Origin of the sequence: Acinetobacter sp. C26M (genome assembly GCF_023702675.1) — a bacterium.
In the GTDB taxonomy this organism is placed as follows: Bacteria; Pseudomonadota; Gammaproteobacteria; order Pseudomonadales; family Moraxellaceae; genus Acinetobacter.
Map to the genome: position 1 here is coordinate 1,727,991 of NZ_CP098478.1, position 230,686 is coordinate 1,958,676.

Here is a 230,686-nt window from a genome sequence, read left to right on the forward strand (position 1 = left end):
CGATGGACAACATAGTGTTGCATTAAATGTCGGTGATACCGTGCATATTCGCAAACATCCGTTTAAACTAAGCTTATTACATCCACCAGGTTATGACTTCTATATGGCATGTCGCACCAAATTGGGGTGGAATCAAGATTTTGAATCTTTTCAACAGGATGACTCATGAATATTGAACAAATGCTCGCTGTTTTAAATCCTGAAATTGTTGAGCGTCTTCGTACTGCTGTTGAAATTGGCAAATGGCCAAATGGGATTGCATTAACCAAAGAACAGCGTGAAATCTGTATGCAAGCGGTGTATGCATGGGAAATGGAACATTTACCAAAAGAGCAGCGTAGCGGTTATATCGATCGTGGTACTAAAGATGAAGGTGAGGAATGTGATGATGATCATCACAAACATGAGCCTGAATTTAAGCCGATTCGTTTTGTGTAAAAGTTGTGAGATATTTACAATGCCCTTGATTTTTAGGGCATTTTTATTACTTGCATGTTCCAAGGTCATTGTTTGAAATGGCCATAATCAAAAGAAGTTAAGTTAGTTTGTAATAAAAAAGTGACAGAAAACGTCATAAACAGACAGTACTGTATAGACAGAGGCATATTGCTATCGCTAAAATGCCATAAATTTAAGCAAAAAAATCTATAAAAATGTTGAACAACATCTTTCAAGCCTTAGAAAGTCTCGGCCTTAGCGCACAAAAACGTGCGATTCATATTCAATTTTCTAATCAAAATTTAAATTCGCAGGTTTTTCTGCAACGTATTGATGGTCAGCATCAACTGAATCAAGGCTTTAGTGCAGAATTAATTTGCCTATCGACCAATGCGGCCATCCCATTAAAACAATTTATTGGTAGCCAAGCTGCGGTTGATAGCGTGACCGATCAAGGTCAATTGACCCGTGTCACAGGCATTATCACCCAAGCCTTACAAGGACAATCCGACGGTAGCTTAACTTTATATAAACTGACTTTAGAAGATCCAACCGCACTGTGGAAACAACGCCGTAACAGCCGTGTGTTTATGAATAAGAGCGTGCGTGATGTGGTGGAAATTATCTTCAAAGAGTGGCAACAAAAGAGTCCACTCTTTGCATCAAGCTTAAGTTTAGATTTAAGTGGACTCAGTCAGGACTATGATGTCCGTCCCTTTATTATGCAGTCTAATGAAAGCGATTATGACTTTCTCACCCGTTTGATGAGAAGTGAAGGGATGAATTGGCTTATTGACGAAGCTGAGCGAATCGTTGCACTCAGTAGTGCTGCGATTCAGCCGCAAAAACTACGTTTGATTGATGACAATAGCCAGTATCAAGCCTTAGACCGTCGCCATATTCGCTACCACCGTAGCAGTGCCACAGAACAATACGACAGCATGACCAGTTTGGTCGGACAACGTTCTCTACAACCCAGCAGCGTGCATGTACAACGCTGGCAAGCAGATGCACTAGAACAAGAAGATGGTGCAGGCAGTGTGCAAAGCACACATACGCACAGCGATCAGTATGACAATGCCAGTCTAGGACTAGAACAAGCATGGCATTTTTCACCAGCGTGGATGCAAGACCACAATGGTGAAGACGGTGCTACCCAATCAGGTAATGCACAGATAGAAAAACTGAATCAGAATCTCGGTCAATACTATGATCTGCAATCAAAGCAATTTACAGCCAATACTACGGTGCGAGACACCCATGTCGGTTACTGGTTTGAACTGGCAGAGCACCCTGAAATTGATCAACATGATGGTGCAGACAAAGAATTCCTAATTACAGGCAAAAACTTTTATAACCAAAATAATTTACCTAAAGATCTACATCAACAGATCAATCAACTCTTAGCACAAAGCAACTGGCAAATAAAAGAGAGTGGCGAACGCCAAGCCAATCAACTGACGTTGCAACGCCGCAATATCAAAACCGTTCCTGAATTTAATCCGTTACAACACCGTCCAGCTGCTTCACCACAACGCGCCAAAGTGGTTGGACCAAGTGGAGAAGAAATCCATGTGGATGAATGGGGGCGGATCAAAGTTCGCTTCCTGTTTACTCGCAATGACGACCATAGCCATGATGGTGGTTCAGGTGCCAATGACAATGACACTGATTCTGCTTGGGTCGATGTACTGACACCTTGGGCTGGTGAAGGCTATGGTGCACGCTTCTTGCCACGTATTGATGAAATCGTGGTGATTGACTTCTTTGATGGCAATATTGACCGTCCGTTTGTGGTAGGACGCATCCACGAAGCCCATCGTAGCCCAACCAAATTCGATAATGCAGGCAAGCTGCCTGACACCAAGAAACTGGCAGGGATCAAGTCCAAAGAATATCAAGGCGAAGGCTTTAACCAACTGCGTTTTGATGACACCACAGGACAGATCAGCGCACAGCTACAAAGCAGTCATGCCGCAAGCCAACTCAATCTCGGCAAACTGAGTCACCCTAAAGCAACAGCAGAAAGTGAAGATCGAGGCGAAGGGTTTGAGCTGCGGACTGACCAATGGGGTGCTGTGCGTGCTGGCGAAGGCTTACTCGTTTCTACGCATAAGCAGGATCAAGCGCAAGGCGAACACCTCGATGCACAAGTTGCTAAACAGCAGCTAGAAGGTAATCAAAGCAATGCCAAGGCACTGAGCGAAGTGGCTAAGAACCAGCAGACTGATGAGATTGAATCCGTTGAACAACTAAAAGCATTTTTTGAATCGCTGGAGTCTAATATTGCCAAATTTAACAAGGCTGTCCTATTACTCAATTCTCCTGAAGGTATTGGCCTAAGTACTAATGAAGATATTCATTTATCTGCGGATGGACAGATCAATCAGTTTGCGAGCGACAGTATCAATCTAAGTACACAGAAAAACCTGATTACACATGCTCAAAACCGAATCAGTCTGTTTGCAGCACAAAATGGAATTAAACAGGTCGCAGCAAATGGTAACTTTGAAATCCATGCTCAAGGTGATGGAATAGATTTACTTGCTAAGCAAAGCATCCAGATTATCTCAACTGAAGATCGTATTGAGATCATCAGTCCGAAAGAGATCGTGATTACTGCGGGTGGTTCTCAGATTAAGCTGAATGGTGCAGGTATTTTCCCGACCACAGGTGGCAAGTTTGAGGTGAAGGCTGGACAGCATTTGTTTATGGGTGGAAGTAAGCTAGCTATACCAAAATATTCACTACCTAAAATTGGTGAAAAAAATCAATATAGCTTAAAATACCAAATGCTGGATGATAGTGGTAATCCTTTGATAAATAAAAAATATATTGCTTTTTTGGATTCTGGAAAAACGGCTGAAGGTATAACTGATTCCAATGGTTTTACCAATGAAATAAGAACCATACAAAAAGAAGATGTATCAATTCATGTTTTCTTGGATAAGGAGTTAGATGTTGAGCAATAACATAAAAGAGTATCTTCCATATGTGAAGTTAAAAACTGAAGTGGATATTACTAAATTAAGCTATACTTTAGCTATATTTGATACTGTAAATCAAAAATATAAAAACTCTGATTATAATGTTAAGTATCTTTTTAAAAAATCTGGTTCTAATTTTAGGACTGCAATGATAACTTTGAAAAATAATCGTTCAAGAGTTGAAGTTTTGAAAGATTATGTTTTAATTTTTAATCTTTATAGGTCAGATAATGGTGGAAATTGGCACCATGTAATAAAAAATTATTACGTAAATAATATGGTTGAAGAGTTTGAGAAAAGTATTGTAGGAAATGTTAAGTTAGATATTGTTAAATACTCTGAAAAAAATGATGCAACTAAGGTTGTACAGCCTAAAAATCCAAATACTGTTGTGGTTAATATTTCTACAACCCCAATATTTGTTTCAGTGGAGCATCCGCCAGGTTCTAAAAAAGACCCTTTTACAAAAGAGGCAGTAGAAGCAAGTCTATTTAGCCGTTTAAAAGAACCTTATCCTGATCAAAGATTTACTTATTTATGTGGTCCTGCTGCTTTTTTTTATTGTGTATTAAATAGTAATAAAGAAATTTATAAAAAAATTGTTAAGGCTTTATGGGAAAAAGGAGAAGTTTTAATTGGAAGGTTAAATATAAAACCTGATCTAAATGGTGCACGCCTTGTTCATAATTTTTATGATGATAAAGAAGTTGCAAGAATATCTGCCGTTGACTGGATTACAATGGGAAGTTTAAGAGATAGCTCTAATTCGGTTACAAAGTACAATCAAGCAGAAGCAGTTGGATGGATAGCAGATAAGCTAAATGGTTTAACAGCATTTACAATGCCAGATGAAATAAAAAATTGGTTTTCTTCGATAGGATATAGTGTTCCTTTATACCAAAGTTTTATTCGCCAAAAGGTTCCAAGAAATGTTGATTGGCTTGATGTTTTGAGAAGTCTTTCATCTTATCCATCACAAGATTATTATTACGTTTTGTTAACTGTTGGAGCGATAACACAAGGTGGTTCAGATCTACCTTCTGTAGCAATAGGGCCTTCACATTATATCGTAATTAATTCAGATTTAAAGACAGACTCAGGGGTTGTTAATAAACTTACTTCTGATGATACTATCGTTAATGCTACATGTTTTAACTGGGGTAAGCAGGATAGAATTAAATCTGTTAGCTTAAAAACTTTGAGTCGGTTTATTTGGGCCGTTATTGTTGTAAAAAGAGAGTTAAAATAGATGAAAAAATTTGTAGCACTAACATTTGTATTTCTATTAGGTTGTTCTAATGTAAACAATGATGTGTTTTTGACAAAAGAAATTCCAGTAGCAAAGGTTGGAAGTCCTTATTTTGCAGAAATAAAAATGAAGGAATATCGTGTTATTGAGGATACTTTTCTTGTACAGTCAAATATCGATCAAAAGAGTGGTCTGAGTGTTTCATCAGACCAAGGTGAAAAAGAGTTTGCCCCTCATGCTTTGACAATAATTAAAGGAACACCCAAAAGATCTGGTATTTATAAGATAAATATTTCTGGCACTGTTAGGGATGGATTAAAAGATTTTAATAAGGATTTTGTTCTAAAAGTTGAGGATTAAAATAATCATGTTGTGATTGAGCCTAGTAATAAGCTCGATGGATATAATAATATTAGTATAAAAGGTACTCCGAAATATTCTGGAAAGTTTTCTATTGAAGTTTCTACAGGTTTTTATGATAAAGGTGATGATGAGTTAAGTAAAACTTATGATTTTATAATAAGTGAATAAACTCTAATTTTATCAATTTTTATATTTAGCAAATAACCCAAGGTTATATAAGTAATCTTGGGTTATTTTTTGATCAGAAACGACTATTCCACAGCTCTTTCGCTTTGTTCATTGCTTCATCATAGCTATTGACTACGCCCATGGTATACAACGCGATTCCCATCGTTTCGATCACCGCCATTTCACCATATTCATGCGTCTGCTCACCCAACCAAACCGCTTTAAAAACAGCTAAATCAAGCTCTTCTTCAATTGGGCTACGGTCAGGTGTTAGTTTTGGCAATTCATGTTCGTACAACTCACCATTTTTAATGCCACAAATTAACGTTTTGGCATCAGGATTACGTTCAAATTCGCCACCTTCACCCTTAATCACAGCACTGTTTTGATAACCCAAGCGGAACGCAGTCTGTTGATGTGAAGTACGATACGCAGGGTGGAAAATCGCTTGTAAGGTCGCTTTGGCATTAAATGGATTAATCAAACGTGCCAAGGTGTGAATCGGAGAGCGTAGACCCATCACATTTCGTAGTGAGATCAACTCACTTAAAATAGGTGAGATTGCTTCAAGTGGTAGATAGGCAAAGTTATGCTGTTCAAGTTGTTCGCGCACATCCTGTTCATTTTGACAAATTGAAAAGCCCAAGTATTGTAAAACTTGTTCAGTATAGACACGGTTAATGGTATGCCCCGATGCACCATGCATCACAATCTTGTAACCATGATGCGCTAAAGTCAGTGCTGCCAATAAGAACCACGGATAGTGTTTACGCTTGCCTGCATAAGATGACCAGTCTAGATCCACATCAAGTGGCTTAAAGTTGAGTTGATCACGCGTGGCTTGGACAAAACCAGCCAGTTCATCGACAGATTCTTCCTTGACGCGTAAGAGCATTAAGAATGCACCAAGCTGCACATCCAAGACTTCAGCTTTTAAAATCATGCTAAATGCTTGATAGGCTTCTTCATAACTAAGCGAACGAGAACCTGTTTTGCCTTTACCTAAAATACGAACATATTGAGCAAAAGGATGTTCTGCGGTTTTATAGATATTACGTTTTGTGTTCATGGTCGTATTGAAGGTTGTCGCAAAGAATAATGAATATGACATAAAACTGAGCTGTGTAGCATAAAAAAACCAGCAAACTGTTTAACCAATAAGCAATTGTGCTCAGAAGATAGGCGATGCAAACAAAATTATTGACCGAATCAGTCTAGTGATTTGATGTAAACGGGACATGACATCCCATCTAAAAGTTATTAGCATGGCTGCGAACAAATTTTTAAAAACAATGAAAGCGAAAGGAAATAATGATGTTAGCTTACGATTCAGATTTGGAACTCTTCCGCGATAACTTTAAACGCTTTATGAGCGAGCAGATTGCACCTCATTATGAGCAATGGGAACGTGAAGGCATCATGCCTCGTTCAGTATGGGCAGCATTGGGCGAAAATGGATTCTTGTGTGTCGATGTACCAGAAGAATACGGTGGTTATGGTGTACCAACGCATTATTCATTGATGTTGGTTGAAGAGTCTGCACGTGCAGGCTACTGTGCATTATCAACCGCGATTTCATGTCATTCTGAAATTGCTGCGCCATATATCCAACACATTGCGACAGAAGAGCAAAAACAGTACTGGTTGCCAAAAATGGTGTCAGGCGAAGTGGTCGGTGCCATTGGTATGACTGAACCAGGTGCAGGTTCTGACTTACAGGCAATGCGTACCAGCGCAATTTTGCAAGATGATCATTATGTGTTAAATGGTTCGAAAACCTTTATTTCAAATGGTCAGCATGCTGATCTCGTGGTTCTTGCCGTAAAAACTGATCCACAAGCACGTGCTAAAGGTGTGTCTTTGATGTTGGTGGATACACATTTGGAAGGTTTTAAAAAGGGTACTAACCTCGACAAAATTGGTTTGCATTCACAAGATACTTCAGAATTGTTCTTTGATAATGTCAAAGTGCCGAAAGATCAACTATTGGGTCAAGCAGGACAAGGCTTTGCTTACTTGATGCAAGAGCTTCCGCGTGAACGTACTGCGATTGCTGCGACTGCATTGGGTGCAATTCGTGGTGCGATTGATATTACCACGCAATATGTAAAAGAACGCCAAGCCTTTGGTCAGGCAATTTCGCAATTCCAAAATACACGTTTTGTATTGGCACAAGCGAAGATTGACGAGTTGGCAACAGCTGCTTTCTATAATCAAAACGTGGCTTTATACAATGAAGGCAAATTGGATGTAGAGACGGCTGCGGCATTGAAGAGCTTCAGTAGCGATATGCAAATGAAAGTGGCTGATAACTTGCTGCAATTATTCGGTGGTTATGGTTATATGACTGAATATCCAATTTCACGTTTCTTTGTCGATGCACGTATTCAGCGTATTTATGGTGGTACTAACGAGATCATGAAAGAAATCGTGGCACGTGGCATTATCGGTAAAGCTTAATTCGCATTTATCTAGTTAAACAGCCTGCTTTTGAGCAGGCTGTTTTGTTTTCATTAATTGCTAGGTTGTTCGATGACTGGATAGCTCTGTTGTTTCGGTAACTGTTGTAAGGCTTGATTTATTTTCCTCAGAAACTCATCGGCTTCATCTTGCCGAAAAATATCTTCCGTATATTCACTGCGTTGTTGAAAGCGACCGCAGCCTCGTATTTGCATGTTAGATGGATTAAATGACCAGTCACTAGTGTTTTTTAAGTTGATATCTAAATCACTTTCACAACTTTTCCATAAATTTAAGAAAGTACTCGATTGTTCTGATTTAAACCCGCGTGCTGGATAGACTGAAAAGCCTGTCATTTGGGGATTAGAAAATTGAATAAACCGCTCAACGGGCATACCTCCCCAAAGGATTGCAGTGTTTTCAGGCAAGGCTATACCGGTTAAGTTCTGTTCTTTTAAGGCATGAGTTTGCCGATGGGTTTGTCTAAAGTGCTGTGATTGATAAGTGAGTTTGCTTTGAGGGGGGACAGGAATTCCTCGAGCTTGATTACTTACAGGAGTGATAAAATAAGGCGAGCGATCTGTGCCATTGCAACCTGCAATCATAGGACAGCCACCACATGCCGTTAAACCGATACTGATTAGACTCAGTAAACCTAAGCTGAAAATCTTATTCATTGTATTTTACTGTTGTTATCACATCTTCATACAGTATAACTAATCTGTTCTATGAAAGGCCCTAATTTAAGCGGAACGAATCGTCCGCTTAAATTAGGCTATGTTTATTCAGGATTTTATGGTGTTGGTTCATCAAATAGATTTGAACAGCTTTGAGGTTGACAACCCGCCAACATAATCGCTTTTGGTAAGCTGGCATACATATTGGTCAGATGCTGCTCGGCAGGATGTCGGTAATTCCAGAACAAGAAATGCTTAGAACGTTGCTGATTAAAGTTTTGATAAAAGTTGTTCTGCTTCTGCAAGGATTCAGCGTCTGGTGTTGGACTTCGACCATGCTCATGCGTACCTACCGTGGTCATCAGCATGGTATCTTGAGTTTTACTTTGATTCTTTAACCAATCTGCCTGTCGATTGAGCAAGGCATAATTATCAAACCAGAGTGAAGGGCTAGCCGCAATATAACGTTGGAACATTTGTGGTTGGCTAAAGAAAGTATGTAAAACAAACAGTCCGCCAAAGGAGTGTCCAAATAAACTCTGTTGCTGAGAATTGACTTTAATTTTGGTCTGAATGGCAGGCTTTAGCTCTTTTTCTATAAATTGAATGAATTGGTCTGCGCCACCATAAGTGTACTTGGCTTGTTTTTGAAATTCAGTCGATGCTTTTGGGGTGTAGTCTAAAGCACGCTTTTCTACATCAAAACTGTTTTGCTGCGGGTAGCCAATCGCAACAATAGCGACTGGACTCAAGCCCAAACGATTGGCACCACCACCTACTGATTTAGCAATGTTGGCAGCACTATCAAATGCGGCATTGCCATCCAGTACGTAAAGCACAGGAAAACCTTCTTTTGGAGCTTCACTAGTAGGAACTGAGATCTGAATCAGATAATCGTGTTTGGTATATTTGGATGCTATTACAAAGCTTTGTTGAATATTGGTTTGTGATTTAAGAGGTGCTTTATTTGAACTCGAGGTCGTCGGTTGAGCAAAAGCCAATGGTGTTACCATGAGCAGAGAAAAAGTCAAAATACCAAGTGGTTTAAACATAATTTATTCGCAAGCATTGAAATTTTGCTAGCAATATATAATGAAAATCATTATCAATAAAGTTCGGTAATAAAAAGAGTTAAAACTCAGCGTGTTTAATAGCTTAAAGTGTTGTTATACTAGCTCGGATAATCAATTCACAGATGAATTGTAATCGATTCTTATAGATGATTTTGCTGAGGCTGCATTCAATGGTAAACGATGGACAAAACACATCGAATTCACTTAATTTAGAACAAATTCGTAACGATATTGATAGTGTTGATCAACAAATCCAAGAGTTACTCAACCGCCGTGCGACGCTTGCAGAAGCTGTAGCCAAAGCGAAATTTGCATCCGAAGAGAATCCGCTGTTTTATCGCCCTGAACGTGAAGCTCAAGTGCTGCGTAAAGTCATGGAGCGTAATCAGGGGCCTTTGTCTGATGCAACCATGGCACGTTTGTTCCGTGAAATCATGTCAGCATGTTTGGCACTTGAAGCACCACAAAGCATTGCATTCCTCGGACCAGAAGGGACTTATACGCATTCGGCTGTGCTAAAGCATTTTGGTAAAGATGCTGTTGTACGCCCATTGCCAACCATTGACGAAGTGTTCCGTGAAGTTGAAGCGGGTAGTGCACATTATGGTGTGGTTCCGGTGGAGAACTCATCTGAAGGTATTGTGAACCATACGCTGGATTGCTTTAAATCATCGACAGTTAATGTGATTGGTGAGGTTGAACTTCGTATTCATCATCAATTCCTTGTATCTGAAAATACGCGCAAAGACAGCATTAAACAGATTTATGCGCATCAGCAAACTTTGGCACAATGTCGTAAGTGGTTAGATGCACATTATCCTGGGGTAGAGCGTGTCGCGCTAAACTCAAATGCTGAGGCAGCACGTCGTATTCGTAACGAATGGCATTCAGCAGCGATTGCATCTGATATTGCGGCAAGTATGTACAACCTTGAGATTCTACATAGCAATATCGAAGATAATCCTGAAAATACCACACGTTTCCTTGTGATTGGTCGTGAGAAGATTCCTCAAAGTGGTAATGACAAGACCTCGTTATTGATCTCTGCACATGATCGTGCCGGTGCTTTATTGGAAATTCTTGCACCATTTGCCAAGCATCAAATCAGCTTGACCAGTATTGAAACACGTCCAGCATTGCCTGAAAAATGGGCTTATGTGTTCTTTATTGATTTAGAAGGACATATCGGTCAGGAAAATGTTGCAGCGGCCTTGGAGGAAATCCGTCCAATGGTGAAAGAGTTACGCGTACTCGGTTCATATCCAATCGCTGTTTTATAGGTCTATTTATTGTATTTTGAATCCCTCCTGAGCAGTATAACTGCGCAAGACCTTTAAAAAGGGAGGAGTTTCCCCTCTTTTTAAAGAGCTTACGAAGCGGGGTGCTTCTCAGGGGAGATTTTTACATAGGCAAATATGTTTTATGTCTCAACCATTATTTAAGAAAGTTGCATTTATTGGGCTTGGACTGATTGGGTCGAGTCTTGCTCGTGTGATTGTGGCAGAACAACTTGCATCTCAAATTGTAGCTTCAACACGCTCAAAAAAAACATTAGAAGATGCTAAGGCACTTGGCCTTATTCAACACGGTTATGCAACGCCAGAAGAAGCAGTTCAGGATGCAGATTTAATTGTTTTAGCATTGCCTGTGCGTGCTACACAAAAAGTGCTGGAACAGATCAAGCCTTATCTTGCAGACAACGTCATTATTACCGATGTTGGTAGTACCAAAGGTAATGTGGTTCAAGCTGCTAAAGCTGTATTTGGTGAAGATTTACCTGTCGGTTTTGTACCAGGGCATCCGATTGCTGGGGCAGAACATACAGGCGTACATGCAGGTAAAGTTGATTTATTCGTCAATCATAAAGTGATTTTGACACCACTTCCGACCAGTGCGGATTGGGCGGTTGAAAAACTGATTCAACTTTGGTCTGCAGCAAAAGCCGAAGTGATTTGCATGGATGTCACCAAACACGATGAAGTATTGGCACATACCAGTCATTTACCGCATTTGATGGCATTTAATTTGGTCGAGCAACTGGCAAATCGTGAAGATAATCTGGATATTTTCCGCTATGCTGCTGGAGGTTTTCGTGACTTCTCGCGTATTGCAGCCAGTGATCCACAGATGTGGCATGATATTTTCTTTGCCAATAAAACTGCAATTCTGAACGCTGTTGATGGCTTTGAACAGCAATTGTCAGTTTTAAAGAAATTGATTGAACAGGAAGATTCACAAGCGTTGATGGGGCTACTTGGGCATGCTCAAGCAGCACGTCAGCACTTTAACCATATGTTGGCCAAAAAACCTTTGATGGAGAAAAACAAGGTGACACAGCAATTTACCATTTTACCGGGAAAGAAAACGTTTACAGGTAAATTCACCGTACCAGGTGACAAATCTGTGTCACATCGCTCAATCATGTTTGGTGCGATTGCAGAAGGCACAACACATGTCACAGGCTTCTTGGAAGGTGAAGATGCTCTCGCAACTTTACAAGCATTCCGAGACATGGGTGTGAGCATCGAAGGACCGAAGAATGGTGAAGTCACTATTCATGGTGTCGGTATGCAAGGTTTAAAAGCGCCAGCAAGTGCTTTGTATATGGGGAACTCAGGCACCAGTATGCGTTTGCTATCTGGCATGTTGTCTGCGCAAAAATTTGATTCAGTGATGACTGGTGATGCGTCATTGTCTAAACGTCCAATGGAACGTATTGCGAAACCACTTCGTGAAATGGGTGCACTCATCCAAACTACCGGTGAGAAAGGCACGCCACCTGTCAGCATTACAGGTAGCCAAGCCCTTAAAGGGATTCAATACGATTTACCAATGGCGTCTGCCCAAGTGAAATCAGGCATTTTATTGGCGGGTTTATGGGCTGCGGGTGAAACTTCAGTGACTGAGCCAGAACCAACGCGTGATCATACTGAACGTATGTTGCGTGCTTTTGGTTATGATGTGAAAACTGAAGGCAATAAAATCTCGCTTGTGGGTGGCGGGAAATTAGTTGGTACCGATATCCAAGTACCATCTGATATTTCATCTGCTGCATTCTTTATGGTCGGTGCTGCGATTACTGAAGGTGCAGATGTGGTCCTTGAAGCGGTTGGGATCAATCCAACGCGTACAGGCGTGATCGAAATCTTGAAGCAAATGGGTGCTGACTTAACCGTAGAAAATGAACGTATTGCAGGCGGTGAACCTATTGCAGATATTCATATCAAAGGTTCTAGAACACTCAAAGGCATTCATATGCCAGAAGACCAAGTGCCATTAGCCATTGATGAGTTCCCTGCATTATTTATAGCAGCGGCTTGTGCAGAAGGTCAAACAGTGTTGACAGGTGCGGCTGAGCTGCGTGTTAAAGAATCTGACCGTATTCAAGTAATGGCAGATGGTTTGAAAACTATGGGCATTGACTGTACCCCAACCGACGATGGCATCATCATTGAAGGTAAAGGTAAATCAGGTGATTGGTCTGCTATTTTCGCTGGTGGTGAAATTGAGTCACACCATGACCACCGTATTGCTATGAGTTTTAGTATGGCTGGTTTGCGTACTTCAGGTAACATCACCATTCATGGTACAGAAACTGTGGCGACAAGCTTCCCAACTTTTACAGAACTTGCAAATACAGCAGGTTTGGACTTGCAAGTTGTGAATCCATAGATTGATCTGAAAAGGCAGTGTTTAGCTTGGTTAATGAGTTAAATGCTGCTTTTTTTATAAGTATATTCAGAAAAACAATTGGCTAAACATAAAGCGAAAACGCTTAAATAATAAAAATGCTGAGTTTGTAGATGTACATATCTAATCGGGTCTAAATTTATCAATTTAGCAATAGAACTAAGACAATCAGCTAATCTATTAAAGACAATTGTATATATAATAATTCTTACCGTTCGCGTCGGATTTACTCTGTGATCCAGAGTTAAAACATAAAAATAGAGGGAATAGCATGAAAACGTTGCAATTTATAGCAGATTGCCCAAAACATGGGGTGGTTGATCATCCACCGAATGAATGCTATATCACGCAAGAGTACGTGGCTGCATTGCTGTATAAACAATTAGAACAATATGGTTTTGATGCACAACATATTCGTCATGAGCATGAAAAGATTGAAGTGCGTATCGACAATCATCAATTACCGCTTTCAATTCTATGTTCGCAACAAGATACCGAAGGACATATTCTCTGTGAAATCTCAGCCAATCCACAGCAAGAACAAGCTTGGTTTGAGCGTATTGAGACACAAAGTATTATCCGCCAATTGGCTCAGGCTGTTGAAAATAGCTTAAAAGCGGAACATAGTTTTTCCCAATTTGTATGGAAAAGCTAAGTCAATTTTGCGCATAAAATCTTAATTGAAGTGATTTAACATCATTGCCGTTTGGGTGTATGGTGTATATTCGTTTAAACGCTTTATTTGAGAGTATAGGTGCATGATACAGGTCGATTTTTCTAAATTATCACCCCAAGCAGTTTGGCAACATTTTGAGACCTTATGTACGATTCCTCGACCATCCAAGCATGAACAACAACTCAGACAACATTTAAAAGATTGGGCGGAACAGCGCAACCTAGAAACTTATGTCGATGACATTGGTAATTTAATTATTCGAAAAGCTGCTACAGCAGGTAAGGAGCACGTTGCAGGTGTGATTTTGCAGGGACACTTAGATATGGTGACTCAGGCAAATCGTGGTACGCAACATGACTTTTTTAAAGATCCCATTCAACCTGTATTAAAAGATGGCTGGTTGATTGCTGAAAATACTACCTTGGGTGCCGATAATGGCATTGGAGTTGCACTGGCACTGGCTGTATTAGAATCCAGCGATATCGCGCACGGGCCGATTGAAGTTCTGCTCACCATTGATGAAGAAGCAGGAATGAGTGGCGCTCGTTTACTTGAGTCAAGTGTGTTAACTGGACAGTGGTTATTTAATATTGATACCGAAGAATGGGGCGAGCTGTATCTTGGCTGCGCGGGCAGTATTGATCTGGAAGTACAACAAGCATCTGAATATGAACCAGTATCTGAAAATTTAGTATATGTTGATTTGCTGGTCTCAGGTTTAAAAGGTGGCCATTCAGGGGTTGATATTCATTTGGGTCGTGGTAATGCCAATGTGATTTTAGCCAATTTCCTTAATGACTATTTAGCGCAATCAAATGGCCGACTGGTTGAATTTGTCGGTGGAACAGCACGTAATGCCATCCCACGTGAAGCTGTGGCAACCATTGCCATTGAAATTGAAAAATTGGCTGATTTAGAAAAAGCCGTTGCAGCAACACAGGTTGAATGGCAGAAAAAATCACAGGGTATTGATGATCAGCTACAGATCACCGTACAGCAAAATGCTAATCAGATAAGTGAAGTTATGATATTGCAGCAGCAACAAGCTTGGTTGCAGGCATTGGCAAGTTGTCCATACGGGATTGCCAAGTGGAGTAGTGCTTTACCTGATGTAGTTGAGACCTCGAATAATATTGGTGTGGTCAAACTGACTAAAGAAGAAGCTAAAACTTTGATTATGGTTCGTTCAATGGTGAACCAAGAGGCGGTAAGCTTTGCTCAGAGCATTCAACAGCACTTTGCTAATTTCCAGATTCAATCTGAATTAACGCCGTTGGTATCCGGTTGGACACCGAATCCAGATTCGGCTGCATTGAAATGCTTACAACAAGCTTATCAATCTGCATTTAAAATTGAGCCGAACTTGAAAGTAATTCATGCGGGTTTGGAGTGCGGCATTATTGCGGAACATTATCCGGATTTGCAGATGGTGTCTTTTGGACCTGATATTCAAGGCGCACACGCACCTGGAGAAAGAGTCAAAGTAGATACGGTAGAGAAATGCTGGAAGTTATTGGTGACAGCGTTAGAGTCTGTTAAATAAATTTTCATAAAAAAGAAGCTTATGAATGGGCTTCTTTTACTTTAACAGTGACCTGAAATAGCGCTTTATCCACCTCGATAAATTCAATTTCACAATCAATAAATTTTTCAATCATCGCAGCCTGAGTACGGGTGTGCTCACTAATACATTGTGCCGTAAATTCGCCCCCTTGTCCCAATGCCAAAGGCAATAACAACTGATCTGCTAAATACTCATCCACCGTAGCTTGAGAAACAATATATTGCTTCACTTGTTCAGCCAAATAATTGGCAATTTGTTCTGCACTTTTGCGCATTTCACCTAAAGCGGTGAATAGCTGAACGTGATTTTTATGCTTAACTTTGACATACGCTGTATTGCCTTGGCTGATGCCGTTTAAGTGGAATTGCTGCTGTGTATCTAGCTTTAGTCTTTTGTTTAAAGTTGCTAATTCCCGCTGTGCAATTTGTGCTTCTTCGGAAAGATTTAATACTGCTGCAAAAGCCTCAGTGCTTTGCAAAGTACCGCGATCTAGTAAACTTAGTTTATTTCGATTTTGCCACGGCTGAATCTTGATTTGAATTTCACCAGCACCAATCGGGAAAAAGCCTGCTTTGTTTAACTTAAACTCTACCTCTATTCCAAGTTTTTCTAATGCTGGTAAAAAGCAATGCTCGATAAAATCTGCTGTTGGTGCAAGTGGATTGTGAGTACCCCCAGAAATTGTGAGATCACTGGCTTCATTTTGCAATAACAAAGCAGGTAACAGGGTTTGTAAAACCAGTGTTGTGCTTCCTGCCGAACCAATCTGGAATTGGTATTTTCCACTTTGTACATGCTGTGGTGCAAAGTACAAACGCTGGCTATGGAGCTCAGCACCTTCCACATAGGCTTGGCTGATGTGTTGAGATGCCTGTACACAGACCAAATGTTGACGCATTAAGCCTGGTTTTTTACGTCCAGCACGAATGTTGATTAATTCAAATGCTTGACCTGTAATCATCGAAAGGGCAAGGGCGGTTCTTAGAATTTGTCCACCACCTTCACCTTGTGAACCATCAATTTGGATGGTTGCTGGCATATTTGCCAAAGCTTTATTCACTTCTATTTTCCTTATTTTCTAATTTAATGAACATACTGTCAGTACATGGTAATGCGAAGTAACGCGTGACTTTGCTTTTGGCAAAGGTTTACTAGGTACATGGTGCTGAGCCTAATCAGTGAAGATTGATGCACGGCTCACATGCTGCCATAGCCGCCTGAATTATTTTCAATCCCTCAGATCGGAGTAATGCAGGATCTTGTACTCGCCCAGTATGTCCAAACTGTGATTGTGAACTAAATTCACAAAATCTATTGTCTATTCGACTAAATCAATCTGCCAATTTGCAGCCTGAATTTTGATATTTAAATCGCGAAGTTTCGCGCTGATATCATCGGCTTGTTTTTGCAAGCTAGAAACAGGGATAACTTTTTGCCATTTAATCTCACGTGAGCTATAACGATCAGGTTCACGATGGGTATTGGCAATCGCATCAACCAAAATCTTATGCTGTTCAGCATAACTATCACGCAAGCTTAATAGGGTCAGCAATATTTTTCCATCTTCCAACTTGGCTTGCGCATTGGTCAAATGAATACGACAAATCAATTGATTGCTTTCTTGGGTTAAAGCAAATACCTGTTTGATCAGTTCATTTGGATCTTCACTGGGTTCATCGCCATCTTGTACCAATACATTGGCGTTGATCCGTTGTTTTAATGAAGCGAGCTTTTTTTGTTGATCGCTTCGAAGTAAAAGTGCTTCTGCGAGTTTCATTTCTCTATCTCTATTTTATTCCAGTCAAAACTATCATTAGGTAAAAAGTCTGAATGATATGTTTGAGTATTTTGCATGAATTGAATAAACAAATTACTCATATAAGTAGGTTTTAAGTGAATCAAAGCTGTAGCTGCGATGATAATTCGACTGATTGCAGCAGCTTGAAATTCTTGCTCATTTAAATCGTCAAATACTTTATTGCAGTCTCCATGTTTTAACCAATTTCTGACTTTATTAATTTCTTGAAACACTTGCTTTGTTTGTAAGTTGTTTTTAAAAGCAATATTTTGACTGACTTTATGAAATACATAGCCATTTTTAAGCTCACCAAAAATGCCTTCCGCGGCACCAGCTAAAGTAATAGCTGGTATAAATGCTGTCTCATATAAATACAATTTTATTGCCCACTCAAATTGCACAATACCTGTTTCAATTTGATTCATGAAATCACCCCTTAACACAAACCACTTGTCTTAATGTATAAACCACTTCAACCAAATCGCTTTGAGCTTTCATGACATCTTCAATCGGTTTATAAGCTGATGGAATTTCATCAATTACAGCAGCATCTTTACGGCATTCAACACCTTCAGTCTGCGCAATCTGATCTTCTACGGTAAAGCGACGTTTTGCTTCGGCACGGCTCATTACACGTCCTGCACCATGTGAACATGAACAGAAAGATTCTTGATTACCAAGCCCACGAACAATGAAGGACTTGGCACCCATGGAACCTGGGATAATTCCATACTCTCCCAAACGTGCACGCACAGCACCTTTACGGGTGACCATCACTTCTTCGCCGTAATGTTCTTCCTTTTCCACGTAATTATGGTGGCAGTTCACGGCTTCTAATCGTGCTTGGAACGGTTTTGGAATAATTGTTGCTAAGGCTTTAATGGCAGACTGCATCATGATTTCACGGTTTTTCATGGCAAAGCGTTGTGCCCAACCCACAGCAAACCAGTAATCATCAAAATGTTCAGTTCCTTCGACCAAATAAGCCAAATCTTTATTCGGTAAATTAATAAAGTGCTTTTGCATATCTTTACGCGCCAGCTCGATAAAATGATTACCGATGGCATTACCGACACCGCGAGAACCTGAGTGCAACATAATCCAAACATGATCATGTTCATCCAAACAGACTTCGACAAAGTGATTTCCTGTACCTAATGTTCCTAGCTGTTTTCGGTTGTTGGTGTTTTTTAGGCGAGGGTGCTTTGCACAGATGAACTCAAAATCAGCAACTAAATCTGCCCAAGCTTGATCTACCATTTCAGGTGGTGTTTCCCAAGAACCTTTATCTCGTCCACGGCCTTTGGTCATTCCATGTGGAATTAAGCGTTCAAGCTCAGTGCGTAAAGCATATAGGTTATCGGGTAAATCAGAAGCAGTTAAGTTGGTACGAGTTGCCATCATTCCACATCCGATATCAACACCTACAGCAGCAGGGATAATTGCACCTTTGGTTGGAATCACGCTTCCGATGGTTGCACCTAAACCAAAGTGAACATCTGGCATCACTGCCATCCATTTATAAATAAAGGGCATTTGTGCTGTTTGTAGTAATTGTTGTTTTGAGTTGTCGTCAACAAGTACACCATTGGTCCACATTTTTACTGGCATACTCGTTTTATCTTTTAGAACTTGATAAGCACGTTGTTGCTGTTCTTGTTCAAATTGAGCTTGTTGGTTGATTTGTTCAACGACAGACATTTTCATTTTCCTTTCAAAGCCTGCCTGCCAAGCGTTTGCAGGCAGGTGATATTCACAAGATCCCAATGATATTGTGTGCTTATACTATTGCAGTGACTGTGCCAACTTTTTAAAAACTAACTATAAATAATTTTAAGATATTGATAATTATTAAAAATAAATTTTTAAATATTTTTCATAAACATGTGCGTAGGTGATTTTGTCGATATTTATATATCTTAAAGGATATTTAAGTATCTAAAATGATAGATTAGATATATTGGGGGTTAATAGATCATATATCAGGGGATCTATCAGGATTTATCGATTTTTGAAAGTCGACCTGCCTCATCTAAGCTAAATTGATCAAAATCATGAGCCAAGTAGAAGTTGCCTTGATAGAACTGTTGGACTTCTTCAGCGATGGCTTGTTGTCCAGCATTATCTTGATGGCGTGGGCTAAAGTGCGTCAAGATCAGGTTGCTTAGACCTTGTTGTTGAGCAAATTCTGCAACCATCTTTGCTGAACTATGCATAGGGCCTGAACCTACTTTATCTAAAATGGCTTGGGTGTAGATACTTTCATGAATCAAAAGTTGGGCATCCTGACAAGTTTGTGCCAACAACTCGGGACGATCATTATCTCCACCGACAATCGTATGTGCACGTTGTGTTTGGATTTGAATAAAATCAACCGCTTTTAAGGTTTGTTCATTAAACTGGACGTCTAAGCCTTGCTGTAAATCGCCCCAAACTTTACCTTTTGCTACGCCGAGCTGAATTAAAGCCTGGGTATCTAATTTCTTTTGGGTGTATTGCGCCATAATACTAAATGCGAAACTCGGTACACGATGACTGAGTGGGTGGGCTTGAATCGAAAGTTCATCTGTTATTTGTAGTATTTGAGTAGCTTCATTCACATCGATAAAGTTGAGCGGATAGGGCAAATGCAGATCGGTCAGTTGAGCTGTGGCTTTAATCCATTGTTGAATTTCTTTTGGAGCAATAATGGTTAAAGGTGCAGTACGGGCATTCATACCTGCACTCGCCAATAAGCCGACCAATCCATAACAATGATCACCATGTACATGGGTGATGCAGATGGCAACTAGGCTTTGTAATGAGAGTTTAGCTTGTTGAATGCGATGCTGTGTACCTTCTCCTGCATCAACTAAAATCCAATCTTTATTCTTGCTATTACGGATCGCTAAAGCTGAAACGTTGCGTGTGAGTGTGGGTACACCAGAAGATGTGCCTAAAAAAGTAAAATGAAGCATATTGTTGGAATTTTTCATTGAATTGCGTATTGTATATGATAGATATATATAAAATATTATAGAAATTATGGCGAATGCAAAAAAAACTGTTGTCATTGGTTTTGTGGGTTCTACTTTAGATCAAGGGAAGCGTCCTGATCGTTGGCAACGTTGGCGTCCAACCCTCAGTCTTTTGATGCATGAAGATCTGATTGTAGATGAACTGGTACTATTGCATGATCGACAGCATCATAATCTAGTCAAATTTATTGCTGAAGATGCTCAGGATGTGTCGCCATCAACCACAGTATCAGGTCAACGAGTGAGTATTCGTGATCCTTGGGATTTTGCTGAGGTCTATGGTGCGCTATATGACTTTGTGAAAAGTTATCCCTTTGATACTGAAAAAAATAACTATCTTTTGCATATCACTACAGGCACACACGTTGCTCAAATCTGTTGGTATCTACTGGTCGATACCAATTATTTACCTGCCAAATTGATTCAAAGTGCGCCAAATCAACAGAAAACACCAGAAGGTGAATATCGTATCATTGATTTAGATTTATCTCGCTATGATGTTTTAAAGCAACGTTTTGAAGATGAGCAACAACAAAACTGGCAACAACTTAAAGCCAATATTTCAACCTATAACCATGAATTTAATCAATTGATTACCGAAGTTGAGTTGGTGGCGACACGTTCGAGTGCACCGATTTTGATTATGGGGGCAACTGGTGTTGGTAAATCACATTTAGCCAAACAAATTTTTCAATTAAAGAAAGACAAATTTCATTTAAGTGGGCGTTTTATTGATGTGAACTGTGCGACGCTTCGTGGTGATAGTGCCATGTCGAGTTTGTTTGGGCATATCAAGGGGGCTTTTACAGGGGCAGCGGCTTCAAGAACAGGCTTATTAAAAAGTGCTGATCAAGGTATTTTATTTCTGGATGAAATTGGTGAGCTTGGGTTAGATGAGCAAGCGATGTTGCTTAAGGCACTTGAAGATAAATCCTTTTTTCCAGTCGGAAGTGATAAAGAGGTTCAGGCGGATTTTCAGCTGATTACGGGAACCAATAGAGATCTAAGAGCAGAAGTGCAAGCAGGTCGTTTCCGTGAGGATTTGTGGGCACGACTGAATACATGGACTTTCTTTTTACCCAATCTTAAAGATCGAATTGAAGATATTGCCCCTAATATTGAGTTCGAGTTGCAACGCTTTTCGGCAAATCACCAGCGACAATTACGTTTTCAACGTGATGCACTTGATGTGTATTTGAAATTTGCCAAGTCGAAGGAAGCATCATGGCAAGGGAATTTTCGTGATTTAACCGCCAGTGTGACTCGGTTGGCGACATTATCCAGTGGTGAGTTGATCCGTTCAGAAACGGTGGAAAAGGAGATTCAGCGTTTAAAGCAACTGTGGTCGATTCAAACCACACAAGACCAATTTAAAGATGCAGATATTTTACTCAAATATTTAGATCAAACTCAGCTGGGTGAGATCGATGAGTTTGATCAGATTCAACTGCGTGGTGTACTTCAAGTCTGTGAAAATGCCAAGTCAATGGCGGATGCTGGACGCCAACTATTTGCTGCTTCACGCCAGCAACGCAACACCACCAATGACAGCGACCGAGTCAAAAAGTATTTGGCTCGGTTTGGCTTGAGTTGGAGTGACTTTGGTAATCATTCAGCTGGATGATCTTTCTTTATTTGTGATTGGCTGGGTAGAAACTCTAAGTTCCAAAGTTTTTCGGCATGTCGGCCAATCCACCAGAAAGACGCAGCGAGCAAGATAAAGAAAATGGCTTTGTGCATGCCATTCCAAAAGAACTCAAAATACTTGGTGTAGAGGTTAATAAATAAGAAGGTGATACCAAAACCGCGTGAGGTGGCATCATCGTGTTTTAAGCCATAGACAATCGCGATGATGGCAATAAATGCGAATAGCACGCCCCAATGCAACAGTTCATATTGCTTGACGCTATACCAACTCCCTAAGTCACCATAATTGCCAAAGATCGAGAGAATCCATAAGGCAATAAATAGATATAACAGGCCCATGACATAGGTTGAGTGTGCAAAATCTCTAAAATGCGCATAGCGTTTAAAGAGTAGGCTTAAGCCAATCAATACGCCACCAAACAAGACAAAGCGTAAAGGGAAGTTCATCCCAAGATAATAGGCACCCCAACCTGACATATAGCCTGTTTCTGTCCCAAACCATGAACCGAGCGAAAGCAAGGAAAATACCCAAATCAGTTTAGAAGGAAACCAGAAGGCAAGTGCGGCATAAATAATGGTGGAGAGTAGGAATAACAAAGAGAAATGCCCACTGCCAGTATCAATCGCTTGCCCGAAATAGGCGACAGACGCTGCGGTAGAAAGCACGCCTGCGAAAATAATGGCTTCATTGCTAAATTGATGCAATGGTTTGGTTCTGCGTCGACGATATGCAAAACCATAAAAGGTTGCAGCAACCGCAGCGAAAATGAGACAAGGGATGATTTTTGAATCGATAAAGATTTTTTCAATCAGTTCCATTAAGAATTTATCGGCTGTAATTGCGGCAACGGCAATCACGGCACAAATCATCGAAATCCAAAATGAATATTTTGCCAGTCGTTCCCAGTCGAAAGGTCGTATCGAAAAACTCTGCTTTAACTGATTGGCGACATCAGGTGTAATCGTGCCGTGTTGTTGCCAATGTTCAATGGTTTGCTTTAAAAAAAGTCCCTGTTTTTTATTTAATTTCATTATTAAAGAACCTAATGTCTGTACATCTATAGTGATATAACAGACATTGGATTCAAAACACGTATATTTTTCTTAGTAATTTGTTGTTAAGTCTACAGTTTTAAAAAGCGAGCAATCACTTGGCGTAATTGTTTTAGATAGCCGGTAAAGAAATGATTGGCGCCTGGCAAAATTGTAATCGGATGCTTTTGTGGTTTTGCCCACGCAATCATATCTGAAAGAAGAGTAATATCATCTTGTTCACCATGAACAAATAAGATATCACCGTCAATTGCAGGAGTTGTGTAGTGGCGTAAATCCACCACCGAACCTGTTGGCAAGCCGCATAACACCAATTGTTTTGGACGGAACTCATTGCTGAGTTGTGCTTGGCATTTTGCGAGCACATGAGAACCAAAACTGAAACCACCCGCATAGAAGGTTAAACCTGCGTGCTTCTCACGTGCGTATTCAATCACAGCCATAATATCATCGGTTTCGCCGTGTCCTTGGTCGTGTGTACCTTCACTACCGGCTAAACCACGGAAGCTAGGACGGTAGACGATACACCCCATTTCATTAAAAATCTGAGCTAGTAGTACAGGGACTTTATGATGCGGTGTACCACCTTGTAGAGGATGTGGATGGCAGACAACAGCAAAACCTGTGATTTCACCTTGGGGCTGATCAACAAACATTTCGATTTGACCAACAGGACCTTGGATGAATAATTGCTCAGACATAAGATACGCAATGGATAATGGAAGAATCCACTATTTTACCGATAAAACTGAACGAGAACACGAATTGGCATTAAAAATTATCAACTGTTATAGTTTCACCAAGATAAATTTATTTTGATTGATTATGCTTGCTTTAATTTCTCCTGCTAAAACACTTGATTACACCACAGCACTTCCTACAGATACACATACTCAACCACGTTTGTTGGCGCAATCTCAACAGTTGATTGATGTTTGTCGCAAATTGTCGGCAACTGAAATTGCATCATTGATGACGGTGAGTGAGAAAATAGCTAACTTAAATGTAGAGCGCTTTCGTGACTGGAATGCAGATTTTGATTTTTCCAATGCACGTCAGGCTTTATTTGCATTTAAAGGTGATGTGTACACAGGTTTAGATGCATATCACTTAAAAGACCAAGATATTGATTTTGCCCAACAGCATTTACGTATGCTGTCTGGTCTTTATGGTTTATTACGTCCATTGGATTTGATGATGCCATACCGTTTGGAAATGGGTACTAAACTAAAGAATACGCGTGGTCATAATCTATATGAATTTTGGGGCAGTATTATTACGGATCAAATTAACCAAGATTTAGCTGAAATTGATGCAAAAGTATTGGTAAATTTAGCCTCTGACGAATATTATAAATCTGTGAATGAAAAGAAAATTCAGGCAGAAATTGTTAAGCCTGTATTCTTGGATCAGAAGAACGGAAAATATAAAGTTATTAGTTTCTATGCGAAAAAAGCGCGTGGTCTGATGGCAAGATACTTGATTGAAAATAAATTAAGCCAAGTAGAACAATTAAAAGCATTTGATAGTGAAGGGTATTACTTTGATGCTGAAAGTTCATCGAATAAAGAATTGGTCTTTAAGCGAGATGAGCAACACGCAGCTTAGTTTGCCTTAGGCAGGGTGGGATGTTAACCAAAGAATATTTATTAAAACACGCGATATCGTCTGATCAAGTTTGTGTCAAAGGGCACCTGACAGAACCTCGTAGCTATGGGGTATATGCATTGCCTTTAGATCGCGATGGTACTCGACGATTCAGATTTGGTAATCATCCTATGCGCCAACAGGAACTAAAACATGAGTTTGGTTCCTGTACTTTGTACCAGCTTTTTTTAGAGCGGAAAGATGCAGAATCCTTGGCAAAATGGCTGAATAAAGAAATCCAATAAGGGTGAGTAATGCAGCAGTATTTGAGCTTATTAGAAAAATCATGGTTTGAGCTGCATCAGCATTATCACTTTTCTGAGCCGCAGAAAGTTTTTAATAAGTTGATTGCTGCCTATAGTGAAAAGCAGCGGGCTTATCATACGCTGCAACATTTGTATGAATGTTTGGTTCTAGTTGACTCGATTCGAGCTGATTTAAATGATGCACATGCTGTTGCATTGGCGCTCTGGTTTCATGATGCGGTTTATGATCCACAAGCAAAAGATAATGAGCTAAAAAGTGCCGAGTTATTCGAGCAGTATTTGGCTCAAGATTTATCAATTGATATCGTTGAAAAGATTAAACAATGGATTATTGCGACGCAAAAGCATGAAGTAACAGATGAACTAGATTTGCAGTTTTTACTGGATATTGATTTGGCGATTCTAGCTGCCTCACCAGAGCGATTCGAGGAATATGAACAGCAGATTCAACAGGAGTATGCTTGGGTAGATCCAGATGTTTATTCGATTAAAAGAAAACAAGTTTTAGCACATTTTTATCAGACTGAACCGTTATATCAAACGAAATATTTTCAAAAAAATTTTGAGCAAAGGGCGAAAGATAATCTAAAAAATCTAATGAGCTTATGTTTTTGAAATATATTGATATAGTTTTTTTATGTTAGATAGTTTCCAGTCGTAGTTATCATTAACATCAATTAAAAAATCTATTAATGGTTCTACTGTTTCTGGGAACATGCCATCATTAGATAACCATCTATAGGGTGGTGTAAATAGTTTAATAAAAATAGGGAGGTTGCTTCCCTTTTTAATAGTAATAATTCTCCAAAATAAAATTTTTTTAATTTGTACAGAATTTTTTTCGATTTCGATGAAGGTATCATTATGAAATAGATAGAGGGATTCATTGTGTGGGAATATCGCACACGAATCAGTTTTTAATTTCCATGAAAAGAAGAAAAAGATATATCCAATAATGTTTTGTGAAGAATTTAAAATTTCTTGTTTTTTTGTAGCATATATTTGATTTCCCTCAAGTATAAAGTATTTTGTGTTAACAGGGGCTTCGTGTAAATTGGACGAAACTTTAACTAGGTAGATTTTTTTAATTTTATTTTCCATAGTGTATATACGTCAATCTAGAGGGTGAAGGAACAGAGTAATCCCTTCACCACTTATACTTTATTTAAAGAAATATCCCGTCTCAGGCGAGCTCGCATTCGCCATACGCTTACGCGGCATACGACCTGCTAAGAATGCTTCACGACCTGCTTCAACCGCTTTCTTCATCGCAGAAGCCATCAAAATAGGATTTTGAGCAGCGGCAATCGCCGTGTTCATAAGAACGCCATCACAGCCTAATTCCATTGCAATTGCCGCATCACTAGCTGTACCGACACCTGCATCTACTAAAACAGGGACTTTGGCATTTTCTTTGATGATGGAAATGGTATGTGGATTCAAAATACCAAGACCAGAACCAATCAAACTTCCCAAAGGCATGATCGCAACACAGCCCATACTTTCAAGTTCTTGGGCAACAATTGGGTCATCCGAGGTATAGACCATGATTTCAAAACCATCATCAATCAAGGTTTGCGCTGCTTTTAGTGTTGCGGTCACATTTGGATATAAGGTTTTTTCATCACCAAGTACTTCTAACTTCACCAGATTGTGACCATCAAGAAGTTCACGTGCCAGCATACAGGTACGAATTGCGCTATCAGCATCAAAACAACCTGCTGTATTAGGCAGAATCGTATATTTGTCTGGTGGAATCACTGAAAGTAAATTCGGTTGATCGGCATGTTGACCAATGTTTACACGACGGATTGCGACAGTGACAATCTCAGCACCACTGGCTTGAATGGCTAAATCAGTTTCATTGAGATCTTTATATTTACCAGTTCCGACCAATAAGCGAGAGTTAAAAGTACGTGAACCAATAATTAAAGGGGAATCTTGCATGGGCTTACTCCATTTTTAGCCGATTAGCCGCCACCAACAGCTTGAATAATTTCAATACGATCTTCAGGAGCAATTGTCGTTTGCTCAAGTCTACTTTTCGGAATAATCTGTTGATTCTTCTCTACAGCGAAGCGTTTGCCTTCAAGTTCTAAACTTTGAATCAATTGCTGTAGGTTTTCGCAAGGCGTGTCTGTTGACTCACCATTTAAATAGATGTGCATGATCAATCCTTATTTCGCATGCTTGATTGCTTGCCATGCGAGTAGCACCCAACCTGCAATCATAAATGCACCACCAATTGGAGTGATCGCACCTAAGATTCGAGGTAAACCAAGCGCCATAATGTACAACGAACCGCAGAAGAAGATGATACCAATTTGCATCAAAATAAAAGGAATTTTTATTGGAATAGTTGGTGCGGTTTTATCTAGTACACCTAAAATTAGTAAGCCAAGACCGTGATAGAAAAAGTATTGAGTTGCTGTACCCCACCAAGCGAGTTGCTCTGGTGTTGCAAAAGATTTGAGTCCATGAGCACCGAAAGCACCCAGCATGACTGCAAGCGCAAGATTAAGCGCAGAGATTGCTATCCACATAATGACAATGGAACTGGAAATTTGATAAACAAAGTTAACATATTCGGGTGCTTAAACAAAGCCAGATAAAACAAAAGGGCATTAAAGCCCTTGTGTTTGATTCGATTTTAGCTTGCAGACATGGCAGTTTTGATTTTTTCCATGGCATTCTTTTCTAACTGACGAATACGCTCAGCAGAAACATTATATTCAGCAGCCAACTCATGCAAAGTTGACTTATCATCATCTAACCAACGACGCTGTAAAATATTACGTGAACGATCATCAAGCTGGTCCATTGCATCATGTAAGGCTGTGGTACTTTGCTGTTCGTAATCTTCTTCTTCAACTAATCGTGCTGGATCATAACGATTATCTTCTAAATAAAGCGCAGGTGCAGTATGAGGTGTATCGTCATCATCATCACCTTGTGCTTCAAAAGCAGCATCATAAGCAGTGAGACGGCCTTCCATCTCTAACACTTGTTCAGGGGTTACGTTCAAATCGTTGGCAATTGATTTCGCTTCTTCTAAAGTGAGTCGTTTGCTTGATTTTTTAAGACTACGTAAATTAAAGAACAATTTGCGTTGAGCTTTGGTGGTCGCAATCTTAACAATACGCCAGTTACGAATCACATATTCATGAATTTCAGCTTTAATCCAGTGCACAGCAAAAGAAACTAAGCGAACACCCATATTCGGATCAAAACGTTTAACCGCTTTCATTAATCCGAGGTTACCTTCTTGAATGAGATCACCTTGTGGCAATCCGTAACCTGCATAACTACGTGCAATATGTACAACAAAGCGGAGGTGTGACATTACCAATAACTTGGCAGCATCGAGGTCTTGGTCATAATAATAACGCTCAGCAAGTTCTTTTTCTTGCTCGGCCGTTAAAATTGGAATTTGATTGACAGTACTGATATATGCACCAAGGTTTACGCCTGGTGCAGACAATGACAGGGGCATCAATTGATTGCTGCTGTCAGTAGTCATGGAGTCTCCTTATAGGATGGTATTTAAGTCAACAATTTCATCTTAATGCGAATGTTCTTCATCACTAAGGAAATTTGAGTATAGAAATGTAAAGTTAACTATATTTATCTTTAGCAAGAGTTTAGCAAAGAATTACATAGATTCAATTAAATAGTGAAATTCATTGTCTGAAATTTTTTGTGTCAGGCATTGAAGTTGCTGAATTTTGCAATATCGTGTTACATCAATTTCGCTATGTGGATCAGAGGATTTCAATAAATATTGTTGTGCGCCATCCACTTTTTTTAAAGCGCGCTTCAACATAAGCAATGGCATTGGGCAGGGTTGTCCTAATGCATCAATAATAATGGGAGGATGTAGTGTATCGGTCATATACATTTAAATCATTTTATTCAAACCTATCTTAACAAATTTTCTCGTAATTTTTGAGAGAAAAATTTCATTAAAAAATCAGCTAAATTATTGAAAAAAACAGATAGAAATATCGATAATAACTAAAAAAACTTCTATTAATTGTTATAAACCCATGATAAGCTCGATGCGTTTTAGAAAGTTGTTTAATACAAATCAATTGTTTTAAACTCTATAACAAATGGATGTAACCGGAAATTGTTGATAGTTTTACAGAATGATTACAAGCTTTAAAATTATAAATATTTTAAAACCTTGTTGGCTCTGCTGTTTGCAACACCGGAAGGTCCTTATCTTTCAATATCTGAGGATTGACTTATGACAGCTCGTGAACAAGGCGTAGTAAAGTGGTTTAACGACACTAAAGGCTTTGGTTTTATTCAGCGTAATGGTGGTGATGACGTATTTGTTCATTTCCGCGCAATTATGGGTGATGGCCACCGTTCTTTACGTGACGGCCAACGCGTAGAATTCAGTGTTGTTCAAGGACAAAAAGGTTTCCAAGCTGAAAACGTTCAGCCTTTAGACTAATTTGTTGCCTTAATGCAATAAAAAAACGCCCCAATGTTATTGGGGCGTTTTTGTTTTTTATGGTTTATAATAACGACTTTATTTTGGTCGTTGATGGTTCGAGAGCATATATGACATCTGGTTTTGAAACCTTAAATTTACATCCGCAGTTGAAGAAAGCGATTGATGCTTTGGGTTTTTCACAAATGACCCCGATTCAGCAAAAGGTTTTAAAATATACATTAGCAGGGCATGATGCTATTGGTCGAGCACAAACAGGCACAGGAAAGACAGCTGCCTTTTTGGTTAGTGTGATCAATGATCTACTTAATAATCCAGTTCAGGAGCAACGCTTTCGTGGTGAGCCACGTGCGTTAATTTTGGCACCGACACGCGAGTTGGCATTACAGATTGAAAGTGATGCACAAGCATTAACCAAGTTTTCAAACCTTCACTTAGTAACCTTATTGGGTGGTGTAGATTTTGACAAGCAGAAGAAAATGTTGGATCGCAACTTCGTTGATATCATTGTTGCAACACCAGGTCGTTTGATCGATTTTGTGGAGCAAAAAGAAGTTTGGTTGGATAAAATCGAATTTTTGGTGATTGATGAAGCAGATCGATTGTTAGATATGGGCTTTATTCCATCGGTCAAAAGAATTGTTCGCTTTTCACCATTTAAAGAACAGCGCCAAACTTTAATGTTCTCTGCAACATTTAGCTATGATGTTTTAAATCTTGCACGTCAGTGGCTATTTGAGCCTGTAACGGTAGAGATTGAGCCTGAGCAAAAAACCAATAATGACGTTGAGCAACGTGTTTATGTGGTTGCTAAACAAGACAAATATAAGTTATTGCAAGATATTTTGCGTGAAGAGCCAATTGATAAAGTAATGATCTTTGCAAATCGTCGAGATCAGGTGCGTCGTTTGTATGATCACTTAAAGCGTGATGGCTATAAGGTTGGGATGCTATCGGGGGAAATTGCTCAAGACAAGCGTTTGAAAATGCTTGAGCAGTTTAAGCAAGGCAAGAATAATATAATGATCGCAACCGATGTGGCAGGGCGCGGTATTCATGTGGATGGTGTTTCACATGTGATTAACTTTACCTTGCCTGAACAGTCTGATGATTATGTGCATCGTATTGGTCGTACTGGGCGTGCTGGTGCGCAAGGTGTGAGTATCAGTTTCTTGTCGGAAGATGATGCATTCTATTTACCTGAAATTGAAAAAGCGATTGGTAAAAAATTACCATTAACGCGTTTAGAGGGTTACTGTTAAGCCCTAATTCGTTTTATTTAGTTCATTTGCGATCTAGATATGTGTTTTGGAAAAGGTCAAATTACTTTGTGATTTGGCCTTTTTGATTATTTAATAAGAATTACAACTCAAATTGCACAAAAGATTAAAGATTTTTTTATAATTACTGTGATTAGTTGCTGAATTGAAATAGATCAGCATGTAGAATATGCCGCATTACCTGGGAGGATATTATGGCTCTAATTTCAATGCGCCAGCTCTTGGATCACGCTGCAGAACATAACTACGGCGTACCAGCGTTTAACGTAAACAACTTAGAACAAATGCGCGCAATCATGCTCGCTGCGGATGCAACGAATTCACCTGTTATCGTGCAAGCTTCGGCTGGTGCGCGTAAATATGCGGGTGCACCATTCTTACGTCATCTTATTTTAGCTGCGATTGAAGAGTGGCCACATATTCCAGTGGTAATGCATCAAGATCATGGTACTAGCCCTGATGTTTGCCAACGTTCGATTCAGTTGGGCTTCAGCTCAGTGATGATGGATGGTTCGTTAGGTGCGGATGGTAAAACACCAACTTCATATGACTATAATGTTGACGTAACTCGTCGTGTTGTCGCTATGGCGCATGCATGTGGTGTTTCAGTTGAAGGTGAGATTGGTTGCTTAGGTAGCCTTGAAACTGGTATGGCTGGTGAAGAAGATGGTGTCGGTGCAGAAGGTGTACTTGACCACTCTCAACTCTTAACTTCTGTTGAAGAAGCGACTCAATTTGTTGCGGATACTAATGTTGATGCCCTAGCGATTGCTGTCGGTACCTCACACGGTGCATACAAGTTTACTCGTCCACCTACGGGCGACATCTTGGCAATTGACCGTATTAAAGAAATCCACGCTGCATTGCCAAACACACATCTTGTGATGCATGGCTCAAGCTCTGTTCCACAAGAGTGGTTAGCGATCATTAACCAATACGGTGGTGATATTAAAGAAACTTATGGCGTGCCTGTAGATCAGCTGGTAGAAGCGATCAAACATGGTGTGCGTAAGATCAATATTGATACCGATTTACGTTTGGCTTCGACGGGCGCAATGCGTCGTATGATGTCGGAGAAACCAAGTGAATTTGACCCGCGTAAATTCTTTGGTGAAACTGTTGAAGCAATGAAGCAAATCTGTGTAGATCGTTATAATTCTTTTGGTACATCAGGTAATGCAGATAAGATTCGTCCAATTTCTTTAGAGAAAATGGTTGATCGTTACAAATAATTAATTTGTAATATGAAAAAATAGTGGCAACTGCCACTATTTTTTTTTAATGATAAATTTTGAAAATAAAAATGCCAGCGGATTGCTGGCATTTTTATTAAGCTGGTTTATTTCTGTTGTGCTTTAGAATCTAAGTTGGCATCTTTGATTTCGACATAGGCATTCGCGCGAAGCTCACGCATCCAGCTATCAACTTCGGTATCAAACTGACGCTCACCTAAGATTTGGCGTGCCATACGTTCCTGAACTTCTTTGGTCATATCCTGCTCACGTGTATCCGTGACTTGTAAAATATGCCAACCGAATTGACTTTGGAATGGCTTACTGATTTGCCCAACAGGGGTTTCTTTCATGACCTTTTCAAATTCAGGTACCATTACGCCTGGGCTTACCCAACCTAAGCTACCGCCATCACGTGCAGAGCCTGTATCATTTGAATAGGTTGCTGCAAGGGTTGCGAAGTCATCACCAGCTTTAGCACGATTATAGAGACTATCAATCATTTGTTTGGCACGATCTAGGCTTACTACTTCTGAAGGTTGAATCAGAATATGGCGTGTCTTGTATTGAGGGACTAGTGCTTTTTGATCATTCTGTTTGCGTTCTAACAACTTTAATACGTGTATTCCGTCTCGTACATTGATCAGCTCAGTTGTTTGTCCAACTTGAAGTGGGGCAATACGTGCTGAAAGTTCTGTAGGAATCTCTGAGAGTGAGCGGAAACCCATGTCTGCACCGTCGACTTTCACTGAAGCTGTTGATAGCTTAGAGCTAATCGATTTTGTATCGTCACTTGTTGTGAGAGATTGTTTTACCTGCTGAGCGACTTGCTGTACTTCGTTGCTATTTTCACCTGAAATACGCATGTGAATGACATGAACTTGAGTGCCTAATGCAGCTTGACCTTCAGGGGAGTTTAAAAAGTTTTCAACATCATGGTCGCTGATTTTAATACGTGACATAACTTGTTGTTGACGCAAACGACCAATTGCTAAATCTTCTGCAACACGGTTACGCAAATTTTCATAAGTGCCTGGTGCAATTGCATCCAGTTTTTGTTGAAATGCCTCAAGTGTATTTGCACCTGATTGGTTTGCAACTTTTAATACAGCAGCATTTAAGCTCTTTTCATCAGGTTTAATGCCATAACGCTTTACTTGTTCTAATTGCGCTTGACGAATGATGAGTTGATCAAGTACTTGCATTTGTAAATACTGTTGAGGTGGAACAGTTTTATTTTGTGCTTTTAACTGGTGTTCTGTTTCAGCAATCCCTTGTTCTAAATCACTTTTAAGAATGACACTACTATCTACAATTGCAACAACCTCATCCGTAGGTTGTGCAAAGCTTTGCATTGATGAAGAAATTAGGGCAGCGAGAACAGTCGCTTTAAAGATATGTTGAAAAGGTTTTATCTTCATTAACGTTGTGTCCAAGATTGATTAATTTTGTTGAAACCTAAAACTCTGTTTTCTAGGAGAGAGGCAAGCTTGTTGTTTAAAGCACCAAGGCCTTTTAGGGTGAATTCAGCCATAACCGCATTCTTTTTGCGAACGTCTGGAGCGTTTGGATCATCCAGATCGTTATAGTAAGAGCGACCATATACCGAAACAGCCCAACAACAAGACTCATAATTTACACCAAGTAAATATTCACGCATCACGTTGTTGTCTATATCGTATTGAGCATGACCCATAATACGCCAATTGTCTTTTACAGGTTGTATAAAGGATGCAACAACTTGATCATAAGAGTCTTGACGGTCAGTAATTTTCTTTCTGTAAAAGTAACCTAGGTTATAAAGATTGCCTTTATCGCCTGTATAGTAGGCTTGGAAATCTCGTTGCGCATTGTCACCATCAGACATCCAAGCAGCATTCGAGGAAATGGTAAAGTTTTGATTCAGTTGGCTTGATAGGCTAACAATTGGACCTGTACGACGTTGCGTATCAAAGTCATCAAGCTTTCCAGTTAAACTTACTCGACGATCACTAAAATAGTAACTTTGTCCAACACTTGCTTTAATTCGTTCTAAACCTTCTGTATCAAGTAGGCTATAAGTGACGCCAAGTGATAAGAAATTGTTGTCATCTAAACGGTCATGTCCATAAAAACGATATGGGTTGAACAGTTGGTCATAGTTGACTGATGCTGTAGTCGAATCAAAGTTTGGATGATCATCTTGATTTCTGTATGGCGAGTATGCATAGAAAGCACGAGGGGAAATACTTTGTAAGTATTTGCCGTCTTTCTCGAAAGTTACACCAGTAGCAAGTGTGAACTGAGGGACAACGACGGATTTTTCTTGGTTGTCGGATCCAAGATTTGCTCTTGTATCTTGGTCGTAAAAAGTATTAATACTGCGAACGGAAACTTCTGGAATTGCGTAAAACCAAGAAGGCGTTAAGTAGTTATAGCGCACTGCAAATTGGTTATAGACACGTGTACCACTCGATTCGAGAGCAGATTGGTCGTTGATTGATTTTTTAAAATAAGCTGTATCATTATTAAACTCATATTGTAGACCTTGTGGGTCGCCAGTAACGTAGTTTAATAAAAACTGTGGAAGGCGTGCATATGGCTTATTAGCATCAGGAATGGTTTTGTCTAATGTTTGGAAGTCTTCAACTTTTAACTGGGCTCTTAGACCTGGAATTCCATTTTGATAGTTAAGTTCCCAAGCACGACGTAAATTTAAATCCGTTCTTGTGTTTGGATTGTTGTTAAAGTCTGCAAAGTAATCTTTATCAGAAGCGTAGTTATATTCTAAATTGGTTGACCATTGATTGTTGATTCGCCAATTGTGAATAAAATGAAGATCATCACGTGCTTCATCGCCATATTGATTGTCACTTGCTATATAGCCACCCCAGATACGACCTGCACCAAAGTTTTCAGTCATATAGCGAAAGTCTGCATCTAACTTTGGACCACGTTTACTCATATAGCTTGGTGTAAGTGTGAGGTCGTAATTGGGTGCAAGGTTGAGATAGATAGGGGTGACTAATTGCGCACCACCATCATTGCTATAACCAAAATTGGGACTGAGTAGACCTGTGGTACGTCGGTCATCAATCGGGAAATTGAAGTAAGGTACAGCCAGTACAGGCACATCTTTGATATAGAGTTTTGTGTTGCGAGTTACGCCACGACCTGTATCTTGGTTTAATTCAATTTCTTTGGCCTGAATTTTCCATGCTGGTTTTTGTTCAGGTGGGCAGGCCGTGTAGCTTGCATCTTTAAAAATAACTAAATTTTCATTTGCACGTTTAATCTGGTTGGCATGACCATGTGCATGCTGCTGTTCTGAGATATAGAAACTATTGTTTAAATCACCTGTTTGTGTCTTTAAGTTATAGTTAATTGCATCACTTTGAGAAAGCAGACCTGACTGTGCAAGTTGCACGCGACCTTCTGCATTGGCATAAGTTTGTGTAGAGTCGATTGTGACTTGGTCTGCACGGATAGTACGACCTTCTTGGTCAATCACAACATTGCCTTGCAGAACAGAATCACCTGTTGGGTTGTAATGCCCGTAATCTGCAGTGAGTACTGAAGTGGTTGTGCTTGCATCACCCGCTTTTGCTTCAGGATTAATCGGGGTGACCCAAGTTCCTTGGCAAAATGAAGAGCTAAAATAACGATTATCACGCAACTGAGCTTCAGGTGCAGATTTGTCTACATAATATTGCTGGAAGAAACTTTCCCCAGGATAACTTTCTTGATTTTGCTGTTCTTGATTCTGCCGAATCGCAGCTTTGAGCTGTTTGTTGTCAAGCGTAGAGACAGCATCAGCTGGTGCTGCGAAACCGGATTGGATCGAGCCGCCACACAAGAGTGTCAAAATAGCTGTTGCTAAAGGATTAAATTTAAACTGATGTTTCATTGTCTCATTAACCAATACGCTAATTCACAATTAATTATTGTCGCATCATAGAGAAAAAGTTGATAAGTGGCTACACTTAAGCTTTCAAAATCTCAGCTAGTTTTAGATTTTATTGCAAATGAATACACAACGTGAACAATTGATACAAACTTGGCTTCAAGCCACCCTCCAATCTGATCAATTTGAGATCAACTTTTTGGCAGGAGATGCAAGCTTTCGTCGCTACGCGCGAATTAAGTTACAAAACAAAACATATATGCTCATGGATGCACCCCCTGAAAAAGAAGATTGTATTCCATTTGTTAGCATCGATGAGTTTTTTGATAAACATGGTGTGCGCGTACCACATATCGTTGCTAAAGATTTAACTTTGGGATTACTGCTGTTAGAAGATTTTGGTGATGTTGTTTTGTCAACGTTACTTAATGATCAAACGGTTGATCAATATTATGCACAAAGTTTTAAGCAGTTGATTGAATTGCAGCAGATCAATGGTGATGCACAATTACCAGTGTATTCCTATGAGAAGTTGATGTCTGAAATGCGTCTATTGACAGAATGGATGTTGCCATCATTAAAGATTCAGCCGACAGAGCAGCAGTTGGAAACGATTGAGCAGGCATTTGATTTTCTTGCGATTGAGGCGACTAATCAACCGCAAGTGATTGTACATCGTGACTTCCATAGTCGTAATTTAATGAAAATCGAAGATGAACAAGAGCTTGGTGTAATTGACTTCCAAGATGCTGTGATCGGTGCTGATACTTACGATCTTATCTCGATTACGCGTGATGCCTATGTGCAGTGGAATGCTGAGCGCGTCTACGCATGGTTTGAAGTGTTCTATAACTTATTGCCAGCAGCAGCGAAACAAAACCGCAGTTTTGAGCAGTTCAAACGAGATGCAGATCTGATGGCGATCCAACGTCACCTGAAAATCTTGGGTATCTTTGTGCGCTTATTTGAACGTGATGGCAAATCAGGCTATTTAAAAGACTTACCGCGTGTGATGTGGTATTTACTTGAAGAAAGCCAAGCTTATGATGAGCTGAATGACTTTATGCAGTTCATTCGTGACATTGTGATGCCGAAGTTTATTGAAAAATATGGTGATTACGAGGTTGTAGCATAATGAAAGCAATGATCCTTGCTGCAGGTCTTGGTAATCGTATGCGACCGTTAACCTTACATACGCCAAAACCTTTATTGGAAGTTGGTAGTAAGCCACTGATTGTGTGGCATATTGAGAAGTTGCAAAAAATAGGCATTACCGAGATTGTGATTAATACTGCTTGGTTGGGTGAAAAACTTGCTGCTGCTTTAGGTGATGGCTCTCAATTTGGTGTAACTATTTTATGGTCACACGAAGGTGAAGGTTTGGAAACAGCAGGTGGTATTATTAATGCCTTGCCATTGTTGGGTGATGAGCCTTTTATCTTAGTTAATGGTGATGTCTGGACCACAATGGATTTTTCTTCGTTATTGAATGTTCAGTTGGAAGATAAGCAAGCTCATTTGGTACTGGTAGAGAATCCGCCTCAGCATTTGAAAGGTGATTTTATCTTGTCCAATGATTTGGCTTATACTTTTGAGCAAGATCAACTTGGCGAAGCATTAACTTATAGTGGTGTTGCAGTATTGGCACCACAGATGTTCGCTGGTTTGGAAAATGGCAAGCGACCTTTAGCGCCATTGTTGAAGCAAGCCATGCAGCAGCAGCAAGTTTCAGCTGAAAAGTTGCAAGGGATTTGGGTCGATGTGGGTACACCTGAGCGTTTGGAGCAGCTTGATCAACAAATCAAGCAGGGCGCATTTGCATAATAAAAAATGCTTTGTCTATCTGTGATTTGCATAAGAAAAGACAAAAACTTAAAGGATTGTGCAGTTTATCATGCTTGTAAATGTTTAACTGCATAATCGTTCAACAAGTCCTGCTGTGCCTTGTATCAGAAATCGGTATACTGCACAGCAAGTTTATCGAGATGTCGCACTGTTATGCATCCTTTTTTTCAAGAATTAAAGCAAGGTAGCCAAGCTTTAGGTCTTAACCTAAGTGAAGAAGCCCTAACACTCTTATTGAAATATCAAGATGCGCTAGTGCTATGGAATAAAGCATATAATTTAACGGCGATCCGCGAGCCGAAAGAAATGTTGGTTAAACATTTATTAGATAGTTTAAGTATCTTAAATGATTTGCCCCAAGGTCGTTTATTAGATGTGGGCACGGGCGGTGGTATGCCGGGCATGATCATTGCATTATGCCAACCAGAACGTTCTTGTGTACTATTAGATTCGAATGGGAAAAAGATTCGTTTCTTGAAGCAATTTATTGCTGACCTAAAGCTGAAGAATGTAATTGCAGTTCAAACACGTGTTGAAAATGAAGACAGCATTGGAGAACTTGGTCAGTTCGATGTCATTACAAGTCGAGCATTTGCTTCATTGACCGATTTTGTAGATGCAGCACAACCTTATATGCATGAACAGAGTATTATTGCTGCAATGAAAGGCTTAATCCCAGAGGATGAAGTTGAGCAGATGAAAGATCAGTATTCATGTAAGATTATTGAACTGCGTGTGCCAAGATTGGATGAACAGCGTCATTTACTTTTACTTCAACGTATTCAATAAAAAATATTAAGGGTAGTCATGGCTCAAATTATTGCGATTGCAAACCAAAAAGGTGGTGTGGGAAAAACCACGACAGCAGTCAATCTTGCTGCCTCTTTGGCGATCTTGAAAAAACGTGTCTTGTTGGTCGATATGGACTCGCAAGGGAATGCCACCATGGGGTCTGGTATTCAAAAGAACGATTTACTTTATTCAGTTACAGATGTGTTGTTGGGTGAAGTGCCAATTGAAACTGCGATTCAAAAAGCAGAAGTTGGTTATAAAGTTTTAGGTGCAAACCGAGAGCTTGCGGGTGTTGAGCTTGCGATTGCTGAGCAGGAAGGGCGTGAGTTCATTCTGAAGAATGCTTTACAAGAAGTAGATGCTGCATTTGATTATATTATTGTTGATTGTGCGCCAAGTTTAAGTCTAATCACTGTGAATGCTTTGGCTGCCGTGAATGGTGTGATTATTCCGATGCAATGTGAATACTATGCTTTGGAAGGGTTGGCTGATCTGACACAAACGATTGACCGTATACAAAAAGCCCTTAATCCAAACTTGGAAATCGTTGGGGTATTACGTACCATGTATGATGCTCGTAATGCGTTGACCCGTGATGTGTCTGCTGAGTTAGAGCAATATTTTGGTAAAAAGTTATATGAAACGGTGATTCCTCGAAATATTCGTTTGGCTGAAGCACCAGCTCATGGTTTGCCTGTAATCTATTTTGAAAAGAGTTCCAAAGGTGCGATTGCATATTTGAACTTAGCCGCAGAAATGTTGAAGAAAAGTAAAGTGAAAAAAGGAAGTGCTGTATGAGCATCAAAAAACGCGGATTGGCTAAAGGTCGTGGTTTAGATGCGCTATTGGGTTCAATTCAAAAAGAGAAATTGCAACTTGAAGCACAAGCCTTGGATCATGGCCAACTCAAGCAAATTGATGTCAACTTATTAAAACGTGGTGAATACCAGCCGCGTAGTTTTATCCAAGAGCAGGATTTACAAGAGCTTGCAGCATCAATTGAAAAACATGGTGTGATGCAGCCGATTGTGATCCGTCCTGTGGATGATGAGCAGCATCCTTACGAAATTATTGCAGGTGAGCGTCGTTGGCGTGCAGCTCAATTGGCAGGATTAACTGAAATTCCTGCCATTGTGCGTGATTTAAATGACCAAGTCGCAATTGCTTTGGCATTAATTGAAAATATTCAACGTCAAGATTTGAACCCGATTGATCAGGCTGTTGCATTGCAACGTTTCCATGATGAATTTGGTTTAAGTCATCAAGAAATTGCAGATACGGTAGGTAAGGCACGTACAACAGTGAGTAATTTGTTGCGATTGTTGAGCTTGGCTGATCCGATTAAAGACTTAATACAACAAGGTCAGATTGACATGGGACATGCCCGTGCGATTCTGACGCTCAAGGCAAAAGATCAAATTGCAGTTGCGCAAATCGTGATTGAAAAAGGTTTGTCTGTACGCCAAACTGAACAGTTAGTTCGTGAGTGGAGTGAACCAAAGCCTGAAAAGGAAAAGGCTCAGATTTCTCCAGATATTGAACAATTGACTCAGAAACTATCAGAACGTTTCGGAGCAAATGTGAAAATTGACCATAATCAAAAAGGTAAAGGGAAAATGGTCATTCATTACCACTCATTGGATGAGTTGGATGGAATCCTCAATATTTGTTTACCTAACTAATATTAAGGATGGATTTGTTAATTGCTTTTCAAATCTGTATGAGTGATCAATGAATCCTGATCCATCCTTTTATAGTTTAAATATTATTGGGGAATAATATGTGGGAACTTGTGAAAGCGGGTGGTTGGTTAATGCTGCCCCTAATTCTTTCATCAATTTTTACGGTTGCTATTACACTTGAACGATACATTCGTTTGAAACGGTCACAAGTTTTACCGCAAGCGCTACTGGTTAATGGTTCTGATGTTGAATCAGTGATTGCCCGTTTACAAAAAGATGATGCAGTAGAAAGTCCGCTTGGTCGTATTTTAAAAGCAGGTTTTGATCATCAAGACCAAGGTGAGCAGTTTGCTCGTGCGCAGATGGAAGCAACTGCGTCTCAAGAAATCAGCCATCTCGAAAAAAATATCAATTTCTTAGGCACTTTGAGTGCAATCGCTCCTTTACTGGGATTACTTGGTACTGTTCTTGGAATTATTGAGTCGTTTTTGGTGATAGATGTGGGTTCTGCTGGTAATGCCAGTATGATGATGCCTGGTATTTCCAAAGCTTTAATTACAACAGCTGTCGGTATGCTGATCGCCATCCCAGCAATGATTGCATACCGTTATTTCCAGCGTGTTGTACATGAATATATAGCTGAATTAGAGCAACAATCTACCTTGTTTCATGCTGCGCTTTTCTATAAAAAAGCAGCTCATGCACAAGAACACCGTCGCGCAAGTTAAGCAGAGGTGTAGACATGAAGTTTAAACGCTCTCAAGTTGAAGATATTCATATCAATTTGACGCCAATGATTGACTGTATGTTATTTATTTTGGTGTTTTTATTATTATCTACGACATTTAGCCAACAAAGTCGTATCAACTTGACATTACCAGATGCGCAGGGTGTCCCACCTAAACAATTCGATCACAAAATTGAAATCATGGTAGACTCCACAGGGCATTATTCTGTGAATGGTCAAGCGTTATCAAGCAAAGATATTGCAGACTTAAGTGCAGCGATTAAGCAAGTTGCTCAAGATCGTCGTGATTTTATGTTTATTATTGCTGCTGATGCCAAAGCTGCTCATCAAGACGTAATTCGTGTAATGGATGTGGCAGGCCAACTCGGTTTTGTTAACGTTAATATCAGCACCAAAGTTCCAACAAGAGGTTTTACTGAGTGAATCAGGATTTTAAGGTTTATGTCCGTTTAATATCGTATTTAAAATCTTATTGGGGCGTTGCCTTATTAGTCTTGCTTGGTTTTGGAATCAACGCCGCGACGGAAGTTTCTGTCGCGAAGTTGCTGAAATACATTATTGACGCCATTCAAGAAGGTAGCCGTACCAATCTAGATTGGTTTCCGGCACTGATCGTTTTGCTAATGTTCTTTCGTGGAGTCGGTCTATTTCTCGGTGGTTATTTTTCCGCTGTTATTTCACGTAGTTTGGTTTTTAGCATCCGTCAGGAAGTCTATGCAAAATTGTTAAGATTGCCAGCTCAATATTATCTTGATAACAGTGCAGGTCACATCAGCGCAAAGCTAATGTACAACGTCGAACAGTTAACAGCTGCTTCATCTGAATCTTTACAGACCTTGATCAAAGATGGCTTGATTGTTATCGGCTTGTTGAGCTATCTACTCTATACCAATTGGCGATTGACCCTGTGTATTGTGGTTTTCATGCCTTTTATTGGGATATTGGTTCGAATCGCATCGAAGAAAATGCGGAAATTGTCTATCCAAGTACAAAATACCATGGGTGATGTAAACCATGTTGTACAAGAAACGATTACTGCAAACTCAGTGGTAAAAAGCTTTACTGGCGAAGAATTTGAGCAGAAACGTTTTTATAAATCGTCTGAAGAGAATTTACGTCGCGGTTTGAAAATGGTGGTGGTGCAAAATATTAATAGCCCGATCATTCAGCTTTTATTGTCGATGGCAATGGCGATCATTCTTTGGCTTGCATTACGTCCACAGGTTTTCGGTGATACTTCTGCGGGTGAGTTTATTTCATTCATTACAGCTGCTGGTTTAATTTCTAAGCCTGTAAAGAATTTGACTGATATCAATGAAAAGTTACAACGTGGTTTGGCCGCTGCACATTCAGTGTTTGAGTTGTTGGATACGCCTGAAGAAGTGAATAATGGCCAACTCAGACCAGCGTTAAAGGGTAATATCCAATTCGATCATGCAAACTTACGCTATGAAGATGGTACGCATGCAATCAAAGATTTTTCTTTAGACATTAAAGCGGGTCAAACCGTTGCTTTGGTTGGGCGTTCGGGTGCGGGCAAGACTTCATTAGTCAATATGCTGCCACGTTTCCAAGAGTTGAGCGAAGGTCAAATCTACTTTGATGGTATTCCAGTTCAGGAAATTGAACTGGCGTATTTACGTTCTCAAATTGCGACAGTGAATCAGCAAGTTGTGTTATTTAATCGTTCTGTGCGAGATAACATTGCTTATGGTCAATTACAAGATTCAAGTGATGAGCAAGTCATTGCTGCAGCTAAAGCAGCTTATGCGCATGACTTTATCATGAACTTGCCACAAGGTTATGACACCATTCTTGGTGCTCAAGGTTTGAATCTCTCTGGTGGTCAGCGTCAACGTATCGCAATTGCTAGAGCAATCTTAAAAGACTCTCCAATCCTGATTTTAGATGAAGCAACCAGTGCGCTTGATAATGAATCAGAATACTTTATTCAACAAGCATTTGATAAAGCTATGCAAGACCGCACGACGATCGTGATTGCACACCGCCTGTCTACGGTTGAAAATGCAGATCTGATTGTAGTCATGGATAAAGGGCAGATTATTGAGCAAGGCACACACGCTGAACTTTTAGCAAAACATGGTATGTATTATCAATTGCATCAACGTAATTTCGAGGAAAACTAAGCATGTCGATGGCGCAGCGTCTTCAGGATGCTTGGAATGAGCAAGCTTCGTGGTTGGTGGTGTTGCGCCCATTGTCATGGTTATACCGATTTGGTTTTTGTGTGAATAAAGCGCTTTATCAACATGGGATTAAACCTGTATATAAAGCGCCTGTAGCTGTTATGGTGATTGGAAATATTACCGTAGGCGGGAGTGGTAAAACGCCACTGCTGATTCAATTAGTCAAGTACTTACAACAACACAATGTACGAGTGGGTGTAATTAGCCGAGGTTATGGTGGTGAAGGTCCATTTCCACTTTTAGTAACTCAAATCACTGAGCCAGATACTGCTGGTGATGAGCCTTGTCTGATTGTTCAATCTACTCATGTGCCAATGGCTGTGGGCCCTAATCGTCAAGCATCTATCGAGTTGTTGTTGGAAAATGAACAGCTAGATCTGATCATTAGCGATGATGGTTTGCAGCATTGGGCTTTGGCGCGTCAGATTGAATGGATTGTGTTAGATCAAAATCGTGGTTTAGGCAATGAGAAACTATTACCAGAAGGTTATTTGCGCGAACCTAAGTCACGGTTAAGCGAAAGTACGGTTATTGAGCATACTAAAATTGCGCAAGCACAAAGAAATATGCATTTAGCGGTTGGTCAGCCTTATCTTTTAAATGCAAATATAGATACAAATTGGTTTGATCACAGCCAATATTTCAATGCTGTTGTTGGAATTGGTTTCCCTCAGCGCTTTTATCAAACATTAGCATCTTTGGGTGTACAGCAATATCAGGCGCATGAATTTCCAGACCATCATGATTATGAAATTGATGATTTAACATTTGAAAACCATGATGCCATTATTACTACGGAAAAAGATGCCGTAAAGTTTAAAACCCTATTAAAGCAACATCCTGAATTCACTACCCCAATTTGGGTGGTACCCGTTGAGGCTGTTTTATCAGCTGATTGTTATGAGATGTTGAAACAACAATTGCAGCACCTTGGTATTCAATTTTCTTAGAGAGCGACCATGAAACATATTGTCATTCCAGCTCGTTTTGCGAGTTCTCGTTTACCTGCAAAACCATTACTCCTCATTCATGGTCGTCCAATGATTTTACGTGTGGTCGATCAAGCGAAGAAAGTTGCTGGTTTCGATGACCTTTGTGTTGCTACGGATGATGAGCGTATTGCAGAGGTTTGTCGTGCTGAAGGTGTTAATGTGGTTTTAACAAACCCAAATCATCCATCGGGTACAGACCGCCTAAGTGAAGTCGCTCGAATTAAAGGCTGGTCAGCAGACGATATTATCGTGAATGTCCAAGGAGATGAACCTTTACTTCCTGCACAACTTGTACAGCAGGTGAGTCAGCTCCTGACTGATCATCCGCAGTGTGCGATGTCTACCTTATGTGAACCCATTCATCAGCTTGAAGAGTTTCAACGCGATAGTATCGTTAAAGTGGTGATGAGTAATCGTAATGAGGCATTGTATTTTAGTCGTGCAACCATTCCCTATGATCGTGATGGAGCTAAACAGGCTGAACAGCAACTACATAATCAAGCTTTTCGTCATTTAGGTTTATATGCCTATCGCGTCAAATTGTTACAAGAGTATGTTACTTGGGAACAGGGACAGCTTGAAAAATTGGAAAGCTTAGAGCAACTTCGCGTACTAGAAAATGGTCATCGTATAGCCATTGCTGTTGCCGAAGCAAACTTGCCACCTGGTGTTGATACGCAAGCGGATCTAGATCGATTAAATGCAATGTCTGTGAGTTTGTTTGAATAAGATGATGGTCGATACTCAGTCAACAAAGATTTATCCATGGCATGCACAAACATGGGAATTATTAACCACCCGGTTTCCTGAGCTTGGGCATGGGCTTTTATTTTATGGGAAGAGAGGTTGTGCAAAGAAAGAGTTTGCAGAACGCTTTGTTGCTTGGGTATTGTGTTTGAATAAGCAAGCACAGCAAGCTTGTGGTGAATGTACCAGCTGTCAATGGTTGAAGTCCGATACACATCCAAACTATGTGCATATCACTACGGATGAAGATAATAAAAAACAGAATGCCAAAATTAAAATTGAAAAAATACGGGATCTACTTCCGTTTGTGCAGCAAACAGGGGAAGGCTGGCGCGTTGTCGTGATTGAACCCGCAGAAGCATTAAACACAGCATCTGCTAATGCCTTGCTAAAGACTTTGGAAGAGCCTGGTGAGAAGGTAGTATTGATTTTACTTGCGGACCACTATTTAAAACTTCCAGCAACAATTCGAAGCCGATTACAACACTTCGCTTTAGACCGCTTGACAATCCAAGATGCACAAACATTTGTACAACAGCAAATTCCTGAGATTTCGACTCAGCAAATATCATTATTGCTAAACCTTGCCAATGATATGCCTTTGACTGCGATTGAAATTGAAAAGAGTGCTTGGCTACAAAAAAGGGGGTTATTCTTGAATGATTGGTTGAAGTTAGTTGCTGAAAAGAATATGCCTCTAAATTACTCAAATAAGTGGTCTAAGGAATTAAATTTTTCAGAATTTATCACGATGTTTGAATATCTTTTAGCTGATATCGTGAACTTAAAATTGAATCAATCGTTAAAAAATGATGATTTGGATTTTAAGCAGCTTTCTGAATTTTATAGTTTAGAGCAGCTTTTTACATTCTATTCAAACTTACAGCAGAAAAAGTTAATGATTGAGCAAAACGTACAAACTCAATTGGTTCTTGATGAATTATTTATTCAATTAATGAATGTTAATTAAGTAAATATTAAAATATACTTAAATTATAATTTATATAAGTATGTTCTTTTTTAACCTAGGTATTTGTTTTATATATAATCATTTCTTTTGTATATAAATTGTTCGCATCTATTTAATCTTGATTAAAAGTATATAAAATGTGAGTTACTTCACAATAATATTAAAAAATAAGGATTATAGAGATGAAAATAATATTTATCGCGATTGCTTTATCATTTATGGTGATTCCAAGCATTGCAATGGCCGAACCAAAATTTGTATCCAATATTAATGGCTCCTCGTTTGCGATTAAAGCCTCCAATATTGGTTCTCAGGCATATGAATGTGTTTATAGCTATTCTTTTAATCATGCTCAAGGCTCAGTACCAAATCAGTTCAGTGGTAAGTTTTATATTGAGGCTGGGGTCAGTAATATTTCAGTGATTTCAAAGGATACAGATCGAATGATTAGCACATTAGATTTTGATTATAAATGTACTGAGAAATAGAAAATTTGACTATCGACAAACAAGCCGCCCACAAGGGCGGCTTTTTTTGGGAAAATTTTTCTTGGCAAGGATGTTAAAAATTCACATCTATAAATAAATATGTTATTTTTTCACATAGATTTTACTACCTTGCTTAGGGAATTTTGATATGCAAATAAAAACACTTTTAGTCGCTTTAAGCTTTCTTTCATTGAGTGGTTGTCAGACATTAGATTCGGCTATGTCTGCAACGGATGGGATACTGAATAAAACTGGAGATATATTGAGTGGTGACTTTCGCGGTTTAGGACCAGCAAAGAAGGCAACTTTATCTGAAATATGGAAAGATTGGCAGCAAAATGAGATTACCGCAAAAAGAAAGTGGGATTCACAGCGTCTTGAAGTTCCTGGAATCATTACACGTATTACTAAAACAGGTGAAATTATTTCTCAAAACCAGATTGCGATTATTTTTAAGGATCCAACTAATGGAAAGTGTAAAGGGCAAGGGTTAACCCGAGATGATTTAAAAGTAAATACAGACAAAATTAGCAATTTAAAAGTCGGTGATCGAATAGTAGTTACTGGTGTATTAGGCACAACAGAATCAAAATGGGCGACCCAAGGCGAATGCTGGTTCTCATTTGATAAAGCTGAAATTGTTAAAGCAACAAAGTAATAATCAATATCATGAGATATAGTGAGCCTGCCTTGCTATATCTCATTCAAATGTCTCTCTTGCGGCTACAATAGGTTATTTTCGACATCTGTAACCGGCTCTACAAATGCTGTAACTTCATCGAATTTTTTACAATCATCAAAAAACGAGTAACAGCATTACTCTCATACAATCAATTTAGCATTTAGCTGAGGATAGCGTTTCTATCAGATAAATTCTGAAGTTGAGTTATCCTTTTATTTCTAAACAGCACTTTATACATCCTTGAACGCCATCTATTGGATCATTGATGTTGAGTTGTCATATAGGTTTCAAGAATTATTTTTAGAATATATGACTTGTATGGATAAAAAGTCGATTGGCTGTTTTATAAGGCTTTTGTTAAAACATTATTTGTTGTTTGTTAGAATGTTTTCTATAATCAAGCGATAAATCATATTTAGATCTTTATTTGAACGGTAGCCAAAGAGAATTCTGTGAAAATCATCAATAGAAATGATATTTTTTAGATTTATCAATGGTGTAGGGTTTTTGGTGCTTTAATTTATTAAATTTTAACAGGGGAATGTTATGCAACCACAAATGATGGGCGGAATTATACAGGTTAATATTCCTGATAAAACAACATTACAATCAAGCTATATGCCGTTTGTTGTTGGTGGCGGTCTGTTTGTACCGACTAAACAAGCGGTGAAAATTGGTCAAGAAGTATTTGTGTTGGCAACCCTACCTGAGCAATCACAAAAGATTCCGTTGACAGGTAAAGTGATCTGGATTTCACATAAACAAACACATTTTAAGCCACAAGGATTTGCGATCCAGTTGGCGGGTGAAAAAGGCGTCTATTATAAAAATGAAGCTGAAAAGTTATTAGCGGGTATGAAAGGTTTGGATCGTCCAAGCTATACCATGTAGTTGTAAAGAAAATAGGAAGAAAGAGTGTTTGTTGATACGCATTGCCATTTAACCATGTTAGATCTAAGTCCTTATCAAGGGGATTTGGATCAAGCACTTGAACAAGCTCGACTTGCTGGTGTATCTAAATTCATGGGGATTTCAGTTGATCTGGAAGATCATGTTAAATTGGCAGAAATTGCAACCCGACATGATGATGTCGGTTATTCGGTGGGTGTACATCCTTGTGAAGATGAGCACATCATGGCACGTGCTACAACGGATTATCTCGTCAACCTTGCTCAGTCAGACAAAGTGTGGGCTTTGGGTGAAACAGGCTTAGATTATTATCACAGTACTGATTTTGTTGCTGAACAAAAACGTTGCTTTGCACGTCATATTGAAGCATCGAAAATCGTTAAAAAGCCTGTAGTGGTTCATACGCGAGCTGCAAAGCACGATACTGTAGATATCATTCGTGCAGAGCAATCTACACATGGCATTCTGCATTGTTTTACAGAAGACTGGGAAACTGCAAAGGCTGTGCTAGATTGCGGTTATTATATTTCTTTCTCAGGTATTGTCTCTTTCAAAAATGCGCAGGACTTGCGTGATGTGGCCAAACAGGTGCCGCTTGATCGCTTGCTCATCGAAACGGATAGTCCTTATTTAGCGCCAGTACCGTATCGTGGTAAAACCAATGAACCGAAATATGTTCCTTTTGTAGCAAAAGCGCTAAGTGATGTATATGATAAATCGGTTGAAGAGATTGGCATGATTACAACGCAAAATTTTGAGAATCTCTTAAATTTGAAATAAACGGTTTAGTTGTACTAGGAAAGAGAGTTATTACGTGAAAATGGATCGTCAAGCTCAGTTCAGAGCACGAGAAGTATTAATTTTTCAAATCGCGGAGCAACTCCTATTAGAAAATGGTGAAGCGGGCATGACGCTAGATGCCCTCGCAGCAGAGCTGGATCTAGCAAAAGGTACTTTATATAAGCATTTTCAAAGTAAAGATGAATTATATATGCTGCTTATTATCCGTAATGAGCGCATGTTGCTTGAAATGATTCAGGATACCGAAAAGGCTTTTCCAGAGCATTTGGCTTTCTTTATGCTGCATCATTTACATCATCCTGAGCGCACAGCGTTGTTTCACCAAATTGAGGAACGTCTTTCAACCACTGGGCAGGGTATTCAATTACTATTCAGTGAGCTGTATAAAGTACGAAGACAGCGTTTGCGTATCATTATTCGTATGACAGAAAGCTATTTATTGGGTATCAATAGTACGATGACAACACGCGACTATCTTGCGTCGATTTGGTCGTTGACTTATGGTGCGGCAGTTATTTTAAATTCGAGTTTCTATCAGCGTTATTTGGGTTCACGAGATACATTACGTGTTGCCTATATAGAGCAAGCTTTAGCATTACCGAAGCTGCTTGAACATGCTATTCCATAGTTGAGAATAGAATGAAATCACCACAGAGATTACAAACAGGTTTTACGCTTATTGAGATCATGGTGGTGATTGTTATTATGACCATCATGGCATCATTGGTGGTCTTGAATATTGGTGGCGTTGATCAACGCCGAGCAATGCAAGCCAGGGAAATGTTTATTCTTGATCTAAAAAAGATTAATAAAGAAGCAACTGATCAGGCCAAGGTTTTTGCTTTAAATACTCAAAATGCAACTGATGTTGCACCATTTAGTTATAACTTGTTTGAATATCACGATCAAAGTCGAGAGCAGATTCAACAAGCAGATCGAACTTGGCAAGTATATAAAGAATTTAAAACCCGTCAATTACCAGATCGTGTGTCTCTAAGCATTCAAAGCTTGGATACAGCAAATTATAGCAAAGCTAAAAATGAAGACCTATTAGGTGGTAAGGCACCACAATTGATTTGGTTTGGCAATGGTGAAGTGAAACCTGTTCGGATTCAGTTCTATTATGAGCAACAACCAATTGGTCATGAGTTGGAGCTAGATCACTTGGGTAAAATAAATGAAAATTAAAAACTCAGATAAGTGCTCTTCGTCTTCTTGCGAAGCTAGGCTTCTCAGGGTGAACCGTTGTTTCACTAATCATGCAACTCGAAGCATAGCTTCTCGCCTTGCGACACGATCGAGCTATGCTCGATTTAATCGTGTTTACTTTGAGCATAGCTCTTCGTCTTGCGCTCAGGTGAACCGTTGTTTCACTAATCCTCGCTCAGGATTTACCTTACTCGAAGTGATGGTCGCCCTCGCAATTTTTGCGGTTGCTGCAATCGCGTTGACCAAAGTCGCAATGCAGTACACACAGTCAACTTCGAATGCGATCTTACGGACTAAAGCACAATTTGTAGGAATGAATGAAGTTGCGTTGATGGAAATTAATCAGGAATGGTTAGAAGGAACGCAGTCAAAGCAAGTGACTTCTCAGGGCGAAACCTGGCAGATTGATAAAAAAGCCCAATCTACTATTAGCCCGAAAATCCAACGTATCGAGCTGCAAGTCAGCTTATTTAATAATGAACAAGGTAAGGTCGAGGCGGGTGTTACCAATCTTGTGTTCTTTAACTATCCTGCAAAAGCTAGAACGCAATGAAATATAATTCTAAGCACAGGTCTTCTTCACCTCATTCAGGCTTTACCCTGGTGGAATTGTTGGTTGCAATTGCAATCTTTGCTGTGCTTTCCATGTTGGGGTGGAAAGTTTTTGATTATTTGTTAAAGGTAAAAGATCGTAATGCCGAGCATGAAATGCATCTATTTGCCCTGCAGGATGCATATCAACAAGTATTGAGAGATAGTTTGCAGATTATACCTTTGACAGCAAATGATGGAAGACAGTTACAAGCAGCTGTTGTATTGAATGATCAAAGCTTCGTATTTAGTAAGGCAGGTGTTTCCGACCCATTGAAGCAGGGTTTATCTCCTTATGAGCGTATTGAATATCGCTATGATTCTACACAGAAAAAAGTGTATCGATTGAAATACTCAAATCTTAATATCCCGAATCGTGTGCAACCTGTCTCAAGTACGCTATTGGAAAATGTAGATCAGTTTAAAGTGATGGTTTTGAACCCACAAGAATTGACGCAATGGCCAGAAAATAATGATCCAAGCAATATTGCTGAGCTAAAAAAATTACCGCTAGGCATAAAGATACAGTTAACTGTTGCGGGTACGGATTATGAATGGATCTATAGTTTGCTAAATACACAGGTATATTTGCAGTCTATAGGAAATTCAAATGGCGCAGGTGGGGGCACAAATCCACCTAATAATAAGGATGGATCTAATTCACAAGATCGTACTGAATCTTCACCACAATGAGCAAGAGGCGATATCCAGTGATTAAAAAAGCTCAACGTTATGGAGTTGCTCAGCGTGGCATTGCATTATTAACTATTCTGGTCATGGTTGCTTTAGCAACGATTCTTGCTGCGACCATTGCTAAACGACAGACCAATACCTCTGAAAATACTGGGTATTTGATGCGCCAAGATCAATCTTTACTGTATGCAAAAAGTGCGGAAGCTTTCTTTTCTGAGTTGCTTATTCAAGACAGCGATAATGGCGGTACGATTGATCATTTACAGGAAAACTGGGCAAAACCGATGCCACCGTTCCCAGTTGAGGATGGTTCTGTTTCTGGGCGTTTATTGGATGAATCAGGGAAGTTTAATCTTAATAATTTGGTTAAAGCAGATGGTAGTCAAGTGGATGATTCGGCTCGGCGTTGGTTTGAAAAATTGTTGCAACGAGTTGGGTTGCCCGCAGAATTGAGTCAGGCAGTGATTGACTGGCAAGATGTGAATGATGAAACAACAGGGGCAATGGGCGCTGAGAGTAATTATTACCAAGGTTTGGATCCTGCATATTTAGCACCGAATACTAAGTTTCACAGTGTTGAGGAGTTGAAATTGGTAAAAGGGTTTGAAGGTAAAAATTACGATTTAATTAAGCCTTATGTCACAGCGTTGCCTGAACAGACCAAAGTAAATATGAACACAGCACCCGCATTATTGCTTGCCAGTATTGATCCGAAAGTTGATGTTAAGGCTGTGGAGCAGGAGTTGAAAACCAAACAAGCCAATTTGACTTATTTCAATAATGTCGATGATTTATGGAAATTAAGTGCCTTTTCTGGAATAGAAGAACAAAGCAAAACGGATGCTGCAACTTTTCTTGACAGTAAATCTAATTATTTCACTGCTCAAATTGAAGTTGTTTTAAGCGAACGAAAACGGCAGTTTACGAGCTCTTTAGCCCGAAAAGATAAGCAAGTATTTGTTTATTCTAGGAGTCTTTCGCCATTTGAGTGATATTCTTTATTGAGTTATCAAATGGTGACAAGATTTAAAATCAATCCCAATGCTTGTTTTTTTGCTTTATAATAAAATTCGTTTGCAGATAAAAGATTAGCTTGGTGCATGTTAATTCGTAAATTATTTAAGTTTGAAAATGCTCATATTGTACGTAACTGTACATCGGATCGTTGTAAGCGTTCGATTCATGGGCATAGTTATAAAGTTGAATTATTATTAAAAGCGTCAAAGTTAGATCATGGGCAAATGGTCTATGACTTCGGTCTGTTAAAAGGTGTTATCAAAGAGTTGTATGATAGTTTTGATCATGCAATCTGTTTTTGGCAGAAAGATGATGCTGCTTATATTGACGCATGTAAAACATTTAGCGCACGTTGGATTGCTTTACCAGTTTCGCCGTCAGCTGAACAGTTTTCGCGTATTTTCTTTTATCTTGCTCAGCAGGTATTGAACTCAACCACAACTCAAAACGGTGAGGGTGATGTTGAAGTTTACTCTGTTATTGTGCATGAAACAGATACGGGTTATGCACAGAGTTTTCAAGAAGATATTGATAACGAGCAAATGGGTTCATTGAGTCTGGATCAAATCGTATTTTCAGAGCAAGTACAGGCTGAATGGAGTGATGTTCAGATGTACGAAAACCTGAAAAAAGGAATAAAGTTTCAAAATCCAAATGTAGAATTACAAGTCAATATTTGAGTGCTTTTTCACTCCAGTGAGTGAATTTATTTCAAGGAATGTGGATGCAATTTACTGAACAGCAGCAGGACAAGTTAAGTAAAGTTCAGTTGGATGAGTCTTGGAAAATCTCGCTTTCAGAGTTTCTATTGAGTCAGAAAATGGATAATTTACGCGAGTTTTTGCAACAAGAAAAACTTGCAGAAAAAACCATTTATCCACCAAGTAAACAGATTTTTAATGCGCTGAATACGACACCACTTGGTGATGTTAAAGTGGTGATTTTAGGACAAGATCCGTATCATGGCCCAAACCAAGCCAATGGCCTGAGTTTTTCGGTACAAAGAGGGATTGCATTACCACCGTCTTTGCGTAATATTTTTCATGAATTACATACGGACTTGGCTGTGCCTGTTTCACGTCATGGTGACCTGAGTAAATGGGCGGCACAAGGCGTATTGTTACTTAACAGCGTACTCACGGTAGAAGCAGGACAACCGACTTCGCATCAGAAACAAGGGTGGGAAGACTTCACAGATACCGTAATTGATGTATTGAATGAACAGCGTGAACATGTTGTGTTTATTTTGTGGGGTGCCTATGCGCAACGCAAAGGTCAGCGTATCGATCGTAATAAACATCTGGTTCTAAGTGCAGCACATCCATCGCCACTTGCTGCAAATCGCGGTGGTTTTTTTGGTTGCAAAGTATTTTCTAAAACAAATCATTATTTGAAACAACATGGCATTGAGCCTATAGACTGGCAATTGGACGCATAATGACTTCTCCTGATTTAAATAGCTATCATCCAGATTTAGTTATTGAACACGCTAAAAATGGTTGGCGAATCATTCGTTTGAATCGACCTAAATCTTTGCACGCCTTAGATGAATCAATCGTAAGTGCACTGCTGAAAGTTTTTGAAGATTTTCATGTCGATGAAACTGTTAAAGCGATTTGGTTTGACTCAACCACACCAAAAGCATTTTGTGCGGGTGGTGATGTTCGTAAATTACGCCAACTTGTAATTAATCAGGAAGTTGATGCTGCGAATCAATTCTTCCAGCAGGAATATGCGCTTGATTTACTATTGCATAACTATGCTAAACCGATTGTGGTTTGGGGTGAGGGTTATGTGATGGGTGGTGGGCTTGGTCTGTTTATGGCTGCACCATTCCGTCTAGTCACGCCTTATTCACGTTTGGCAATGCCAGAAATTAATATCGGTTTATACCCTGATGTGGGGGCGAGTCGCTTCTTGGCCGATCGTGGACAAATTGGTTTGTTTACCGGCTTGACGGGTTCAATTATGACGGCCGCAGGAGCATTTAGCATTGGTTGGGCGACGCATATCTGTGAAGCGCAACGTGATAATGTGCTTCAAAAAGTACTCAGTGTGGATTGGAATCATTATCCAGCAGGTGCATTTAGAGCAATTGACGATACCTTAAATAGTTTGCATCGTCCTGTCGCTTCCGGCCCGTTACAAAACTCAATTGATGTAATTCATAGTGTTTGTCGAGGACAGAGCTTTGAGTATGATTATCAATCAATTATTGGTTTGAGTGATGCAAGCAGTGACTGGTTGCGTCAAGCCAGTGAAAACTTACAGAAAGGCTCTCCAAGCACAGCTGCAATCACATGGTTGCTATGGCAATGGGGCAAACAAGGTCATGCATGGGATGAAGTGTTTGCATTGGAAGCACAAATTTCTGATTGGAAGATTCGTCATCCAGACTTTGTCGAGGGTGTGCGTGCACGTTTGGTAGATAAGGATTTATCTCCAGAATGGCAGGCAACTGAGCAACTCAGCTTGAAAGGTATCTTGGGGGATTGTCCTCCTGTGACCAATATCGAAAGCTGGAACGCATTATTAAAGCAATATGGTGTTATTGCCTGAGTCATATGAATTCTGAAAACTTTAATGATGAATATTGGATGCAGCTTGCCTATGAGCAGGCTGCATTAGCAGCAGCGCAAGGTGAAATACCTGTTGGGGCAATTTTGGTTAGCAATGGGCAGGTAATTGGTGCAGGATACAATGCACCAATCAAATTGTCAGATCCAACAGCACATGCAGAGATACAAGCCTTACGTGCTGCTTGTCAGTCTTTGAATAACTATCGTTTACCTGAAGATACTACACTCTTCGTGACACTCGAACCTTGTACCATGTGTGTGGGCGCATTAATTCATGCACGGATACAGCGTGTAGTTTTTGCTACCACTGAACCTAAAGCAGGGTCATTGGTGAGTGCTAGACAACTGCTAGAAAGTGGTTATTACAATCATAAATTCGCCTTTGAACAAGGCTGCTTACAAGAACAATGCTCATTGCAGTTAAGTGACTTTTTTAAGCAAAGAAGAAATGAGAAGAAGAAAATCCGTTCGTCAAAAACGTCCTTAAATGATTAAAAATGTCTTATGAGTTGTGGCAAACTAAGCCTCCGATGATTTTGGGTCATATCAAAAGGCGAACTTATGCGTAATGCAATCACCATAGAAAAAGAATTTAATGCACCGATTTCCGACGTTTTTGAACTTTTGTCAAAACATGTCACGTATAACAAGGCATTTGCACCTTTACAGGTTGTACGTGTTAAAGACTCCGCTGATCCGCAACGTCCTGATGGTGTAGGTTCGATTCGTCGTATGGGCTTTGGACCAATTAAGCCATTACAGGAAGAAATTACTTTGTTGGAAGAAAATAAGCGTATTGAGTATAAGTTGATTAATAACCCTTTGGTGAAGCATCACTTGGGGCAAATTGACTTTAAAGAAATTACACCTTTTATAACTTTAGTGACTTATAAGATTGAATTTACAGCAAAAGCACCTTTAGTTAGTAAATTAGTTCTTGCACAACTCAAAGCAGCGATTACACTAGGTTTTTCAAAATTAGCCAAATCAGTTGCTTCATAAGAGATGGGAATGACAGTTCATATTATTACGATAGATGGCCCAAGTGGTTCGGGAAAAGGCACACTGGCTGCTAAAATTGCAGCACATTACCAGTTTAATTTATTAGACTCTGGCGCGTTATATCGTTTACTTGGACTGTCATTGTTTCAACGAGGCTTGCTGGATCAAGTCGATACAAACTTAGAGCAATGTGTTGAGTTTGCTACGCATTTAGATATCGAATTTAAAACAACTGAAGCAGCGACGCTTGTTTTTCTGGAGGGTGTAGATGTTACTAACACCATTCGAACGGAACAAGTGGGTGAGTATGCTTCTAAAGTCGCAACAGTGCCTGAATTAAGAAAGGCATTATTCGCGCGCCAACGAGCATTTATTCAAGCACCAGGCTTGGTTGCTGATGGGCGTGATATGGCAACTTCGATTTTTCCAGAGGCTCAAGCGAAAATTTATTTAACGGCATCGGCCGAGTCTCGGGCAGAGCGACGCGTAAAACAGTTGCAGGGCATGGGGCTTGATGCTAAAATAAGCGACATTTTATCTAACATACAGGCTAGAGATAAGAGAGATATGGAGCGCGCTGTTGCTCCGCTCAAGCCAGCTGATGATGCATATATCATTGATAGTTCTACAATAGGCATCGATGAGGTGTTTCAGCTAATGGTTGACTATATCAATAGCTGTATAAAATAGATACACAATTTTTTTATCAGTTGAAGCATTGCTTGATCAGATTTTTTGGACAATGTAACAACTTAACTAAACCGGCCTTGTCTGATCCAAGACCGCGGACTTTATCAGGTATATCATGACCGAATCTTTTGCAGCCCTCTTTGAAGAAAGTGAATTAAACCTCAACGTTGAAAAGGGTGCAGTCATCCAAGGTACTGTTGTTAGTATCGATTCTGACTGGGTTACTGTTGACACTGGCCTTAAATCTGAAGGCGTAGTTGACCGTGCTGAATTTTTAAATGAACAACGTGAACTTGAAGTTCAAGTTGGCGATACTGTTGACGTAGTTGTTGAAGCGCTTGACAACGGTATGGGTCAAACAGTTTTATCACGTGAAAAAGCGAAGCGTGCTGAAACTTGGACTAAACTTGAGAAAATCTTTGAAGACGGCGAAATCGTTACTGGTGTTATCTCTGGTAAGGTTAAAGGCGGTTTCACTGTTGACATCGGTCCTGTACGTGCATTCTTACCAGGTTCTTTAGTTGACACTCGTCCTATCCGTGACACAACTCACCTTGAAGGTAAAGAGTTAGAGTTCAAAGTAATCAAACTTGATGCTAAACGTAACAACGTTGTTGTATCTCGTCGTGCAGTTATGGAAGCTGAATCTTCAGCTGACCGTGAAGCATTGCTTGCTCAACTTGAAGAAGGTCAAACAGTTACAGGTACTATCAAGAACCTTACTGATTACGGCGCGTTCGTTGATCTTGGCGGTATTGATGGTCTTCTACATATCACAGATATGGCTTGGAAGCGTATCAAGCACCCTTCAGAAGTTGTTGAAGTTGGTCAAGAAGTTACTGTTAAAGTACTTAAGTTTGACCGCGAGCGTAACCGCGTATCTTTAGGTCTTAAGCAATTAGGCGAAGATCCATGGTTAGCGATCATGAGCCGTTACCCTAAAGGTTCTATCGTTAAAGCACGTGTTACTAACTTAACTGACTACGGTTGTTTCGCTGAAATCGCTGAAGGCGTTGAAGGTTTAGTACACGTTTCAGAAATGGACCACACAAACAAAAACATCCACCCATCTAAAGTTGTTCAGATCGGTGACGAAGTTGATGTTATGGTTCTTGAAGTTGACGAAGAACGTCGTCGTATTTCATTGGGTATCAAACAAACTCGTGCTAACCCATGGGAAGAGTTTGCTAAAGCAAATGAAAAAGGCGAAAAAGTTTCTGGTACGATCAAGTCAATCACTGACTTCGGTATCTTCATCGGTTTATCTGGTGGTATCGACGGTTTAGTACATTTATCTGACATTTCTTGGAACGAACAAGGCGAAGAAGCTATCCGTCGTTACAAGAAAGGTGACACAGTTGAAGCAGTTATCTTATCTGTAGACGCTGAAGGTAACCGTATCAGCCTTGGTATCAAGCAATTAAACAGCGATCCATTCAATGATTTCTTAGCTGCGAACGAGCGCGGTGCTTTGGTTAAAGGTACTGTGACTGCTGTTGATGCTAAAGGTGCTACAGTTAAATTAGCTGATGACATCGAAGCAACGCTTAAAGCTTCTGAAATCAACCGTGACCGCGTTGAAGATGCAACTAAATTCTTAGAAGTTGGTCAAGAAGTTGAAGCGAAGATCATCAACGTTGATCGTAAATCTCGCTCTATCAACTTGTCTATCAAAGCGAAAGACGAAGCTGAAGAGAAAGAAGCTGTAAACAATGCTCGTCAAGCTGCTGCAACTCAAACTGCAGAAAGCAATGGTCCTAAGACTATTGGTGACTTAATTAAAGCTCAAATGAAGTAATTTGTTAAAAAGTACGTTTCTTGTAACTGAGACGTACTTTTTTATACAAAAATACTGCAAACGGTAGCGTAGTAATCATGTACTGCGCTACCGTTTTGTATTTAAACAGGTTATTATTAAAAACATTGAAAAGTAGCAATAATTAAAGAGGTCATCAATGACTACTGAAGCACTTAATAAATCTGATTTAATTGAACGGATTGCACTTAAAAACCCACACTTGGCTGAACCTTTAGTTGAAGATGCAGTTAAGATTATGATTGATCAAATGATTGAAGCACTTTCAAGTGGCGATCGTATTGAAATCCGTGGTTTTGGTAGTTTTGCATTACATCACCGTGAGCCACGTTTAGGCCGAAATCCTAAAACAGGTCGATCTGTAGATGTTGCAGCGAAAGCAGTCCCACACTTTAAACCTGGTAAAGCACTTCGTGATGCAGTAAACGAATCTGCTGAATAAGAATTGAGGTGTTTATGCGTTATGTATTAATTGCATTACTCGTTGCCATTTTTGGTTATTCACTCGCTCTGGTTCTTCAGAACCCAGCTGAATTACAAGTAGATTTATTATTTACTCAAGTTCCAGCCATGCGTTTAGGTCTACTACTTTTATTGACGCTCGCATTGGGTATCGTTGTGGGTTTATTGCTGGGTGTTCAAGTTTTCCGAGTCTTCCAGACCAGTTGGGAAATTAAACGACTGCGTAAAGATATCGACTATCTTCGAAAAGAGCAGATACAACTTGCACAACAGGCTGCCGCAGAAGCTGCTGCAAGTGTAAGACATGAAAAAACAGTGTTGGATATCAATCCTGAGAGTCAGACTCGTACTCCACTGTAATTAAGAATATTGATGAAGTTATAAACTCGAGAAGATATTATAACTTGACTAAATAGCCCTTTATTTAAAGGGCTATTTTTTTATGCTAAGGAACACCGAGATATCTTAAGAATGCGGTGATGAGCATGGCCACCAAGATAACAACAATCAATGAATATTTTTTCCAAGCAAAAATAATCGCAACTGAGACCCCGATGATTTTGCTGATACCACTAAAATTAGTTTCAGTAAACAGCGTATTGAATATGGCCAAGGTAAACAGAAGCACACAAGCAGAATCGGCAAGAAGTTGTTTGTGATGTTCTTTAAAAGTCATGCGATTGGCTAAGTAAAATCCCGAATAACGAATGAGATAAGTACCAAGGGCAAGTACGGCAATTCCTACAAAGATATAACTTTCACTATATTTCATTTAGATTTGCCTTTGAGTAATAGGCCGAACATAGATACTAAAACAGGTAAGCCTGTTGGTAGTAACGGAATAGAGGCTAAAGATAATGTGCTACCCAAAAACACGCGATTCCGTGTGGTTTTGTTTCTTAGCATAGGTAGGATTAATGCGAAAAGAATGGCAGGGAACGCAGCATCTATACCAAATACGTAGATGTCAGGAATGTTTTTACTCAACAGGTAACCTATAAACACGCCAACTGGCCAAAGAATAGCAATCCCTGATCCGCACATCCAATAAGCCCATTTTTTGGTTTGATCATCTTGTTGGCTCAATCCAAACATGACACTTTCATCATTCATAATGTGGCAAGCGATAAAGCGGTAAGCATTTTTTTCAATAAATGTTGCAACTGATAAGCCAAATGGGAGATGGCGTAAGTTAATCAATATCCCTGTTAAGGCTGCGAAAATAGGGTTTGCGCCTGTTGCAATCATTCCAACGAAGGTAAATTCTGCCGCGCCTGCGAGTACAGTGAGTGAGAGAAGTAATGGAACCCACATCGGTACATCAAAACTTGCTGCAACAGAGCCCAAAGAAATGCCGACAATGCCTGTAGCAATTGAAATAAGGATGATTGCCTTAATTAAACTGTGCCGCTCTTTATCTTGCATCTTTATTTTCTATATCAAACGAACGCACGATATAATAGATTAATTTTATATCGTTCGTCAAAGCGAACGTTCGTTTTTTATGGTGTTATATGGCATTACCAATCGAAATTGTTGCTAAAGGCTTACAACGAGAAAGACAAAAGGCTGGGCTGTCCTTGGCTGAAGTTGCTCGTCGAGCAGGTATTGCAAAATCAACTCTGTCGCAATTAGAAGCGGCTCAAGGGAATCCAAGTCTAGAAACCTTATGGGCTTTGTGTGTGGCTTTGGATATCCCATTTGCGAAGTTAATGGAAAGCAATATCACGCAAACGCAAGTGATCCGTTTTGGTGAAGGACCTTCGGTTTCTTCGGAGATTGCCCATTATCAAGCGATTTTATTGGCAAATTGTCCAACGGGTGCCAGACGAGATGTTTATATGCTAACAACACAGCCAGGTGAGCCACGCTGTAGCCAGCCACACCCGATTGGTAGTGTTGAGCATATTATTATTATGAAAGGTCAGGCTAAGGTAGGGTTGATTTCAGAACCCGTGTTGCTGAGTGAAGGGGATTATATTTGTTACCCAGCGGATCAAGCACATATCTTTGAAGCATTGGAAGTTGATACTAGAGCTATTTTAATATCAGAGCAAAGATAGGTGCATTTCAACCTATCGGAAAAGCTTTTTTTCAATATGATAGTTTTCTTGCTTTGTTCATTGTGTGAATCACTTTATAATTAGCCGATTTTTATGTGATGGAACTAGATTCGTGAGTATTATTGTTGCCCTAGACGCAAAAAGCCAATATGACGCCTTAACAATTGTAGATCAACTGGATCCGTCACTTTGTCGTGTCAAGGTAGGCAAAGAGCTATTTACTCATGAAGGTCCATCCATCGTTAAAAATTTTCAAGACAGAGGTTTTGAGGTTTTCCTTGATTTAAAATTTCACGATATTCCTAACACGACTGCTCAAGCGGTGTGTGCTGCTGCGGATCTCGGTGTGTGGATGGTGAATGTGCATGCATCAGGTGGTCGTAAGATGATGGAAACCTGTGTGGAGCGCCTTAAAGCAGGTAACTACTCAACTCAATTGATTGCGGTGACGGTTCTGACGTCAATGGGCCGTGAAGACTTACGTGATCTAGGTTTGGATATAGAGCCTGTTGAACATGTAAAGCGTTTAGCAAAACTTACTCAAGAGAGTGGATTAGATGGTGTCGTGTGTTCAGCGCAAGAAGCTAAGATCCTTCGCGAAATGTTAGGACAAGAGTTTGCATTGGTCACGCCAGGGATTCGACCTGAAGGTTCAAATGCTGATGATCAAAAGCGTATTGTGACGCCAAAACAAGCAATGTTGGATGGTTCAACTCATTTAGTTATCGGTCGCCCAATTACCAAGGCTGAGAACCCAACTGAAATGTTAAAGTCAATTTTAGCTTCAATCTAATTGGCTACTGTCGCTTTACAATTTTAAGTTCAAAAATAAGCTGATTAATAGTGGCGCGAGCAGTGACAAGATTAATCCGCTCATCATTGCATGTGGTACGTAATGCGTACCACATGATTGTTTGACCATGGCCAGCGTGACATCCATCGAAGTTGCCCCAGCACTTGAAATAGCAGAACGAGGGAAGCGCCAGCCTAGACAATACATCAATAGAATCGCAAAAATTTCTCTAAATAAATCTGTTAATAAGGCAATACCACCCATTTTTGCTGAATGCAATTCAGTAAATAAAATCCCTGACATTGAATACCAACCATAACCTTGAGCCAAGGCCATCACTTCATTCAAACTATAATGGTTGGATAGAATAAAATAGTTAAAGATTGCAGCTAAGCAGGAACCAACAAAAGCTGCGATTGGTACAAGTAGAATTCTCCAACTCAACCAACTACGATCAAACTGAGTGAAGGCTAATTCGATCCCAATCAAAAAAATAAAGATCAGCAATAAATACCAACTATTAAAGCTGATCGCTAAACTTGCGCTATTAACTATGACGCCTAATAGAATACCAACACCCAAAGCCAAAAATGCTTTAACGATATTCTTGAGTGCATTGAGAAACAGGTGTAAGGAAATTTTTCCTTGGATACTTTGTCGATCAATCAGTTTGTAGGTGATCAAGCAAATAAAAAATGAACCAATTGAAGTGGTGAATGCAATCAGTAACGCTGGTGGTAGAATAGCAGTAGGATTTTGAACGTGATTTAAGGCTTGAGTCAGCTCAAATGCGACACTAATCAGTAAAATATAAGAAAAATAGGGCAGTATTTTAAATACGAATTGTTTAATTGTTTGTGATAAATGTGGCCCAACAAAATAGCCTAAGCTAATGCAGACAAAAATTTGGAAGATTAAAACAAAAGAGGTCATATCATCAAAGCGTTTATAGTGCTGATTTATTATGCAGGGAAATCCGATACTTGGATAGATTTATATATCACTTGATATAGAATGCTTTGCAATAAAAGTGCATTTAAACAGATCAGAAGTTGTGAATCTGATTGATTCACTTCATTGTTGTACATAACTATGAATATCAGGTTGGCTGAAATATACTTTTGTAAGAAATAGAGGTAAATGATTTGTGACAGCAGCTAAGATTCAAAAAATTGCTTTGGAGCGTTTTGCAAAACAAGGTTTTGCAGCAACATCCTTAAATGAAATTGCGACGGATGTTGGAATTAAAAAACCTTCAATTTATGCGCATTTTAAGAATAAAGATGAACTGTATCTGAGCTTGATCCCGATCATGATTGATGAAGAGTTGGGACATGCCAAAATCGTCTTGCAAGGTGGCACGGAAATTCAGCAGCAATTACATACGTATTTAGCTGGTATCGAGCAACGCTTTAATGAATCTTATGGGGTTCAGTTTTGGATGAATGCTTTAATTAGTCCGCCAGTACATTTGTATGATCAAGTAATTGAACCGATGCATGTCTTTATGGCAGAACTCGAGCAAGTATTTTCTCAGGCTATTCAGCACTCAGTTTTGATGGAAAATAAGTATCAACTGGATAGTTTAGTTTTGGCTCGAGTGTGTATGAGCTTTGTTGATGCATTACAAAGTGAGCTGATTTATGGTGGACGAGAAAAATTTCAACTGAGACTTGATGCGATTTTAAAAGCACTGGATATTCTGATCAGCACTTAATTCAAGTAGCTGATCAGCGAATGATGATTATTCAGTTTCTAATGCAGAGAATTCTCCGCATTGTTTAAATGCGGCATAAACACATAAGCCAAGTGCAATTACTCCGCAAAGGAATAAACTGGCTGGAAGAAGACTGATACTGATTGTAAAAAAGCTCACGATCAAGCCAATCAGCGAAGCAAAGGCATATTGCAATAAACCCATCAATGATGAGGCTGCACCTGTCAAATTCTGTGGGCTTTGCTGCATGGTTAATGCAGTTAGATTGCCAAAAATAAAGCCAGTAGACCAGATACTTAGCCCTAAGAGAACAATGTATTGCCATAAATTCAAATCATAAAAATAAACGCTCAGCATTAAAATAAAACTGGAACCACTAAATATACACATGCCCAGCACTAGTAATTGTTGAGCTGACCAACGTTTCAGCAATAGGATGGAGATCTGGCCGAATATAATAAGCCCAACAGCATTGGCTGCAAATAAAGTACTGAAAGCTTGATTATGAATATGATAATGCTGAATAAAAATAAAGGGAGATTGGCTAAGATAAACGAAGAATCCCCCTAAGATAAAACCACCTGCCAAGGTATAACTGATAAAGCTTTTATTAAGACACAGGGCTTGATAACTGTTTTTGATCACTGAGAATTGTAAGGTTTGTCTATACTGTGGTTTTAATGTTTCTGGGATGGCTTGGCTTCCCCATAACCATAAAATTCCACCCAATATCGCTAAGGTGTAGAAAATAAAATGCCAAGAGCCAAACTGTAGAATCATACTGCCAAACAGAGGTGCAATGATTGGAACAATCATCATCACTTGCATCAGAATAGAGAAATTTTGAGCACTGGTTTTGGCATCGCATACATCTGAAATGATTGCTCTGGGAACAACTAGACCAGCAGAAGCACCTATTGCTTGTAAGAAACGTGCCGCCAATAGCCATTCAATTGTTGGTGCAAATGCAGCCAATAAAGAGCCTAAGATGAAAATTGCTATTCCGATCAGTAAAGGCTTACGGCGACCAAAACGATCTAACAGCGGGCCATAAAGTCCTTGGCCAATCGCAAGGCCAATCAGAAAGACCGAAAGCGTGAGTTGTATATGACCAGGTGAGGTTGCAAAACTTTCTGCTAAAAGTGGAAAAGCAGGTAAATAAATATCAATCGCCAATGCATCTAAGGCGGTGAATAAGGAGAGCAGCAGTAACAAAGACCAACTGATCTTGGTCATAGGGAGAGCAGATTTCATCTTTTGTATACTCTTACGAGGAATGAACATAATAAATTTTACCCACCTACCTAACGGTAGGTAGTTAAAATATTAGCATGAATATTTTGTTCTGTGCATAAAAGTGAGTAATTTTTGAAATTCAAATAAGACAGGAGGTGTAATGTAAGCAAATAAAACAGTCAAATCTGATGGGTGTACTCGAAATAAAAAACACCTTTGAGGATCAAAGGTGTTTTTTGGAAATAAGGCTATCTTATTTAGGCAACACTGCTTTTTTCTTCAGTTGCCGTACTGATAAAGTTATAGTCTGCTACATTCACTTTACGAGTTTCTAACCAGAACCTCCAAGTATAAGTTGGCCATAAAGAGAAGTTTTTACCATCGGCCGCTTGATACCAACTACTACAACCACCTGCTTGCCAAACTGTACCTTTAAGTTGATCTTGAACACGTTGATTGAACTGGTCTTGCACTTCGTGCTTGATCTCAATCGCTTGTGTACCGGTTTTATCAACGGTTTGGATGAGTTGTAGAATATAGTTGACCTGAGACTCAATCATGAAAATAACTGAGTTATGTCCAAGAATAGTGTTTGGTCCAAGTAACTGAAATAAATTTGGGAAATTTTTGGTACTCACGCCATAATAACTTTCAGCCCCATCTTTCCATGCTTGCTTAAGTTCAATGCCATTGCGACCAACACAGTTAAAATGCTTTAGATAAATACGTGGGTCTGTAATAAAGCCTGTACCGTAAATCAAACAATCGATCTGACGTTCTTTACCATCTTTGGTAATGATGCTATTGGCTGTAATTTCTTGAATAGCATCGGTCACTAACTCAACATTTTTACGGTTAAATGTTGGGAAGTATTTATTTGAGATTAAAATACGTTTGCAACCCATGACAAAGTCAGGAGTAAGTTTCTTGGCAAGCTCTTTGTCTTTTACTTGATAACGAATGAATGCTTCAGCCAGTTTCTGCCCATACTTCATGATTTGTGGTTGTACGATCGGCACTACACGTGATTCATTAGTCCAGTATAAACGGGTACGATGAATCTGGCGGTAGATATTAGAGGCTTTAAATAAAGATTTACTAAGTTGCGAGTATTTACGTTCATCACGAGGAATAACCCAAGCGGCAGTACGTTGTAATACATACAATTGTTTTACTTCAGCTGCAATTTCAGGAATATACTGAATCGCACTGCCGCCTGTACCAATAGAAGCAACCGATTTACCTGTCAAATCGTAGTCGTGATCCCATTGCGAAGAATGGAACACTTTGCCTTTGAATTTCTCAATGCCGTTTATATGTGGAATTTGTGGTACATGTAATGGGCCAGAGGCAAAAATAACGAATTGTGCTTCTAGTGTTGGCTGATCTTTAAACTCTAAAATCCACAGATTACGACTTTCATCAAATTCTGCATTGGTGACTTCGTGATTGAATCTAGCGTAGTCTTTTAATTTGTATTGTTCAGTAATATCTTGAATATAGGTGAAAATTTCATCTGCTTCAGCATAACGTTTTGACCAGTCGGTTTTAGGTGCAAAGGAGAGAGAATACATGTGAGATTGAACATCACATGCTGCGCCTGGGTATTGGTTTTCACGCCATGTACCACCAACATTGTCGGTTTTTTCCAAAATTACAAAATCATTGATTTGACTTTGTAAAAGGCGAATAGCCATCGCTAAACCACCAAAACCGGCACCAATAATTGCAACTTTAGTTTTTTGAATCGCATTTTTGGTTACATCACGCATAGTCTATATCCTATACAGCTAAATTTTGTGCAATTTTAACGGTTTTATACAGATTAAATATGATTGTATCGACGCAAAACTTGATCATTTCGGCAATTCATTTGTCCGTATTTTTATAGTAAAACATTAAAGTTTTGAGAACTGCATTTGGAACTATGAAGAGATCTATCCTCGGATTGATGTATTTGATTCAAGGCATGCGTCATGTCGGTATTGATGTGGATGCACGTTTAGCAAATATGGGAATACAAGCCGATGCTTTAGATCCAAGCTCAATTATTCCTGACGAAATTGAATGGGACATCATGCAGCATATTAGTCAGGATATTTCACCTGAACAAGGTCTATTCATTGGGCAGCACTATGCTTTGGCTGGCTATGGTCCATTTCTGATGTTACTGGTGACCAGTGATACCTTGCATCGAGCCTTATTAAATGGGGTGCAGTTCCAGCAACTGACTCATCTTTTTGGTTCATTGCAGCTAAAGATAGAAGATGACTTAATACATTTACTTTACCGACCAATTGATTTAAGTATGCATTTAGGTCAATTGAGAGCGCAATGCGAAATATCAGGGACTTATAAGTTTCTACAGGACATCTTTAAAATGATGGGCTTGGATGTGCCTAAGATTCAGATTGAATTGCCATTTCAGCGCCCTAAAGATATAAGTTTGCTTGCTGCTTATCAGGACTACTATGGACAAGATGTTAAATTTGGATGTGCACAAGCAGCCTTTATTTTAGAAAATACACAAATTTTAAATACAAAAATTCCATCTGCTGATATTTTGACGTATCGTATTTATGAAGAAAAATGCCTACAGGATATTGCACATTTAGAGAAGAGTGCAGTACTCAAATTAACCGTTGTTGAGTATGTGCAAGATTATTTGGAAATGCAAAATGGCGTCATGCCGACCATGGCTGAAACAGCTTGTGCTTTGAGTATTCCTGAACGGACTCTAAGGCATCAATTGCAGCAAATGCAGACCAGCTATAAAGAAATCCGTGAAAGATTGATTAAACAAAAGGCGATTAAGTTTATTGAAAATAGTTCTTATTCAATTGAACAGGTCGCTGAAATGTTGGGTTACTCTGAACCTGCAGCTTTCAATCATGCGTTTAAAAGATGGTTTGGTTTAAGTCCTAGACAATATAATCGAAATCATTAAATGATTAAAAATGGTACATTTTGATGTTTAAACTCTATGATAATTAAGCCTAAAATCTAATGCCATTGAACAGAATGTTCGATATAATTTTCATCAATTAAAATTGCAATAACACCTTATGTCAAATTCTAAACCAGACTCACATAGCACTGCATATATCCCGACTTCACCTGCTGAGCGTTATGCTCAAGCACTCGAGTCAGGGCAATTCATGCCAGATGAGGCTCAAGCACAAGCAGTGCAAGAGTTGGATCGAGTATGGAAAGAGTTACTCACTCGCTATAAAGCATCCAAGAAAGCGTTTCGACGTTTCCGTCGCCAAACCTATCCAAAGGGTGTTTATATGTGGGGTGGTGTCGGCCGTGGAAAAACATGGTTAATGGACCAGTTCTATGAATCTGTTCCATTCCGCCGTAAAACACGTATGCATTTCCATCACTTTATGCAACATGTACATAAAGAGTTGAATAAACTTTCTGGACAACGTAACCCTTTAGATTTGGTTGCGGATCAGATTTATAAAGATGCTGTTGTGATTTGCTTTGACGAATTTTTCGTATCAAATGTCACAGATGCAATGATCTTAAGTGACCTATTTCAAAAGCTATTCGAACGCGGCATTACTTTGATTGCGACCTCGAATATTGCGCCAGATGGCCTATATAAAAATGGCATTCACCGTGATCGTTTCTTGCCGACAATTGAGTTGGTGAAAAAGAACTGTACCGTGCTCAATGTTGATGCAGGTGTAGATTATCGTTTACGTGTCTTAAAACAAGCGCAATTGTTTAAATATCCATTAACAGCAGATGCTCAAGAGTGGTTGTTCGGTCGTTTTAAAGCGCTGACTCAAACTCAGACTCAATCTAATTCTCCAATCATGATCAATAATCGCGTGGTAGAAACTTTAGGGCATACCGAAGACGTTTTATGGTGCGAGTTTTCCGAGTTATGTTTTAAGCCTCGTAGCCCAGCAGACTTTATCGAAATTGCGAATATCTATAATACGGTATTGGTGAGTAACGTTCCGCATTTGACTGATTTCCTGTCTGAAGGAACACGTCGCTTTATTTATTTGGTCGATGAATTCTATGATCGTGGGGTAAAACTCATTTTAACGTCAGAAGATTCAATCATTGAACTTTATGAAGGCGATAAACTGGCTTTTGAAATTGAACGGACACGTTCACGTTTATTAGAAATGCAATCGGATGATTACCTGCATTCGGAGCATCGACAGATTCAAGTTACACAAACTTCATAAATCAAAAAAGGCATTCTTCGGAATGCCTTTTTTCATAAACTTACATTGATAAGGCTTTATTCTTGGTTGAATTTTGCTATAACTAGATGAGTTTGAAAAAGGGAGTAGATTGCATAACTAGAAAACAAAGCACCCATCATTTGATATTTTGATAGATATAAAAAACAACGTTTGTCAATACTTCTAATGGGGAAAATGCTTACTATTTAGGAATGTGATATTACTATTCAGGCTAGTATAAATCAGTATACTAGAATTCTTGTTATAAAAAGTTAGCACCATCAGGAAAGACAATGACTGCACGTATTCAAAAAGGCAAGCTAGCGATTGCTAAAGAACTTTACGATTTCATCGAAAATGAAGCTTTACCAGGTACTGGTTTAGATAGTGAAACTTACTGGAAAAACTTCGAGCAAGTCGTTGTAGACCTTAGCCCAAAGAACAAAGCATTATTGGCTAAGCGTGATGATCTTCAAGCGAAGATTGATGAATGGCATCGCAACAACAAATTTGAATTAAATGCTTACAAGGCATTCTTAACTGAAATTGGTTACCTCGTACCAGAAGTTGCTGACTTTGAAGTTACGACTGAAAATGTTGATGAAGAAATTGCATTATTAGCTGGTCCACAATTGGTTGTACCGGTACGTAACGCACGTTATAGCTTGAATGCTGCAAATGCACGTTGGGGTTCTTTATATGACGCACTGTATGGTACAGACGTTATTTCTGAAGAAGGTGGCGCAGAGAAAGGCAAAGGTTATAACCCAGTTCGTGGCGATAAAGTTATTGCTTTTGCAAAGAACTTTTTAAACCAAACTTTCCCGTTGGCGCAAGGTTCGCATGAAGATGCAACTAAATATGCAATCGTGAATAACGGTTTGGTTGTGACTTTAAAAGATGGTTCAACTACATCTTTAGCGCATGAATCACAATTTGTAGGTTTCAATGGTGAGGCTGCAAACCCAACTGAGATCGTTTTATTAAATAACGGTTTGCATGTAATTATCGAAATTGACGCGAACAGCCCAGTGGGTAAGACGGATGCTGCTGGTGTTAAAGACTTAACACTTGAAGCTGCAGTGACCACGATCCAAGATTTGGAAGACTCTGTTGCAGCAGTTGATGCTGAAGAGAAAGTAGAAGGCTACCGTAACTGGTTAGGTCTAATGAAAGGTGACTTACAAGAGTCAATCGAGAAGAATGGTAAAACAGTTACTCGTACTTTAAACAAAGACCGTACTGTACAGAACCTGATTGGTGGAACCACAACCTTACATGGCCGTTCATTAATGTTACTTCGTAACGTAGGTCACTTAATGACAAACCCTGCGATCCTTGTTGAAGGTGAAGAAGTGTTTGAAGGTATCATGGATGCCCTAGTGACTCCATTGCTGACAGTGGCAGATATTCGTGGCCAAAATGAGAACAAGAACTCTCGTAAAGGCTCAATGTATATTGTTAAACCAAAAATGCATGGTCCAGAAGAAGTTGCGTTTGCAGTTGAATTATTTGAGCGTGCTGAACAAGCTATTGGCTTACCAGCAAAATCACTCAAAATTGGTATTATGGATGAAGAACGTCGTACCTCTGTAAACTTGAAAAACTGTATTGCTGCTGCGAAAGACCGCACTATCTTTATTAACACAGGTTTTATGGACCGTACCGGTGACGAAATCCATACATCTATGGAAGCTGCGCCAGTTGTTCGTAAAGAAGCCGTTAAAACCCAAAAATGGATTGCTGCTTACGAAAACCGTAACGTTGCAATTGGTTTAGCATGTGGTTTACAAGGTAAAGCGCAAATTGGTAAAGGTATGTGGCCAAAGCCAGATAGCATGAAAGATATGTTGGCGACTAAGACAGCTCATCCAAATGCAGGTGCAACTTGTGCATGGGTTCCATCTCCAACAGGTGCGGTGCTTCATGCTTTGCACTACCATCAAATCAACGTAAAAGCACGTCAAGATGTATTGGCTGCTGAAGATATGTTGACTTTAGATGACTTGTTAACGCCGCCATTCGCACCAGAAACAAACTGGACTGCGGAAGAACTAAACAACGAACTTGAAAATAACTGTCAAGGTATCTTGGGTTATGTGGTTCGTTGGGTAGACTTGGGTGTTGGTTGTTCTAAAGTGCCAGACATTAACAACGTTGGCTTAATGGAAGATCGTGCAACTTTACGTATCTCTTCTCAACACGTTGCAAACTGGTTACGTCACGGTATCGTTACACGTGCGCAAGTTGAAGAAGTACTTAAACGTATGGCTGTGATTGTTGATCAGCAAAATGCCAATGATCCATTGTATACACCAATGGCACCAAACTTTGATGGTATTGCATTCCAAGCCGCTTCTGACTTGATCTTCAAGGGTGCAGAGCAGCCATCAGGTTATACAGAGCCATTGTTACATGCTGCACGTTTAAAGTTAAAAGGTTATACAGGTGATTAATATCATCTAGAAAACAAAAAGCCTCTTCGGAGGCTTTTTTTGTGGGAGTTATATTAAGCAGACATCTATTATTTTCATCATCATCTAAAACAGGATAAAACATTATCCTGATGAAATTTTTGCTATAATTCTCGTAGTTTGAATATTTAGACGAATCATAACGATGTCACAAATTTTAAAATTAGATGCTTTAAAACAAGCGCAAGTTTCGACTTCGCCATATCCTTATTTTGTTGTGGAAAATTCGATTATTGATAGTGAAGTGAAAGCTGTTATTCAGGATTTCCCTAAGATTGAACAGGGTGGTAGCTATAACATTGAAGATGTTGAAATTAAGCCTAATTTTGATCGCTTTCTAAAATCATTAGATACTAAAGAGTTTCGCCAAATCCTCACAGAAAAATTTGATGTAGATGTGATGGAACATCCGATGATGATCACTTTACGTGGTTATTCACGTCAAAAAGATGGTCGTATTCATTCAGACTCGAAAACCAAATTGCTGACAATTCTGATCTATTTAAACGAATCATGGGATGCGCCTACAGGGCGTTTACGTATCCTAAATGATGAAAAGAATATGGATGACTACGTTGAAGAGATCAATGCAGGTCCAGGTACTTTGATTGCATTTAAAGTGACTGATAATGGTTGGCATGGCTATGTTCCTTATGAAGGGCAGCGCCAGTCGATTCAAATTAACTTCTTGACCAGTGATAAAGCCAATGCTAAGCACCGTTTTATCCACGGCCTAAGTGCAAAAATGAAAAAAATATTTGGCTAATTTTTGTGAAATAAAAAAGGAGGGCTGAGACCTCCTTTTTTTAACTTTATTGTTATGGGTAAATACTGAATGAACTATGTGTGCTAACTATAAACCATTAACTTTCGAGCAAGCTAAGCAACTTGAGTTACCTTTGATTCCTTTTGGATATGTGGAGGAGGTTTATCCAAGCTACACAACACCTTTGTTATTTAAATCGGAGCAGGGGCTGGAGTGGAGGGAGGTGTTGTTTGGTTTGGTACCAAAATGGTCGGAAGATACCAATATTTCCAAGCATACTTACAATGCACGGCATGAAACCATTTTTCAGAAACCTAGTTTCTTGGAGGCAGCTTCAAAGTGCAAATTTGGTGTCATTCCCGTTTCTGAGTTTTATGAAAGCAAATATATTGATAATAAGCCACAACGTTGGGGTGTCCGCCGTAAAGATGGGCAAGCATTTTACATTGCTGCCTTATATGAGATCCGAAAGTTGAATGAGCAGATCATTCGTTCAGCAAGCATGCTCACGATGGATGCGATAGACCATCCGATGATGAGAGACTTCCACGAACCAGGTGATGTGAAGCGTTCAGTAGTCGTCATTCCTCATGAACGTCTAGATGAATGGCTAAGCTTAAAACAACCCCATCAACTTTATGAATTTATGAAAGGTTTCCCTGTAGAAGAGTTTGAATGTTCACATGTCCCCAAAGCCAAGATTGAAAAAGTGACACCGCAACTGAATATGTTTGATCGAGCTTAATCTTTGATTTGATAAGATTAAAAAAGGCTTCCTATTGGAAGCCTTTTTTAATTAGTTGCTTAGCGTGCAAGATTTTTAAACATATGGCGTAAAATTTCCATTGTTTTTTCAATTTGCAGTGGTGTTAAGCCATCAAAAGATTGTTCTAAAATAACAGAGGTTAGGTCATTGATTTTAATAATCATTTCTTTACCTTTTTCGGTTAGGTAGACGCGAGTGATACGACCATCTTCTTTACAAGAATAGGTATCGATATAGCCTTCATCTTTTAGGCGATAAACAATCTTGGTTGTGGTCGACATTTTGGAAATGACCATGTCTGAGAGTTCAGACACACTTGCATGAGGTTTGACGTGCAATGCAATTAAAATGCGGCGGCGAGAATTGTCTAAACCATATTTTTTGAGCACGTTATCAATATTTTGAACGTATTGAGCATTTACTTGAGAAATCCAGTAAAAAGGGAAGTCTTCCAGGTTAAATGAATCGGCTGTAGGTAAAAAACGCGCATATTTTTTTGGCATCACTTATTTCCTATACTTGCACAAGAAACTACGCCTAGTAGTTCCTAGATTCCATGAAATGTCTATAATTTGCCTGTTAAAAAAATCCATTTCCTGATTTTTTTAGCATTCCATTTTTTAACAAATCTGTCCAAAGATAACGATGAAATTATCTTTATTCTGAGTGAATAAGTCATCATAAAATTCACATAAATCAGCTATTAATGATGTACTATCCAGTCGTCTTTCCCTCAAAGTTGTCCTACAGCCTTGCATTGCTGCTTATTTGTAGAATAATCGTATTGTAGAAAAAAAATACGATTTTTGACGTGACATTTTTATAATATTTTCTGTCTAAAATGTCATAAATATACGAAATCAATATATTTATAAAATAAATAACGCTTAAAAAATAGCTAATACAAATATTTGTATTGATCAACTGGTTAAAATATAGCACATAAAAATTTTTAAAAAAGTTGAATAAATACATTCTTTGTCACATTTTTCCGATGAAATTTTAAAAATGACAGGTTAAAACCAAAGCAGAGTAAGCTAATTTGAATAAATAACTGTGAATTACAGATTGATAGAATAAATATCAGAGAAAACAAGAAGCTAAATATCTACAAAGATTGGTTTTTGGTATCGATACTAAAAAAGACGCATCTAAACAGGATTACAGGTTTAGATGCGTAAAGTGCAAAGCTTGAAACTAGAAAAGTGATCACTTGATTTAAATGCGGAGTTCATTTTCCATGAGAGGCCATAGCTTTTGATGTGATTTTTTAAACATCAACATATGGCCAATTTGCTTATAGCCGTGCTGTTGTGGATTCAACTCGATCAACTTAGTTTTGGCATTCGGGTAGAGGCGTAATAGGTCTTTAACATTCGCCTGTGTCGCGATTTCATCATCGCTTGCCCAAAAAGAAGTGATTGGGCATTGGATTTCTTGGTGGTAGTCTTCAAAAATGGTTTTACCAATTGCATTCATGACATAGCCTGGCTTACTACAAAATTCAGCCCATTGTTTTGCAACATTTTTAGGTAGGTTTTCACCCATGCCAATGAATTGAGTTGCACCATAACCTTTAATAAGGCTTGAAACAGGGAAGATAACATTAAACATCAAAGGTGCAAGAATTTTAGTTTTTCCTTTCAATCCTTTAACATGACCTGTTGAGCCAGCGATCGCCAATACCTTAGCAACTTTATTATAGTTAGAGGTAATACCGAGTAACTGTCCACCTGCGCTATGCCCAACAATAATCACTTTTTCAGCTTGGGTTCGATCTAATAAACTCTCGATTGCAGCAGGAATATCATAAATTCCCCAGTCATTTATACTGGCTGTAGAGTCTTTAAGTGCACCATGTAAAGATTCACCGATACCTCTGAAATCAAAACTTAAAACACTATAACCTTGCTGGTTCAGCCATTCTGCGAAAGCATGATAGAAATTTTTGGTAATGCCTGTTGCTGGACAAATCAGCACAGGATACGGCTTACTGTTATCTGTTGCTGGATAAAATTGAGCAGCAAGTCGATAACCATCTTTACAATTTATCCAAAAAGATTCAAAGCTATTCATTTAAAAGACACTCGTATAAATCCATAGTTCTACTTTACACAAGTTCCAAAAAGAAACTCGTTTAAAAAATGACTTAAAAGTCAAATTTTATGTAATATACGCACACAAAAGGAATTTTTAATTTCGGGGATTGTATGTTTGTTTTAAATGCTGCAACACAGCTTGCTATTGTATTTAGTGGGATTTTTCTCTGGGTGGGAATGTTAACAGGGGTTTGGAAATATTATCAGATTAGACAATCGGAGCTTGCCAGAGCGCATTATTATGTTGATATTGCACATCGAAGTAGTTTGCTTTACGCGGCTGCAAGTTTAATTCTAGCCGCATTAAGTTTGTTTACGGTTTTATCAGATGCATGGGTATTATTCTGTGTAGTGGCAAATCTGTTCTTTTTTGCAATGTCGATTTTAATTTACATACTGCACGGTCTATTAAAAGACACCACCAATCAATTTAAACAACCGCATCAAGTGGGTAGGTGGACATTGCCGGCTTGGTGTATGACGCTCATGATGTTGAGTCTAATTATTGTTGAGTTAGGCGCTACTAGTATCTTGGTGCTTGGAACAATTGCAAAGTTTTTAAATTAAAAAAATGGATGATTACTCATCCATTTTTCCTAAATTATTTTTTTGGCGTACTGCACTTAACTGTCGAAACTTTCGATCGACCAGTGCCCACGTACAAAAGGCCAATGATACAACTAGTGCATATGCAAAATATTCGGGTTTTAAGTTACCTTTAATTGTGCCTTGAAATAACAACGTAACCATTAAGGCTAGTGTTGTGATTGCATATACGATTGAATCATTGGTCTTCAGAGCGTTAATGAAGACTTGCTTGTTGAAATGTATTGATAACATCTCCATCCCTCCTTGTGGTGACGACAAAACCATGTGTTTTTGTCTGAATTGTTTCTTAAGTTGTACTGCTATTTTCTGAGCATTTCAATAGGGATTGGGACTATTTTGAAAATAAATTTTTGAATGTATTGATTTATATAACTTTTGAGTATTTTTTATATTGATTTATACTATTTTTTAGTTAAATATTGGTCGTTATTTTTACATTTTGAAAAACTTGGAATTTATCCATTGTACGAAAATATTGGTTTTAAGCGAATAGCAGATAAACTTGTATGCATTAAGGATATTAATCAAGCCTACAAAGGAATAGAAAGATTTGCCGTAAACAAAAAATGAACGTTGGATAAAAGAACATTTTTTGTATAGCTAAAATCATGTTTGGGTAAAACATCATTTTAACGACAAATCATTTTAATTCTTAGATGCTGTTACGCGATCAATCACAATTGCAAAAACAAGAACGATGAGCGATGGAAGTAGCCATGCAAGATTTTGTTCGTTTAAAGGCAAATGTTGGATGAATGTTGGTAATTGCTGAGTAAATCCAGCTGCTTTAATCGCTTCAATAATGCCGAAAAGAAATGCAACAGCAGTGACAGAGCCAACCACGATAGAAGGATTGTTCCAACGCTTCCAGAAAAAGCTGAGCATAATCACAACAATTGCGGGTGGGTAAATTGCACTGAGTACAGGAACGGATACCGCAATTAACTTGGTTAAACCTAAATTGGAGATCAGTAACGAAAAGCCAGTTAGGATAAAAACAAGCAACTTATAAGACAGGCCTGTCAATTCGGTAAAATATTCAGCACATGCGCAGGTCAAGCCAATTGCAGTTACCATACATGCGAGGAAAATCAAGATCGTTAAGAAATAAGATCCGTAATCACCAAATGCGTGTTGTACATATGCATGCAGAATGATTGCACCATTGGCTGCATTAGGCGCAACTTCATGGCTACCTAAGCCAAGTTTAAACAAGCTGATATACACAAGCGTCAGTCCAACACCTGCAATCAAACTTGCGATAATGGCATATTTGGTAATTAATTTAGCATCAGTCACACCACGTGATTGAATCGCTTGAATAATTACGATACCAAATACCAGTGCACCTAAGGTATCCATGGTCAAATAACCGCTTACAAAGCCTTCAGAAACTGGACTAGCGATATAGTTATTGACAGGAGCTGAGATGAGACCCGTTGGAATAGCAAATGCCGCGATACCTAAGATTGCCAAGGCAATAATTTTTAAAGGTGCAAGTACATGACCAACAGTATCGAGTAGTTTGTTTGGATACAATGAAACTGCAGTCACAAAAGCAAAATAAACAACACTATAGATGAACAGACTGCTGCCAGATGTACCAAAATAGGGTGCAAAACCAATTTCATAAGAAACAGTTGCGGTACGTGGCGTTGCAAATAGTGGACCTACAGATAAATAGCAGACAATCGTTAACAACAGGCTAAAGAAGCGTCCGAGTGGGGAACTGATGATTTCGATTGAGCCTTTCATGCGAGATAGGGCCATAATCGTAATGACAGGCAAACCAACTGCGGTAATTAAGAAACCGAAAGCGGCAAGCCAAACATGTTCACCAGCCTGCTGAGCAACGATTGGAGGAAAGATAATATTGCCTGCGCCAATAAATAACGCGAAGGTCATAAAACCTAAAGCAATGATATCTCCTGTACGAAGTTGATTCATAAAGAGGGAGGTATAAAATAAAAGTGCGAATTTTAGAACAAAAATGCGTTCTTTTGAAACTAATTTATGTGAAATTTGGTTGATTTTTGACTAAAAAGAAACGATGAAAATCATATAATTAGTAATGGTAAAGCTAATACTTTGAAAAGGTTTCTAAAAGTCGAAAAATAGAAGTTATTATGTTTTTTTTCTATGATGCTGATCGAAATTAAATGTAAAATAAAAACCGTCATTTAGTCTTAAAATGATTGAAGATTTGCATGCTAAAGCGTACAAATATTGAAATACTTTGTGCAGTCCCAATATTTTTTTTCTGCATGTGATTTTAATCTGATTGATGAATAAGGAAATCTCGAATGAGAGCTTCTACTGTGACCATTAAGACTGAACAAGATCTGGAGAAATTACGTATCTCTGGTCGTTTAGCGGCACAAGTGTTAGAAATGATCGGGCCTTATATCAAGCCTGGCATTTCAACTGAATATTTAGATGATATCTGCAATGATTATATTGTGAATACCTTGCAGGTGATCCCAGCCAACGTAGGCTATCACGGTTTTACCAAGACGACCTGTATCTCTGTTAATGAAGAGGTTTGTCACGCCATACCTTCTGCGAAAAAGATTTTGCAAGAGGGGGATATTTTAAATATCGATGTTGCTGTGATTAAAGATGGCTATTTTGGTGATACCAGTCGTATGTACTTTGTTGGTGAGCCAAGCCCCGAAGCGAAGAAATTGGTTGAAACCACTTATGAAGCGATGTTAGCGGGTATTCATACAGTGAAACCTGGGGCGACTTTAGGTGATATTGGCTATGCCATTCAATCAGTTGCACATCGTGAAGGTTATAGCATTGTGCGTGAATATTGTGGGCATGGTATTGGTCGTATTTACCATGAACAGCCAAATATCCTGCACTATGGTCAAAAAGGTCAGGGTATGGTCTTAAAAAAAGGTATGGTCTTTACCATTGAACCGATGGTTAATGCTGGGAAAAGACATGTAAGAGAGCTGAATGATGGCTGGACTGTAATAACTCAAGACAAGTCATTGTCTGCGCAATGGGAACATATGGTTGCTGTAACAGATGATGGTTTTGAATTGTTAACGCCATGGCCAAATGGGACAGGGCATTATCCTACTGTTTAAGGTATTTAAAAAAGCGCGATTTTAATCGCGCTTTTTTTTCGTTGAACATTGAGTCAGTTGTTCGACCAAATAATCAATAAAAACACGAACAGCGGGCAATAGACCGCGTCTCGATGGGTAAACTGCATGGAAAATACCATGTGGTGCAGTCCATTCTGGTAGTACAGTCACTAGTTGACCTGATTTGACAAAATCTTGAGCAATACTATCTGGAAGTAAAGCGATTCCACAGTTTTGAGTGGCTAATTCTGCTAGCATCAATAAATTCGAACCCATAATTACAGGGTTTACTTTGATCTTTTTCTGTTGATGGTCTGGACCTGTGAGTAAGAACTGCTGATCAAGATGGTCTTCTGCCATACTAATGATCCGGTGTTCGGCAAGCTGTTCTGGGCTATTGAGATGACCAAATTCATTTAAATAGGCTTGGCTGGCGAAAAGACGTTGTTCAATCGCTTCGAATTGGCGCAATACAAGGTTCGGATCATCATCTAACTTAGAGCGAACTCGTAAAGCGAGATCAATCCCTTCATTGATCACATCCACACGACGATTGCTGACCATCATTTGCACCCGAACTTCAGGGTATTTTTTCAAAAAGGCGGGTAGAATCTTTGCCATCTGGTTTTGAGCAATATCAACGGGGACACTGACTTTGATGACACCACGTGGCTGACTACTCAAATGATTGACTACATCGTGCGCTGCTTGCGCTGCATTCATCATCACTTGTGCATGCCGATAGACATCCATCCCAATATCAGTCACAGCAAAATGACGTGAACTACGTTGGATTAGACGTACACCGAGTTGTTCTTCAAGATTATAAACCCTACGGCTGAGTTTTGATTTAGGAATGTCTGTTGCACGTTCTGCAGCACTAAAGCCACCATGTTCTACAACAAGCGCGAAGCAATAAAAATCATCTAAATCCGTTAGCATTACGCTATAAACTCCAGCTTATTGTGATTAAGTTAAATGAATATAAAAGTGATTATTAAACATTGTGGGCTAATAATATAGCCCGAACCTGCTGATATTGTTTCATTCGCTCAAAATCTTTTGTGGTTGGCGATGGAATGCGAGATAAGTCCATATTGTCCGTGATATCTGCCAATTTCACAACACGCGCCAAAGGATTTTGGGCGACTCGTTGAGCGGCTTCGACTCGAGACTCACCATCCAGTTTGGTGAGCGCAATGATGGCTTCGATAATGTGTGCTTGAAATCCCAGCGCTTGTAAATCTTCAATGCTTGTTTCGGTATCTTCTAAGACATCGTGCAGAACAGCAATGATTTTATGATCCGTGCTGGGTACATTCAGCATCACTCTAAGTGGGTGTAAAATATAAGGGGCATTGGCTTTGTCAACTTGGCCTGAATGTTGTTTTGCGGCAAATGCAATCGCTTGCTCTAATGTTGCCATCAGCTAAATCCTCCGCTTCAAGATAGATTAGCGCGTCATATTCTTTTAAACTGGCTGAAATTTTTTACGCTTAAGTATTATGTCATATCAACTTATCAATATTGTCGATGCGACCCAAAACATTGTATGTCCTTTTTGTCAGCATGCTGTTCTAGACTGGGATCAGGAACAATACATTCAACCTTGTGAGCATACGCTATTTATGGCTATGGATTTAGGCTTTGAATTTATTGCTGATCGTTTTGAAGAAGTTTTACCACAGTCAGTAGATGAAATTCATGAAGATCCAAATATGAATATTTTTGCTAGTGTTACGCAAGCTCACTATACTGACATGCACATTTATAAAGCGGATTTAGGTGTAGAAGGGTTATTTCGTTATGTTGGATTTAGTCAAAATTAGAATCCTTCCAATAAAAAAGCCAATCATTTGATTGGCTTTTTGCTTTACAGCTTATGCTTCAGGAGCCGCGCTGTATTGTTCAACTAATGGTTTTAACTCACCATTTTGGAACATTTCAAGCATGATGTCGCTACCACCAATAAGCTCGCCATTAATCCATAATTGTGGAAAAGTAGGCCAGTTCGCAATTTGAGGTAAAGTTGCACGAATATCTTGATTTTCCAAAATATTTACATAGGCAAATGGACGACCAATTTGGCTAAGTGCTTCTACTGCACGAGCAGAAAAACCACATTGCGGGAATTGTGGAGTGCCTTTCATGTAAAGTAAAACAGGGTGTTTCGCAATTTGATCACGAATTAACGCTACTGTATCACGCGCTTGTTCCGTCATAGATAGATCCTCAACTAATCTCCTTGCATTATACCTAAAAAAAAGCGTGGCGGAGGATTGCGAAAGATTTTTCTTATATAAATGTGACTTTAGGCTTTCAATCTACGCAAGTTTTTGCTTATATAACTTTTTTCACCACAACTACTGATAGATTGAGTTTGTTATGACTAATATCACTCTTGCTCCTGTGCAACCTGATCAACCATCACATCTTATGGCAACCTATGGTCGCCAAGCGATCAGCTTTGTACGAGGACGAGGGGCGTATTTATATACGGCAGAGGGTACAGAATATTTAGATGCGTTAACGGGGATTGCAGTGTGTGGTTTAGGACATGCACATCCAGTTATTGCAGAAGCCATTGCTGAACAAGCTGCGACTTTGGTGCATACCAGCAATTTATATGAAATTCCTTGGCAAACTGCCGCGGCACAGAAATTAGCTGCAGTTTCAGGTATGGAAGAGATCTTCTTTTCAAACAGTGGCGCTGAATCAAATGAAGGTGCGATCAAAATTGCACGTAAATTTGGTGCTCAACAAGGCATTGCATACCCAAAAATTTTAGTCGCGGAACAGTCTTTCCATGGCCGTACCTTGGCAACCTTGTCTGCAACTGGCAATAAAAAGGTTCAGGAAGGTTTTGCGCCTTTGGTCGAAGGTTTTATTCGTGTGCCTTTTGGTGATGTGGAGGCGATTCAAGAAGCAGCAATCAATCATCCAGATATTGTTGCCATCCTGATTGAGCCTATCCAAGGTGAAGGTGGTGTCAATACCGCACCACAAGGGTTTAGTTACTTGGAAGATGTACGTGCGCTATGTAATCAACATAATTGGTTGATGATGCTAGATGAGATTCAAACAGGGAATGGCCGTACAGGCAAATACTTTGCTTATCAACATACCAGCATTATTCCTGATGTAATGACAACGGCTAAAGGCTTAGGCAATGGCTTCCCAATTGGTGCCGTCATGACACAAGGTAAAGCCGTGGGTTTGCTTGGTGCAGGTAGCCATGGTTCAACTTATGGTGGAACAGTGTTAGGTTCGCGTGTGGTATATACCGTGCTTGATACCCTGGAAAAAGAAAATGCTGTTGAGAACGCCGCTACAGTTGGTGCTTATATTGTCGATCAACTCAGAGCGCAATTGGCCGATTATAATGTTCAAGTGCGCGGCTTTGGTATGATGATTGGGATTCAATTGCCAAAAGACTGTGCCGAACTGGTCGCAATTGCACGTGATGAATATAAGTTGATTATCAATGTAACGGCAGGTTCAGTGGTACGTTTATTACCGCCATTAAACATGACACAAGCGCAGGCAGATGAGTTACTACAACGTCTTGTTCCTGTGATTCAGAACTTTCTAAAAGCATAATCTTTGTAGGTTGAATAAAAAAAGGGCAATTGATTTGCCCTTTTTTAATTTGTTTCTTAAATCAGCCAGAAATATATTGTTGAAGCTGCTCAATCAGAATACGTTGATCGTCCATCGCAGCTTTAACTAAGTCTCCGATAGAGATGAATCCAACTAACTTTTCTTGATCAAGCACAGGTAAATGACGTAAATGACGGTCAGTCATGAGGTTAAGGCATTCTTCGACCGTATGGTTTAAACCTACAGAAATTACTTTTGATGTCATAATGTCCGACACAGGTGTATTGTTTGATGAACGCTCCATCAAGGCAATTTTACGGGTATAGTCACGTTCAGAAAAAATACCTACCACTGTTTCATTTTCAGCGACAACTAAAGCACCAACACCTTTTTCTGCCATAATTTTAATTGCTTCAAGTACAGTCGCATTCGGTGAAATGGTAAAAATTGATTGTACTGCTTTATTCTTGATGACTTGAGCAACGATTGTCATTGTTTATCCACCTGTGTTGTATTGTCATTTTCATTTAACTTAACGGTATTTTTTTTAAATGCAAAGCCCTAATTTCATTCCAATGATAACTTTTCTTCATGAGTGTCTAAAAAGTCATCACTGGAGTAGAGAGAAAAATTATATCGTCATTGCTGCTTGATGTGGCATAAAGAAGAAATGCTGCATTTGCTGAGTTGAAAGTTTAAATTTACGATGCGAAGAGTTAAATAAAGCAGGTTCAACTTGTAAACGGGTTAAAGTTGGAAGCAATGATTCGTGGAAATCTTTCGGCGTAATCTTACGTGGTGTGTAGTTTTTCCAGTGTGCTTTAGCATAGCGATGAGCTTGTACGCCGTTCAGCCAAAAGGGGAATACGTGACCATCTTGATCCGATTTGATAGCCCAACCCTGATGGTATAAACCCCAAAGAACGCCACAATACATCATTGTTTTTAGAATTGAAATTTTAAACATCAACTCACGTGAGACTGGTTGGAAATGGCTAAAACGATACATGTTATTAAACTAATATTCTTAAACTTATGTTTTATTATAAGAAAGATAGATGGCAGTTATGTTTAAACAATTGATCTAAATCGTAAGCAAATATTGTAGCTATCTCATCCCAGCGGTTAAAGCTTTGGCACAGCGCAAGTCAGGAATATGAAAGAACTATGTTAATCGTTTTATATAGGTATTAAAAAACGTCACCTGAGCAAGACAAAGCGATTAAGCTTTGGCACAGCGCAAGTCAGGAATATGAAAGAACTATGTTAATTCGTTTTACGTAGGTATTAAAAAACGCCACCTGAGCAAGACAAAGCGACTAAAGCTTTGGCATAGCGCAAGTCAGAAATGTGAAATAACTATGTTAATTCGTTTTACGTAGGTATTAAAAAACGCCACCTGAGCAAGACAAAGCGACTAAAGCTTTGGCATAGCGCAAGTCAGAAATGTGAAAGAACTATGTTAATTCGTTTTACGTAGGTATTAAAAAACGCCACCTAAGTGACGTTTCATTATGCTTGTAGGGTTGCCATCTTCTGCCAATACTGTGCTTTCAAGGAATCACGTTCTACTCGGAAGCCTTGATAATACAACTCTGCTAAAAATAATGCCGCTTTACCGTGACCTGCTTTAGCTACTTCTTCAAGCTCTTTCACTGCATCTTGGAAGTTTTTTTGCGATTGAATTGTATTTACCGCATTTGCATATACATGCTCTAGTTCATGGTGTGTAAATTGTTGAATCATATATAACTCCTTATTTTAATTATGATTACCGCAAATTCTATTCAAAGTTACTCTACTTTGAATTTAAGCTACTTTAACTTAGATTTGTTAAATTATTATGACAAAATTGATTGAATTGTCAAATATATTCGGTGTCATTACGTAAATAAAATCTTACACGATTAAACATTTGTCGCAAATAATTTTAAGTAAAATCAAAGTGAGAATAATAGAAAAGGAGAATAACATGTCCAATGTCATTGATGGCGTAACTGTGGATGTCCCACCATTAGAAAGTCAAATTATTGCGTTAGCTCATCATCATCGTCAATTACTTGATGAAGCCATTTTCCATCAAGAAATTCACTTGGGTGATTACTGCTTAGCACAACGTAAACGCGTGTATGACTTTGCGAGTCATTTAAGTCCTGAACAAAAAGATCAGTTTTATCGGATCTACGATGGAGAGTTGAAAAATATTGCCGATGATGATGACTTACATCCTGCAGATGCTGAAAGTGGTGTAGGTATGTTTGCCATTTTTATTACCTTGGTCATCATTGCATTTATTTTGTACTTTTCCTTTGTTCGTACATTAGTCAGTTAATTATTGCTAAAGTAGTGTGCGTTCAATAAGTTGTGGAATTGTGACTTATTGAACGTTGTGCTTGTCCTTAGCGAATCAGAGACTTACACTACCTCTAATTCGAGGTAGATTATGTTGTCTATAATTTTTAAACATAAGGTTATGCAATCCAAATTAGGATTTAAGTTGGACCAATTTTATAATGTTTTGGTCGGTATTATTATTTTGTCTATTTTTATACTTGCGTATAACGCATTACAGCGTCCAATTAATACAGTGCAGTATCAAAAAGTTGTTCAGTACGCACAACAGGCGAGCCATCCAAGAACACAGCATTTAGCTGGAGATATTTTGGAACAGGCTAAAATTCGGCGTGTAGATTATTTAAAGCTTTTAAATGCTTACCAATTTGAATCGAATCGTATTAAACAATATCCAGCTATGGCAAAAGAAGATGAATGAGTTTTAAGCAATTCATTTCTATTTATAAATGAATGATTTGCCTCTGTCGGAAAAAAGAAATCAATTTATGCTAGACTAGCGGTCTTTTTAAAAAGCTGCTTTATTCTCAAGGAATCGACATGCAACAGCAATCGAATATGCAAAATAAATTCTTGATAGATGCTGACATTGGTGATGATGATGTCACATTGCCGAATTTACCTGCTGTCGATGTTCCCATTATTGATGAGCCAGTTGTAAAGCCAATTGTTGAAACACCTGTAGCAGATGTCGAGCAACAAGCATCGGTCGTTGAAGAAGAAACCAAATCAACGGGTTTCTTTGGCCGTATGAAAGATGGTTTGACTAAAACTCGTCGTAGTTTCACCGATGGGATGGTGAATATCCTGATTGGTGGTAAAGAGATCGATGACGAATTGTTAGAAGAAGTTGAAGAGCAATTATTGGTTGCAGATATCGGTGTAGATGCAACTAAAACCATTATTGCGAATTTGACTGAAAGAACAGCTCGTGGTGATTTGATCTATTCCCATGCGTTGTACAAAGCACTGCAAGAAGAATTAGTCGCTTTACTCGCACCGCGTGTTAAACCACTACATATCGACCCTAACAAATCGCCTTATGTGATTCTCATGGTCGGTGTAAATGGTGTGGGTAAAACTACAACCATTGGTAAATTAGCGAAGCGTTTACAAGGTGAAGGCAAGAAAGTCATGCTTGCTGCAGGTGATACGTTCCGTGCGGCAGCGACTGAACAACTGCAAATTTGGGGTGAGCGTAATGACATCCCAGTGGTTGCTCAAGGTCATGGTGCAGACAGTGCTTCGGTTATTTTTGATGCTTTTGAAAGTGCACGTGCTAAAGGTATTGATGTCTTGATCGCGGATACTGCTGGACGTTTGCAGAATAAAGCCAACTTGATGGAAGAACTGAAAAAAGTGAAGCGTGTGATGCAAAAGATAGATGCTACTGCACCGCATGAAATTATGCTCATCGTTGATGCTGGAACGGGTCAAAATGCAATTAACCAAGTTCAGTTGTTTGACGAAGCTGTTGGCTTAACAGGGATTACCATTACCAAGCTTGATGGTACGGCTAAAGGTGGCGTGTTATTTAATATTGCCAGTCGTACTCATGTGCCGATTCGTTATATTGGTGTGGGTGAGAAGATTGATGATTTGCGTCCTTTCTCAGCAAAATCATTCGTTGCCGCATTATTTGAAACCGATAAGTAATTAAATTGTGTTAAAAAAAACTCCACGATATGTGGAGTTTTTTATTTCCAATATAAAATAAGACTGTTTCAAAAATAAAACGATCTGTCATGTTTTTTAGACTATTCCTAAAAAATGCGTCGTTATACACTACATTCAATCCAAGATAACGCCCAAAGGGCACATAGGTAGGAATAACAACATGAGCAACTTCTTAAATAGCATTAAATCACGCCGTACCATTTATGCGATTGGTAAAAACCTTACAGTTGATCAAACCAAAGTTGAAGAAACTATTCGTGAAGCGGTAAAACAAAGTCCATCATCATTCAACTCACAAACTTCACGTGTTGTGACTTTGTACGGTGAATCGCATGTTAAATTCTGGGAAATCGTACGTGAGACTTTACGTAAAATGGTACCAGCAGAAGCGTTTGCAAATACAAGTGCAAAAATTGATAGCTTTGCAGCTGGTTTTGGTACAGCGTTATTTTATGAAGATCAAGAAGTTGTAAAAGGTTTACAAGAACAATTTGCATTATATGCAGATAACTTCCCAGTTTGGTCTGAACATTCAAGTGCAATCGCACAGTTTGCAACTTGGACGGCTTTGTCAGAAATTGGTGTAGGTGCATCATTACAGCACTACAACCCAATTATTGATGCAGAAGTTGCTGAAACTTTTGATATCCCAGCAAACTGGAAATTACGTGCTCAGCTGGTATTCGGTTCAATCGAAGCAGCGGCAGGCGAGAAAACATATATGGATGATGCAGCACGTTTCAAAACTTTCAACTAAGTTCAAACGGGTAGCAAAAAAGAGCACTGTATAGTGCTCTTTTTTTATTTCTATAGCGTATTCGCCAAAAGAAGTATGGTGCTTATAATCAAATATGATGTATATATCTTAAATAAGCCAAATTGATGGAATAGACAGTTTTGTTTTCTGTCATAAAATAGTCACAATCGCATTGCATAGTGCATACGATTTCATAAATTGTTTATATCGAGAAGAGTCTAATGTCTTTAAGAGTTGGTGTTGCTGCTTTCGGGTTATTATTAAGTAGTTCAGTTTTTTCAGCAGTCACAATCACTGCACCTGAAGAAATCGTGATTCTTGCTGTAAATGGTCAAGAAGTAAATAATGGTTTAATTCCATCAAAGAAAAATAACTATCAAGTAGATCCAGGCAATTTAACTGTCAATGTTCGCTATCGTGAATATTTCGAGCATCTAAATGGTGAACATGACATCGTTAAATCTGGCGTTGTAACCATTCAGGCACCAGATTTGCAAGATAACAAGTCTTATAGTTTGGGTCTGGTCAATGCACCTAAAAATTTCGATGCGGCCAAGAAATATGCAGACCAACCTACCGTTGCTTTGTATGATCAAAATAAAAAACTGGTGGTACAGCAAACTGGTGCAAATAATGAAGCACAGCCATGGTTTACAGGCAGCAACCTATTAAGCCGCACTTTGGATTTAACACAAAAGAACAAAAATAATGCAGCGAATCAACCTGCACCTGTTTATGCAGGAACAACATCACCAGTAGTTGCAACTACTGCTGCACCTGTAGCAATAACTACAGCAGCGACAGTCGGTACAGCAAAAACTACAGATCAACAATTGGCAGAATTGTGGCAGAAAGCATCTAAAGCTGAGCGCCAAAAATTTATGGCTTGGTTAGCTGGTCAAACAAACTAATCTAAAATTTAATAACAAAGCCGATGTTATCATCGGCTTTGTTTTGTGTGGAATAAAATAAAAATGTCTTTAATGATTAGAAAAGCGAAGAATAGTGATTTGGAACAGCTGGTTAGGCTGATTAATATCGCATATAGAGAACAATCAGAACGTAGTTGGACAACGGAAAAAGCCTATGTTCAAGGTGATCGCATCGGTAAAGTTCAATTAGAACAAATATTACAGCAACCAAATTTCGAATTATTGGTGGGTGAGCTAGATAATGATGAGATTGTTGCCTGCATCGGATTAAGTTTGAATGATGATTATATAGAGATAGGTACTTTTGCGATTGATCCAAGCTTACAGAACCAAGGTTATGGGCGTGAATTACTCAATTATGCTGAGTTATATATTGCTCAAAATTATCCAAAGATTCGTGATTTAGTTAGGCATGTTCTGGATGTTCGTATTGAATTGTTGGCTTACTATCAGCACCGTGGTTACCAAATAACGGGACGCAAAAGCAAATATCCAATTGAGGCTGAAGTAGGGCAACCCCTTTTACCAATTCAACTTATTGAAATGAAAAAAATCTTGAGCGTATAAAAGAGCCACGATTGCAACAATCGAGGCTCTATAGACAACAGTTTAAGCTTGGTTTTCAGTAAGAGAGGATGCTTGGTTAACTTTTTGTGTAGACCAAATTGAACCAATTGGCGCAGCTTGCGCACGATCTCTGGCTTGTTGATAAAAACGTATAAATACCAAAGCAAATATCAAAGCCGTGATATCAATCCAAATCAAATGACCTGTTGAATACCAAAGTCCTTGGATTGGAAACATATAGGCGAGCACAGAAGTCGCAGGAATCAGCAATAAAACAAGCGCAATGGCTAAGAAAAGTTGAGCTAAAGCTTTTGCTGCACCAATAAGGAAACTGTATGTAATACAAGCAATAAATACCAAATAGTAGCTATACATAAATACATGGTTATGACTTTGTAATTGCAATGGTATGACATAAGCCCATCGCCCAATCAGCATACTGGTAAATATCGCTAACATACAGCCTAAGCAAGCACCAATGGTCAGATTGGCAATAAACATGACATCTTTACGCTGTTGTGGTGCTGGTAGATTGGGATTCTTCTGTTTACGCAGGCGAGTTTCAATCCACAGAATATTGCCTGAATAAAACAGATAAGCCCCGCCTAAGCCAAAGATCAAATAGATCCAGCGAATGGGTTCACCACCATAATTACCAAAATGTAAGGCAAACATTGAACGAATCAGTGAAGCCGCTGAACTTTCTTCAGTGGATAGGGTCTTGGTCGGATATGGTGTACTTTGATATGGATTAAATGACATATAGTCAAAGGTATCACCACGAAGCATACGATCCGGATGATATAAAGCAACAAAGGCAGATGCACGCTCTGGATTATCCAGTTGATTAAAACGAATGCCATCAATGCGATAATCGGGTGCTGCTTTTTGAATGTTGAGGAAAACTTTTTCTACATCGAGTTGTGGGGTTGGTTCCACAATTTTAACGGCTGGCGGACGCTCAAATAGGGGCTTATCTTTAGAAACCAATTGAGTAAGTGCACCATAAAAAATATCATGAAAAGCAAAAACGACGACACTAACGCTGATAATGATATGGAAAGGTAAACTGGTAATGCCAATGACATTATGTGTGTCTAGCCAAAAGCGTTTTTTGTTTTTACCTTTGCGGACTGCAAAATAATCGCTGATCAGCGTGGGTAATAGCACGATTAAACCCGACATAATGGCAAGAAAGTATAAAACAGCCACAACGCCCATCACCATTACACCTGCGGTATGGTGTCCCATCATACCTGGGATACCCGCAGTCTCATGCAGTTGTTCAATCAGCCAACCTAGTTTTGACACATTTTCTTCTTTGGCAATCAGTTGTCCATTGTTATCGAGCGTTGCCACCATGCTTGTTTGAGCGATATCAATGCCATGATGATCTTCATTTTCCTCATGTGCTGCTTCCCATTGAATGGGTGCATTATGTCCTTCTGGTGAGCTAAAGCTTAAAGTGAACGTCTTTTGTGTTTCGGGGAACTTAGCCTGAACTTGCTCGACCAATCGGTTGTATTGGCTATTTTGAATTTTTTCTAATTTTTGCTGAGGAGGAGCTGCCCATTGACTAAGTTGATGTTGAAACATCGTTAGTCCACCAGCAAAAAAACAGATAAATAATAAAATACCTGCGCTTATGCCAACCCATGTGTGTAGGTTTTTGCCAGTTTTAATGATATCTGCGCGAATTTTCATTTTAAGCTCTCAACCAGAATAACAGGGTATAGGCAAAGACATTTGCAAGGCTAAAAATTAAGATGCTTTGCCAGCCTTTAGGAATGAAATAAGCAGTAAAGAATACACACAGCCAAATCCATGGAATGGACCACATTCCTAGTTGTGGTGCAAGTGAAGTATCAGCGCTGGATTTAGTGAGTAATAAAATAATTGCACCCATAACCATTGCAAAACTAAGACCGAGAACAGAGCCAGCAAATGTTTTGGTCCACCAATCAGGTTGTAATTTTTGTTTAAACATGTTCATTTAAGACGACCTTTTCATGAGCATAATGAAGGGTGCAAATGACCATACCAGAGTCGCGATTGCAAGCCAGATCAAGATGGCAACCAAGATGGGTAATGTATAAATGAGTAAACTTAACCCAATGAATAATCCTAAAAGCCCTAAATATTTGATTGGAGCTGAAAGTGTTTTTTCTAAGAAAATTTGGTTAGGGTGGCTGAGATAAAGGCCCAGACAAGACAGCAGTGAAACCATGATCCCTAATATTTTTAAAGTCATGCGTACAGCCCAGAATAAGTATAATGATAATAATTATTATTTAAATTTACTAAAAATTAAAGCATAAATTCAAAAACTTAATCTATTCAGCTGAAATATCAAAAGATAAATGCTATTGATAATTATTATCGTTTATGTATTATGTAAAAAAATATTACATACTCGGGGGAGTTATGAAGCACCACAATTTATATACAGCGATTATGTTAAGCATGCTTGGTGGTTCTACAAGCATGGTTTGGGCTGGTGATATATCAGAAAATTCAAACAAATCAGATGTGTTACCTGTTATTCATCTTAAAGCTGATCACGAAGCTTCTGCATATACCGTAAAAAAATCAAAATCAGCAACCAAACTGGATTTATCTTTAAAAGAAACTCCGCAGTCTGTGAGTGTGATTACCGAACAACAAATGAAAGATCAAAATCTGACAAGTGTATCTGGGGTGCTTGATCAGATTCCTGGTATTTATCGTCAAAGTTATGGTGCGACATCTGCTTGGGGAACAGGTGGTGAATATACCTCGTATTATTCGCGTGGCTCTAAAATTATTAACTTTCAGATTGACGGGTTGTTGTCGAGTCCAGCGATAGAAGGTCGTAGTAACACTGCACTCAGTAATATTGATACTGCTATTTTTGAAAATATTACTGTTGTTAAGGGGGCAACTGGCTTGTTAAATGGCAGTGGTTTGCCAAGCGCCAGTGTTAATTTTAACCGCAAGCATGCTACAGCAAATGCTCAATCATCTGCCAAGGTGAGCTATGGTTCATGGAATACGTGGCGGAGTGAAATTGATGCCTCTCAAGCATTGAATGAATCGGGGAGTATTCGTGGTCGTGTTGTCGCAGCACATCAACAAGGTGATAGCTGGCAGAAATGGGGTGACGCTGCATCAACCATTTTATATGGAGTGGTGGATGCTGATTTAAGTGATAAAACTGTTTTAAGTATTGGTACATCATTAAGCCGTAATGAAAGTGATGGTCAGAGTATCCACGCTTACGCAAATTTTGATGCGAAGAATATTCTTTCTCCAATGGGACGCAAGGACAACTCAGCCCCACGATGGGCTTATACTCATACCGATAGTCTAAATGCATTTGCGCAGTTGCAACATGAGTTTGAAAATCGTTGGAAGTTGAATGCAAATTATAATTTTGCGACAACCGATACAGAAAGCATTTATGGTGTGATTGGGTCAAATACATCTGGCGTTTATAAGACGCAAGATGGGAAGCGTGTACAGGTCATTGGCGCTGATGGTAAACCTGTTTATTACACTGATTATGAAAAAAACACATCAACTGTGACTGCTGGTTATCAGCATACTAAACCTGTTGAACATTCTGTCGATTTGGGCGTGACTGGACCATATCAACTTTTCGGTCGTGAACATGAGCTGATGCTAGGTGCAAACTTTCAGGATGTAGACCAAAATGATCCTTATTACAATCGGGTTATGGGTGAAACAGGCGCAATTAATATCAAAACCTGGAATGGTTATACAGCACAGCCTACTGGTTTATATACTGCGGCAAGTACAGGAAATTCAGTACTGCAATTTAGGCAATATGGCGGCTATTTGGCAACTCGTTTAAATCTTCTTGATAATTTGAAAGTTATATTGGGTGGACGTGTTTCGAGCATTGATTATTATGCCGAATCTGGTAATAAAAATAACGGAACAAAAATTAAAATTGATGATCAGTTTACGCCTTATGCAGGGGTTGTTCTTGATCTCACACCTGAATGGGCGGTTTATGGTAGTTATACCAGTATCTTCTCGCCACAGGCGAATAAAGACTATCAAATGAAATTGCTGGATCCTAAAGAAGGTGATAGCTATGAATTAGGTATTAAAGGTGAGCTTTTTTCGGGTCGTGTAAATACCAGTTTGGCTTTATTCCAATCGAATATGGATAATGTTGCTGTTGATGCAGGTAAATATACAACCAGTGAAGAAGTGCCTGGCGCAGTTGCAGGGACTACATATTACCGTTCAGCAAAAGGCGCGAAAACAAAAGGCTTTGAGGCTGTGATTTCAGGAGAAGTGCTACCTAATCTGAATCTAAATGGTGGATATACTTATTCAGAAACCAAAGAAAAAGGAGATCGCATCAATACCGATATTCCAAAAGATCAGTTTAAGCTCTTTGGTACTTATAAGTTTTCTGGTGATTTAGACAAGCTGAGTATTGGCGCTGGCGTGACATGGCAGAGTAAAATTTATAGTAGTTATGATATGGATGGCTTTGCTCGTGATAGCAATGGTCAGAAAGCTTTTACGTTGGTTGATGCTATGGCTAAGTATCAAATCAGTCCAGAGTTAACGGTGGGGTTAAATCTCAATAATATTACAGATAAAACCTATCGTTTGAATACGTCAAATCAAACCTTTGGTGCACCGCGTAGTGTAACGGGTTCTGTTTCCTTTAAGTTTTAATGGTTATATAAAAAAAGAGGAAGCTCATTGGCTTCCTCTTTTTGTTGGTGGCACAGAAATTAATTTCCAATCCAGATAAAATATCCCAACACCATTAATGGCCAAGCGATATAAGGACTAAACAGCCATTTCCATAACCAGAATCTTGGTATAAACCCAACCCCATGCACGAAACCACCAGAAATACCAATCATCACCAACATCAGCAAGCTATGATTATAGTGTCCGTTGGCATCCAACATCAGTGAGGGATGTACCAGTAAAATAGCAGCAAGCGGCAATGCCAACAAAAACGAAATGGTCATTGCAAGTACTTGCGCTTTACTATTCTTCGGTGTTGTCATTGCTTCAGCCATTCTATTATTCCTCATCTAAATCTTGATGATGTTCGATATAAAGCGCACTGAGTACACCTGCGAAACATGCCATCAAGACACCTAGAATCCATGCAAAGTACCACATGTCATATCTCCTGATTAATACAAACTATGTGAATTTTCTTCGATATGTTTGTTGGTGATGACACCCCACATTTTGTAATACGACCAAGAGGTATAGATCAAAATGAGCGGAACGAAGATACATGCAGCAACGGTCATTACACCAAGGGTTTTATGACTAGAAACGGCATCCCACATGGTCAAGCTTGAAGTTGGGTCAATGCTTGATGGTAATAAGAATGGGAACAAGGCAAAACCAGCAGTGAGAATTGCACCAACAATCATCAGGCTTGTACCTGTAAAACTCACAGCCGCTTTATGTTTCGCTGCACTGACAATTACCAATAGCGCACCGAGGATCGCAACGATAGGCGCAGCCATGGTGATCGGATACGTTGTATAGTTATTTAACCAACCATGATTGGCATTGGTCACCACATCTTTTGCAAGTGGATTCAGTGCAGCATTGGTATTGACCGCAGTTGCATAGCTATAACCTGAGATATTGCCAAACAATAACCATGCACCCGCAGCTAAGAAGCACACAAGGAACACGATTGCCATGATTTGTGTTGCTTTTGCAGAGCGGTTATGCAAATTGCCATCAGTACGTAGCATCAGCCAAGCACCACCATGCGCACATAGCATTGATAAGCTGACGATACCGCAAATCAGAGCAAACGGATTCAATAGTGCAAAGAAGCTACCTGTATATTGCGAACGTAAAGTGTCATCTAAGCTAAAGGGTACGCCAAGGAACAAGTTCCCGAATGCCACACCAAACACCAGTGCAGGCACCGCACCACCGATACATAGGCCCCAGTCCCAAGAGGTACGCCATTGGGTATTCTCTAATTTAGAGCGATAGTCGAAACCGACGGGTCGCAGGAACAGAGCGAACAAAACGAGTAGCAAGGCCCAATACATGCCAGAGAAGGCAACCGCATAGACCATTGGCCAAGCAGCAAACAGTGCACCACCTGCGGTAATAAACCAGACTTGGTTACCATCCCAGTGCGGAGCAATGGTATTGATTGCAGCACGACGTTCAGAGTCAGTTTTACCTACAAATGGCATCAGTGCCATTGAGCCCATATCGAAACCATCGGTAAGTGCAAAGCCAATCAGTAGTACACCAACCAAGACCCACCAGATAATTTTTAGGAGTTCATATTCGATCATGATTGAGCCTCCCCAGTTTTTGCTTCTAGTTTTTCAAAATGATATTTACCAGTATGCAAAGAACTTGGACCTAAACGAGCAAATTTGATCATTAAGTACATTTCAATAATGAGCAGTACGGTATAGAACGCTGCAAGCGCAATAATCGAGCCCCACACATCACCAGCGCTGACGCTTGATGCAGAGAGGTGTGTCGGTAAGATTTCACCAATCGACCAAGGCTGACGACCACCTTCAGCTACATACCAACCTGTTTGAGCTGCAATCCATGGGAGAGGGAGAGCAAACAAAGCAAATTTGAGTAACCAAGGTTTATCTTCAGCATTACGTTTCGCCACAGCCCAAGTCGCGAACAGGAATAGCAACAGCATGAGGAAGCCAGAAGCAACCATGGCACGGAAAGAGAAGAACAATGCTGCGACGTTTGGAATGGTATCTTTAGTTGCAGCTTGGATGTGTTCTTCAGTCGCATCAACCACATTTGGAGAATATTTTTTCAAGAGTAGGCCATAACCTAAGTCTTTTTGATTTTTCTCAAATGAAGCTAACAGTTCTGGAGAGCGGTCACCTGCACGAAGTTTTTCCAACTCGCTATAGGCCACCATACCATTACGGATACGCACTTCGTGTTCTTTCATCAAGTCACGTAAGCCAGTCACTTCTTTATCGGTAGAACGTGTTGCAATAATCCCCATGACATAAGGGATTTTAATGGCGTAGTCGGTACGCATTTCCTGCTGATTTGGGAGACCAAATAAGGTGAATGCAGCAGGTGCAGGTTCGGTATGCCATTCAGCTTCAATGGCAGCAAGTTTGGTTTTTTGAACGTCACCGAGTTCATAACCAGACTCATCACCGAGTAGAATCACAGATAAAGTTGATGCTAAACCGAAAATTGCAGCGATGGCGAATGAGCGACGAGCAAAAGGTAAATCACGTTTCTTTAATAAGTAATAGCTTGAGATGGCGAGTACAAAGATTGCACCAGTGACATAACCCGCAGAAACCGTGTGTACAAATTTTACTTGTGCCACAGGGTTAAAAATCAGCGCACCAAAGTCCACCAATTCCATACGCATGGTTTCGTAATTAAATGCAGCACCGACAGGGTTTTGCATCCAACCGTTGGCGATGAGAATCCACAAGGCAGACATATTCGAGCCAATCGCCACCAACCAAGTCACACCTAAGTGCTGTACTTTAGATAGACGATCCCAGCCAAAGAAGAATAAACCAATAAAGGTGGATTCTAGGAAGAAAGCCATCAAGCCTTCAATTGCAAGCGGTGCCCCGAAAATATCGCCTACATAGTGAGAATAATAAGCCCAGTTGGTACCGAACTGGAATTCCATAGTCAGACCAGTGGTTACACCTAAGGCAAAGTTAATCCCGAAGAGTTTCCCCCAAAACTTGGTCATGTCTTTATAAATTTCTTTGCCTGAAATCACATAGGTGGTTTCCATGATGGCAAGAATAAAAGCCAGACCTAAAGTTAGAGGGACGAAAAGAAAGTGATACATTGCGGTCATTGCAAATTGGAACCGCGAAAGATCGACCACGCTTTCAGAAATCATCAACGTGTCTCCTGAGTTTTGGACATGTCACCAGCAATACGCTCGGCAACTTCATTGTTAAAATCTTTTGGAATCGTTGGCGCATCAAACCAGATGTGTTTAATCACCAAGAGAAGTACAACTTTAATAATAAGAATAATCGTGATTTCTCTGATGAGTCGCCGATTTGGATCTTGAGAACTCGTGTTCATAGAACCTAGCCTCATATTTAAAGAAGATGTAAAACATTATTAAATAAAATTCATTGAAAATAAACCTTTAGTAATTTTAAATAATTTAAAATTAAATATTTGTTTTAAATCATATAGATGTATTTGTTTTATTAAAATATTTAAAAATAATTATTTTAACCAACTAAAATAATCAGAATTGTTTTTTAAACCTGATTGAAACAGTTGTATTTATAATTATTAATCTGATTAAAAAGATAGGGTTTATATTGAGTTAAATAAATATTAAACCAACTAAAATGGTATGAATATAAAATAAATAATATATACAATAACTTATCAATTTGCTTACATAATTAAATAATTATCACAATGACTACTCTATAAAACCTAGTGTATAGGTAGAGATTATTCTAAAAAATGTGATGGGTATCACTGTTGTATTTTTTGTGCTAGTGAGATCATGAAAACAACGAGAAGGGAAGAGCTAAATTCAAAACTTTTGCTCCATATATTTGTAACAAAGTGTAATTTTGTGGGTTTTATGCAAAAAAGAGCTTTATTTAATCAAAATTTAGTCTGGTGTAAACAAATTATTCGACAGTGAGATTTTCTTGGCGAGATAGTGTGAATTGGATTTTTGGCTAATCAATAACACTTGTGATTGCAATTCGAGTTCGCCGTATTCAGGTTCGACTTGTACATAATACAATTGACCAAATTCATCACGGACACGTGCTTGCGCTGAAAAGCCTGGGCGTGCATTGCCTGTTGAAATGGTGGCTAAACGTCCGACCAAATTGGTGTGGGTATGAATCACCTTAGGTTTGATGACTTGGTCCAAGCAATGAATCATAAATACCGTAAAGAAAATATCAATAATTAAAGCGGGAACAAATAAATAATAAGGAGAAATAAAGTAGTGCTGTAACGCAAAGAACGAGAGTTCTAAAAAATAGCCTGCAAAGCTAAAGTTGATCAATAAGAATACAAAGATCAGGTATTTGGAGAACTTAACATCCAGCAGAGGAGAGTTGAGTAACCATTCTGGTGTTAGTTTTTTCACCAAATGACTTGGACGTAAACCAATCACAATCCCGATGGTTTCTGCAATGCTGAGCACAATTAGAGCCACGACGCTCATATGAAATGGCATCAGGTAGTAATTGAGGAAAAACTCAGTCATCGCAGAATTCATGATCTATGGCTTAATCAATATAGATACCACCATCTGAGTGGACTTCCAAATTTACTTTCTCAAGGAATTCACCTAGACAAGGGCCTGAAATACATTCGCCTGTTTCGACTGAAAACAGTGCACCATGGGTAGAACACTGAATGTATTCTTTATCTTGATCCAAGAATTGATTTTCTAAATACTCAAGTTCGGTTTGCAAGTGTGGGCAAACGTTTTGATAGGCATAGAAGCTGCCATCTTTTTGAGTGATAAAAATCGTGGTCCCTTTCATGGTGTCGTATGCACGAGACTCACGCTCAGGGACTTCTTCAGTCATGCAAATCTTTTCCATGTTATGCACATTCCTGTTGAGCTTTCTGGAATTGTTCAAACAGTTTAGCGTAGTTTTCTACGCTTAAACGTGGTCCATATTGAGCAACCACCTCACTTGAGATCAAAATAGCAAGTTGTGCAGCAGCTTCCAAGCTTAAACCTGCATTGATTGCATATAAAAATGCGCCTGAGAATGCATCGCCAGCACCATTGGTATCCACAGCTTCAACAGCACGACCATTGACATGGAAGTGGTGTGCTTGATCAACAATCACAGCACCTTTAGCGCCTTGAGTAATCACAATATGTTGATTCTTTAATTTTAGGCTTTCAATCGCAGCATCAAGATTGTCTGTTTCGGTAAACATGAGTGCTTCTTGTTCATTACAGAATAACAAGTCTACGCCATCATCTAAGAGTTCGACTAAACCTTGACGTGCATATTGCACCATTGCAGGATCAGACAGTGATAATGCAATTTTAACACCGTGTGCTTTAGCCAGTTCACGTGCCTGTTTAACTGCAACACGAGCGGTATCGCTGGTTGATAAGTAACCTTCGATATACAGCCACTTTGCGGTTTTAAGCGGTTCAAAGTCGATTTGTTCATCGGATAATTCAGCGGTAATACCGAGATAGGTTTGCATGGTACGTTCTGAATCTGGGCTGATCAGAACCATACAAGTACCTGTAACACCTTCACTGATTGATTGTGTTGTGGTTGTGATGCCTGCTTCATTTAAGCCGTCTAGATAAATGCGACCGAGTTCATCATTACCTACACGACAGCCATAAAATGCAGTACCACCTAAGGCACTAAAAGCAACGGTTGTATTCGCTGCTGAACCACCACTGGCTTGGCCCTTGTAGCTTTGAGTATCTTGTAATTTTTGATATAAATTTGCCTGTGTTTCACCATCGGCCAAATGCATTGTGCCTTTTGGCAATCCCTGTTGCGTTAGAAACTCATTTGAAACCTTAAATTCTTGGTCAATGAGTGCATTACCAATTGCAAAAAGATCAACAGTTGCCATGTTTGTCATCACAGTAAAAATCAAAAAGCAAAGTTTACACGAATGCTACGGATTACAGTAGTTTGTTGAAGAAAATTCAGTAAAGGGTGGATTCGTAATGAAATGAAGGAAAGAAGATGAAGCAACATCAGTTGAGAATTGAAAGAAGCCTAGAATTGCCTGCACAAATCGATGTTTTGATCCAATATCAGAACGTGAGGGCTTTCGCTTCTTAAATAGATTAAAACAAGATTTTTAATCTGGTACCAATTGTTTTGATCAGATCGGGGAAGCACTTTTTGTTGTGTATGATCAGCATGATCATTTGATTGCCGTAGGTGGATTGAATCAAGACCCTTTTGCAGAATCGCAGCGAGTTGGGCGCTTAGGTCGTTTCTATGTCCATCCAGACTATCGCACTAATCAGATTGGTACGCATTTATTGGGACATATCGAACAATACGCAAAGACTTATTTTGAGCGGCTTGATTTATTTACTGATACAGCACAAGCGGCTCAGTTCTATCAAAGTCGGGGATATCAATCTATCGTGTCAGCACATCGTAATTTTTACAAGATTTTATCAAACGGCGTTTTGATTTAGGCGCTGCATTTTTCTACAAAAATAGAGTAATTTACATGGATATCGATACGTATTCTTCGGTAGACTCTCTATAATCAATTGTAATGAATTTAATAGAGATAAATTGGAGATCACATGACTGTAGATGTTACTGAAAGCATTACTCAAACGACACATCCCGCGTTTCAGCTATTACGTCAACACCATGTAGAAGCACTCGATATTCAAGTTTCAGAATATAAGCACAAAGTGACTGGTGCAGTTCACTACCATTTAGCCACAACCCATGACGAAAATGTGTTCTTGGTAGCGTTTAGAACGCAGCCGATGGATTCCAAAGGTGCTGCACATATTTTAGAACATACGGCACTCTGTGGTTCTGAAAAGTTCCCTGTACGTGATCCTTTCTTTTTGATGATCCGCCGTTCATTGAACACATTTATGAATGCATTCACAGCAGCGGATTGGACAGCATATCCTTTTGCAACACAGAACAAAAAAGACTTTCAAAACTTATTGTCTGTGTATTTAGATGCTGCCTTTGCCGCGAATTTGAATCCATTGGACTTTGCGCAAGAAGGCATTCGCATTGAGTTGGAAAATGATCAAGCGGTTTATAAAGGTGTAGTGTTTAATGAGATGAAAGGAGCAATGAGCTCTCCTTCAGATCAGTTATATCATCAACTTGCACATCATTTATTCCCAGAAACGACTTACCACTACAACTCGGGTGGTGATCCTAAAGATATTCCAGACCTAAGCTATGAGCAATTGGTGGATTTCTATAAAGTTCACTATCACCCAAGTAATGCCGTGTTCATGACCTTTGGCAATCAAAGTGCGTATGACTTACAAGAGCAATTTGAGAAACTAGCTCTACATAAGTTTTCTCAAGGGACAACTTTATATTCAAAACCAGAGAAGCGTTTAACTGCACCTGTTGAAGTGACTGAAAGCTATGCGGTCGATAGTGAAGATCTGAAAGATAAGACTTACCATGTTATGTCATGGTTATTACCTGAAACCAGTGATACTAAATTACGTCTAGGTATGCGTTTGGTTGAGGGAATTCTATTAGAAAATTCTGCTTCACCTTTACGCCATTACTTAGAAACTTGTGGCTATGCACAATCAACAGGTCCTTTAATGGGTGTTGATGACAGCAACTTTGAAATGACCTTCTACTGTGGCGTTCAAGGCTCTAATGCTGAACATGCAGAAACATTTAAAAATGGCATTCTTGATATTCTAAAAGATGTTGCTTCTAAGCCAGTAGATACTGATTTTGTCGATGCAATTCTTCACCAGATTGAATTACATCAACGTGAAATCAATGGTGATGGTACACCGTATGGTCTAAGTCTGATTCTGAATGGACTAGGCAGTGCGATTCATCATAGTGATCCAATTCATGTTTGGGATGTCGACTCTGCGATTGAGCAGGTGAAAGAAGAACTGAAAGACCCAATGTGGTTATCAAACTTGATCCAAACCCACTTGTTGGATAATCCACACCGCGTACAAATGACTTTAGTACCTGATGCAACGAAATCGGTGAAAGAACAACAGGCTGAACAGGCTCGTTTGGCTGAGATCACAGCCCATTTAACTGACGAACAGAAAGTTGAGATTCAGGAAAAAACGGCTGCATTGAAGCAACGTCAAGACACACCAGATGACCTTGAATTGCTACCAAAAGTTGGTTTGGAAGATGTGCCTGCTGAACTGCAAATTGTGCAAGGTCAACTACGTGAAATTATTTGCAATGGTTTAGATACACCATTGAATCTGTATCATGCAGGAACCAATGGTATTTACTACCAACAAGTGTTGATCCAGATTCCTGATGAAATCGTACAATCTCCATACTTCAATTTACTCTCAATTCTAATGGGAGAGGTTGGTGCGGGTGAGTACGATTATTTGGAATTCCAGCAAATCCAAACCGCAGTAAGTGGTGGTTTAGGTATGGGGGCATCATTGCGCAGTAAGGTCGATGATAAAGACCGTATCAGTGCATGGCTGACTTTAACGACCAAATCACTGACGCAAAAGCTGGATGCCATTCAATTATTAAAATTGGCATTTGAACAACTTCGTTTTGATGAAAAAGACCGCATTATCGAGTTATTGCAACAGCGTAAAACGCGTTGGCAATCACGGTTGTCTGGTTCTGGTCATAGTTATGCGATGCAAGCAGCTTCACGTCAAATGAGTGCACTTGCACGCCGTGATTATCACAATACGGGTTTAGGCGCATTAAACTGGCTTAGTGACTTGGTTGCGAAAATTGATCAAGATGATGCTGCTTATCAAGCATTGATTACTGAATTACAGTCGATTCATCGTCAGTTGCTGCAAGCACCTAAACAATTCTTATTGGTATGTGAAGAACATCAATCCGATCGTTTAGTTGAAGAAGTTCAAAATGTTTGGGATAAGCTGGTTGTTGATAAAGCACCTGTCACTTTAACGCAAGTAGAACAGGTCAATACCAACGACGATGAAGCATGGTTGATTCAAGCCAATGTCCAATTCTGTTCATCTGCTTATCAAGCAGTCGATGTCGCGCATCCTGATGCGGCACCTTTAATGGTATTGGCTGCTTATTTGCGTAATGGCTTTTTACATAGTGCGATTCGTGAAAAAGGTGGCGCATATGGTGGTGGAGCTAGCTATGATGGCAATGCGTGCTCGTTCCGTTTCTATAGCTATCGTGATCCGCGTTTAGCAGAAACATTTAATGATTTTGAAGCCAGTGTACAATGGTTACTGAATACCGAACAACAACCACATCAACTGGAAGAAGCAATTCTTGGTTTAGTGGCTGGTATGGATAAACCGGGTTCACCAGCAGGGGAAGCAATTACTGCATGTTATGCCTTGTTGCATGCACGTACACCAAAATTCCGTAAAATCTTACGTGAGCGTCTACTCAGCGTGAACTTGGATGATTTACAGCGTGTTGCGAAGCAATATCTATTGGCTCAAAAACCTGTGAAAGCCGTGGTTGCGCCATTTGCGAAACGTGAAGAATTGCAGAAACTTGGATTCAGTATTCAGCAAGTCAATTAAAATAAAAATTGGAGAAATCTATGGCGTTCAAATCTTTTGAACGTAGTCATTTGGAGCTCAGTATCATGGCGATACTTGGCTCTTTAACGACATCGTTGGCGAATGCACAATCTACAGCACCGACAAGCCCTGCGAGTGTTGAAGCATGTGTGGCTTTGGCTGCAAATGCTGAACGCTTGGCTTGTTATGATAGCCTGTATAAAGCACCTGTCATTATTCCAACACAAGCTCAGACGGATGCCGCACCTGTGGTTGCCGCAGCGATGCCTGTGGTTGAATCTAATGAAAAAGCCAAGCCAGAATCTTTAAAAGATAAAGTGGTTCAAAAAGTAAGTGATTTGCATTTGTTAGGGGCTGCACCGAAGTTTGATCCAAATGTTTCTTTGTTGGATCGTCGTTGGGAGTTATCTGAAGAAAGTAAGCTTGGTGTGTGGAACATTCGTGCTTATCAACCTGTTTATTTGCTTCCCGTGTTTTGGACCAGTGATAAAAATGAATTTCCAAGTAGTCCAAATCCAGAAAACACTGTTAAAGAGAAGCAAGACTTAAAGTCGAGTGAAGCCAAGTTTCAGCTTTCCTTTAAGACCAAGGCTTGGGAAAATATTTTTGGTGATAATGGTGATCTTTGGGTGGGTTATACTCAGTCATCTCGTTGGCAAGTATATAATTCGGAAGAGTCGCGCCCATTTCGCGAGACCAATTATGAGCCTGAAGCAAGTTTGATGTTCAGAACCAACTATGAGGTTTTAGGTCTCAATGCACGTTTGCTTGGGGTGACCTTGAACCACCAATCCAATGGTCGTTCTGATCCATTGTCGCGTAGCTGGAACCGTGTCATTTTCAATCTTGGATTTGAAAAAGATAATTTCGCCTTGATGGTTCGTCCTTGGTATCGTGTAGAGGAAGAAGCCAAAGATGATAATAATCCAGATATTAAAGATTATATCGGTCGTGGTGATCTGACGGCATTCTACCGTAAAGGCGATAACGACTTTTCTTTGATGTTACGTCATTCATTGAAAGGTGGAGATCGTTCGCACGGAGCAGTTCAGTTTGACTGGGCTTTCCCAATTAAAGATAAATTACGTGGTCATTTGCAAATATTTGATGGCTATGGCGAAAGTTTGATTGATTATAACCACCGAGCAACCTATGTCGGTTTGGGTGTGTCATTGATGAACTGGTATTAAATGAGTTTAAATATTCCAGAGTCCTTATTACAGCTTGAAGCAAATTGTGGTGTCTTTGCACTTTGGTTAATCGTGAAGCAATATCATACCCATATTGATATTGCTGACCTGATTCGTTTGTCTGGCCATGATCGAGAAGATGGGACATTCACTATTGCTTTGGCTGTAGCACTGAAAAAAATAGGCTTTGAAGTATCGTTCTATACGGCGCCTGATCCTAATATTGATGAAAAGGAAAAGCAAAGTTATCTCGATGCGCAGCGTCTTCAGATTCCGATTCAGGCTGCTTTAACTTATTCAGAAATTCAGCGGGCTTTTGAACAAGGTCACTTCGTGATTGTGTTTTATGACACATTACAAGATGTAGGGAATCAGTCTTTGATTTATTCAATCGACGAACAGGAAATTAGTTTCTGTGATCATTTTGACGTGATGTCTAAAACGGTGTTTGAACAACAGCGTCAAAGTGATGAAATTTGTCGACAAGTAATCGTGATTAAACAGCCATTAAATCATCATCCAATCTGAATATTGGCATTGGCGTGTTTTAGGCGACTCTTTTTCGGTGTCGCAATTAAATAGGCCAGTGTTAATGGCCCAAGCCGTCCCGTATACATCAATAAACTCAGAACAAATAAACTGCCATCATGTAACTCACTGGTTACGCCACGAGATAGACCAACTGTACATGCTGCAGAGACTACTTCAAACATTAGGTCGAGCACATCTAATTTGGGTTCAAGAAGGAAAATGATAAAACAGCCGACAAAGACCAACATGCCTGTAATGGCAGTCACTGCAAGTGCTTTATAAGTTGTTTCTTGTGAAACTGAATGATTAAAAATACGAATTTCTTCATTACGACGCAGAAAGGAAATCACACAGAGCAATAAAATTACAAAAGTACCGACCTTAATACCGCCTGCGGTACTAAGAGAACCACCACCAATAAACATCAATAACATGGTCAATAAAGCCGTACTATGTTCCATTGAACCTGTATCAATGGTGTTAAACCCTGACGAACGTGGCACAGTTGCTTGGAACCAAGCATTCATGGCTTGTTCACCAAGGCCCATTGAACCAAGCGTGAGAGGGTTGTTGGACTCTAATAACCAAATTAAGATAAATGCAACAAGATTTAAAATTGCGATGGTACTCAGAATCAGTTTGCTGTTTGGGGTCAACTTGCTCCAACGTTTATTTTGCTTAACATCAATCAGAACCAAGAAGCCGATTCCGCCTAGGGTATATAACATGCTGATGGTGAGACAAATCAGATAGTGGCTTTGAAAGTTAATCAGACTGTTATCAAATAAGGAAAAACCTGCATTATTAAAAGCTGAAACGCTATAGAAAACAGCATAATAAAGCCCGCGACCAAAACCATACATTGGCGCAAAGGAGGCTGTCAGGATAATGACGCCAATCAACTCAAAAAATAGGGTATATAGCACCACACCTTTGGCAACGAAGGTCACTTTGGATAGGCTGGTTTGACCCAAGCTATCTTGCGCCATCATTTGTTGTTTTAAGCCGAGTTTAGGTGCGAGACTCAATGCAGCCAAGATGGCAAAGGTCATAAAGCCTAAACCACCTGATTGAATCAACAGAAGAATAATAAACTGCCCGAGATGATTAAATGATTCATTCAGATTAACCACTGATAGGCCAGTAATGGTCACGGCCGAAGTTGCTGTAAATAAAGCGTCCATCCAGCTGACATTGCCTTTATTTGCAATCGGCATTTTTAGCAGTATCGTGCCAATGATAATAAAGCTAAGAAACCCAATTGCCAGTAAAGATGGCGGGCTGAGATTAAAAATCTTCTGAGAGTTTATTTTAAATGCCATATTATGCGAAACATCCAGAAAGTTTTCTAAGATGGCTGAGTGAGCCTTCTAAAATCAGGACATCACCCGTTTGTAGGGTAAAACTTGCATCTGTTTCGTAGTGAATCTGTTGATCTCGTTTCAGTAGCAGCAGCTTGATATTCGGCTCTTGTTTTAAGATGCCAGATAAATTTACATTGTTGAGCTTTTCATGCACAGGAACTTTGACAATGTAATGATCATCATCTAAAGCCATATAACGACTCACCATAGGGTAATTTAAGGCTTGAGCAACTCGGACACCCATATCTTCTTCAGGATGGATAATCTTGCTGACATTTAAATGGGAGAGGATCGTATGATGTGCTTTGGTTTTAGCCTTGACTAAAATTTTCTCAACACCGAGATTTTTGAGATTTAAAACACAGAGGATACTGGCCTCAATATCTTCACCAATTGCGACTACAACAGCATCGCAATTTTGGATATTCAGTTCTTCTAGGACATGCTCATCGGTGGCATCGGCAATCACTGCGTGTGTAATGCGGTCAGCCAAGCTTTCAACATTACGTTTGATGGTATCAATCCCAATGACATCATGATTCAATTTAGTCAGCTCTAATGCAACAGTTGCCCCAAAACTACCTAAACCAATGACTGCAAACTGTGCCATAACTGTCCTTAACTAAATGATAAAAATGTCTTTTTATTCATTTTAAGATGGAATAACTTTCTATTTGTAATGATTTTGTTTGCGCTGCACATGGATAAGCAAAATATCGATTAAAAATAAAGCCGACACTAGGTCGGCTTTCAAGTATTTTAAAACTTATTTAAGAAAACGCTTATATCCAATATTATTGCTGATTTCAGCATATGGATAAGTGATCTTTTCCAATGTTTCGACTAAGCCATCTGGATTTTGCTTTGCATCGGTTGCTTGTAAGCCAACCAGAACACGACCTTCTGCTGCACCGTGGTTGCGGTAATGGAATAGGGTAATGTTATGGGTTGGGCCTAAACGTTCCAAGAACGTTAGCAGAGCACCAGGACGTTCTGGAAACTCAACGCGGAATAAACGCTCATGTTCAATATTGGCATGCCCGCCAATTAAATAACGAATATGCAGTTTCGCAACCTCATCATCAGACAGATCATCGACTTCATATTGTTGTTTCAACATCTCGTGAATTTCATGACGTTCGGTTTCACCGCCTTTCAGGCTGATCCCGACAAAGACTTGAGCGAGACTACTATCACTGGCACGGTAGTTAAACTCAGTGATGTTACGACCTTGTAGGGCACGGCAGAAATGCAGGAAGGCACCTTTTTGCTCAGGAATTGTCACAGCATAGATTGCTTCACGACGTTCACCCAACTCGGTACGTTCTGCGATATAACGTAAACGGTCAAAGTTCATGTTGGCACCACAAACAATTGACACCATGTTTTTATCAGTCAATTGATGCTCAGCGACATATTTTTTAATACCTGCCAAGGCCATTGCACCAGAAGGTTCAACAATACTGCGATTCTCATCATAAGTATCTTTAATTGCAGCACAAATCTCATCTGTATCTACAGTGACAATATTTGGCTCAACGATTGGGCCTGAATTATCAGACTTCCGTAAACGGATCACATCAAATGGCAATTCGCCAATTTGAGCAACAGCCGTACCATCGGCAAATAGACCGACATGCGGTAAAATCACACGTTCATTTGACTCAAGTGCTGCTTTTAAACATGCTGATTCTTCGTATTCAACACCAATTACTTTGACGTGTGGTGCAACTTCACCCAAGTATGCTGCAACACCAGCAATGAGTCCGCCACCACCAACTGCAACGAACACATATTCAACATCACGCCATTGGCGCAATAATTCATTGGCAATTGTGCCTTGACCTGCAATCACCAGTTCATCGTCATAAGGTGGAATAAACACCAAACCTTCATCTTCTGCACGTTGTTTTGCGTATTTATTGGCAACATCGAAACTATCGCCATGTAACACAACTTGACCGCCTAAACGTTTAACTGCTTGAACTTTAATATCAGGTGTCGTGCTTGGCATAACAATAATGGCAGGGATGCCTAGTTTTTTTCCAGACAGTGCAACGCCTTGGGCATGGTTGCCAGCAGATGCACAAATTACACCGCGATCGAGTTGATCTTTTGGTAGTTGGCTAATGCGGTTGTAGGCACCGCGTAGCTTGAAAGAGAATACAGGTTGTAAATCTTCACGTTTAAATCGAATGTTATTATTAATTTTCTGACTAATTCGTGGAGCTGCTTCAAGCGGTGTTTCAATCGCAACATCATAAACCGTTGCTTGTAAAATTTGTCGTACCACACGAGACAGCATGTTCATCTTCCCTATAACAGTTTAAAATAGGCAATCATTGTAGCAAACCCCTGTGCATTTGCGCTGTTTTCTTAAAGCAAATGTCAAAATAGTTGAGTGAAGTCATGAGTCTATATGCAACCCAAGATGAAAAAAAACAAGCTGCGGCCAAAGCAGCTTTGAAACATTTGCCTAAAGGCGGCATTTTGGGCGTAGGAACAGGAAGTACCGTTAATTTTTTAATTGATTTATTGCCTGAATTGCAACTAGAAGCAGCAGTCGCAAGTTCAACGGCAACAGCTGAACGCCTAAAAAAACTGGGCATTGAAGTGGTCGATATGAACTCTGTTGGTGGTTTAGATGCTTATGTTGATGGTGCTGATGAAATTGACCGTCATATGCATATGATCAAAGGTGGTGGTGCGGCATTAACCCGTGAAAAAATTGTTGCCTCAATTGCAAAGAAATTTGTGTGTATCGTAGATGATTCAAAATGGGTAGATCAGTTAGGACGTGATTTCCCACTTCCTGTTGAAGTGATTCCAATGGCGCGTTCTGCAGTGGCTCGTAAAATTGTTGCGCTAGGTGGTGATCCCGTTTACCGTGAAGGTGTTATCACAGACAACGGAAATGTAATTTTAGATGTATTTAATCTGAATATTCTAAATGCGATTGAGTTGGAAAAAACCATTAACGACATTCCAGGCGTTGTGACCAATGGTATCTTTGCATTAAATCCAGCAACCATTGCTGTTGTTGCAACTGACAGTGGTATCGAAGAGCGTACAGCCCAATAATGCCATCAGTTTCATTAGAAACGCTGTTACCTGAAATTAAAGTTGTTCGACATGCAAGGGCAAGAAATTTGCGCTTGCGTGTTGAGCCAACAGGTATTCGCTTAACTGTTCCTTTGTTCTGTAGTAAACGGCAGATTCAACTGTTTCTGCAACAGTCTGAACAATGGCTGATTGAGACATGGTGTAAACAACAGCAGCAATTTAGTCAAACAACTATTTTGCCAGAATCGGTGACATTATTTCACCATGTGCAGCCTTTCAAGATTATTCAACAACAGCAGCGGTATATTTTTAAGTTTGATTTCGAACAACAACAATTGCTGATTCGGCATGAACAGTCTGAGCAGGCTTTACAAGCCGCTATCATGGCTTATGCAAAACAGTTTTTACCTGAATATCTAGCACAGACCAGTCAAGAAATTGGTTTATTATATCAACAATGTAGTATCCGTAAGCCAAAGACGCGTTGGGGTAGTTGTAGTTCTAAACATGACATCATGTTGAATGCTGCATTGGTACTGATGCCAGAACATATTGTACGATCAGTCTGTGTACATGAGTTGGCACATACCAAACATTTTGATCATAGTACTGCGTTTTGGAATGAAGTGGAAAAGCATGATGCCAATTACCTTGAGCATCGAAAGCAATTGAAACAGACTCAATTGCCGAGTTGGTACTATAAAAAATAATAAAATGTAGGTTTTGCCTTAACCATTAAACAAGCGGTTGCTCTGTACAGCTAGACCTTTTCGAATACGTAGGGCTTGTTTTAGGCTGGGGACGTCATTTTGCCACTGTTTGAGTACTAAGATAATTGCGATAATTTCAGCCCGTGTCAGTATTCCTAGCCAGAAAACCACGATAAATAAAATTTGTCCATGACCTGTTAATGTGACTTGTACTAAGAGAGCAAAAAGAAATAAGGTCCAAATTTTAGCGCCTAGACTATGTGTAGCGACTTCCTTCCGGAATTTAATGAAACTTACAATATAGATCGCAACTTCCGACAGAATTAAAATAACAATCGCCCAAAGATGTTGCTTAAAGAAATCAGGCTGCTGTAGGTAAATCGAGGTAATTGCACAAATAAAAAAGACTTGGTCGATATTAGAATCGAGTCGACGTAATTTTTCACTGGATACACCCAAATGCCTTGCGATGATGCCATCGAAGATATCAGTGATAAGCCCTAGGGTTAAAAATACAACGGTATAAATGGCATAGAAGTTGGGTTGCAGGAGAGTGACAGCAACAATAAGAAAACCTAGAACTAATCTGCAATAAGTCAATATCGTTGGGACTTGATATTTTAAAGACATTAACTGAGTCGTATAAAAGATGTTTGCTGAGTATAGCAGGTGAGAATAATTCATAAGGTTGAAAATAACATATCAAATAAAAACAACAGCCTTCGGAGGGCTGTTGTTAGAGTGCAGATTGAATATTATTTAATGCCTAAAGCATCTTTCATGATGAAGAATAAATCTGTTTGATCAAGTAAGCCTGATACATTGGCAGCTCGCGGTCCATATGCCGCAATACGGACTTGGGCACCTGTATGATGTTGGCTCGAACCTTCTGGCGCCGTACCGTAATTAATTGCCATTGCAACACCATCTTTAGTTTTGAGTGCGGCTGTCTGGCCTGGACTCTCACCTTTGATTGGAATGATTTGGCTGGTATGTGCATGATCACCAGTAACAATAATCAATGTGTCTACATGTTCTTTTGCAAATTTCAGTGCGACTTGAATGGCATCATCGAGCTGTACGGTTTCACCAATTTGGCCACATGGATCTGCTGCATGGTTCCGCTTATCAATCGAACCGCTTTCGACTTGCAAGAAGAAACCTTTTGGATTTGGTCTAAGTAATTCGATTGCTTTTTCTGTCATTTCTGCTAGGCGTGGTGTAGAAGCACTAAAAGCAGCATTTGCTCTACAGCTCTCGGCTTCTTTTTTGTGACCATTCAGCTGTGTATTAGGGCCACTCCAAATCACAGGAAGATTCCCGTCAGCAAATAGGCCGAGTAGTGGCTGATTTTGATCGGCACGATCGACCGCCTGTAAAGACTTGAGGTCTTCAACAATACGATAATTTTCTAATTTTGCACGTTCAAGCAAGGTTTTGCCTTGGAAAGGACCAGCTTTAGCGACCTGATAAAATGTCTTTCTGCCGCCTCCCAGCGTTACATCTGCTCGAGCGGTTAAAAGCTGTTCTGTGATCGAGCCCAAACCACCTCGTTCTAGGGCGCTATCGGTACAGCTTGAAGAGGTTTCATTTGGGCCATAGCATTTACGTGAACTAATATGAGCAACTAAAGCGGCAGGTGTGGCATCTTGCAACTCAGTTGTAGTGACATTACCTGTTGCAAAACCTGCTGTCTTGGCAAGCTCCAAGATTGTTGCATGATGCTTTTTATAAATATCCAAACCTAGGGCATTATTATAGGTTTTAATTCCAGAAGCCCATGCGGTGGCTGAGGCTGCTGAATCTGTCACATAATCAATATTGCCATTTTTATCGAGTGCGTAAGTTGTATAGCTACCTGTAAATGGTAATACATCTAAGCCTTTAAAATAACCTGCCGCACCTTCTGCATAATTTCGGGCAGCAGTAATTTCTGAATCACTGGTGCCATCGCCGATAAATAAAATGACATTTTTAACGGTATTATCACTTAAAGAATCTTTCATCGCTTGCGTACGTTCTTTCTTTAAACGCGTTGCTCCACCAAATTGTCGAATATCTCCCTTGGCACCTGCATCCAGTAATTCACCAACAGGATTGCTTGGTGGCTGAACTGGAGGTTCGGTCTTTGGCAGTTGTGGAGTGGGTAGAGTTATGTTGTTAGAAGAGGGGTCATTGTCATTGCCACAAGCAATCAGTAAAGAAATAACAGCTGGCAAAATTAATAGTTTAAATTTCATGTGATTTCAACTAGAAAAATTAGTTGAAATAGATAGTAATAATCAAATGTGAAGTTTTGGTTAAAATTATATTTTGATTTTCTTTGGCTTATTACTTAAACAGGCGATAAAGTTGGAGCAATATCGCCTGTGCTGGATGAGAAAGTATTAGAAATTACACTGTACCTGTGTTGTTTGCAGTTGATCAGGTGCTTTTCGGCTATCCAAACCAGCACTGGCACTTAATACCTGATTTGCTTTGATTTTCAATTGAACAAAACTGTATTGTAGGGTGCTGTTGTTTGGTTCAGTAGAGCTACTATTCAATAGGTATTCAAAATTGGCTTTATCTACTTGTAATAAGTTATCGGTACTGTCGCTGTCTAGTTTGGAGCTGTAGATTTTTCCATCTTTAATAAGCTCTAACCACCCATCAGCCCGAATATTGAGTTGACAGTTGTTGGTTGAATCTTTGTAATTACCTATTAAGTATTCAATAGACGGAAAGCTTGCATTTACAATATTAATTCCTGTTATGCCTTGTTTACACGGGTAAATAGAACCATTACAAGTCTCGGTTGTATCTGAAAAACCGACAGCGCGGCGGTAATCACCAGCACCGATAATACGAAAAATAGTATTGGAATTGATGACAGGGTTTTCACCAGCATAGCTTTTTTGTTTTAAGAATGCATAACCTTCTGGATTTATAGATGCTTGTTGGTAGCGATCAGCAAGTTGTAGCGTAGCTTGTTTTAACGATGTGGCAAACGCATCCTTGGCAACTTTTTGATTCGTCGTAATATCTATAAATGTATTTTTGGCAGGGTCAATGTTGTCAGGGGTTGTTTTTACTAAAGAAGTTAGAGGGCTTTGATCTCCACGGATTTTTTTTGCATCTAGATAACCATCTCTTAAGTCTATCGCTAGGTTTTGAGTAAATTCAGCAAAACTATTGTTTGGATAAGTGTTCGACCACTGCTGTAGAAAGCCAAAACTGAGATAGGTATTTGTATATAGGCTAGATTGTAAAGAAACACTTGATGGAGAAAAGACACTAAATAAACTATTGGGATTTAAATTTGGAATATCTAACTGATTGAACGCATCTGTTAAAGCCGTATTTACATCGCTTGTTGCGAGTTTTAATTGTAAGGCCGTAATATTGGTTGAATTGTTATTTGTATCAGTAGGTAATGTCCCTGAACGCACTAAAGCACGTTGATAAATTGCTTCTGAACTTGGGTTGATATAAATATTTTGTGTGAGATTCGCTATATTTACTTCAACCAAACTACGTAAAATCATAGAAACTTTTTGATATTGAGCACTTTGAAAGTCGTAGATGAATGAGTTTGGTGTAGTGACTAACTCAATACGATAGAGATGATTTCTATTCAAAATTTGTGGTAGCGTAATATTTAGATCCGTTGTTGTACTTACTGCTTGTTCAAAGATTAATGTATTGTCAAAATTATCATAAATTCTAACTAATATGTCGCGCATTTCAACAGACGCTTTAATGTTGAAATTTTTAGGTTTTGGAACAGAGACCGTTGAGGTGGTTTCTTTTGTTGCTTTACTTTCACCGCTTCCACAACCGATCAATGCAGAGCTAAGTAGCAGTGTAGCTATTCCTAAACAAATAGTGTGATGTAATCTTTGTTTTGACATCAAAGAAGGCATTCCAGCTCTCCAGAAAAAATTTTGCATCCATGAAATTTATTATTACCGCAATTTTTTTATTCTATTCGAATAGTGAAAGGATTCAATAGTATTTCTTGACCAATGGTAGAATCAATTCAAATATAATGAATTTGTTTATATTTTTTTATTGCTAGATAGTGCTGGATTACGCTTTTATTTTCTTAAATGTTAGGTACTTGAAGATTGTGTAAAACTAACCAAACTGCCATACTATTTACCTAAATGAAAGCTTGAGGTGTCACGCGTGATTTCTGTTGGTATTGTTGGTGGAACTGGATACACTGGGGTTGAACTATTACGTCTTTTACTAAGACATTCACAGGTTCAAGTTCGTATTCTCACTTCTCGTACAGAAGCAGGTAAGCGTGTTGCGGATATGTTCCCAAGTTTACGTGGACATACAACACTTGAGTTTTCTGATTTTGATTTAAATCAGCTTAAACAATGCGATGTCGTATTTTTTGCGACACCTCATGGTGTGGCAATGCAACACTCAGAAGCATTAACTGCTTCAGGGACAAAGGTTATTGACCTTGCTGCTGATTTTCGCCTGCAGGATTTAGCTCAGTTTGAGAAATGGTATGGCATGCAACATAGCTGCCCGGCTTTGTTGAAAGATTCAGTCTACGGTTTGACAGAGTTAAATCGTGAAAAAATCAAGCAAGCACAAGTGATTGGCAATCCTGGATGTTATCCAACGACTGTACAATTAGGTTTAGCACCGCTACTTAAAAATTCAGATCAGTTGATTCACACACAAAGTATTATTATTGATGCTAAATCAGGTGTATCAGGCGCAGGGCGTAAAGCAAGCTTGGGTATGATTTATAGTGAAAATGCTGATAACTTTAAAGCTTATGGTGTTGCTGGGCATCGCCATCACCCAGAGATTGTTGAAGCACTAGAGAATATATCTGGGCAAAAAGGTCAATTTGATCAACTGATTTTTGTACCACACTTAGTCCCAATGATTCGTGGCATGTTGAGTACGATTTATGTTGATTTAACTGAACAAGGTCAGTCGGTTGATCTGCAAGCTCTTTACGAAGATTTCTATAAAGATGAACGTTTTGTAGATGTCATGCCAGCAAATAGTTCACCTGAGACACGTAGTGTTCGCGGTGCGAATGAATTGCGTATTGCACTATATCGTCCGCAACGGAATAAATTGATTATTTTGGTTGCACAAGACAATTTAGTGAAGGGTGCTGCAGGTCAAGCCATCCAAAATATGAACTTAATGTTTGGTTTTGATGAAGCAGCTGGCTTGGAAGGCATTGGTTTATTACCATAAAAAACGCTTTTTTACTTCACACACATTTAAATTTCGATTCTAATGTGTGTTTTGATGCAGATCATAACGATAGAGATGATGATGGAAAACGTTGAACCGACTACTTCACCAGACAGTTCCGTTGAAAAAAATAAATTCTTAAAAACGAATTTACCTTTGATTATTGGTGCTACTGTTCTGATCGGTAGTAGTTTTTTGCTTGGCTATACTGTCGGCCACCGTCAAGGTTTAACAGTGGTTGGTTATGATGCAGATGCTGAACAATTGGTTGATGTTGTTCAGAAACAAAAGACTGCATTGGATTCAGTCAGTAAGAGTTTGAATGCTGCTGTTCAAGAGCGTGATATGGCTGTGGGTAATGCGGATGACTTATTCAAAGCAGTGAATCAAGCCAATGCAGACAAGACGCAGTTTGAGGGTATGAATGCGATTTATCGTGATATCTTGAGACAGCGTGGCGGTGTAAGTCTAACTATTCAAAATATGGCAATTAAATCTTTGCCAGAAAATGCTTTTGAATATCAGATTGATCTTGTTCAAGTAAGCCCAAATAAACGCCGTGCATCTGGTTCGGTTGAATTGCGCTTAATTAAAGATACCGAAATCTTAGTAGTGCCTTTAGAAGACAAAAACTTTAACTTTGATGATTTCGAGCGTTTAACAGGTCGTTGGACTATGCCGAAAGGCTTTATGCCACAATTCATTGAAGTGCGTTTAACAGGGGCTGGTACACCTGTAATCAAACGCTTTAGTTGGCAACGAGGTAAACCAGTTGATGTAGGTTCTGCTTTCGTGTCGGAAATACCTCAAGCTGAAGCAAATGCTCAATAAATTTTTAGATTAAGAACTCAATATGCGAAGATATAAACGTCAAATGAATTTAAGTGAAGTGAAAAATTCTTTTCATCAATCTGGGTTTGTCGATTGGCACTTGAATCCACGTTTAAGTGATTCGCAAGAGGATCATGAGGGTGAGGTGGTTGTACAAACAGCCCCTCCAGAATTAAAACGACCGCCACTATATGCGGTTGTTTTAATGAATGATGATTACACGCCAATGGATTTTGTCATTGAGGTATTGCAAAGTTATTTTGGTATGGATATTGATCAGGCTAGTCAAGTGATGCTCACAGTTCATTATGAAGGTAAAGGTACCGCTGGTATATATCCAAGGGATATTGCTGAAACGAAAGCAAACCAAGTGAACAACTATGCTCGTTCGCAAGGTCATCCTTTGTTGTGTCAGATCGAACCTGAGCAGCGTTAAGAAAAGCAACGCTTTTTAGCTGCGCAAGACGAACAGCTATGCTGTGAGTGAAGGCGTTAAGAAAAGCAACGCTTTTTAGCTGCGCAAGACGAGCAACTATGTTGCGAGTAATAGTGTTAAGAAAAGCAACGCACTTGCGGAATGTGTTCCTTATGTGCAAGCCCTTGCGCCATGATATGGCTCATATGCTGTGAGTGAAGGCGTTAAGAAAAGCAACGCACTTGTGGAATGTGTTCCTTATGCGCAAGACCTTGCACCAAGTATGGCTCCTAAGCTATGAGTGAAAGTGTAAGGTAAACTGCTGAATATCACTTTGTACAATCATACATATCTTGCGAGTGGGTCTTGAGAAAGTAAGGCTATCTTTCGATATATGGTTTAAGCGGTAAATTAATGTATATATTGTTTTATGCTAAAAACATGAAACAATATACTGAGTGTTAATATATTAAACTTACGAATGATTTGTTAGGCTTTAAGTAAGATTATGCCGTATTACAATATTTCATAGGTTTAACATTGTTTCATAAATGAATAATAAGTTCGCTGTCTTTTTGAACGATTAGATAAGTCTTATTCTCTTTGTAATTGAATTTTTACAACAATACTTTGTTTTGAATCTTGACCAAGATAGTCAACTAATGCTAACAGTAGATTATGAAGCAAAGAGACTTGTAGACGTATATCCAATCACGATTACAGAAGCTCAGCGGATCAAGTCAATAATTCGCTTTTTCATTAAAAGATTTTCTTTTTTTGATAGAGCCCAAGATATAAGGGGGTTACATGCTCAGTCGTCAATTAGAAGTATCGTTACGTTTGGCTGTTAGCATGGCTCGTCAAAAGAGACATGAGTTTCTGACAGTTGAACATTTGTTGCTTGCCTTGCTCGACAACGACTCTGCCGTAAATGCATTAAAAGCATGTGGTGCGGACATCGTTACCTTGCGTAAAGAATTAGAGGAATATGTAGAGCAACATACCCCGAAACTTGGTGATAATAGTGAACAGGCTCCTCATCCAACTGAGAGCTTTGATCGAATTTTGCAACGTGCAATTTTCCATGTTCAATCGAGCGGTGGTGACCGTACGGTTGAGGGTGCAGATGTTTTAGTTGCGATGTATTCAGAACGAGATTCGTTCGCGGTTTATTTACTTAAACGCCATCAAATTAACCGTTTAACTTTGACTCAATATTTATCTCATGGCACACGTAAAGATGAGATTCAAGTTGAAGAAGAGGTTGAAGATATTGAAGGTGAAAGTGCTGCTTCAGCAAATGCTGGACCACTTGAGCAATACACGCTTAACTTAAACATCGAAGCACAAAAGGGTAAAACTGATCCTTTAATTGGACGTGAAAAAGAAATTGAGCGTGCGGCTCAGATTTTATGTCGTCGTCGTAAAAACAATCCATTGTTAGTGGGTGATCCAGGCGTAGGTAAAACTTCTATTGCCGAAGGCTTGGCGTGGTTGATTGTGAATGGCAAAGCGCCTAAACCACTTGCAAATGCTGAAGTCTATAGTTTAGATATTGGTGCATTGGTTGCAGGGACTAAATATCGTGGTGACTTTGAAAAACGTTTAAAACAACTGTTAAATGCGTTAAAGAAAAATCCAAATGCGATTTTATTCATTGATGAGATTCATATGATCATTGGTGCAGGCTCAAGTATGGGCAGTACCATGGATGCATCGAATTTAATCAAACCTGCTTTGGCAAATGGTAGCTTACGTTGCATTGGCTCAACGACCTTTCAAGAATATCGTCAAGTATTTGAAAAAGATCATGCATTATCACGTCGTTTCCAAAAAATTGATGTGAATGAGCCAAGTATCAATGAAACAATTGAAATTTTACGTGGCTTGAAAAACAAGTTCGAAGATTTCCATCATGTTGAATATGATGATAAAGCATTGGTTGCGGCTGTTGAGTTGTCAGCTAAATTTATCAATGATCGTTTCTTGCCAGACAAAGCGATTGACGTGATAGATGAGGCAGGTGCGCAACGCCGTTTGAAAGCAGAAGTAGATGGTACAACGATTTCAGTTGAGAATATTGAAGACATCGTCTCTAAGATTGCCCGTATTCCACCAAAAACCGTCTCTAAAGATGATAAGTCTGTACTTGAGAATCTGGAACGTGATTTGAAACGTGTGGTATTTGGTCAGGATGAAGCGATTACTGCGCTTGCATCAGCGATCAAATTATCTCGCGCAGGTTTAAAAGCACCAGATAAGCCAGTGGGTAGTTTTGTATTTGCTGGTCCAACAGGTGTGGGTAAAACTGAGGTCACTAAACAACTGGCGAAATTGCTCGGTGTGGAGCTGGTTCGTTTTGATATGTCTGAGTATATGGAACGTCATGCGGTTTCTCGTTTGATTGGTGCACCTCCAGGTTATGTTGGTTATGATCAAGGTGGTTTGCTAACCGATGCGATTCATAAAAATCCGCATTGTGTACTATTGCTTGATGAGATTGAAAAAGCCCATCCAGATGTATTTAACTTGTTATTGCAAGTGATGGATCATGGTGCTTTGACCGATAACAATGGTCGTAAATCTGATTTCAGAAACGTGATTATTGTGCTCACCACCAATATTGGTGCAGAGAGTATTGTTCGTGCAAGTATTGGTTTCACTGAGCAAGATCACAGTGCTGATAACCAAGATGCAATGAAACGCGCATTCTCACCTGAATTCCGTAACCGTTTAGATGGTGTGATTCAATTCAAATCACTTCCAACCACAATTATCGATTCTGTGGTGGACAAATTCTTAACTGAGTTGCAAGCGCAGCTTGATGAGAAACAAGTGGTACTTGATGTTGATCAAAGTGCACGTGACTGGTTATCTGCCAATGGTTATGACCGTCTCATGGGTGCTCGTCCTATGCAACGTTTGATTCAAGAACATTTGAAAAAGCCGCTTGCTGAGATGATTTTATTTGGTGAGCTTGCTGAGCACGGTGGTAATGTTGCAGTTTCTGTGAAAACAGAGAATGGCAAAGACGTCGGCTTAAAATTGGAAGTGTTTGAAGATCATATTAACCCGAGTGCTGAACCTGCTTAATGTTTGAAATTTCTTTCTCGATAACCCAAGTACTTAAAGTATTTGGGTTATTTTTCGTCACAGCAATTGCTGAAATTCTAGGTTGCTATTTCCCTTATTTAATTCTGAATCAAGGGAAGTCGCATTGGTTATGGGTTCCCACTGCATTAAGCTTAGCAGTCTTTGTTTGGTTGCTTACTTTGCACCCTGCAGCATCTGGTCGTATTTATGCGGCTTATGGTGGGATCTATATTTTTACTGCTTTATTGTGGCTGCGTTATGTCGATCAAGTGATGCTGACACGTTGGGATATTCTAGGTGGTCTTGTGGTTTTGTGTGGAGCTGGCTTAATCATTTTACAACCGCAAGGATTAGTTCGTTAAATAGCTATCAGCATGGTGGGTATTGTATCCATGCTGATATAAACTATATAAAAATTAACTGAGTAAATAGCTTTCATTAATTCCGCATTCTTCAACAAAAGTTTTATCATGCGAGACCAGTATCACAGCACCATTAAAAGAGCGAATGGCTTGTGCGAGCAGATCGCGTGATTCAATGTCGAGATGATTCTCTGGTTCATCCAAAAGTAATAAATCTACTGCTTGTTGTTTCAAAGCGAGCAAGGCGACTTTTAATCGTTCACCACCGCTCAAATGTATTAAAGGGCTAAGTGCCTTGTCTCTACGGATTTGTAAATTTCCTAACAAGGTGCGTGCTTGCTGCTCGGTCAGGTTTGGATCAGTACCGCATAAATATTCGACGGCAGATAGATTTTCCTTGAGTAAGGAAAGATTTTGATCCAGATAAACAGAATTTACGTTGCAATAAATCTCTCCAGCAAATGGGGGGATTAAAGCTTGAATAGTCTTAAGTAAGGTGGATTTACCACTGCCATTTACTCCACTTAAATGTAGTTTTTCACTTGTCGATAGCGCAAGATCAATCGGCCTTGTTTTTGCATAGGCAAGTTGTAATCGCTGGCAGCGTAAAATTTCACCTGATTTACCATTTACCCAACTAAACTCAAAAGATTGGGGTTTGAGATGTTCCAATTTGGTTTGTTTTTGCTGCAACTCATTTTGTGCATCTACTAGTTGTTTGCTTTGTTGTTTGCGAAGATGAGAAAGGGATTGCTCAGATTGTTCTTTCTTGGCATCCAATAATATGGGGGCTTGAGAACCAGAAGCCCTGATTTTTTCACCCGTTTTTTTGCGCTTTTGTGCTTTCATCTGGCTTTGAAGCTGTTGCACTTTAAGCTGTTTTAGCTCGCGCTTTTCTTGCTGCACAGCTTGTGATAATGCTTCGACTTGTGCTTGATGCTGTTGTTGATACAGCGTGTAGTTGCCACCGTAATAATGTATGCCAAGTTGATTGAGCATAAAAATGCCTTGCACATGAGCTAAAAGCTGTCGGTCGTGGCTAATAATGAGCCCACCTGTTGGGTGCCGTGCCATTTGGTTGATTAACCACTGGCGCCCTTCAGTATCTAAGTGATTACTGGGTTCATCCAGTAATAGATAATGATCCTTAAGAAGAAATAACCTACAGAGCGCAAGCTTGGTTTTTTGACCTTCACTCAAATATTGAATAGGAGTATCGAGTAAGGTTGGTAAACCTGCACTTTGTAAAAGTTGTTGCCATTCGATTGGTAAGTGCCAAAGATGTTCAACCTGATCATAATCGCTAAAAGATGCAATACCTTGCTGGATGCGCTCAAAGCATGCATGCAAATCTTCAATCTCCAAGGCTTGAGCAATGGTATTGGCTTTCATGCGCTGGAGCTGAGCCAGATACTGGTGTGGACATTGCCATGAGATTTGGCCTGAATAGGGTAATTCAAATATGAACTGATTTTGTAAGATAGACATCAGCAATGATTTACCTTGACCATTACGTCCAATTAATCCTGTGAACTGATGTAAAGGAAGCTGGAAAGTAAGATGGTCAAATAGTTTTTGCTGGGCTAATTCGAGAGATAAGTTTGAAACGATACATGCCTGTTGAGTCATAAGAAACCTCATAAACAGGATATGCAAAATAGAAGAATATAGATAATTTTAGTAGGTGTTGCTAAATGATAGATAAGTCTATTTTGCACATCAAAAAGAAAAATGAACTTTGATGATGGAAATAGAACTTACTTCATTGGCGTGATCTCAAATTGGTTTATTTTTACACTATTCTATGAGGGAAGTGATGAAAGGTCAAATTTTAAGATTTTGAAGAGATGATTAAAAAAACATAAAAAGTGCTTGTCAAATGCTGAAATAGTGCGTAATTTAATAGTTAGACACCGTTTTTTAGATATTTGAAATAAATATGTTAAAGCATACTGTAAACACCAACGCATACTTTTACTTTTGGCAATATTGATCGTTGCCTGATGCGTTTCGGGCAGCAAAAGGGTTGCCCAACCAGTTAATACCTGATCGGCAACACCGATCAGGTTTTTTTATGCTTTAACAAACATCATTTTAGGAGAAATACCATGTATACATTTAACTATTCATATTTTAGCAAGATTTCTTGGTTTTACTTTGCAAAAAAATCAACATCGCTTAGATCACACTTGCTCAAATAAATGATAGGACTGCGAAGAAGGCCAGTCCAAAGGAATTGAAAAATGAATGCTTTAAATACTGCTTTGACACAACCACAAACACATACAAAAGAATCAATGCTTAGCTTGCCATCACAACTCAAAGCGCAGTATCCCTTGTCTGCAACTTTAGCGCAGCAAATTTCAAAACATCGTCAAACGATTCAGAATATTTTATCTGGGCACGATCATCGCTTAATGGTGATTACAGGTCCTTGCTCGATTCATGATCCTATCGCAGTACTCGAATATGCTGATCGCCTACAACAACTACAAGAACAGGTGAAAGATCAAATATTCTTGGTGATGCGGGCATATATCGAAAAACCACGTACGACCGTGGGTTGGAAAGGTTTCTTATATGATCCAAATTTAGATGGATCATCAGATTTACAGCTTGGTTTAGAAAAATCTCGTCAGCTTTACTTACAGCTAATCGAGAAAGGTTTGCCAATCGCAAGTGAAATTTTAAGTCCAATGGCGACAGGTTATTTTGATGACCTATTGGCTTGGGGCGCAATTGGTGCGCGCACCAGCGAGTCTCAAATTCACCGTGAAATTGCCAGCCATATGCCATACAGCATTGGTTTCAAAAATGGTACAGATGGTTCGATTCAGATTGCTTTGGATGCGATTCAATCAGCACTTCATGGTCATCAATTCTTGGGAATGACTCAACAAGGTCTACCTGCAATTTTGCATAGTCATGGTAATCCATTACCCCATTTAATTTTACGTGGTTCAAATCAGGGTACTAACTATGATTTGGCTTCCATTCAAGCCATGCATTTCAAACATAAACAACTACCTGCATTGGTGATTGATTGTAGTCATGGTAACAGCGGTAAAGATCCATTGTTGCAGCCACAGGTTTTACAGCAAATTATTGCAGAGCGTGCTGAATCGAAAGTGCGTGGAGTGATGATCGAGAGTCATCTGGTCGATGGCAATCAAAAGATTTCCTGTGATATGACTTATGGTCAGTCCGTAACAGATGGGTGCTTAGGTTGGGATAAAACTGCACAAATGCTGTTGGATGTTGCTGAAAAAATGCGGCATAAATAATAAAGTGAAATTTAAAAGCCAGTCTTAAGACTGGCTTTTTTTGTGCGTAAAATTAAGCAGCTTGGATAGACTGAGTTGCAAGAAAGTGACCAATTTCTTGGCTGAATTTTCTCGGTTCAGTAATTAATGGTGTATGTCCAGAACGTTCAAAATACACTGCTTTTGCATTACTTAAACTATTCGCAATGAGGGTTTGTCCTGTTTCTGGATAGAGTGTCGATTCACGACCAATAAAGAAAGTAGTTGGGCAATTCAACTGACTGATGGCTTCTCTATAATCTTCATCATGGTTGAGATAATTTTCGACATACCACAGTAAATAGTCTAAACGCTGAATTGGCAGTAGATATTTTTGTAAGAAGGGGCGATGCAGGGCGAGTTTAAGGATTTTAGGGCTATAATTATTACTACCTTGCAGCTCGATAAAATCACCCCATAAGCTGACTAGCTTGTAGCGGATATCATCTGGTAAATCTTCTAGTTTCTGAGCATGCTTATAATCGAGTAAAAGGGTTTGGATCTCAAGTAATAGATTTTTAAATTGAGGATGTTTGGGACCAAATAAACCATATTGCCAAGAATCATCAACTGCAATTTTAGGCGTTTGATCAATATGCAGATAGGCCTTAAGTTTCTTAGCTAAGCCACCATGCTTCATACCATGCATGGCTGTGGTTGCCCCCATGGAATAACCCATCAGGATAAATTGATCGAGTTTTAATTGTTTAATCAGTGAATCTACATCATTCCAATGGCTTGAGATCGCATCTAGCGCTGGAATGGCACAATTTTTTGAACCGCCAAAACCACGCCAGTCGGGAATGATAAATTCATATTGTTTACGGTTGGCAAATAAGAAAGGTAGCCATTGCCAGCTTTGCATACCCAGTCCTGATAAGACGAGCACAGGTTCGCCTTCACCAACACGTCGTACAGATAATTTTTCTTGATCGGGCATGCTATAAAACGGCATTATTTTTCTCCACTATCGTTGGCTTCTTCAAACTTTTTCAGTTGAGGAATCATTTGTTCCAACCATTTTATCCATTCATTTTCTTTAATGATACCAAGTTCCAGAATCATCTTATGGATAAACAAAACACGATTGGTTGGTTCGTTATCTTTAAAATCTTTATCATGAATGGCTTGATAAAGCCTTAATTTTTCCTTATGTAAGACTAAATGTCGCTCTAATTCGGGCAAAATATTATTGCCACCGAGTTGAGCTTCAGCTCTTAACCTGACCATGAGATCATCACGGAGTTGAGCGGGTTCACTTTGTTGTTCAATCCATGATGCCAGTTGTATTCTTCCAAGTTGTTCAACTTGATAAGTTTTTTTACGGCTGTTGGCAGTTTGTTCTTCTAATGTCGAAATCCATCCTTTTTTCAGCATCCCGTTGAGTTCACGATAAATCTGCTGATGAGTCGCATTCCAAAAGAAGCCCATTGAACGGTCAAAGCGACGAGCCAAGTCAAAACCTGTACTTGGTTTTTCCAATAAGCTGGTCAATAAAACATGGGCGAGTGACATGATGTTCCATAATAAAAAATGACTCATCAGAATTATGCAATATGTTGCATAAAAATCAAATCTTGTTTATAACTTTATGCAACAAGTTGCATTAGCTAGCAGAGTGCGAGCCAAAGGAGAAACCATGTCAGCTTATCCACATCTATTAAAGCCATTAGATTTAGGCTTTACCACCTTAAAAAATCGTGTCCTTATGGGGTCTATGCATGTTGGCTTAGAAGAAGCGCCACAAGGTTATGAGCGTATGGCTGCATTCTATGCAGAACGTGCCAAAGGTGATGTTGGGTTAATCGTAACAGGCGGTATTTCTCCAAACGATGCAGGTCTTACATTTGCACACGCTTCTAAACTAGATAGCATTGCTGAAGCAGAAAAACATAAAGTAATCACCCAAGCCGTACATGACGCGGGTGGTAAAATTGCGATGCAGATTTTGCATACAGGGCGCTATTCTTATCAACCTGAGATCGTTGCACCATCTGCGATTCAGGCACCGATTAACCCAATCAAACCTAAAGCATTAAGCTCTGCCGAAGTACAGCAAACCATTGATGACTTTGCCAACTGTGCCAAGCTGGCACAGTACGCGGGCTATGATGGTGTTGAGATCATGGGGTCGGAAGGTTATCTGATTAATGAATTTATTGCTGCACGTACCAACCATCGTGATGATGAATGGGGTGGTAGCTATGAAAATCGTATCCGTTTCCCGATTGAAATCGTAAAGCGTACCCGTGATCTAGTCGGTGAAAACTTTATTATTATTTATCGCTTATCGATGTTGGATTTGGTCGAAGGTGGTTCAAGCTTAGAAGAGGTCATTCAACTGGCGAAAGCAATTGAAAAAGCTGGCGCAACCATTATCAATACAGGTATTGGCTGGCATGAAGCACGTATTCCAACCATTGCAACCAAAGTACCTCGCGCAGCATTCACTTGGGTTACAGAGAAGTTAAAAGGTCAAGTTTCGGTTCCATTAATTACCTCGAACCGTATTAACACACCTGAAATGGCAGAACATGTATTGGCCTCTGGTCATGCAGACATGGTATCGATGGCGCGCCCAATGCTGGCCGATTCTGAGTTTGTATTAAAAGCCAGTGAAGGTCGTAGCGATGAAATCAATACTTGTATTGGTTGTAACCAAGCTTGTTTAGACCATATTTTCTCAATGAAAATTGCAACCTGCTTAGTCAATCCACGCGCTTGTTACGAAACTGAGCTTATTTTTAAAGAAGCGAATGCGGTTAAAAATATTGCGGTGATTGGTGCTGGTCCAGCAGGTTTGAGCTTTGCAGTATATGCAGCAAGTCGTGGGAATAAAGTTAAAGTTTTTGATGCAAGCAATCAGATTGGTGGTCAATTCAATATTGCCAAGACCATTCCAGGTAAAGAAGAATTCTACGAGACTTTACGTTACTTCAAGCGTCAAATTGAATTACAGCCGAATATTGAGTTGGTACTGAACCACACAGCCACTTATGAAGAACTTAGCAACGCAAACTACGATGATATTGTAGTTGCAACAGGTGTAACACCGCGTCAACTGCAATTTGAAGGCATTGATCATCCAAAAGTATTGAGCTACATCCAAGTGTTGAAAGAGCGCGTACCCGTGGGCAAACGTGTTGCTATTATAGGTGCGGGTGGTATTGGCTTTGATACAGCAGAATATTTAACCCATGAAGGTGATAGTGGCAGCTTAAATCCTGAAAAATTCTATGCAGAATGGGGTATTGATACTTCTTATGCGCATGTAGGCGGCTTAAAACCAGCTGAGTTAGAAAAGTCAGAACGTGAAATTTACTTATTGCAACGTAAGAGTGCCTCTGTTGGCGCTGGTCTGGGTAAAACCACAGGCTGGATTCATCGTACAGGCTTAAAACATCGTGATGTAAAAATGATTGCTGGGGCAAGTTACGACAAAGTGGATGATCAAGGTTTGCATATCACTGTAGATGGGCAAAGCCGCGTGCTTGAGGTCGATAACGTGGTGATTTGTGCAGGTCAAGAGTCTTATACGGCAATGTTTGATCAGCTTAAAGCGGACGGTAAAAACGTTCACTTGATTGGTGGAGCGAAAGAAGCGGGCGAGTTGGATGCTAAACGGGCAATTCGCCAAGGTGCTGAGTTAGCAGCAACGTTGTAAACATGATAGGGAGTATTTTCTACTGAGCAAATACTCCCGCCTTATTTATTAAATCTCAAGGGAGTATAACAATGACACTGGAAACGACAAAACAAGCTTTAGAAAACTGGCATCAAATGATTAAAACAGGTGACCTATCCAATTTAAATGATTTGCTGGCCGATGATGTGGTGTTTCGTTCGCCTGTTGCCTATAACCCTTATGAAGGTAAGCATGTGGTTTTTTTTATTTTGACCAATGTGATTCAGGTGTTTGAAAACTTTACCTATCACCGTGAATTTTACACTGAAGATAGTGAAAATGTGGTGTTGGAATTCAGTGCTAATGTGAGTGGTAAATCGTTGAAGGGCATCGATATGATTCGCTTTAATGAACAAGGCAAAATCATTGATTTTGAAGTGATGATTCGCCCGATGAGCGGTTTGGCAGCACTGGCAGAGAAAATGGGTGCACGCTTTGCCAAGTATCAACCGAATTAATGCCTCTAAAATAGCCTAAGTAATGTTAAGAGAATTAAAATGTGGTTAAAACTTTCAACTTTTGCATTACTGCCTGTATTAGTCATACAGGGTATGAAGGTTCGTAACAATACACCACGTCTTTCTGAAGCAAGTGGCGACCGCCATGGTATCGTAGGTCAAGGTCAGCCACTTTCTTTGCTTATTCTTGGCGATTCAGCAGCGGCAGGTGTTGGTGTCGAAACCCAGCAACAGGCTTTATCGGGTGCGATTATCTCTGAGCTTCAACTTGAATACCTGTTGCAATGGACGTTGCATGCCAAAACGGGTGATACTACCCAACAGGTTTTTCAAGCAGTACAACAATTAGATTCGCAATGCTATGATGTTGTTATCACTTCAATTGGTGTCAATGATGTGACTAAATTGACCTCTGCAAAATCTTGGCTTAAACAACAAAAACAGCTATTCACTTATATACAGAATCAGTTTCAACCTAAACTCATTATTGTATCGGGTGTGCCACCAATGCAGCATTTTCCGGCTTTACCTAATCCTTTGGCTTGGCTGTTTGGAAAATATGCAGAACAAATGAATCAGGCATTACAGCAATGGTTGGCACCACAATCTCAATTTCGATTTATTCAATATGATATTGAAGCTTTTCAAGCAATGGATTTGCCGATGGCAAGCGATGGTTTTCATCCAAGCAAAGAAATCTATGCCATCTGGGGACAACAGGTCGCGGCTTTGGTGCGACAAACATTTACTCATGGTTAGATAGAGGCGGTTATTGAATATGGGTATATCTGCTTTAGATAAAATCAAAGTGTTAGGCTCAGAGCTCCTTGATTCAGTACTCGGTGCTGAGCAACCCAAAATGTACTATGATCCGAAAGGGAAAATTAAAGATGTTTTGGAAAAATTACCACAGTTAAAGCAAAAATATCGTCCTACACCTTGGCTGAGTAACACGCATATCCATCTGTTATATTTTGATGTGATTCGTAAGAAAACCATTAAACTTGAATATGACCGTGTTGATCGTTTGATCATGTCGGATGGAGGGATTACTGCCGTTGCGTGGTATGGATATGACCTACCTGCAGAAACACCAACTGTTGTGATTATGCATACCATTACAGGGACACCTGAAAGTATGCGTGAACTGGTCAAAGATTTGCATGACTATAATGGTTGGAGAATTGCACTGTGTCTGCGTCGTGGTCATGCAGGATTGCCAATGCCAGTGCCCCGTATTTCACTTTTTGGTTCAACCAGTGACCTGAAAGAACAGCTTGCGCATATTCAAAACCTGTTTCCAAAATCCGATCTATATGCAGTAGGCTCTTCCGCAGGAACTGGTTTATTGGTGCGATATTTGGGTGAAGAAGGAGAAAATACGCCATTCAAAGCTGCTTTTGCGATGTGCCCAGGTTATAACACTGAAATCGGTTTTAAAAATGTGCATCCTTTTTATAGCAAAATGATGACCAAGAAGTTATTTAAATACTTCATTTATCCTTATCAGAATACATGGGATCAAATTGCATCTGTAGAAAAAGTACTGACGACCACAAGCTTAGAAGAGTTTGAAAAAGAATATTTTGAAATGGCAGGATTTCAGGATTATCAGAGTTATTGCCAAGCCATTAATCCCATTTACGTATTTGAGAATGTTAAAATTCCATTGATGATTCTCAATGCAGAAGATGACCCTGTTTGCTCAATTAAAAACTTGGAACCCTATAAAGATCAGATCCAGCAAATGGACAACATTGCAGTTGTGACGACTAAAAAGGGAAGTCATTGTGGTTTTTATGAAAGTTTAACAGTGAAGTCTTGGGCCTCCCGTTTGATGGCAGACTTTTTTAAAAATTACTAATCTATAGACATAAAAAAGCCAGTTGAAAGCAACTGGCTTTTTACTATTCACAAATGAATTAGTTATTTAAAGCTGGTGTTGCGGCAGCGATTGCAGCAGCGACAGCATCATCTTCACTTTGAGCAGGTGCTGATGGTTTTGCAGCTTTCACAGGTTGTTCTGCTTTAGGTTGTTCAGTCTTTGCTGGTTTCTGTTCAGCTTTTACAGGTTTTTGCTCTTCTGCGCGTGGAGCTTCAGTTGCCGCAGGTGTTTCTGTTTGAGCTGGATGGGTCTCACGACGAATCTCTGTAGTCGTATTTGGTGTTTCTTCACGCGTTGTTTCTACAACAGGCGCTGGAGCTTCATGTTTATCAACACTTTCTAAAGACTCGAACTCTTGGATTTTTTCAGGCTCAGGCTGGGTTTGAGTCTCAGTTGCTGTCTGCTCTTGCTGCTCTTCGTTTTTTGGTTCTTCTTTTTTCACACAAGCAGTTAATAAAAGACCAGTCGCAAGTGCTGCACAAATTAAAAGTTTTTTATTCGCCATTGCTAAAACAACATATTAAAAAAGGACAGTCGCAATTATAACAGTAAATCTATGTGAAGAAATCACTACGCTTTGTAGAGTTTGTTGATATTTTATAAATGCTTGCAATTAAACAGACGAATAGCAAAGAATTTAAAAGTGAAGAATGCAAGATTTTAGATATCGCTTTAAGTGAATTTTACCTCTTAAACGTAATTTATGGATGAAAAGTCCACAAATCCCTTAAATTTTTATCGAAAATGCTGATAGAATAGCCAGTTGTTTATAGTTCTTTGAATTGATGCGGTTTGACTTTGCTTTATAGGGGCAGAGTACAGTAAAATTGCCCAACATTGTAGGCCGATTTCGGCTCGATTGTACGAGAAACTCAATGACCCATTTTATTTTTGTCACTGGTGGTGTGGTTTCATCACTAGGTAAAGGTATTTCTGCTGCTTCTGTTGCTGCACTTTTGGAAGCTCGTGGCTTAAAAGTCACTATGGTAAAAATGGATCCATACATTAATGTCGATCCAGGTACCATGAGCCCATTTCAGCACGGTGAAGTTTTCGTCACAGAGGATGGTGCTGAAACTGACTTAGATTTGGGATATTACGAACGTTTCTTACGTCGTGCGAAAATGACCAAACTGAATAACTTTACCAGTGGTCGCGTATATCAAGACGTTTTAAATAAAGAACGTCGTGGTGACTACCTAGGTGGTACGGTTCAAGTTATTCCACATATTACAGACAACATTAAAGAACGTGTACTTCGCGCAGGTGAAGGTTATGACGTTGCAATCGTTGAAATTGGTGGTACGGTTGGTGATATCGAATCACTTCCATTCATGGAATCAGTACGTCAGTTGATGGTAGAGCTTGGTCATAAACGTACCATGCTCATGCATTTAACTTTGTTACCATATATCAAATCTGCGGCTGAGCTCAAAACCAAGCCAACTCAACATTCTGTGAAAGAACTTCTTTCAATTGGTATTCAGCCAGATATCTTGATCTGCCGTACTGAATATGATGTTGATGTTGATACTAAACGTAAAATTGCATTGTTCACGAATGTGGAAGCGCGTGCCGTTGTGGTATGTAAAGATGCGAAGACGATATATCAAATTCCGCGTACGTTCTACGAGCAAAACGTTGATGACTTGATCTGTGAGCGTTTTGGCTTTAATGATCTTCCAGAAGCAAATCTTGAAGATTGGGACAACGTTGTTGAAGCATTACTAAACCCTGAATACACAGTTCGTGTTGCAATGGTGGGTAAATATGTAGAACTTCCAGATGCTTATAAATCTGTGAATGAAGCACTTTTACATGCAGGTATCCAGAACCGTGTCAAAGTTCAGATTGATTATGTCAATGCTGAAGAGCTTGAACAGCAAGATATTAGCGTTTTAAGTACTGCTGATGCGATCTTAGTTCCAGGTGGTTTTGGTGAGCGCGGTACTGAAGGCAAAATGAAAGCCATTCAATATGCACGTGAAAACAAGATTCCATTCCTTGGTATTTGTTTAGGCATGCAGTTGGCGGTAATTGAATATGCGCGTAATGTTGCTGCAATGCCTGAAGCGAGTTCAACAGAGTTTAACCGTTCAACGAAATATCCATTGATTGGTTTAATTACTGAATGGTTGGATGAGCGTGGTGAGTTACAACAGCGTAGTTTAGAGTCTGATTTGGGTGGCACAATGCGTTTAGGTGCGCAAAAGTCTGAGCTCGTTGAAGGTACAAAGACGCGTGAAGTTTATGGTAAAGCTGAAATTACAGAACGCCATCGCCATCGCTACGAAATGAACGATCGTTTTATTCCAGCACTTGAAGAAGCTGGTATGAAGATTTCAGGTTATTCATCAGTACAACATTTAGTTGAAACTGTAGAAATCCCTGAACATCCTTGGTTTATTGCTGTACAATTCCACCCAGAATTTACAAGTTCACCACGTGATGGACACCCATTATTTGCTAGTTTTATCGGGGCTGCTAAAAATCAGCACCAAAAGTAAGTACTGAGTTTTAAATAAACTGGGAAAGTTTAAATGTCACAATTAAAACCACAAGAAGTTGTACGTTTAGGCGATATACAAATGGCAAATCATTTGCCATTTGTATTATTTGGCGGAATGAACGTATTAGAGTCAAAAGATTTAGCATTTGAAATTGCTGAAACTTATGTTGATATTTGCAAGCGCTTAGATATTCCTTATGTATTTAAGGCGAGCTTTGATAAAGCAAACCGTTCAAGTCTGAACTCTTACCGTGGACCAGGTTTGGAAAAAGGGATTGAATGGCTTGCTGACATTAAAAAGCATTTTAATGTGCCCATTATCACTGACGTTCATGAGCCTTACCAAGCAGCGCCTGTTGCTGAAGTTGCCGATATTATTCAACTTCCTGCCTTTTTAAGTCGTCAGACTGATCTCGTTGAAGCAATGGCCAAAACTCAAGCCATTATCAATATCAAAAAAGCACAATTCTTAGCACCACATGAAATGCGTCATATCTTGCATAAGTGTTTGGAAGCTGGAAATGACAAACTCATTCTTTGTGAACGTGGTTCAGCATTTGGTTATAACAACTTGGTTGTTGATATGCTTGGCTTCGATACCATGAAAGAAATGAATGTGCCTGTATTCTTTGATGTCACCCATGCATTGCAAACACCAGGCGGACGTGCTGATTCTGCTGGCGGTCGTCGCGCCCAAATCACCACTTTAGCGCGTGCAGGTATGGCAACAGGATTGGCTGGTTTATTCTTGGAAGCACATCCTGAGCCAGAAATCGCAAAATGTGATGGACCATGTGCATTGCGTTTATCTCAGCTTGAGCCATTCTTGGCGCAATTAAAAGAATTGGATACTTTAGTTAAAGGATTCAAAAAGTTAGACACCCACTGATGCAATAACTTGCATCTTGTTTTTCATTCAACAGAGGAATTGTTCATGAGCCAAATCGTTGACATCCGTGCACGTGAAATTTTGGACTCTCGTGGTAACCCAACCATCGAAGCAGACGTTATTTTAGAATCTGGGGTTGTTGGTCGTGCATGTGCACCATCTGGTGCTTCAACTGGTTCTCGTGAAGCTTTAGAACTTCGTGATGGCGATAAAGCACGTTATTTGGGTAAAGGCGTTAAAACTGCGGTTAATAACGTAAATACCATTATCCGTGACGCTTTAGTGGGCAAATCAGTATTTGAACAAAAAGACATCGATAATACGATGATCGAACTTGATGGTACTGAAAACAAAGAAAAATTAGGTGCTAACGCAACTTTAGCTGTTTCATTGGCTGCTGCTCGCGCTGCTGCAGATGAAAAGAAAATTCCTCTTTTCCAATATATCGCAGATCTTCGTGGTCAAACGACTTTGACGATGCCTGTACCAATGATGAACATCATCAATGGTGGTTCGCATGCAGACAACAATGTTGATATTCAAGAGTTCATGATTGAGCCTGTAGGCTTCACATCATTTGCTGAAGCATTACGCGCAGGCGCTGAAATCTTCCATTCTCTAAAATCAGTTTTAAACAAGAAAGGTTTGAATACTGCTGTGGGTGATGAAGGTGGTTTTGCACCAAACTTGCGTTCAAACGAAGAAGCAATTCAAGTTATTCTTGAAGCAATTGGTCAAACTGGTTACAAAGCTGGTTCTGATATTATGCTGGCACTTGACTGCGCATCTTCAGAATTCTACAAAAATGGTCAATATGTTCTTGCTGGTGAAGGCAATAAAGCATTCACAAGCAACCAGTTCTCTGACTATTTAGCAGGTCTTGTAAACCAATACCCAATCATTTCGATTGAAGATGGCCTCGATGAATCTGACTGGGAAGGTTGGAGCTACTTGACATCAATCCTTGGTGACAAAATCCAATTGGTTGGTGACGATTTATTCGTAACTAATCCTAAGATTTTACAACGTGGTATTAATGAGAAAGTCGGTAACTCTATTCTGATTAAATATAACCAGATTGGTACATTGACTGAAACTCTAGATGCAATCTACCTTGCGAAAGCAAATGGTTATAGCACTGTAATCTCACACCGTTCAGGTGAAACTGAAGATTCAACGATTGCTGACTTGGCAGTAGGTACCGCAGCGGGTCAAATCAAGACTGGTTCACTTTGCCGTTCTGACCGCGTAGCGAAATACAACCAATTACTTCGTATCGAAGAGTTAACGAATGCAGCTTACCGCGGTAAAGCTGAATTCAAAGGTCTAAAATAAGGTCAATTTATCTATGTTGAATACTTCTGATCATCATTCTTTACAAAAGAGAGAAACTCTGAAAATTCATAATCATATAGAATTTGCAGATGATCTTCCTTGTAAGAAGGATGTAGGGAATTTTTCATGATAGAGATGTTTCGATCGACCTCGAGTAAATTGATTCTAGTGCTTGTTATCGCTTTGGTGGCAAGCTTACAGTATCAATTTTGGCTAGGTGAGGGTGGTTATTTTCCTCACCAAGCTTTAACTCAGCAAATTAAGCAGCAGGCAGAAATTAATACTGAACTCAAAGAGCGAAATCGTATTTTAGCGGCTGAAGTTTTTGACTTAAAAAATGGCAGCGAAGCCATTGAAGAACATGCACGTTTAGATTTAGGTTTGATTAAACCGAATGAAACCTTTGTGCAAATGAGTACCATTAGTACCCATTACAAACCAATTTATATCGATCCAAACGCAAAAGAAGACACTGCAACCAATGAAAACCCAGACTAAGCTGTGGGCGGTTGTACCAGCAGCAGGTTCGGGCAGTCGTTTTTCAAAAACTGAATTAAAACAATACCAATATATTCAAGATCGTACTGTACTTGAACACACGGTTAATCGACTGAATACCTTGGATTTGGCCGGCTGTGTACTTGCCATTGGTGCACAAGATAATTTTGCTAAAACACTTCCTTTTCAGCAAAAAAATAAGCTCCATTTTTGTTTGGGTGGCGCAGAGCGAGTACATTCTGTTTTAAACGCCTTGATCTATTTATCTGATATTGCACATGAAGATGATTGGGTATTAGTCCATGACGCTGCACGGCCATGTGTCACAGTAAATTGTCTAACAAGCTTGGTTGAGTCTGCCCAGCATTCAAATCAAAGTGCAATTTTAGCGATCCCTGTGCGTGATACGCTTAAACATGTCGTAAGCCAAAACCAGATTGAGAAAACTGTAAGCCGTGAATTTTTGTGGCAGGCACAGACACCACAAATGGCCAAATTGGGCATTCTTAAGAATGCGATTAAAACAGCACTGGCAGAGCAAGTTACAATTACAGATGAAGCAAGTGCTTTAGAACATATAAATGAACCTGTGCAAGTGGTGCAAGGGCGTTCAGACAATATCAAGATTACCTATGCAGATGATTTAGAGCTTGCTAGATTAATTCTGCAATCCCAAAGCCATTCTTAATTTTCTTTAATTCATGTCTTTTTTTTCGGTTATTGCAAAATAGCCTAAGTAGATTTAGATGAAATTTCTTATTTTTACACCATTCTAAATGACAAAATTTCTACTATTTGTTAAATTTGAATAACATACTTTATAACGGATCAATAAATGAAAAAATTATTAATAGCGGGCCTTTTTACTTTTTCTTTAGTTGGCTGCGCAACAACACCTCAACAACCTCAGGATACTGCTCAAGAAACAATTCGCTATTCATCTAGTCCATGTTTTGGTGCATGCCCGATCTATTCTGTTGAGATTACACCTGAAGGTGCTGTCCATTTTGATGGCAAACAGTACACAAAGGTGACAGGTACTCAAGATTTAACAGTTGATCCTTCTGTTTATAAGAAATTGCAACAAGAGTTGAAAACCTATCGTCCTGCAACGGGTGCAAATGTAAAAACAACGGGTTGTCAAGAAACAGCAACAGACCAACCAAGTGCTTATTTCTCTTGGAAAAAACCTGATGGTACTGTAACAAAACTCAGCCATTACACAGGTTGTATTTCACCAGCAAATACGGAGTTGAATAAAGTAATTGATAAACTACCAAAATTGATTGGTATTGAAGATCTCGTTCGTTAAATGCATTGCTGCAAAAATAGACAAAATTAGCATTTATGCTAGTATAGGTATAAGCGCAATCTGGTGGAGGAGTCTGTTATGACAGCTTTTACAATCATGAAAATGAGTACGCAAGAGGAAAGTCTTCTTCCTAAGCTTGCTGTAGAAGCATTCCGTAATGCGTTTAAAGAGGCAAGTGAATCCTCTACGGTGGTATATGCCAAAGGTCATCAACTGTTAAAGCAGCATCCAACTGGTGAAACCGAAGTGATCAAGGATATATCAGGTGCTTATACCGCTATTGAAGCATCGCGTGTTCTATTGAAACGTAAGAAAAAGCAGGCTGTTGTATAAGTTAATGCGACAGTCTACGCCCAGAGTACGCATGTTTGCAGGTCCAAACGGTTCTGGTAAAAGTACGATTAAAGAATATTTATTGCCCCGACATATTGGGGCATATTTAAATGCAGATGAACTCGAAAAAACCTTAAATCAAACTCATACTTTGGACTTAAAGATTTATCATGAGTCTTTAGATGCCCTAAAGTTGATTACTTTTTTAAAAACCAAAAAGAAAAACGTAATCAAAAAATCTGTAATTTATTAAGCCAAGAACCTAAATTGCTCGGTGAGCATCATATTCTTTTTGCTATTCACGATATTGATTCATATCTTGCTGCCAGAATCATCGATTTTATCCGTTTAGAGTTTCTAAGTTTAAAAATTAGTTTTACCTTTGAAACTGTCATGTCACATATCAGCAAAGTTGAGTTCCTGAGAATGGCTCAGGAGCAAGGGTTTAAAACTTATCTGTATTATGTTTCAACGATTGACCCTGAAATCAATATTGCGCGAGTACGGTATCGGGTAAGTACAGGTGGACATGCTGTACCAGAACCCAAAATTCGTGATCGTTATTACCGCAGCATGAACTTACTGATGCAAGCCATTGAGATGAGCGATCGAGCTTTTATATTTGATAATTCTTCGAATGGTGAAAAAGCAGCTTTTTTAGCGGAGGTTGAACAGGCAAATCGACTAAGAATCAATCCTATCGTGACCGTATTTCCTGTTTGGTTTGCAGAAAGAGTACTTTCTGAGTTCGAATAGTTGGTCTATTTAAGAAATACGATGCTTATTCATAGCTTGTTTTTATGCTCCAGCTTAAAATTAAGTGACTTAATTTTAGAAAGTATTTACTAATTTATGTCATTTTTTCGTAAAAAGAAGCGATTAAGCATTAAAATTAGAATCACTTATTATTTAAAATAATATATTATAAAAATATATATTGTTTGTGAGAGAAATATGACTAGCATTATTCTAGCTTTGATTGGTGGTGCACTGATTGGATTTGCTGCAGCTGGCTATCTGTATGTTAATGGACGTATTGCTGGTGTGAGTGGATTGATTGCACAACTATTACAGCCCAAAATTTTTTTCAAAAGTTCAGCTTTTTGGTTTCTTTTAGGTCTAATCATTACACCTTTCATTTATCAAATTTTTGTACAACCTGAAATTATAATGCAGTCATCACCATTGACTTTGATCATTGCTGGGCTATTAGTAGGATTTGGGACACGTTTAGGTTCGGGTTGTACTAGTGGACATGGGATCTGCGGAATCAGCCGTTTATCGCTACGTTCTATGGTTGCCACAATCACATTTATGTTCGCTGGCTTTGTGACAGTATATGTAATACGTCATCTTCTAGTTCTAGGGGCGGCATCATGAAAAATTTATTTGCATTTATCTTTGGCAGTATATTTGCATTGGGTTTATTGGTTTCAGGAATGTCAAATCCAGAAAAAGTATTAAGCTTTCTAGATGTTTTTGGCGCATGGGACATTAGTTTGATGTTTGTAATGGTTGGTGCAATCGCGATTGCATTTATTCCATTTCAGAAAGCCTTACGCAATCCGAAAACATTATCAGGAGAGCCGATTGCTTTACCAAACAATAATCAAATTGATAAGAAGTTGATTACAGGTGCGATATTATTTGGTGTTGGTTGGGGAATTGCAGGCATTTGCCCAGCACCCGCATTGACTTTGATCGGACTAGGCTATTTTGAGGTTTGGTATTTTATAGCAGCAATGCTGCTCGGCATGTTGATTCATCGTGTTTGGGCCAAACAGTAGGAGAAGTGTAGTGCAACAGCCAATCATCAAAGCTTTCTTCGACGAAAACAGCAATACCTTTAGCTATGTCGTGCATGATCCTGAAACAAAGCATTGTGCCGTTATCGACAGTGTGTTGGATTATGATGCTGCTTCGGCTTCAACATCCACACAGCATGCAGATGAGATCATTGCCTACATTGAATCTCAAGCATTCATGGTTGAATGGATACTTGAAACCCATGTTCATGCAGATCATTTAACGGCATCACAATATTTGAAATCCAAGCTTGGTGGCAAAATTGCCATCAGCGAGAAAATTTCGATTGTTCAGGAAACCTTTAGTGCAATCTATCATCTGGATATGAAGTATTTTAATACACATCAAGTGTTTGATTATCTATTTAAGGACAATGAAAATTTTCGTATCGGCAACCTAGAGGCATATAACATACCAACACCAGGACATACGCCAGCGTGCTTAAGTTATGTGATTGGTGATGTTGTTTTTATTGGTGATACCTTATTTATGCCAGATTATGGAACGGCGCGTTGTGATTTCCCCAAAGGCAGTGCGAATATCTTATTTGACTCCGTGCAAAAGCTGTATCAGCTAGCAGAACATACACGCGTATTTTTATGTCACGACTATAAACCAGAAGGTCGTGATACATATATTTATGAAACAGATATTCGAGCACAGAAACAAAGCAATATTCACTTAAATGCAAAAACGCTCAAGCATGATTTTGTACAAATGCGCGAAGCACGTGATGTGACTTTATCGATGCCTAAGCTTATTCTACCTGCCATTCAAATCAATATGGATGCAGGTCGATTGCCAGAACCTGAGTCTAATGGAATCCGCTACTTAAAGTTACCTCTGAATTACTTTAATCAACCATAAAATACCTAATTGCTCAAACGGATTTGAGCGATGCTTTTCATGCACATTAAGAATGAAAAATGAAGCTTAGGTTTTATTTGAACATTCAATTGTTATGTTATAACATAACAATTGAAAATAAGGAGTTCAATGTGCGTTACAAAGCCCTGGCAATAGCCATTCTATTTATTCATCATCAAGCATCTGCAAATGAGCAGGATAGGCCTGTCATTTTGCCAAATATTAGTTTAAAAGCAGAAACTGATCTTTCAATCGGGAACAATATCGTTGTAGAGAATCGCAATGCTCAAAATCAAACTTTAGGAGATGCACTTAAGCAGGTGTCAGGCGTGCAAAGTAGTGCCTTTGGTCCGAACTCTGGCGCACCCATCATCCGCAGCTTAAGTGGTAATCGAGTACAAATTCTGGAGGATGGACTCTCTGCTTATGGCATGAATGCAATCAGTGGTAATATTACAATTCCTTTTGATCCTTTATTTAACCATTCTATTCTTGTCAATAAATCTTCGGATAGTGTGCGATACGGTGGAAATGCAATTGGTGGCAGTGTAAATGTAGAGAATGACTTGATTAGCAAAGAAATGCCCAAGAAAGATCATAATTTAGAGCTTGCTGTGCGAAAAGGTTGGAATAATGCAGATGCGCATGGTTTTAAACTGAATTTAAATAATCAAAGCAACTTTTCAACCAACTTCTTATTTTCAAAACAAGACATTTCTTCTTATAAAATTCCGGGATATAGTAAAGCCGGACTGTGTAATAGTGCAGTTTTCCCCGTAACGGGTGGTGTAAATCCAGCATTGGCAGATGCTTGTCAAAAAGATACGCGCATAGAGCGGATTTATAATACTGCTTCACAAAAATATATTGACCAGTTTATGACTGAAAATCCAGATTGGGCAGATGGGAAGTTTTCATTTTATACCGATAAACCCTCATCAGTTTGGAGTGGTAAGACTTATATCAATCCAGTAAATCCTGAATATATTGCTGATACACCCAAGATTAAAGAAAATAGAATTAATAACGATGTGACACCAAATTACAATCAAAAGCTAGGCAATAGCTATTTGGAAAATCAGCATTATGCGATCGGCAGTACTTATTTTCTGGAAAATGGCTATATTGGCTTGAGCGCAGATTCTCAGAAAAATGCATACGGTGTACCGGGCTTTTCTTTAGAAAATAAGTCGTTTCAATCGTCTTATGATGATGGTCTACCTGTAGGAATAAAGACGGATCAACGCAAATATACATTGGATAGTCAATATAATTTTGATACACCATTTTTGAAGGGAATCGATTTTAAAGCGAATCAAGTGATCAATCGTTCAGGTGAGTATTTTGGTACGCAACTTGCGAATGATTACCGCTTTGATACCAAACAAGCTGAGATACTCTTCAGGCATCAACCTTTGCCGTACTTAAATGGTTTACTTGGACTGAGTCAGAGTAATCGAAGCATCGAAGGACAGGGCAAGTTACGCTATCTTCCTAATGTAAAAACCAAAACACAAGCGATTTTTATCCAAGAAAAAATTGACCTAAATCGTGTGTCTTTCGATGCAGGCTATCGTCAAGAAAGTATTGATCACACAATCAAAGACAGTGACTTCAAAGTATCTCGCAACTCACCGAATAGCAAGTTGCAAGATACCAATTTCGATTTAGAAAGCTATAGCTTCGGTTCATATCTTAGAATGAATGACTATCTAGGTATGAAACTTAGATATGCGGTATCGAAACGTGCACCAGAGCTGAATGAGCTTTATGCGAGTGGCAACCATTATTCAATTATGATTAATGAGCAAGGTAATCAAAAGTTAGAGCCTGAAACATCTAAAAATACAGAGCTGACTGGTTTATTCAATTATCAAGATTTTAATCTTGAAGCCACTGTATATAAGATGAAATTTGAAAATTATCTCTATCTCACTCATTCTGGAATGCAAACAGCGAATCGCTTACCACTCAAATACTGGACTCAAACAGATACTGAAATTACAGGTTTTGAAGTTGACCTCAAACAGAAAATTAATACGCAGCAATTTGGCACGTTTACGCTTGGCGCATTTGCTGATTTTGTGAAGAATAAAAATATCAATCCGAGTTCATCAAGTTTGCATAATGATGGCAATTATTTACCGAACATGCCAACAAGCCGTTATGGTGCAAGCGTAGAGTGGAGTAACAGAGATTGGGCTGCACGCCTATCAAGTATTTATTATGATAAACCTAAATATTTAGGGAAGAATGTTTCGGAGGAAAAGCCTTTACCAGCATTCAATATGGTCGATATGCAGATCAGTAAGCATCTAAAATTCAAGAATTCTGATATTGACGTGTTCCTAAATGGCTCAAATCTGCTGAATGAGGAAGCGAGACCGCATAATTCTCCTTTGAAATATATTGCACCATTGCCAGGGCGAGGTTTTCAAGTTGGGATTAATATGAAGATCTAGTTTTATCAATCTTATTTAAAATTACCCACTGGAAGTAATGCTCAATAAGCGCTTTCAGTGGTTGCCACTTAAAACGATTGATTTAAATTCTTTAATGAATTTTTGACGATTAAATCATGCACCAAGGAGACAGGAAGCATGTAAATCTTTCCAAAAAGATTGTAAGTGATCACACTGGTTGTGACAGTTAACTCATTCTTTAATTCATCATGTTCTTGAAGTTGTAATGCGACCAATACGCTGAGATGTTTATCTGTAGATTGTAAATATAATTCCTTGTCCGTAATTTTCACCACATCAAAAAAATCCAACTTTTCATTGATCTGAACATTTTCAGGTTTAACCGAATCAAAGCCTTTGATCGGTTGCACACCTCCTAACTTTAAACTTAAAAAATCTCTGATCTTAAAGGCCATGCGTAACCAAAAGGGTGGATGTCCTGTCATTAAATTATAAACTTGTATCACTGTTAGGTTCTTATCGATGTATTGATGTGCTTCATGTAGGTAGTTAAGCGCTGCTAATGGAGCAACCAAAGGATGAAGGTCATTCTGATGTTCCATTGTGCTTATTCCTAGATTTTATAGATATATGAAATATATAGTAATTTATAGATGAATTTCTGGATATTTGTCAATCACATTAACTGACGATTATTTTGAATTTGATTTGATATTCTAATGAAAAATGGATTTTATAATTGATATTTATTTTGCTAAGCTAAGTTATATTTCACATAATTTATAGAAAATTTAACTACAGCAGGGCTGATTTTATAACATAGAGAAATAAGTCCTTACTTTGATAAAACTGGCTTTTTCGGGAAGTAGATTTTGCCATTCCAAATTTTTAACGATTTATATTAAAAAGGAAAAAAACATGTATCAACACAACTTCAATTTATCTGATCACTTTAAATTGGGCATTTTTGCCTCTAATTGTTCTGGCGGTTTAACACCTTCAACTCTAGAGGATGGCTGGGATGCCAGTTGGAGCCAAAATTTAGAATTAGCGCAAATGGCCGATGATGCCGGTATTGATTTTATGTTATCCGCGGCACGTTTTATTGGGCATGGTGGCAAAAAGGATTTTCATGGAACGGTGTTAGAGACCGTAACATGGACATCGGCATTATTGGCAAAAACGAAAAATATTCAGATTTTTGCTACATTGCATACGGTACTGAACCATCCAATTGTAGTCGCAAAACAAATCGCAACCATGGCCCAAGTCAGTGATAATCGTGTTGGTCTAAACATTGTCGCAGGATGGAATAAACCTGAATATGATGCTTTGGGTTTACAGTTGCCTGATGATCATGAAACACGATATGGTTATGCACAAGAGTGGTATGAATTAATTAAAAAAACTTGGCAAAGTAGTGAGCCTTTTGATTGGCAAGGAAAGTTTTTTCAAACCCAAGGTACCTATGGAAAACCAGCTCCTCAAGTTTTTCCACCCATTTTTAATGCGGCTGGTTCAAAAGAAGGACGTGAGTTCGCCATTAAAAATTCAGATTTTTTATTTACACCTGCTGCTGATTTAGCACGCTCAGTTGCAGAAATTAAAGAACTTAAAGATGAAGCCGAAACCTTAGGTCGGAAAATTAAAGTCCTGACCTTTGCTCATGTAATATGCCGTGCTACTGAAGAAGAAGCCAAAGCAGAATGGGATCGACAACTGAATCATGCTGATCATGGTGCTGTTGAACATTTGATGGATACTTTATTTTCATTTTGCAAATCTTTTCCAGCTGATTTACGTGAACAATTACGCCAACGTATTGCGGTAGGTCATGGTGGTTTTCCGTTGGTTGGTACTCCCGAACAAGTTGCTGAAGGGTTAATACGGTTAGATGAAACAGGTTTTTCAGGTAGCACCTTATCTTTTCTCAATTACACCCAAGAATTTCCATATTTCAGGGATCATGTTTTACCGATTTTAAAAGATAGAGGCTTACTGCAAGCCTAGGCTGATGAGGTTTGTGATGATCTTTAGATGTGTCAAAGATCATCACAGTTTGTTGTGAGTCTTTGATTTAGATAAAAAGGATTAAAAACATGAATTTTGAGTGGGTGTTTTAATTTTTTATGCTATAAAAATAGCTCAATAATTAAACTTGAGAATAATAAATGTCTGAACAGAAATATCATTGGTACTTAATTGCTTATACATTTAATGATAAGAGTATTAATGGCAATACAAGAAATTTTAGTATTCAGTTGCCTTTAGAAACATATCTACCGCCAGTTTCAAAGTCAAAGCTTAATGAGTTGAATGTCGTCGGCGCTGAGTGGATCCAAAAGAATGATCCCACGGCTCAGCCAGAGAATTTATTTGCGATCTCGATTTGCTATTTAGGTGAAATGACTCAATCACAATTTAATGCTTGAGTTAGATGTAAAAGAAGGCCCTTAAGGGCTTTCTTTATAATTAAAACTAGTTTTAAGTTCTTAAAGGATAAAAGATGAGTGACTATATCAGTATTAATAAGAATGCTTGGAATTTAAAAACAAATGCGCATATCAAAAGCGAGTTTTATGACAATATTTCCTTTCTAAAAGGAAGAAACACGCTAAACCCAATAGAATTGGGTATTTTAGGAAATATTTCAGGAAAATCCATACTACATTTACAATGTCATTTCGGACAAGATTCTATGTCTTTGGCTCAACTTGGTGCTAATGTTACAGCTATAGACTTTTCAGAAGAAGCCATAAAGAAAGCAAAAGAGTTTAACAATGAACTAGGTTTAAATGTAGAGTTTATTTGCTCCAATATTTATGAACTACCTAGTGTTTTAGACAAAAAATATGATTACGTATTTACGAGTTATGGCGTTATAGGATGGTTAGAAAATTTAGACTTATGGGCTAAGGTGATATCCAATTTTTTAAAAATTGGGGGTAAATTTTTAATTGTTGAATTTCATCCCATCATATGGATGTTTGATGATGAAATTAAAAATATAACATATAGCTACTTCAAAAATGACCCTATAAGTGAAACATCTACTGGCTCTTATGCTGATAAATCAGCAGAAATAACCTATCAAGCGATCACATGGAATCATAGCCTGAGTGAAATATTTACAAGTTTAATCAATCATGGAATAAATGTTCTCGAATTCAAAGAATATGATTACTCATCCTATAACTGTTTTAGTAATATGACTAAAGAGAATGAAAAATACAGGATTGAGCATTTTGGCAAAAATTTACCGTTGATGTTCTCAATATTGGGTGAAAAGAATCAAAACATTTAGATTTAAATTACTTAAATATTAATGGTTTATTTCTAAAATGCTTTAGTTGGCTGGAAGGTGTTTTAAAAAATCTAAAGGCTCTTTAATGAAGCTTTTCTTTAAGATCACGTATAATAAATTTCACATTCATTATGAACTGTCTAAATCTTTAAGATTGAGCTGATATGAAAAATTCTGCACGAATACATTGTTTTGATGATCTAGATGGTTTAGAGCTACTTATCGCAGATTTTTCTGACCATGAGTTTGAAAGGCATTGGCATGATACTTGGTCAGTTGGTGTTGTGTTACGCGGGGCTAATAACAATAGTGCTCAGCAAAAAATGGAAGGAATTGTTCAACGTGGTGAAGTCAGCATCATTGCTCCAGGAGAAATCCATGCTGGAACAGTCGTTGGTGAGCAAGGATGTCGCTATTTTATGTTTTATCCAAAGGTGGAGAGTGTATTTAATACTGCTGAAAGTATGGAAATACATTTGCCTCCGAATATTGTAGCTGGTCTAAAACAAACTGTATTTGCAAAAAAACTTTGTGAAGCTGCCACAGTTTTAACAAACACAGACACTGATAAGTTTGAAAGAGAGGTTGTTTGGAGTGATTGTATGGCAGAATTTCTTCACGTATTTTCTTCTATTGGAGTGCAAAACTTTGCAAGTCAAAAGAGTTCAGCATCATCACATTTAATACGAGCAAAAGAATATCTTCATGATTATCAATTTGAAGGGATTAGCCTAGATCGATTAGCACAAGCAGCAGGAATGTCGAAATTCCATTTATGTCGTCAATTTACAGCAAAGTTTGGTTTGTCCCCAAGCCGTTATCAACGGCAACTTAAGCTACAACATGTGAAAAGAATGCTTTCGACAGGTCATGAAATTGCAGAAATTGCAGTTAGCTGTGGCTTTTCTGATCAATCCCATTTAGGAAGAGCATTTAAATCTACTTATGGGACGACTCCTCGTAACTATCGCAACTTTAGCCGCTGAGCAATATCATTCTATCTTGTGGGTTTAAAGATATTGAAAATATGTCCAATTAACGTTTCAAATGATGTTTATGGATATTTCAACACTTTGGCTATTTGCTATTTCTGCGATGATTTTAACGCTTATTCCTGGTCCTGATATGTTGCGTGCATTATCAAATGCAATGAGTCTGGGAGCTAGGGCGGGATTGATCACTGTATTGGGCGCTGTGACTGGAGTGATGTTCCATATCCTATTTGCGATTGCTGGTGTAACGGCTTTAATTTATTCTTCTGCTGTACTGTATAAAAGTTTTATCATTCTTGGTGCACTATACATTTTGTGGGTTGGTTTTAGTCTATTTATAAATAATAATCCACTCAGCATTGATAACAAGAAGTCTAAAAAAAGCTATAAAAATCTTTATTTAGAAGGATTACTTACTAATCTCTTAAATCCAAAAGCTATCATATTTACGCTGGCTTTCATTCCACAGTTCATTCATCTCGAAGCTGGCCGTACTATGTTTCAAATGTTAATACTTGGTATTGAGTTGATCATTGTCATGTTATTAATACAAATTCCAATTGTATTTTTAGCGGGTAAAATTGCCGCCAATGTCAGAGCAGACTCTAAGATCAGTGTTTATATCAACAAGTTTTTTGGAGTCATTATTGTGTTTTTAGGCCTATCGATCTTATTTGTTCGTTTGTAACGATATTGCGCTTATGTAGTTAGACATTCACAAATGTAGCTAAACATGTAGCATAGTGATGATAGTTTGGTACAGCTATAAAATCATCAATCTGTATATGATAAGCATTCTAATATTGTTACATGTTTCACATGAATATTAATTTTTAAGCAATCAGATACAGCTAGGAAATAGAATTTATCACTATCATCTTTTTAGTAGGATTAGCCCTGATCGATCTAAAATTTAAATAACCTTATAGATCACGCCAAATGAAGAATGATGTAGGAAATGACCTATTTAAAGATTTTCTAGGCTCAGCCCATATGGGGTAGTATTTAGATATAACCTAGGGAACAAATTCTAAGTATGAATTTATTCAAGATAAAACAAAGGCTTGATATATGTTCCTATGTGTTTACTGAAGACGAAATCCAAAATCAAAACTAATTGTCTATTGCATAAAGAGTCTAATATAAATTAAACCGCTTAAAGTGTTTTTTTTAATGACTTCGGATTATTCATTTGATAAATTACTTCTATTATAAAGGGGGTTTTTATGACAAAAATTTTAATTGCTTCAATCTTATTAGCTTTCAGTCTTAATGTAACAGCGAATGGCGATTTTAATGCTGATGATGAATTGAAAGAATTAGGGATCGTAGGGCAGGATTTCAAATTTATAGATCTTGATCGAGCTATAGATTTTTTTAATAAGGCAAAAGAAAAGGCGTCAAGTTCACTGACTGATAAATCAAATGAGTTAATAAAGATAACAGCAGCTTCTATGACACCACATTATTCTTCGGTAACATTGAGCCCCACTTTAGACTTATCAGAAGCTGAAGAAAAGGATTTAGCTGACTTCATTAGCACTAAGGAAGGTTTTCAGGTATGGTGTAAAGAGCTTTTCAATTTTAAATACATGGGCGTTAACGACCATAAAGTTGAGGTATTATATAAAAATAAGGTTGGAGAGACTTTAGGTAATATTATCTTGAATAATAAAAATTGTAGATAAATATTATATAGTAAATACTCAAGTTTATTTTTGCTCAAAATTAGATTTCTTCAATTGAAAATTGGAGTTTTAATGATTTATCAAAAATATATGACTGTTCGTTTGTTACTTATATTGATATCACTCGAGTCAATATTCGAATTGATTCATGATAATTTTGGTGCATATATGATTTAAGTGCAAGTCTCAGCTTATACAATTTAGATCAAAGATGCTGATGCTTTGGATACGATTAAATAGAAAAATCAATCCCCTAATTTAAGCATTGAGCTTGCCTTGAAAGTCATTGAAATAGTTGAAGCATTCTTCGAAAAGTAAAAGATAGAATAGAAAAAATAGATAACGTGGCTTCACTTATTCATATCCATGTTTATGAATGATGACAACATGAACATGATTTATTCATAAATGATTAAAATAGTAAAATTTTTTCAGCAGTAGCAAATCAAATTGTATAAAACTGAAAAGTGAATAATTCTAAGTAGTAAAGGTGTATATTAATTCATCTGATTTTTGTTTTTAAAGTCGTTGTTTTTTCAAAAATTATGCTATAAATTTCTTCTTTCAACTCACTCATCTTCAATATCTTTAAAAGCTAATCGCATGAAAAAAATATTAATACTTTGCCTTGCAGCATTAATTGTTGGCTGTGACCAACTACCAAATTTGGGGGAAAGAGTAGCAAAAAAACATTTGGTAGAAGCCAACAAAAAGATTGAAGAATTTTTAGTTATTCTTAATGACCCTCTAGCTGAAAAAGATGTTCAGAAATACGTGTTGTGTCTAAACTATCCTAAAATTTATAAGTATGAGTTTATACCTGCAACACTAAAGCTTTCAAAAGAAGAATCTAAAAATAAACTGATGAATGATCTGAAAATCATGACTGAAAGTTACAGTGAAAAGCTTGGAATTAATTGTGATTAAAGGTAACTAAGTGATTGATATTATATATGTTATATGCCATTGATGTTATGAAGTAAAAGTTTAGCTAGCCACTGTAATTTTAAACATCCTTTTGGACAGTTAAACTATTACCTAAGCGCTAAGCAATATCTAATGATGAATGATGGAAGATCTTTGACAATGGATAAAATTCAAATTGATTGCAAAGGAAATACTACTGGGAGTTTTAGATCCAAATAATTAAACAATATGAAAAGCTACGTTAGTACGGCTTTTGTTGTATTTCCATTCATCTGTTTTTTGTAAATTTTATTTTTAGCTCGCTATAATCCAAACAAAATAAATCAGAGAATCTAAACGACTTTACAAGAGTTCGTTGTTGTTATCTTGGGAATGGCATTAGCTAATGAATAAAATTTACATTATTCTGAGTATTATTTTTCTATTAATGTTTGGGGTTATATGGAAATCTAATCATGATCGATTGCAAAGAGAACAAAAAAAACAACAGCAATTTCAACAGCACATGCAAAAAATGGCTGAGATTGAGGTGGAGTATCAAGTAAGAGTTCAACAGGAAGCAGCTGAAAAAGCTAGGAAAAATCAGCAACGTATAATTGATAACGAAAAAGCTAGACTTGAGACTGAAAAATTCGAACGTGAAATGAGAGAGCAAGAATTTGCTAGATCTAGAGAATATCCTAGTTCAGGTGAAGAAGACGATGCCTTAAGACATCTTTTTGATTGAACTATTTAGCATCATAAAGGTGATTTAGAAAGATAACTTATATTTTTAGGGATTTATTTATGTGCCTGAACGCAGAGCTTTATCAGTGAAATTAACGCTGTCAGATCAGCAAACTCAAAGAAAAAATGATATTGTGCAGGTGAAATTTCAACCAATAAAAACATCCAAGCAAAACACTACAAGATTCTATAAAATAAATAAAATTTTTCGCTCAATTTAAAATTTGGCTATTTATATAAATGACTGATATCAAAATAGAAACACACCCATTACAACCGTTTTTACCAGCGACTGCTAAGCTACTGATGCTCGGTAGTTTTCCACCACCGCAAAGTCGGTGGAAGATGGATTTTTACTATCCAAACTATCAAAACGACATGTGGAGAATCTTCGGTCTGATCTTTTCTAATGATAAAGATTACTTTTTAGACTTAGCCAATAAAAACTTTAAAGAACAACTTATCCGTGAGTTCTTAACTCAAATTGGTGTAGGAATCTTTGACACGGCCTATCAAGTGAAACGCTTGCAAGGTAATGCTTCTGATAAATTTTTAGAAATTGTCACGCCTACAGATTTATCCAAATTACTTGAACAAATTCCACTGTGTCATACCATCATGACCACAGGTGATAAAGCAACAGATACGTTGATGCAACATTTTCCAGCGCAAGCCATTAAACCTATGATTGGACAGTCGGTGCAGGTAAATTATGCTGATCGAGAGCTGAGTCTATATCGACTGCCGTCATCATCGCGAGCCTATCCATTAGCACTAGAAAAGAAAGCTGAAGCCTATCAACAGTTCTTTAGCCAAATTGGTTTAATCTAATTATTAAAGGGGGAAATAAATGCAGGATGTCGCAAGTCCAATTGATTTAAGAAATTTCGCTGATGCTTTGGAATGGCAAGAAACGGCGAATATAAAAAGACCGTGGCGCAAGAACTTTTTTGAATATTATACCAATCTTATTAGACCGCATATTTCTGAACAATATCAGATATTAGAACTTGGTTCTGGGCCAGGTTTTTTAGCTCAACATTTGCTCTCGCAACTTACTAACATTGAGTATACCGCTTTTGATTTTTCAGAAGCGATGCATCAGCTGGCACAAGAAAAACTCAATGCCGCTGAAAGAGCACGGGCAACCTATTTGGTTGGAAGCTTTAAAGCTGCTGATTGGCAGAATACATTCTCTCAGAAGTATGATTTGATTATTATCCATCAAGCATTACATGAGCTTCGACATAAATGCTATGCAACCGATTTTCATAGAATCGTAAAAACCTTATTAAAACCTCAAGGCTATTATTTAGTGTGTGATCATTTGTGTACAGCACATGCAATGCAAAATAATCAGCTTTATATGACTAAACAAGAGCATTTGGATGCACTTGAACAGGCATCTTTTACACAGATTAAGATGCCGTTAGAGATAGAAGGGCTGTGTTTATTTGAAATGACTTTGGATTAGCTTAAACACTCCATCATCCGAGGATATTTAACCCATCTAAACGTTTGATTCTGAATTCTCTTACATGAGCAAATTCAGACCAAATCAATTGACTGCCCTTTTAGGATGAAGAAAGATGTCAATTCAGCAAATTAAATCTTATTGAAGGGTGATTTACATCATCCATTCAACTGGAAAATAAGACACAAAGTGCATGGTAAAGCGCTGGAATCTGGTACTTTCAGGGTCATGATGGTGCTCAATAACTTCACCATTTTCCTTATGCTCATACCAAACAATATCACCGTTTTGATCTAATTTGAGTTGATAAGCCACTTGTAATAAATGCTGATCAAGCATAGCGGTGATTTGGTCTTGTAAATGATCAGATTCAACTACTAAACCAACTTCAGTGTTTAAATGGGCAGAGCGCGGGTCAAAGTTAAATGAACCAATAAAAACCTTTCCATCGACATCAAAAAATTTGGCATGCAAACTTGAACGGTTTTTGCCTTTTACAGGGATTACGCTGCCTGTGGCGATTTCATACCAAGTTCGTTTTTTTCGTTCAATATTTGGTTTAAACTCATACAGTTGAACGCCATTTTTTAAAAGTGGTTTACGGTATTGGCTATAAAAAGAATGCACCACGGCGACATCATTGGCCACCAAGCTATTGGTTAGGACACGGACTTTAATACCATCTTTAGAGAGTTGATTGAGGTAGGTCGTTCCTTGTTTCGTAGGAACAAAATAAGCCGAAACTAACTCCATATGCTGTTCTGGTTTACCCATAATTTTCAAAACTTGGGCATATAAAAGCTGCTGATCTTTGGCTTGTCCTAAGGCCTTATTCGGATGATCTGCGACAAAATGTGCTTTTGCCCATTGGATTGGATAGTTTTGTAAACGTAATTTTAAATAATCTTGAGCGGCTTCGAGTTTATCTTCGGTAGGTGTATCCACTTGATCTAAGGCTTTATAAGTATTTCTTAAACTTTCCAATTGTTGAGGTGTACCAGAACCCATTAATTGTTCTGTTGAATAACTGAGTTTATCGGTCCAAAATTCATCGAAAACCTGTTCCGCGCGATCAACTGCTTTACCATAGAACAAAATGTCCATGTCGCTAAACTGAAACTGGTCACTGGCTTCAAAGTATTCACTACTGATATTACGGCCACCTGTAACCGCAATTGAATGATCGGCAATAGTGAGCTTATTGTGCATACGATGATTAATCTGTTTCAGTCTAAAAACATAATCAATAAAGCGTAAGTGCCTAAACTTATAAGGATTGAAAATACGGATTTCAAAATTTGGATGTTGGGCCAGGGCTTTTAAGGTTTTATCTAGTTTTATGCCATTTTGATCATCAATCAATAAACGGACTTTTACCCCACGATCAGCTGCTTTGAGTAACTCATGTAGCATCATGTTGCCAATGGCATCGTCATTCCAAATATAATATTGTAAATCCAATTGATGCTTGGCATTTCGAATTAAATGAATACGGGAAGCAATACTTAAAAAGGCATCATCCAATGCTAAAAATGCAGTTAAACCTTTTTCAATATTAAGATCGGCTTGTGGATCATTCATCCACTTTGTTTTCGTATGCAAGGAGTTACTCCGATCATGGTTCTGATTGGGTGGCAAAGAACAACCACCAATTCCTAACATGATAACAAGTGTCATTATCTTAAAATGGTATGAATTGTTTATCATTTTATTGATCAAGCGTTTGGATCCAACAGTAATGTGTAGGTGATTGATTTTCTTATATATCTAAATGCTGTTTTGTTCCAAGGGTGAAATGTAATTATAAAGATAATCAATGGGTTATCATTTTAATAATTTAATTTTCTTTGTAAATTCATTCCAATGGACACAGCTTAATAGAATCTAGATCAACAAATATTGAGCTTAAGTACTATACTGGTGTATAGTATATTTTTAGATTTAATGTGGTCGACATTATGCCTAAACAATTAGAGGATAAAAAAAAGATTCTCACACGTGTAAGACGAATCCAAGGTCAAGTTCAGAGTGTGGAAAGGGCTTTGGAAAGTGACACAGAATGTGCTGATATCTTGCAGCAAATCTGTGCAGTTCGTGGTGCATTAAATGGTTTGATGACGGAACTTCTCGAAATTCATCTCAAAGACACTTTAGTTGTTGGTGAATCGTCTGAGTTGCAACGCAGTCAAGAGCTCATTCAAGTCAGTAAAATTCTTAAATCTTATTTAAAGTAAATTAGGGGCAGCTGATATTTCACAGATGCTTGTGACAGAAGAGATTTTTTAAGCGGTACAAGGCAGGGTTTGTGAAACTTAGTGATTCTAAGTAAGCAAAACCTAACGCCGTAACGATAAAAAATCTACCTGTCCCATAGGGTTATGGCTAAAACTTCCGTAAACTGCGTTATGAAACTTGACAAGGGAGCTGCCATTGTCTGTGTTTCATGCCTTGTTTATGTTGTTTTAGCCGATAACACAATGCATGGTTGAAATATCAACTGACCCAAAGGAGTGTCATTGTGATTAAATCTCGTGCAGCCGTTGCTTTTGCCGCAGGCGAACCATTACAAATCGTAGAGCTTGATGTTGAACCACCTAAAGCAGGTGAAGTTCTGATTAAAATTACCCATACTGGTGTGTGCCATACCGATGCTTTCACTTTGTCAGGTGATGATCCTGAAGGTGTTTTCCCCGCAGTACTGGGACATGAAGGTGCAGGGGTTGTGGTGCAAGTGGGTGAAGGTGTGACTAGTGTTGCAGTCGGTGACCATGTGATTCCGTTGTATACCGCTGAGTGTAAAGAATGCTTATTCTGTAAATCGGGCAAAACCAATTTATGCGTTGCTGTTCGTGCAACTCAAGGTAAAGGTGTAATGCCAGATGGCACAACACGGTTTTCTTATAATGGACAACCGATTTATCACTATATGGGTTGTTCAACCTTTAGTGAATATACCGTCGTTGCTGAAGTGTCTTTGGCAAAAATTAACCCTGAAGCCAATCACGAACAAGTGTGCTTATTGGGTTGTGGTGTAACCACAGGGATTGGTGCGGTACATAACACTGCGAAGGTACAGGAAGGTGACAGCGTTGCTGTGTTTGGTTTAGGTGGTATTGGTCTTGCAGTTGTACAAGGCGCACGTCAAGCCAAAGCTGGGCGTATTATTGTCATTGATACCAACCCAGATAAATTTGAACTAGCAAAACAGTTTGGTGCAACTGACTTCTTAAATCCAAAAGATTATGATCAACCGATTCAACAAGTGATTGTTGAAATGACAGGTTGGGGTGTTGACCATTCTTTTGAATGTATTGGCAATACAAATGTTATGCGTTCGGCACTCGAATGTGCACACCGTGGTTGGGGACAATCGGTGATTATTGGCGTTGCGGGTGCAGGTCAGGAAATCTCAACACGTCCATTCCAGTTAGTGACAGGACGTAAATGGATGGGAACTGCTTTTGGCGGTGTAAAAGGTCGTAGTCAATTACCAAAAATGGTTGAAGATGCAATGAAAGGTGAGATTGAGCTGGCACCGTTTGTAACGCATACCATGGCATTGGATGATATTAATCATGCCTTTGACCTAATGCACGAAGGTAAGTCGATTCGCACCGTGATTCATTTCTAATTTAAAAGTGATAGGATTTGATGATGTGAAATACATCATTAAATCTTGGGTAATAAGAAATGTCAAAAGCACAATTAAAGCTACATGTGCGAATCTTATCTGATCAGCAGATTGCTTTTGGTCCAGGTAAAGCTGAGCTACTTGAAGCGATTCATCGTACAGGATCAATCTCCCAAGCAGCAAAGTCTATGGATATGAGTTATCGCCGTGCATGGCAGTTGGTGGATACCATGAACCAATGCTTTCATTCCAATCTGGTCGATACCCAAACAGGTGGAACGCATGGTGGTGGTGCAGTAGTAACCGAATTGGGGCAAGTCGTGCTCAAAAAATATAGAGCCATGGAGCAGCAAGCAATTAAAGCAGTAGCAACTGAGTTTGAAGATTTAACTAACTATCTAAAAGTAAATAAATAATCTTATAAATATAAATAATTTAAATCGCATTTCATCACATTTACTTTGATTCTTTCACTCTCGATAAAAATTTGCTGAGTTATAGCGCATCGGTATTTTTGTCGAATCTTTTTAGCACCATAAATAAACCATTCAAACCGTCTTGTAGTTTGGGTTGTATATTAAGTTATTAATTTATATAATAAAATTATTGTTGGCACACTTTCTGCTTTTATCTATTCAAACTTGTATACAAGATAGGATTCATAAAGTGAGCGAAATAAAAACTTTAGGCTGGACAATTTCTGAATGGCAAACGGCGTATTTAAAGCAAGAAATTCAACTCGATATTTTGAAAGAGCTGGTTTTAGCACTTGATCCTCAGGATGTTGCTTGGATTTCGATTGCGAGTACAGATTTAGTTGAGCAACAAATCCAATCTTTAAAGCAACTGACTCAAGATGCTGAAAATCTGCAAAAACAATTTCCTCTCTATGGTGTGCCATTCGCAGTCAAAGACAATATTGATGTCGCTGGTTTTGTCACTACAGCGGCATGTAAGGCACTGAATCGTGTTGCAACACAAGATGCTGAAACGATTCGTTTACTTAAACAAGCAGGAGCAATTGTCGTTGGCAAAACCAATCTTGATCAATTTGCGACGGGTTTGGTTGGCACACGTTCACCTTTTGGGGCAGTACCGAATAGTTTTAAACCTGAATATGTCAGTGGCGGCTCAAGTTCGGGTTCGGCTAGTGTGGTTGCACGTGGTTTAGTTCCATTTTCTTTAGGAACTGATACCGCTGGGTCAGGGCGTGTGCCAGCAGCATTTAATAATATTGTCGGTTTAAAGCCAACCAAAGGGCGCTTTTCTAATCGTGGTCTATTACCCGCAGTAAAGAGCATTGATTGTATTTCTATCTTTGCTCTCACTGTGGCTGACGCTGAATTGGTGGCTGCTCAAGTCGAAGCTTACGATATTTTAGATAGCTATTCACGTCAGCATCCTAAAAACGTACCTGCACGTTTCTCTAGTAAGCTGAAATTTGCCATCCCGAATAAATTGAACTTCTTTGGTGATGAATTGGCTGAAAAAGCTTTTCAACACACCATTCAATTACTTGAAAGCTTAAATGCTGAAATTACTCGCATTGATTTCTCTGCTTTTGAGCAACTTGCAGCACAACTTTATCAAGGCCCTTGGGTGGCAGAACGTACTGCAGCGGCTGCTGACCTACTCAAAACCAATGTTGCTGATTTTGATCCGACCGTTTTAGAGATTATTCAACAAGGTGAAAAATATTCCGCGGTGGATGCCTACAATGCTGAATATTTAAAACAGGATTTGACCCGAAAAATCCAAGCTAGCTTGGCTGAGTTTGATGCCTTGATCGTGCCAACTTCACCAACGATTTATACCATTGAACAAATGCAACAACACCCGATTGAATATAACGCGCATTTCGGCACTTATACCAATTTTACCAATCTCGCAGATTTAAGTGCTTTGGCATTACCCGCAGGCTTTAGAGCAGACAACCTACCATTTGGTATCACTTTAATTGCACCTGCTTGGCACGATGCAGCCTTGGTGCATTTCGGCAAAGCATGGCAGAACTATTTAGCACTGAAACTCGGTGCGTTAGATAAGACATTAGCTGTAGCAAGTGCACCGACTTTGCTGTCACCTCATCATATTCGTGTCGCGGTTGTCGGTGCGCATTTAACTGGTATGCCACTGAATTTCCAACTCACCACACGTGGTGCGGTTCATGTCGAAACCACCAAAACCTCTCAGGATTATGCGCTTTATGCCTTAAATGGTACGGTTCCGCCAAAACCAGGTTTGGCTCGTCAACAAGATGGACAAAGCATCATTGTCGAGCTTTGGGATGTACCCACAGCACGTTTCGGTGAGTTTGTAGCAGAAATTCCAACCCCATTGGGCATGGGCAATGTCGAACTTGAAGATGGCCGTTGGGTTAAAGGTTTTATTTGTGAACCCTATGGCTTAGGCGATGCCGAGAATATCAGCCATTTTGGTGGCTGGAGAGCGTATATCCAGCATCGCAATAGTCAAGTCGTCAATACAGCTAATTAATTTTTGAGGGGGAATCATCATGTTTAAGACCGTACTTATTGCAAACCGTGGTGAAATTGCTGTTAGAGCAATTCGAACACTGAAAAAATTAGGCATTACCAGTGTCGCGGTTTATTCGGACAGCGACCGCTATGCTCAGCATGTACAGGATGCAGATATCTCAATTGCACTAGATGGTTTAAAACCTGCCGATACTTATTTGAGTATCGAAAAACTGATTCAAGCTGCTAAACAGACTGGGGCAGAAGCAATTTTTCCAGGCTATGGTTTTCTGTCTGAGAGTGCCGATTTCTCTCGTGCTTGTGAAGAAAATAATATTGCCTTTATGGGGCCAACTGCAGAACAGATTCTGGAATTTGGTCTAAAACATCGTGCACGTGAACTTGCCGCAGCGGCTCATGTACCAATGACCCCTGGTACAGGCTTGCTGGACAGTTTAGAGGAAGCATTGACTGCGGCTGAGCGGATTGGTTATCCAATTATGCTCAAAAGCACCGCTGGTGGTGGTGGTATCGGCCTAACCCGATGCGATACCCCACAAGCACTGGCCGATGCTTATGAAAGCGTGAAACGCCTAGGCGAGCAGTTTTTTAAAGATGCAGGTGTTTTTATTGAATGCTTTATTGATAAAGCACGTCATGTTGAAGTACAAATTTTTGGTGATGGTAAAGGTCAAGTTGTCGCATTTGGTGAGCGTGATTGCTCATTGCAACGTCGTAACCAAAAAGTGGTTGAAGAAACACCTGCAGCTAATTTACCTGAAGCAACCCGTAAAAAGCTACATCAAGCCGCAGTTGAACTGGGGCGCTCTGTGAATTACCGCAGTGCAGGAACGGTTGAATTTATTTACGATGCACAACGAGATGAATTTTATTTCCTTGAGGTGAATACCCGTTTACAGGTGGAGCATCCAGTAACGGAAATGGTGACTGTTCTCGACTTGATTGAGTGTATGCTCAAAGTTGCGGCGGGTGATGCATTGGATTGGGACTATCTCAGCAATATCAAACCGCAAGGTGCTGCAATTGAAGTCCGAGTCTATGCCGAAGATCCTGTGAAAAATTTCCAACCTAGCCCGGGTGTGCTCACCGAAGTGTCATTTCCAGAAGGTATCCGTGTTGATACATGGGTGAAAACAGGCACAGAAATTTCTCAGTATTTTGATCCAATGATTGCAAAGATTATTGTGCATGCGGAAGATCGAGCTGCTGCGATTGAAAAACTAAAAGTGGTTTTAGCTGAAACGCGTTTAAATGGCATCAGCACCAACTTGGATTATGCACGCGCGATTGTTTCTGACCAACGATTTGAATCCATGCAAATCTGGACACGGATGCTTGATGATTTTGATTATTCGCCAAAAGTCATTGAAGTGATCCAAGCAGGTACATTGAGTTCCATTCAAGATTATCCAGGGCGTACAGGCTATTGGAATATTGGTGTACCACCATCTGGCCCAATGGATGATTATGCGTTCCAACTCGCCAACCGTATTGTCGGCAATGATGCCAAAGCAGCAGGTTTTGAGTTTACCTTGGTGGGCCCAACCTTAAAGTTCCATGCCGATACCACCATTGCACTCACAGGTGCAAGCTGTACGGCTTTGTTGGATGATCAACTGATTGCCTTTTGGCAACCGATTAAGGTCAAAGCTGGTCAAACTTTGAAAGTTGGTCAGGTGGCATCTGGATGTCGTACTTATTTAGCTGTGCGTGATGGTCTGGATGTACCCCTATATTTGGGTAGCCGATCAACATTTGCATTAGGTAATTTTGGTGGTCATGCAGGGCGGACTTTACGTGTTGGCGACATGATCAAAATGGTCGATGCACAATTTGCCAGTGCGGAATTACCGCTTGCGATTGATGAGCCTCAAGCCTTATCCAAAGATCTCATCCCTGAGTATAGCAATGAATGGGAAATCGCAGTGTTGTATGGACCACATGGTGCACCTGATTTCTTTAAACCTGAATATGTCGAAGAATTCTTTGCTTCTGAGTGGACGGTTCACTTTAACTCAAACCGTTTAGGGGTCAGACTTTCAGGTCCGACACCGAGCTGGGCAAGAGAAAATGGTGGTGAAGCTGGTTTGCACCCATCCAATGTGCATGATTGTGAATATGCAATTGGTGCGATCAACTTTACGGGTGATTTCCCTGTGATTTTGGCAAAAGATGGCCCAAGTTTAGGTGGCTTCGTTTGTCCAGTAACCATTGCCAAGGCTGAACTGTGGAAAGTAGGTCAACTGAAAGCCGATGACAAAATCCGTTTTTACCCAATCACGGCAGAGCAAGCCAATGCGTTAGAACGGAAACAAATCGACAATATCCAGAACTTTGCAGATGCCGCCAAAGTCGTTGAAACCATTGAACCTGCTCAAGATGTCTTTTCCACTATTCTGGCTCAACGTGAACCAACAGCATTATCGCCAAAAACAGTTTATCGCCAAGCAGGTGATAGCTATATTTTATTAGAATATGGTGAAAACGTTTTAGATTTGGCGCTACGTTTACGAGTGCACCAATTGATTCAAATGATTCGTGATGCCAATCTTGTAGGTGTTTTGGAACTGTCACCAGGTGTGCGTTCCCTACAAATTAAATATGATGGTCTGGTGATTCCACAAGCTGAGCTCATTTATCAATTGCTTAAACTTGAAGAAAAAATGGGTGATTTAAGCCAGCTCAAAATCCCATCGCGTATTGTGCATTTACCAATGGCGTTTGAGGACAGTGCCACTTTGGGTGCAGTAGAGCGCTATCAGGAAAGTGTTTGCGCCAAGGCACCATGGTTACCGAATAACGTTGATTTTATCCAACGTATTAACGGGCTAGCACATCGTGATGAAGTCAAAGATATTATTTTTGATGCCAACTACTTAGTGCTAGGTTTAGGCGATGTTTATCTGACAGCGCCATGTGCAGTACCGATTGATCCACGTCACCGCTTACTCAGTTCTAAGTATAATCCTGCACGTACTTTTACCGCTGAGGGTACTGTCGGTATTGGTGGGATGTACATGTGTATTTATGGCATGGATTCACCGGGTGGTTATCAGTTGATTGGGCGGACGCTGCCGATCTGGAACAAGTTTAAAAAGAACAAGCAATTTGGAGATAAGCAATGGTTCTTGCAATTCTTTGACCAGATTAAATATTTCCCTGTGACCGAAGCTGAATTGAATGAATGGCGCGCAGATTTTGAAAATGGCCGTGCTCAAATTCAAATTGAAGAAACTGAGTTTGATTATGCAGACTATGTACAGTTCTTGGACAATGAAGCAGAAAGTATTGCGGCTTTTAAACACAAGCAACAACAGGCCTTTAGCACCGAAGTCAATCGCTGGAAGGAAGAGTTTGCTGCACAACCTGAGCAACATGTTGAACAAGCCATTGATGTTGATTACAGCCATCTTTCTTCTTTAAATGCATCAATGACAGGAAATATCTGGAAGATCTTTGTGGAACATGGGCAAGAGATCAAAAAAGGCGAAACTGTTGCTATTATTGAAGCCATGAAAATGGAATTGCCTGTGTATGCGGAAGAGGATGGCATCGTCAAAGCCATTATTTGCAGAGCAGGGCAAACCGTACACAGTGGTGAACCATTGGTCTATATGGAATAAGCTTGCATGAAAGAAGCTAACATCAACATAAAGAACACAACCAAAGGCTCAGACAATTTGTCTGAGCTAGTTTACCAACGTATCAAGAATGATATTTTTGACTTCAAATTGATGCCAGGTGAACGCTTTACTGAGTCTGAAGTTGCTAAAGCCTATGATGTGAGTCGTACCCCAATCCGACAAGCCTTGTATCGTTTGCAACAAGAAGGCTATGTTGATGTGAGCTTTCGGAGCGGTTGGCAGATTCGGCCGCTCAATTTTCGTTATTATGAAGAACTTTATGATGTACGTATTGTTTTGGAAAAAGATTCGATTCGAAAACTCTGTCAGATTGACCACCACAACTCAGTTGAGCTGTCAGTGTTAAAAGACCTGTGGTTATTACAACCATCTGAGTATTTAAAAGACATTAAACAGCTTTCTCAGCAAGATGAGGATTTTCATTGTGCTTTGGTCCGAGCTTCAGGCAATAATGAAATGGCAAGGATTCATCGAGACTTAAGTGAGCGTATTCGGATTATTCGCCGTTTGGATTTTTCTAAAGATTATCGAGTTGAAGCAACTTATCAGGAACATCAAAAAATCTTAGGTTTTATTTTCGATCGACAAACTGAACAAGCAATCAATGCGATTGAAGCGCATATTATGCAAAGTCGTGATGAAGTGAAAAAAATTACTTTACAGATGTTGGATTCGAGTCAGTTTTACTAAACAGAAAGTATCGAGTAAAGTAAAAATATTTGTAATAATTCATTTTAGGATTACGATGCTTAAAAATGAGCTAATTTGTTGTATTGAACAATTTATCAATAAAAAGGATATATCTATAAAGAATGCGAATAAAATTGAGTTCCTACTTGAGAGTTTGAAGTTAGAACAAGATTTTGTAAATGATATTATTCTCATGTTAGCGTCCTATGTCCCAAGTGGGGGAGCATACATGTATGACGAAGATCAGGTTGCTTATGAATTAAAGAAAATATTAAAAATTATAGAAATATAATAAGTTAAACATTATTACTGGATGGCTTTACATTATTTTTCGTTCGAAAGCTCTATATTCCATGCCTAATTCTGCATAAAACTAACAGTTTTTATCTGTTTGCTATTTAATAATAAAAATCACATTTCAAATCATCAGATGACACATGATGAATGACCAAACACTGATCAAATTATTCCTAAAACTGGTAAATAAAGAAGGCTTTTTTGCTACAGCGATTGATGGCATTACCCTAATGCGTGTCGATCACAACACACCACCGATTGCGGTGTTGCAGGAACCAACCCTCGTATTTGTATTGCAAGGTCAAAAACGTGGCTATATTGGTACGGAAACTTATTCATTCAAGCAAAACGAATGCCTGATCGTCGCTGTTTCAATGCCATTTGATTGTGACACCATAGCCAGTCCAGAAGCACCGATGATTGCGATCAGCATGAAGTTAGAGGCAGAGACTGTAAATGAGCTACTGGCTAAAACCTATTTTGAAAATTACCGATTTAAACCACTGACCACAGGGATGAGTGTGATTCAGTATGATCAAACCGTATCGAGTGTTTTGATTCGACTGTTAAATGTGCTGACTTCTGAACAGGATGTATTGATCTTGGGAGATCAAATTAAACGGGAGTTGCTTTATCGTGTGATTCAACATTCGGGTGCAGATGCTTTAAAAGGCTTGCTCGCTCAGGGGAATCTCAGACCGATTTATAAAATTTGTGAATATATTCAACATCATTTTACCGAAAAGCTCACTGTAGAAATGCTTGCAGAACAAGCCAATATGAGTACTTCTGCATTTCATAAGGCCTTTAAACAAGTCACACAACATTCACCATTGCAATATTTAAAAGTGGTTCGGTTGCATAAGGCAAAACAACTGTTGCAAAACGCAGACCAAAGTGTGGCGCAAGCGGCTTATGCTGTTGGATATCAGAGTTCTTCTCAATTTAGCCGAGAATTTAAAAAGCAGTTTGGTTTTCCACCCAAGCATGCTGAATCGAATACTGAAACGGAGTCATGATCAGATGAATCAAAATAGCGTAGAACAAATGAAATATATCGAAATTACACAAGCTGGCGGTCCTGAAGTTTTACAAGTGCTTCAAGGGCCTCGACCAGAGATTAAAGCAGATGAAGTGCTCATCGAAGTCTACGCAACAGGAATTAACCGACCTGATATTTTACAGCGCCAAGGGCTGTATCCGATGCCTAAAGGCGTAACCCTAATTCCTGGGCTAGAAGTTTCAGGTGTGATTGCTCAAGTCGGCGAACACGTCACCCAGTTTAAAGTTGGAGATAAAGTCTGTGCACTGACCAATGGTGGTGGATACGCAGAATATTGTGCGGTACCAGCCAACCAAACCTTAAAAATCCCAAAGAATCTGAGTTTTGTCGAAGCGGCTGCTATTCCTGAAACCTATTTTACTGTTTGGGCGAATCTGTTTCAGATTGGGCAGTTGAAAAAGAATGAAACCGTACTGATTCATGGTGGAGCCAGTGGTATTGGTTCAACAGCAATCAGCTTATGTCATGCGATGGGCATCAAAAACTTCTCCACTGTTGGGAGTGATGACAAAGTTGAGAAATTATCTTCTGTGTCACAGGTGATCAACTATAAAACACAGGATTTTGAAAAAGAGGTTTTAGCTCAAACCGATGACCAAGGTGTGGATGTGATCTTGGACATTATTGGTGCTGCTTATTTCAATCAAAACCTGAGATTATTAAAGCGGGATGGTCGATTGGTCATTATCGGTTTTATGGGTGGTCGAAAAGTCGATGGCTTTGATATACAAGAATTGATGTTAAAACGGGCTGTTGTCACAGGTTCAACCATGCGTGCTAGAACCAATGCTGAAAAAGCTCAAATTACGCAAGAACTTGAGCAGTTTGTCTGGCCCTTAATTGAGGCAGATCAATGTAAGCCGATGATCTATAAAACCTTTGCATTTGATGAAGTAGCTCAGGCACATCAATGTTTGGAAAGCAGCCAACATACGGGCAAAGTGGTACTCGAAATTAAATCTGAATTTGCCTAATTGTATTCAATCCATGCCTGTTCATACTCAAAACTTGAGTGGGACAGGTTACTCAAGCAGTATGAAACATAACGACCTGATGAGGAATCTCAAAAATGACAACAAATCCTGATGATCGCAACCCAAGTCCAGACCACGCAGAAGACAATGCTTTTTTTCCATCACCATATTCGCTGAGCCAATATACATCGGCGAAAACTGACTATGATGGGACGACTTATCCAAACCCTTATCAAGGCGACAAACGGATTTTAATGATTGCAACGGATGAACGTTATATCTTGATGCAAAACGAAAAATTCTTTTCTACTGGAAATCATCCTGTTGAAATGCTATTGCCAATGTTCCATCTAGATAATGCGGGCTTTGCCTTTGATGTGGCAACGCTTTCAGGCAACCCAGTTAAGCTGGAGATGTGGGCAATGCCACATGAGGAACAAGTCGTCTTAGATACCTACAAAAAATACGAAAAACAGCTCAAAGCACCATTAAAACTAACGGATATTTTGGAACAAGCCCTAAGTGCAGACTCTCCTTATGCAGGTATCTTTATTCCTGGTGGTCATGGGGTACTGGCTAAGATTCCAGAAAGTAAAGAAGTCAAACAGCTATTAAAGTGGGCAATTAAAAATGATAAATATGTGATCACGTTATGTCATGGGCCAGCTTCATTACTTGCGGCAGCAGTCGATGAAAACCCACAGGATTACATTTTTAAGGATTATAAGATTTGTGTCTTTCCAGACTCCTTAGACAAAGGTCCTAATATTGAGATTGGCTATATGCCAGGACAATTGCCTTGGTTGGTGGGAGAGAATCTTGAAAAACTTGGTGTCGAAATATTGAATAAAGGTATCACAGGGCAGGTTTATCAAGATCGTAAACTATTAACAGGTGACAGCCCATTGGCCTCGAATAATCTTGGCAAACTCGCTGCGACAACTTTATTGGCTGATCCTGATCTTCGCTAACGATTTAATCTAATTGAAGTCGAGCCTAACTTTAGTGTTGGGCTTTTTTTTTTGAGTGTTGGATAAATATCGTTAAAGATATTTCTGATCATCTGAGTTGTTCTGAATGAACTATATTTTCAATGTACATCTATGATGAAAATGAACATTTAACTGACACTAAGATTACATTTATGTCATTTGAAACTATTTAAAGTTGTACAACGTTATTATCATCTTAGACAACGCTTTAACAGGTTTAAGATGAGAATATTATTAGTCGAAGATGAGCAAAAAATAGGGAGCTATCTTAACCAAACATTGTCAGAAGCTGGTTATATGATCGATTGGGTTACAGATGAAATAACAGGGAAACATTTGGCATTGCTGTTTTGTGAATATGATCTGGTTGTATTAGATGTTATGTTCGCAGGTTTAAATGGCTGGAATATCCTGCATGATGTAGGTAAGAATGGAAAGAAAATGCCGATTTTGTTTTTGATTGCGCGTGATCAGATTGAAGAGCGCATTAAAGGGTTGGGTTCATCTTTTACCTTTGCGGAACTTCATGTTCGTATCAAAAACTTATTGTCTAGAGAGTCCAAGAGTGATGAAAGTAACCGAATTCGAGTGGCAGATCTCGAACTAGATTTATGGAAACGTTGTGTCAGTCGTGCTGGACAACGGATTAATCTTACAGCTCAAGAATATGCATTGATTGAGCTATTTATGAGCAGACGTGGAGAGGTTTTACCTAGAGCATTAATCGCTTCACAGATATGGGATATAACCCATGACGCAGACACTAAAATGATTGAAGTAGCGATTAGTCGTTTAAGAAATAAGATTGACCGTAATTTTCTTCCAAAGCTGATTCATAACATTTATGGAATGGGTTATGTATTGGCAGAGTGGCGAGGGGCAGTAAAAAGTAAACAAAAAGAAGATGTCCCTAAATGAGAGTTACTCAATATTAAACTCCGTGCTTAGAAATAAATTTGTCAGCCAAGTGACAACTTAACTTAACATTTTGGGTTAAAGTGATGCAGTTAAGGGACATGACCCAGCAAGGAAAATGAATGAAAATATGTATTTATGGCGCTGGAAATATTGGATGTTATCTTGGTGGAAGATTAGTTGAAGTGGGGTGTGATGTTGACTTTATCGTACGTCCTAAAATACAACAACAATTGCAATACTATGGGCTGACAGTTTCGAACTATCTGGGTGAAAAAAATAGTGTGCCAGCGACTAAGCTGCAACTTAGCACAGATCCAAACATTGCTGCTCAGGCTGATATCATTTTTGTCTGTGTAAAGTCTGCTGCAACCGAACAAGTTGCACATGAGTTAAAAAGTATTTTAAAGAAAAACACCATCATTATTAGTTTTCAGAATGGTTTAAGTAATGTCGGTATTCTAAAACAAGTGTTGTCTGGTCATACCATTCTTGAAGGTATGGTGCCTTTCAATGTAGCTACTTTGGGAAGTGGGGTTTTTCATCAAGGTACCGAAGGGGCGTTGTATGTAAAAAAACATGACGCCTTAGCTGAGCTTGTGACCGCATTTCATACAGCCCATCTTGAGCTAAAACTTGAACAAGATATGCAAGCGATTCAATGGGCAAAGTTATTATTGAATCTAAATAATTCAGTGAATGCTTTATCTCAGCTTCCACTCAAACAGCAACTTTCGATCAGAGCATATCGTCAATGTTTGGCAATGGCTCAAACGGAAGCACTCAGGCTCCTTAAAATTGCAAGAATTCAACCTGCTCAACTAACAGCTATACCCGCACAGCTCATTCCTTCGGTATTAAAATTGCCAAATTATATTTTTAAACTGGTCAGCAAGAAAATGTTGGCGATTGATCCTATGGCACGATCTTCAATGGCCGATGATCTTAGGGAAGGACGAGCCACTGAAATCGACTGGATTAATGGTGAGATTGTTCATTTAGCAAAGCAATTGAACTTAAAAGCTCCCATCAATGAAAGCTTGATTCAATTGGTTAAACAGGCCGAGATAACGCCACAAGTTTGGCCAGCTGATGCACTTAAAAACTACTTGGAAAAAGCAGCAAAAGCTTAATATGGAAAGCCATAACGTATCAATCTATGCGTTATGGCTATGATTTATTACAACAGTTAAACCTTCATTGTTTCCTGAGGACCAAATCGAGTAATCAAAGTCCCAAAAATGGTCGCAAAGATATACATAAAAATCGAATAAACGGCAGCAGGCATCGCAATTGTGGTGCTGGCCATAATTGTCAAGGCAAGGGTCATTGCAAGTGTACTATTATGAATGCCGATCTCAAATGCACATGCGCGTGCTTGATAAGAGCTAATACCAAATAGTCGTGGTACAAAATAACCAACACATAGACTAATTGCACAGAATAGTGCAGTTGCAAACCCAATTTGCCCAATGTATTCAATTAGATTGTGTCGCTCTTTGATAATTGCGCCAAGAATAATAATTAAAAGAAAAACTACAGCAAAAATACGTACAGGACGATTCAGTTTTTCTGCAATATGAGGCGCGTAATGACGAATCAGCATTCCGATACACACAGGGACTAGAATAATGGCAAAGACTTGCAGCACTTTTGCAAATTGTAGCCCAACTTGTTGACCTTCATTCATAAAATGAAGAATTGAAAAATTAACAATAAAAGGTAAAAAAATGGCGGCAATAATGGCATTAATTGCGGTTAAGGTAATGTTGAGTGCAATGTCACCTTTGTATAAATAGCTAAATAGATTCGCCGTCGAACCACCTGGCGAAGCAGCAAGTAGCATGAGACCTACCGCGAGAAGTGGGGGTAAAGCAAATATTTTACAAATTAAAAATGCAATGCCAACCAATAAAATAAGCTGACAGAACAAAGCAATGATGACCGCTTTGGGGTGTTTACTCACCCGAGCAAAATCTTTTAATGTCAACTCTAAACCTAGCCCAGCCATCACAATTGCTAGGGCGATAGGTAGAAAAAGTGTGATTAGTCCAGAATCCATAACCATTAGTTCCTTTTAGATCGATATTATTTTTCCAAAAAATTTATTGTTTTTTGTCCGATCAAATCACAACTTAACCCAATCTAGATTGATTATAGTTGGCATCTGAAAAGACAAACAAACAATGCTGTTTGTATAAAATTTACTATTTTTACTGTCTAAAGAATGAATTAGCACATTTAGGTTATTAATTCTAATGATTTCTTTAGCTTAAATCCTTTATTCACGACTGCAAAAATAGTTTGTGCGCTAGCTCACAATTTGATTGAATAAAAATCTGAGAATTAATAGGAGAAAAATCATTTTTTAATAAAAGTTACATTTCTATAACGCTTTATTTTTTTGTGTTTTTGCCATTTCTATATTCATAAGAAGATTAAAACAGACAGGATATTAAACTGAATGGTAAAAATTATAATGAAGTTTAAATTAACAATTTATCTTAATTAAACAATAACATAGGTTTAATTTTTTACAAATGAAAACACGAATCATTTATGCTTGTGCTAGAATTTCACAAATTTTTAATAAAAGCTTTATACCATTCGAGAAATTGGCATAAATAGAAAAATAGTATGCACAAATGGTCAATGACATATTCTTACATTAAGAATGATAATTTGCGCCAATTATTACATTGTAACTATTTATTTTATATTGAAATAAGTGAAAAGTTACGTGAAAAGATGACCATTTTACTAATGGCTCAAAATAAAAACTGTATATTACAAATAGCGGAATAAATATGGATAACGTAGCTCAGCTCGAAACTGATACTAATTTCCAAAGTCGAAAAAAAATAACTTGGGCTGTTTTTGGTGTGCTCATCTTATTTCTGATCTTAGGTATTACATATTATTTTTTGGTATATCGATTTTATCAGTCCACTGATAATGCTTATGTACAAGCCGATGTCACTTGGGTCATGCCAAAAATTTCAGGCGAAGTTGTTGAGCTGATTATCAATGACAATCAGTTTGTGAAAAAAGGGGAAGCTTTAGCAATCTTAGATCATCGTGATTATCAGGCGCGCTATGATCAAGCTAAATCAGTTGTCACCTTAAAACAAGCTGCGCTTAATGTGCAGCAACAGAATGAAAAGTCTGCAAAATCATCGATTAGTGAAGCCAATAGTGGTGTAGTTGCTGCCCAAGCAGATTTAACTCGCTTGAAAAAAGATTTCAATCGTTATCAAGATTTACTCAAAGACGGAGTGATTACCCGACAAAATTTTGAAGGTATACAATCCCAATATTTAACGGCTCAGGCACAGCTTAGTAAAGCTCAGGCTACGGTCAATGCGGCTGAAGCTCAACTTGGTAGTTTACAGGCTGGTCGCGCGCAGTTACTGGCAGATATTCAAAGCGCCAATGCGACTTTGGATCTTTATCAAATTGATCTTTCATCTTCAAAAGTCATTAGTCCTGTAACGGGGAAAGTGGGAAGTCTTGCGATCCAGAAAGGCTCTCGCGTTTCACCGCAGACACGCTTAATGGCGATTATTCCTGAGAAAAGTTTGTATGTACAAGCAAACTTTAAAGAAACCCAAATTGAAAAAATGCATATTGGGCAGGAAGTGAAGTTAAAAATTGATGCTTATCCAAGTCTGACCTACACAGGCAAAATCGAAAGCTTTTCACCCGCATCTGGCGCAACCTTTTCTCTGATGCCACCAGACAATGCCACAGGAAATTTTAACAAAGTTGTACAGCGTATCCCTGTACGGATTGCAATTGATTCGAGTCCACATATTGATCTTATAAAACCTGGAATGTCCGTCAGTGCGACTGTTGATTTAAGAACTTAATCAGAAAAGTTTTAGGTATAAGAAAATGAATAAACCTAACCAAGATGAGTGGAAGTTTGCGCCAAAAACAGCATGGCTGATTTTTGCTGCCATGATCTTTGGTAACTTCATGGCAATTCTGGATATTCAAATCGTTGCGAGTTCTTTGAATGAAGTACAAGCTGGTATGAGTGCTAGTCGCTATGAAGTGACATGGGTTCAAACGGTTTATTTGATTGCTGAAATTATTGCAATTCCGATGTCGAGTATTATATCTCGTGTACTTTCGACTCGAATTTATTACACCATCTGTGCCATTGGATTTACGATCAGCTCTTTGCTATGCGCTTTGGCATGGAATCTGGAAAGTTTACTGGTATTCCGCGCGTTTCAAGGTTTTATGGGCGGCGGTATGATTCCAACTTCAATGACAGCATTATATCTGCTGTTTCCTGAAGCAAAGCGTGCTTTGCCACTGGTGATGTTTGGCATGATCAGTACATTAGGCCCAGCGATTGGCCCAACCATTGGTGGATGGTTGACCAATAACTTTTCATGGCACTGGATGTTCCTGATTAACATCATTCCCGGTATTTTGATTGCGACGATTATTTACTCTGGCCCAAATATAGATCGTGCTAATTACGCGCTGATCAGAACCATGGACTGGTTCAGCTTGATTGGTATGGCAATGTTCTTGGGTGGTTTGGAATATTTCCTAGATGAGGGAGCACGGCATGATTGGCTTGCTGATACTGGTGTACGTGTTGCATTTATCATCTGCTTGATAGGTGGAATGATTTTCTTCTCACGCAGTTTTACCCAGCCAAAACCATTACTCGACCTAAGCATATTTAAAAATAAAAATTTTGCTTTGAGTTGCATTATTACCTTTGTGATTGGTATGGCCTTGTATGGCTTGGGTTATATGATTCCAGTCTTTCTTGGTCAGGTTCGCGAAATGAACAGTAGCCAAATTGGTCATATCATGATGGTGACAGGCATCGTGATGTTCTGTTTTGCCCCATTCCTTGCGTGGCTAATTCCGAACTTTGATACTCGAAAAACTGTGTTTGTAGGCATGATCTTGGCGGGTTTTGGTGTTTGGCTCAATTCACATTTGAGTATTTACAGCGATTATGACTTTATGTTCTGGCCGCAGATTTATCGTGGCATTGGCTTAATGATTTGTTTGATCGTGGTCTCACATTTAGCCATGAGTACCTTGCCACTGACTAAAGTTGCAGATGCAAGTGGTATCTATAACCTGATGCGTAATATTGGTGGCGCTGTGGGGCTGGCATTGATTAACTCATCACTGGATTGGCTGACAGCAGTACATGTGACGCAATTGAATCAGTATATGAATCCGCAAAACTGGATTTTCATTGAAAGATTAGACCAGTTGACTGCGCAATATCAAGAGGTGGGTACCAATGCCCAGCAAATCGCGCTGAGTGTGATCTATCGTGATATTCACTACCAAGCGCTAACATCTAGTTTTAATGATTTATTACGTATGCTCGCTATCATTATGTTTGTGGCGGCTTTCTTAACCATCTTTATGGATAGGGGGAAGAAAATGGACATATAGATATTCAATACTAGAGGGTTGTTTTCAAATAACGAAAAAATAATAGGGGCATTGTATACAACAATATACCCCGCCATAAAAAGAACAGCGATATGAGTTTTTATATTTCTTTAGGAGATAGAGGGACTTGCATATCCAAATTTAGAGGTTGAAGCAGATGATTAATACAACATATAAACTGATTTCAAGATTTAATAATAAGGAATCTACTTATGGTCAATATATCGAGAGGGAGCAAATCGATATTGAACGGCTAAAAGTCATGTATTCGATTTACGAGCAATATTATGAAAATACCAAGTTTTCGATCTTTGCGGATGATTTCAAAAAGAAAAGTGGTGCGATCTTAATCTTTAACTCGGAAACGGATGAAATCGTTGGCTTTTCTACTGTTGTGGTTCAGCATTTTTATCTGAATGGCAAAGATTATACGGTGCTGTTTAGTGGTGACACGGTTATATTGAGACAATTCTGGGGTACTCGTACGCTGCAAAGTACCATGCTCAAGCTGATGATCAAATTACGGGTCAAATATCCATTTAATGAGCTGTATTGGTTATTGATTTCTAAGGGATACAAAACCTATCTACTGCTCGCCAATAACTATTATGTGTATTATCCAAATATCAATGATGAGAACCAGCATCTTTCCAGTGTGATTGAACATTACTGTGAAAACTTCTTTGCTGAATATTATGATAAAGAAGCAGGATTGCTCAATTTTGGTGATGACTATCAACCACTCAAAGGGGAAGTCGCACCGATTACCGAAGAAATGCGAGAAAAAAATCCCAATATTCATTTCTTTGAACAGAAGAATCCGACTTGGACGGTTGGTACCGAATTACCATGTATTGGTCGTTTAGGTTGGAAAGATCTTGCACGTTTCCCAGTTAAATTGATGACCAAGCCTGCCAGCAAAGGTCGATGTGATGCGTTATTAAAAAGCCCTGCAATCCGCAGAGGAGTTTTACAATGAAGCATACAGAGTGGTTAACCTCAGGCTCGCATCTGATTTTAAAACAATGGTGTGATGTCTCTGACAGAGACTTTAAAAAGCAGTTTAATTGTCTAGAAGAAACACAGCGTCAAATCTTGAGTTCAATTTTACAAAGTTCTCATTTTGCAAAAGAACAAAGGGTTCATGATTATGAGCAATTTGTGAATGCGTTTCCTGCTTCGCGTTATGCTGCATGGCGTGAAGATATTCAGCGTTATCGCGATCAAAAGTTGCAACTCTCAAGTAGTAAGCTGGTTCGTTTTCAGCCAACCAGTGGATCGAGTGAACAAATCAAGTTTATTCCTTATACAAAACTGTTTTTAGATGAACTTGATCACGCGATTGCGCCATGGATGGCGAGCCTCTATCGCAAATGCCCGCAGCTACGTTTAGGTACTCATTATTGGTCTGTTTCGTGGTTGCCTGAAAGCCAACGTGAAGTGCTTAAAGATAAAAATCTTAATGATGACAGTGCATTACTGGGTATTGGTAAACGTATTTTATCTAAATTTACTCAAGCCGTGCCGAGCAATGTTGCCTTTGCTGCCAATGCTGATGATGCTTTATTTGCGACGATTTGCTATCTGGTTGCTAATCGTAATCTGGCAATGATTTCGGTATGGAGTCCGACTTTTGCCTTGCAACTTCTAGATCGTTTGGAAGCCATGCAGCAAGAGGTGATTGAAGTTTTAGAAACAGGTCGATGGGGAGCGCGTCAAGCTTCATTAAAAGAAGTTAAAGCACCCCTGAGTCCAGAAAGTGCCAAGTGTCTGATTGATAGTTCGAATGGTGAACGCATTGATTTTAAAACTTTATGGCCAATACTGAGCTTGGTGTCGAGTTGGGACACCGCAGGATCTAAAGCTTGGGCGGAAAAATTAAAGCAACGCCTTCCATCGGTACAGTTTGAAGGCAAAGGCTTATGGGCAACCGAAGGCGTAGTCACTATTCCTTATAATGATCATTATCCATTGGCATATCAAAGTCATTTCTATGAGTTTGAATATTTAGAAGGTGAAAAAACGGGACAAATCATTCCATCTTGGGAGCTAAAGATTGGGGATGTGGTCAGTCCAATTATCACATCAGGCAATGGTTTATTACGTTATTGCCTTGATGATTGCTTACGTGTGACGAGTTTTCTCGAACAAGTACCGTGCTTTGAGTTTCAAGGCCGCCGTTTTGGGGTGGATTTAGTGGGAGAGAAGCTTGCGCCAGAAACAGCACAACAGCTGCTTTCACAACTGAATGAAACTGACTCTAAAGCAATCTCGTTGTTAGCGATTGATACAGAACAACAGGTCAAACCATTTTACTGCGTTCTGTTTGAGGGTGAGATTCATCACAGTATTAATGATGATTATATTGATCAGATCTTGCGTCAAAACTTTCATTATGAGCTGGCACGAAACCTTGGGCAATTGGATCAGCCTCAGATTCGTCAAGCCAACAATGGTTGGAATGCTTATAAAAAGTTGGTGATGTTTGACGGCATTATCGAAGGTAATATTAAGCCTGAGCCGTTAAAGAAAATCACCCTGAATAGTTTGGAACAACTATGAAGAAAGGGATGACTCAATTCAAAAATCGATTTTTAAAGTCCCAATATGCGTTATGTCTGGGAATGCTGTTGCTATCACATATGGCGAATGCCATGACTTTAGATGATGCTTTGTCCGCCAGTTTAAGATATGAAAGCCAATTGGAGTTAAGCCGTTTAAGTGTCAATCAATCAACTGCAATGCTTGAACAGGCCAAACAGCGTGATGGGCTCAAAGTCAACTTGGTTGGACAACTTGATTATGAGCGCGTAGAAACACCGACCAATGTCATGTTTCCAACTGAAGGAAACCGAAAAGGTCGTAGTTTGCAATTACAAATGGATTACCCTGTCTATACATCAGGGCGACATCGCTTGGGAATTGATGTTGCCAAAAATCAACTGTCTGCACTCACACAAGGACTATCGGATCGACGATCTGAAACCATTTTGAATACAGTCATGGTTTATACCGATGTCTTGAAGAAGAAAGCGATTTTGGAGCTGAGAAAGAAAACCATGTCCAATTTACAACGTTCGTTGTATGAGTCACAACGACGTTTTGATGTGGGTATGATTACCCGTGCGGACTTGGCGCAAGTATTGGCTCAAGTCGCTCAGGGGCAAGCTGATATTACGCAGGCACAATCCAATCTGACAGTGAGTGAAGCTCAATTTTCACAAATTACAGGTCTAAGTGCGGATAATCTAACTTCGGTTAAGCGTCTCCCAGAAGTTTCCAACAATCTGGACGAGATCTTGGCCAAAACCAAGAATCATCCTGCATTACTGCGCGCTAAATATGAGAAACAGGCTTCTGAAAAGCAATACGCTTTAACCAAGCGAGAACTTTGGCCTACCGTTATGCTCACTAGTCGAGCTGGTGCACAGCATGAGGCCAGTTATATTGGTTCAGAAAGTAATAACTACATGGTGGGTGTGCAACTCAATGTTCCACTGTATGACGATGGTTTGAATCGTGCCAATATTCGTAAAGCACAAGCGGATATTGATTTAGCCAACCAAAAGATTCGTAGCCTTGAACTGGATTTGAACCAACGGGCACGTACCACCTATGCACAGTTGCAGACCATTCGTCAAAACAAAGACGCACTGCAAAATGCCATTGATGCCGCTTCAATTGCCTTTGTTTATACCCGTAAAGAGTTTGAGTTGGGGACCAAAACCACTTTTGATTTATTGAATACCGAACAGAAATTATTGGATGTGCAAACTCAGAAAACGGTCAATGAGCAGGATGAAATTGTATTCGTTTATCAGCTTTTAGATCAAATGGGGCACCTCAATGATTTGGTGTCTACACAAAATACGCAACAGGTGAATAATTAATGAAAACAAATCCACCAAATACTCCTAGCAATCCATTGATCACTCGTGAAGCTACCTTGGCTGATGATCAAGCTTTACGTCAACTGATTGCGGTGCCGATGACCACCAAAGGGGTGCAAATCAGTTTTCAACGTGAACCAAGTTATTTTAAGGCTTCAGATATTTTGTATCGACACAAGCTGCATGTCGTGATTGAAGATACTGAAAGTCAGAAAAATGTCGCCTGTTATAGCAATGGTCATCGTCCATGCTATGTCGATAAAGCGGTACAAAATGTACGCTATGCCAGTGATTTGCGTGTTGATCCTAATTATCGTGGTAAATCATTGGTCAAGGCTTTGGGCGTACATGTAAAACAAACCATGCACCAACCTGATTTTAGCCAGATGATTATTTTTAATGATAATTATGCGGCACGAGCGGCGATACAAACTGGGAAAACAGGAATCCCTGACTATTATGATGAAGGGTTGATAGAGACTTTAACCTTGACTCATCTTGGAACCAAAAGAAAAATTAAAACCTTTATAGATGGTAAAACCCAAAAGGATACAGAGATCAGCGAGATTAAATCTTGTGTGGCACGTCCTGAACATATTACGACAATGAATCGGTTTATTGGTGAAATGTCGCAGCATTATAATTTTATCCCAGCTTATAATTTCGAAGAATTACACGCAGGGCATCACTATTTTACCGGCTTGAATCTTTCTGACTTTCAGCTTTATTTTCAAGACGGGAAACTCGTCGGGATGTTTGGATTATGGGATCAACATGGACTCAAACAAACCAAAATCTTACATTACAGTTCAGCGATAGGTGTACTGCGTCCGATTTACAACTTACTGACCAAAGTCACCAAAGCTATGCCATTACCTAAACTCGGTGATTCCTTAAAATATCATGTACTACACAGCTTGTTGTGCCATCCGCAACAGTTAGCACTGCATCATTTAATGCTTGAAGATGCGCAGAAACTGTCTAAGCAACGAGGTGTAGGAATCGTCAGTTTTACCTTATCGCACCAAGATCCACGTTTTCAGCTCAATCAGTTTTATAAGGGTGAGAGATTAACAGGCATGCATGGCTTTATTAGTTTTCTGGGTGATCCACGTCCAAACTTTGATAAGAACTTGATTCCGTATTTGGAAGTTGGGCGAATTTGATTTTAGTTAGAAAAATTCCTCAAAGTGCGTAAATGATTGGGCTTTGAGGAATTTTTTTATGTGTAAATTGTAGCTTATGCTTTTAGCCCTTTAGCATACTCAACCAGTTGATCAATCACTGTTCCCCAACCTTCAAAGAAGCCCATATCTTCGTGTTGCTGGCGAGTTTCAGCAGTACGGTGTCTGGCAATTGCAGTATATTTGGTTGCTCCATTGCCTGCATCTTCCAGCAACAGAATCGCAGTCATAAATGGATTTTCAGCAGGTTTCCAGTCTTCGGTATAGGTATCGGTAAATACCAATTTTTTGCCATCAATCACTTCTAGATAAACACCTTCATTCTTGATTTCATTGCCATCAACATCAAAGATGGTGTTGAATTTTCCACCCACTCTTAAATCAATTTCACAGGCTTTGATTGAGTGAGGGCGAGGAATAAAGAAGTGTTGAATATGTTCGGGTGTGGTCCAGCATTCCCAGACCAGTTCACGCGGCACATCAATGATTCTTTCTAATTTTAAATCAGTTTTTGGATCCAGTTTCATTTTCTCTTTTCCTTTTTAATTCGAGTGCGTAACGATCAAATTGATTAAGTCTTTGTTCCCAAATAGCCCGTTGCTCAGTTAACCAATTTTGCATGGGGGTGAATGCATCGGGTGTCAGAGCACAAGTTCTGATTCGTCCATTTTTTTCCGAATGAATAAGTCCTGCTTCCTCTAATTTATTTAAATGTTTTAGAAAAGATGGCAGGGCCATATCATGTTGTTCAGCCAGTTCAGTAATCGATGCTGTCCCAAAAGATAGTCGCGTTAGAATGTCTCTACGCGTTGGATCACTGAGAGCACTGAATAACAAATCGAGTTTAGAATCATACTTAGCCATAAAGCTAAGTATTGCACAAAAAATATTCACCTTGCAATAAAAAACTTAGCTTTTTAGCTAAGTTTTTTATTGATGTTTTTATTGCCCTATTTTTCTTGTTTGTTGGTTAAAATAACCCCTATGAAACTTAGACTACCACCCACCAGCATTGACCAGGTGATGGGTTCATTCAGAATAAGAAATGCCAGCAAGACTGCAAACACAGGCACTAAATTATTAAATATGATGGTTCGAGATGCGCCAATGCTGTGAATCGCCTCGGCATACCAGACAAAAGTCAGTACAGTACCAAAGGCACTTAGAAATATAATCGACAACCAGCTGCGAAGAGAAATATGTGGTAGAGAAAATTGCATAAATTCAGGCATAAGACTGATGAATAGAAATAATGTTCCCCAAAGCACTGAATAAGTGGTCATGGTTAAAGCGGGTGCACGGGTCTGCTTAAAGCAGATTGTGTAAATGACCCAACTGAAGACTGCGCCACACATCATCATTTCACCCGTGCCAAAAGATTGAGTGAATGCAGCAAAAAGTTCGCCTTTGCTCACGACGATCAGTGTGCCGATTAAAGCGAGAGATACGCCTAAGTAATTTATTCTCCTTAGCCTTTCCTGAAAGAATATCCGCATGGCTAAGATGGTTAAAATAGGGGATAAACTTACAAACAGAGCAGTTCTGCCTGCTTCAATTCTGGATAGAGCAGCAAAGAAAAATAAGTTATAAGCAAGCACACCCGTCAATCCCATCAAGGTCGCATAGACATGTTGTTGTACCGAAAGATTGGGAAATCCTCCTGTACTTTTCAACAAGATCAAGACCAGTAAGATCGCAGCAAAGCCAAAGCGTAATAATGCAGATAAGTTAGGAGAGAGTTCCGCAGCAACAATGCGTCCTGCGATGAAGGTACCACCCCACATCATGGCAACACAGATCAGCTTAAAATAAACAGTGGAGCTCGAAAGAGAAATGGCTAAATGACGCATGAAATTTTTGATCAATATAGAATTGAATCAAATCCTAAAACTAATTTATTTTTATAGTAAAATGAGCTTTTACTCATGAATGAATCATGATGACCCTGACCCAACTCGAAATATTTTCAAAGCTGGCAGAACTAAAAAATTTCACCCATACCGCACAGCAGTTGAATATTTCACAGTCTGCGATTTCGCATGCACTTAAAGCGTTGGAAAAGAAGTGGGAAACTCAACTGTTTTATCGAAATAACAATGAAGTCGAACTGACTGCTGCAGGACTACGCTTACTGCCTTATGTAAATGAAATCTTGAATGTTTCTAAGATTATTCATCAAGAAGTAATGGATCTAAAAGGTCTAAAAGCGGGAACTTTAAGGATTGGGTCTTTTGGCGCATCATCATCCAATGTGCTGATTCCATTGATTTTAAAACAGTTTGCGCGGCAATACCCTGATGTTGAGGTGTTGATGCTAGAAGGAACTGATAAAGAAGTATTGCAATGGATAGATGAACGCAAAGTTGATCTTGGCTTTGTGGTACTCCCTGAACCCCGCTTTGATAGTTTTGCTTTGTTGGAGGATATTTTTGTTGCTTTATTGCCTAAGGATTTAGAGATCGCACAAAAGCCAGCAGTGCAATTGCAAGAGCTGATTGACCATCCTTTTATTCTGACCAGTGCGGGCAGTCAAAACCATGTCATGGAATTGTTTAAGGCAGTACAACTCACGCCACAGATTAAGTATAACTTGTCGCAAATCCTGTCGATTTTAAATATGGTCAATCACGGTGCTGGCGTTTCGATCGTGGCGGATTTAGCCCTAGACAAAAATATTCTTCAGCTATATCCCAATGTGGTAAAACGGCCATTATCTCCCAATACCAAACGTTCAATAGGACTCGCGGTCAAAAATAAGCAACAGATGACACCGATTGCAAAAGCCTTTGTTGAGATTGCCATGCAGCTTTAAGTTTGGGTCAATATGGTAAAACCTGCTTAATTGTTCATAAAAAGGCTAGAAAAACAGACAAAAGTTATCAATTACACAAAATACTTCTATAATAGCGCCCATCAATACTAAGGTCAGTGTTTAGATAGAGTCATAAGACGACCTTAGCCACAGTTTTTTAAGTCCATTTGTGATCCACGATTCGGCTTATAGATTAATATTTTCAATCTTATGTACTTGCAACACATAAGAATATTTAGGTGCTCGCATGGAAATCAAGGTTAATTATCTCGACAATCTTCGCCAAGAAGCGAAGTTTGATGACTTTACGGTAATCGCCGATCAGCCGATTCGTTATAAAGGCGATGGTTCTGCACCCGGGCCATTTGATTATTTCCTTGCTTCATCTGCGTTATGTGCAGCTTACTTTGTCAAAGTGTATTGTGCTGCGCGTGATATTCCAACGGATAACATTCGTTTATCACAAAACAATATTGTTGATCCTGAAAACCGCTACAAACAGATTTTTAAGATTCAGGTTGAATTACCAGCTGATATTTCTGAAAAAGACCGTCAAGGCATCTTACGTTCAATCGATCGTTGTACAGTTAAGAAAGTGATTCAAACAGGTCCAGAATTTATCATTGAAGAGGTTGAAAGTATTGATGCGGATGCACAAGCCTTATTGATGCCGAGCCTTGCCTCTGAAAGCAGTACCTATATTGCAGGTAAAGACCTGCCATTAGAAGAGACTATTGCCAATATGTCAGGGATTCTGGCAGGTCTAGGCATGAAGATTGAAATCGCATCTTGGCGCAATATCGTACCGAATGTCTGGTCCTTGCATATCCGAGATGCACAATCACCAATGTGCTTTACCAATGGTAAAGGCTCAACCAAAGAAAGTGCTTTGGCATCGGCTTTAGGTGAATTCATTGAGCGTTTAAACTGTAACTTCTTCTATAACGATCAGTTCTGGGGTGAGGACATTGCCAATGCAGAATTTGTGCATTATCCAGATGAAAAATGGTTTAAACCCGGTCCAAAAGGCGAGTTACCAAAAGAAATTTTGGATGAATATTGTCTAGAAATTTATAACCCAGATGATGAATTACTCGGTACGCATTTATACGATACCAACTCAGGGAATACGGAACGTGGTATTTGTTCATTGCCATTCGTACGCCAATCAGATGATGAAATTGTCTATTTCCCATCAAACCTGATTGAGAACTTATATCTCAGTAATGGTATGAGTGCAGGCAATACCTTGGCAGAAGCTCAAGTGCAATGCTTATCAGAAATTTTTGAACGTGCGGTTAAGCGTGAAATTCTGGAAGGTGAAATTGCATTGCCAGACGTACCGCAAGAGGTATTGGCGAAATACCCAAGTATTGTGGCAGGTATCCAAGGCTTGGAAGAACAAGGCTTCCCAGTCCTTGTCAAAGATGCATCATTGGGCGGTCAATTCCCTGTGATGTGTGTGACTTTAATGAACCCACGTACAGGCGGTGTATTTGCCTCATTTGGTGCACACCCAAGCTTGGAAGTGGCATTAGAGCGTAGTTTGACTGAATTGTTGCAAGGTCGTAGTTTTGAAGGTTTAAACGATTTACCGCAACCGACATTCCAAAGCAATGCGGTCACGGAACCAAACAACTTTGTTGAACACTTTATTGATTCAAGTGGCTTGGTCTCTTGGCGTTTCTTTAGTGCCAAATCGGATTATGACTTTGTCGAGTGGGATTTCACCAATGAAGGTGAAAACTCGAATGCCGAAGAAGCAGCAGAGTTGTTTGGTATTCTTGAAGAAATGGGTAAAGAAGTCTACATGGCGGTGTATGAGCACTTGGGTGCAACCGCATGTCGTATCTTGGTGCCTGATTATTCTGAAATTTATTTGGTTGAAGACCTGATTTGGGACAATACCAATCGAGCGATCTTATTCCGTGAAGACATTCTCAATCTACATCGTTTAGATGACGAACAATTGGAAGCCTTGGTTGAGCGTTTAGAAGAATGCGAACTGGATGATTACACTGAGATCACCACCTTGATTGGGATTGAGTTTGATGACAATACGGTCTGGGGACAATTAACCCTGCTTGAATTGAAACTGTTGATCTATCTTGCTTTAGTGCAGTTTGAAGAAGCGAAAGAATTGGTTGAGACTTTCTTGCAATACAATACCAACACGGTAGAACGTGGTTTGTTCTATCAATGCATGAATGTGGTGTTAGAAGTCTTACTCGATGATGAAATGGAGCTTGAAGACTACGAAACCAATTTCCGTCGTATGTTTGGTAATGAGCGTATGGATGCTGTCGTTGGTTCTGTTGAAGGCACAGTCCGTTTCTATGGCCTGACCCCAACTAGTATGAAACTGGAAGGGCTTGATCGTCATTTACGTTTAATTGACAGCTATAAGAAATTGCATAAAGCACGTGCTAAGGCTGTTGGCTTAAATGGCTAAAACACAATAAGTACTGCTTTAAAAAGTGCATGTTGATCATGCACTTTTTTATTTAGAGCCGATAAAACTTTGTTTTTAATCACTCAAAATTTTAATAAATTGATTGCTTGACCTTGCAATTATTGGAAGGACTACAGTGTCTTTCATAAAGGTAACTGTGCCACAGGAGATAGAAACTCTGATCTATTGATGGTGTCACTTCCTTTATTTTCATCAATATAGCATGTCAATCACATCTGAAATGAATGTGATGCTGCTGAATAGAAAGGAAACAATAATGAGTGAACAACAATCGGCAATAACACCTAACCCAAATGATTCAAGTGATATTTATAGCCTCTCTACGCGTGCTTATATGGAACTAACGAGCCGTATGCATGTTGATATGCAAATCAATTACTCAGGCAATGCGGATATCGACTTTATGCGTGGAATGATTCCACATCATCAAGTGATCGTAGATATGGCCAAGGTTGCCTTGAAATATTGTTATGATTCAGAAGTTCGGATGTTGGCAAAAAATATTATTTTGGCTCAGGATATTGAAATTAAAGTGATCAATGCTTGGTTACAACGGCATCTATTATAAAGCCTTCTATCTTGTTCTGGATTTGATAGTTCCATTCATAAAAGGCTGAATCAAAACAGCCTTTTATGGATTACAGCTTTTCGTAATTAGATAGAAAGGTAGCGATTATGCCGAAGATAACCGTGCTTCCACATGAAAAAATCTGTCCAGAGGGCAGCATTCTAGACATTAAAACGGGTGCAAACCTGTGTAGAGTTTTACTCGATCATGGGATTGAAATTGAACATGCCTGTGACATTTCAGGAGCCTGTACCACCTGTCATGTGATTATTCGAAAAGGCTTTGAAAGTTTGCAGGAAATGGATGATGTTGAAACAGACTTGCTTGATCGTGCTTGGGGTTTGTGCCCAGAATCACGATTGTCTTGTCAGGTGAATATTCAGGATCAGCCTTTGGAAATAGAAATCCCTAAATACACGATCAATTATGTTTCCGAAAAGAAGGAATGATCACATAAAATATTGTTGATTTTAATGTGTAAAGGGCTTGACCTTACAATTATGGGAACCTTTATAGTGTGTTTATCTTCTTAAATAACTGAATGGAGTTTTACGATGGAATTTCATGTCGAAAATATGACCTGTGGTGGTTGTGCACGTGGTGTAACTCGTGCAATTCAAGCGGTAGATGCCGATGCAAAAGTGATTACTGATCCGCCTAACCGCAGTGTTAAAGTTGAAACCACAGCCTCACAGCAACAAGTGGTCAAGGCTTTATCAGAAGCAGGTTTTCCACCTCGTTAATCTGTTTATGAATAAAAAGCGGCTTAAATAGCCGCTTTTTTGTATCAATAGAATGGATAAAAAATAAAAGGCGATCATAAGATCGCCTTTTATTCTGTTTTACTTGCGCCCAGTAAGTGGGGAAAGCGAGAGCAAATCATTATGATGATGGATGTCCTTCATTTCATGACTTGGTTCTTTTAAGCCTTCGAGAATCGGACAGTCGGGACGATTGTCACCCGCACAGCAATCAACTAAGTTCTGAAGTGTTTGCGCCATTTGCTGTAAGTCTTGGATACGTTGTTCTAACTTATGAATATGTGCCTGAGCCAGTTGTTTTACATCGGCACTTTGCCGATTTCGATTATTCCATAAATCCAGTAAATCGGTGATCTCCGTAACCGAAAAACCCAGCTCACGACTGCGTTTGATAAATTTCAAGCGCTCTACGTCATTCTCTGAATAAGAACGGTAGCCTGCATTGCTGCGTCCTGCCGCAGGAATCAAACCAATCTGCTCGTAGTAACGAATCATCTTGGCAGTTACACCTGAAGCTTGAGAAACTTTACCTATATTCATAAGATCCTCCATTAGCCTTTATGCACAGACGGCGGTTGGAAACGACGTAAACGTAGGGCATTACCAAGTACAAATACACTTGAAAGTGCCATTGCACCAGCGGCAAAAATTGGCGACATCAAGATGCCATAGGCAGGGTATAACACACCCGCAGCCACTGGAATCAATAGGGTGTTGTAGGCAAAGGCCCAGAACAAGTTTTGGTGAATATTGCCAATCGTTGCTTTAGACAACGCAATTGCATTGGCAACACCTTGTAGGTTCCCAGACATCAACACCACATCCGCAGATTCAATCGCAACGTCTGTACCTGTGCCAATTGCAAGGCCGACATCTGCTTGTGCCAATGCTGGTGCATCATTGATCCCATCGCCTACAAAGGCAATATTGCCATATTTTGCTTTTAGTTCTTGCACTGCATTAACTTTACCTTCTGGTAGTACTTCGGCAATGACTTCATCAATTCCAAGTTGTTTGGCAATGGCATGTGCGGTACGGGCATTGTCACCTGTAATCATCGCTACTTTTAAACCCAACTGATGTAAGGCTTGAATGGCAGCAGGAGTTGTCTCTTTAATTGGATCGGCAACCGCAATAATCCCTGCCAAAGCGCCATCAATTGCCACATAGAGTGGAGATTTTCCTTCATCACCCAAACGCTGTGCTGTATGGGAAAATGGGGTGATATCCAGACCAAGTTGAATCATATAGCGGTCTGCACCGATATAGATGTTCTGGCTTTCATTCACGGTGGCATTAACACCCATCCCTGTGACTGAATCAAATCGATCGACCTTGGGTAGAACTAAGCCTTCTTTTTTAGCCGCATCGACAATCGCTTTGGCAATGGGATGCTCAGAAAGTGATTCCACTGCGGCAACGAGGCTGAGTACATCATTAGGTTCAAAGTTTGATGTCACCTCAAAATCAGTCAGTACAGGGTGACCTTCGGTTAAGGTTCCTGTTTTATCGACTGCGACCACTTGAGCATCTTTTAACAGTTGTAGTGCTTCACCTTTGCGGAACAGGACACCAAGTTCTGCACCACGCCCAGTACCAACCATAATCGAGGTGGGAGTTGCTAGGCCCATGGCACATGGACAGGCAATAATCAGTACGGCTACTGCATTGACCAGTGCAAAAGTTAAAGCAGGTGATGGGCCGAAAAATAGCCATACAAGGAAGGTGAGCAAAGCGGCAATCATGACCGCAGGTACAAACCATAAGGTCACTTTGTCGACCACAGCCTGAATCGGCATTTTTGAGCCTTGCGCTTGCTCGACCAGACGGATAATCTGCGCAAGCATGGTGTCACCACCAACAGCGACGGCTTTAAAACTTAAAGTCCCATTCTGATTAATGGTTCCACCCACCACTTGGCTGCCAATATTTTTCTCAATAGGAATCGGTTCACCTGTGATCATCGATTCATCAACAAAGCTTTGACCTTCAATGACTTCACCATCGACAGGAATTCTTTCGCCTGGTTTTACAATGACAAAATCACCTGCAAGCACTTGCTCGATTGGAATATCGATTATCTGATTATCTCTAGAAACATGCGCAACTTTTGCCTGTAAGCTGACTAAGCGTTGAATGGCTTCAGAGGTACGTCCTTTGGCTTTGGCCTCAAGAAAACGACCGAGTAGGATCAAGGCCACAATCACAGCTGCTGCTTCGTAATATACATTCACTGTTCCAGCAGGCAGTAGCTTTGGTGCAAAGGTTGCAACCAATGAAAATAGGTAAGCCGCTAATGTACCGACTGCAACCAGAGAGTTCATATCGGGTGCTAAACGGACTAAAGCAGGTAGACCTTTGAGATAAAAGCGACGACTCGGAATAATCAGCACTAGAGTGGTCAAAACGAATTGTAAATACCAACTATTTTGCATGCCAATGCTTTGCTCAATCAGATGATGAACACCCGGAATCAAGTGTGAGCCCATTTCCAAGATAAACACGGGTAAGGCTAGAATAGTGGCAATAATCAGGTCACGTTTGAGTTCAGCTCGTTCATGATCTTTTTTCTCAAGTTGTTCACTTTGGTCTGGAATGGATGCCTGAATTTCTTTGGCATCGTAACCCGCTTTATCAATTGCAGCGATTAAGCTTTCAATGTTGGCTGTACCAGTTACCGTGGCACGTTCAGTAGCTAAATTGACGTTGGCAGTGTTTACGCCATTAACCGCATTCAATGCTTTTTCGACACGACTGACACATGAAGCGCAGGTCATGCCTTCAATCGACAATTCAACTTTGTTTGCAGGGACATCATAGCCTGTTTGTTCTATGGCTTGAATCAGCACTTGTCGGTCTACGGGCTTTGCAAGTGTGATATCTGCACGCTCTGTGGCTAGATTCACTGATGCAGATTGAACGCCGTCAATTTTTTTGAGTGCTGCTTCAACGCGTCCAACACAACTGGCGCAAGTCATGCCTTCGACTTGAAGGCTGACATTCATATTATTAGGCGATATTTTTGTTTGCGTTTCCATAAGTTATACCTATAGAGATAATCCGATTGCTTTCAGCATAGACCTTAACATTATGGGAAGGTCAAGCGGATTTATCAAATTTTAGGATTTTATGCAAACGGAGTGGGAGCACGCTCATGGATTGTCCTTTATCTCATTTAAGGACAATCCAAATGCGGAATGATTTAATGAGGGAATTTAAACAGCTATTTTTTTGGCTTGATCGTCTATCTGAGATTGTGTATGTGCTGATTTTTGTACTTGAGTATAACTTTCCAAATCAAAATGGCGGGTACGCTGACGATATTCCAATGTGAAGCCTGGCCAATTATTGGTATTTTTTCCCGTCGCGGTTTGGTACCAGCTAGTACAGCCTTGAGACCACATGGTTGACTTCATACGCTCCTGAATTTCTTGATTAAACTGTACTTGGATTTCAGCTTTCAGATCAGTGAAGGATAAATTGTTTTGGATATGGGTGTGAATTGCATCCAGAATATAGTTCACCTGACTTTCAATCATATAAACGATTGAGTTATGCCCAAGATTGGTATTTGGGCCATAGAGCATAAAGAAATTAGGGAAACCGCTTACGGTCAAGCCTAAATATGCTTCTGCGCCATCGACCCATTGTTGCTTGAGTGTCTTGCCATTGAGTCCAGTAATTTGCATGGGTGCCATAAACTCAGTTGCCGCAAAACCTGTTCCATAGATAATGGTATCCACTTCGCGGTGTTTGCCATCTTTATCGACAATACCAGTTTCAGTAACTTCCTGAATTGCGGCATTGATCACCTCGACATTTGGACGAACCAAACTTCGGTACCAATGATTGGAAATCAAAATGCGTTTGCAGCCAATCGGGTAGTCGGGCATCAGACGATGACGGAAATGTGGGTCTTTGATTTCCTCACGAATATGGCGCTGAAAAATATATTCAGCCAAAGGAATTTCATTCAGCGTGGCGGTAAAGCTCTTCAGGCGAATTTCGTTATAACTATATTGAAATACGCGATCAAGACTTTGCAATATCGGTAGCTTTTGGAAAACTTTTCGCTCTAATTTTGAATAAATACGGTCTGGTTTAGGAATAACATAAGGTGCGGAACGTTGATAGATATCTAAATGCGCAACTTGCTTAGCGATCTCAGGAACAAATTGAATCGCACTGGCACCAGTACCAATCACAGCTACACGTTTATTATTTAAGTCGTAGTCATGCTCCCAACGTGCTGAATGAAAAGCTTTTCCTTTGAAACGATCCAAACCTTTAATTTTCGGGTACGCGGGGCGGTTGAGTTGACCCACCGCAGCAATCAGAAATTCTGCCTCAAATTTTTCCCCAGTTAAACTCTGAATCTGCCAAACACCCAGCGTTGCATCAAAATCAGCATTGGCAATCTCAGTATTAAACTGGATATGTGGGTAAAGTTGATATTTTTCCGTGCAATGTTTTAAGTACTGATGAATTTCCTGCGATGAACCATAGCGGTTTTTCCAGCCAAGGTCTTGCTCAAAAGAAAATGAATATAAGTGAGACGGAACATCACAAGCCGCACCTGGATAGGTATTGTCACGCCAGACCCCACCGACATCATTGGCTTTTTCAAATAGGGTAAACTGTTCAAATCCAGCAAGTTTGAGCTGAATGGCTAGCCCCAATCCACCAAATCCAGTTCCAATAATGGCGATACGAATATTTTTATTTGAAGATAATTGTTGTTTGAACATAACGGGCTCAAGTGAAAAGTAACATGTATTGTATGCAGAATAATCGTTTCATACATTGATTTAGAGGATGGATCAGGACAAAATATTGTGATTAGAGGACATTGAGAAAATAGGTTTGAACTACTTATGGTCATATCAACGTAGTATTCATAGTGTTCGTCTCATGGCAGATTATGCGGCTGAACTGGGTGTGAGTCATACAGAGATCCTCAAGGGGATCGGTCTGGAGCAACAACAGTTGCTTGATCCAAATATGTTGGTAACTGGGCAACAGGAATTACAGCTCATCGCTAACCTAGTCGAGACATTTAGCCACAGACCTTTGCTTGGCTTGGAGGTTGGTCAGCGTTATCACTTTACCACCTTTGGTTCTCTAGGCTTAGGTTTGATTAGTAGTGCGAATATTCGTGAAGCCTTGAACTTTGCTTTGGCCTATTTTCCTTTATCTTTTGCCTTTAGTCAGTTTGTGGTATCAGAAGCACCCGAGACCAATAATATTCGAATTGATATAGAGGTAGATGAGGGAATTCCTCAAACATTACGGCAATTCATTATTGAGCGAGATATTGCTGCACTGATAACAGTCCAACACGACTTAATACGGGAGAATCTCTGCCAACAAGTAGCATTTGACTTTCAGCCTAGTGGAGAACGACAGCCTTATCATGAATTATTCGGGGTAGCGCCTGAATTTGGTGGATCGAAAAGCTTTATTATCTTAAATGCAGAAAAAATAGATCAAAAGCTGAGTATGGCAAATGAACTGGTGCTACATTCAGCTGAGCAACAATGCCGAGAAATACTGAATAAGCGGCAATCTCAAAAAAAATATACCGATCACGTTCAGCATATCCTTATGAATAGCAAAGGGGAAATTCCAGCGATGGAAGAGGTGGCAGATCGTTTATATCTAAACTCCCGTACTTTACGCCGTTATTTGGCACAAGAACAAACCACATTTATTAAAATCAGAGAGGAAGCCCGAAAAATGATGGCAAATTCCTATTTGTCTTCAACACAAACTTCAATTGAGCAAATTTCTGAATGGTTAGGCTATGCCGAACCCGCCAGTTTTATTCATGCTTATAAACGCTGGTATGGCAAAACGCCACATGCAAGCCGATTAAAAAATAAAGTGTAGAAAATAAAGATTCAGTGGCATATAAAAGATAGACGAAAGGGAATAGCTGTTCATCTTGATTCCAGAGTGGGCAGATGTCAGGAAGATAGAAAGGTAGCAGGTATGCTTTTAGAACACGACTTAAGTCCATCCGAGTTTAGTCTTTTTTCAGAAATACTATGGAAATTAGGTTCAGGAAAAGGACATGAGTGTTTACGTGAAACAGTTTTGGTGGATATCGCGACTTTATTAAGAGCCGATTTTGCTGCTTCTTATATTTGGGATGCAAAACAGCATCTATCCAAACAAGGCATTATGTGGCAAATCGATCCCAAAGCAATCCTAGAATATGACCGTATTTGGCAGCATGATGACCCGATTACGTCTCGGCTGCGGGAACGCCAACAAGCCACTTTTGTTAATGAAATCATTTCGATATCAGAACTAAAAAAAACGGATTATTACAATGAGTTTCTATGCCCTTATGGTCTGTATCATGGTTTAAATATCTATTTTGTTCGGGATGGGATAGATATTGGCGATTTGCGTATTTGGCGTGCCAAAGACTCGATTATGTTTAGTGAACGAGAGAAAAGGATTTTAAATTTACTCGAACCCTATATGACCCAAGCTTTACCCATAGATTTATCACTCCAATACTTTTTAACCCCACGGGAGCAAGAGGTGGTCATGTTAGTGAGTAAGGGATTGAGTGATAAATATGTTGCCAATTTACTGGATATCAGCTTTACCACAGTTAGAACGCATTTAAAAAGTGCCATGAAAAAAATGGGTTGTCATAATCGTACTGAAATGGCTGCATTGATGCATGCTTAATGAGCTCCTCAATTTTGAGGATATCTAATCAACTAAAAACGGTACAAATTATAGACATTACTACTTAAATGGATTTTAAGTCAAAATGTTAAATATCAAAGAAAAAGTATTTTTAAATCAAGGTATTCATCTTGATAAAGCAACAATCAAGGAAATTACAGCATTGGTTGCTGCGCGAAAAGTTTCTTGTGAACAATTGCTAGATCACTATTTTGAAAAGATTGATGCACAGCAGTCGCTCAATGCTTTTATCAGTCTTGATTATGCTGCAGCGCTTCAACAGGCTCAATTTTGGGATCAATCTATTGCAGAAGGCAAACCTTGTCCTGCATTAATCGGGGTATTGCTGGCGGTTAAAGATAATATTCATGTTGCTGGTTTTAGCAATACGGCAGGAACACCTGCTTTAACAGGATTCAGACCCAAAGTAACGGCACCTGTGATTCAAGCATTGATCGATCAAGGTGCGATTGTTGTGGGTAAAGCCAATATGCATGAGCTGGCATTTGGCGTGACAGGTTATAATACCGCGATGCATATTGAGGGTGTGATTGGCACTCGTAATGCGGTTAATCCTTTACATATTGCAGGCGGTTCTTCTTCGGGAAGTGCAGTCGCGGTTGCTGCAGGCATGGTGCCGATTGCAATCGGGACTGATACAGGTGCATCGGTCAGGCTACCTAGCGCATTGAATGGCTGTGTTGGTTTTCGTCCAACGGTTGGACGCTATGCTCAAGAGAGTGTTACGCCAATCTCTCATACACGAGATACCGCAGGCCCAATGGCACATTCGGTATCCGATATCATATTGATTGATCAATTGATTACTCAACAACAAATCCCAGCTCGTATATCAATGCAACCCATCAGGTTGGGCGTATGTGCATATTTTTGGGATAATCTGGATGAAGAGGTTCAGCAGCAGGCTGATCAGGCACTGCAACTTTTAAAAAATGCAGGGATTGAAATCATCAGTGTAGAAATGCCTGAGTTAGAGCAGCTGAACCATCGTATTTCATTTCCTGTAGTGATCTACGAAGGCAAATATGATCTGATTGAATATTTAAAGAAACATGAAATCGGAATAGATATAGACGCTATTGTGGAGCAAATTTCAAGCCCAGATGTACAGCAGTTATTTAAGCAGAATATTTTGCCTGAATTGATTGTAGATGAAACGGGTCAGTCTGTGGCGGTCGAAGCTTTATATCAGGATGCGATCACAACGGCTCGACCAGAGTTGCTTTCACTCTACGAGAAAACCTTCAGTGAGCATCAACTCAATGCTTTAATTTTTCCAACCTCAGCCATTGTTGCGCCACTGGCGAATGAGCAAGTGAGTTCAATTGAAAATTTTCAAAGGTTGATTCGCAATACCGATCCAGGGAGTAACATTGGCTTACCTGGGTTGAGCTTACCGATTGGATGTGGCACAAAATCAAAATTACCTGTCGGATTAGAAATAGATGGTTTACCGAATACAGATCATGACATTCTTGCGATTGGGCAAGTACTCGAACAGATTTTTAGCAGTTTAAACCATCGCTAAAATAACTTCGGTCTTAGAGCAAAGCCTGTTTCATTGAAAATGGGCTTTACCTGTTATTTGAAATAAGCACCGATATTGTTCTGATTAGATCAATAAGAACAGAGGATACAAATTGAAATGGCAAATCCACAGGCGCAAATCTAGTATTAGGCCTACTTTATAAGAGTTGGCTTAAGTTTATTTTATGTTTTTAAAGAAAATTTTAGGTGTTTGTATTTTAACTAGCATGTTCGCAATCAGTGGTTGTCAAAAAAACGAGCAACATTCCAAAGAAAAAATTGAAGATGTCAGTCAATCTGATTTAACACTCGATGCAGCACAGATGATGACGCATTTACATGCATTTGAACAAATTGCCAAACAGCATGGTGGCAATCGTGCTGTAGGTACGGAAGGTGGTTTGGCAAGTGCAGATTATATTTTAGATCAAGCCAAGAAAGCAGGCTTTAGTACAGAGCTTCAGAGTTTTGAAAATCGGGAAAAAACCAAAGGCAAGAATATTATTGTGGAGATTCCCGGAGAATCAACACAAAGCATAATTTTGCTGGGAGCGCATTATGACTCGGTCAAAATGGGGCCTGGCATCAATGATAATGCTTCAGGTGTCGCCTTATTGCTCGATTTGATGGCACAAATATCTACTCAAAAAATTAAGCCCAAGCACACCATTCATCTGGCATTTTGGGATTCGGAAGAAGAGGGGATCGTAGGCTCTCAAGCTTATGTGGAAAAACTGACTGCCGAGCAATTAAAAGCCATTAAAGCCTATATCAATGTGGATATGGTCGGCACTAAAGATCCTGAAATCCTGATTGCAGATGGTGATAAATCATCTATAGATGACATGGAAAAAATGTTAAAAGAGCGTGGCATGCAAGAACAAGACTATAAGCCTTTACTTGATGGTTTACGTAGTATCCCAAGCCATAGCGGTGACGTCGCATTAGAGAATACGCTCAAAGCATTTTTTAAAGCAAAAAATCTAGAAATTAAAGAAGATGTTGCAACCTTAACCGCAAGTGATACGGCTCCATTCTTAGGTAAAGTTCCAGTGACTTCTGTCATCTTGTTTAATGAGCAAATGAAAGGGGATGAACTTGAGTTCGCGCCGTGCTATCACAAAGCATGTGACACGATTGAGCAGGTTGATCCAAAGTCTTTGCAATTGGCGGGTGATGCTGTAATTCATTTATTAAAATCTTTAGATCAAGATTAATATCCAATTAAGGAATCACTTATATTTGATCAACAGTTGTATTCGTTGGCATTGATAGAAATGACAAAATTGTCATTTTCAGGTCATGTTGCTGTTGGGCTGCCTGTTCTATCTTATAGAGAGTTAAGAGAGAACAGGTAAATAGAAATGAAAGCATTGGTTAAACTTGTCCTGATCGTATCATTTGCATCAACAGCAAGTCTAAGCTACGCAGATGGTGGTTTAATGTTCCTAGAGAAAAATAAGGAACGTAATACTGTTATACAAGGTAATGATGGTCAGACGCCATCAAAGTAATACAGAATTTCAATAGCAGGATCATAATGCTCAAGGCTGAGTTTTATGATCCTTTATCCTATGGGCTACTTAAGTTAGCCACCTTTACCGATTTATTTATGGAAAATAATCCGAAAAACGATATTTTCACCCTCAATAAATACATCAATTTCCGCATCGTGAATTTCGATAATCGACTTAGTAATCGCTAATCCTAAACCTGTACCATCTTCAACCTTGTGTCTAGACGAATCTAAACGATAGAAGCGATCGAAAAAACGTGAAAGTTGCAAAGGTGTGAGCGTCTGCATTTCAGCTGGAACTTTATTTTTGATCAGAATCACTGAATTTTGAGCATCTTCACTTAACTGGATTTGCAAAATAGAATCAGCTTCGCCATATTTAATTGCATTGGAGATCAAATTATTAAAGGCTCGACGGATCATTGCTGGTTCAGCTTCAATATGTGCCTGACCTGATTGCTCTAAATGAATGTTCTTATCTGAAGCAAATGCTTCAAAATATTCAAATAGGATCTTCATTTCTTGCGCTAAATCAATATTCTTTTTACTTTTTAGTGCCAGATTATGGTCAGACTTTGCTAGAAACAACATATCTGAAATCATTTTTGCTAAGTGTTCGTATTCTTCCAAATTTGAAAAGAGTACATCTTGATATTGCTCAATCGTTCTTGGCTTGGTTAAAGAAACTTGGGTTTGCATCATCAAATTATTGATTGGTGTTCGGATCTCATGGGCCAAATCGCTTGAGAATGCAGAAAGTTTATCTACCGAAATTTCTAAGCGATCCAGCATGTCGTTGAATGCTGTGGCTAATGGTGCAAGTTCAATCGGGATGTTTTTCAAATCTAGACGATTGGACAGATTATTTGCAGATATATTTTCTGAAAGTCTTGCCATGTTTCGAATTGGACCTAAACCTTGCCAAGTTGCTAACCAGCCTAAAAACATCAGGCCAATCACACCGAGTAGACCAATCATGAGCAGTTGCCGTTTAAAAGAGTGTAAGAAGTAGAAGTTATCGGTGACCTCAATTGCAGCAATGATTTGCATGTTTTGATTGGTTTCGCCATAGCGAAGAACCTTATTGACCATGATGCCTTGATAACTCTGATCCTTATTCTTCCAATTAATCCATTGCCCATTTTTAGTTTGAATTAATTGGCTGAGATCGGCGTGATTATTTTTTTTGTTATAAATGGTCTGATCATTGGCCAGTTTAATCTGGATCACCAGATTATCATGTCCAATCAAAGCCTCATCTAATCCATCTTTAAAATTACTTGGTTTCTGTTGGAATAGATTTTCAATCAGCTGAATTTTGCCTTCAATTTCTTTTTGATTTTGTTGATAAAAATAATTAACCACATGCTGATTGACGAATATTCCCATAATGACCAAGATCAGAATCGTGAATAAAGTAGAAATGAAACTGATTCTAAAGCCAATGGAACGAAATAATTTATTGCTCATCTTCGATCTCTAAGACATAGCCCATGCCCCGAATGTTTTTAATCAGCTTAGGGCTAAAATCGGTATCTATTTTATTTCTGAGCCTGCGAATCGCGACTTCAACCACATTGGTATCGCTATCAAAATTAATATCCCAAACCAGTGCAGCAATTAGTGATTTTGGTAAAACTTCACCTTGTCTACGCATAAAAAGTTCAAGTAAGGAAAATTCTTTGGCGGTCAGGTCAATTCGTTGCCCAGAGCGGACGACACGACGTTTAATCAAATCAAGATGCAAATCAGCGACAGAGTAAAAAGTCTGTTCCTCTTTGATCTGACCGCGTTTTAACAGGGTTTTGATTCGTGCCAATAATTCAGCGAATGCAAAGGGTTTAATCAGGAAATCATCTGCACCCAATTCTAAACCTTTAACCCGATCTTCAATTTGATCTCTGGCTGTCAGAAATAGTACAGGTAGGAAGGTATTCACTTTGCGAATTTCCGTGAGGATTTTCCACCCATCCAGCTTCGGAAGCATGACATCTAAAATAATCAGGTCATATTGTTCTGTCACAGCATGATGCAGACCAGAAATGCCATCTTGACTCCAGTCCGTCACATAGCCTGCTTCGGTTAAGCCTTTTTGGAGATAGTCTCCCGTTTTTTGTTCATCTTCAACCAGAAGTATTCGCATGCTTTCATCGAGCCCAAAGTTTTATCGTGTCATTTTAGCGTCAAAGATAATCAGATATTTATAAATGACAAAATTGTAATATTGCGGTCAGCTTCCTGACTTTATTGATGCTAAGGTCATTTTAACGAAGCTACTTTGAAATTTTTTGTTTTATCCAATAGTCCAAACTGAAATAACGGCCACCACCCAATACGATTAAAGCCAACAACATGATCAGATAAGTAACAGCAAACTCAATTCCATTATTTAAAATCACAAAAGAGCCACTGGATGTTAGCCACTCATAGTTGCCATAGTTTTCTAGAATTCCCCGAGCTGCTTCCAGTTTTTCAGCAGAGGCAAGTACTTGTGCATTGGCAAAGGGTGCATTGGGATCGGCAATCGCTTGCCAGCCGTTTGGAAGATGTACTGTAAAAATGGCGACGAGCATGGTAACGATCAATGGAATACTAATCCAACGTGTCAAAAGGCCGAGCGTTAAAAGCACAGCCCCAGCAAGTTCCGTTGAGGTTGCCAGTGCTGCCATGATATGTGGAAAGGGTAAACCCAAGCCCCAATCACTATTACCAAACCATTCCACCGTATCTTGAAAATGCATTAGTTTATTTGTACCAGCCATCCAAAAGATTGGAACGAGATAACAACGTAAGGCAAGTGCCGCGATCCCATCCGCATGTTTGAGTGCTGAGCAGATGTTTTGATAGTGCTGGTTAAGCGAATACAAAAAGTTCTTCATGATAATTTCACACCGAATAGGATTGAATGATCATTAGTCGGGTGAGGATTCCGTTTCTTACATAAATTTTTTTTATTTGCACTGTAATAAATCGAGATTTACGCCGTCTAACTTTATGTACCTTTGTACAAACCGAGCATTTACCTTAAAAGGAATAGAAAAATGAGCAAACTTAATTCGATGACTTCAGTTGCAGCGTTATTAGCACTCTCTGTTGCTGGCGTAACCCAAGTGACTGTTGCAGCAACGACAACGACGACAGAGGCCCATGCAAGCAAAGCTGCTGATGGAAAATGTGGTGAAGCGAAATGTGGCGCCAATAAAGCCAAACAACAGCAAAAATCTACTGAAGCCAAATGCGGTGCAGCAAAAAAAGCAGCGGACGCGAAGTGTGGCGCAGCCAAGAAAGCTGCTGATGCGAAATGCGGTGCAGATAAAAAAGTCGCTGATGGCAAGTGTGGCGCTAAATAATCCTTTCAATCCTAAGTGATGTCGGTTTAGAACCTAGATCGGCATCATTCTAATCATAGGAGTTTCAACATGGCTGACTTGGTTGGTGTAGGTCTGGGCTTAAGACGTGAGTTTATTGATGCATTTTTAAATGCTGAAACTCACCCAGATTTTATTGAAGTTGCTCCTGAAAACTGGATGGGCTTTGGTGGTCGGCATGCCAAACTTCTAGCGCAATGTGTGGAGAAAGCACCCTTAATTTGTCATGGGTTGTCTTTATCCATTGGGGGTCCACATCCACTCAATCTTGAATTTATCCAACAGATTAAAAAGTTTCTACAACGCTATCAGGTGCCGATTTACTCAGAACATTTAAGTTACACCCATGATGGCGGCTATTTATATGATCTATTACCGATTCCGATGACAGAAGCTGCTGTTGATTATGTTGCGGAGCGTATTTTACTGGTGCAGGATATATTAGGGCAGAGATTGGTGATTGAAAATGTCTCTACTTATTTGATGCCAAATGCGGAAATGCGTGAAGCAGAATTTGTGCGTGAAGTGTTGCTCAAAGCAGACTGTGAATTGCTGCTTGATATAAATAATGTCTATGTGAACAGTGTGAATCATGGCAGTGATGCCTATGCTTTTATTGAAGCGATGCCCAAAGATCGGATTCGTTACTTCCATGTTGCAGGTCATGAACAAGTTGAAAAAAATCTATTGATTGATACACATGGCGCAGCAATCAGTGATCCTGTTTGGCAGCTATTGCAATATAGCTATCAAGTTTGTGGGGCTAAGCCGACGTTACTGGAACGTGACTTTAATATTCCATCTTGGCAACAGCTACAAAATGAACTGAATAGTATAAAAAAAATGCAACAGGAGAGTCGTGATGAAGGCAAAGCAAATATCCTTTCACACTACGCAGCGACAGTTCTGTGACTGGATTCGTGATCCCGAGTTAGAGCCATCACAAAACTTTGCTATTCACCGTATGCAGGTTTATCGGGATTTGTTGTTTAATAATATCTGTTCATTTATCAACTTGGTCTTTCCTGTCGCACGAGCCATGTTACCTGAACAGCAGTGGCAGAGCTTATTGGCAGAATTTTTTCAAAAAGCACAATGTCAGTCACCGTTATACAATGACATCTCATTGCAATTTCGAGAATATCTTACAGAACAACAACATCCACTATTACAAGAATATCCTTGGTTAGCAGAGCTATTACAATATGAATGGCTAGAGCTGTATTTAGATACGGTAGAAATCGAAACGCCTATTCTGGCAGAAGACCAAGATTGGCAATTGGCTACCCAAGTTTGGATATTGGCCTATCAATATCCTGTTTATCGCTGGACGGTGACAATGAAGCTTGAGCAGGTGGAACAAGTGCCAAGTGCGATTATGGTATGGCGAGATGATCAGGATCTGGTTTGTATTGAGCCTTTGTCACCTTTATTCGCTGTGATGATCGAGCAGATACAGCAAAATGGCTGTATTGAGCAAGACCTATATCAACTCATCAAAGCAGTACTTCCCGAATTTGTTGAGAAGGAAATTCAACAACAAATCTATGCGTTAAAAGCCTTATTAACTCGGTTAAGATTAATTCATATTCCTCATAATAATGATGAGATACAGGGATGAACTCAGCTTCCGCACATGATCACGATGAACTATTACATCAGTTGCATAATCCTGCTTTTTTACAAGATTTAAGACAGCAGATGCTGAAATTTGCAATTTTACAGTTATCTTCATTGCAACAGGCTGAGGATGTAGTTCAGGAAGCACTGACCAGCGCGTTTCAACATCTGGACTCATTTACAGGACGGGCTGCGTTTAAAACATGGGTTTTTGCGATTCTTAAAAATAAAATTATTGATTTGATTCGACAGAAATCTCGTTTAGTCACAATGAGTGAATTATTTAAGGATGAAGAAAGTGAGCTGAGTATAGATGCACTATTTGATGCCTCAGGACATTGGCATAAATATGAAGCACCACAAGCATGGCAAAGCCCTGAAGAAATGATGGAGCAACACGATTTCTGGATCATTTTTGATGCATGTCTCAATCATTTACCTGCCAAATATGCTCAGGTATTTATGTTGCGTGAAGTCATTGAGCTGAGTTCCAATGAAATTTGTGAAAAGCTTGAACTGACGGTTTCACACTTTAATGTATTGATGTATCGCAGCCGAACCCGACTGCGTGAATGCTTAGAAAACAAATGGTTATTGCAGGAGGATTGCTCATGTTGACATGCCGCCAAGCCACCCAATTATTATCTGAAAAACAGGATAGATCACTTTTTTTGCGAGAGCAGAGCAATTTACAACTACATTTATTGGCTTGTCGTTCCTGTCGCCGTTATGGAAAACACATGAAAACTTTAAGTGTGTTATCGAAACAATTTAAAAACGTTGATCAATAAGCTTTTAAACGGCTCAGTTTAGGCTATATTAATGTGATCTAGGGGAAAGAAGAGATTCATTTTTAAAAATAACAATTTATTTTTAATGGTTTTGTACAAAGATCAAGAATAAGCGCTAGACCATAAACGCTATGGGCTTCACATAAATTTCATATCGAATTGACTAAGATTATAAGCATAAGAAGAGATGGGTTAGGAATAATCAATGTTTAAGTTTTTTCTGGGATGGATAGACAGTTGGTCAATTACGGATACTTCTGGATCAACAGAATTCGAAGTGTCTAAAACCAGCAAAGATACTCAGATCCAATGGTTGAGAATTATTCCGTTTATTTTATTACATATGGCTTGCTTAGCTGTGTTTTGGGTGGGCGTTTCATGGTTCGCTGTCTTGTTTATGATTCTCTTCTATATGATTCGAATGTTTGCAATTACAGCATTCTTTCATCGTTATTTATCACATAAAACATTTCAAACATCACGCTTAGTACAGTTTATTTTCCTTCTGATTGGAACCATGAGTGCGCAACGTGGCCCATTGTGGTGGACAGCGCATCATCGCTATCACCATCGTTTTACCGACACTGAAAACGACCCACATGCATCGATACATGGTTTTTGGTATAGCCATGTTGGATGGTTTTTGAATCAGCAGAATTTTTCCACTCGCAAAGAAATCATTAAAGATTGGCTAAAATTCCCTGAGATTGTTTGGTTAGACCGTTTTAGTTTTATTATTGTTTTAATAACAGCTTCTGCAATTTATTTGTTGGGCGACTGGCTCGCAGTTGCTTATCCCAATTTAGGTACATCGGGACCGCAATTGCTGGTTTGGGGTTTTGTGGTTTCAACGGTGTTATTGATCCATGCGACTTTATGTATTAATTCGCTCGCTCATCTTTATGGACGCAGAGATTTCGATACCAAAGACAACAGCCGTAATAATTTATTTTTGTCGATTATCACATTGGGTGAAGGTTGGCATAACAACCATCATTATTATGCAGGGAGTACACGGCAAGGTTTTTTCTGGTGGCAAATTGATGTCACTTATTATGTTCTCAAAGCGATGTCTTTCTGTGGACTCATATGGGCAATCAAGCCAGTGCCTCAGCGGATATATGATGCGCATAAAATCCATCTGGACAGTTTGAAAACCAAGATAGAAAAGAACAGTGACGGGGGTGTTTTATGAAAATTGCAATCGTCGGCTCTGGAATATCTGGATTATATGCAGCGTGGAAGTTATCGAAACAGCATCAAGTCACTATTTTTGAAAAAGAAAACTATTTTGGCGGACATACCGATACGCATGAATTTCGGATTGATCGAAAAAAGGTTGCAATAGACAGTGGTTTTATTGTTTTCAATGCGTATAACTATCCGCTCTTTAGTGCGATGCTCGCTGAGCTTGGTGTGCAAGCACAGAACAGTGATATGAGTTTTTCAGTTAATAATCAGGTGACAGGGTTACAGTACAATCCTTCCAAAAAATGGTCATTATTGACTAGACCACAAAATTTCTTGAACAAGAATTTTCGGGTAATGCTATCGGATTTAGTTCGCTTTTATCGAGAAAATAAAGAGGCTGCTGTTGATGAATATGGTACAGATTTAAGCATTGACGAATATCTCAACAATCATGGCTATTCACAAGTTTTTAGAGATGAGCACTTATATCCAATGTGTGGAGCACTTTGGTCAAGCCCAGTAGATCAAATAGGAAAGATTCCATTTAAGTTTGTGCTGAGCTTTTTTCAGCATCATCGTATGTTGCAATTAAAAGATCGTCCACAATGGCAAACGGTCAAAGGTGGATCAGCATCCTATATATACGCAATACAGCGTGACTGTCCAAGTATCATTTGGAAGAAAGCTGAAGTACAGCATGTGCTAAGAAATGAAAATCATATTTCAATTGTAACTACTCATGGTCAGGAACAATTTGATTGGGTGATTTTTGCCAGTCATGCGGATGATACTTTAAAGTTGCTGAAAGATCCTTCCGAGAAAGAACATGAGGTATTGGGGTGCTTTGCTTATCAAGATAACTTAATGGTCGTCCATGCTGATAGATCAATCATGCCAAAATCCCAATCGCAGTGGGCCAGTTGGCACGTACATGTGACCGCTCAAAAAGAGGCTTCGGTGTATAACGTTCATTATGCGTTTAGCTACTGGATGAACAGTTTGCAGAATCTGAACTGTAAAACACAGGTCTTTTCTACTCTTAATCCGAATATGCCGATTGCCAAAGACCATATTTATATTGAACGACATTATCGGCATCCTGTGTTTAATCAAGATGCGATTGCAGCACAATCTCGTTGGCATGAGATAAACGGCAACAAGCGCAGTTCATTTTGCGGTGCTTACTGGGGATGGGGATTTCACGAAGATGGTGCGAGAAGCGCTGAACGTGTCGTGAATCATCTCATGTCAATCGCAGATGAATGGGGGAGTTGATCGATGTTAGAAGCTCCACTTGCAATTGCCAAAGCTAAAATCAGGCATCGCCGTTTTAGTCCCAAACCTCATCAGTTTGAGGCGACGTTGAGCTATTTATATTTTGATCCAGATCGAATAGTGGAAAATCTTGAGCAATCATGGTTATGTTCTACAAGCCATTGGAATATGGTGAATGTATCTGATCAGGATTTTCTTAAAGCGTATAGCGGTAATCTACGAGAAAAAATAACAAAAATTTTATTGCAGCAAGCAGATACGATTTTATCAGCACAATCAGAAATCCGTGTGTTGGCCTTACCACGAACATTGGGTTTTAGTTTTAATTCGGTTGTGTTCTATTTCATTTTAAATAACCAAAAACAGCCTGTTTTTATACTGAGTGAAATAACCAATACACCCTGGAATGAGCACAAAGTTTATGTACATGATTGCCAGCAGAAGTTGAAAAAGCATAGTCAATATGAGGCTTATGAATTTGATTTTGAGAAAAGTTTTCATGTTTCTCCATTTATGCCAATGGATATTCAATATAAATGGAAATTTAACTTCTCTAGGACTCAAAATGTGATTCATATGCAGCTTTACCAAGCTCAACAATTAATTTTTGATGCAACCATGCGGTTTGAATTAGCACACATCACACTTCCTTCACAGCTTAATCGTTATGCTATTCAGCATATGTTTGAGCCTTTCAAGATGGTCGCTTCAATTTATATGCAAGCATTTCAATTATGGCTTAAAAGGGTTCCATTTTATCGACATCCCAAAAAGAATAAGGATTTAGAACAAGATGATAAAAACGTTAATTTTTGGTGAACATGATGCTCTGCCATTGGCTTTACGTAGCTTACTGAAACTTCAACATGGTCAAATTCACTTTCGTGGTGAATGGAATGGAACTGTCGGTGAGGTTTCTGATTTAGAAGTAACTGTGGATGTGTATCATAAAGATTTAATTGATCTCATTTTTAAAAATGGTGTACTTGGTGCAGCGGAAGGCTATATTCGTGGCTATTGGAGTAGTGAAAATCTAGTCGAATTGATTCAAATATTAGCGAGAAATCGCGATGTTTTAGATAAGATCAATCAAAACATTATTTCACAAGCGAGTCAGCTACTGCTAAAAGCATGGTATAGAACTCGAAAAAATTCATTGTCTGGTAGTCGCAAAAACATTGCGGAACACTATGATCTGAGCAATGAATTTTTCCAATTATTTCTCGATTCTTCCATGATGTATTCCAGTGCGGTATATAAGCACAAAGACATGACACTAGAGCAAGCTTCCGATTATAAAAAAGAGTTGATCTGTCAGAAGTTACAGCTTAAGCCTATGGATCATCTGATTGAAATCGGCAGTGGTTGGGGGGGCTTTGCCATCTATGCTGCTCAGCATTATGGCTGTAAAGTGACCACGATTACCATCTCTCAAGCCCAATATGATGAAGCGATCCAAAGAATTGCCAATGCAGGCTTAAGTCATCGAGTCGATGTTCAACTTAAGGATTATCGACTGTTAGAAGGTTCCTTTGATAAGTTAGTTTCTATTGAAATGATTGAAGCTGTTGGCGAGCAATATTTATCTAACTACTTTAATCAATGTCGATCTCTATTAAAACCAAACGGTCTGGGTCTAATTCAAGCTATTACGATTGAAGATGCTCGGTATAAGAAAGCATTGCATACCGTGGATTACATCAAACGTTATATTTTCCCAGGAAGTTTTATTCCCTGTATCAGTGTACTGAGCCAAGCTGCCTCAGAACAGAAGTTGCGTTTGAAACATCTTGAAGATATTGGCCAAAGTTATGCTGAAACCATTCACCAGTGGCGGGAACGTTTTTTAAATACCAAAGCACAAGTCTTGGCTTTAGGTTTTGATGAAAACTTTATTCGGATGTGGGACTTCTATCTGTGTTATTGCGAGGGCGGCTTTAAAGAAGGGGTAATTAGTGATGTACAGCTTTTATTCGAAGCAAGCCCTTATTAATTATTCACTGATTTAAGGTATCAAGGGGACAGCTATGTTGTGGCAATTGTTTTTACTTGATGCTGTGCTCATGACAAGTTGTTGGTTGTGGGCAAGCCATAATCTTCGTGCAGGGATTGTAGATGTTGCATGGAGCTTTTGTATTGCGCTCAATATTTTGATTATTGCATGGTTAATGGATGATGCATTGATTCATGTCAGGTTGTTTATTGGGATATTCAGTTCAATCTGGTTTTTACGTTTAAGTTGGCATTTATTGCGCCGTTATCTCGCAGAATCAGAAGAAGACCGACGATATGCCAATATGCGTAGCGCAATGGGAAAATATCAACATATTGGTTTTTACATTTTTTTTATGTTTCAAGCAGGTTTGGCAATCTTATTTACCATCCCGATGTGGACTTTGCTTCATGTGCCGAGTCCTGCTTGGAGTCCCCAGACTTATGTTTTTTTGATTATTGCTGGAATGGTGATGCTGATTGCATTTCTAGGTGAGGTGGTTGCAGATCAACAGCTGTTTCGCTTCAAGCAACAAAAACAGAATGCTGGCAAAACCATGGATCAAGGTTTATGGCGTTATTCACGCCATCCTAACTATTTTTTTGAATGGATACATTGGTTTGCATATCCAATAATCGGACTTGCAGCAGGGTTATACAGCCTATGGATATATCCCGTCATGATGTGGTTATTTTTGTATTACATCACGGGTATTCCGTTTAGTGAACAACAAGCATTAAAGAATCGGGGTCAAAATTATCTCGATTACCAAAAACGAACTTCTATGTTTATTCCGTGGAAACCAAAAGAGTAGGTACGCACATGGACTTTATTATTAATCAATCATTAAAACTTGTTGAAAGTGGTTTAGTACCTGATCAGGCGATTCGTGCGGCAATTCGTGCACTCAGCAAAAAGCGTTTGATTCAAGAGGGCCGCTATGACCCAGAACAAGGCGCTCAACGTTATATGGATGTGCTGAACATGTTGAAGCATAGCCAGATTGCAATTGAAACCGATAAAGCCAATGAGCAACATTATGAATTGCCTACGGCTTTTTTTGAGGCGGTTTTAGGCAAACGGCTTAAATATAGCGCCTGTTTCTTTCCACATGATCGAACTGGCTTAGATGAAGCTGAAGAGTTTGCATTGCAGATTTATAGTGATCGTGCCCAATTAAATGATGGCCAACACATCTTGGAGTTAGGTTGTGGCTGGGGATCATTTACATTGTGGATGGCAGAGCGTTATCCAAACGCAAAAATCACTGCTGTTTCCAACTCAGCGACCCAACGTCAGCATATTCTGTCCAAAGCTGAAGCAGCTGGTTTCACGAATATTGAAGTCATTACTTGTGATGTCAATGTTCTTGAATTAGAGCAAAACGCTTTTGATCGTGTTGTTTCAGTTGAGATGTTTGAACACGTACGGAACTACCAAAAGCTTTTTGAAAAAATTCAAGCGTGGCTCAAAGTCGATGGATTATTATGGTGTCATATTTTCTGCCATCGCTTCTTACACTATCCTTTTGAAATCAAAAGTGAATATGATTGGATGTCGAGATACTTTTTTACAGGTGGATTAATGCCTGCAAGTTCAACGTTTTTACATTTTCAAGAACATTTGGAATTGTCGCAACATTGGCAGTGGTCAGGTACTCATTATGAAAAAACGGCAAATGCATGGCTGGAAAACATGGACCGTAATGCTGAACAATTAAAACCAATTTTTGAAAAGGTGTATGGGCAAGATGCTGCTGCATGGTGGCAACGTTGGCGTATCTTTTTTATGGCCTGTGCTGAGCTGTTTGGATTTGAGCAGGGGCAAGAATGGATCATTGGTCACTTCCTGTTCAAAAAGAAAGCCGTATAATTAAAATGAGCAGCTGTTTTTAGGTAGGCGAGATTATGTTTAAGACCCGTAAAAGCGATGAAAATAACCGTCCACTGAGTCGGATGTTTAATCGTTATTATTGGTTGCAAATCGGGCTAATCGCGCTTTCAATTATTATCGGGATTGCGTGCAGTGCCTGGGTGATCAAAGGTTCTTTGCTTAAAACCGCACTTGAACAAGAAATGGAACACTATTGGCTACGCGTTGATCGTAATCCCAATGCTGATTTACCTGATACTAAAAATTTATATGGCTACCGTTGGAAAAGCGAAAAACCACCTTTAGCATTTCAAAATCAATCGCTAAAACAAGGTGTTCACCGAATCTTTGTAGACGGAAAAGATCGTATGACCGTTTATGGTGAAAAAAACGGGCAGCATGTGCTGCTGGTTTTTGGTGAAAGCAATGTCAATAAAATCGTTTGGATGTTTGGTTTAGCGCCATTAATGTTCAGCTTGATTGTGCTGTATAGCATTTTATGGTGGTCAAATAGGCGTGCTAAACGCTATTTTTCGCCAATTACGCGTTTAGCAAATGCCCTAGAACATATTGATTGGGCACATCAGTATAAAGAGGCATCACCATTCCAAGGAATCAGTACCAATGGCAATATGGAAGCCGAATATTTAAAACAAGCACTAGAAAAATACCATCAAGTATTGAGTGAGTTTATTAACCGAGAGCGCGAATTTACAGGCGATGTCAGTCATGAGTTACGTACACCACTAACCATTTTAAAAGGCAATGTGCAGCTGTGTCAGGTCAAATACGGCGAAGATAAATCACTGCATCGTATTTCGAATACCATTGACGATATGCAATTACTGGTTGAAACCTTGTTGGCAATTGCACGTAATACAACCAATACATTGACTGCAGAGCAAATGAAGTTATCGCAAATCATCGGTGAATTGGTCAGAGATCTAGAACCTGTCAGTATAGGCAAGGGGGTGCAGATTTTTGTCCATAATGATGCTGATGAGTCAGCACGATGGATTTATCCTTCAATGACAAAAATGGTGCTGAGCAATATTTTACGTAATGCATTGAATTATTCTCAAGGGTCTAATATCCATATCATTCAACGCAAAAATAGTATTCTCATTGCGGATAATGGTATCGGTATTACAATGCCAAATGATTGTAAAGTTCAAGAGTTAAATAGTTCACAGCTCCAACTTACCGCGAAAGGTCACGGTATCGGTTTACAACTGGTCAAGAAATTATGTAGCCAGTTGGGCTGGCGAGTTGAGTTGTTTGATCGACAATACTATTTAAACACGCATCCGCATCTGCAATTAGAAAATACAACAGGTTTGATTGTTGTGGTGTATATGAATTAATGCGCTGTGATATCCAAAGCAACTTTTAGGCCGACACCAGAAATGGTATGAATCAATTTGTCTTGAAAGGGTTTATCTATCATTTTTCTCAGATTATAGATATGACTACGTAATGCATCGCTTTCGGGTTCTTCATCACCCCATAGCTCGATAATGATTTCTTGTTTGGTAATCACTTTAGGGGAGTTTCGCATCAAAATTTTTAATAATTTGAATTGAATTCGTGGCAATTCAATCGATTGACCTGCGCGAGTTATGGTTTGGGTCGCACTGTCTAAAATTAGATCATGGATTTGAATTTTACTGCTTGATACTTCACCAAGAGAACGTTTAATCAGTGCACGCACACGCATGACCAGTTCATTAAAATCAAAAGGTTTGACAAGATAGTCATCTGTTCCTGCACTAAAACCTTTTAATTTATCATCTAGTGTATCTCTTGCAGTTAACATTAATATGGGAATATCTTTGCCTTGATCGGTTCTGAGCCATTCGCATAAGTCATAACCTGAGCCATCAGGTAAATTAATATCAAGCAAAAGTAAATGGTAAGGATGCGTTTTTAAAAAGTTGCGGGCGGCATCTAGGTTACGTGCATGATCCACAACAAAGCCATGTTCTTCTAGAAACTCACAAACCGTGGCGGCAAGTTCATAATGATCTTCCACCATAAGAATAAATTGATTGTTCATAATAATTAGATCAAGTTATTGATTTAGTAATTGTTGCTTTAATTTAGCATTAAAAGGTGAGCTTCCAAACCATATTTTGAAATATTGATTCGCTTGCGGATCTGTGATCGAACCTAACAATTTCTGATTAAGAGAGAGCTTTAATTGTTTGTTCATTTGACTATAGGCTAAAGAGTATAAATCCCCTTTTTTTACAGGTTTGTACAGTTCAGTAATTTGGTTTAATACCGAGTCGTTAGCAAAATTGCTAATATTTTTTTTAAGATAATAGTTGGCTGCTTTTTTAAATGCCCAGTCTGGAATATTTTGGTCGTAAGAAAAATCTAATTGGATATTTTGACTTTCCCAATTCTGGTGGCAATTGTCAGCATAGTAGCTGACAGTGCCAACTGTTTTTGTAGTAACGACTAAAGGTACTGTTTTGCATTTCTGTATATTTGCATGAGCCAGATTAGAATTTAATATAAGAAATAAAAAAACAAATCCCAATTGCATAAAATAATTATTCATTTTTTTCACCTAGATGCTACTGTTTAGTCAGTCTGTTTTATTTCTATATACTGAGTCATATTTAATAAGTGTAGAAGTTGAGACCACGCTCAATCCTTTGAATTTCATAGGTTGCATAGCCTAAATTGGTTTGATCACGGTCTAAAATTGTATAGAGGAAAAGACTATGGTTGGTTTCTAGGGGAGTAATAATGTGATATTGATGATTAGTACTCATAAGTACGCTTTCCAGAAAATCATCAGGGTCGATTTCATTCATTAATTGTTTTTGATAGTTAAATAAATTAACGCCTTCAGTCGCGGCGAGATCAACATTAAAAAACTCGTCACCTATGGTTTCTAAAATGGAACCATCGAAAGCATCGACTAAAGCTAAAACAATTAAACCTTCAATTTTATTTAATTGCTTTAATAATGAAATATTGTTCATAGTTTGTTCTACACTAATTTGCGTAAATCTTATACTATTTCTTGAAGGGTAGAAGCAAAGAATAGCCTGTTCCGATATACGGAACAGAGCGATATAAACCATTTGCTGGATCCCAATAGTCTTGCTGAAATATGATTAGATGTTCAGTATTTACCTTGATTTGGCTAATGCCATAAGAAGACATTGTTTTGGTTCGGCCAAACATTTTAAAATCATAGTTCATCTGCCAATGAATATAAGCCGAGTCATTTTTATGGGTTGCACTGATTAATTTTACCGATACCTTACTGACATGTTTATTCATTCCCTCAAAATGCTTTATCAGCTCTTTTTTAGTTGAGAATTGAGAAAGTGTGTCGTTAATGTACAAATGGTCAGCATAGAGTTGGCTTGCATTTTTTACAAAATTTACTGTGCCCATGCGATTAAAGGCGGAAACAAAATCCTGACCAATCATTTGAGCTTGTGCATCATTTAAGGGGATTCCGCTGATTTGTTGATTTGCTTTCTCATAATCTGCGGTATAACTCGATATGCTTCTGCAAGCAACTAAGGAGAGTAAGCTCAACGTTGAAACCGCCAGTATTTTTAAAATGTTCATGTTGATGATCTCACTCCTTTTCAAGATATCTTAAAATTTGGAATGTGAATGCGATGTGAAATCACGCATTGATCAGGTATGAATTGTTTTTTTTATTTTTCCAACAATAAAAAAGGAAATCATCAGATTTCCTTTTTTCAGTATCAGTATAAAAGCCTTATAGCTTGGCTTGACGTTGTGCAATGTATTTCTCGTTCAAGAAGCCACCAAACGGAATAAAGGCAAGCACGAATAATCGAAGTAACTCTACGCCCGACCAAAGCGAAGCAGTACGTACCAAGTTCCAAAGGTAGAATAAAAATGCCAGACCATGAATAGGTCCCATGATTTTTGTCGCAATAGGTAAATCAAATGCGTACTTGAGTGGAATCGCTACAAGGAATAAAAGCAATAAAGTGACGGCTTCGAGTACAGAAGCAAATCGCATCTGTTGCAACTTTTTGGTCATTGCGCTCATAAAATAGCTCCAGGAGATTGATAAAAGAATAAAAATTAACGAAGCATATCATCTTTAGGCGCTATCGCATTGATATTGTTGGTAACGATTCTTATTTAATGATGTTGTTAAAAATCGGAAGCACATGACAGTAGAGTAAAAGAATTCCAAACTATTTCAGGACTTAACTATGTTTTTATTCATTTATCTGGTTATTTCTATTACAAAGCAGAAGTGAATGTAGAGTTTATGCAACTTGTTGCATAAAAACTTTTATCCCGATATGATTGTGTGAATTTAAAAAGTGAAATGCTTCTTATTTCTAAAAGTAGCTTTATCTATTTGAAATAAGAAGCATCAAAAGGATAAAAGTAATGTCAAAAATTCCAGAATTAATGAAAAACCTGAGACTCCCTGTAATTGGTTCACCGTTATTTATTATTAGCACACCCAAGCTGGTGCTGGCGCAATGTAAAGCAGGTGTGATTGGTTCGATGCCAGCATTGAATGCAAGACCTGCCGAAAAGCTGGAAGAGTGGCTCAAAGAAATTACCGAAGGAATCGCTGAACATAATGCCTTGCATCCAGATCGACCTGCGGCGCCTTTTGCAATCAACCAGATCGTGCATAAAAGTAATAATCGTCTTGAACATGACATGGAACTGATTGTCAAATACCAAGTGCCGATTGTGATTACATCTTTAGGTGCACGAACAGAAATCAATGATGCGACACACAGTTATGGTGGTGTGGTCTTGCATGATGTCATCAATAATACCTTTGCTAAGAAAGCCATTGAAAAAGGTGCGGATGGTTTGATTGCAGTTGCTGCAGGCGCGGGTGGTCATGCCGGTGTCAAGAGTCCATTTCCGTTAATTCAGGAAATCCGCGAATGGTTTGATGGACCATTAGCTTTGTCAGGTGCGATTTCAACAGGTGATGCCATTCTTGCTGCACAAGCGATGGGAGCCGACTTTGGCTATATTGGTTCAGCATTTATTGCTACACATGAAGCCAATGCTGAGGACGCATATAAGCAGGCGATTGTCGATCATAATTCAGATGAAATTGTATATTCCAACCTATTTACAGGTGTACATGGCAACTATCTCGCACCAAGTATTCGTGCAGCGGGGCTTGACCCAGCCAATCTACCTGAAGGTAATCTGAAAGATATGGATTTCAGTACACCAAATGAAGACGGTACACAACATAAAGTCAAACCATGGCGTGATATTTGGGGATGTGGTCAAGGTTTAAATGCAGTCAAAGCCACCACTTCAGTAGAAGAACTGGTGACTCGACTTGAAAGAGAGTATCTCGCAGCAAGAAAACGTCTCATGCTCTAAGTTTGAAGATCAGGCCTTAATTTCTAAGGCCTGATATGTTTTATTACGCTGTTTTTTAAATGAGTATTCACTTACTGATATATTTACTCTCAGTAAGAGGAGTTAAAAAAGAAGATTTTAAACCTGCTCAAAAGTAAGCCCTGCATGCTTTGTTAAACGCTGAATAAATCGATCATCAAACATGGTGGCAGGGGTCCAAAAGCCACCTTGAGGAGTCGATTTTTCGCCATCTTTGGCATGGTCAATGGCAAGACTCAGTGCTGCTTGCCCCAACATCTTGCCTGTAGAGCCATAACCAGGATCACGATCGCCAGTCACTTTGATTTTTAGGCTTTGTCCTGCATCAGTTTTACCCACAAAACGTAAGTCAAATCGACCTGCTATTTGCTGCTCTGGAGTAGGGCCTTCTCCTGGCTTTGGTAATAGATAACGCTCCATGACTTGGCTAATTGGTTTACTGACTGCAGCGAGCATAAATGCACCTAGACCAGAGACGACAGCCAATGCTTTTAAACGTCCTTTTAGCCCTTCGCCAGTCAAAATTGCTTCGTTATAGCGAAAGTTATTGCCATAGGCATTACCCGATAAGGCATTAGAACGCTGTACCACTCGCTCATTTACAGCAGCCATGACGAAAGGGGCAATCCACGCATTAAAATCAGGGTCGAATTTGGCGCTTTTGATATAAATCTGTCTTTGGGTATTGCCATGATCAGCAGGACAGAGAATGTAGGGATTAAGCAGATCTTTACGCAATGCAGGATCAGCTGCAGCTTCTTGAATCACATTGATCAAACTAGCGACTGTACCACCAGATGCACCACCTTTTAAGGTTTTAACCCGCATGGTGACTTGCGTAGCAGGTGCAGAAAACTGTTGCTGTGCTTGCTGTTGCAGATAATAAACTCCCATATCGGATGGGACTGAATCAAAACCACAGCAATGCACAATACGCGCACCTGATTGCTGTGCTTGCGCTTGATACTGGGTGATCATTTGTTTAATCCACTGGGTTTCTCCAGTCAGATCACAATAATCGGTGCCATTTTTTACACAGGCTTGAATTAGCGGTTCGCCATATAGGGCATAAGGACCAACTGTCGAAACCACTACACGTGTTTGTGCACAAAGAGCGTCTAGCTCTACTTGATTATTGGCATCGGCAACCAAGATCGGGACAGCTTGTCCAATAGGACCAAGCCCATCTTTAACTTGTTGTAATTTTTGCTGTGAACGTCCAGCAATTGCCCAACGCAGTTGTTCTTTTTGAGTAGAAAAGTATTCAGCCAGATATTGGGTCAGAATCTGCCCAACAAAGCTGGTTGCACCGAAGACCACAAGGTCATAATTTAATTTTGTCATTTCAGTTTTTTCCTTAACTGTTTATAGATTTAATTTTAAAGTGCTTTGGGTAAATGTAGTACGACTTGCGCGTCTTGAATTACATCTAAACGAAGAATCTTGGATGCTCCGAGTTCATCTAATAATTGGCTTAAAGGACCACCGTGACGAACTAATTTGGCTTTACTAGGTAAAAGCTTTTGTCCAAAAGATAAGAGATTAGATTGCACTAAAGTTTGCTGCCATTTGCCATCAACCTGATGTAGCATCGTTGCTTGACTCATACGTGATTCAGATTTCACCTGCTGTAAATGGGGTGTCGGAGCAATAAGGCTTAAATCGATTTTGCCTTTCATATCAGTTAGGCTCGCATTTACTTCAGCGGAGCCGATAGCGACATTAATTTCAGTGAGCCACTTCGGAAGTTGGTAACCATAAACACCACGAACACGCGCAATTTCTGTATCCACAGGGAGTGCCAACACATGTGCATAAAAATGACGTTGACGAATCGAGTTGATGAGCTCTAAAGCATGAGGACCATATGCATTAGGCTTACGCACTACAATTGCAACAGAGACTTCATTATATGGATCGTTATCACAAACAGCGTAAGTGAAGAAAGTAAGCGCGACTAGCCCATAGCCAGGGAAGACCTGTAACGGTTCTAAAGAAGCGGGTAATTTTTTCTTGAGTTGTTTAAGTGGTGCTAACATCAACAGTTGCACATTGCCACTACGATAATAAAAATTGGGTGCCCAAACAGGACCAACTCTTGATTCAACCAATTTTTTAGGGATTTTACGGAAGAAATCAATATTGCCTACAGCGGGATCTTGCGCGACTTGATCTAAATCAGGATTCATCCTAAAACGATCGTAATAGCCATCTTTGGGAACATTGATCTTTTGTTGTCCAAATTCAACTTCAGTAAACTGCTTATTGCTTTGCATATTCGTAAACCTTTGATTGACCCAATCATTCAAAATGCTTGTCTGGGAAAAGAGCATTTCTCACGTTTAAGATCACTATAAGATTAAAGCCAACTTTAATGTCAAGCAGCAAAATTTCATATTTGAAAAGCGCAGCGCTCATTCGTTTAAACAATGTAAAGAAAACAGCGCCTGAAAATAGATAAATCTGTGAAAAACTGAAATGATCTCAATGATTAAGCCTATTAATCATGCGTTTATTTTTAAATCATTAAATTACATTTTTATTATCAGAATAGGACTAAAAGCCTTGACCCTAAAGCGAACTTTAACCTTAGTATAGAATCACTATCCATTTGGATAGTACTTCAAAATATGTAATTGCAACCTGATTAATTAGAACATAGATCATGAATCGACAGTGTAAATCTTACACAGGAGAAGCAAAGATGGCATTCGTTACGACAAAAGATGGTGTAGATATTTTTTATAAAGATTGGGGACCTCGAGATGCGCAGGTCTTGTTTTTTCATCATGGATGGCCACTCAGCTTAGATGATTGGGACGCACAATTATTATTCTTTTTAAACGAAGGTTTCCGTGTAGTTGCTCACGATCGTCGCGGGCATGGCCGTTCCAGTCAGGTGTGGGATGGGCACGATATGGATCATTATGCGGATGATGTTGCAGCTGTGGTACAGCATCTTGGTATTAAGAATGCGATTCATATTGGTCATTCAACAGGTGGTGGCGAAGTAGCTCATTATATTGCACGTCATGGCGAAGCAAATGTTGCTAAGGCTGTGCTGGTGAGTGCGGTTCCGCCAATCATGGTCAAAACAGCCAATAACCCTGATGGTTTACCAAAAGAAGTTTTTGATGACTTACAAAATCAATTGTTTAAAAACCGTTCGCAATTCTACTACGATGTGCCAGCAGGTCCTTTCTATGGTTTTAATCGTCCTGATGCAAAACCATCAGAGCCGGTGATCTGGAATTGGTGGCGTCAAGGCATGATGGGAGGGGCAAAGGCTCATTATGATGGAATTGTGGCTTTTTCTCAGACAGATTTTACCGAAGACCTGAAAAAGATTTCAGTCCCTGTGCTTGTCATGCATGGTGACGATGATCAGGTTGTGCCTTATGAAAATTCAGGGGCACTGTCGGCTAAACTGGTACAAAATGGAACTTTAAAAACCTATAAAGGTTTTTCTCATGGGATGCTGACTGTGAATGCAGATGTCATTAATCCAGACCTATTGGCATTTATTCGCTCATAAGCTGTATTAATTGCATTAAAAATACATTTTAAGAATAGAGGCAGTTTGCCTCTATTTTTTTATTTTCAATTTTTCTAAGAATGTCACGATTGCAAACCTATGATGCTCTTTGCTTTTTAAAAAAATATATAAAGGCTGATAAAACCTATTGACATTAAAGTTTACTTTAATCTTAAAGTAAACACATACTCAATGAGGTTCTAAAAATGAAAGTATTTGAAAAATTAGTTTTTCCGAATGGTTCACAGATCCCAAACCGTATTGCAAAAGCTGCAATGGAAGAAAACATGGCCGATTTAAACCATGCGCCATCTGAAGAACTGATTCGCTTATACCAAGCATGGGCAGATGGTGGTGTGGGTTTGATTATCACAGGCAATGTGATGGTGGATCGTCGTGCCATGACTGGACCGGGTGGTGTCGTACTGGAGGATGAAAAATATTTGGATATCTTCAAACGCTGGGCGCAAATCGGTCGCTCCAAGGGTGCGCAAGTGTGGTTGCAAATTAATCACCCAGGCCGCCAAATGCAATCTAATTTAGGTCAGGACACTTGGGCACCTTCAGCGGTTGCTTTAGATTTGGGAAAAATGTCAGATCGTTTTAATACACCGATTGAAATGAACCAAGACATGATTAATGAAGTGATCCAGCGTTTTGCCAACACTGCACGTCTAGGAGAAAAAGCAGGCTTTACGGGTGTTGAAATTCATGCGGCGCATGGGTATTTACTCAGTCAGTTCCTTTCGCCACTCAGTAATAAGCGACAAGATCAATGGGGTGGTTCTTTGGAAAATCGCGCACGTATTCTAATTGAGATTGTTAAAGCTGTGCGCGCAGTCGTCTCAGAGACATTTACAGTAGCGGTTAAACTGAATTCGGCTGACTTCCAACGTGGCGGTTTTAGTGCCGAAGATGCGCAACAAGTGGTCTTGATGCTCAATGAACTGGCTGTTGATTTGGTTGAGTTATCTGGTGGTAGCTATGAAGCACCGGCAATGCAAGGTCAGGCACGCGATGGACGTACTTTGGCACGAGAAGCTTATTTCTTAGAATTTGCTCAAGAGATTGGTAAAGTCGCGAACATGCCTGTGATGGTGACGGGTGGTATTCGTCGTAAACAAGTCGCTGAACAGGTCATTGAAAGTGGTGTCGATATGGTGGGGATTGCCACAGCTTTAGCAATCGATCCAAATCTTCCACATGAGTGGAAGCGAGGGCAAAATACTGCACCTGAGTTGAAAGTCATTACTTGGGAAAATAAAACTTTAGCGTCACTCGCCAATATGGCCACAGTAAAATTCCAGTTACGTAAACTCAGTCTTGGTAAATCAACCAATCCAAAAGTTTCTCCGCTTTGGGCGTTGATTTTACAACAATCAGCAATGGCATGTCGGACTCGCCAATATAAAAAACGTATGCGTACATATTCATTTGCATCTTAAGAAGGGCTAAGCAGCTGCCAATACTCAGGTAATAGATTACTTGACCAACAGCCAATTACAGATTTTTCTGTAATTGGCTTTTTTATAGGTGCAAATCAATACAAGTCTTGGAAGGTTGAGATGATTTTAGGCAAGAAAAAACCGCTTTAATTAGAAAGCGGTTTTCTTTTATCAATTATTTATGGTCTTTTTTCTGATCCAGCGAAGGAAAGGGAACTGGCATATTGAGTGCCAATTGAGCATCTTTCACTACATCTAAGCGTAAGATCTTATTGGTACCTAGGTCATCCAGTAATTTACTCAGTGGACCGCTGCTGCGAACAAGTTGCACATTTTTAGGAAATAGCTTCTGTCCAAATGCAAGGGTATTCGATTCTACGGAAGTACTGTGCCATTTACCATCAACCAACTGATACATGGTTTTAGTTTCAATCCGTGATTGTGGCTTTACCGTTTTCATTTTAGGTAGAGGCGCAGTTAGGCTTAAATCAGGTTTGCCATCGGTATTAAAAATATGAGCCTGTAGGTCTTGGCTACCAATTTTCATATCAATCGGTGTTAACCATTTGGGTAATTGATATCCATAGACACCACGTACTCGGGCAATCTCGGTATCTACGGGTAATGCCAATACATACCCATAATATTTGTGGTTTCGCATAGAGCTAAGTAATTCAGTGCTATTAAAATAATGTGCGTTTGGTTGACGTACCACAATGGCGACAGAAACTTCATCGTAGGGATCAACATCTCCCACTGCATAAGAAAAGAAAGTCAATGAAACTAGACCATAGCCTGGGAATGGCTGTAAAGGTTCTAATGGAGCAGGGAGTTTGGCTTTTAATTTTGCAATAGGCGCTAGCATTAACACCTGAATATTGCTGGTCCGATAATAAAAATTAGGCGACCAGACTTTTCCCACACGGGTATCGACGAGCTTCTTAGGAATTGTACGGAAGTAATCAATATTGCCTGCTGCAGGGTCTTTGGCAACTTCGTCCAAATCAGGGTTCATGCGAAAGCGATCATAATAACCACCTTTAGGCACAGCGACTTTATATGGTCCAAATTCAACGATTGTGGTCTGTGTATTACTGGCATTCATTTGAGATGCATCGGTTTCAGTAGCGTACGCTGTGGTCGCAAGGATCAAACTGATCGATATTGCAGAAACTGAACGACGTAAATGAAGTTTGTTGAACATGTTTATGTTCCTCCTATAGATCTAACTGAAATGTTAAGATTAAAGTTAGCTTGAAGGTCAAGCATTTTTGAATGATAACTTTCATTTGATGAATAGACGGAACAGGTCATTTGCAAGAGAGCTAAGATAAAGATAAATAAACACTTAGCTATAAAAAAACCAGATCTTAAAAATCTGGTTTTTTATAGGGGAAAGCTTAATTTAATGTATTTAAGCGCTTAACGACTGCTTCTGCAATTTCTTTACTGGATTGCGGATTTTGCCCAGTGATAATCCGATCATCAGCAATCACATAAGAAGTAAATGGAAGGAAGGCTCGTTTATATGTTGCTCCGCGTTGTACTAATCCATCTTGCAATGAGAACGGTACTTGAGACTTAATCCCCGACAAGGTTTCTTCAATATTGGCAAAGCCTGTAACAGTTCGACCTGCAATGAGTGCATTGCCTGTTGGGGTTTGAAGCGGCAATAATCCACCTACACCGTGACATACTGCAGATACGACACCGCCTTGCTGATATATCTTTTCACTAATATTCTTTAAACCTTGGTTGTTGGGAAAATCCCACATGGTGCCATGCCCACCCGTGTAATAAATCGCTTTGTAGTGGGAGGGATCAATGGCATTGGGTGCGAGTGTATTATTAAGGCGCTGCATGAATTGAGGATCAGCCAAGTGTTTTCTTGCTGATTGATCAATATAAATCGGCTTAAGACTACGTTCATCTAGCGGTACAGCACCACCTTGTGGACTGACAAAATCCATTTCATAGCCTGCTGCTTCTGCAATGTCATAAAAATGGGTGAGTTCAGTCAGCCACAATCCTGTCGTATCTGATCGTGTTGGATAAGCTGAGTGGTTGGTCATCACCACCAAAATTTTGCCTTTTGGCTTAGCTTGTAGGTGTTGTTGAGCAGCTTCGGTTGCATAGACCATATTGCTGATGAATATGAGCATAAAAATGCCAATCAACCACTTTGCAAAGTTCCAAACTTTAAACATGACAGGTTCCTCATATAGTACCTGAGATAAATGCTATGTTTAAAGTAAGGTTTAAGGTCAAGTACTTTTGAGCATTTCTTAATGAATAGTCGTTGTGATGACGGCTTAAAAACTGATTGCTGGTGTATTAGACTTTGTCGTTGGTATAGTAAAGATTGAGCAAACGTTGCGCATTTTCCTCGCAGGTAATTTCATCTGGTTTGCTATTGATCGCCACAATCATCATGCTCAGGTTTTGTTTACTGACTGCAAGTTTTTGTTCTAGGTCTTCAATATCTTTGATTTTGCTTTCTAATAAGCCAATAAGAATATCATGATTCCATGAAGAGACATTCGACGGTAGAAACGCTTTAATTTCTGTCAGAGAAAAACCAACTTGCTGTGCTTGTTGGATCAGGAAAAGCTGTTTGAGATCATTTTCACTATATTCCCGATAGCCATTTGATTTGCGTTTAGCCTTTGGTAACAGCTTGATTTGCTCATAATAACGAATCGTTGGGGTGCTTAAACCACTTTGTTTAGATAATTCACTGATATTCATTACTGATTTTCTCTTGACATTAAAGCAAACTTTAAGCTTATAGTGATGCAAAAGCAAGATTAAAAATAAATCAAAAGTAGAGGTAAAAGATGTTAAAACGTATTCTCCATGTGGTAACCAACGTCTCTAAATATGAGGGTATCGATCGTCCAACTGGATTATGGTTAGGGGAACTGACGCATGCCTATGATGAGTTTGAAAAGCAGAATTATATTCAAGATATTGTCAGCCCCAACGGTGGGTTTTCACCGATAGAACCTAAATCATTAGAGCGTTTGGTTGCCGATGCCTCTGTCCTCAAACGCAAAAATGATCCTACTTTTATGCAGTTACTGGAAACTACAAAAAAGCCATCTGAGATTAATTGGCAAGATTATGATGCGATTTATTACACAGGTGGGCATGGGGTCATGTGGGACTTCCTAGACAATGCTGAATTGCAAGACATCACCAAAAATATTTATGAACATGATGGTGTAGTGGCTAGTGTATGTCATGGCTATTGTGGGTTGCTGAATGTTCAGTTATCAAATGGACAATATTTGATTCGTGGGAAAAAGCTTACAGGATTTGCATGGTGTGAAGAAGTATTGGCTGGTGTAGCGAAAAAAGTTCCTTATAACGCTGAAGAGCTGGCAAAAGAGCGTGGTGCGTTTTATGAGAGAAAATTTATTCCCTTTTTACCCAATGTGGTGCGTGATGGGAATCTAATCACAGGTCAGAATCCATTTTCGGCACGTATCACTGCATCTGCGATGATAGATGCCTTAGAAGCTAAATAAAGAATTGTTTAGCTGTAGAAAAGTCCAAAAGCTAGATAAAGCGATCCGTGAATCACTTTATCTATTAACTTAGTACAACGAACTTGTAATAATTTTAAATGAGATACGACTCATATTCTGGATGCATCTCCGTGTTTTGTTGCTGAGCGAATACTAATTTTGTTGCAAGTGTTTCTGCTCGATCCAATGCATTTTCAAGCGAGTTTAGATGACGAGTATCTGCAAACTCCTGATATTCAGATGCAATCTCATATATATGCTCAACCCCTAAATATTTGCTTAAAGTCCGCAGATGAGGCACAAGATGGCTTTGATTGGATCGAATACCATCAGCCGCAAAACCAAATTCACCACTTGATGTGATGATCACCAAGCTTTTACCAGAAAGTAAAGGTTTGAGTGGAAAATCTCCACGTGCAAGGTCAAAGTCAAAAGTTTTATTGATACGGATAATTTGATCAAACCATGCTTTTAACTGTGCAGGCATACCATAGTTATACATCGGTGAAGAAATCACAATAACATCGGCTGCTGAAACTTCGGCAATCAATTGGTCAGATAAAGCTAAGATTCCCTTTTGCTCAGCTGTTCTTTTTTCTTCAGGAGTAAACACAGCACCAATCCAGTCTTGATTAATAAAAGCGGGTGGATTCATGCCTACATCACGACAAATATATTCATCTATCGCATGTTGCTGTTGTAATGTATCAATAAAGCGCTTCGCGATATTTTTGGAAATAGAATTATGACTTGGGTTTGGATTGAAAGCTGCTCGAACACTGGCATCTATATGTAATAGGGTGGTCATGATGAATTACTCTAGATTTTAAAAGATAAACCCATCTTAAGAGGTCGTTGCAGGCTGGACAAACCAGTAAATTACAGCTATGAGTGATTTAAATTCATCTATAAGAATAGTTTATGGAGCATTTGAAAATGCAAGTTTCTTTACAAGCATTGAAGGCATTTGAATCTGCTGCGCGTTTAGGTAGCTTTAAATTGGCCGCTGAAGAGTTATCTCTTACACCTACGGCAATTTCTCATCACGTTAGTAATCTAGAAAGTCGTTTTAATGTGGATTTGTTTTATCGACAGGTTCGAAAAATCAGTTTAACCGAAACAGGTGAGAAATTAGCGATCGCAATCTCTAAGGGATTTCGGACTATTGAAGATGCTGTGGAGGAGGTGAGTACAGCCAGTCGAGTGATTAAGATCACCACAACGTCGTCCTTGGCAGCAATGATTTTGATTCCTGCCTTGCAGGCTTTTTCACAACTCCATCCAGAGATCGAGCTTGAGATCTCTACAGGCGAAAGTTTGGAAACTCATCTGTATGCACTACCAATACGCTATGGGGCTGTTGCATCCGTTTCCTCTACAGACATTATTAAACATGAGTCATTTAATGTATTTGCAGCCGTAGGGCCATATAGAAAGAATTGGGATGAACAGCCGATTACACTGTTTAGCACTGAATGGAAAAATAAAACGTTGCCTAAACAGCCATTGCAAACATGGCTTGAAAAAAATGCTTTAGAGGAAAAAAATATAACTGTGCAATACTTTGACCAAGAAATTTTTGGTATCCAAGAGGCACTTGCAAATGATGCATTGGTATTTTGTTCAACCACGTTAGTGAGTCGATTAATCCATTCAAAAGTGTTGCTGAGACTGCCAACGCAACCTGTGCAATCGGAATTGTGTTATTACATTCCTGATAAAGAACAACTAAAGCGTAGAAATAGGCATATGAATGAACTGATTTTGTGGGTAGAAGCACTGTTAAATCAATAAATTATTACTTATTAATGCATGCTTAAGCTACGGAATATCCGACCTGTGCTTATAAAAATAACAGTCAACTAAAGTTTATGCGATTCTTTCTTGATTTTATAAATGATAATAATTATCATTTAAGCACACTTTGTTTTGAGTCAAATGATTGTGAACAAAACCCCTATGCTTGTAGATCAGTTATACAGAAACCATAGAGGCTGGCTTCATCAATGGTTGAGACAAAAAATAGGCAACACTGAGCAAGCCGCAGATCTGGTGCAAGACACCTTTATAAAATTACTACAAACACGTGATGAGCTGCTGGGCATTAAAGAACCTCGCGCTTATCTTACGTCTATAGCAAAAAATTTACTCATCGACCAAGTCCGTCGCAAACGCATTGAACAGGCTTATTTAGATGGCTTGAGCCAGATGGAATACATGCTGGATGCGATTGCTTCACCAGAAGACCAAATGCAGATTATTCAAGCACTGGACCAGCTTTGCAAGGCATTGGAAGATGTCTCTGCTAAAGCACAGCAAGCATTTATCTTGCATTACCTTGAAGGTTATACCCATAAAGAAACAGCAGAGCAATTGGGTGTTTCAACTAAAATGATCCAGAAATATCTTGCAAGCTGTCTGACGCGTTGCTATATGAATCGGTTTGAAATGGACATTCATCTTTAATGGCGATCGATAAACAAGAACATCATCAGCTGGTTGAAGAGGCTGCGTTATGGATTGTGCAGCTAAGCTCAGATGATGAATCGACCCGAAAAAATGCGCAATTGAAGTTTAATCAATGGAAGCAAAATAGCCAGCAACATCAAAAAATTGCAGCTGATATCGAGCAATGTATTCGCTCAATTCAAAAAGTGTCTCAAACCACACAGCATAAGAAAGTGGTTAAATCCGCACTCAAAGCCGGGTTCGGATCGGCAAAGGCGTATAAGCATATTCGTGCGGGGAGTGCATTTGCGATTGCATTCGTTATCATCAGTGGCAGTGTTTTTTATCTTTCAGATACCTCTATTGCTTATTTACAGGCAGATATTCAAGGTGATTCAGCGCAATGGACAACACAAACATTACAAGATGGTTCGCGCTTAATTCTGCGAGGTAAGAGTGCAGTTAATATTGATTTCCAAGCAAAGCAAAGAGTGGTGGAATTGGTCCAAGGGCAGATCTATGTTGATGTTGCCAAAGATCCAAATCGCCCATTTTTAGTCAAAACCAAACATGGACAGATTCAAGCGCTTGGAACGGCATTTAGCGTAGCTTTTACACCATCAGCAACAGAGCTAAAAATGTTGCATTCGCGAGTTCGTGTACAGGCAGCGGCGAATGGTTATTCGGCTCAACAAGTGATTGTGAGCGCTGGTCAGACTGTGAGTATGAATCGGAATGGGGTACAGCCAATTTCAGCACTCAATATTTATAATGAACAACAAAAATGGAATAAACATCAATTGATGGTAGAGGATTTACCGCTCGATCAGGTATTAAATGAATTAGATCAAAATTATAAAGGTAAAATTTTGTTTAATGCTGAAGCAATGCACGATATCCAAGTAAATGCTGTGTTGCCCTTAGATCAAACTCAAGATGCACTTAAATTATTAGCAACGGTATTTCCAAACTTGTCGGTATATCAAATTACACCATATCTCATTGTTATTTCACTAAAAAAACAATAAGGCTATTCATAGTTAAATGAGCGTATATTAAAAATTTTTTAATTTTTTAAAATTTAGGTTCCACTTTTTTCAAAGCTTTTCGTCATAGTAAGTAGAAGCAATAAATTTGGATCATTTTATTTAGATATATTGAATGATTCTTATTTCTATTTACTGGGGCAAGGAAAATGAAGAAAGTTGTAGAAGGTAAATTGCGAAATCGGAACTTATTTCGATTCTCAACACTCGCATTCGCTGTACATACAGCGTGTGTTGCTAGCTTGGCTTTACCTATGCAACATGCTTATGCAGAAACGGTTGCAGCAAAATCTTATAATATTCCTGCAGGAACATTGGCAAATGTATTGAACCAATTTGCTGAGCAGTCGGGTACTTCGATTGTTATTGATGCACAACAATTAAAAGAGCAATACAGTGCAGGATTAAAAGGTAATTATGGATTAGAGCAAGGCTTCCAACATATTTTAGCGTCTTCGGCATTTTATGCTGTGAAAGTGGGGCAAGGTTATACGCTAGCGAAAAAGACCAGTAAGAATAATACCAATCTGGCCCCAATTGCCCCAGTGTCGGCAATCAAGCAAACAGCAGCAGTTGAAACTCAGGGCGATGAGGTTTCTGTTCGATTAACCCCACTTGTTGTCTATGGTCAAGAAGATCGTGATACTCAAGGCAGCAACAGAGTTTATGATGCCAATCGATCTTCAGTCTATGCAGGAAAAGATTATATTGAGCGCTTTAAAGGCACCAATCCTGCTGATGTCTTTCAAGGTATGGTTGGCGTTTATAGTGGCGATGCTCGAAACAGTGGGGCATTGGATCCAAGTGTTCGTGGCGTGCAGGGTGTTGGTCGAGTACCTTTGACCATTGATGGAACTGAACAGTCGATTGCAGTATGGCGTGGCTATAATGGCGTGAATAACCGAAATTATATCGATCCCAATCTGATTGCGGGCATTGAAGTCATTAAAGGTCCATCGTTGGAGCGAAATACCACAACCTCAGTTGGTGGTGGTGTGGTGGTCAAGACCTTAGAAGCGGATGATATCGTTCGCCCAGGTCAAACCTTTGGTGCAGAATTAAAAGTAGAAGGCTCAACCAACTCCATTGATCCTTCGCTACCAGACATGAGTAAGGTCGGCAAAAATTATAACGATACATCGCCGTGGATAGATATTGATGGTAAAAAATACGATCCCGATATTTATAAAAAGAACCGAACCAGACATGATAATTCTAACTTTTCAGGAGATGATCTAGCAGGGCGACTCGCTTTGGCAATGAAGAAGGATAAATTTGATTTATTGGCGGTTTATGCTGTTCGTGAACGTGGCAACTATTTTTCGGGTACACACGGTTCGGGCTATTATAAACGGGCAGAACCGAGCAATAGCCTCGATTTTATTCCTTATTTTGCGCATTCCTATAAACCTGGTGATGAAGTTCCAAATACCTCTAGTCAAATGGAGTCTTGGTTATTCAAAGCAAACTATCGACCCACTGATGAGCAAGCCCTAAAACTAACTTATCGAGACACCAAAAATAGATTTGGTGAGATCATGCCTTCACGGATTGAGTGGGGTTTAACACCTGAAATTGGTGTACCGCAGTGGCCTCTTAGTGATATTCGTTCTAAGGCCTATAGCTTGGAGTATAAGTTCAAACCCGAAACTAATCAGTGGGTCGATTTCTACGCCAATATTTGGCAGACCGATACAGAAAGCCAGACCTATACACGCGGTGGTTGGCCAACGACCATTGATTTTCGGGATAATCGCATTATCAATACGGCTATTAGCCATTCTGACAACCGACGTCAGGGCATTAATATCAGCAATAAAGCCTTATTAACTGACCAGCTCAATTTAACCTTGGGTGGAAGCTTTTTAAAAGAAAAACTAACTTCTGATGATATCTATGGTGAATATGGACCAATGTATAGCCTATTTCAGGCTTTACCGCGTGCAGGCCGACGTGAAGAAAAGACTTTTGATTTTAATTTCAACTATCGTCCTGTCTCGTGGCTAAGTTTTGATGCAGGTATGCGCTATCGCTCATATTGGGCTTTTGATGATTTCTTAAATAAATCCCTGAGAGACGGGGTCGATCCTGCATTAAATCCATTATTTACCAAGAAAAGTAAACTCAAAGAATATAGCTTTGAATATGTAACTATGCCTGAAAGTTACAATGCTCAGCAGAAGCGCATGTTGGATCGATTCTCACAACGCTATGCGGTCAAAAATCCAGACTGGGATGGTAAGTTAGAGAGTGTTCCTGCATCAGAAACACAGTTATATAACCTCATTTGGACACAGAAAAATACGCTCACTTGGAAAGCAGATGAAAATGGTCATTTGGCTTTGGCTGATAATGTATTAGATCGACTGAATGCCTTAGGGCAAAAATATGTGATTACTGGCAATGGTAATCTTAGCCCTGCAGTGATTGAACAGGTTCCAATTGAGTCCGCTCAGAAAGTACGAGACAGTGGTTGGGCGCCTCAACTCGGTGCATCCATTCATTTAACTGACAATAATCGGCTCTATGTGCGTTATGCAGAAGAGTATCGATTACCCAGCTTATTTGAAAGTACGGTCGGTTTCTCTGCGATGATGCCATATCAAGCGATTAAACCTGAACATGCTTTTAATTATGAAGTGGGTTATGTCTATGACATGCGTGATTGGTTAAGCTCAGCGCGAAATGCCGACATTAAACTGGCGTATTACTATAACAAAACCAAGAACGTGATTGAACGAAATCAAAATCTGATTTTCACCAACATGGATGAGCAAAAACTTTCTGGTTTAGAACTGCAAAGCCGTTTTGATAATGGTGCTTTCTTTAGCGATTTGAGTTTGGCTTATAACCTCAAAAATGAAGTCTGTGATACCAATAGTGCTATCGATAAAATGATTAACAGTGGCACAGTACAAACGGATCAGGGCATCCAATTCCGTGATGCTTATCAACGGTGTGTTGATGATGGTTTCCCCAATGGTTATCTGGTCACCATGTCGACACCTGAGCTAAGTGCACATGCCTTATTGGGTGCACGTTTTCTAGATGAAAGATTGGAACTCGGCGCACGAGCAACTTTCTACAAAGGCTATGAAAGCCCACTACGAAAAAATAACGATGCGGGTATCAATAAAGGCTATTACCTCAATGTACCGTTGGCTTGGGATGATACTTGGATTTTTGATGCCTATGCACGCTATCAAGTCGACACCTATAACACGGTTGAATTTGTCGGAAATAACCTTTCAAACCAATTCTACATTGATCCTCTCACGCGGAGTGCAATGGCTGCACCAGGCCGCACGCTGAAAGTTAGCTGGACCACTAAGTTTTAACACAGAATTTAATTTCCTCTTTTAAAAAGCGGGAATTAGATGGGCGTAAATAATGAATCTGAATGATTATTATTTACAAAATTAAGAGCAGTTATAGATCCCAGCTGCTCATACAACTAAAAAGATAGCGATGTCGTTATCTTCATTGAAACAATAACTTAGCTTTAGAAAAATGGAGTAACAATAAATGAAAATCTCTCAACTGTTCATCGGTCTTGTTGCATGTTCTGCTGTATTTGCTCATGCAGGTATTGAAGGTGCTTCAAGTAATGAAGCTAATATCAAAGTCGGTGCAGCAGCAAGTACTAGTCATCCGGGTGGTGCAGCTGCAGTTTCTGTGCAAGCGGCAGGTGCGCCATATAACGCTTTTACTGGCTTTAGCTCATTAAAAGGGCTCGCGCAGGCATTCTCTGCGCAAGGTACGAGTAATACTAATGTCACTATTGGCACCAAGACATTTAATATTTCTCATATCCCTGTATCAGCAATGCCACCTTCACACAGTGCTTTAGGCAATTTTAATTTTGGTCAAGTTGGCACACAGGAAGTTTATTTCGGTGAATGGTGGAAAGCAGGTGATACACCTGCAAGCGCAAGCCATACGGTTTATTACGCGGGTGACAATACCAACACCACAGTACCAACTGCAGGTACTGCGACATATACCGTTGCAGGGATTAATGGTTCAGCAACTAATCTGCTAAGTGGTAATTTCACTGCAAACTTTGGTGCAGGTACTTTGGAAGGTGCATTAACTGGAACAGGTACAACCGTTTCAAACGTAACACTTGATGGTGTGACGTTTAATCCAGGTTCAGCTGCATTTAGCGGATTTGCAATTGCAAATGGTACTGCAGGCTTAAATGACTCAGGTATTGTTCAAGGGCATTTCTTTGGTGCAAATGCTGCTGCTTTAGCGGGTATCGCGAAATTTGACAATGTTTCTTATAACACTGCATTTGGCGGCGCGAAGAACTAATTGTTTCAAAAGGAATCTACAACTGTAGATTCCTTTTTCTTGTTCAAGACTTGATGATTTTATTTTGTGCTTTATGGTTTTTATGAAAAGAACATTGCTGTGCTGTCTGATTCTATTGGCTGGTTCATCACTCTATGCAGATGATGATACTCAACTTCGTCTGAATCAAAGCTTAGATCAAAATTTATTACAACAGCAGCATCAACTACAACAACAAGGGGCAATTCGAAGCACCAATGAACTACCGAATATTGTGATTAATGGTCAAGTATTTGAAGTTGAAAAAAACCAAGATGATCTAGCAAAGGCCTTATATTTGGCGGTTATGCAAAAGCAATGGGGCAATGCTGCGGTTTATTTAAAATATTATCAGCAATATACAGACTATGATCAGGCTTTAACGGATTTTGCCGAAGGTGCGTTAGCACGCGCTCAGGGACAGCTCAAATTAGCAGAGCAAAAATTTCAAAGCAGTCTCAATAAACAACCGAATAATCTAATTTGTGAACTAGAGTTAGCGCGCGTGCTGTTTGAACAGCAGAAGAACAAAGAAGCAGCACGCCTTTTTACATCAATTCAGAGCAAGCTAGGACAAAGCGATCGTGCGGTGATACCACCAGAAGTAGAACAAACGGTTAATCTGTTCATCAAAGCACTGGATCAGCGGGATTCATGGCAAGGCAGTGTTGCAATCGGTCCATCCTATGCCACAAATCTGAATAGTTCTTCTGAACAAAGCAAAACATGGACCTTGTATGGCATTGATGACAAGGGCAATGCGACCCCCATTCAAGAAATTAGACGTGGCAGCCCAAAAGCAGCATCAGCAACGGGTATGGATTATGAAGCCAGTTTAATCAAACGCTTTTCTCTGTATGGCAACCATGGCGTTTCCTTACGTGGTTTAGCCTACGGGCAATCCTATGATGATCAGGCTGACTATAACGAATCGACCTTGAATATTAATGCAGGCTATAGTTTTTTCGATTTAAAAAATCAAATCAGTATTGCACCACTGTTTGAACATAAACGTTATGCCAATGATGGTTTATACAATGCATGGGGGGCACGTGCTGAATGGATGCGATTTATTGCTGCAGATAAAGCATTCAAGCTGGAAGCTGAAATCAAAGATCTAGATTATCAAAAATATAAAACACTAGATGGTAAAGAAAGCTCAGCGATGTTCACATTTTGGAAGATTCTACCTAAGCAGTGGACACTATTTAGTGGGTTAGATGTGCTTGATCATAACACGCAAGAAAAGTACATGGCGGCCTATCAACAGCAAGGCATCCGTTTAGGTCTAAGTAAGTCTTGGAATGTCGGGTTGAATACGACTTTATTGAGTTCATATCGCTGGCGGCAGTTTGATCGGTATGTTGAGACCTTTGATGCCCGTCGACATGATTTTGAACAAAATTATACATTTGTCGTTCAGATGCCTCGATTTAAATTTTATGGCATGACGCCTAATCTGACCTATCGCTATAACCGTAATAACAGTAATGTGGATTGGTTATATTCCTATGACAAACATAATGTCAGCTTAAAGCTTGAACATCGTTTTTAGGGGATAACGATGAAATCAAAGCTCCAGTATTCAGCTTATCGATTGAACACAAAGTTACCCTCTATTTTGGTTTTGGCACATTCCAATCTTAAGTCGATTATTGTATTGCTGGTCATTGTGCTGCATCTCGTTGGATTATGGTTTCTGAGTCATTTTATTGAGCCTTATACTTTAGCCGCTTCACCGAAAGTAAATGCCCTTAATGTACGCTTTGTATCATTAGCACCAGCAGAACACGTATCTCCCCAAACAACAGCTCAGAGTGCTATTACTCAGTCTCCTAAACAACAACCCTTACAAAAAGAATCTGAACTTCCTGCTTCACAGCAAAGTGCTGAGACCATAGAGCAAAAGATATTCATCAGTCAAAATGCAACGAATACCGTACAACAAAAACAACCGAGTCAAAAAGATCATTCCATCGCACCACAGCCAAAACAAACTGTTGCAGCTCAATCTGTAGAAAATATAGAACTCAAAAAACAGATACAAGCAGATCAACAATCAACGGTGGTTAATGAGAACCAGAAAGTACATAAAGAGCATTTTGGAGAAAACCAATCGCTCTCTGCTGGTGTAAAAGCACCCGCAGCACAACAGGAACTAAGCCGAGCACCTGAAAGCCAAGTAGATCGTGATGAACCAGTTCAAGTCAGTAGTGTTGATGTATTGAGCTTTGGCAAGCTTGCCTATGATGACCGGGAGCTTAAACAACAGAATCGCATGGTGGAGTTACGTTTACGTATCAATGAAAACGGACAGCCTATCGAGATTCAATTAAAACAAAGTTCAGGTGTTTCCAGCTTAGATGAACGCGTTTTAAACGCAGCTAGACAATCCAAATTTAAACCCTACAAAGTCAATGGTCGTGCAGTGACCGTTGTTGTGGACTTTCCCGTGCAACTTAAACTCAGTCGGAGCCGTTAACCGATGAGTCCTAATCTTTTTCTAGGAGAATCATGATGAATGCAGCAACAGAGCAAATGATTGCCAATAGCCTTTCTCAGCGTTTAAAGCAAGAAACAGCGGCAGAACATGAGCGCATGCACCAGCTGATGGCGCAAGCAGACGTATTTTCGAGCAAGGAGAAATATGGCCAATTTACCTTGTCCCAATATTATTTTCAGCAAGAAATTGAGCATCTTTTTGAACAAGAAGGAGTTGCAGGACTGATTCCTGATTTAGGGATTCGAGGTCGTTCTCAACAAGCTCTTGAGGATTTACAGGACTTGGGCATCCAACCCGCAGGTCAGGTATTACAAAGTGCCGAGGTTAGACTGCCCGAAGCACTTGGCTGGATCTATGTTTCTGAAGGTTCAACTTTAGGTGCGGCATTTCTGTTTAAACAAGCGCAAAAGCAGTTAGGTTTCTCTGAAACTTTTGCAGCTCGTAATCTAGCGGCATATCCAGAAGGCCGAGCAAAAGTGTGGAAACGCTTTGTTGAGGCACTTGATGAAGCTGCCTTTGACCAAGTACTGCAAGATCGTGTTGTACAAGGTGCCCTCGATGCATTTGACTATTTTGGTAAAGCATTAATCCAGATCGATGAGTTGAAATAAGCAAGTGGATTGAGCATCACTAGGTATGGAGAATATTGATCGCATGAATAATGATGTGAAAACAGATATTTTGTCACAACCGCCACAGCCAGCAAGTAAATTAGCACGCTCAGTGTGGTGGCGATTCTTATTTATCTGCCTCGCCTGGTTATGTATTGGACTCGGCATACTTGGAGTTTTTATTCCAGGTCTGCCGACTGTTGATTTTATTTTGCTGGCAGTATTCTTTGCAGCCAGAGGCTCTGAAAAGCTACATCAATGGTTTCTTAATCATCGCTTGATTGGACCGATCATTCAAGAGTGGCAAGAAAACCGACGTATTCCAAAGAAAGCAAAATATCTCTCTACTGTAAGTATGAGCATTGCAGCAGGTATTATGATTTGGACTACTCCACATCCGTGGGTCGTTTATCCTCTTGTGGCATGTATGGCAGCTGTATTGATCTGGATGTGGATGAGAGATAAAACTTGATAGAGCACGATAACGATTATTGAGCAGGTCTCAACGGCTTGCTCTTTTATCTATCGGTATAATAAAATTATTTCACTATTTGCTTCGGTTGTAAGATTGCTCAGATGTATAAGGCTATATTCTTTGATATTGACGATACTTTACTTGATTTTAGCGTAGCCAACCGCTCAGCATTTATTCAATCTTTTGCTGAATTTAATCTGGATCATGATGATTCAACTTATTCGACCTATAAAGCCATTAATCATCATTTATGGGAAAAGCAGAAGTTAGGTCAGATTACCGTACAAGATGTTATTAATAATCGATTTAAAGAATTATTTCAGGCATTGCAGCTTGAGCTTAATCATGATCATTTCCGTGATACCTTTCAGGGAAATTTAGCCAAAGAGCATACCCTTGAGGATGGGGCAACTGAAGCAATTCAATACCTGAGCCAAAAATATAAGCTGTTTGCTGCATCCAACAGCATTCTGAGTCAACAAAAAGCACGTTTAGGCTTAGCAGGCTTATTGCCACATTTCTCTGATTTATATATTTCAGACGATATTGGCTATGAAAAACCAGATCAGCGTTTTTTTGAAACCTGTTTGCATAGAAGCCAGATTGCGAAAGAAGAAGTCCTGTTCATTGGGGATAGCCTTGAAGCGGATATGAAAGGTGCTGCATCTTGTCAGATCTCGACCTGTTGGTATAACCCAAACAATTTACCCAATCAGTTGCAATTAAATATCACACACACCATTCAACATTTATCTGATTTAACTAAAATTTTATGAACAGGGCTTACTCTGTTTTTGATCTGATTTAGAATTAATTAAAATCAGCCAGTAACAGATCGCTGGAATAAGCGCGATAAACAAGGAAAAAATATCCGCATAGACTAGCCACAATTGCTTTGGGAGTTGGCCTGTATGAGCCCAAGCTAAAAGAATGAAAAAAGGTGCCGCAACGATGAATGAGCTTAAGCAGATTGTCAGAAAATTCAGATACTGATAGCGGTTTAAAACAAGCGAGAACAAGAATGAAAATGGAACGGTTAAAAGGCAATAAGCCAAATAAACCAAAAGATGCCCAACAATAACTGCAAATATTGAACCGAATTTAAACTGATTGTTCATGAGAATAAATAGCATAGCCATAAAGCAGAGTAAGGGAATTGGAGCCAATAATAGCGATTTAAAAATGATCTTTTTCTTATATTTCAAATGAGACTCCTCAAGTTATTTTAATTACGAATTGCATAATTTTAATACATATTGCGTAAATATAGCTGCTCTGCTAGTCTTTTTAGCGACTTTAAAGGATATTTAAATCTATATTTGGCATTTTAGATAGATAAACTGGAAGAATCAAAAAGGGAAGATAACAATGTTAAAAGAGACCAATATAGAGGCAGGTGCTTCAAAACAAGCAATCGTGATTACACTCATCCTATGTTTCATTTTTGCCATTATTGAAGGATTTGATCTGCAATCTATGGGTGTTGCTGCACCGCGGATGAAAGCAGAAATGTTGTTAAACAGTGCCGAGATGGGTTGGGTGTTCAGTGCCGCGGTTCTAGGCACATTACCCGGTGCACTGATCGCTGGGCGAATTGCAGATTCGATTGGGCGCAAAAAAGTATTTATCACTTCGATTGCAATTTTTGGCTTGATGTCGTTACTGACTCCATTTACCAAAGATTTGAACTCCTTACTATTCGTTCGCTTTCTGACGGGTCTAGGCATGGGTGGGGCGTTGCCCATTGTCATTACCATGGTTTCTGAAGCAGTACCTGAAAAGTATAAAGCCACAGCTGTCAGTGCGATGTATTGTGGTATGCCGATTGGCGGTGTTTTGACATCCGTGGTTGCTTTATCTCTGACAGCAGATCATGAATGGCGGCATATCTTTTACATTGGCGGGATTGCACCTCTAATTCTGGTTCCTATTCTTATTT

The 230,686-nt window shown here is 39.3% G+C and carries 235 protein-coding genes and 2 pseudogenes (2 of these 237 only partly in view); 159 read left to right on the plus strand and 78 right to left on the minus strand.

Going from position 1 to position 230,686, the window contains the following annotated elements:
- From NDN11_RS07755 to NDN11_RS07775, 5 genes are all read left to right on the plus strand, one after another.
- Positions 1–169, plus strand: partial view of an NAD(+) kinase gene (locus NDN11_RS07755; RefSeq protein WP_032858932.1) — the 3' end only. It extends 740 nt beyond the left edge of the window; 169 of the gene's 909 nt are visible here — the last part of the coding sequence; the start codon falls outside the window, past its left edge; the stop codon is at positions 167–169.
- Complete coding sequence (locus NDN11_RS07760) at positions 166–438, plus strand: YeaC family protein (RefSeq protein ID WP_167246678.1); 273 nt, start codon at positions 166–168, stop codon at positions 436–438. Before NDN11_RS07755 ends, NDN11_RS07760 begins: the two co-directional genes overlap by 4 nt.
- A 215-nt stretch (positions 439–653) precedes the next feature.
- Positions 654–3,410, plus strand: coding sequence for a type VI secretion system Vgr family protein (locus NDN11_RS07765; RefSeq protein WP_251111303.1), 2,757 nt, complete (start codon positions 654–656; stop codon positions 3,408–3,410).
- Complete coding sequence (locus NDN11_RS07770; protein ID WP_251111304.1) at positions 3,397–4,674, plus strand: hypothetical protein; 1,278 nt, start codon at positions 3,397–3,399, stop codon at positions 4,672–4,674. The genes NDN11_RS07765 and NDN11_RS07770 overlap by 14 nt, the downstream gene beginning before the upstream one ends.
- Positions 4,675–5,034 carry a hypothetical protein gene (locus NDN11_RS07775; protein WP_251111305.1) on the plus strand — a complete coding sequence of 120 codons (360 nt, stop codon included), beginning with the start codon at positions 4,675–4,677 and terminating at the stop codon, positions 5,032–5,034.
- Between the two features lie 244 nt (positions 5,035–5,278).
- Here the strand turns inward: NDN11_RS07775 and NDN11_RS07780 are convergent, their stop codons facing one another.
- Positions 5,279–6,274: a glycosyl transferase family protein gene (locus NDN11_RS07780; protein WP_251111513.1), complete on the minus strand. Its 996-nt coding sequence runs from the start codon at positions 6,272–6,274 to the stop codon at positions 5,279–5,281.
- 245 nt (positions 6,275–6,519) lie between these two features.
- Here NDN11_RS07780 and NDN11_RS07785 point away from each other — a divergent pair, with 245 nt between their 5' ends.
- On the plus strand, positions 6,520–7,665 hold the full coding sequence (locus NDN11_RS07785; protein ID WP_251111306.1) for an acyl-CoA dehydrogenase family protein: 1,146 nt from the start codon (positions 6,520–6,522) through the stop codon (positions 7,663–7,665).
- Between the two features lie 53 nt (positions 7,666–7,718).
- Here the strand turns inward: NDN11_RS07785 and NDN11_RS07790 are convergent, their stop codons facing one another.
- A complete protein-coding gene (locus NDN11_RS07790; RefSeq protein WP_251111307.1) occupies positions 7,719–8,342 on the minus strand; it encodes a hypothetical protein in 624 nt (207 codons plus the stop codon).
- Positions 8,343–8,458: 116 nt separating this feature from the next.
- A complete protein-coding gene (locus NDN11_RS07795) occupies positions 8,459–9,394 on the minus strand; it encodes an alpha/beta hydrolase (RefSeq protein WP_251111308.1) in 936 nt (311 codons plus the stop codon).
- A 191-nt stretch (positions 9,395–9,585) separates the two neighbouring features.
- Here NDN11_RS07795 and pheA point away from each other — a divergent pair, with 191 nt between their 5' ends.
- From pheA to NDN11_RS07815, 4 genes are all read left to right on the plus strand, one after another.
- A complete protein-coding gene (pheA, locus tag NDN11_RS07800; protein ID WP_005204264.1) occupies positions 9,586–10,695 on the plus strand; it encodes a prephenate dehydratase in 1,110 nt (369 codons plus the stop codon).
- Positions 10,696–10,837: 142 nt separating this feature from the next.
- The gene (locus tag NDN11_RS07805) at positions 10,838–13,087 is read left to right on the plus strand and encodes a bifunctional prephenate dehydrogenase/3-phosphoshikimate 1-carboxyvinyltransferase (RefSeq protein WP_251111309.1); all 2,250 of its coding nucleotides are present in this window, start codon (positions 10,838–10,840) and stop codon (positions 13,085–13,087) included.
- 289 nt (positions 13,088–13,376) lie between these two features.
- A complete protein-coding gene (locus NDN11_RS07810) occupies positions 13,377–13,760 on the plus strand; it encodes a hypothetical protein (protein WP_004653914.1) in 384 nt (127 codons plus the stop codon).
- A gap of 103 nt (positions 13,761–13,863) precedes the next feature.
- A complete protein-coding gene (locus tag NDN11_RS07815) occupies positions 13,864–15,324 on the plus strand; it encodes an aminoacyl-histidine dipeptidase (RefSeq protein WP_251111310.1) in 1,461 nt (486 codons plus the stop codon).
- A gap of 19 nt (positions 15,325–15,343) precedes the next feature.
- Here the strand turns inward: NDN11_RS07815 and rtcA are convergent, their stop codons facing one another.
- The 5 genes from rtcA to NDN11_RS07840 all read right to left on the minus strand — a co-directional run bounded on the left by rtcA (position 15,344) and on the right by NDN11_RS07840 (position 20,100).
- Positions 15,344–16,405 carry an RNA 3'-terminal phosphate cyclase gene (gene rtcA / locus NDN11_RS07820; RefSeq protein ID WP_251111311.1) on the minus strand — a complete coding sequence of 354 codons (1,062 nt, stop codon included), beginning with the start codon at positions 16,403–16,405 and terminating at the stop codon, positions 15,344–15,346.
- 258 nt (positions 16,406–16,663) lie between these two features.
- Positions 16,664–17,122, minus strand: coding sequence for a DIP1984 family protein (locus NDN11_RS07825; protein ID WP_251111312.1), 459 nt, complete (start codon positions 17,120–17,122; stop codon positions 16,664–16,666).
- Entirely contained in the window at positions 17,119–17,568 is a 450-nt protein-coding gene (locus NDN11_RS07830; protein WP_251111313.1) for a hypothetical protein, read from the minus strand. Before NDN11_RS07830 ends, NDN11_RS07825 begins: the two co-directional genes overlap by 4 nt.
- A gap of 4 nt (positions 17,569–17,572) precedes the next feature.
- Positions 17,573–18,844 carry an RtcB family protein gene (locus tag NDN11_RS07835; protein ID WP_251111314.1) on the minus strand — a complete coding sequence of 424 codons (1,272 nt, stop codon included), beginning with the start codon at positions 18,842–18,844 and terminating at the stop codon, positions 17,573–17,575.
- Positions 18,845–19,137: 293 nt separating this feature from the next.
- On the minus strand, positions 19,138–20,100 hold the full coding sequence (locus NDN11_RS07840; RefSeq protein WP_251111514.1) for a ribonuclease Z: 963 nt from the start codon (positions 20,098–20,100) through the stop codon (positions 19,138–19,140).
- Between the two features lie 67 nt (positions 20,101–20,167).
- Here NDN11_RS07840 and rtcR point away from each other — a divergent pair, with 67 nt between their 5' ends.
- Positions 20,168–21,784, plus strand: a complete 1,617-nt coding sequence (rtcR, locus tag NDN11_RS07845) for an RNA repair transcriptional activator RtcR (RefSeq protein ID WP_251111315.1) — start codon at positions 20,168–20,170, stop codon at positions 21,782–21,784.
- Here the strand turns inward: rtcR and NDN11_RS07850 are convergent.
- Positions 21,769–22,839, minus strand: a complete 1,071-nt coding sequence (locus NDN11_RS07850; RefSeq protein WP_251111316.1) for a DUF2157 domain-containing protein — start codon at positions 22,837–22,839, stop codon at positions 21,769–21,771. The two genes, rtcR and NDN11_RS07850, sit on opposite strands and share 16 nt — an antisense overlap.
- 92 nt (positions 22,840–22,931) lie before the next feature.
- A complete protein-coding gene (locus tag NDN11_RS07855; RefSeq protein ID WP_251111317.1) occupies positions 22,932–23,561 on the minus strand; it encodes an alpha/beta hydrolase in 630 nt (209 codons plus the stop codon).
- Positions 23,562–23,685: 124 nt separating this feature from the next.
- Between NDN11_RS07855 and yaaA the strand changes: the two genes are divergently transcribed.
- Genes yaaA through NDN11_RS07870 form a run of 3 tightly spaced genes read left to right on the plus strand, consistent with a single transcriptional unit; the run spans position 23,686 to position 25,388 of the window.
- Entirely contained in the window at positions 23,686–24,468 is a 783-nt protein-coding gene (gene yaaA / locus NDN11_RS07860) for a peroxide stress protein YaaA (protein WP_167246710.1), read from the plus strand.
- A 20-nt stretch (positions 24,469–24,488) separates the two neighbouring features.
- Positions 24,489–24,752: a hypothetical protein gene (locus NDN11_RS07865; protein ID WP_004639332.1), complete on the plus strand. Its 264-nt coding sequence runs from the start codon at positions 24,489–24,491 to the stop codon at positions 24,750–24,752.
- A gap of 9 nt (positions 24,753–24,761) precedes the next feature.
- Positions 24,762–25,388 carry an HD domain-containing protein gene (locus tag NDN11_RS07870; RefSeq protein WP_251111318.1) on the plus strand — a complete coding sequence of 209 codons (627 nt, stop codon included), beginning with the start codon at positions 24,762–24,764 and terminating at the stop codon, positions 25,386–25,388.
- Here NDN11_RS07870 and NDN11_RS07875 read toward each other — a convergent pair.
- The 6 genes from NDN11_RS07875 to NDN11_RS07900 form a co-directional block, all read right to left on the minus strand.
- A complete protein-coding gene (locus NDN11_RS07875) occupies positions 25,377–25,874 on the minus strand; it encodes a hypothetical protein (protein ID WP_251111319.1) in 498 nt (165 codons plus the stop codon). The two genes, NDN11_RS07870 and NDN11_RS07875, sit on opposite strands and share 12 nt — an antisense overlap.
- 60 nt (positions 25,875–25,934) lie before the next feature.
- Positions 25,935–26,720: a thiazole synthase gene (locus NDN11_RS07880; protein ID WP_251111320.1), complete on the minus strand. Its 786-nt coding sequence runs from the start codon at positions 26,718–26,720 to the stop codon at positions 25,935–25,937.
- A gap of 23 nt (positions 26,721–26,743) precedes the next feature.
- The gene (gene thiS, locus NDN11_RS07885; protein ID WP_005216503.1) at positions 26,744–26,941 is read right to left on the minus strand and encodes a sulfur carrier protein ThiS; all 198 of its coding nucleotides are present in this window, start codon (positions 26,939–26,941) and stop codon (positions 26,744–26,746) included.
- A 9-nt stretch (positions 26,942–26,950) separates the two neighbouring features.
- Positions 26,951–27,316: a DUF423 domain-containing protein gene (locus NDN11_RS07890; RefSeq protein ID WP_251111321.1), complete on the minus strand. Its 366-nt coding sequence runs from the start codon at positions 27,314–27,316 to the stop codon at positions 26,951–26,953.
- A 107-nt stretch (positions 27,317–27,423) separates the two neighbouring features.
- Positions 27,424–28,293, minus strand: coding sequence for an RNA polymerase sigma factor RpoH (rpoH, locus tag NDN11_RS07895; protein ID WP_167246718.1), 870 nt, complete (start codon positions 28,291–28,293; stop codon positions 27,424–27,426).
- A 132-nt stretch (positions 28,294–28,425) separates the two neighbouring features.
- On the minus strand, positions 28,426–28,665 hold the full coding sequence (locus tag NDN11_RS07900) for a sulfurtransferase TusA family protein (protein WP_167246720.1): 240 nt from the start codon (positions 28,663–28,665) through the stop codon (positions 28,426–28,428).
- A gap of 357 nt (positions 28,666–29,022) precedes the next feature.
- Here NDN11_RS07900 and NDN11_RS07905 point away from each other — a divergent pair, with 357 nt between their 5' ends.
- The 3 genes from NDN11_RS07905 (at position 29,023) to fba (ending at position 31,747) form a co-directional block, all read left to right on the plus strand.
- On the plus strand, positions 29,023–29,235 hold the full coding sequence (locus NDN11_RS07905; RefSeq protein WP_004653893.1) for a cold-shock protein: 213 nt from the start codon (positions 29,023–29,025) through the stop codon (positions 29,233–29,235).
- A gap of 110 nt (positions 29,236–29,345) precedes the next feature.
- Positions 29,346–30,497: an ATP-dependent RNA helicase RhlB gene (gene rhlB, locus NDN11_RS07910; RefSeq protein ID WP_251111515.1), complete on the plus strand. Its 1,152-nt coding sequence runs from the start codon at positions 29,346–29,348 to the stop codon at positions 30,495–30,497.
- 212 nt (positions 30,498–30,709) lie between these two features.
- On the plus strand, positions 30,710–31,747 hold the full coding sequence (gene fba / locus NDN11_RS07915; RefSeq protein WP_167246722.1) for a class II fructose-bisphosphate aldolase: 1,038 nt from the start codon (positions 30,710–30,712) through the stop codon (positions 31,745–31,747).
- A gap of 107 nt (positions 31,748–31,854) precedes the next feature.
- On the opposite strand, the gene NDN11_RS07920 is transcribed toward fba, so the two are convergent.
- Both NDN11_RS07920 and NDN11_RS07925 read right to left on the minus strand, forming a co-directional pair.
- A complete protein-coding gene (locus NDN11_RS07920; protein WP_251111322.1) occupies positions 31,855–33,168 on the minus strand; it encodes a peptidylprolyl isomerase in 1,314 nt (437 codons plus the stop codon).
- The gene (locus NDN11_RS07925; protein WP_167246726.1) at positions 33,168–35,633 is read right to left on the minus strand and encodes an LPS-assembly protein LptD; all 2,466 of its coding nucleotides are present in this window, start codon (positions 35,631–35,633) and stop codon (positions 33,168–33,170) included. Before NDN11_RS07925 ends, NDN11_RS07920 begins: the two co-directional genes overlap by 1 nt.
- A gap of 118 nt (positions 35,634–35,751) precedes the next feature.
- On the opposite strand from NDN11_RS07925, the gene NDN11_RS07930 reads away from it, so the two are divergent.
- From NDN11_RS07930 to NDN11_RS08070, 29 genes are all read left to right on the plus strand, one after another.
- Positions 35,752–36,765, plus strand: coding sequence for an aminoglycoside phosphotransferase family protein (locus tag NDN11_RS07930; RefSeq protein WP_167246727.1), 1,014 nt, complete (start codon positions 35,752–35,754; stop codon positions 36,763–36,765).
- On the plus strand, positions 36,765–37,454 hold the full coding sequence (gene murU, locus NDN11_RS07935) for an N-acetylmuramate alpha-1-phosphate uridylyltransferase MurU (RefSeq protein WP_251111323.1): 690 nt from the start codon (positions 36,765–36,767) through the stop codon (positions 37,452–37,454). Before NDN11_RS07930 ends, murU begins: the two co-directional genes overlap by 1 nt.
- A 174-nt stretch (positions 37,455–37,628) precedes the next feature.
- Positions 37,629–38,264, plus strand: coding sequence for a 16S rRNA (guanine(527)-N(7))-methyltransferase RsmG (gene rsmG, locus NDN11_RS07940; RefSeq protein WP_004806608.1), 636 nt, complete (start codon positions 37,629–37,631; stop codon positions 38,262–38,264).
- Positions 38,265–38,282: 18 nt separating this feature from the next.
- Positions 38,283–39,065: a ParA family protein gene (locus tag NDN11_RS07945; protein ID WP_005294681.1), complete on the plus strand. Its 783-nt coding sequence runs from the start codon at positions 38,283–38,285 to the stop codon at positions 39,063–39,065.
- On the plus strand, positions 39,062–39,949 hold the full coding sequence (locus NDN11_RS07950; RefSeq protein WP_167246733.1) for a ParB/RepB/Spo0J family partition protein: 888 nt from the start codon (positions 39,062–39,064) through the stop codon (positions 39,947–39,949). The genes NDN11_RS07945 and NDN11_RS07950 overlap by 4 nt, the downstream gene beginning before the upstream one ends.
- Before the next feature lie 98 nt (positions 39,950–40,047).
- A complete protein-coding gene (locus NDN11_RS07955; protein ID WP_167246735.1) occupies positions 40,048–40,677 on the plus strand; it encodes a MotA/TolQ/ExbB proton channel family protein in 630 nt (209 codons plus the stop codon).
- A 14-nt stretch (positions 40,678–40,691) separates the two neighbouring features.
- Positions 40,692–41,120, plus strand: coding sequence for an ExbD/TolR family protein (locus NDN11_RS07960; protein ID WP_251111324.1), 429 nt, complete (start codon positions 40,692–40,694; stop codon positions 41,118–41,120).
- Positions 41,117–42,844, plus strand: coding sequence for a lipid A export permease/ATP-binding protein MsbA (msbA, locus tag NDN11_RS07965; protein ID WP_251111325.1), 1,728 nt, complete (start codon positions 41,117–41,119; stop codon positions 42,842–42,844). The genes NDN11_RS07960 and msbA overlap by 4 nt, the downstream gene beginning before the upstream one ends.
- Positions 42,845–42,846: 2 nt before the next feature.
- A complete protein-coding gene (gene lpxK, locus NDN11_RS07970) occupies positions 42,847–43,854 on the plus strand; it encodes a tetraacyldisaccharide 4'-kinase (protein WP_251111326.1) in 1,008 nt (335 codons plus the stop codon).
- A gap of 9 nt (positions 43,855–43,863) precedes the next feature.
- A complete protein-coding gene (gene kdsB / locus NDN11_RS07975) occupies positions 43,864–44,625 on the plus strand; it encodes a 3-deoxy-manno-octulosonate cytidylyltransferase (protein ID WP_251111327.1) in 762 nt (253 codons plus the stop codon).
- A gap of 4 nt (positions 44,626–44,629) precedes the next feature.
- Positions 44,630–45,613 (plus strand): DNA polymerase III delta subunit-related protein, encoded by a 984-nt coding sequence (locus tag NDN11_RS07980; RefSeq protein ID WP_251111516.1) that lies wholly within the window; start codon positions 44,630–44,632, stop codon positions 45,611–45,613.
- A 182-nt stretch (positions 45,614–45,795) separates the two neighbouring features.
- On the plus strand, positions 45,796–46,101 hold the full coding sequence (locus NDN11_RS07985; protein WP_167246745.1) for a hypothetical protein: 306 nt from the start codon (positions 45,796–45,798) through the stop codon (positions 46,099–46,101).
- Positions 46,102–46,249: 148 nt separating this feature from the next.
- A complete protein-coding gene (locus tag NDN11_RS07990) occupies positions 46,250–46,759 on the plus strand; it encodes a hypothetical protein (RefSeq protein WP_005212666.1) in 510 nt (169 codons plus the stop codon).
- A 570-nt stretch (positions 46,760–47,329) separates the two neighbouring features.
- Positions 47,330–47,674 carry a PilZ domain-containing protein gene (locus NDN11_RS07995; protein ID WP_167246747.1) on the plus strand — a complete coding sequence of 115 codons (345 nt, stop codon included), beginning with the start codon at positions 47,330–47,332 and terminating at the stop codon, positions 47,672–47,674.
- Between the two features lie 24 nt (positions 47,675–47,698).
- Positions 47,699–48,472, plus strand: coding sequence for a TatD family hydrolase (locus tag NDN11_RS08000; RefSeq protein ID WP_251111328.1), 774 nt, complete (start codon positions 47,699–47,701; stop codon positions 48,470–48,472).
- Between the two features lie 40 nt (positions 48,473–48,512).
- Positions 48,513–49,121, plus strand: coding sequence for a TetR/AcrR family transcriptional regulator (locus tag NDN11_RS08005; protein ID WP_167247831.1), 609 nt, complete (start codon positions 48,513–48,515; stop codon positions 49,119–49,121).
- Between the two features lie 11 nt (positions 49,122–49,132).
- Positions 49,133–49,681, plus strand: coding sequence for a pilus assembly FimT family protein (locus NDN11_RS08010; RefSeq protein ID WP_167246751.1), 549 nt, complete (start codon positions 49,133–49,135; stop codon positions 49,679–49,681).
- A 220-nt stretch (positions 49,682–49,901) separates the two neighbouring features.
- The gene (locus NDN11_RS08015) at positions 49,902–50,255 is read left to right on the plus strand and encodes a type II secretion system protein (RefSeq protein WP_228284319.1); all 354 of its coding nucleotides are present in this window, start codon (positions 49,902–49,904) and stop codon (positions 50,253–50,255) included.
- Positions 50,252–50,986 carry a type II secretion system minor pseudopilin GspJ gene (gene gspJ / locus NDN11_RS08020; RefSeq protein WP_251111329.1) on the plus strand — a complete coding sequence of 245 codons (735 nt, stop codon included), beginning with the start codon at positions 50,252–50,254 and terminating at the stop codon, positions 50,984–50,986. Before NDN11_RS08015 ends, gspJ begins: the two co-directional genes overlap by 4 nt.
- A gap of 17 nt (positions 50,987–51,003) precedes the next feature.
- Entirely contained in the window at positions 51,004–51,978 is a 975-nt protein-coding gene (gene gspK, locus NDN11_RS08025; protein WP_251111330.1) for a type II secretion system minor pseudopilin GspK, read from the plus strand.
- Positions 51,979–52,086: 108 nt separating this feature from the next.
- Positions 52,087–52,683, plus strand: a complete 597-nt coding sequence (locus NDN11_RS08030; RefSeq protein WP_251111331.1) for a 6-pyruvoyl trahydropterin synthase family protein — start codon at positions 52,087–52,089, stop codon at positions 52,681–52,683.
- A 44-nt stretch (positions 52,684–52,727) separates the two neighbouring features.
- A complete protein-coding gene (gene ung, locus NDN11_RS08035; protein WP_167246761.1) occupies positions 52,728–53,441 on the plus strand; it encodes a uracil-DNA glycosylase in 714 nt (237 codons plus the stop codon).
- Positions 53,438–54,562 carry an enoyl-CoA hydratase/isomerase family protein gene (locus NDN11_RS08040; RefSeq protein ID WP_251111517.1) on the plus strand — a complete coding sequence of 375 codons (1,125 nt, stop codon included), beginning with the start codon at positions 53,438–53,440 and terminating at the stop codon, positions 54,560–54,562. The genes ung and NDN11_RS08040 overlap by 4 nt, the downstream gene beginning before the upstream one ends.
- 5 nt (positions 54,563–54,567) lie before the next feature.
- On the plus strand, positions 54,568–55,077 hold the full coding sequence (gene tadA, locus NDN11_RS08045) for a tRNA adenosine(34) deaminase TadA (RefSeq protein WP_167246765.1): 510 nt from the start codon (positions 54,568–54,570) through the stop codon (positions 55,075–55,077).
- Positions 55,078–55,143: 66 nt separating this feature from the next.
- Positions 55,144–55,584 (plus strand): SRPBCC family protein, encoded by a 441-nt coding sequence (locus tag NDN11_RS08050; protein WP_251111332.1) that lies wholly within the window; start codon positions 55,144–55,146, stop codon positions 55,582–55,584.
- Between the two features lie 9 nt (positions 55,585–55,593).
- Positions 55,594–56,274, plus strand: coding sequence for a (d)CMP kinase (cmk, locus tag NDN11_RS08055; protein WP_251111333.1), 681 nt, complete (start codon positions 55,594–55,596; stop codon positions 56,272–56,274).
- 115 nt (positions 56,275–56,389) lie between these two features.
- Entirely contained in the window at positions 56,390–58,072 is a 1,683-nt protein-coding gene (gene rpsA / locus NDN11_RS08060; protein WP_004806660.1) for a 30S ribosomal protein S1, read from the plus strand.
- Between the two features lie 157 nt (positions 58,073–58,229).
- Positions 58,230–58,532, plus strand: a complete 303-nt coding sequence (locus NDN11_RS08065) for an integration host factor subunit beta (RefSeq protein WP_004806663.1) — start codon at positions 58,230–58,232, stop codon at positions 58,530–58,532.
- A 14-nt stretch (positions 58,533–58,546) separates the two neighbouring features.
- Complete coding sequence (locus NDN11_RS08070; RefSeq protein ID WP_016163885.1) at positions 58,547–58,912, plus strand: lipopolysaccharide assembly protein LapA domain-containing protein; 366 nt, start codon at positions 58,547–58,549, stop codon at positions 58,910–58,912.
- Positions 58,913–58,997: 85 nt separating this feature from the next.
- Here NDN11_RS08070 and NDN11_RS08075 read toward each other — a convergent pair whose 3' ends face one another.
- Complete coding sequence (locus NDN11_RS08075; RefSeq protein ID WP_251111334.1) at positions 58,998–59,324, minus strand: AzlD domain-containing protein; 327 nt, start codon at positions 59,322–59,324, stop codon at positions 58,998–59,000.
- A complete protein-coding gene (locus NDN11_RS08080; protein ID WP_251111335.1) occupies positions 59,321–59,977 on the minus strand; it encodes an AzlC family ABC transporter permease in 657 nt (218 codons plus the stop codon). The genes NDN11_RS08075 and NDN11_RS08080 overlap by 4 nt, the downstream gene beginning before the upstream one ends.
- A gap of 89 nt (positions 59,978–60,066) precedes the next feature.
- Here NDN11_RS08080 and NDN11_RS08085 point away from each other — a divergent pair, with 89 nt between their 5' ends.
- Both NDN11_RS08085 and pyrF read left to right on the plus strand, forming a co-directional pair.
- Positions 60,067–60,615 (plus strand): helix-turn-helix domain-containing protein, encoded by a 549-nt coding sequence (locus tag NDN11_RS08085; RefSeq protein WP_167246774.1) that lies wholly within the window; start codon positions 60,067–60,069, stop codon positions 60,613–60,615.
- 112 nt (positions 60,616–60,727) lie between these two features.
- Positions 60,728–61,408, plus strand: coding sequence for an orotidine-5'-phosphate decarboxylase (gene pyrF, locus NDN11_RS08090; RefSeq protein WP_167246776.1), 681 nt, complete (start codon positions 60,728–60,730; stop codon positions 61,406–61,408).
- Between the two features lie 15 nt (positions 61,409–61,423).
- On the opposite strand, the gene NDN11_RS08095 is transcribed toward pyrF, so the two are convergent.
- Positions 61,424–62,341: a LysO family transporter gene (locus tag NDN11_RS08095; protein WP_251111336.1), complete on the minus strand. Its 918-nt coding sequence runs from the start codon at positions 62,339–62,341 to the stop codon at positions 61,424–61,426.
- 214 nt (positions 62,342–62,555) lie between these two features.
- On the opposite strand from NDN11_RS08095, the gene NDN11_RS08100 reads away from it, so the two are divergent.
- Positions 62,556–63,125, plus strand: coding sequence for a TetR/AcrR family transcriptional regulator (locus NDN11_RS08100; RefSeq protein ID WP_167246780.1), 570 nt, complete (start codon positions 62,556–62,558; stop codon positions 63,123–63,125).
- A gap of 27 nt (positions 63,126–63,152) precedes the next feature.
- Here NDN11_RS08100 and NDN11_RS08105 read toward each other — a convergent pair whose 3' ends face one another.
- Entirely contained in the window at positions 63,153–64,379 is a 1,227-nt protein-coding gene (locus NDN11_RS08105) for a multidrug effflux MFS transporter (protein WP_251111337.1), read from the minus strand.
- 239 nt (positions 64,380–64,618) lie between these two features.
- Entirely contained in the window at positions 64,619–66,133 is a 1,515-nt protein-coding gene (locus NDN11_RS08110; protein ID WP_251111338.1) for a flavin-containing monooxygenase, read from the minus strand.
- 155 nt (positions 66,134–66,288) lie between these two features.
- Here NDN11_RS08110 and NDN11_RS08115 point away from each other — a divergent pair, with 155 nt between their 5' ends.
- The 5 genes from NDN11_RS08115 (at position 66,289) to NDN11_RS08135 (ending at position 72,557) form a co-directional block, all read left to right on the plus strand.
- A complete protein-coding gene (locus tag NDN11_RS08115; RefSeq protein WP_167246786.1) occupies positions 66,289–67,308 on the plus strand; it encodes an AraC family transcriptional regulator in 1,020 nt (339 codons plus the stop codon).
- A 118-nt stretch (positions 67,309–67,426) separates the two neighbouring features.
- A complete protein-coding gene (gene zapE / locus NDN11_RS08120) occupies positions 67,427–68,572 on the plus strand; it encodes a cell division protein ZapE (RefSeq protein ID WP_167246788.1) in 1,146 nt (381 codons plus the stop codon).
- 293 nt (positions 68,573–68,865) lie between these two features.
- Entirely contained in the window at positions 68,866–71,028 is a 2,163-nt protein-coding gene (locus NDN11_RS08125) for a malate synthase G (RefSeq protein ID WP_167246790.1), read from the plus strand.
- A gap of 163 nt (positions 71,029–71,191) precedes the next feature.
- Positions 71,192–71,812, plus strand: coding sequence for a 2OG-Fe(II) oxygenase (locus NDN11_RS08130; RefSeq protein WP_251111339.1), 621 nt, complete (start codon positions 71,192–71,194; stop codon positions 71,810–71,812).
- A 76-nt stretch (positions 71,813–71,888) separates the two neighbouring features.
- Positions 71,889–72,557: an SOS response-associated peptidase gene (locus tag NDN11_RS08135; protein WP_251111340.1), complete on the plus strand. Its 669-nt coding sequence runs from the start codon at positions 71,889–71,891 to the stop codon at positions 72,555–72,557.
- Positions 72,558–72,616: 59 nt separating this feature from the next.
- Here NDN11_RS08135 and NDN11_RS08140 read toward each other — a convergent pair whose 3' ends face one another.
- The gene (locus NDN11_RS08140; RefSeq protein ID WP_251111341.1) at positions 72,617–73,081 is read right to left on the minus strand and encodes a MarR family winged helix-turn-helix transcriptional regulator; all 465 of its coding nucleotides are present in this window, start codon (positions 73,079–73,081) and stop codon (positions 72,617–72,619) included.
- 715 nt (positions 73,082–73,796) lie between these two features.
- Positions 73,797–74,654 carry an alpha/beta hydrolase family protein gene (locus NDN11_RS08145; protein ID WP_251111342.1) on the minus strand — a complete coding sequence of 286 codons (858 nt, stop codon included), beginning with the start codon at positions 74,652–74,654 and terminating at the stop codon, positions 73,797–73,799.
- 134 nt (positions 74,655–74,788) lie between these two features.
- Here NDN11_RS08145 and NDN11_RS08150 point away from each other — a divergent pair, with 134 nt between their 5' ends.
- Positions 74,789–75,244 (plus strand): hypothetical protein, encoded by a 456-nt coding sequence (locus NDN11_RS08150; RefSeq protein ID WP_251111343.1) that lies wholly within the window; start codon positions 74,789–74,791, stop codon positions 75,242–75,244.
- Between the two features lie 12 nt (positions 75,245–75,256).
- On the opposite strand, the gene NDN11_RS08155 is transcribed toward NDN11_RS08150, so the two are convergent.
- Positions 75,257–75,517: a hypothetical protein gene (locus tag NDN11_RS08155; protein WP_167246802.1), complete on the minus strand. Its 261-nt coding sequence runs from the start codon at positions 75,515–75,517 to the stop codon at positions 75,257–75,259.
- 414 nt (positions 75,518–75,931) lie between these two features.
- Positions 75,932–77,233, minus strand: coding sequence for a branched-chain amino acid transport system II carrier protein (gene brnQ, locus NDN11_RS08160; RefSeq protein ID WP_167246804.1), 1,302 nt, complete (start codon positions 77,231–77,233; stop codon positions 75,932–75,934).
- A 356-nt stretch (positions 77,234–77,589) separates the two neighbouring features.
- Between brnQ and map the strand changes: the two genes are divergently transcribed.
- The gene (map, locus tag NDN11_RS08165) at positions 77,590–78,384 is read left to right on the plus strand and encodes a type I methionyl aminopeptidase (protein ID WP_167246806.1); all 795 of its coding nucleotides are present in this window, start codon (positions 77,590–77,592) and stop codon (positions 78,382–78,384) included.
- A 21-nt stretch (positions 78,385–78,405) separates the two neighbouring features.
- Here map and NDN11_RS08170 read toward each other — a convergent pair whose 3' ends face one another.
- Together NDN11_RS08170 and NDN11_RS08175 are read right to left on the minus strand one after the other, a co-directional pair.
- Positions 78,406–79,326: a LysR family transcriptional regulator gene (locus NDN11_RS08170; protein WP_251111344.1), complete on the minus strand. Its 921-nt coding sequence runs from the start codon at positions 79,324–79,326 to the stop codon at positions 78,406–78,408.
- Between the two features lie 55 nt (positions 79,327–79,381).
- A complete protein-coding gene (locus NDN11_RS08175) occupies positions 79,382–79,810 on the minus strand; it encodes a guanosine-3',5'-bis(diphosphate) 3'-pyrophosphohydrolase (RefSeq protein ID WP_251111345.1) in 429 nt (142 codons plus the stop codon).
- A 79-nt stretch (positions 79,811–79,889) separates the two neighbouring features.
- Here NDN11_RS08175 and NDN11_RS08180 point away from each other — a divergent pair, with 79 nt between their 5' ends.
- Positions 79,890–80,213, plus strand: coding sequence for a hypothetical protein (locus tag NDN11_RS08180; protein ID WP_251111346.1), 324 nt, complete (start codon positions 79,890–79,892; stop codon positions 80,211–80,213).
- A gap of 51 nt (positions 80,214–80,264) precedes the next feature.
- Here the strand turns inward: NDN11_RS08180 and grxD are convergent, their stop codons facing one another.
- Positions 80,265–80,606, minus strand: coding sequence for a Grx4 family monothiol glutaredoxin (gene grxD / locus NDN11_RS08185; protein WP_005054182.1), 342 nt, complete (start codon positions 80,604–80,606; stop codon positions 80,265–80,267).
- Between the two features lie 163 nt (positions 80,607–80,769).
- Here grxD and NDN11_RS08190 point away from each other — a divergent pair, with 163 nt between their 5' ends.
- Entirely contained in the window at positions 80,770–81,984 is a 1,215-nt protein-coding gene (locus NDN11_RS08190; protein ID WP_167246814.1) for an aspartate aminotransferase family protein, read from the plus strand.
- Between the two features lie 61 nt (positions 81,985–82,045).
- Here NDN11_RS08190 and NDN11_RS08195 read toward each other — a convergent pair whose 3' ends face one another.
- The 3 genes from NDN11_RS08195 to NDN11_RS08205 form a co-directional block, all read right to left on the minus strand.
- Positions 82,046–82,477, minus strand: coding sequence for a CBS domain-containing protein (locus NDN11_RS08195; protein ID WP_004806717.1), 432 nt, complete (start codon positions 82,475–82,477; stop codon positions 82,046–82,048).
- Positions 82,478–82,615: 138 nt separating this feature from the next.
- A complete protein-coding gene (locus NDN11_RS08200) occupies positions 82,616–82,993 on the minus strand; it encodes a DUF2750 domain-containing protein (protein ID WP_251111347.1) in 378 nt (125 codons plus the stop codon).
- Between the two features lie 503 nt (positions 82,994–83,496).
- The gene (locus NDN11_RS08205) at positions 83,497–83,730 is read right to left on the minus strand and encodes an SEL1-like repeat protein (RefSeq protein ID WP_004653777.1); all 234 of its coding nucleotides are present in this window, start codon (positions 83,728–83,730) and stop codon (positions 83,497–83,499) included.
- A gap of 226 nt (positions 83,731–83,956) precedes the next feature.
- On the opposite strand from NDN11_RS08205, the gene NDN11_RS08210 reads away from it, so the two are divergent.
- The 6 genes from NDN11_RS08210 to NDN11_RS08235 all read left to right on the plus strand — a co-directional run bounded on the left by NDN11_RS08210 (position 83,957) and on the right by NDN11_RS08235 (position 88,269).
- Positions 83,957–84,316, plus strand: a complete 360-nt coding sequence (locus NDN11_RS08210; protein WP_004806721.1) for a hypothetical protein — start codon at positions 83,957–83,959, stop codon at positions 84,314–84,316.
- Positions 84,317–84,427: 111 nt separating this feature from the next.
- Complete coding sequence (locus NDN11_RS08215) at positions 84,428–84,757, plus strand: PilV family protein (RefSeq protein WP_167246816.1); 330 nt, start codon at positions 84,428–84,430, stop codon at positions 84,755–84,757.
- Between the two features lie 119 nt (positions 84,758–84,876).
- Positions 84,877–85,992: a signal recognition particle-docking protein FtsY gene (gene ftsY, locus NDN11_RS08220; RefSeq protein ID WP_251111348.1), complete on the plus strand. Its 1,116-nt coding sequence runs from the start codon at positions 84,877–84,879 to the stop codon at positions 85,990–85,992.
- A 181-nt stretch (positions 85,993–86,173) separates the two neighbouring features.
- A complete protein-coding gene (locus tag NDN11_RS08225) occupies positions 86,174–86,770 on the plus strand; it encodes a nitroreductase family protein (protein WP_251111349.1) in 597 nt (198 codons plus the stop codon).
- Between the two features lie 221 nt (positions 86,771–86,991).
- Positions 86,992–87,681, plus strand: a complete 690-nt coding sequence (locus NDN11_RS08230) for a YccT family protein (protein WP_251111350.1) — start codon at positions 86,992–86,994, stop codon at positions 87,679–87,681.
- A gap of 63 nt (positions 87,682–87,744) precedes the next feature.
- Positions 87,745–88,269: a GNAT family N-acetyltransferase gene (locus NDN11_RS08235; RefSeq protein WP_251111351.1), complete on the plus strand. Its 525-nt coding sequence runs from the start codon at positions 87,745–87,747 to the stop codon at positions 88,267–88,269.
- Positions 88,270–88,311: 42 nt separating this feature from the next.
- Here NDN11_RS08235 and NDN11_RS08240 read toward each other — a convergent pair whose 3' ends face one another.
- From NDN11_RS08240 to NDN11_RS08250, 3 genes are read right to left on the minus strand one after another with little or no spacing between them, the layout of a single operon-like run.
- Positions 88,312–89,973 carry a PepSY-associated TM helix domain-containing protein gene (locus NDN11_RS08240; RefSeq protein ID WP_251111352.1) on the minus strand — a complete coding sequence of 554 codons (1,662 nt, stop codon included), beginning with the start codon at positions 89,971–89,973 and terminating at the stop codon, positions 88,312–88,314.
- Between the two features lies 1 nt (position 89,974).
- Positions 89,975–90,262, minus strand: a complete 288-nt coding sequence (locus NDN11_RS08245; RefSeq protein ID WP_167246828.1) for a hypothetical protein — start codon at positions 90,260–90,262, stop codon at positions 89,975–89,977.
- A complete protein-coding gene (locus tag NDN11_RS08250) occupies positions 90,263–90,520 on the minus strand; it encodes a hypothetical protein (RefSeq protein ID WP_228284306.1) in 258 nt (85 codons plus the stop codon).
- A gap of 173 nt (positions 90,521–90,693) precedes the next feature.
- Here NDN11_RS08250 and NDN11_RS08255 point away from each other — a divergent pair, with 173 nt between their 5' ends.
- Complete coding sequence (locus NDN11_RS08255) at positions 90,694–92,967, plus strand: TonB-dependent siderophore receptor (protein ID WP_251111353.1); 2,274 nt, start codon at positions 90,694–90,696, stop codon at positions 92,965–92,967.
- 59 nt (positions 92,968–93,026) lie between these two features.
- Here the strand turns inward: NDN11_RS08255 and NDN11_RS08260 are convergent, their stop codons facing one another.
- The 8 genes from NDN11_RS08260 to NDN11_RS08295 form a co-directional block, all read right to left on the minus strand.
- Positions 93,027–93,323 (minus strand): cyd operon YbgE family protein, encoded by a 297-nt coding sequence (locus tag NDN11_RS08260; RefSeq protein ID WP_004806745.1) that lies wholly within the window; start codon positions 93,321–93,323, stop codon positions 93,027–93,029.
- Between the two features lie 4 nt (positions 93,324–93,327).
- Positions 93,328–93,429 carry a cytochrome bd-I oxidase subunit CydX gene (gene cydX / locus NDN11_RS08265; RefSeq protein ID WP_004653762.1) on the minus strand — a complete coding sequence of 34 codons (102 nt, stop codon included), beginning with the start codon at positions 93,427–93,429 and terminating at the stop codon, positions 93,328–93,330.
- Between the two features lie 14 nt (positions 93,430–93,443).
- A complete protein-coding gene (gene cydB, locus NDN11_RS08270) occupies positions 93,444–94,589 on the minus strand; it encodes a cytochrome d ubiquinol oxidase subunit II (protein WP_251111354.1) in 1,146 nt (381 codons plus the stop codon).
- Positions 94,586–96,163, minus strand: coding sequence for a cytochrome ubiquinol oxidase subunit I (locus tag NDN11_RS08275; protein WP_005188126.1), 1,578 nt, complete (start codon positions 96,161–96,163; stop codon positions 94,586–94,588). Before NDN11_RS08275 ends, cydB begins: the two co-directional genes overlap by 4 nt.
- The gene (gene cydP, locus NDN11_RS08280) at positions 96,163–96,354 is read right to left on the minus strand and encodes a cytochrome oxidase putative small subunit CydP (RefSeq protein ID WP_004806751.1); all 192 of its coding nucleotides are present in this window, start codon (positions 96,352–96,354) and stop codon (positions 96,163–96,165) included. Before cydP ends, NDN11_RS08275 begins: the two co-directional genes overlap by 1 nt.
- A 553-nt stretch (positions 96,355–96,907) precedes the next feature.
- Positions 96,908–97,519, minus strand: a complete 612-nt coding sequence (locus NDN11_RS08285; protein ID WP_010590023.1) for an OB-fold-containig protein — start codon at positions 97,517–97,519, stop codon at positions 96,908–96,910.
- A 22-nt stretch (positions 97,520–97,541) separates the two neighbouring features.
- A complete protein-coding gene (locus tag NDN11_RS08290; protein ID WP_017402009.1) occupies positions 97,542–97,847 on the minus strand; it encodes a Rieske (2Fe-2S) protein in 306 nt (101 codons plus the stop codon).
- A 16-nt stretch (positions 97,848–97,863) separates the two neighbouring features.
- A complete protein-coding gene (locus NDN11_RS08295; RefSeq protein WP_251111355.1) occupies positions 97,864–98,877 on the minus strand; it encodes an adenosine kinase in 1,014 nt (337 codons plus the stop codon).
- A gap of 283 nt (positions 98,878–99,160) precedes the next feature.
- On the opposite strand from NDN11_RS08295, the gene NDN11_RS18250 reads away from it, so the two are divergent.
- From NDN11_RS18250 to NDN11_RS08315, 4 genes are all read left to right on the plus strand, one after another.
- The gene (locus tag NDN11_RS18250; protein WP_502801356.1) at positions 99,161–99,460 is read left to right on the plus strand and encodes a GNAT family N-acetyltransferase; all 300 of its coding nucleotides are present in this window, start codon (positions 99,161–99,163) and stop codon (positions 99,458–99,460) included.
- Positions 99,461–99,574: 114 nt separating this feature from the next.
- The gene (locus NDN11_RS08305) at positions 99,575–102,514 is read left to right on the plus strand and encodes an insulinase family protein (RefSeq protein ID WP_251111356.1); all 2,940 of its coding nucleotides are present in this window, start codon (positions 99,575–99,577) and stop codon (positions 102,512–102,514) included.
- Between the two features lie 20 nt (positions 102,515–102,534).
- The gene (locus tag NDN11_RS08310) at positions 102,535–103,704 is read left to right on the plus strand and encodes a phospholipase A (protein ID WP_167246842.1); all 1,170 of its coding nucleotides are present in this window, start codon (positions 102,535–102,537) and stop codon (positions 103,702–103,704) included.
- Positions 103,705–104,232, plus strand: coding sequence for a cysteine peptidase family C39 domain-containing protein (locus NDN11_RS08315; RefSeq protein WP_251111357.1), 528 nt, complete (start codon positions 103,705–103,707; stop codon positions 104,230–104,232).
- On the opposite strand, the gene NDN11_RS08320 is transcribed toward NDN11_RS08315, so the two are convergent.
- The 3 genes from NDN11_RS08320 to ilvA form a co-directional block, all read right to left on the minus strand.
- Positions 104,220–105,557, minus strand: a complete 1,338-nt coding sequence (locus NDN11_RS08320; RefSeq protein WP_167246845.1) for a TrkH family potassium uptake protein — start codon at positions 105,555–105,557, stop codon at positions 104,220–104,222. The two genes, NDN11_RS08315 and NDN11_RS08320, sit on opposite strands and share 13 nt — an antisense overlap.
- A gap of 1 nt (position 105,558) precedes the next feature.
- The gene (locus NDN11_RS08325) at positions 105,559–106,209 is read right to left on the minus strand and encodes a potassium channel family protein (RefSeq protein WP_167246847.1); all 651 of its coding nucleotides are present in this window, start codon (positions 106,207–106,209) and stop codon (positions 105,559–105,561) included.
- 156 nt (positions 106,210–106,365) lie between these two features.
- Entirely contained in the window at positions 106,366–107,910 is a 1,545-nt protein-coding gene (gene ilvA / locus NDN11_RS08330; RefSeq protein ID WP_251111358.1) for a threonine ammonia-lyase, biosynthetic, read from the minus strand.
- Between the two features lie 98 nt (positions 107,911–108,008).
- On the opposite strand from ilvA, the gene rpiA reads away from it, so the two are divergent.
- Complete coding sequence (gene rpiA, locus NDN11_RS08335) at positions 108,009–108,680, plus strand: ribose-5-phosphate isomerase RpiA (protein WP_251111359.1); 672 nt, start codon at positions 108,009–108,011, stop codon at positions 108,678–108,680.
- Entirely contained in the window at positions 108,680–109,372 is a 693-nt protein-coding gene (locus tag NDN11_RS08340; RefSeq protein ID WP_251111360.1) for a YgjP family zinc-dependent metalloprotease, read from the plus strand. Before rpiA ends, NDN11_RS08340 begins: the two co-directional genes overlap by 1 nt.
- Before the next feature lie 18 nt (positions 109,373–109,390).
- On the opposite strand, the gene NDN11_RS08345 is transcribed toward NDN11_RS08340, so the two are convergent.
- The 3 genes from NDN11_RS08345 to NDN11_RS08355 form a co-directional block, all read right to left on the minus strand.
- Positions 109,391–110,002 (minus strand): CDP-alcohol phosphatidyltransferase family protein, encoded by a 612-nt coding sequence (locus NDN11_RS08345; RefSeq protein ID WP_251111361.1) that lies wholly within the window; start codon positions 110,000–110,002, stop codon positions 109,391–109,393.
- Positions 110,003–110,127: 125 nt separating this feature from the next.
- Entirely contained in the window at positions 110,128–111,612 is a 1,485-nt protein-coding gene (gene phoA / locus NDN11_RS08350; protein WP_251111362.1) for an alkaline phosphatase, read from the minus strand.
- A 147-nt stretch (positions 111,613–111,759) separates the two neighbouring features.
- On the minus strand, positions 111,760–113,277 hold the full coding sequence (locus NDN11_RS08355; protein WP_251111363.1) for a hypothetical protein: 1,518 nt from the start codon (positions 113,275–113,277) through the stop codon (positions 111,760–111,762).
- A 265-nt stretch (positions 113,278–113,542) separates the two neighbouring features.
- Between NDN11_RS08355 and argC the strand changes: the two genes are divergently transcribed.
- From argC to NDN11_RS08380, 6 genes and pseudogenes are all read left to right on the plus strand, one after another.
- Positions 113,543–114,592 (plus strand): N-acetyl-gamma-glutamyl-phosphate reductase, encoded by a 1,050-nt coding sequence (gene argC / locus NDN11_RS08360; protein ID WP_251111518.1) that lies wholly within the window; start codon positions 113,543–113,545, stop codon positions 114,590–114,592.
- Positions 114,593–114,673: 81 nt separating this feature from the next.
- On the plus strand, positions 114,674–115,423 hold the full coding sequence (locus NDN11_RS08365; RefSeq protein WP_167247833.1) for a DUF6776 family protein: 750 nt from the start codon (positions 114,674–114,676) through the stop codon (positions 115,421–115,423).
- A gap of 22 nt (positions 115,424–115,445) precedes the next feature.
- A complete protein-coding gene (gene clpS / locus NDN11_RS08370; protein WP_167246861.1) occupies positions 115,446–115,859 on the plus strand; it encodes an ATP-dependent Clp protease adapter ClpS in 414 nt (137 codons plus the stop codon).
- 581 nt (positions 115,860–116,440) lie between these two features.
- Positions 116,441–116,601: pseudogene (locus NDN11_RS18255) on the plus strand (ATP-dependent Clp protease adaptor ClpS); the annotation flags it as partial.
- A 44-nt stretch (positions 116,602–116,645) separates the two neighbouring features.
- Entirely contained in the window at positions 116,646–118,931 is a 2,286-nt protein-coding gene (gene clpA, locus NDN11_RS08375) for an ATP-dependent Clp protease ATP-binding subunit ClpA (RefSeq protein WP_167246863.1), read from the plus strand.
- Entirely contained in the window at positions 118,931–119,293 is a 363-nt protein-coding gene (locus NDN11_RS08380; protein ID WP_167246865.1) for a YnfA family protein, read from the plus strand. The genes clpA and NDN11_RS08380 overlap by 1 nt, the downstream gene beginning before the upstream one ends.
- 54 nt (positions 119,294–119,347) lie before the next feature.
- Here the strand turns inward: NDN11_RS08380 and NDN11_RS08385 are convergent, their stop codons facing one another.
- Positions 119,348–120,922 carry an ATP-binding cassette domain-containing protein gene (locus tag NDN11_RS08385; protein ID WP_251111364.1) on the minus strand — a complete coding sequence of 525 codons (1,575 nt, stop codon included), beginning with the start codon at positions 120,920–120,922 and terminating at the stop codon, positions 119,348–119,350.
- 614 nt (positions 120,923–121,536) lie between these two features.
- Between NDN11_RS08385 and NDN11_RS08390 the strand changes: the two genes are divergently transcribed.
- On the plus strand, positions 121,537–122,577 hold the full coding sequence (locus NDN11_RS08390; protein WP_251111365.1) for a 3-deoxy-7-phosphoheptulonate synthase: 1,041 nt from the start codon (positions 121,537–121,539) through the stop codon (positions 122,575–122,577).
- Positions 122,578–122,629: 52 nt separating this feature from the next.
- Here the strand turns inward: NDN11_RS08390 and NDN11_RS08395 are convergent, their stop codons facing one another.
- Together NDN11_RS08395 and NDN11_RS08400 are read right to left on the minus strand one after the other, a co-directional pair.
- On the minus strand, positions 122,630–123,550 hold the full coding sequence (locus tag NDN11_RS08395; protein ID WP_251111366.1) for an alpha/beta fold hydrolase: 921 nt from the start codon (positions 123,548–123,550) through the stop codon (positions 122,630–122,632).
- A complete protein-coding gene (locus NDN11_RS08400; RefSeq protein ID WP_167246872.1) occupies positions 123,550–124,110 on the minus strand; it encodes a PadR family transcriptional regulator in 561 nt (186 codons plus the stop codon). Before NDN11_RS08400 ends, NDN11_RS08395 begins: the two co-directional genes overlap by 1 nt.
- Positions 124,111–124,234: 124 nt before the next feature.
- Here NDN11_RS08400 and NDN11_RS08405 point away from each other — a divergent pair, with 124 nt between their 5' ends.
- The 4 genes from NDN11_RS08405 (at position 124,235) to NDN11_RS08420 (ending at position 128,602) form a co-directional block, all read left to right on the plus strand.
- Positions 124,235–126,259 (plus strand): NADPH-dependent 2,4-dienoyl-CoA reductase, encoded by a 2,025-nt coding sequence (locus NDN11_RS08405; protein WP_251111367.1) that lies wholly within the window; start codon positions 124,235–124,237, stop codon positions 126,257–126,259.
- 71 nt (positions 126,260–126,330) lie between these two features.
- Positions 126,331–126,738 carry a nuclear transport factor 2 family protein gene (locus NDN11_RS08410; protein ID WP_251111368.1) on the plus strand — a complete coding sequence of 136 codons (408 nt, stop codon included), beginning with the start codon at positions 126,331–126,333 and terminating at the stop codon, positions 126,736–126,738.
- A gap of 39 nt (positions 126,739–126,777) precedes the next feature.
- On the plus strand, positions 126,778–127,497 hold the full coding sequence (locus NDN11_RS08415; protein WP_251111369.1) for an SGNH/GDSL hydrolase family protein: 720 nt from the start codon (positions 126,778–126,780) through the stop codon (positions 127,495–127,497).
- Between the two features lie 19 nt (positions 127,498–127,516).
- Positions 127,517–128,602: a YheT family hydrolase gene (locus NDN11_RS08420; RefSeq protein ID WP_251111370.1), complete on the plus strand. Its 1,086-nt coding sequence runs from the start codon at positions 127,517–127,519 to the stop codon at positions 128,600–128,602.
- A 58-nt stretch (positions 128,603–128,660) separates the two neighbouring features.
- Here NDN11_RS08420 and NDN11_RS08425 read toward each other — a convergent pair whose 3' ends face one another.
- On the minus strand, positions 128,661–129,128 hold the full coding sequence (locus NDN11_RS08425) for an internalin (RefSeq protein WP_251111371.1): 468 nt from the start codon (positions 129,126–129,128) through the stop codon (positions 128,661–128,663).
- Positions 129,129–129,498: 370 nt separating this feature from the next.
- On the opposite strand from NDN11_RS08425, the gene pyrG reads away from it, so the two are divergent.
- The 12 genes and pseudogenes from pyrG (at position 129,499) to NDN11_RS08485 (ending at position 140,634) form a co-directional block, all read left to right on the plus strand.
- Entirely contained in the window at positions 129,499–131,130 is a 1,632-nt protein-coding gene (pyrG, locus tag NDN11_RS08430; protein WP_005212573.1) for a CTP synthase, read from the plus strand.
- 33 nt (positions 131,131–131,163) lie between these two features.
- The gene (gene kdsA / locus NDN11_RS08435; protein ID WP_005153309.1) at positions 131,164–132,021 is read left to right on the plus strand and encodes a 3-deoxy-8-phosphooctulonate synthase; all 858 of its coding nucleotides are present in this window, start codon (positions 131,164–131,166) and stop codon (positions 132,019–132,021) included.
- A 45-nt stretch (positions 132,022–132,066) separates the two neighbouring features.
- Positions 132,067–133,356, plus strand: coding sequence for a phosphopyruvate hydratase (gene eno / locus NDN11_RS08440; protein WP_251111372.1), 1,290 nt, complete (start codon positions 132,067–132,069; stop codon positions 133,354–133,356).
- A 126-nt stretch (positions 133,357–133,482) separates the two neighbouring features.
- A complete protein-coding gene (gene ftsB, locus NDN11_RS08445) occupies positions 133,483–133,854 on the plus strand; it encodes a cell division protein FtsB (protein WP_005241728.1) in 372 nt (123 codons plus the stop codon).
- Positions 133,838–134,542: a 2-C-methyl-D-erythritol 4-phosphate cytidylyltransferase gene (gene ispD / locus NDN11_RS08450; RefSeq protein ID WP_251111373.1), complete on the plus strand. Its 705-nt coding sequence runs from the start codon at positions 133,838–133,840 to the stop codon at positions 134,540–134,542. Before ftsB ends, ispD begins: the two co-directional genes overlap by 17 nt.
- Positions 134,543–134,689: 147 nt before the next feature.
- Entirely contained in the window at positions 134,690–135,166 is a 477-nt protein-coding gene (locus NDN11_RS08455; protein WP_167246888.1) for a DUF6438 domain-containing protein, read from the plus strand.
- Between the two features lie 78 nt (positions 135,167–135,244).
- Positions 135,245–135,499 (plus strand): hypothetical protein, encoded by a 255-nt coding sequence (locus NDN11_RS08460; protein ID WP_167246890.1) that lies wholly within the window; start codon positions 135,245–135,247, stop codon positions 135,497–135,499.
- A gap of 4 nt (positions 135,500–135,503) precedes the next feature.
- Positions 135,504–136,255 (plus strand): annotated as a pseudogene (locus tag NDN11_RS08465) (ATPase).
- Between the two features lie 198 nt (positions 136,256–136,453).
- Complete coding sequence (locus tag NDN11_RS08470; RefSeq protein WP_251111374.1) at positions 136,454–136,879, plus strand: YeeE/YedE family protein; 426 nt, start codon at positions 136,454–136,456, stop codon at positions 136,877–136,879.
- Positions 136,876–137,286 carry a DUF6691 family protein gene (locus NDN11_RS08475; protein ID WP_251111375.1) on the plus strand — a complete coding sequence of 137 codons (411 nt, stop codon included), beginning with the start codon at positions 136,876–136,878 and terminating at the stop codon, positions 137,284–137,286. Before NDN11_RS08470 ends, NDN11_RS08475 begins: the two co-directional genes overlap by 4 nt.
- Before the next feature lie 10 nt (positions 137,287–137,296).
- Positions 137,297–138,172, plus strand: coding sequence for an MBL fold metallo-hydrolase (locus NDN11_RS08480; protein ID WP_251111376.1), 876 nt, complete (start codon positions 137,297–137,299; stop codon positions 138,170–138,172).
- 131 nt (positions 138,173–138,303) lie between these two features.
- Positions 138,304–140,634 (plus strand): TonB-dependent receptor, encoded by a 2,331-nt coding sequence (locus NDN11_RS08485; RefSeq protein ID WP_251111377.1) that lies wholly within the window; start codon positions 138,304–138,306, stop codon positions 140,632–140,634.
- 68 nt (positions 140,635–140,702) lie between these two features.
- Here NDN11_RS08485 and NDN11_RS08490 read toward each other — a convergent pair whose 3' ends face one another.
- On the minus strand, positions 140,703–141,197 hold the full coding sequence (locus NDN11_RS08490) for a DUF2867 domain-containing protein (RefSeq protein ID WP_251111378.1): 495 nt from the start codon (positions 141,195–141,197) through the stop codon (positions 140,703–140,705).
- Positions 141,198–141,513: 316 nt separating this feature from the next.
- Here NDN11_RS08490 and NDN11_RS08495 point away from each other — a divergent pair, with 316 nt between their 5' ends.
- The 10 genes from NDN11_RS08495 (at position 141,514) to NDN11_RS08540 (ending at position 149,706) form a co-directional block, all read left to right on the plus strand.
- Positions 141,514–142,605 carry an LLM class flavin-dependent oxidoreductase gene (locus tag NDN11_RS08495; protein ID WP_251111379.1) on the plus strand — a complete coding sequence of 364 codons (1,092 nt, stop codon included), beginning with the start codon at positions 141,514–141,516 and terminating at the stop codon, positions 142,603–142,605.
- A 161-nt stretch (positions 142,606–142,766) separates the two neighbouring features.
- Positions 142,767–143,027: a hypothetical protein gene (locus tag NDN11_RS08500; protein ID WP_251111380.1), complete on the plus strand. Its 261-nt coding sequence runs from the start codon at positions 142,767–142,769 to the stop codon at positions 143,025–143,027.
- A 74-nt stretch (positions 143,028–143,101) separates the two neighbouring features.
- Entirely contained in the window at positions 143,102–143,899 is a 798-nt protein-coding gene (locus NDN11_RS08505) for a class I SAM-dependent methyltransferase (protein WP_251111381.1), read from the plus strand.
- A 164-nt stretch (positions 143,900–144,063) separates the two neighbouring features.
- Positions 144,064–144,885, plus strand: a complete 822-nt coding sequence (locus tag NDN11_RS08510; protein ID WP_251111382.1) for an AraC family transcriptional regulator — start codon at positions 144,064–144,066, stop codon at positions 144,883–144,885.
- Between the two features lie 70 nt (positions 144,886–144,955).
- Positions 144,956–145,579 carry a LysE family translocator gene (locus NDN11_RS08515; protein ID WP_251111383.1) on the plus strand — a complete coding sequence of 208 codons (624 nt, stop codon included), beginning with the start codon at positions 144,956–144,958 and terminating at the stop codon, positions 145,577–145,579.
- A 538-nt stretch (positions 145,580–146,117) separates the two neighbouring features.
- Positions 146,118–146,579 carry a hypothetical protein gene (locus NDN11_RS08520; protein ID WP_251111384.1) on the plus strand — a complete coding sequence of 154 codons (462 nt, stop codon included), beginning with the start codon at positions 146,118–146,120 and terminating at the stop codon, positions 146,577–146,579.
- A gap of 603 nt (positions 146,580–147,182) precedes the next feature.
- Positions 147,183–147,506, plus strand: coding sequence for a hypothetical protein (locus tag NDN11_RS08525; protein WP_251111385.1), 324 nt, complete (start codon positions 147,183–147,185; stop codon positions 147,504–147,506).
- Positions 147,507–147,891: 385 nt separating this feature from the next.
- Positions 147,892–148,233 (plus strand): hypothetical protein, encoded by a 342-nt coding sequence (locus NDN11_RS08530; RefSeq protein ID WP_228284308.1) that lies wholly within the window; start codon positions 147,892–147,894, stop codon positions 148,231–148,233.
- Between the two features lie 239 nt (positions 148,234–148,472).
- Positions 148,473–149,063, plus strand: a complete 591-nt coding sequence (locus NDN11_RS08535; RefSeq protein WP_251111386.1) for a uracil-DNA glycosylase family protein — start codon at positions 148,473–148,475, stop codon at positions 149,061–149,063.
- 19 nt (positions 149,064–149,082) lie between these two features.
- Complete coding sequence (locus NDN11_RS08540) at positions 149,083–149,706, plus strand: class I SAM-dependent methyltransferase (RefSeq protein WP_251111387.1); 624 nt, start codon at positions 149,083–149,085, stop codon at positions 149,704–149,706.
- A gap of 153 nt (positions 149,707–149,859) precedes the next feature.
- On the opposite strand, the gene NDN11_RS08545 is transcribed toward NDN11_RS08540, so the two are convergent.
- Entirely contained in the window at positions 149,860–151,368 is a 1,509-nt protein-coding gene (locus NDN11_RS08545; protein ID WP_251111388.1) for a phospholipase D family protein, read from the minus strand.
- A gap of 296 nt (positions 151,369–151,664) precedes the next feature.
- Between NDN11_RS08545 and NDN11_RS08550 the strand changes: the two genes are divergently transcribed.
- The 12 genes from NDN11_RS08550 (at position 151,665) to NDN11_RS08605 (ending at position 165,543) form a co-directional block, all read left to right on the plus strand.
- Positions 151,665–151,940, plus strand: a complete 276-nt coding sequence (locus tag NDN11_RS08550; protein WP_005313619.1) for a metal/formaldehyde-sensitive transcriptional repressor — start codon at positions 151,665–151,667, stop codon at positions 151,938–151,940.
- 287 nt (positions 151,941–152,227) lie between these two features.
- The gene (locus tag NDN11_RS08555) at positions 152,228–153,337 is read left to right on the plus strand and encodes an S-(hydroxymethyl)glutathione dehydrogenase/class III alcohol dehydrogenase (RefSeq protein ID WP_251111519.1); all 1,110 of its coding nucleotides are present in this window, start codon (positions 152,228–152,230) and stop codon (positions 153,335–153,337) included.
- Between the two features lie 59 nt (positions 153,338–153,396).
- A complete protein-coding gene (locus tag NDN11_RS08560; RefSeq protein ID WP_167246924.1) occupies positions 153,397–153,753 on the plus strand; it encodes a winged helix-turn-helix domain-containing protein in 357 nt (118 codons plus the stop codon).
- A 250-nt stretch (positions 153,754–154,003) separates the two neighbouring features.
- Positions 154,004–155,833 (plus strand): allophanate hydrolase, encoded by a 1,830-nt coding sequence (gene atzF, locus NDN11_RS08565; RefSeq protein ID WP_251111389.1) that lies wholly within the window; start codon positions 154,004–154,006, stop codon positions 155,831–155,833.
- A gap of 19 nt (positions 155,834–155,852) precedes the next feature.
- Positions 155,853–159,458, plus strand: coding sequence for an urea carboxylase (gene uca / locus NDN11_RS08570; protein WP_251111390.1), 3,606 nt, complete (start codon positions 155,853–155,855; stop codon positions 159,456–159,458).
- A 6-nt stretch (positions 159,459–159,464) separates the two neighbouring features.
- Positions 159,465–160,169, plus strand: a complete 705-nt coding sequence (locus tag NDN11_RS08575) for a GntR family transcriptional regulator (protein WP_251111391.1) — start codon at positions 159,465–159,467, stop codon at positions 160,167–160,169.
- A gap of 55 nt (positions 160,170–160,224) precedes the next feature.
- The gene (locus NDN11_RS08580; protein WP_251111392.1) at positions 160,225–160,461 is read left to right on the plus strand and encodes a hypothetical protein; all 237 of its coding nucleotides are present in this window, start codon (positions 160,225–160,227) and stop codon (positions 160,459–160,461) included.
- A gap of 145 nt (positions 160,462–160,606) precedes the next feature.
- A complete protein-coding gene (locus NDN11_RS08585) occupies positions 160,607–161,485 on the plus strand; it encodes an AraC family transcriptional regulator (RefSeq protein WP_251111393.1) in 879 nt (292 codons plus the stop codon).
- A 4-nt stretch (positions 161,486–161,489) separates the two neighbouring features.
- Complete coding sequence (locus NDN11_RS08590; RefSeq protein WP_251111394.1) at positions 161,490–162,503, plus strand: NAD(P)H-quinone oxidoreductase; 1,014 nt, start codon at positions 161,490–161,492, stop codon at positions 162,501–162,503.
- 95 nt (positions 162,504–162,598) lie between these two features.
- A complete protein-coding gene (gene hchA, locus NDN11_RS08595; protein WP_251111395.1) occupies positions 162,599–163,474 on the plus strand; it encodes a glyoxalase III HchA in 876 nt (291 codons plus the stop codon).
- 243 nt (positions 163,475–163,717) lie between these two features.
- Positions 163,718–164,413 (plus strand): winged helix-turn-helix domain-containing protein, encoded by a 696-nt coding sequence (locus NDN11_RS08600; protein ID WP_251111396.1) that lies wholly within the window; start codon positions 163,718–163,720, stop codon positions 164,411–164,413.
- Positions 164,414–164,532: 119 nt separating this feature from the next.
- Entirely contained in the window at positions 164,533–165,543 is a 1,011-nt protein-coding gene (locus NDN11_RS08605; protein ID WP_251111397.1) for a 2-dehydropantoate 2-reductase, read from the plus strand.
- Positions 165,544–165,599: 56 nt separating this feature from the next.
- Here the strand turns inward: NDN11_RS08605 and NDN11_RS08610 are convergent, their stop codons facing one another.
- Positions 165,600–166,472: a bile acid:sodium symporter family protein gene (locus NDN11_RS08610; RefSeq protein WP_251111398.1), complete on the minus strand. Its 873-nt coding sequence runs from the start codon at positions 166,470–166,472 to the stop codon at positions 165,600–165,602.
- Positions 166,473–167,217: 745 nt separating this feature from the next.
- Between NDN11_RS08610 and NDN11_RS08615 the strand changes: the two genes are divergently transcribed.
- The 6 genes from NDN11_RS08615 to NDN11_RS08640 all read left to right on the plus strand — a co-directional run bounded on the left by NDN11_RS08615 (position 167,218) and on the right by NDN11_RS08640 (position 174,908).
- A complete protein-coding gene (locus NDN11_RS08615) occupies positions 167,218–168,279 on the plus strand; it encodes an HlyD family secretion protein (RefSeq protein ID WP_251111399.1) in 1,062 nt (353 codons plus the stop codon).
- Positions 168,280–168,304: 25 nt separating this feature from the next.
- On the plus strand, positions 168,305–169,852 hold the full coding sequence (locus NDN11_RS08620; protein WP_251111400.1) for a DHA2 family efflux MFS transporter permease subunit: 1,548 nt from the start codon (positions 168,305–168,307) through the stop codon (positions 169,850–169,852).
- 157 nt (positions 169,853–170,009) lie between these two features.
- Positions 170,010–170,831, plus strand: coding sequence for a hypothetical protein (locus NDN11_RS08625; protein ID WP_167246962.1), 822 nt, complete (start codon positions 170,010–170,012; stop codon positions 170,829–170,831).
- Complete coding sequence (locus NDN11_RS08630; RefSeq protein ID WP_251111401.1) at positions 170,828–172,414, plus strand: GH3 family acyl-acid amido synthetase; 1,587 nt, start codon at positions 170,828–170,830, stop codon at positions 172,412–172,414. Before NDN11_RS08625 ends, NDN11_RS08630 begins: the two co-directional genes overlap by 4 nt.
- On the plus strand, positions 172,411–173,742 hold the full coding sequence (locus tag NDN11_RS08635) for a TolC family protein (protein ID WP_251111402.1): 1,332 nt from the start codon (positions 172,411–172,413) through the stop codon (positions 173,740–173,742). The genes NDN11_RS08630 and NDN11_RS08635 overlap by 4 nt, the downstream gene beginning before the upstream one ends.
- Complete coding sequence (locus NDN11_RS08640) at positions 173,742–174,908, plus strand: hypothetical protein (RefSeq protein WP_167246966.1); 1,167 nt, start codon at positions 173,742–173,744, stop codon at positions 174,906–174,908. Before NDN11_RS08635 ends, NDN11_RS08640 begins: the two co-directional genes overlap by 1 nt.
- A gap of 74 nt (positions 174,909–174,982) precedes the next feature.
- Here the strand turns inward: NDN11_RS08640 and NDN11_RS08645 are convergent, their stop codons facing one another.
- The 3 genes from NDN11_RS08645 to NDN11_RS08655 form a co-directional block, all read right to left on the minus strand.
- The gene (locus NDN11_RS08645) at positions 174,983–175,453 is read right to left on the minus strand and encodes an SRPBCC family protein (protein WP_167246968.1); all 471 of its coding nucleotides are present in this window, start codon (positions 175,451–175,453) and stop codon (positions 174,983–174,985) included.
- Positions 175,431–175,790: an ArsR/SmtB family transcription factor gene (locus tag NDN11_RS08650; RefSeq protein WP_167246970.1), complete on the minus strand. Its 360-nt coding sequence runs from the start codon at positions 175,788–175,790 to the stop codon at positions 175,431–175,433. Before NDN11_RS08650 ends, NDN11_RS08645 begins: the two co-directional genes overlap by 23 nt.
- A gap of 86 nt (positions 175,791–175,876) precedes the next feature.
- Positions 175,877–176,776: a DMT family transporter gene (locus NDN11_RS08655; protein WP_251111403.1), complete on the minus strand. Its 900-nt coding sequence runs from the start codon at positions 176,774–176,776 to the stop codon at positions 175,877–175,879.
- An 89-nt stretch (positions 176,777–176,865) separates the two neighbouring features.
- Between NDN11_RS08655 and NDN11_RS08660 the strand changes: the two genes are divergently transcribed.
- The 5 genes from NDN11_RS08660 (at position 176,866) to NDN11_RS08680 (ending at position 181,522) form a co-directional block, all read left to right on the plus strand.
- Positions 176,866–177,738, plus strand: coding sequence for a LysR family transcriptional regulator (locus NDN11_RS08660; protein WP_251111520.1), 873 nt, complete (start codon positions 176,866–176,868; stop codon positions 177,736–177,738).
- Between the two features lie 247 nt (positions 177,739–177,985).
- Complete coding sequence (locus NDN11_RS08665) at positions 177,986–180,190, plus strand: OsmC domain/YcaO domain-containing protein (protein ID WP_251111404.1); 2,205 nt, start codon at positions 177,986–177,988, stop codon at positions 180,188–180,190.
- A gap of 277 nt (positions 180,191–180,467) precedes the next feature.
- Positions 180,468–180,779, plus strand: a complete 312-nt coding sequence (copM, locus tag NDN11_RS08670) for a CopM family metallochaperone (RefSeq protein ID WP_251111405.1) — start codon at positions 180,468–180,470, stop codon at positions 180,777–180,779.
- A gap of 107 nt (positions 180,780–180,886) precedes the next feature.
- Positions 180,887–181,228: an ISC system 2Fe-2S type ferredoxin gene (gene fdx, locus NDN11_RS08675; protein ID WP_251111406.1), complete on the plus strand. Its 342-nt coding sequence runs from the start codon at positions 180,887–180,889 to the stop codon at positions 181,226–181,228.
- A 105-nt stretch (positions 181,229–181,333) separates the two neighbouring features.
- Positions 181,334–181,522, plus strand: a complete 189-nt coding sequence (locus NDN11_RS08680; protein WP_251111407.1) for a heavy-metal-associated domain-containing protein — start codon at positions 181,334–181,336, stop codon at positions 181,520–181,522.
- 99 nt (positions 181,523–181,621) lie between these two features.
- Here NDN11_RS08680 and cueR read toward each other — a convergent pair whose 3' ends face one another.
- The 3 genes from cueR to NDN11_RS08695 form a co-directional block, all read right to left on the minus strand.
- Complete coding sequence (gene cueR, locus NDN11_RS08685; protein ID WP_241327674.1) at positions 181,622–182,080, minus strand: Cu(I)-responsive transcriptional regulator; 459 nt, start codon at positions 182,078–182,080, stop codon at positions 181,622–181,624.
- Between the two features lie 11 nt (positions 182,081–182,091).
- On the minus strand, positions 182,092–184,578 hold the full coding sequence (locus NDN11_RS08690) for a heavy metal translocating P-type ATPase (protein WP_251111408.1): 2,487 nt from the start codon (positions 184,576–184,578) through the stop codon (positions 182,092–182,094).
- Positions 184,579–184,755: 177 nt separating this feature from the next.
- A complete protein-coding gene (locus NDN11_RS08695) occupies positions 184,756–186,288 on the minus strand; it encodes a flavin-containing monooxygenase (protein WP_251111409.1) in 1,533 nt (510 codons plus the stop codon).
- 115 nt (positions 186,289–186,403) lie between these two features.
- Between NDN11_RS08695 and NDN11_RS08700 the strand changes: the two genes are divergently transcribed.
- From NDN11_RS08700 to NDN11_RS08720, 5 genes are all read left to right on the plus strand, one after another.
- Entirely contained in the window at positions 186,404–187,429 is a 1,026-nt protein-coding gene (locus NDN11_RS08700; protein WP_251111410.1) for an AraC family transcriptional regulator, read from the plus strand.
- Positions 187,430–187,531: 102 nt separating this feature from the next.
- Positions 187,532–188,245 carry a response regulator transcription factor gene (locus NDN11_RS08705; protein ID WP_251111411.1) on the plus strand — a complete coding sequence of 238 codons (714 nt, stop codon included), beginning with the start codon at positions 187,532–187,534 and terminating at the stop codon, positions 188,243–188,245.
- 85 nt (positions 188,246–188,330) lie between these two features.
- Positions 188,331–189,794 carry an indoleacetamide hydrolase gene (gene iaaH / locus NDN11_RS08710; protein WP_251111412.1) on the plus strand — a complete coding sequence of 488 codons (1,464 nt, stop codon included), beginning with the start codon at positions 188,331–188,333 and terminating at the stop codon, positions 189,792–189,794.
- Between the two features lie 184 nt (positions 189,795–189,978).
- A complete protein-coding gene (locus NDN11_RS08715; RefSeq protein ID WP_251111413.1) occupies positions 189,979–191,010 on the plus strand; it encodes a M20/M25/M40 family metallo-hydrolase in 1,032 nt (343 codons plus the stop codon).
- A gap of 147 nt (positions 191,011–191,157) precedes the next feature.
- Positions 191,158–191,307 carry a hypothetical protein gene (locus tag NDN11_RS08720; RefSeq protein ID WP_251111414.1) on the plus strand — a complete coding sequence of 50 codons (150 nt, stop codon included), beginning with the start codon at positions 191,158–191,160 and terminating at the stop codon, positions 191,305–191,307.
- Positions 191,308–191,399: 92 nt separating this feature from the next.
- On the opposite strand, the gene NDN11_RS08725 is transcribed toward NDN11_RS08720, so the two are convergent.
- The 3 genes from NDN11_RS08725 to NDN11_RS08735 all read right to left on the minus strand — a co-directional run bounded on the left by NDN11_RS08725 (position 191,400) and on the right by NDN11_RS08735 (position 194,188).
- The gene (locus NDN11_RS08725; RefSeq protein ID WP_251111415.1) at positions 191,400–192,779 is read right to left on the minus strand and encodes a heavy metal sensor histidine kinase; all 1,380 of its coding nucleotides are present in this window, start codon (positions 192,777–192,779) and stop codon (positions 191,400–191,402) included.
- Positions 192,769–193,452 (minus strand): heavy metal response regulator transcription factor, encoded by a 684-nt coding sequence (locus NDN11_RS08730; protein ID WP_004806928.1) that lies wholly within the window; start codon positions 193,450–193,452, stop codon positions 192,769–192,771. Before NDN11_RS08730 ends, NDN11_RS08725 begins: the two co-directional genes overlap by 11 nt.
- A 130-nt stretch (positions 193,453–193,582) precedes the next feature.
- Positions 193,583–194,188 (minus strand): HvfX family Cu-binding RiPP maturation protein, encoded by a 606-nt coding sequence (locus NDN11_RS08735; RefSeq protein ID WP_251111416.1) that lies wholly within the window; start codon positions 194,186–194,188, stop codon positions 193,583–193,585.
- A 162-nt stretch (positions 194,189–194,350) separates the two neighbouring features.
- On the opposite strand from NDN11_RS08735, the gene NDN11_RS08740 reads away from it, so the two are divergent.
- The 12 genes from NDN11_RS08740 to NDN11_RS08795 all read left to right on the plus strand — a co-directional run bounded on the left by NDN11_RS08740 (position 194,351) and on the right by NDN11_RS08795 (position 204,783).
- On the plus strand, positions 194,351–194,659 hold the full coding sequence (locus NDN11_RS08740) for an HvfA family oxazolone/thioamide-modified RiPP metallophore (protein WP_251111417.1): 309 nt from the start codon (positions 194,351–194,353) through the stop codon (positions 194,657–194,659).
- 69 nt (positions 194,660–194,728) lie between these two features.
- Positions 194,729–195,589 carry an HvfB family MNIO-type RiPP peptide maturase gene (locus NDN11_RS08745; protein ID WP_251111418.1) on the plus strand — a complete coding sequence of 287 codons (861 nt, stop codon included), beginning with the start codon at positions 194,729–194,731 and terminating at the stop codon, positions 195,587–195,589.
- Positions 195,540–196,298 (plus strand): HvfC family RiPP maturation protein, encoded by a 759-nt coding sequence (locus NDN11_RS08750; RefSeq protein WP_251111419.1) that lies wholly within the window; start codon positions 195,540–195,542, stop codon positions 196,296–196,298. Before NDN11_RS08745 ends, NDN11_RS08750 begins: the two co-directional genes overlap by 50 nt.
- Entirely contained in the window at positions 196,295–196,915 is a 621-nt protein-coding gene (locus tag NDN11_RS08755) for an RNA polymerase factor sigma-70 (RefSeq protein ID WP_251111420.1), read from the plus strand. Before NDN11_RS08750 ends, NDN11_RS08755 begins: the two co-directional genes overlap by 4 nt.
- Positions 196,909–197,088 (plus strand): zf-HC2 domain-containing protein, encoded by a 180-nt coding sequence (locus NDN11_RS08760; protein WP_251111421.1) that lies wholly within the window; start codon positions 196,909–196,911, stop codon positions 197,086–197,088. The genes NDN11_RS08755 and NDN11_RS08760 overlap by 7 nt, the downstream gene beginning before the upstream one ends.
- Positions 197,089–197,293: 205 nt before the next feature.
- Positions 197,294–198,283, plus strand: a complete 990-nt coding sequence (locus NDN11_RS08765) for an acyl-CoA desaturase (RefSeq protein ID WP_251111422.1) — start codon at positions 197,294–197,296, stop codon at positions 198,281–198,283.
- On the plus strand, positions 198,280–199,554 hold the full coding sequence (locus NDN11_RS08770) for an NAD(P)/FAD-dependent oxidoreductase (protein WP_251111423.1): 1,275 nt from the start codon (positions 198,280–198,282) through the stop codon (positions 199,552–199,554). The genes NDN11_RS08765 and NDN11_RS08770 overlap by 4 nt, the downstream gene beginning before the upstream one ends.
- Before the next feature lie 3 nt (positions 199,555–199,557).
- Positions 199,558–200,373: a DUF1365 domain-containing protein gene (locus NDN11_RS08775; RefSeq protein WP_251111424.1), complete on the plus strand. Its 816-nt coding sequence runs from the start codon at positions 199,558–199,560 to the stop codon at positions 200,371–200,373.
- Positions 200,348–201,547 carry an SAM-dependent methyltransferase gene (locus NDN11_RS08780; protein ID WP_251111425.1) on the plus strand — a complete coding sequence of 400 codons (1,200 nt, stop codon included), beginning with the start codon at positions 200,348–200,350 and terminating at the stop codon, positions 201,545–201,547. Before NDN11_RS08775 ends, NDN11_RS08780 begins: the two co-directional genes overlap by 26 nt.
- 34 nt (positions 201,548–201,581) lie before the next feature.
- Positions 201,582–202,361 (plus strand): DUF1295 domain-containing protein, encoded by a 780-nt coding sequence (locus tag NDN11_RS08785; protein WP_251111426.1) that lies wholly within the window; start codon positions 201,582–201,584, stop codon positions 202,359–202,361.
- 8 nt (positions 202,362–202,369) lie between these two features.
- Positions 202,370–203,419, plus strand: coding sequence for an SAM-dependent methyltransferase (locus tag NDN11_RS08790; protein ID WP_251111427.1), 1,050 nt, complete (start codon positions 202,370–202,372; stop codon positions 203,417–203,419).
- 35 nt (positions 203,420–203,454) lie between these two features.
- Positions 203,455–204,783, plus strand: coding sequence for a sensor histidine kinase (locus tag NDN11_RS08795; protein ID WP_251111428.1), 1,329 nt, complete (start codon positions 203,455–203,457; stop codon positions 204,781–204,783).
- Here NDN11_RS08795 and NDN11_RS08800 read toward each other — a convergent pair.
- From NDN11_RS08800 to NDN11_RS08820, 5 genes are all read right to left on the minus strand, one after another.
- Positions 204,780–205,475, minus strand: coding sequence for a response regulator transcription factor (locus NDN11_RS08800; protein WP_251111429.1), 696 nt, complete (start codon positions 205,473–205,475; stop codon positions 204,780–204,782). The two genes, NDN11_RS08795 and NDN11_RS08800, sit on opposite strands and share 4 nt — an antisense overlap.
- Before the next feature lie 15 nt (positions 205,476–205,490).
- Positions 205,491–205,985 (minus strand): chalcone isomerase family protein, encoded by a 495-nt coding sequence (locus tag NDN11_RS08805; protein WP_251111430.1) that lies wholly within the window; start codon positions 205,983–205,985, stop codon positions 205,491–205,493.
- A gap of 61 nt (positions 205,986–206,046) precedes the next feature.
- Positions 206,047–206,415 (minus strand): roadblock/LC7 domain-containing protein, encoded by a 369-nt coding sequence (locus NDN11_RS08810; protein WP_251111431.1) that lies wholly within the window; start codon positions 206,413–206,415, stop codon positions 206,047–206,049.
- Positions 206,416–206,449: 34 nt separating this feature from the next.
- Positions 206,450–207,016: a nuclear transport factor 2 family protein gene (locus NDN11_RS08815; RefSeq protein WP_251111432.1), complete on the minus strand. Its 567-nt coding sequence runs from the start codon at positions 207,014–207,016 to the stop codon at positions 206,450–206,452.
- A 157-nt stretch (positions 207,017–207,173) separates the two neighbouring features.
- Positions 207,174–207,473, minus strand: coding sequence for a DUF3817 domain-containing protein (locus NDN11_RS08820; protein WP_167247098.1), 300 nt, complete (start codon positions 207,471–207,473; stop codon positions 207,174–207,176).
- A gap of 353 nt (positions 207,474–207,826) precedes the next feature.
- On the opposite strand from NDN11_RS08820, the gene NDN11_RS08825 reads away from it, so the two are divergent.
- Positions 207,827–208,801: an NAD(P)H-dependent flavin oxidoreductase gene (locus NDN11_RS08825; protein ID WP_251111433.1), complete on the plus strand. Its 975-nt coding sequence runs from the start codon at positions 207,827–207,829 to the stop codon at positions 208,799–208,801.
- A 117-nt stretch (positions 208,802–208,918) separates the two neighbouring features.
- Here NDN11_RS08825 and NDN11_RS08830 read toward each other — a convergent pair whose 3' ends face one another.
- On the minus strand, positions 208,919–210,163 hold the full coding sequence (locus NDN11_RS08830; protein WP_251111434.1) for a saccharopine dehydrogenase family protein: 1,245 nt from the start codon (positions 210,161–210,163) through the stop codon (positions 208,919–208,921).
- A gap of 35 nt (positions 210,164–210,198) precedes the next feature.
- Positions 210,199–211,095 (minus strand): acetoacetate decarboxylase, encoded by an 897-nt coding sequence (locus tag NDN11_RS08835; protein WP_251111435.1) that lies wholly within the window; start codon positions 211,093–211,095, stop codon positions 210,199–210,201.
- Between the two features lie 428 nt (positions 211,096–211,523).
- Here NDN11_RS08835 and NDN11_RS08840 point away from each other — a divergent pair, with 428 nt between their 5' ends.
- Both NDN11_RS08840 and NDN11_RS08845 read left to right on the plus strand, forming a co-directional pair.
- Positions 211,524–212,354 (plus strand): alpha/beta fold hydrolase, encoded by an 831-nt coding sequence (locus NDN11_RS08840; protein ID WP_251111436.1) that lies wholly within the window; start codon positions 211,524–211,526, stop codon positions 212,352–212,354.
- Positions 212,355–212,560: 206 nt separating this feature from the next.
- Positions 212,561–213,799, plus strand: coding sequence for an NADH:flavin oxidoreductase/NADH oxidase family protein (locus NDN11_RS08845; RefSeq protein WP_251111437.1), 1,239 nt, complete (start codon positions 212,561–212,563; stop codon positions 213,797–213,799).
- 175 nt (positions 213,800–213,974) lie between these two features.
- Here the strand turns inward: NDN11_RS08845 and NDN11_RS08850 are convergent, their stop codons facing one another.
- The 3 genes from NDN11_RS08850 to NDN11_RS08860 all read right to left on the minus strand — a co-directional run bounded on the left by NDN11_RS08850 (position 213,975) and on the right by NDN11_RS08860 (position 216,547).
- The gene (locus tag NDN11_RS08850; RefSeq protein WP_251111438.1) at positions 213,975–215,003 is read right to left on the minus strand and encodes an acetoacetate decarboxylase family protein; all 1,029 of its coding nucleotides are present in this window, start codon (positions 215,001–215,003) and stop codon (positions 213,975–213,977) included.
- A 196-nt stretch (positions 215,004–215,199) separates the two neighbouring features.
- The gene (locus NDN11_RS08855) at positions 215,200–216,006 is read right to left on the minus strand and encodes a type 1 glutamine amidotransferase domain-containing protein (RefSeq protein ID WP_251111439.1); all 807 of its coding nucleotides are present in this window, start codon (positions 216,004–216,006) and stop codon (positions 215,200–215,202) included.
- A gap of 127 nt (positions 216,007–216,133) precedes the next feature.
- Positions 216,134–216,547, minus strand: coding sequence for a MerR family transcriptional regulator (locus NDN11_RS08860; RefSeq protein WP_251111440.1), 414 nt, complete (start codon positions 216,545–216,547; stop codon positions 216,134–216,136).
- 89 nt (positions 216,548–216,636) lie between these two features.
- Between NDN11_RS08860 and NDN11_RS08865 the strand changes: the two genes are divergently transcribed.
- The gene (locus tag NDN11_RS08865) at positions 216,637–217,329 is read left to right on the plus strand and encodes a type 1 glutamine amidotransferase domain-containing protein (RefSeq protein WP_251111441.1); all 693 of its coding nucleotides are present in this window, start codon (positions 216,637–216,639) and stop codon (positions 217,327–217,329) included.
- A gap of 94 nt (positions 217,330–217,423) precedes the next feature.
- On the opposite strand, the gene NDN11_RS08870 is transcribed toward NDN11_RS08865, so the two are convergent.
- The gene (locus NDN11_RS08870; protein ID WP_251111442.1) at positions 217,424–218,137 is read right to left on the minus strand and encodes an FMN-dependent NADH-azoreductase; all 714 of its coding nucleotides are present in this window, start codon (positions 218,135–218,137) and stop codon (positions 217,424–217,426) included.
- Positions 218,138–218,265: 128 nt separating this feature from the next.
- Between NDN11_RS08870 and NDN11_RS08875 the strand changes: the two genes are divergently transcribed.
- The 10 genes from NDN11_RS08875 (at position 218,266) to NDN11_RS08920 (ending at position 229,523) form a co-directional block, all read left to right on the plus strand.
- Entirely contained in the window at positions 218,266–219,123 is an 858-nt protein-coding gene (locus NDN11_RS08875) for a LysR family transcriptional regulator (protein ID WP_251111443.1), read from the plus strand.
- Between the two features lie 150 nt (positions 219,124–219,273).
- Positions 219,274–219,795, plus strand: a complete 522-nt coding sequence (locus tag NDN11_RS08880) for a sigma-70 family RNA polymerase sigma factor (protein WP_167247124.1) — start codon at positions 219,274–219,276, stop codon at positions 219,793–219,795.
- Positions 219,795–220,805 (plus strand): FecR family protein, encoded by a 1,011-nt coding sequence (locus NDN11_RS08885; protein WP_251111444.1) that lies wholly within the window; start codon positions 219,795–219,797, stop codon positions 220,803–220,805. The genes NDN11_RS08880 and NDN11_RS08885 overlap by 1 nt, the downstream gene beginning before the upstream one ends.
- 167 nt (positions 220,806–220,972) lie before the next feature.
- Positions 220,973–224,161, plus strand: coding sequence for a hemophilin receptor HphR (gene hphR / locus NDN11_RS08890; RefSeq protein ID WP_285292136.1), 3,189 nt, complete (start codon positions 220,973–220,975; stop codon positions 224,159–224,161).
- A gap of 187 nt (positions 224,162–224,348) precedes the next feature.
- A complete protein-coding gene (locus NDN11_RS08895; protein ID WP_167247128.1) occupies positions 224,349–225,140 on the plus strand; it encodes a Slam-dependent surface lipoprotein in 792 nt (263 codons plus the stop codon).
- Positions 225,141–225,222: 82 nt separating this feature from the next.
- On the plus strand, positions 225,223–226,713 hold the full coding sequence (gene hsmA / locus NDN11_RS08900; protein WP_502801359.1) for a hemophilin secretion modulator: 1,491 nt from the start codon (positions 225,223–225,225) through the stop codon (positions 226,711–226,713).
- 9 nt (positions 226,714–226,722) lie between these two features.
- The gene (locus NDN11_RS08905) at positions 226,723–227,640 is read left to right on the plus strand and encodes an energy transducer TonB (protein ID WP_251111445.1); all 918 of its coding nucleotides are present in this window, start codon (positions 226,723–226,725) and stop codon (positions 227,638–227,640) included.
- 32 nt (positions 227,641–227,672) lie between these two features.
- The gene (locus NDN11_RS08910; RefSeq protein ID WP_251111446.1) at positions 227,673–228,272 is read left to right on the plus strand and encodes a biliverdin-producing heme oxygenase; all 600 of its coding nucleotides are present in this window, start codon (positions 227,673–227,675) and stop codon (positions 228,270–228,272) included.
- Between the two features lie 25 nt (positions 228,273–228,297).
- Complete coding sequence (locus tag NDN11_RS08915) at positions 228,298–228,744, plus strand: YbaN family protein (RefSeq protein WP_251111447.1); 447 nt, start codon at positions 228,298–228,300, stop codon at positions 228,742–228,744.
- 104 nt (positions 228,745–228,848) lie between these two features.
- Positions 228,849–229,523 carry a YjjG family noncanonical pyrimidine nucleotidase gene (locus tag NDN11_RS08920; RefSeq protein ID WP_251111448.1) on the plus strand — a complete coding sequence of 225 codons (675 nt, stop codon included), beginning with the start codon at positions 228,849–228,851 and terminating at the stop codon, positions 229,521–229,523.
- On the opposite strand, the gene NDN11_RS08925 is transcribed toward NDN11_RS08920, so the two are convergent.
- Complete coding sequence (locus NDN11_RS08925; protein WP_251111449.1) at positions 229,518–229,952, minus strand: hypothetical protein; 435 nt, start codon at positions 229,950–229,952, stop codon at positions 229,518–229,520. The two genes, NDN11_RS08920 and NDN11_RS08925, sit on opposite strands and share 6 nt — an antisense overlap.
- Before the next feature lie 163 nt (positions 229,953–230,115).
- Between NDN11_RS08925 and mhpT the strand changes: the two genes are divergently transcribed.
- On the plus strand, positions 230,116–230,686 hold the start of the coding sequence (gene mhpT / locus NDN11_RS08930; protein ID WP_251111450.1) for a 3-(3-hydroxy-phenyl)propionate transporter MhpT. It continues 692 nt past the right edge of the window; the window shows 571 of its 1,263 coding nt (coding positions 1–571); its start codon is at positions 230,116–230,118; the stop codon falls past the right edge of the window.

What these genes read in the sequence shown, in the direction of transcription:
- NDN11_RS07760 (WP_167246678.1), top strand. Translation starts at nt 166, where the DNA reads ATGAATATTGAACAAATGCTCGCTGTTTTAAATCCTGAAATTGTTGAG.
- NDN11_RS07765 (WP_251111303.1), top strand. Translation starts at nt 654, where the DNA reads ATGTTGAACAACATCTTTCAAGCCTTAGAAAGTCTCGGCCTTAGCGCA.
- NDN11_RS07770 (WP_251111304.1), top strand. Translation starts at nt 3,397, where the DNA reads ATGTTGAGCAATAACATAAAAGAGTATCTTCCATATGTGAAGTTAAAA.
- NDN11_RS07775 (WP_251111305.1), top strand. Translation starts at nt 4,675, where the DNA reads ATGAAAAAATTTGTAGCACTAACATTTGTATTTCTATTAGGTTGTTCT.
- NDN11_RS07780 (WP_251111513.1), bottom strand. Translation starts at nt 6,274, where the DNA reads ATGAACACAAAACGTAATATCTATAAAACCGCAGAACATCCTTTTGCT.
- NDN11_RS07785 (WP_251111306.1), top strand. Translation starts at nt 6,520, where the DNA reads ATGTTAGCTTACGATTCAGATTTGGAACTCTTCCGCGATAACTTTAAA.
- NDN11_RS07790 (WP_251111307.1), bottom strand. Translation starts at nt 8,342, where the DNA reads ATGAATAAGATTTTCAGCTTAGGTTTACTGAGTCTAATCAGTATCGGT.
- NDN11_RS07795 (WP_251111308.1), bottom strand. Translation starts at nt 9,394, where the DNA reads ATGTTTAAACCACTTGGTATTTTGACTTTTTCTCTGCTCATGGTAACA.
- pheA (WP_005204264.1), top strand. Translation starts at nt 9,586, where the DNA reads ATGGTAAACGATGGACAAAACACATCGAATTCACTTAATTTAGAACAA.
- NDN11_RS07805 (WP_251111309.1), top strand. Translation starts at nt 10,838, where the DNA reads ATGTCTCAACCATTATTTAAGAAAGTTGCATTTATTGGGCTTGGACTG.
- NDN11_RS07810 (WP_004653914.1), top strand. Translation starts at nt 13,377, where the DNA reads ATGAAAACGTTGCAATTTATAGCAGATTGCCCAAAACATGGGGTGGTT.
- NDN11_RS07815 (WP_251111310.1), top strand. Translation starts at nt 13,864, where the DNA reads ATGATACAGGTCGATTTTTCTAAATTATCACCCCAAGCAGTTTGGCAA.
- NDN11_RS07825 (WP_251111312.1), bottom strand. Translation starts at nt 17,122, where the DNA reads ATGAAACTCGCAGAAGCACTTTTACTTCGAAGCGATCAACAAAAAAAG.
- NDN11_RS07830 (WP_251111313.1), bottom strand. Translation starts at nt 17,568, where the DNA reads ATGAATCAAATTGAAACAGGTATTGTGCAATTTGAGTGGGCAATAAAA.
- NDN11_RS07835 (WP_251111314.1), bottom strand. Translation starts at nt 18,844, where the DNA reads ATGTCTGTCGTTGAACAAATCAACCAACAAGCTCAATTTGAACAAGAA.
- NDN11_RS07840 (WP_251111514.1), bottom strand. Translation starts at nt 20,100, where the DNA reads ATGCTTCATTTTACTTTTTTAGGCACATCTTCTGGTGTACCCACACTC.
- rtcR (WP_251111315.1), top strand. Translation starts at nt 20,168, where the DNA reads ATGGCGAATGCAAAAAAAACTGTTGTCATTGGTTTTGTGGGTTCTACT.
- NDN11_RS07850 (WP_251111316.1), bottom strand. Translation starts at nt 22,839, where the DNA reads ATGAAATTAAATAAAAAACAGGGACTTTTTTTAAAGCAAACCATTGAA.
- NDN11_RS07855 (WP_251111317.1), bottom strand. Translation starts at nt 23,561, where the DNA reads ATGTCTGAGCAATTATTCATCCAAGGTCCTGTTGGTCAAATCGAAATG.
- yaaA (WP_167246710.1), top strand. Translation starts at nt 23,686, where the DNA reads ATGCTTGCTTTAATTTCTCCTGCTAAAACACTTGATTACACCACAGCA.
- NDN11_RS07865 (WP_004639332.1), top strand. Translation starts at nt 24,489, where the DNA reads ATGTTAACCAAAGAATATTTATTAAAACACGCGATATCGTCTGATCAA.
- NDN11_RS07870 (WP_251111318.1), top strand. Translation starts at nt 24,762, where the DNA reads ATGCAGCAGTATTTGAGCTTATTAGAAAAATCATGGTTTGAGCTGCAT.
- NDN11_RS07875 (WP_251111319.1), bottom strand. Translation starts at nt 25,874, where the DNA reads ATGGAAAATAAAATTAAAAAAATCTACCTAGTTAAAGTTTCGTCCAAT.
- NDN11_RS07880 (WP_251111320.1), bottom strand. Translation starts at nt 26,720, where the DNA reads ATGCAAGATTCCCCTTTAATTATTGGTTCACGTACTTTTAACTCTCGC.
- thiS (WP_005216503.1), bottom strand. Translation starts at nt 26,941, where the DNA reads ATGCACATCTATTTAAATGGTGAGTCAACAGACACGCCTTGCGAAAAC.
- NDN11_RS07890 (WP_251111321.1), bottom strand. Translation starts at nt 27,316, where the DNA reads ATGTGGATAGCAATCTCTGCGCTTAATCTTGCGCTTGCAGTCATGCTG.
- rpoH (WP_167246718.1), bottom strand. Translation starts at nt 28,293, where the DNA reads ATGACTACTGACAGCAGCAATCAATTGATGCCCCTGTCATTGTCTGCA.
- NDN11_RS07900 (WP_167246720.1), bottom strand. Translation starts at nt 28,665, where the DNA reads ATGACCGATACACTACATCCTCCCATTATTATTGATGCATTAGGACAA.
- NDN11_RS07905 (WP_004653893.1), top strand. Translation starts at nt 29,023, where the DNA reads ATGACAGCTCGTGAACAAGGCGTAGTAAAGTGGTTTAACGACACTAAA.
- rhlB (WP_251111515.1), top strand. Translation starts at nt 29,346, where the DNA reads ATGACATCTGGTTTTGAAACCTTAAATTTACATCCGCAGTTGAAGAAA.
- fba (WP_167246722.1), top strand. Translation starts at nt 30,710, where the DNA reads ATGGCTCTAATTTCAATGCGCCAGCTCTTGGATCACGCTGCAGAACAT.
- NDN11_RS07920 (WP_251111322.1), bottom strand. Translation starts at nt 33,168, where the DNA reads ATGAAGATAAAACCTTTTCAACATATCTTTAAAGCGACTGTTCTCGCT.
- NDN11_RS07925 (WP_167246726.1), bottom strand. Translation starts at nt 35,633, where the DNA reads ATGAAACATCAGTTTAAATTTAATCCTTTAGCAACAGCTATTTTGACA.
- NDN11_RS07930 (WP_167246727.1), top strand. Translation starts at nt 35,752, where the DNA reads ATGAATACACAACGTGAACAATTGATACAAACTTGGCTTCAAGCCACC.
- murU (WP_251111323.1), top strand. Translation starts at nt 36,765, where the DNA reads ATGAAAGCAATGATCCTTGCTGCAGGTCTTGGTAATCGTATGCGACCG.
- rsmG (WP_004806608.1), top strand. Translation starts at nt 37,629, where the DNA reads ATGCATCCTTTTTTTCAAGAATTAAAGCAAGGTAGCCAAGCTTTAGGT.
- NDN11_RS07945 (WP_005294681.1), top strand. Translation starts at nt 38,283, where the DNA reads ATGGCTCAAATTATTGCGATTGCAAACCAAAAAGGTGGTGTGGGAAAA.
- NDN11_RS07950 (WP_167246733.1), top strand. Translation starts at nt 39,062, where the DNA reads ATGAGCATCAAAAAACGCGGATTGGCTAAAGGTCGTGGTTTAGATGCG.
- NDN11_RS07955 (WP_167246735.1), top strand. Translation starts at nt 40,048, where the DNA reads ATGTGGGAACTTGTGAAAGCGGGTGGTTGGTTAATGCTGCCCCTAATT.
- NDN11_RS07960 (WP_251111324.1), top strand. Translation starts at nt 40,692, where the DNA reads ATGAAGTTTAAACGCTCTCAAGTTGAAGATATTCATATCAATTTGACG.
- lpxK (WP_251111326.1), top strand. Translation starts at nt 42,847, where the DNA reads ATGTCGATGGCGCAGCGTCTTCAGGATGCTTGGAATGAGCAAGCTTCG.
- kdsB (WP_251111327.1), top strand. Translation starts at nt 43,864, where the DNA reads ATGAAACATATTGTCATTCCAGCTCGTTTTGCGAGTTCTCGTTTACCT.
- NDN11_RS07980 (WP_251111516.1), top strand. Translation starts at nt 44,630, where the DNA reads ATGGTCGATACTCAGTCAACAAAGATTTATCCATGGCATGCACAAACA.
- NDN11_RS07985 (WP_167246745.1), top strand. Translation starts at nt 45,796, where the DNA reads ATGAAAATAATATTTATCGCGATTGCTTTATCATTTATGGTGATTCCA.
- NDN11_RS07990 (WP_005212666.1), top strand. Translation starts at nt 46,250, where the DNA reads ATGCAAATAAAAACACTTTTAGTCGCTTTAAGCTTTCTTTCATTGAGT.
- NDN11_RS07995 (WP_167246747.1), top strand. Translation starts at nt 47,330, where the DNA reads ATGCAACCACAAATGATGGGCGGAATTATACAGGTTAATATTCCTGAT.
- NDN11_RS08005 (WP_167247831.1), top strand. Translation starts at nt 48,513, where the DNA reads ATGGATCGTCAAGCTCAGTTCAGAGCACGAGAAGTATTAATTTTTCAA.
- NDN11_RS08010 (WP_167246751.1), top strand. Translation starts at nt 49,133, where the DNA reads ATGAAATCACCACAGAGATTACAAACAGGTTTTACGCTTATTGAGATC.
- NDN11_RS08015 (WP_228284319.1), top strand. Translation starts at nt 49,902, where the DNA reads ATGGTCGCCCTCGCAATTTTTGCGGTTGCTGCAATCGCGTTGACCAAA.
- gspJ (WP_251111329.1), top strand. Translation starts at nt 50,252, where the DNA reads ATGAAATATAATTCTAAGCACAGGTCTTCTTCACCTCATTCAGGCTTT.
- NDN11_RS08030 (WP_251111331.1), top strand. Translation starts at nt 52,087, where the DNA reads ATGTTAATTCGTAAATTATTTAAGTTTGAAAATGCTCATATTGTACGT.
- ung (WP_167246761.1), top strand. Translation starts at nt 52,728, where the DNA reads ATGCAATTTACTGAACAGCAGCAGGACAAGTTAAGTAAAGTTCAGTTG.
- tadA (WP_167246765.1), top strand. Translation starts at nt 54,568, where the DNA reads ATGAATTCTGAAAACTTTAATGATGAATATTGGATGCAGCTTGCCTAT.
- NDN11_RS08050 (WP_251111332.1), top strand. Translation starts at nt 55,144, where the DNA reads ATGCGTAATGCAATCACCATAGAAAAAGAATTTAATGCACCGATTTCC.
- cmk (WP_251111333.1), top strand. Translation starts at nt 55,594, where the DNA reads ATGACAGTTCATATTATTACGATAGATGGCCCAAGTGGTTCGGGAAAA.
- rpsA (WP_004806660.1), top strand. Translation starts at nt 56,390, where the DNA reads ATGACCGAATCTTTTGCAGCCCTCTTTGAAGAAAGTGAATTAAACCTC.
- NDN11_RS08065 (WP_004806663.1), top strand. Translation starts at nt 58,230, where the DNA reads ATGACTACTGAAGCACTTAATAAATCTGATTTAATTGAACGGATTGCA.
- NDN11_RS08070 (WP_016163885.1), top strand. Translation starts at nt 58,547, where the DNA reads ATGCGTTATGTATTAATTGCATTACTCGTTGCCATTTTTGGTTATTCA.
- NDN11_RS08075 (WP_251111334.1), bottom strand. Translation starts at nt 59,324, where the DNA reads ATGAAATATAGTGAAAGTTATATCTTTGTAGGAATTGCCGTACTTGCC.
- NDN11_RS08080 (WP_251111335.1), bottom strand. Translation starts at nt 59,977, where the DNA reads ATGCAAGATAAAGAGCGGCACAGTTTAATTAAGGCAATCATCCTTATT.
- NDN11_RS08085 (WP_167246774.1), top strand. Translation starts at nt 60,067, where the DNA reads ATGGCATTACCAATCGAAATTGTTGCTAAAGGCTTACAACGAGAAAGA.
- NDN11_RS08095 (WP_251111336.1), bottom strand. Translation starts at nt 62,341, where the DNA reads ATGACCTCTTTTGTTTTAATCTTCCAAATTTTTGTCTGCATTAGCTTA.
- NDN11_RS08105 (WP_251111337.1), bottom strand. Translation starts at nt 64,379, where the DNA reads ATGAAATCTGCTCTCCCTATGACCAAGATCAGTTGGTCTTTGTTACTG.
- NDN11_RS08110 (WP_251111338.1), bottom strand. Translation starts at nt 66,133, where the DNA reads ATGCGTGATGTAACCAAAAATGCGATTCAAAAAACTAAAGTTGCAATT.
- NDN11_RS08115 (WP_167246786.1), top strand. Translation starts at nt 66,289, where the DNA reads ATGAAGAGATCTATCCTCGGATTGATGTATTTGATTCAAGGCATGCGT.
- zapE (WP_167246788.1), top strand. Translation starts at nt 67,427, where the DNA reads ATGTCAAATTCTAAACCAGACTCACATAGCACTGCATATATCCCGACT.
- NDN11_RS08125 (WP_167246790.1), top strand. Translation starts at nt 68,866, where the DNA reads ATGACTGCACGTATTCAAAAAGGCAAGCTAGCGATTGCTAAAGAACTT.
- NDN11_RS08130 (WP_251111339.1), top strand. Translation starts at nt 71,192, where the DNA reads ATGTCACAAATTTTAAAATTAGATGCTTTAAAACAAGCGCAAGTTTCG.
- NDN11_RS08135 (WP_251111340.1), top strand. Translation starts at nt 71,889, where the DNA reads ATGTGTGCTAACTATAAACCATTAACTTTCGAGCAAGCTAAGCAACTT.
- NDN11_RS08140 (WP_251111341.1), bottom strand. Translation starts at nt 73,081, where the DNA reads ATGCCAAAAAAATATGCGCGTTTTTTACCTACAGCCGATTCATTTAAC.
- NDN11_RS08145 (WP_251111342.1), bottom strand. Translation starts at nt 74,654, where the DNA reads ATGAATAGCTTTGAATCTTTTTGGATAAATTGTAAAGATGGTTATCGA.
- NDN11_RS08150 (WP_251111343.1), top strand. Translation starts at nt 74,789, where the DNA reads ATGTTTGTTTTAAATGCTGCAACACAGCTTGCTATTGTATTTAGTGGG.
- NDN11_RS08155 (WP_167246802.1), bottom strand. Translation starts at nt 75,517, where the DNA reads ATGTTATCAATACATTTCAACAAGCAAGTCTTCATTAACGCTCTGAAG.
- brnQ (WP_167246804.1), bottom strand. Translation starts at nt 77,233, where the DNA reads ATGAATCAACTTCGTACAGGAGATATCATTGCTTTAGGTTTTATGACC.
- map (WP_167246806.1), top strand. Translation starts at nt 77,590, where the DNA reads ATGAGAGCTTCTACTGTGACCATTAAGACTGAACAAGATCTGGAGAAA.
- NDN11_RS08170 (WP_251111344.1), bottom strand. Translation starts at nt 79,326, where the DNA reads ATGCTAACGGATTTAGATGATTTTTATTGCTTCGCGCTTGTTGTAGAA.
- NDN11_RS08175 (WP_251111345.1), bottom strand. Translation starts at nt 79,810, where the DNA reads ATGGCAACATTAGAGCAAGCGATTGCATTTGCCGCAAAACAACATTCA.
- NDN11_RS08180 (WP_251111346.1), top strand. Translation starts at nt 79,890, where the DNA reads ATGTCATATCAACTTATCAATATTGTCGATGCGACCCAAAACATTGTA.
- grxD (WP_005054182.1), bottom strand. Translation starts at nt 80,606, where the DNA reads ATGACGGAACAAGCGCGTGATACAGTAGCGTTAATTCGTGATCAAATT.
- NDN11_RS08190 (WP_167246814.1), top strand. Translation starts at nt 80,770, where the DNA reads ATGACTAATATCACTCTTGCTCCTGTGCAACCTGATCAACCATCACAT.
- NDN11_RS08195 (WP_004806717.1), bottom strand. Translation starts at nt 82,477, where the DNA reads ATGACAATCGTTGCTCAAGTCATCAAGAATAAAGCAGTACAATCAATT.
- NDN11_RS08200 (WP_251111347.1), bottom strand. Translation starts at nt 82,993, where the DNA reads ATGTATCGTTTTAGCCATTTCCAACCAGTCTCACGTGAGTTGATGTTT.
- NDN11_RS08205 (WP_004653777.1), bottom strand. Translation starts at nt 83,730, where the DNA reads ATGATTCAACAATTTACACACCATGAACTAGAGCATGTATATGCAAAT.
- NDN11_RS08210 (WP_004806721.1), top strand. Translation starts at nt 83,957, where the DNA reads ATGTCCAATGTCATTGATGGCGTAACTGTGGATGTCCCACCATTAGAA.
- NDN11_RS08215 (WP_167246816.1), top strand. Translation starts at nt 84,428, where the DNA reads ATGTTGTCTATAATTTTTAAACATAAGGTTATGCAATCCAAATTAGGA.
- ftsY (WP_251111348.1), top strand. Translation starts at nt 84,877, where the DNA reads ATGCAACAGCAATCGAATATGCAAAATAAATTCTTGATAGATGCTGAC.
- NDN11_RS08225 (WP_251111349.1), top strand. Translation starts at nt 86,174, where the DNA reads ATGAGCAACTTCTTAAATAGCATTAAATCACGCCGTACCATTTATGCG.
- NDN11_RS08230 (WP_251111350.1), top strand. Translation starts at nt 86,992, where the DNA reads ATGTCTTTAAGAGTTGGTGTTGCTGCTTTCGGGTTATTATTAAGTAGT.
- NDN11_RS08235 (WP_251111351.1), top strand. Translation starts at nt 87,745, where the DNA reads ATGTCTTTAATGATTAGAAAAGCGAAGAATAGTGATTTGGAACAGCTG.
- NDN11_RS08240 (WP_251111352.1), bottom strand. Translation starts at nt 89,973, where the DNA reads ATGAAAATTCGCGCAGATATCATTAAAACTGGCAAAAACCTACACACA.
- NDN11_RS08245 (WP_167246828.1), bottom strand. Translation starts at nt 90,262, where the DNA reads ATGAACATGTTTAAACAAAAATTACAACCTGATTGGTGGACCAAAACA.
- NDN11_RS08250 (WP_228284306.1), bottom strand. Translation starts at nt 90,520, where the DNA reads ATGACTTTAAAAATATTAGGGATCATGGTTTCACTGCTGTCTTGTCTG.
- NDN11_RS08255 (WP_251111353.1), top strand. Translation starts at nt 90,694, where the DNA reads ATGAAGCACCACAATTTATATACAGCGATTATGTTAAGCATGCTTGGT.
- NDN11_RS08260 (WP_004806745.1), bottom strand. Translation starts at nt 93,323, where the DNA reads ATGGCTGAAGCAATGACAACACCGAAGAATAGTAAAGCGCAAGTACTT.
- cydX (WP_004653762.1), bottom strand. Translation starts at nt 93,429, where the DNA reads ATGTGGTACTTTGCATGGATTCTAGGTGTCTTGATGGCATGTTTCGCA.
- cydB (WP_251111354.1), bottom strand. Translation starts at nt 94,589, where the DNA reads ATGATCGAATATGAACTCCTAAAAATTATCTGGTGGGTCTTGGTTGGT.
- NDN11_RS08275 (WP_005188126.1), bottom strand. Translation starts at nt 96,163, where the DNA reads ATGATTTCTGAAAGCGTGGTCGATCTTTCGCGGTTCCAATTTGCAATG.
- cydP (WP_004806751.1), bottom strand. Translation starts at nt 96,354, where the DNA reads ATGAACACGAGTTCTCAAGATCCAAATCGGCGACTCATCAGAGAAATC.
- NDN11_RS08285 (WP_010590023.1), bottom strand. Translation starts at nt 97,519, where the DNA reads ATGACTGAGTTTTTCCTCAATTACTACCTGATGCCATTTCATATGAGC.
- NDN11_RS08290 (WP_017402009.1), bottom strand. Translation starts at nt 97,847, where the DNA reads ATGACTGAAGAAGTCCCTGAGCGTGAGTCTCGTGCATACGACACCATG.
- NDN11_RS08295 (WP_251111355.1), bottom strand. Translation starts at nt 98,877, where the DNA reads ATGGCAACTGTTGATCTTTTTGCAATTGGTAATGCACTCATTGACCAA.
- NDN11_RS08305 (WP_251111356.1), top strand. Translation starts at nt 99,575, where the DNA reads ATGACTGTAGATGTTACTGAAAGCATTACTCAAACGACACATCCCGCG.
- NDN11_RS08310 (WP_167246842.1), top strand. Translation starts at nt 102,535, where the DNA reads ATGGCGTTCAAATCTTTTGAACGTAGTCATTTGGAGCTCAGTATCATG.
- NDN11_RS08315 (WP_251111357.1), top strand. Translation starts at nt 103,705, where the DNA reads ATGAGTTTAAATATTCCAGAGTCCTTATTACAGCTTGAAGCAAATTGT.
- NDN11_RS08320 (WP_167246845.1), bottom strand. Translation starts at nt 105,557, where the DNA reads ATGGCATTTAAAATAAACTCTCAGAAGATTTTTAATCTCAGCCCGCCA.
- NDN11_RS08325 (WP_167246847.1), bottom strand. Translation starts at nt 106,209, where the DNA reads ATGGCACAGTTTGCAGTCATTGGTTTAGGTAGTTTTGGGGCAACTGTT.
- ilvA (WP_251111358.1), bottom strand. Translation starts at nt 107,910, where the DNA reads ATGAACATGCTGTCTCGTGTGGTACGACAAATTTTACAAGCAACGGTT.
- rpiA (WP_251111359.1), top strand. Translation starts at nt 108,009, where the DNA reads ATGAGTCTATATGCAACCCAAGATGAAAAAAAACAAGCTGCGGCCAAA.
- NDN11_RS08340 (WP_251111360.1), top strand. Translation starts at nt 108,680, where the DNA reads ATGCCATCAGTTTCATTAGAAACGCTGTTACCTGAAATTAAAGTTGTT.
- NDN11_RS08345 (WP_251111361.1), bottom strand. Translation starts at nt 110,002, where the DNA reads ATGTCTTTAAAATATCAAGTCCCAACGATATTGACTTATTGCAGATTA.
- phoA (WP_251111362.1), bottom strand. Translation starts at nt 111,612, where the DNA reads ATGAAATTTAAACTATTAATTTTGCCAGCTGTTATTTCTTTACTGATT.
- NDN11_RS08355 (WP_251111363.1), bottom strand. Translation starts at nt 113,277, where the DNA reads ATGCCTTCTTTGATGTCAAAACAAAGATTACATCACACTATTTGTTTA.
- NDN11_RS08365 (WP_167247833.1), top strand. Translation starts at nt 114,674, where the DNA reads ATGGAAAACGTTGAACCGACTACTTCACCAGACAGTTCCGTTGAAAAA.
- clpS (WP_167246861.1), top strand. Translation starts at nt 115,446, where the DNA reads ATGCGAAGATATAAACGTCAAATGAATTTAAGTGAAGTGAAAAATTCT.
- clpA (WP_167246863.1), top strand. Translation starts at nt 116,646, where the DNA reads ATGCTCAGTCGTCAATTAGAAGTATCGTTACGTTTGGCTGTTAGCATG.
- NDN11_RS08380 (WP_167246865.1), top strand. Translation starts at nt 118,931, where the DNA reads ATGTTTGAAATTTCTTTCTCGATAACCCAAGTACTTAAAGTATTTGGG.
- NDN11_RS08385 (WP_251111364.1), bottom strand. Translation starts at nt 120,922, where the DNA reads ATGACTCAACAGGCATGTATCGTTTCAAACTTATCTCTCGAATTAGCC.
- NDN11_RS08390 (WP_251111365.1), top strand. Translation starts at nt 121,537, where the DNA reads ATGAATGCTTTAAATACTGCTTTGACACAACCACAAACACATACAAAA.
- NDN11_RS08395 (WP_251111366.1), bottom strand. Translation starts at nt 123,550, where the DNA reads ATGCCGTTTTATAGCATGCCCGATCAAGAAAAATTATCTGTACGACGT.
- NDN11_RS08400 (WP_167246872.1), bottom strand. Translation starts at nt 124,110, where the DNA reads ATGTCACTCGCCCATGTTTTATTGACCAGCTTATTGGAAAAACCAAGT.
- NDN11_RS08405 (WP_251111367.1), top strand. Translation starts at nt 124,235, where the DNA reads ATGTCAGCTTATCCACATCTATTAAAGCCATTAGATTTAGGCTTTACC.
- NDN11_RS08410 (WP_251111368.1), top strand. Translation starts at nt 126,331, where the DNA reads ATGACACTGGAAACGACAAAACAAGCTTTAGAAAACTGGCATCAAATG.
- NDN11_RS08415 (WP_251111369.1), top strand. Translation starts at nt 126,778, where the DNA reads ATGTGGTTAAAACTTTCAACTTTTGCATTACTGCCTGTATTAGTCATA.
- NDN11_RS08420 (WP_251111370.1), top strand. Translation starts at nt 127,517, where the DNA reads ATGGGTATATCTGCTTTAGATAAAATCAAAGTGTTAGGCTCAGAGCTC.
- NDN11_RS08425 (WP_251111371.1), bottom strand. Translation starts at nt 129,128, where the DNA reads ATGGCGAATAAAAAACTTTTAATTTGTGCAGCACTTGCGACTGGTCTT.
- pyrG (WP_005212573.1), top strand. Translation starts at nt 129,499, where the DNA reads ATGACCCATTTTATTTTTGTCACTGGTGGTGTGGTTTCATCACTAGGT.
- kdsA (WP_005153309.1), top strand. Translation starts at nt 131,164, where the DNA reads ATGTCACAATTAAAACCACAAGAAGTTGTACGTTTAGGCGATATACAA.
- eno (WP_251111372.1), top strand. Translation starts at nt 132,067, where the DNA reads ATGAGCCAAATCGTTGACATCCGTGCACGTGAAATTTTGGACTCTCGT.
- ftsB (WP_005241728.1), top strand. Translation starts at nt 133,483, where the DNA reads ATGATAGAGATGTTTCGATCGACCTCGAGTAAATTGATTCTAGTGCTT.
- ispD (WP_251111373.1), top strand. Translation starts at nt 133,838, where the DNA reads ATGAAAACCCAGACTAAGCTGTGGGCGGTTGTACCAGCAGCAGGTTCG.
- NDN11_RS08455 (WP_167246888.1), top strand. Translation starts at nt 134,690, where the DNA reads ATGAAAAAATTATTAATAGCGGGCCTTTTTACTTTTTCTTTAGTTGGC.
- NDN11_RS08460 (WP_167246890.1), top strand. Translation starts at nt 135,245, where the DNA reads ATGACAGCTTTTACAATCATGAAAATGAGTACGCAAGAGGAAAGTCTT.
- NDN11_RS08470 (WP_251111374.1), top strand. Translation starts at nt 136,454, where the DNA reads ATGACTAGCATTATTCTAGCTTTGATTGGTGGTGCACTGATTGGATTT.
- NDN11_RS08475 (WP_251111375.1), top strand. Translation starts at nt 136,876, where the DNA reads ATGAAAAATTTATTTGCATTTATCTTTGGCAGTATATTTGCATTGGGT.
- NDN11_RS08490 (WP_251111378.1), bottom strand. Translation starts at nt 141,197, where the DNA reads ATGGAACATCAGAATGACCTTCATCCTTTGGTTGCTCCATTAGCAGCG.
- NDN11_RS08495 (WP_251111379.1), top strand. Translation starts at nt 141,514, where the DNA reads ATGTATCAACACAACTTCAATTTATCTGATCACTTTAAATTGGGCATT.
- NDN11_RS08500 (WP_251111380.1), top strand. Translation starts at nt 142,767, where the DNA reads ATGTCTGAACAGAAATATCATTGGTACTTAATTGCTTATACATTTAAT.
- NDN11_RS08505 (WP_251111381.1), top strand. Translation starts at nt 143,102, where the DNA reads ATGAGTGACTATATCAGTATTAATAAGAATGCTTGGAATTTAAAAACA.
- NDN11_RS08510 (WP_251111382.1), top strand. Translation starts at nt 144,064, where the DNA reads ATGAAAAATTCTGCACGAATACATTGTTTTGATGATCTAGATGGTTTA.
- NDN11_RS08515 (WP_251111383.1), top strand. Translation starts at nt 144,956, where the DNA reads ATGGATATTTCAACACTTTGGCTATTTGCTATTTCTGCGATGATTTTA.
- NDN11_RS08520 (WP_251111384.1), top strand. Translation starts at nt 146,118, where the DNA reads ATGACAAAAATTTTAATTGCTTCAATCTTATTAGCTTTCAGTCTTAAT.
- NDN11_RS08525 (WP_251111385.1), top strand. Translation starts at nt 147,183, where the DNA reads ATGAAAAAAATATTAATACTTTGCCTTGCAGCATTAATTGTTGGCTGT.
- NDN11_RS08530 (WP_228284308.1), top strand. Translation starts at nt 147,892, where the DNA reads ATGAATAAAATTTACATTATTCTGAGTATTATTTTTCTATTAATGTTT.
- NDN11_RS08535 (WP_251111386.1), top strand. Translation starts at nt 148,473, where the DNA reads ATGACTGATATCAAAATAGAAACACACCCATTACAACCGTTTTTACCA.
- NDN11_RS08540 (WP_251111387.1), top strand. Translation starts at nt 149,083, where the DNA reads ATGCAGGATGTCGCAAGTCCAATTGATTTAAGAAATTTCGCTGATGCT.
- NDN11_RS08545 (WP_251111388.1), bottom strand. Translation starts at nt 151,368, where the DNA reads ATGTTAGGAATTGGTGGTTGTTCTTTGCCACCCAATCAGAACCATGAT.
- NDN11_RS08550 (WP_005313619.1), top strand. Translation starts at nt 151,665, where the DNA reads ATGCCTAAACAATTAGAGGATAAAAAAAAGATTCTCACACGTGTAAGA.
- NDN11_RS08560 (WP_167246924.1), top strand. Translation starts at nt 153,397, where the DNA reads ATGTCAAAAGCACAATTAAAGCTACATGTGCGAATCTTATCTGATCAG.
- uca (WP_251111390.1), top strand. Translation starts at nt 155,853, where the DNA reads ATGTTTAAGACCGTACTTATTGCAAACCGTGGTGAAATTGCTGTTAGA.
- NDN11_RS08575 (WP_251111391.1), top strand. Translation starts at nt 159,465, where the DNA reads ATGAAAGAAGCTAACATCAACATAAAGAACACAACCAAAGGCTCAGAC.
- NDN11_RS08580 (WP_251111392.1), top strand. Translation starts at nt 160,225, where the DNA reads ATGCTTAAAAATGAGCTAATTTGTTGTATTGAACAATTTATCAATAAA.
- NDN11_RS08585 (WP_251111393.1), top strand. Translation starts at nt 160,607, where the DNA reads ATGATGAATGACCAAACACTGATCAAATTATTCCTAAAACTGGTAAAT.
- NDN11_RS08590 (WP_251111394.1), top strand. Translation starts at nt 161,490, where the DNA reads ATGAATCAAAATAGCGTAGAACAAATGAAATATATCGAAATTACACAA.
- hchA (WP_251111395.1), top strand. Translation starts at nt 162,599, where the DNA reads ATGACAACAAATCCTGATGATCGCAACCCAAGTCCAGACCACGCAGAA.
- NDN11_RS08600 (WP_251111396.1), top strand. Translation starts at nt 163,718, where the DNA reads ATGAGAATATTATTAGTCGAAGATGAGCAAAAAATAGGGAGCTATCTT.
- NDN11_RS08605 (WP_251111397.1), top strand. Translation starts at nt 164,533, where the DNA reads ATGAAAATATGTATTTATGGCGCTGGAAATATTGGATGTTATCTTGGT.
- NDN11_RS08610 (WP_251111398.1), bottom strand. Translation starts at nt 166,472, where the DNA reads ATGGATTCTGGACTAATCACACTTTTTCTACCTATCGCCCTAGCAATT.
- NDN11_RS08615 (WP_251111399.1), top strand. Translation starts at nt 167,218, where the DNA reads ATGGATAACGTAGCTCAGCTCGAAACTGATACTAATTTCCAAAGTCGA.
- NDN11_RS08620 (WP_251111400.1), top strand. Translation starts at nt 168,305, where the DNA reads ATGAATAAACCTAACCAAGATGAGTGGAAGTTTGCGCCAAAAACAGCA.
- NDN11_RS08625 (WP_167246962.1), top strand. Translation starts at nt 170,010, where the DNA reads ATGATTAATACAACATATAAACTGATTTCAAGATTTAATAATAAGGAA.
- NDN11_RS08630 (WP_251111401.1), top strand. Translation starts at nt 170,828, where the DNA reads ATGAAGCATACAGAGTGGTTAACCTCAGGCTCGCATCTGATTTTAAAA.
- NDN11_RS08635 (WP_251111402.1), top strand. Translation starts at nt 172,411, where the DNA reads ATGAAGAAAGGGATGACTCAATTCAAAAATCGATTTTTAAAGTCCCAA.
- NDN11_RS08640 (WP_167246966.1), top strand. Translation starts at nt 173,742, where the DNA reads ATGAAAACAAATCCACCAAATACTCCTAGCAATCCATTGATCACTCGT.
- NDN11_RS08645 (WP_167246968.1), bottom strand. Translation starts at nt 175,453, where the DNA reads ATGAAACTGGATCCAAAAACTGATTTAAAATTAGAAAGAATCATTGAT.
- NDN11_RS08650 (WP_167246970.1), bottom strand. Translation starts at nt 175,790, where the DNA reads ATGGCTAAGTATGATTCTAAACTCGATTTGTTATTCAGTGCTCTCAGT.
- NDN11_RS08655 (WP_251111403.1), bottom strand. Translation starts at nt 176,776, where the DNA reads ATGCGTCATTTAGCCATTTCTCTTTCGAGCTCCACTGTTTATTTTAAG.
- NDN11_RS08660 (WP_251111520.1), top strand. Translation starts at nt 176,866, where the DNA reads ATGACCCTGACCCAACTCGAAATATTTTCAAAGCTGGCAGAACTAAAA.
- NDN11_RS08665 (WP_251111404.1), top strand. Translation starts at nt 177,986, where the DNA reads ATGGAAATCAAGGTTAATTATCTCGACAATCTTCGCCAAGAAGCGAAG.
- copM (WP_251111405.1), top strand. Translation starts at nt 180,468, where the DNA reads ATGAGTGAACAACAATCGGCAATAACACCTAACCCAAATGATTCAAGT.
- fdx (WP_251111406.1), top strand. Translation starts at nt 180,887, where the DNA reads ATGCCGAAGATAACCGTGCTTCCACATGAAAAAATCTGTCCAGAGGGC.
- NDN11_RS08680 (WP_251111407.1), top strand. Translation starts at nt 181,334, where the DNA reads ATGGAATTTCATGTCGAAAATATGACCTGTGGTGGTTGTGCACGTGGT.
- cueR (WP_241327674.1), bottom strand. Translation starts at nt 182,080, where the DNA reads ATGAATATAGGTAAAGTTTCTCAAGCTTCAGGTGTAACTGCCAAGATG.
- NDN11_RS08690 (WP_251111408.1), bottom strand. Translation starts at nt 184,578, where the DNA reads ATGGAAACGCAAACAAAAATATCGCCTAATAATATGAATGTCAGCCTT.
- NDN11_RS08695 (WP_251111409.1), bottom strand. Translation starts at nt 186,288, where the DNA reads ATGTTCAAACAACAATTATCTTCAAATAAAAATATTCGTATCGCCATT.
- NDN11_RS08705 (WP_251111411.1), top strand. Translation starts at nt 187,532, where the DNA reads ATGCTTTTAGAACACGACTTAAGTCCATCCGAGTTTAGTCTTTTTTCA.
- iaaH (WP_251111412.1), top strand. Translation starts at nt 188,331, where the DNA reads ATGTTAAATATCAAAGAAAAAGTATTTTTAAATCAAGGTATTCATCTT.
- NDN11_RS08715 (WP_251111413.1), top strand. Translation starts at nt 189,979, where the DNA reads ATGTTTTTAAAGAAAATTTTAGGTGTTTGTATTTTAACTAGCATGTTC.
- NDN11_RS08720 (WP_251111414.1), top strand. Translation starts at nt 191,158, where the DNA reads ATGAAAGCATTGGTTAAACTTGTCCTGATCGTATCATTTGCATCAACA.
- NDN11_RS08725 (WP_251111415.1), bottom strand. Translation starts at nt 192,779, where the DNA reads ATGAGCAATAAATTATTTCGTTCCATTGGCTTTAGAATCAGTTTCATT.
- NDN11_RS08730 (WP_004806928.1), bottom strand. Translation starts at nt 193,452, where the DNA reads ATGCGAATACTTCTGGTTGAAGATGAACAAAAAACGGGAGACTATCTC.
- NDN11_RS08735 (WP_251111416.1), bottom strand. Translation starts at nt 194,188, where the DNA reads ATGAAGAACTTTTTGTATTCGCTTAACCAGCACTATCAAAACATCTGC.
- NDN11_RS08740 (WP_251111417.1), top strand. Translation starts at nt 194,351, where the DNA reads ATGAGCAAACTTAATTCGATGACTTCAGTTGCAGCGTTATTAGCACTC.
- NDN11_RS08745 (WP_251111418.1), top strand. Translation starts at nt 194,729, where the DNA reads ATGGCTGACTTGGTTGGTGTAGGTCTGGGCTTAAGACGTGAGTTTATT.
- NDN11_RS08750 (WP_251111419.1), top strand. Translation starts at nt 195,540, where the DNA reads ATGAAGGCAAAGCAAATATCCTTTCACACTACGCAGCGACAGTTCTGT.
- NDN11_RS08755 (WP_251111420.1), top strand. Translation starts at nt 196,295, where the DNA reads ATGAACTCAGCTTCCGCACATGATCACGATGAACTATTACATCAGTTG.
- NDN11_RS08760 (WP_251111421.1), top strand. Translation starts at nt 196,909, where the DNA reads ATGTTGACATGCCGCCAAGCCACCCAATTATTATCTGAAAAACAGGAT.
- NDN11_RS08765 (WP_251111422.1), top strand. Translation starts at nt 197,294, where the DNA reads ATGTTTAAGTTTTTTCTGGGATGGATAGACAGTTGGTCAATTACGGAT.
- NDN11_RS08770 (WP_251111423.1), top strand. Translation starts at nt 198,280, where the DNA reads ATGAAAATTGCAATCGTCGGCTCTGGAATATCTGGATTATATGCAGCG.
- NDN11_RS08775 (WP_251111424.1), top strand. Translation starts at nt 199,558, where the DNA reads ATGTTAGAAGCTCCACTTGCAATTGCCAAAGCTAAAATCAGGCATCGC.
- NDN11_RS08780 (WP_251111425.1), top strand. Translation starts at nt 200,348, where the DNA reads ATGATAAAAACGTTAATTTTTGGTGAACATGATGCTCTGCCATTGGCT.
- NDN11_RS08785 (WP_251111426.1), top strand. Translation starts at nt 201,582, where the DNA reads ATGTTGTGGCAATTGTTTTTACTTGATGCTGTGCTCATGACAAGTTGT.
- NDN11_RS08790 (WP_251111427.1), top strand. Translation starts at nt 202,370, where the DNA reads ATGGACTTTATTATTAATCAATCATTAAAACTTGTTGAAAGTGGTTTA.
- NDN11_RS08795 (WP_251111428.1), top strand. Translation starts at nt 203,455, where the DNA reads ATGTTTAAGACCCGTAAAAGCGATGAAAATAACCGTCCACTGAGTCGG.
- NDN11_RS08800 (WP_251111429.1), bottom strand. Translation starts at nt 205,475, where the DNA reads ATGAACAATCAATTTATTCTTATGGTGGAAGATCATTATGAACTTGCC.
- NDN11_RS08805 (WP_251111430.1), bottom strand. Translation starts at nt 205,985, where the DNA reads ATGAATAATTATTTTATGCAATTGGGATTTGTTTTTTTATTTCTTATA.
- NDN11_RS08810 (WP_251111431.1), bottom strand. Translation starts at nt 206,415, where the DNA reads ATGAACAATATTTCATTATTAAAGCAATTAAATAAAATTGAAGGTTTA.
- NDN11_RS08815 (WP_251111432.1), bottom strand. Translation starts at nt 207,016, where the DNA reads ATGAACATTTTAAAAATACTGGCGGTTTCAACGTTGAGCTTACTCTCC.
- NDN11_RS08820 (WP_167247098.1), bottom strand. Translation starts at nt 207,473, where the DNA reads ATGAGCGCAATGACCAAAAAGTTGCAACAGATGCGATTTGCTTCTGTA.
- NDN11_RS08825 (WP_251111433.1), top strand. Translation starts at nt 207,827, where the DNA reads ATGTCAAAAATTCCAGAATTAATGAAAAACCTGAGACTCCCTGTAATT.
- NDN11_RS08830 (WP_251111434.1), bottom strand. Translation starts at nt 210,163, where the DNA reads ATGACAAAATTAAATTATGACCTTGTGGTCTTCGGTGCAACCAGCTTT.
- NDN11_RS08835 (WP_251111435.1), bottom strand. Translation starts at nt 211,095, where the DNA reads ATGCAAAGCAATAAGCAGTTTACTGAAGTTGAATTTGGACAACAAAAG.
- NDN11_RS08840 (WP_251111436.1), top strand. Translation starts at nt 211,524, where the DNA reads ATGGCATTCGTTACGACAAAAGATGGTGTAGATATTTTTTATAAAGAT.
- NDN11_RS08845 (WP_251111437.1), top strand. Translation starts at nt 212,561, where the DNA reads ATGAAAGTATTTGAAAAATTAGTTTTTCCGAATGGTTCACAGATCCCA.
- NDN11_RS08850 (WP_251111438.1), bottom strand. Translation starts at nt 215,003, where the DNA reads ATGTTCAACAAACTTCATTTACGTCGTTCAGTTTCTGCAATATCGATC.
- NDN11_RS08855 (WP_251111439.1), bottom strand. Translation starts at nt 216,006, where the DNA reads ATGTTTAAAGTTTGGAACTTTGCAAAGTGGTTGATTGGCATTTTTATG.
- NDN11_RS08860 (WP_251111440.1), bottom strand. Translation starts at nt 216,547, where the DNA reads ATGAATATCAGTGAATTATCTAAACAAAGTGGTTTAAGCACCCCAACG.
- NDN11_RS08865 (WP_251111441.1), top strand. Translation starts at nt 216,637, where the DNA reads ATGTTAAAACGTATTCTCCATGTGGTAACCAACGTCTCTAAATATGAG.
- NDN11_RS08870 (WP_251111442.1), bottom strand. Translation starts at nt 218,137, where the DNA reads ATGACCACCCTATTACATATAGATGCCAGTGTTCGAGCAGCTTTCAAT.
- NDN11_RS08875 (WP_251111443.1), top strand. Translation starts at nt 218,266, where the DNA reads ATGCAAGTTTCTTTACAAGCATTGAAGGCATTTGAATCTGCTGCGCGT.
- NDN11_RS08885 (WP_251111444.1), top strand. Translation starts at nt 219,795, where the DNA reads ATGGCGATCGATAAACAAGAACATCATCAGCTGGTTGAAGAGGCTGCG.
- hphR (WP_285292136.1), top strand. Translation starts at nt 220,973, where the DNA reads ATGAAGAAAGTTGTAGAAGGTAAATTGCGAAATCGGAACTTATTTCGA.
- NDN11_RS08895 (WP_167247128.1), top strand. Translation starts at nt 224,349, where the DNA reads ATGAAAATCTCTCAACTGTTCATCGGTCTTGTTGCATGTTCTGCTGTA.
- hsmA (WP_502801359.1), top strand. Translation starts at nt 225,223, where the DNA reads ATGAAAAGAACATTGCTGTGCTGTCTGATTCTATTGGCTGGTTCATCA.
- NDN11_RS08905 (WP_251111445.1), top strand. Translation starts at nt 226,723, where the DNA reads ATGAAATCAAAGCTCCAGTATTCAGCTTATCGATTGAACACAAAGTTA.
- NDN11_RS08910 (WP_251111446.1), top strand. Translation starts at nt 227,673, where the DNA reads ATGATGAATGCAGCAACAGAGCAAATGATTGCCAATAGCCTTTCTCAG.
- NDN11_RS08915 (WP_251111447.1), top strand. Translation starts at nt 228,298, where the DNA reads ATGGAGAATATTGATCGCATGAATAATGATGTGAAAACAGATATTTTG.
- NDN11_RS08920 (WP_251111448.1), top strand. Translation starts at nt 228,849, where the DNA reads ATGTATAAGGCTATATTCTTTGATATTGACGATACTTTACTTGATTTT.